The sequence below is a fragment of the Rhodanobacter sp. T12-5 genome (genome assembly GCF_008329435.1).
In the GTDB taxonomy this organism is placed as follows: domain Bacteria; phylum Pseudomonadota; class Gammaproteobacteria; order Xanthomonadales; family Rhodanobacteraceae; genus Rhodanobacter.
Genome location: NZ_NPKN01000003.1, coordinates 112,003 through 339,611 on the forward strand (window position 1 = coordinate 112,003; position 227,609 = coordinate 339,611).

The 227,609-nt window shown below is 65.4% G+C and carries 204 protein-coding genes and 2 tRNA genes (2 of these 206 only partly in view); 120 read left to right on the plus strand and 86 right to left on the minus strand.

The window, feature by feature from the left end; genetic code table 11:
* Together CIW53_RS08570 and CIW53_RS08575 are read right to left on the minus strand one after the other, a co-directional pair.
* On the minus strand, positions 1-521 hold the 5' portion of the coding sequence (locus CIW53_RS08570) for a fimbria/pilus periplasmic chaperone (RefSeq protein ID WP_149364302.1). It extends 217 nt beyond the left edge of the window; only the first 521 of its 738 coding nucleotides appear in the window; it begins with the start codon at positions 519-521; its stop codon lies off the left edge, out of view.
* A gap of 19 nt (positions 522-540) precedes the next feature.
* Entirely contained in the window at positions 541-1,068 is a 528-nt protein-coding gene (locus tag CIW53_RS08575; protein WP_172969623.1) for a spore coat protein U domain-containing protein, read from the minus strand.
* 116 nt (positions 1,069-1,184) lie between these two features.
* Here CIW53_RS08575 and CIW53_RS17655 point away from each other — a divergent pair, with 116 nt between their 5' ends.
* The 3 genes from CIW53_RS17655 (at position 1,185) to panE (ending at position 3,437) form a co-directional block, all read left to right on the plus strand.
* Positions 1,185-1,457, plus strand: a complete 273-nt coding sequence (locus tag CIW53_RS17655; protein WP_172969624.1) for a hypothetical protein — start codon at positions 1,185-1,187, stop codon at positions 1,455-1,457.
* 132 nt (positions 1,458-1,589) lie between these two features.
* The gene (locus CIW53_RS08580) at positions 1,590-2,504 is read left to right on the plus strand and encodes an acyltransferase (protein WP_149364304.1); all 915 of its coding nucleotides are present in this window, start codon (positions 1,590-1,592) and stop codon (positions 2,502-2,504) included.
* A gap of 3 nt (positions 2,505-2,507) precedes the next feature.
* Positions 2,508-3,437 (plus strand): 2-dehydropantoate 2-reductase, encoded by a 930-nt coding sequence (panE, locus tag CIW53_RS08585; protein ID WP_149364305.1) that lies wholly within the window; start codon positions 2,508-2,510, stop codon positions 3,435-3,437.
* A 179-nt stretch (positions 3,438-3,616) separates the two neighbouring features.
* Here panE and CIW53_RS08590 read toward each other — a convergent pair whose 3' ends face one another.
* Positions 3,617-5,650, minus strand: coding sequence for a M13-type metalloendopeptidase (locus CIW53_RS08590; protein WP_149364306.1), 2,034 nt, complete (start codon positions 5,648-5,650; stop codon positions 3,617-3,619).
* A gap of 164 nt (positions 5,651-5,814) precedes the next feature.
* On the opposite strand from CIW53_RS08590, the gene CIW53_RS08595 reads away from it, so the two are divergent.
* A complete protein-coding gene (locus CIW53_RS08595; protein ID WP_149364307.1) occupies positions 5,815-6,363 on the plus strand; it encodes a GNAT family N-acetyltransferase in 549 nt (182 codons plus the stop codon).
* Entirely contained in the window at positions 6,360-6,674 is a 315-nt protein-coding gene (locus CIW53_RS08600; protein WP_149364308.1) for a non-heme iron oxygenase ferredoxin subunit, read from the plus strand. Before CIW53_RS08595 ends, CIW53_RS08600 begins: the two co-directional genes overlap by 4 nt.
* A gap of 45 nt (positions 6,675-6,719) precedes the next feature.
* Here CIW53_RS08600 and CIW53_RS08605 read toward each other — a convergent pair whose 3' ends face one another.
* The 3 genes from CIW53_RS08605 to CIW53_RS08615 form a co-directional block, all read right to left on the minus strand.
* The gene (locus CIW53_RS08605; RefSeq protein WP_149364309.1) at positions 6,720-7,259 is read right to left on the minus strand and encodes a GNAT family N-acetyltransferase; all 540 of its coding nucleotides are present in this window, start codon (positions 7,257-7,259) and stop codon (positions 6,720-6,722) included.
* A gap of 5 nt (positions 7,260-7,264) precedes the next feature.
* The gene (locus CIW53_RS08610) at positions 7,265-7,738 is read right to left on the minus strand and encodes an SET domain-containing protein (RefSeq protein ID WP_149364310.1); all 474 of its coding nucleotides are present in this window, start codon (positions 7,736-7,738) and stop codon (positions 7,265-7,267) included.
* A 93-nt stretch (positions 7,739-7,831) separates the two neighbouring features.
* On the minus strand, positions 7,832-8,179 hold the full coding sequence (locus CIW53_RS08615) for a helix-hairpin-helix domain-containing protein (RefSeq protein WP_149364311.1): 348 nt from the start codon (positions 8,177-8,179) through the stop codon (positions 7,832-7,834).
* Positions 8,180-8,394: 215 nt separating this feature from the next.
* Between CIW53_RS08615 and CIW53_RS08620 the strand changes: the two genes are divergently transcribed.
* The 4 genes from CIW53_RS08620 (at position 8,395) to CIW53_RS08635 (ending at position 12,413) form a co-directional block, all read left to right on the plus strand.
* On the plus strand, positions 8,395-9,813 hold the full coding sequence (locus CIW53_RS08620; protein WP_149364312.1) for a M20 family metallopeptidase: 1,419 nt from the start codon (positions 8,395-8,397) through the stop codon (positions 9,811-9,813).
* A gap of 12 nt (positions 9,814-9,825) precedes the next feature.
* Positions 9,826-10,536: a YggS family pyridoxal phosphate-dependent enzyme gene (locus tag CIW53_RS08625; protein WP_149364313.1), complete on the plus strand. Its 711-nt coding sequence runs from the start codon at positions 9,826-9,828 to the stop codon at positions 10,534-10,536.
* A 228-nt stretch (positions 10,537-10,764) separates the two neighbouring features.
* The gene (locus CIW53_RS08630; RefSeq protein ID WP_343192218.1) at positions 10,765-11,595 is read left to right on the plus strand and encodes a C40 family peptidase; all 831 of its coding nucleotides are present in this window, start codon (positions 10,765-10,767) and stop codon (positions 11,593-11,595) included.
* A gap of 167 nt (positions 11,596-11,762) precedes the next feature.
* A complete protein-coding gene (locus CIW53_RS08635; RefSeq protein ID WP_149364314.1) occupies positions 11,763-12,413 on the plus strand; it encodes a rhomboid family intramembrane serine protease in 651 nt (216 codons plus the stop codon).
* 4 nt (positions 12,414-12,417) lie between these two features.
* Here the strand turns inward: CIW53_RS08635 and rapA are convergent, their stop codons facing one another.
* From rapA to CIW53_RS08650, 3 genes are all read right to left on the minus strand, one after another.
* Positions 12,418-15,252: an RNA polymerase-associated protein RapA gene (gene rapA / locus CIW53_RS08640; RefSeq protein WP_149364315.1), complete on the minus strand. Its 2,835-nt coding sequence runs from the start codon at positions 15,250-15,252 to the stop codon at positions 12,418-12,420.
* A 112-nt stretch (positions 15,253-15,364) separates the two neighbouring features.
* The gene (locus tag CIW53_RS08645) at positions 15,365-16,042 is read right to left on the minus strand and encodes a Fe2+-dependent dioxygenase (protein ID WP_149364316.1); all 678 of its coding nucleotides are present in this window, start codon (positions 16,040-16,042) and stop codon (positions 15,365-15,367) included.
* Between the two features lie 109 nt (positions 16,043-16,151).
* Positions 16,152-18,491, minus strand: a complete 2,340-nt coding sequence (locus CIW53_RS08650) for a catecholate siderophore receptor Fiu (protein ID WP_149364317.1) — start codon at positions 18,489-18,491, stop codon at positions 16,152-16,154.
* A 52-nt stretch (positions 18,492-18,543) separates the two neighbouring features.
* Here CIW53_RS08650 and CIW53_RS08655 point away from each other — a divergent pair, with 52 nt between their 5' ends.
* Positions 18,544-18,735 (plus strand): hypothetical protein, encoded by a 192-nt coding sequence (locus CIW53_RS08655; RefSeq protein WP_149364318.1) that lies wholly within the window; start codon positions 18,544-18,546, stop codon positions 18,733-18,735.
* Positions 18,736-18,839: 104 nt separating this feature from the next.
* On the opposite strand, the gene CIW53_RS08660 is transcribed toward CIW53_RS08655, so the two are convergent.
* The 3 genes from CIW53_RS08660 to CIW53_RS18055 all read right to left on the minus strand — a co-directional run bounded on the left by CIW53_RS08660 (position 18,840) and on the right by CIW53_RS18055 (position 21,990).
* Entirely contained in the window at positions 18,840-20,963 is a 2,124-nt protein-coding gene (locus CIW53_RS08660; protein WP_149364319.1) for a M13 family metallopeptidase, read from the minus strand.
* A gap of 173 nt (positions 20,964-21,136) precedes the next feature.
* Positions 21,137-21,814: a DUF502 domain-containing protein gene (locus CIW53_RS08665; protein WP_149364320.1), complete on the minus strand. Its 678-nt coding sequence runs from the start codon at positions 21,812-21,814 to the stop codon at positions 21,137-21,139.
* Positions 21,815-21,867: 53 nt separating this feature from the next.
* Entirely contained in the window at positions 21,868-21,990 is a 123-nt protein-coding gene (locus CIW53_RS18055; protein WP_277949629.1) for a hypothetical protein, read from the minus strand.
* Positions 21,991-22,130: 140 nt separating this feature from the next.
* Here CIW53_RS18055 and CIW53_RS08670 point away from each other — a divergent pair, with 140 nt between their 5' ends.
* A complete protein-coding gene (locus tag CIW53_RS08670; RefSeq protein WP_242451832.1) occupies positions 22,131-23,048 on the plus strand; it encodes an NAD(P)/FAD-dependent oxidoreductase in 918 nt (305 codons plus the stop codon).
* Between the two features lie 77 nt (positions 23,049-23,125).
* Here CIW53_RS08670 and CIW53_RS08675 read toward each other — a convergent pair whose 3' ends face one another.
* Together CIW53_RS08675 and trxA are read right to left on the minus strand one after the other, a co-directional pair.
* A complete protein-coding gene (locus CIW53_RS08675) occupies positions 23,126-23,578 on the minus strand; it encodes a DUF4442 domain-containing protein (RefSeq protein ID WP_149364321.1) in 453 nt (150 codons plus the stop codon).
* Positions 23,579-23,695: 117 nt separating this feature from the next.
* Positions 23,696-24,559 (minus strand): thioredoxin, encoded by an 864-nt coding sequence (gene trxA, locus CIW53_RS08680; RefSeq protein ID WP_149364322.1) that lies wholly within the window; start codon positions 24,557-24,559, stop codon positions 23,696-23,698.
* A 123-nt stretch (positions 24,560-24,682) separates the two neighbouring features.
* Here trxA and CIW53_RS08685 point away from each other — a divergent pair, with 123 nt between their 5' ends.
* From CIW53_RS08685 to nadD, 8 genes are all read left to right on the plus strand, one after another.
* Positions 24,683-25,294: a paraquat-inducible protein A gene (locus CIW53_RS08685; RefSeq protein WP_149364323.1), complete on the plus strand. Its 612-nt coding sequence runs from the start codon at positions 24,683-24,685 to the stop codon at positions 25,292-25,294.
* Positions 25,291-25,944 carry a paraquat-inducible protein A gene (locus CIW53_RS08690; RefSeq protein ID WP_149364324.1) on the plus strand — a complete coding sequence of 218 codons (654 nt, stop codon included), beginning with the start codon at positions 25,291-25,293 and terminating at the stop codon, positions 25,942-25,944. Before CIW53_RS08685 ends, CIW53_RS08690 begins: the two co-directional genes overlap by 4 nt.
* Positions 25,937-27,646, plus strand: a complete 1,710-nt coding sequence (locus CIW53_RS08695; protein ID WP_149364325.1) for an MlaD family protein — start codon at positions 25,937-25,939, stop codon at positions 27,644-27,646. Before CIW53_RS08690 ends, CIW53_RS08695 begins: the two co-directional genes overlap by 8 nt.
* Positions 27,643-28,257: a PqiC family protein gene (locus CIW53_RS08700; protein ID WP_149364326.1), complete on the plus strand. Its 615-nt coding sequence runs from the start codon at positions 27,643-27,645 to the stop codon at positions 28,255-28,257. The genes CIW53_RS08695 and CIW53_RS08700 overlap by 4 nt, the downstream gene beginning before the upstream one ends.
* A gap of 105 nt (positions 28,258-28,362) precedes the next feature.
* Complete coding sequence (leuS, locus tag CIW53_RS08705) at positions 28,363-31,128, plus strand: leucine--tRNA ligase (protein WP_149364327.1); 2,766 nt, start codon at positions 28,363-28,365, stop codon at positions 31,126-31,128.
* 5 nt (positions 31,129-31,133) lie between these two features.
* On the plus strand, positions 31,134-31,682 hold the full coding sequence (gene lptE / locus CIW53_RS08710) for an LPS assembly lipoprotein LptE (protein ID WP_149364328.1): 549 nt from the start codon (positions 31,134-31,136) through the stop codon (positions 31,680-31,682).
* Positions 31,682-32,692: a DNA polymerase III subunit delta gene (holA, locus tag CIW53_RS08715; protein WP_149364329.1), complete on the plus strand. Its 1,011-nt coding sequence runs from the start codon at positions 31,682-31,684 to the stop codon at positions 32,690-32,692. The genes lptE and holA overlap by 1 nt, the downstream gene beginning before the upstream one ends.
* Before the next feature lie 37 nt (positions 32,693-32,729).
* A complete protein-coding gene (nadD, locus tag CIW53_RS08720; protein ID WP_149364330.1) occupies positions 32,730-33,377 on the plus strand; it encodes a nicotinate-nucleotide adenylyltransferase in 648 nt (215 codons plus the stop codon).
* Between the two features lie 109 nt (positions 33,378-33,486).
* On the opposite strand, the gene CIW53_RS08725 is transcribed toward nadD, so the two are convergent.
* Entirely contained in the window at positions 33,487-35,361 is a 1,875-nt protein-coding gene (locus CIW53_RS08725; RefSeq protein ID WP_149364331.1) for a 3'-5' exonuclease, read from the minus strand.
* A gap of 183 nt (positions 35,362-35,544) precedes the next feature.
* On the opposite strand from CIW53_RS08725, the gene CIW53_RS08730 reads away from it, so the two are divergent.
* A complete protein-coding gene (locus CIW53_RS08730; RefSeq protein ID WP_172969625.1) occupies positions 35,545-36,732 on the plus strand; it encodes a GGDEF domain-containing protein in 1,188 nt (395 codons plus the stop codon).
* Positions 36,733-36,767: 35 nt separating this feature from the next.
* On the opposite strand, the gene CIW53_RS08735 is transcribed toward CIW53_RS08730, so the two are convergent.
* Positions 36,768-37,733 carry an oxygenase MpaB family protein gene (locus CIW53_RS08735; protein WP_149364333.1) on the minus strand — a complete coding sequence of 322 codons (966 nt, stop codon included), beginning with the start codon at positions 37,731-37,733 and terminating at the stop codon, positions 36,768-36,770.
* Between the two features lie 174 nt (positions 37,734-37,907).
* Complete coding sequence (locus CIW53_RS08740) at positions 37,908-38,336, minus strand: OsmC family protein (RefSeq protein WP_149364334.1); 429 nt, start codon at positions 38,334-38,336, stop codon at positions 37,908-37,910.
* A 148-nt stretch (positions 38,337-38,484) separates the two neighbouring features.
* Between CIW53_RS08740 and CIW53_RS08745 the strand changes: the two genes are divergently transcribed.
* From CIW53_RS08745 to CIW53_RS08785, 9 genes are all read left to right on the plus strand, one after another.
* On the plus strand, positions 38,485-38,760 hold the full coding sequence (locus CIW53_RS08745; protein ID WP_149364335.1) for a GNAT family N-acetyltransferase: 276 nt from the start codon (positions 38,485-38,487) through the stop codon (positions 38,758-38,760).
* Between the two features lie 227 nt (positions 38,761-38,987).
* Entirely contained in the window at positions 38,988-39,674 is a 687-nt protein-coding gene (locus tag CIW53_RS08750) for a DUF1345 domain-containing protein (RefSeq protein ID WP_149364336.1), read from the plus strand.
* A 111-nt stretch (positions 39,675-39,785) separates the two neighbouring features.
* Positions 39,786-40,121 carry a pentapeptide MXKDX repeat protein gene (locus CIW53_RS08755; RefSeq protein ID WP_149364337.1) on the plus strand — a complete coding sequence of 112 codons (336 nt, stop codon included), beginning with the start codon at positions 39,786-39,788 and terminating at the stop codon, positions 40,119-40,121.
* A gap of 66 nt (positions 40,122-40,187) precedes the next feature.
* Positions 40,188-40,661, plus strand: a complete 474-nt coding sequence (locus CIW53_RS08760; RefSeq protein WP_149364338.1) for a DoxX family protein — start codon at positions 40,188-40,190, stop codon at positions 40,659-40,661.
* 122 nt (positions 40,662-40,783) lie between these two features.
* Entirely contained in the window at positions 40,784-41,869 is a 1,086-nt protein-coding gene (locus tag CIW53_RS08765) for a nitronate monooxygenase (protein ID WP_149364339.1), read from the plus strand.
* A 65-nt stretch (positions 41,870-41,934) separates the two neighbouring features.
* Entirely contained in the window at positions 41,935-42,321 is a 387-nt protein-coding gene (rsfS, locus tag CIW53_RS08770; RefSeq protein WP_149364340.1) for a ribosome silencing factor, read from the plus strand.
* 214 nt (positions 42,322-42,535) lie between these two features.
* Positions 42,536-43,006 carry a 23S rRNA (pseudouridine(1915)-N(3))-methyltransferase RlmH gene (gene rlmH / locus CIW53_RS08775; protein ID WP_149364341.1) on the plus strand — a complete coding sequence of 157 codons (471 nt, stop codon included), beginning with the start codon at positions 42,536-42,538 and terminating at the stop codon, positions 43,004-43,006.
* 86 nt (positions 43,007-43,092) lie between these two features.
* The gene (locus CIW53_RS08780) at positions 43,093-43,542 is read left to right on the plus strand and encodes a GNAT family N-acetyltransferase (RefSeq protein ID WP_149364342.1); all 450 of its coding nucleotides are present in this window, start codon (positions 43,093-43,095) and stop codon (positions 43,540-43,542) included.
* Between the two features lie 31 nt (positions 43,543-43,573).
* Complete coding sequence (locus CIW53_RS08785) at positions 43,574-44,146, plus strand: Maf family protein (protein ID WP_149364343.1); 573 nt, start codon at positions 43,574-43,576, stop codon at positions 44,144-44,146.
* A 6-nt stretch (positions 44,147-44,152) separates the two neighbouring features.
* Here CIW53_RS08785 and CIW53_RS08790 read toward each other — a convergent pair whose 3' ends face one another.
* On the minus strand, positions 44,153-44,965 hold the full coding sequence (locus CIW53_RS08790) for a CPBP family intramembrane glutamic endopeptidase (protein WP_242451833.1): 813 nt from the start codon (positions 44,963-44,965) through the stop codon (positions 44,153-44,155).
* 23 nt (positions 44,966-44,988) lie between these two features.
* Entirely contained in the window at positions 44,989-45,381 is a 393-nt protein-coding gene (locus CIW53_RS08795; RefSeq protein WP_149364345.1) for an MAPEG family protein, read from the minus strand.
* Positions 45,382-45,501: 120 nt separating this feature from the next.
* On the opposite strand from CIW53_RS08795, the gene CIW53_RS08800 reads away from it, so the two are divergent.
* Entirely contained in the window at positions 45,502-46,359 is an 858-nt protein-coding gene (locus tag CIW53_RS08800) for a neutral zinc metallopeptidase (protein WP_149364346.1), read from the plus strand.
* 116 nt (positions 46,360-46,475) lie between these two features.
* Positions 46,476-46,862 (plus strand): YkgJ family cysteine cluster protein, encoded by a 387-nt coding sequence (locus tag CIW53_RS08805; RefSeq protein ID WP_149364347.1) that lies wholly within the window; start codon positions 46,476-46,478, stop codon positions 46,860-46,862.
* A 127-nt stretch (positions 46,863-46,989) separates the two neighbouring features.
* Here CIW53_RS08805 and CIW53_RS08810 read toward each other — a convergent pair whose 3' ends face one another.
* Positions 46,990-48,612: a sulfotransferase gene (locus CIW53_RS08810; RefSeq protein WP_149364348.1), complete on the minus strand. Its 1,623-nt coding sequence runs from the start codon at positions 48,610-48,612 to the stop codon at positions 46,990-46,992.
* An 80-nt stretch (positions 48,613-48,692) separates the two neighbouring features.
* Positions 48,693-50,555: a DEAD/DEAH box helicase gene (locus CIW53_RS08815; protein WP_149364349.1), complete on the minus strand. Its 1,863-nt coding sequence runs from the start codon at positions 50,553-50,555 to the stop codon at positions 48,693-48,695.
* Positions 50,556-50,693: 138 nt separating this feature from the next.
* Between CIW53_RS08815 and fghA the strand changes: the two genes are divergently transcribed.
* The gene (gene fghA, locus CIW53_RS08820) at positions 50,694-51,542 is read left to right on the plus strand and encodes an S-formylglutathione hydrolase (protein WP_149364350.1); all 849 of its coding nucleotides are present in this window, start codon (positions 50,694-50,696) and stop codon (positions 51,540-51,542) included.
* A 32-nt stretch (positions 51,543-51,574) separates the two neighbouring features.
* Here the strand turns inward: fghA and CIW53_RS08825 are convergent, their stop codons facing one another.
* Complete coding sequence (locus CIW53_RS08825) at positions 51,575-52,903, minus strand: DEAD/DEAH box helicase (protein WP_149364351.1); 1,329 nt, start codon at positions 52,901-52,903, stop codon at positions 51,575-51,577.
* A 171-nt stretch (positions 52,904-53,074) separates the two neighbouring features.
* On the minus strand, positions 53,075-53,731 hold the full coding sequence (locus CIW53_RS08830; RefSeq protein ID WP_149364352.1) for a class I SAM-dependent methyltransferase: 657 nt from the start codon (positions 53,729-53,731) through the stop codon (positions 53,075-53,077).
* Between the two features lie 223 nt (positions 53,732-53,954).
* Between CIW53_RS08830 and CIW53_RS08835 the strand changes: the two genes are divergently transcribed.
* Both CIW53_RS08835 and CIW53_RS08840 read left to right on the plus strand, forming a co-directional pair.
* Positions 53,955-55,187 carry an MFS transporter gene (locus CIW53_RS08835; RefSeq protein ID WP_149364353.1) on the plus strand — a complete coding sequence of 411 codons (1,233 nt, stop codon included), beginning with the start codon at positions 53,955-53,957 and terminating at the stop codon, positions 55,185-55,187.
* A gap of 53 nt (positions 55,188-55,240) precedes the next feature.
* A complete protein-coding gene (locus CIW53_RS08840) occupies positions 55,241-55,726 on the plus strand; it encodes a peptidylprolyl isomerase (protein WP_149364354.1) in 486 nt (161 codons plus the stop codon).
* A 170-nt stretch (positions 55,727-55,896) separates the two neighbouring features.
* Here CIW53_RS08840 and CIW53_RS08845 read toward each other — a convergent pair whose 3' ends face one another.
* The gene (locus CIW53_RS08845; RefSeq protein ID WP_149364355.1) at positions 55,897-56,433 is read right to left on the minus strand and encodes a C40 family peptidase; all 537 of its coding nucleotides are present in this window, start codon (positions 56,431-56,433) and stop codon (positions 55,897-55,899) included.
* Between the two features lie 268 nt (positions 56,434-56,701).
* On the opposite strand from CIW53_RS08845, the gene CIW53_RS08850 reads away from it, so the two are divergent.
* The 3 genes from CIW53_RS08850 (at position 56,702) to hutG (ending at position 60,171) form a co-directional block, all read left to right on the plus strand.
* Positions 56,702-57,961, plus strand: coding sequence for an FAD-dependent oxidoreductase (locus CIW53_RS08850; protein ID WP_149364356.1), 1,260 nt, complete (start codon positions 56,702-56,704; stop codon positions 57,959-57,961).
* Between the two features lie 70 nt (positions 57,962-58,031).
* Entirely contained in the window at positions 58,032-59,378 is a 1,347-nt protein-coding gene (gene gorA, locus CIW53_RS08855; RefSeq protein WP_149364357.1) for a glutathione-disulfide reductase, read from the plus strand.
* 13 nt (positions 59,379-59,391) lie between these two features.
* A complete protein-coding gene (gene hutG / locus CIW53_RS08860) occupies positions 59,392-60,171 on the plus strand; it encodes an N-formylglutamate deformylase (protein ID WP_149364358.1) in 780 nt (259 codons plus the stop codon).
* Positions 60,172-60,422: 251 nt separating this feature from the next.
* Here the strand turns inward: hutG and CIW53_RS08865 are convergent, their stop codons facing one another.
* Genes CIW53_RS08865 through asnS form a run of 7 tightly spaced genes read right to left on the minus strand, consistent with a single transcriptional unit; the run spans position 60,423 to position 66,401 of the window.
* The gene (locus tag CIW53_RS08865; protein WP_149364359.1) at positions 60,423-60,851 is read right to left on the minus strand and encodes a Rid family hydrolase; all 429 of its coding nucleotides are present in this window, start codon (positions 60,849-60,851) and stop codon (positions 60,423-60,425) included.
* Positions 60,848-61,513, minus strand: a complete 666-nt coding sequence (gene can, locus CIW53_RS08870; protein WP_149364360.1) for a carbonate dehydratase — start codon at positions 61,511-61,513, stop codon at positions 60,848-60,850. Before can ends, CIW53_RS08865 begins: the two co-directional genes overlap by 4 nt.
* Before the next feature lie 11 nt (positions 61,514-61,524).
* Positions 61,525-62,991, minus strand: coding sequence for an aldehyde dehydrogenase (locus CIW53_RS08875; RefSeq protein ID WP_149364361.1), 1,467 nt, complete (start codon positions 62,989-62,991; stop codon positions 61,525-61,527).
* A gap of 60 nt (positions 62,992-63,051) precedes the next feature.
* Complete coding sequence (locus CIW53_RS08880; protein WP_149364362.1) at positions 63,052-63,840, minus strand: SDR family oxidoreductase; 789 nt, start codon at positions 63,838-63,840, stop codon at positions 63,052-63,054.
* A gap of 19 nt (positions 63,841-63,859) precedes the next feature.
* Complete coding sequence (locus CIW53_RS08885) at positions 63,860-64,174, minus strand: hypothetical protein (protein WP_149364363.1); 315 nt, start codon at positions 64,172-64,174, stop codon at positions 63,860-63,862.
* Positions 64,171-64,986 carry a MalM family protein gene (locus tag CIW53_RS08890; RefSeq protein WP_149364364.1) on the minus strand — a complete coding sequence of 272 codons (816 nt, stop codon included), beginning with the start codon at positions 64,984-64,986 and terminating at the stop codon, positions 64,171-64,173. The genes CIW53_RS08885 and CIW53_RS08890 overlap by 4 nt, the downstream gene beginning before the upstream one ends.
* A gap of 14 nt (positions 64,987-65,000) precedes the next feature.
* Positions 65,001-66,401, minus strand: a complete 1,401-nt coding sequence (asnS, locus tag CIW53_RS08895) for an asparagine--tRNA ligase (RefSeq protein WP_149364365.1) — start codon at positions 66,399-66,401, stop codon at positions 65,001-65,003.
* A gap of 156 nt (positions 66,402-66,557) precedes the next feature.
* Between asnS and CIW53_RS08900 the strand changes: the two genes are divergently transcribed.
* The 7 genes from CIW53_RS08900 to radA all read left to right on the plus strand — a co-directional run bounded on the left by CIW53_RS08900 (position 66,558) and on the right by radA (position 72,762).
* Positions 66,558-66,884 carry an iron-sulfur cluster assembly accessory protein gene (locus CIW53_RS08900; protein ID WP_149364366.1) on the plus strand — a complete coding sequence of 109 codons (327 nt, stop codon included), beginning with the start codon at positions 66,558-66,560 and terminating at the stop codon, positions 66,882-66,884.
* 175 nt (positions 66,885-67,059) lie between these two features.
* Positions 67,060-67,491 carry a 30S ribosomal protein S6 gene (rpsF, locus tag CIW53_RS08905; protein ID WP_149364367.1) on the plus strand — a complete coding sequence of 144 codons (432 nt, stop codon included), beginning with the start codon at positions 67,060-67,062 and terminating at the stop codon, positions 67,489-67,491.
* A gap of 14 nt (positions 67,492-67,505) precedes the next feature.
* Positions 67,506-67,736 carry a 30S ribosomal protein S18 gene (gene rpsR, locus CIW53_RS08910; RefSeq protein WP_007081973.1) on the plus strand — a complete coding sequence of 77 codons (231 nt, stop codon included), beginning with the start codon at positions 67,506-67,508 and terminating at the stop codon, positions 67,734-67,736.
* Between the two features lie 221 nt (positions 67,737-67,957).
* A complete protein-coding gene (rplI, locus tag CIW53_RS08915; protein ID WP_149364368.1) occupies positions 67,958-68,407 on the plus strand; it encodes a 50S ribosomal protein L9 in 450 nt (149 codons plus the stop codon).
* Between the two features lie 247 nt (positions 68,408-68,654).
* Positions 68,655-70,049 carry a replicative DNA helicase gene (locus CIW53_RS08920; protein WP_149364369.1) on the plus strand — a complete coding sequence of 465 codons (1,395 nt, stop codon included), beginning with the start codon at positions 68,655-68,657 and terminating at the stop codon, positions 70,047-70,049.
* 157 nt (positions 70,050-70,206) lie between these two features.
* The gene (alr, locus tag CIW53_RS08925; RefSeq protein ID WP_149364370.1) at positions 70,207-71,295 is read left to right on the plus strand and encodes an alanine racemase; all 1,089 of its coding nucleotides are present in this window, start codon (positions 70,207-70,209) and stop codon (positions 71,293-71,295) included.
* Positions 71,296-71,376: 81 nt separating this feature from the next.
* Positions 71,377-72,762, plus strand: coding sequence for a DNA repair protein RadA (gene radA / locus CIW53_RS08930; protein ID WP_149364371.1), 1,386 nt, complete (start codon positions 71,377-71,379; stop codon positions 72,760-72,762).
* Between the two features lie 14 nt (positions 72,763-72,776).
* Here radA and ccsA read toward each other — a convergent pair whose 3' ends face one another.
* Positions 72,777-73,577 (minus strand): cytochrome c biogenesis protein CcsA, encoded by an 801-nt coding sequence (ccsA, locus tag CIW53_RS08935; protein ID WP_149364372.1) that lies wholly within the window; start codon positions 73,575-73,577, stop codon positions 72,777-72,779.
* A gap of 96 nt (positions 73,578-73,673) precedes the next feature.
* Here ccsA and ffh point away from each other — a divergent pair, with 96 nt between their 5' ends.
* The 5 genes from ffh to rplS all read left to right on the plus strand — a co-directional run bounded on the left by ffh (position 73,674) and on the right by rplS (position 77,268).
* Complete coding sequence (ffh, locus tag CIW53_RS08940) at positions 73,674-75,053, plus strand: signal recognition particle protein (protein ID WP_149364373.1); 1,380 nt, start codon at positions 73,674-73,676, stop codon at positions 75,051-75,053.
* 195 nt (positions 75,054-75,248) lie between these two features.
* Positions 75,249-75,506: a 30S ribosomal protein S16 gene (gene rpsP / locus CIW53_RS08945; RefSeq protein WP_113724110.1), complete on the plus strand. Its 258-nt coding sequence runs from the start codon at positions 75,249-75,251 to the stop codon at positions 75,504-75,506.
* A 2-nt stretch (positions 75,507-75,508) separates the two neighbouring features.
* On the plus strand, positions 75,509-76,024 hold the full coding sequence (gene rimM, locus CIW53_RS08950) for a ribosome maturation factor RimM (RefSeq protein WP_149364374.1): 516 nt from the start codon (positions 75,509-75,511) through the stop codon (positions 76,022-76,024).
* Between the two features lie 36 nt (positions 76,025-76,060).
* Positions 76,061-76,819, plus strand: a complete 759-nt coding sequence (trmD, locus tag CIW53_RS08955) for a tRNA (guanosine(37)-N1)-methyltransferase TrmD (protein WP_149364375.1) — start codon at positions 76,061-76,063, stop codon at positions 76,817-76,819.
* A 44-nt stretch (positions 76,820-76,863) separates the two neighbouring features.
* The gene (gene rplS / locus CIW53_RS08960; RefSeq protein ID WP_149364376.1) at positions 76,864-77,268 is read left to right on the plus strand and encodes a 50S ribosomal protein L19; all 405 of its coding nucleotides are present in this window, start codon (positions 76,864-76,866) and stop codon (positions 77,266-77,268) included.
* A 264-nt stretch (positions 77,269-77,532) separates the two neighbouring features.
* Here the strand turns inward: rplS and CIW53_RS08965 are convergent, their stop codons facing one another.
* The gene (locus CIW53_RS08965) at positions 77,533-79,575 is read right to left on the minus strand and encodes a GGDEF domain-containing phosphodiesterase (RefSeq protein WP_149364377.1); all 2,043 of its coding nucleotides are present in this window, start codon (positions 79,573-79,575) and stop codon (positions 77,533-77,535) included.
* A gap of 132 nt (positions 79,576-79,707) precedes the next feature.
* Entirely contained in the window at positions 79,708-80,724 is a 1,017-nt protein-coding gene (gene epmB, locus CIW53_RS08970; protein ID WP_149364378.1) for an EF-P beta-lysylation protein EpmB, read from the minus strand.
* Between the two features lie 86 nt (positions 80,725-80,810).
* On the opposite strand from epmB, the gene efp reads away from it, so the two are divergent.
* The 7 genes from efp to folE2 all read left to right on the plus strand — a co-directional run bounded on the left by efp (position 80,811) and on the right by folE2 (position 86,588).
* On the plus strand, positions 80,811-81,389 hold the full coding sequence (efp, locus tag CIW53_RS08975; RefSeq protein ID WP_149364379.1) for an elongation factor P: 579 nt from the start codon (positions 80,811-80,813) through the stop codon (positions 81,387-81,389).
* Positions 81,390-81,606: 217 nt separating this feature from the next.
* Positions 81,607-82,938 carry a TRZ/ATZ family hydrolase gene (locus tag CIW53_RS08980; protein ID WP_149364380.1) on the plus strand — a complete coding sequence of 444 codons (1,332 nt, stop codon included), beginning with the start codon at positions 81,607-81,609 and terminating at the stop codon, positions 82,936-82,938.
* 13 nt (positions 82,939-82,951) lie between these two features.
* Entirely contained in the window at positions 82,952-83,206 is a 255-nt protein-coding gene (locus tag CIW53_RS08985; RefSeq protein ID WP_149364381.1) for a YciI family protein, read from the plus strand.
* 92 nt (positions 83,207-83,298) lie between these two features.
* Positions 83,299-84,003, plus strand: coding sequence for a bifunctional 2-polyprenyl-6-hydroxyphenol methylase/3-demethylubiquinol 3-O-methyltransferase UbiG (gene ubiG / locus CIW53_RS08990; RefSeq protein ID WP_149364382.1), 705 nt, complete (start codon positions 83,299-83,301; stop codon positions 84,001-84,003).
* Entirely contained in the window at positions 84,000-84,680 is a 681-nt protein-coding gene (gene gph, locus CIW53_RS08995) for a phosphoglycolate phosphatase (RefSeq protein WP_149364383.1), read from the plus strand. Before ubiG ends, gph begins: the two co-directional genes overlap by 4 nt.
* Positions 84,677-85,531, plus strand: coding sequence for a phytoene synthase (locus CIW53_RS09000; protein WP_149364384.1), 855 nt, complete (start codon positions 84,677-84,679; stop codon positions 85,529-85,531). Before gph ends, CIW53_RS09000 begins: the two co-directional genes overlap by 4 nt.
* Positions 85,532-85,640: 109 nt before the next feature.
* A complete protein-coding gene (gene folE2 / locus CIW53_RS09005) occupies positions 85,641-86,588 on the plus strand; it encodes a GTP cyclohydrolase FolE2 (protein ID WP_149364385.1) in 948 nt (315 codons plus the stop codon).
* 103 nt (positions 86,589-86,691) lie between these two features.
* On the opposite strand, the gene yidD is transcribed toward folE2, so the two are convergent.
* Positions 86,692-86,940, minus strand: coding sequence for a membrane protein insertion efficiency factor YidD (gene yidD, locus CIW53_RS09010; RefSeq protein WP_149364505.1), 249 nt, complete (start codon positions 86,938-86,940; stop codon positions 86,692-86,694).
* A 78-nt stretch (positions 86,941-87,018) separates the two neighbouring features.
* On the opposite strand from yidD, the gene dksA reads away from it, so the two are divergent.
* A complete protein-coding gene (dksA, locus tag CIW53_RS17915) occupies positions 87,019-88,311 on the plus strand; it encodes an RNA polymerase-binding protein DksA (protein WP_242451834.1) in 1,293 nt (430 codons plus the stop codon).
* Between the two features lie 131 nt (positions 88,312-88,442).
* Here the strand turns inward: dksA and CIW53_RS09020 are convergent, their stop codons facing one another.
* The gene (locus tag CIW53_RS09020; RefSeq protein ID WP_149364386.1) at positions 88,443-88,874 is read right to left on the minus strand and encodes a SufE family protein; all 432 of its coding nucleotides are present in this window, start codon (positions 88,872-88,874) and stop codon (positions 88,443-88,445) included.
* Between the two features lie 52 nt (positions 88,875-88,926).
* On the minus strand, positions 88,927-90,294 hold the full coding sequence (cysS, locus tag CIW53_RS09025; protein ID WP_149364387.1) for a cysteine--tRNA ligase: 1,368 nt from the start codon (positions 90,292-90,294) through the stop codon (positions 88,927-88,929).
* A 178-nt stretch (positions 90,295-90,472) separates the two neighbouring features.
* On the opposite strand from cysS, the gene CIW53_RS09030 reads away from it, so the two are divergent.
* From CIW53_RS09030 to CIW53_RS09095, 14 genes are all read left to right on the plus strand, one after another.
* Entirely contained in the window at positions 90,473-91,000 is a 528-nt protein-coding gene (locus CIW53_RS09030) for a glycine zipper 2TM domain-containing protein (protein ID WP_149364388.1), read from the plus strand.
* Between the two features lie 367 nt (positions 91,001-91,367).
* Entirely contained in the window at positions 91,368-92,375 is a 1,008-nt protein-coding gene (locus tag CIW53_RS09035; protein WP_149364389.1) for an N-acetylornithine carbamoyltransferase, read from the plus strand.
* A 6-nt stretch (positions 92,376-92,381) separates the two neighbouring features.
* Entirely contained in the window at positions 92,382-93,005 is a 624-nt protein-coding gene (locus CIW53_RS09040; RefSeq protein ID WP_149364390.1) for an FMN-binding negative transcriptional regulator, read from the plus strand.
* Positions 93,002-93,475 (plus strand): OsmC family protein, encoded by a 474-nt coding sequence (locus CIW53_RS09045; protein WP_149364391.1) that lies wholly within the window; start codon positions 93,002-93,004, stop codon positions 93,473-93,475. The genes CIW53_RS09040 and CIW53_RS09045 overlap by 4 nt, the downstream gene beginning before the upstream one ends.
* Before the next feature lie 28 nt (positions 93,476-93,503).
* Positions 93,504-94,697, plus strand: a complete 1,194-nt coding sequence (locus tag CIW53_RS09050) for an argininosuccinate synthase (RefSeq protein WP_149364392.1) — start codon at positions 93,504-93,506, stop codon at positions 94,695-94,697.
* A complete protein-coding gene (locus CIW53_RS09055) occupies positions 94,694-95,827 on the plus strand; it encodes an acetylornithine deacetylase (RefSeq protein ID WP_172969626.1) in 1,134 nt (377 codons plus the stop codon). Before CIW53_RS09050 ends, CIW53_RS09055 begins: the two co-directional genes overlap by 4 nt.
* Positions 95,828-95,843: 16 nt before the next feature.
* The gene (locus tag CIW53_RS09060; RefSeq protein ID WP_149364393.1) at positions 95,844-97,163 is read left to right on the plus strand and encodes an acetylglutamate kinase; all 1,320 of its coding nucleotides are present in this window, start codon (positions 95,844-95,846) and stop codon (positions 97,161-97,163) included.
* Positions 97,164-97,166: 3 nt separating this feature from the next.
* The gene (gene argC / locus CIW53_RS09065; protein WP_149364394.1) at positions 97,167-98,129 is read left to right on the plus strand and encodes an N-acetyl-gamma-glutamyl-phosphate reductase; all 963 of its coding nucleotides are present in this window, start codon (positions 97,167-97,169) and stop codon (positions 98,127-98,129) included.
* Between the two features lie 108 nt (positions 98,130-98,237).
* Positions 98,238-99,533 carry an argininosuccinate lyase gene (gene argH, locus CIW53_RS09070; protein WP_149364395.1) on the plus strand — a complete coding sequence of 432 codons (1,296 nt, stop codon included), beginning with the start codon at positions 98,238-98,240 and terminating at the stop codon, positions 99,531-99,533.
* Positions 99,534-99,548: 15 nt separating this feature from the next.
* Entirely contained in the window at positions 99,549-100,736 is a 1,188-nt protein-coding gene (proB, locus tag CIW53_RS09075; RefSeq protein ID WP_149364396.1) for a glutamate 5-kinase, read from the plus strand.
* Positions 100,733-101,995 carry a glutamate-5-semialdehyde dehydrogenase gene (locus CIW53_RS09080; RefSeq protein WP_149364397.1) on the plus strand — a complete coding sequence of 421 codons (1,263 nt, stop codon included), beginning with the start codon at positions 100,733-100,735 and terminating at the stop codon, positions 101,993-101,995. The genes proB and CIW53_RS09080 overlap by 4 nt, the downstream gene beginning before the upstream one ends.
* Before the next feature lie 131 nt (positions 101,996-102,126).
* Positions 102,127-105,063, plus strand: a complete 2,937-nt coding sequence (locus CIW53_RS09085; protein WP_242451835.1) for a TerB N-terminal domain-containing protein — start codon at positions 102,127-102,129, stop codon at positions 105,061-105,063.
* On the plus strand, positions 105,060-106,358 hold the full coding sequence (locus tag CIW53_RS09090; RefSeq protein WP_149364398.1) for an ATP-binding protein: 1,299 nt from the start codon (positions 105,060-105,062) through the stop codon (positions 106,356-106,358). Before CIW53_RS09085 ends, CIW53_RS09090 begins: the two co-directional genes overlap by 4 nt.
* Positions 106,358-108,577, plus strand: coding sequence for a DEAD/DEAH box helicase (locus CIW53_RS09095; RefSeq protein WP_149364399.1), 2,220 nt, complete (start codon positions 106,358-106,360; stop codon positions 108,575-108,577). The genes CIW53_RS09090 and CIW53_RS09095 overlap by 1 nt, the downstream gene beginning before the upstream one ends.
* Positions 108,578-108,731: 154 nt before the next feature.
* On the opposite strand, the gene kynU is transcribed toward CIW53_RS09095, so the two are convergent.
* From kynU to CIW53_RS09130, 7 genes are all read right to left on the minus strand, one after another.
* Positions 108,732-110,006 carry a kynureninase gene (gene kynU, locus CIW53_RS09100; protein ID WP_149364400.1) on the minus strand — a complete coding sequence of 425 codons (1,275 nt, stop codon included), beginning with the start codon at positions 110,004-110,006 and terminating at the stop codon, positions 108,732-108,734.
* Positions 110,007-110,116: 110 nt separating this feature from the next.
* Positions 110,117-110,635, minus strand: coding sequence for a hypothetical protein (locus tag CIW53_RS09105; RefSeq protein WP_149364401.1), 519 nt, complete (start codon positions 110,633-110,635; stop codon positions 110,117-110,119).
* On the minus strand, positions 110,632-111,666 hold the full coding sequence (locus tag CIW53_RS09110; protein ID WP_149364402.1) for an amidohydrolase family protein: 1,035 nt from the start codon (positions 111,664-111,666) through the stop codon (positions 110,632-110,634). The genes CIW53_RS09105 and CIW53_RS09110 overlap by 4 nt, the downstream gene beginning before the upstream one ends.
* A gap of 38 nt (positions 111,667-111,704) precedes the next feature.
* Complete coding sequence (locus CIW53_RS09115) at positions 111,705-113,795, minus strand: FUSC family protein (protein ID WP_149364403.1); 2,091 nt, start codon at positions 113,793-113,795, stop codon at positions 111,705-111,707.
* A gap of 91 nt (positions 113,796-113,886) precedes the next feature.
* Positions 113,887-114,267, minus strand: a complete 381-nt coding sequence (locus CIW53_RS09120) for a hypothetical protein (protein ID WP_149364404.1) — start codon at positions 114,265-114,267, stop codon at positions 113,887-113,889.
* Positions 114,264-114,827: an elongation factor P-like protein YeiP gene (yeiP, locus tag CIW53_RS09125; RefSeq protein ID WP_149364405.1), complete on the minus strand. Its 564-nt coding sequence runs from the start codon at positions 114,825-114,827 to the stop codon at positions 114,264-114,266. Before yeiP ends, CIW53_RS09120 begins: the two co-directional genes overlap by 4 nt.
* 113 nt (positions 114,828-114,940) lie before the next feature.
* On the minus strand, positions 114,941-115,708 hold the full coding sequence (locus CIW53_RS09130; RefSeq protein WP_149364406.1) for an SDR family NAD(P)-dependent oxidoreductase: 768 nt from the start codon (positions 115,706-115,708) through the stop codon (positions 114,941-114,943).
* A 185-nt stretch (positions 115,709-115,893) separates the two neighbouring features.
* On the opposite strand from CIW53_RS09130, the gene CIW53_RS09135 reads away from it, so the two are divergent.
* Positions 115,894-116,349 carry an RcnB family protein gene (locus CIW53_RS09135; protein ID WP_149364407.1) on the plus strand — a complete coding sequence of 152 codons (456 nt, stop codon included), beginning with the start codon at positions 115,894-115,896 and terminating at the stop codon, positions 116,347-116,349.
* A gap of 63 nt (positions 116,350-116,412) precedes the next feature.
* On the opposite strand, the gene CIW53_RS09140 is transcribed toward CIW53_RS09135, so the two are convergent.
* The 7 genes from CIW53_RS09140 to CIW53_RS09175 all read right to left on the minus strand — a co-directional run bounded on the left by CIW53_RS09140 (position 116,413) and on the right by CIW53_RS09175 (position 123,506).
* Complete coding sequence (locus CIW53_RS09140; RefSeq protein WP_149364408.1) at positions 116,413-116,976, minus strand: GNAT family N-acetyltransferase; 564 nt, start codon at positions 116,974-116,976, stop codon at positions 116,413-116,415.
* A gap of 121 nt (positions 116,977-117,097) precedes the next feature.
* Positions 117,098-117,700, minus strand: coding sequence for a YdeI/OmpD-associated family protein (locus CIW53_RS09150; RefSeq protein ID WP_149364409.1), 603 nt, complete (start codon positions 117,698-117,700; stop codon positions 117,098-117,100).
* 9 nt (positions 117,701-117,709) lie between these two features.
* The gene (locus CIW53_RS09155) at positions 117,710-118,198 is read right to left on the minus strand and encodes a GNAT family N-acetyltransferase (protein WP_149364410.1); all 489 of its coding nucleotides are present in this window, start codon (positions 118,196-118,198) and stop codon (positions 117,710-117,712) included.
* Positions 118,195-119,514 carry an amidohydrolase family protein gene (locus CIW53_RS09160; RefSeq protein ID WP_149364411.1) on the minus strand — a complete coding sequence of 440 codons (1,320 nt, stop codon included), beginning with the start codon at positions 119,512-119,514 and terminating at the stop codon, positions 118,195-118,197. Before CIW53_RS09160 ends, CIW53_RS09155 begins: the two co-directional genes overlap by 4 nt.
* A gap of 41 nt (positions 119,515-119,555) precedes the next feature.
* Entirely contained in the window at positions 119,556-120,458 is a 903-nt protein-coding gene (locus CIW53_RS09165) for a hydroxymethylglutaryl-CoA lyase (protein WP_149364412.1), read from the minus strand.
* 130 nt (positions 120,459-120,588) lie between these two features.
* Positions 120,589-122,577, minus strand: coding sequence for an acetyl/propionyl/methylcrotonyl-CoA carboxylase subunit alpha (locus CIW53_RS09170; protein WP_149364413.1), 1,989 nt, complete (start codon positions 122,575-122,577; stop codon positions 120,589-120,591).
* Between the two features lie 134 nt (positions 122,578-122,711).
* Positions 122,712-123,506: an enoyl-CoA hydratase/isomerase family protein gene (locus CIW53_RS09175; protein ID WP_149364414.1), complete on the minus strand. Its 795-nt coding sequence runs from the start codon at positions 123,504-123,506 to the stop codon at positions 122,712-122,714.
* A 117-nt stretch (positions 123,507-123,623) separates the two neighbouring features.
* On the opposite strand from CIW53_RS09175, the gene CIW53_RS09180 reads away from it, so the two are divergent.
* From CIW53_RS09180 to CIW53_RS09190, 3 genes are read left to right on the plus strand one after another with little or no spacing between them, the layout of a single operon-like run.
* Positions 123,624-123,869, plus strand: coding sequence for a FeoA family protein (locus tag CIW53_RS09180; RefSeq protein ID WP_149364415.1), 246 nt, complete (start codon positions 123,624-123,626; stop codon positions 123,867-123,869).
* The gene (locus CIW53_RS09185; protein ID WP_149364416.1) at positions 123,866-125,704 is read left to right on the plus strand and encodes a ferrous iron transporter B; all 1,839 of its coding nucleotides are present in this window, start codon (positions 123,866-123,868) and stop codon (positions 125,702-125,704) included. The genes CIW53_RS09180 and CIW53_RS09185 overlap by 4 nt, the downstream gene beginning before the upstream one ends.
* Positions 125,701-126,003 (plus strand): DUF6587 family protein, encoded by a 303-nt coding sequence (locus CIW53_RS09190; protein WP_149364417.1) that lies wholly within the window; start codon positions 125,701-125,703, stop codon positions 126,001-126,003. The genes CIW53_RS09185 and CIW53_RS09190 overlap by 4 nt, the downstream gene beginning before the upstream one ends.
* Positions 126,004-126,193: 190 nt before the next feature.
* On the opposite strand, the gene rpsT is transcribed toward CIW53_RS09190, so the two are convergent.
* Positions 126,194-126,457, minus strand: a complete 264-nt coding sequence (gene rpsT / locus CIW53_RS09195) for a 30S ribosomal protein S20 (protein WP_149364418.1) — start codon at positions 126,455-126,457, stop codon at positions 126,194-126,196.
* A gap of 230 nt (positions 126,458-126,687) precedes the next feature.
* Between rpsT and murJ the strand changes: the two genes are divergently transcribed.
* The 12 genes from murJ to CIW53_RS09255 all read left to right on the plus strand — a co-directional run bounded on the left by murJ (position 126,688) and on the right by CIW53_RS09255 (position 142,325).
* Complete coding sequence (gene murJ, locus CIW53_RS09200) at positions 126,688-128,298, plus strand: murein biosynthesis integral membrane protein MurJ (RefSeq protein WP_149364419.1); 1,611 nt, start codon at positions 126,688-126,690, stop codon at positions 128,296-128,298.
* A 49-nt stretch (positions 128,299-128,347) separates the two neighbouring features.
* Complete coding sequence (locus tag CIW53_RS09205) at positions 128,348-129,301, plus strand: bifunctional riboflavin kinase/FAD synthetase (RefSeq protein ID WP_149364420.1); 954 nt, start codon at positions 128,348-128,350, stop codon at positions 129,299-129,301.
* Between the two features lie 97 nt (positions 129,302-129,398).
* A complete protein-coding gene (ileS, locus tag CIW53_RS09210) occupies positions 129,399-132,260 on the plus strand; it encodes an isoleucine--tRNA ligase (RefSeq protein ID WP_149364421.1) in 2,862 nt (953 codons plus the stop codon).
* A gap of 49 nt (positions 132,261-132,309) precedes the next feature.
* A complete protein-coding gene (gene lspA, locus CIW53_RS09215; protein WP_149364422.1) occupies positions 132,310-132,807 on the plus strand; it encodes a signal peptidase II in 498 nt (165 codons plus the stop codon).
* A gap of 101 nt (positions 132,808-132,908) precedes the next feature.
* The gene (gene ispH / locus CIW53_RS09220) at positions 132,909-133,871 is read left to right on the plus strand and encodes a 4-hydroxy-3-methylbut-2-enyl diphosphate reductase (RefSeq protein WP_149364423.1); all 963 of its coding nucleotides are present in this window, start codon (positions 132,909-132,911) and stop codon (positions 133,869-133,871) included.
* A 67-nt stretch (positions 133,872-133,938) separates the two neighbouring features.
* A tRNA-Thr gene (locus tag CIW53_RS09225) sits at positions 133,939-134,014 on the plus strand.
* A gap of 226 nt (positions 134,015-134,240) precedes the next feature.
* Positions 134,241-134,834, plus strand: coding sequence for a type IV pilus modification protein PilV (gene pilV / locus CIW53_RS09230; protein WP_149364424.1), 594 nt, complete (start codon positions 134,241-134,243; stop codon positions 134,832-134,834).
* 11 nt (positions 134,835-134,845) lie between these two features.
* The gene (locus CIW53_RS09235) at positions 134,846-136,171 is read left to right on the plus strand and encodes a PilW family protein (protein WP_149364509.1); all 1,326 of its coding nucleotides are present in this window, start codon (positions 134,846-134,848) and stop codon (positions 136,169-136,171) included.
* A 56-nt stretch (positions 136,172-136,227) separates the two neighbouring features.
* Positions 136,228-136,896, plus strand: a complete 669-nt coding sequence (locus CIW53_RS09240) for a PilX N-terminal domain-containing pilus assembly protein (RefSeq protein WP_172969627.1) — start codon at positions 136,228-136,230, stop codon at positions 136,894-136,896.
* 17 nt (positions 136,897-136,913) lie between these two features.
* Positions 136,914-141,317 (plus strand): PilC/PilY family type IV pilus protein, encoded by a 4,404-nt coding sequence (locus tag CIW53_RS09245; RefSeq protein WP_149364426.1) that lies wholly within the window; start codon positions 136,914-136,916, stop codon positions 141,315-141,317.
* Positions 141,318-141,339: 22 nt separating this feature from the next.
* Positions 141,340-141,744: a type IV pilin protein gene (locus tag CIW53_RS09250; protein WP_149364427.1), complete on the plus strand. Its 405-nt coding sequence runs from the start codon at positions 141,340-141,342 to the stop codon at positions 141,742-141,744.
* A gap of 5 nt (positions 141,745-141,749) precedes the next feature.
* Positions 141,750-142,325, plus strand: a complete 576-nt coding sequence (locus CIW53_RS09255) for a GspH/FimT family pseudopilin (protein ID WP_149364510.1) — start codon at positions 141,750-141,752, stop codon at positions 142,323-142,325.
* 48 nt (positions 142,326-142,373) lie between these two features.
* On the opposite strand, the gene recD is transcribed toward CIW53_RS09255, so the two are convergent.
* From recD to recC, 3 genes are read right to left on the minus strand one after another with little or no spacing between them, the layout of a single operon-like run.
* Entirely contained in the window at positions 142,374-144,356 is a 1,983-nt protein-coding gene (gene recD, locus CIW53_RS09260; protein ID WP_149364428.1) for an exodeoxyribonuclease V subunit alpha, read from the minus strand.
* The gene (recB, locus tag CIW53_RS09265; RefSeq protein WP_149364429.1) at positions 144,349-148,011 is read right to left on the minus strand and encodes an exodeoxyribonuclease V subunit beta; all 3,663 of its coding nucleotides are present in this window, start codon (positions 148,009-148,011) and stop codon (positions 144,349-144,351) included. Before recB ends, recD begins: the two co-directional genes overlap by 8 nt.
* Positions 148,008-151,481, minus strand: coding sequence for an exodeoxyribonuclease V subunit gamma (recC, locus tag CIW53_RS09270; RefSeq protein WP_149364511.1), 3,474 nt, complete (start codon positions 151,479-151,481; stop codon positions 148,008-148,010). Before recC ends, recB begins: the two co-directional genes overlap by 4 nt.
* Positions 151,482-151,783: 302 nt before the next feature.
* Here recC and CIW53_RS09275 point away from each other — a divergent pair, with 302 nt between their 5' ends.
* The 7 genes from CIW53_RS09275 (at position 151,784) to CIW53_RS09305 (ending at position 163,904) form a co-directional block, all read left to right on the plus strand.
* Complete coding sequence (locus CIW53_RS09275) at positions 151,784-152,209, plus strand: YciI family protein (RefSeq protein ID WP_149364512.1); 426 nt, start codon at positions 151,784-151,786, stop codon at positions 152,207-152,209.
* 522 nt (positions 152,210-152,731) lie between these two features.
* Positions 152,732-156,484, plus strand: coding sequence for an EAL domain-containing protein (locus CIW53_RS09280; RefSeq protein ID WP_149364430.1), 3,753 nt, complete (start codon positions 152,732-152,734; stop codon positions 156,482-156,484).
* Between the two features lie 128 nt (positions 156,485-156,612).
* Entirely contained in the window at positions 156,613-157,884 is a 1,272-nt protein-coding gene (locus tag CIW53_RS09285; protein WP_149364431.1) for an RNA polymerase sigma factor, read from the plus strand.
* 268 nt (positions 157,885-158,152) lie between these two features.
* Complete coding sequence (lexA, locus tag CIW53_RS09290) at positions 158,153-158,773, plus strand: transcriptional repressor LexA (protein WP_149364432.1); 621 nt, start codon at positions 158,153-158,155, stop codon at positions 158,771-158,773.
* Positions 158,773-159,396, plus strand: coding sequence for a translesion DNA synthesis-associated protein ImuA (gene imuA, locus CIW53_RS09295; protein WP_149364433.1), 624 nt, complete (start codon positions 158,773-158,775; stop codon positions 159,394-159,396). Before lexA ends, imuA begins: the two co-directional genes overlap by 1 nt.
* A gap of 12 nt (positions 159,397-159,408) precedes the next feature.
* Positions 159,409-160,812 (plus strand): DNA polymerase Y family protein, encoded by a 1,404-nt coding sequence (locus CIW53_RS09300; protein ID WP_149364434.1) that lies wholly within the window; start codon positions 159,409-159,411, stop codon positions 160,810-160,812.
* Between the two features lie 11 nt (positions 160,813-160,823).
* Positions 160,824-163,904: an error-prone DNA polymerase gene (locus CIW53_RS09305; RefSeq protein ID WP_149364435.1), complete on the plus strand. Its 3,081-nt coding sequence runs from the start codon at positions 160,824-160,826 to the stop codon at positions 163,902-163,904.
* A 120-nt stretch (positions 163,905-164,024) separates the two neighbouring features.
* Here CIW53_RS09305 and CIW53_RS09310 read toward each other — a convergent pair whose 3' ends face one another.
* The 4 genes from CIW53_RS09310 to CIW53_RS09320 all read right to left on the minus strand — a co-directional run bounded on the left by CIW53_RS09310 (position 164,025) and on the right by CIW53_RS09320 (position 166,230).
* The gene (locus CIW53_RS09310) at positions 164,025-165,176 is read right to left on the minus strand and encodes a mechanosensitive ion channel domain-containing protein (RefSeq protein WP_149364436.1); all 1,152 of its coding nucleotides are present in this window, start codon (positions 165,174-165,176) and stop codon (positions 164,025-164,027) included.
* 72 nt (positions 165,177-165,248) lie between these two features.
* Positions 165,249-165,395, minus strand: coding sequence for a hypothetical protein (locus tag CIW53_RS17660; protein ID WP_172969628.1), 147 nt, complete (start codon positions 165,393-165,395; stop codon positions 165,249-165,251).
* Complete coding sequence (locus CIW53_RS09315) at positions 165,392-166,060, minus strand: UdgX family uracil-DNA binding protein (RefSeq protein WP_149364437.1); 669 nt, start codon at positions 166,058-166,060, stop codon at positions 165,392-165,394. The genes CIW53_RS17660 and CIW53_RS09315 overlap by 4 nt, the downstream gene beginning before the upstream one ends.
* Before the next feature lie 8 nt (positions 166,061-166,068).
* The gene (locus tag CIW53_RS09320; RefSeq protein ID WP_149364438.1) at positions 166,069-166,230 is read right to left on the minus strand and encodes a DUF3309 domain-containing protein; all 162 of its coding nucleotides are present in this window, start codon (positions 166,228-166,230) and stop codon (positions 166,069-166,071) included.
* A gap of 207 nt (positions 166,231-166,437) precedes the next feature.
* Here CIW53_RS09320 and CIW53_RS09325 point away from each other — a divergent pair, with 207 nt between their 5' ends.
* Positions 166,438-166,992 (plus strand): type 1 glutamine amidotransferase domain-containing protein, encoded by a 555-nt coding sequence (locus CIW53_RS09325; RefSeq protein ID WP_149364439.1) that lies wholly within the window; start codon positions 166,438-166,440, stop codon positions 166,990-166,992.
* 35 nt (positions 166,993-167,027) lie between these two features.
* Here the strand turns inward: CIW53_RS09325 and ligD are convergent, their stop codons facing one another.
* Positions 167,028-169,580: a DNA ligase D gene (gene ligD / locus CIW53_RS09330; protein WP_149364440.1), complete on the minus strand. Its 2,553-nt coding sequence runs from the start codon at positions 169,578-169,580 to the stop codon at positions 167,028-167,030.
* A 3-nt stretch (positions 169,581-169,583) separates the two neighbouring features.
* Positions 169,584-170,576, minus strand: a complete 993-nt coding sequence (locus tag CIW53_RS09335) for an SDR family oxidoreductase (protein ID WP_149364441.1) — start codon at positions 170,574-170,576, stop codon at positions 169,584-169,586.
* 149 nt (positions 170,577-170,725) lie between these two features.
* On the opposite strand from CIW53_RS09335, the gene CIW53_RS09340 reads away from it, so the two are divergent.
* The gene (locus CIW53_RS09340; protein ID WP_149364442.1) at positions 170,726-171,217 is read left to right on the plus strand and encodes a DUF6496 domain-containing protein; all 492 of its coding nucleotides are present in this window, start codon (positions 170,726-170,728) and stop codon (positions 171,215-171,217) included.
* A 30-nt stretch (positions 171,218-171,247) separates the two neighbouring features.
* Positions 171,248-172,177: a Ku protein gene (locus tag CIW53_RS09345; protein WP_149364443.1), complete on the plus strand. Its 930-nt coding sequence runs from the start codon at positions 171,248-171,250 to the stop codon at positions 172,175-172,177.
* A 313-nt stretch (positions 172,178-172,490) separates the two neighbouring features.
* Here the strand turns inward: CIW53_RS09345 and CIW53_RS09355 are convergent, their stop codons facing one another.
* Entirely contained in the window at positions 172,491-172,946 is a 456-nt protein-coding gene (locus CIW53_RS09355; RefSeq protein WP_149364445.1) for a PA2169 family four-helix-bundle protein, read from the minus strand.
* 239 nt (positions 172,947-173,185) lie between these two features.
* Between CIW53_RS09355 and CIW53_RS09360 the strand changes: the two genes are divergently transcribed.
* The 3 genes from CIW53_RS09360 to CIW53_RS09370 all read left to right on the plus strand — a co-directional run bounded on the left by CIW53_RS09360 (position 173,186) and on the right by CIW53_RS09370 (position 175,010).
* On the plus strand, positions 173,186-173,683 hold the full coding sequence (locus CIW53_RS09360; RefSeq protein WP_149364446.1) for a hypothetical protein: 498 nt from the start codon (positions 173,186-173,188) through the stop codon (positions 173,681-173,683).
* 123 nt (positions 173,684-173,806) lie between these two features.
* Positions 173,807-174,154 (plus strand): hypothetical protein, encoded by a 348-nt coding sequence (locus CIW53_RS09365; protein ID WP_149364447.1) that lies wholly within the window; start codon positions 173,807-173,809, stop codon positions 174,152-174,154.
* A 229-nt stretch (positions 174,155-174,383) separates the two neighbouring features.
* Positions 174,384-175,010 carry a GIY-YIG nuclease family protein gene (locus CIW53_RS09370; RefSeq protein ID WP_242451837.1) on the plus strand — a complete coding sequence of 209 codons (627 nt, stop codon included), beginning with the start codon at positions 174,384-174,386 and terminating at the stop codon, positions 175,008-175,010.
* On the opposite strand, the gene CIW53_RS09375 is transcribed toward CIW53_RS09370, so the two are convergent.
* The 4 genes from CIW53_RS09375 to CIW53_RS09390 form a co-directional block, all read right to left on the minus strand.
* Positions 174,992-175,210 (minus strand): hypothetical protein, encoded by a 219-nt coding sequence (locus CIW53_RS09375; RefSeq protein WP_149364449.1) that lies wholly within the window; start codon positions 175,208-175,210, stop codon positions 174,992-174,994. The two genes, CIW53_RS09370 and CIW53_RS09375, sit on opposite strands and share 19 nt — an antisense overlap.
* 91 nt (positions 175,211-175,301) lie before the next feature.
* Complete coding sequence (locus CIW53_RS09380; protein ID WP_242451838.1) at positions 175,302-176,615, minus strand: cation:proton antiporter; 1,314 nt, start codon at positions 176,613-176,615, stop codon at positions 175,302-175,304.
* Positions 176,616-176,764: 149 nt separating this feature from the next.
* Positions 176,765-177,178: a GFA family protein gene (locus tag CIW53_RS09385; protein WP_149364451.1), complete on the minus strand. Its 414-nt coding sequence runs from the start codon at positions 177,176-177,178 to the stop codon at positions 176,765-176,767.
* A complete protein-coding gene (locus tag CIW53_RS09390) occupies positions 177,175-177,378 on the minus strand; it encodes a hypothetical protein (RefSeq protein WP_149364452.1) in 204 nt (67 codons plus the stop codon). The genes CIW53_RS09385 and CIW53_RS09390 overlap by 4 nt, the downstream gene beginning before the upstream one ends.
* A gap of 321 nt (positions 177,379-177,699) precedes the next feature.
* On the opposite strand from CIW53_RS09390, the gene CIW53_RS09395 reads away from it, so the two are divergent.
* Positions 177,700-180,900: a PAS domain S-box protein gene (locus CIW53_RS09395; protein WP_149364453.1), complete on the plus strand. Its 3,201-nt coding sequence runs from the start codon at positions 177,700-177,702 to the stop codon at positions 180,898-180,900.
* Positions 180,901-181,020: 120 nt separating this feature from the next.
* Here CIW53_RS09395 and CIW53_RS09400 read toward each other — a convergent pair whose 3' ends face one another.
* Both CIW53_RS09400 and CIW53_RS09405 read right to left on the minus strand, forming a co-directional pair.
* Positions 181,021-181,413, minus strand: coding sequence for a response regulator (locus tag CIW53_RS09400; RefSeq protein WP_149364454.1), 393 nt, complete (start codon positions 181,411-181,413; stop codon positions 181,021-181,023).
* 337 nt (positions 181,414-181,750) lie between these two features.
* Positions 181,751-182,170 (minus strand): response regulator, encoded by a 420-nt coding sequence (locus CIW53_RS09405; RefSeq protein WP_149364455.1) that lies wholly within the window; start codon positions 182,168-182,170, stop codon positions 181,751-181,753.
* A 254-nt stretch (positions 182,171-182,424) separates the two neighbouring features.
* Here CIW53_RS09405 and CIW53_RS09410 point away from each other — a divergent pair, with 254 nt between their 5' ends.
* Positions 182,425-182,619, plus strand: coding sequence for a hypothetical protein (locus CIW53_RS09410; protein WP_149364456.1), 195 nt, complete (start codon positions 182,425-182,427; stop codon positions 182,617-182,619).
* A gap of 232 nt (positions 182,620-182,851) precedes the next feature.
* Here the strand turns inward: CIW53_RS09410 and CIW53_RS09415 are convergent.
* Positions 182,852-182,926, minus strand: a tRNA-Val gene (locus tag CIW53_RS09415).
* Between the two features lie 134 nt (positions 182,927-183,060).
* On the opposite strand from CIW53_RS09415, the gene CIW53_RS09420 reads away from it, so the two are divergent.
* On the plus strand, positions 183,061-183,402 hold the full coding sequence (locus tag CIW53_RS09420) for a lipid-A-disaccharide synthase N-terminal domain-containing protein (protein WP_149364457.1): 342 nt from the start codon (positions 183,061-183,063) through the stop codon (positions 183,400-183,402).
* A gap of 28 nt (positions 183,403-183,430) precedes the next feature.
* Here the strand turns inward: CIW53_RS09420 and metH are convergent, their stop codons facing one another.
* The 3 genes from metH to CIW53_RS09435 are packed head-to-tail and all read right to left on the minus strand — an operon-like array spanning position 183,431 to position 188,189.
* Complete coding sequence (gene metH / locus CIW53_RS09425) at positions 183,431-186,121, minus strand: methionine synthase (protein WP_149364458.1); 2,691 nt, start codon at positions 186,119-186,121, stop codon at positions 183,431-183,433.
* Positions 186,122-187,216: a homocysteine S-methyltransferase family protein gene (locus tag CIW53_RS09430; RefSeq protein WP_149364459.1), complete on the minus strand. Its 1,095-nt coding sequence runs from the start codon at positions 187,214-187,216 to the stop codon at positions 186,122-186,124.
* Positions 187,217-187,259: 43 nt separating this feature from the next.
* Positions 187,260-188,189: a metalloregulator ArsR/SmtB family transcription factor gene (locus CIW53_RS09435; RefSeq protein WP_149364460.1), complete on the minus strand. Its 930-nt coding sequence runs from the start codon at positions 188,187-188,189 to the stop codon at positions 187,260-187,262.
* 224 nt (positions 188,190-188,413) lie between these two features.
* Between CIW53_RS09435 and CIW53_RS09440 the strand changes: the two genes are divergently transcribed.
* Positions 188,414-189,574, plus strand: coding sequence for an acyl-CoA dehydrogenase family protein (locus CIW53_RS09440; protein ID WP_149364461.1), 1,161 nt, complete (start codon positions 188,414-188,416; stop codon positions 189,572-189,574).
* 223 nt (positions 189,575-189,797) lie between these two features.
* On the opposite strand, the gene CIW53_RS09445 is transcribed toward CIW53_RS09440, so the two are convergent.
* Both CIW53_RS09445 and CIW53_RS09450 read right to left on the minus strand, forming a co-directional pair.
* Entirely contained in the window at positions 189,798-192,974 is a 3,177-nt protein-coding gene (locus CIW53_RS09445; RefSeq protein WP_149364462.1) for a multidrug efflux RND transporter permease subunit, read from the minus strand.
* A gap of 13 nt (positions 192,975-192,987) precedes the next feature.
* On the minus strand, positions 192,988-194,178 hold the full coding sequence (locus CIW53_RS09450) for an efflux RND transporter periplasmic adaptor subunit (protein WP_149364463.1): 1,191 nt from the start codon (positions 194,176-194,178) through the stop codon (positions 192,988-192,990).
* 761 nt (positions 194,179-194,939) lie between these two features.
* Between CIW53_RS09450 and CIW53_RS09455 the strand changes: the two genes are divergently transcribed.
* From CIW53_RS09455 to CIW53_RS09465, 3 genes are all read left to right on the plus strand, one after another.
* Positions 194,940-199,868 (plus strand): NAD-glutamate dehydrogenase domain-containing protein, encoded by a 4,929-nt coding sequence (locus CIW53_RS09455; protein WP_149364464.1) that lies wholly within the window; start codon positions 194,940-194,942, stop codon positions 199,866-199,868.
* A 195-nt stretch (positions 199,869-200,063) separates the two neighbouring features.
* Positions 200,064-200,825: an NAD kinase gene (locus CIW53_RS09460; RefSeq protein WP_149364465.1), complete on the plus strand. Its 762-nt coding sequence runs from the start codon at positions 200,064-200,066 to the stop codon at positions 200,823-200,825.
* Positions 200,826-200,908: 83 nt separating this feature from the next.
* Positions 200,909-201,838 carry a 5'-nucleotidase gene (locus tag CIW53_RS09465; RefSeq protein ID WP_149364466.1) on the plus strand — a complete coding sequence of 310 codons (930 nt, stop codon included), beginning with the start codon at positions 200,909-200,911 and terminating at the stop codon, positions 201,836-201,838.
* Between the two features lie 142 nt (positions 201,839-201,980).
* On the opposite strand, the gene CIW53_RS09470 is transcribed toward CIW53_RS09465, so the two are convergent.
* From CIW53_RS09470 to CIW53_RS09480, 3 genes are all read right to left on the minus strand, one after another.
* Positions 201,981-202,871, minus strand: a complete 891-nt coding sequence (locus CIW53_RS09470) for a transporter (protein WP_242451839.1) — start codon at positions 202,869-202,871, stop codon at positions 201,981-201,983.
* A gap of 186 nt (positions 202,872-203,057) precedes the next feature.
* Entirely contained in the window at positions 203,058-203,693 is a 636-nt protein-coding gene (locus tag CIW53_RS09475; protein WP_149364467.1) for a LysE family translocator, read from the minus strand.
* Positions 203,690-204,535: an NIPSNAP family protein gene (locus CIW53_RS09480; protein ID WP_149364468.1), complete on the minus strand. Its 846-nt coding sequence runs from the start codon at positions 204,533-204,535 to the stop codon at positions 203,690-203,692. The genes CIW53_RS09475 and CIW53_RS09480 overlap by 4 nt, the downstream gene beginning before the upstream one ends.
* Before the next feature lie 91 nt (positions 204,536-204,626).
* On the opposite strand from CIW53_RS09480, the gene CIW53_RS09485 reads away from it, so the two are divergent.
* Positions 204,627-205,586, plus strand: coding sequence for a YafY family protein (locus tag CIW53_RS09485; protein ID WP_149364469.1), 960 nt, complete (start codon positions 204,627-204,629; stop codon positions 205,584-205,586).
* Between the two features lie 8 nt (positions 205,587-205,594).
* Here the strand turns inward: CIW53_RS09485 and CIW53_RS09490 are convergent, their stop codons facing one another.
* The gene (locus CIW53_RS09490) at positions 205,595-206,470 is read right to left on the minus strand and encodes a DMT family transporter (protein WP_149364470.1); all 876 of its coding nucleotides are present in this window, start codon (positions 206,468-206,470) and stop codon (positions 205,595-205,597) included.
* Between the two features lie 136 nt (positions 206,471-206,606).
* Between CIW53_RS09490 and CIW53_RS09495 the strand changes: the two genes are divergently transcribed.
* From CIW53_RS09495 to CIW53_RS09510, 4 genes are all read left to right on the plus strand, one after another.
* Complete coding sequence (locus CIW53_RS09495) at positions 206,607-207,776, plus strand: acyl-CoA dehydrogenase family protein (protein ID WP_149364471.1); 1,170 nt, start codon at positions 206,607-206,609, stop codon at positions 207,774-207,776.
* Positions 207,777-207,992: 216 nt separating this feature from the next.
* Positions 207,993-208,571, plus strand: a complete 579-nt coding sequence (locus CIW53_RS09500) for a GNAT family N-acetyltransferase (RefSeq protein ID WP_149364514.1) — start codon at positions 207,993-207,995, stop codon at positions 208,569-208,571.
* The gene (locus CIW53_RS09505; RefSeq protein ID WP_149364472.1) at positions 208,572-209,183 is read left to right on the plus strand and encodes a glutathione S-transferase family protein; all 612 of its coding nucleotides are present in this window, start codon (positions 208,572-208,574) and stop codon (positions 209,181-209,183) included.
* An 88-nt stretch (positions 209,184-209,271) separates the two neighbouring features.
* Positions 209,272-211,542, plus strand: a complete 2,271-nt coding sequence (locus CIW53_RS09510) for a thiamine pyrophosphate-dependent enzyme (RefSeq protein ID WP_149364473.1) — start codon at positions 209,272-209,274, stop codon at positions 211,540-211,542.
* Between the two features lie 6 nt (positions 211,543-211,548).
* Here CIW53_RS09510 and CIW53_RS09515 read toward each other — a convergent pair whose 3' ends face one another.
* The 3 genes from CIW53_RS09515 to CIW53_RS09525 all read right to left on the minus strand — a co-directional run bounded on the left by CIW53_RS09515 (position 211,549) and on the right by CIW53_RS09525 (position 218,185).
* Positions 211,549-213,294, minus strand: coding sequence for a diguanylate cyclase (locus tag CIW53_RS09515; protein WP_149364515.1), 1,746 nt, complete (start codon positions 213,292-213,294; stop codon positions 211,549-211,551).
* Between the two features lie 555 nt (positions 213,295-213,849).
* A complete protein-coding gene (mfd, locus tag CIW53_RS09520) occupies positions 213,850-217,398 on the minus strand; it encodes a transcription-repair coupling factor (protein ID WP_149364474.1) in 3,549 nt (1,182 codons plus the stop codon).
* Positions 217,399-217,579: 181 nt separating this feature from the next.
* Positions 217,580-218,185 (minus strand): GNAT family N-acetyltransferase, encoded by a 606-nt coding sequence (locus tag CIW53_RS09525; protein ID WP_149364475.1) that lies wholly within the window; start codon positions 218,183-218,185, stop codon positions 217,580-217,582.
* Between the two features lie 192 nt (positions 218,186-218,377).
* On the opposite strand from CIW53_RS09525, the gene CIW53_RS09530 reads away from it, so the two are divergent.
* Complete coding sequence (locus CIW53_RS09530) at positions 218,378-218,779, plus strand: MmcQ/YjbR family DNA-binding protein (RefSeq protein ID WP_149364476.1); 402 nt, start codon at positions 218,378-218,380, stop codon at positions 218,777-218,779.
* A complete protein-coding gene (locus CIW53_RS09535) occupies positions 218,776-219,168 on the plus strand; it encodes a VOC family protein (RefSeq protein WP_149364477.1) in 393 nt (130 codons plus the stop codon). The genes CIW53_RS09530 and CIW53_RS09535 overlap by 4 nt, the downstream gene beginning before the upstream one ends.
* 46 nt (positions 219,169-219,214) lie before the next feature.
* Here the strand turns inward: CIW53_RS09535 and CIW53_RS09540 are convergent, their stop codons facing one another.
* The 3 genes from CIW53_RS09540 to CIW53_RS09550 form a co-directional block, all read right to left on the minus strand.
* On the minus strand, positions 219,215-219,892 hold the full coding sequence (locus CIW53_RS09540) for a type 1 glutamine amidotransferase domain-containing protein (protein WP_149364478.1): 678 nt from the start codon (positions 219,890-219,892) through the stop codon (positions 219,215-219,217).
* A gap of 313 nt (positions 219,893-220,205) precedes the next feature.
* On the minus strand, positions 220,206-220,745 hold the full coding sequence (locus tag CIW53_RS09545) for a DUF2058 domain-containing protein (protein ID WP_149364479.1): 540 nt from the start codon (positions 220,743-220,745) through the stop codon (positions 220,206-220,208).
* Positions 220,746-220,819: 74 nt separating this feature from the next.
* Positions 220,820-221,731 carry a cation diffusion facilitator family transporter gene (locus CIW53_RS09550; RefSeq protein ID WP_149364480.1) on the minus strand — a complete coding sequence of 304 codons (912 nt, stop codon included), beginning with the start codon at positions 221,729-221,731 and terminating at the stop codon, positions 220,820-220,822.
* An 87-nt stretch (positions 221,732-221,818) separates the two neighbouring features.
* Between CIW53_RS09550 and CIW53_RS17925 the strand changes: the two genes are divergently transcribed.
* Positions 221,819-222,517 (plus strand): DUF6597 domain-containing transcriptional factor, encoded by a 699-nt coding sequence (locus tag CIW53_RS17925; RefSeq protein WP_242451840.1) that lies wholly within the window; start codon positions 221,819-221,821, stop codon positions 222,515-222,517.
* Between the two features lie 196 nt (positions 222,518-222,713).
* A complete protein-coding gene (locus CIW53_RS09560; protein WP_149364482.1) occupies positions 222,714-223,109 on the plus strand; it encodes a VOC family protein in 396 nt (131 codons plus the stop codon).
* Positions 223,110-223,138: 29 nt separating this feature from the next.
* On the opposite strand, the gene CIW53_RS09565 is transcribed toward CIW53_RS09560, so the two are convergent.
* Positions 223,139-223,651: a Slp family lipoprotein gene (locus CIW53_RS09565; protein ID WP_149364483.1), complete on the minus strand. Its 513-nt coding sequence runs from the start codon at positions 223,649-223,651 to the stop codon at positions 223,139-223,141.
* An 87-nt stretch (positions 223,652-223,738) separates the two neighbouring features.
* On the minus strand, positions 223,739-224,659 hold the full coding sequence (gene rlmJ, locus CIW53_RS09570; RefSeq protein ID WP_149364484.1) for a 23S rRNA (adenine(2030)-N(6))-methyltransferase RlmJ: 921 nt from the start codon (positions 224,657-224,659) through the stop codon (positions 223,739-223,741).
* Between the two features lie 196 nt (positions 224,660-224,855).
* Here rlmJ and CIW53_RS09575 point away from each other — a divergent pair, with 196 nt between their 5' ends.
* The 4 genes from CIW53_RS09575 to CIW53_RS09590 form a co-directional block, all read left to right on the plus strand.
* On the plus strand, positions 224,856-225,197 hold the full coding sequence (locus CIW53_RS09575) for a hypothetical protein (RefSeq protein ID WP_149364485.1): 342 nt from the start codon (positions 224,856-224,858) through the stop codon (positions 225,195-225,197).
* A gap of 58 nt (positions 225,198-225,255) precedes the next feature.
* Positions 225,256-225,660, plus strand: coding sequence for a hypothetical protein (locus CIW53_RS09580; protein WP_149364486.1), 405 nt, complete (start codon positions 225,256-225,258; stop codon positions 225,658-225,660).
* A 115-nt stretch (positions 225,661-225,775) separates the two neighbouring features.
* Positions 225,776-227,533: a copper resistance system multicopper oxidase gene (locus CIW53_RS09585; RefSeq protein WP_149364487.1), complete on the plus strand. Its 1,758-nt coding sequence runs from the start codon at positions 225,776-225,778 to the stop codon at positions 227,531-227,533.
* Positions 227,530-227,609: the 5' end (the start) of a copper resistance protein B gene (locus CIW53_RS09590; RefSeq protein ID WP_172969629.1), read on the plus strand. It continues 1,015 nt past the right edge of the window; only the first 80 of its 1,095 coding nucleotides appear in the window; the start codon lies at positions 227,530-227,532; its stop codon lies off the right edge, out of view. Before CIW53_RS09585 ends, CIW53_RS09590 begins: the two co-directional genes overlap by 4 nt.

Below are 227,609 nucleotides of genomic sequence, written 5' to 3' on the forward strand. Positions count from 1 at the left end.
TTAGTCGCTCGAATGCGGATATGTCCCTTTTCCGAGACCGCCGCTTGCCATTCCAACCGGGGCACCGCCGCGGCGTTGGGTTGGATGAACAAAGGCAGGCTGATCCGCAGGGCCAAGCGCAACCCCTTGAAACCAGGCCGGGGTGGTGGCGGGATCTCGCGAAGAAACAGGCGGTACGAACGTTCCGCGTGCGCATCGGGCGGGCGCCGCGAGCCCACGCGAATGACTTGGGTACCGCCCGCCGGCAGGGTGAAAATGGGAGGGGTTGCCAGGATGTCCGGCGCGGGCGCAAAGGTGTCAATGCCGTTCGGCTGTGACCAGACCATGGCTTCCAACTGGATCACGGTGGGATCCGCGCCCGTGTTGCGCACGGTAAGGGCGCTGACCGGTCGAAGGCTGGATAGCGTCGGATTGACGGGACTGACCTGGAACGAACCCGCCGAAGCTGTCGCCACCGTCGCCGCCGCCAGAAAAAACACCAGGCCACAAAGGGCCCGGCGTGTTGAACGTTGGTTGCACATCTGTTTTTATCTTTTGATGTCAGAAGGATACTGTCGCCGTCACCGTGTCGGTGTAAGCACCTGCAATGGCAGTTGTTTGCAAAGCAGTCAGGACACCGTAGACCGTGACCGAGTCCGCGCCGCCGGTGGCCGGAGCGGGTGCGGTGTAGCTTGCAGTGGTATCTCCCCAGACAGTGGTATTACCCGCGTCCTGGTACAGGAAATAAGCCAATTTAGTTCCGGCGTTGTCCATTTGACGTTCCGGTGCCACGCCGGTGCTGGTGCCCGTGGGGTTCAGTCCCTGGTCGAGTGCAATTTTGACCGAGGGGGTACCTGCCGTGCAGGTGGTGGCGACCGTGCCGGTACCGGTTGCATCAGTGGCTGACTGAGGATCGTAGGCGCCGAAATCGAGAGCCCCGGTGACCGCAATGCTGCAGCTTGCAACGACATTGGCGGAGACCGTCATGGTGTCGGTGGTAGCCGCGGTGGCCGTGCCACCCAGAGCGGCGAATGCCACAATCATGGCCGCGACCATGGCGGAACGCGTAAAGCGGGTGTTGGAATGCATGTTTGTTTTCCCCTGTAAGTAATATGACCGCCATTTCGGTGGCGGATCAACTACGAAATGCAGCATGGTTGAAGGAATTGTCGAATAACGTGTCGTAGCGTACGGAAAGCCTAATCGTGTTCCAGACCGCTTTGAAACCATATGCAAGAAAATTCAGAAGCAAGAAATGGGCTAAAACGCGAGTTGCGGGCTCAGGAATATTTCGAACCGAAGAAAATGTGATGGACATCTCATTTTCTTCGGGTGCACGGGAGGCCGGTTTGTTGCTTGAATCTGAACCGTATCTCCCTTGTCAATTTATCGGCGTCGAAGAAAAACTCTTGAGGCCACTTGGTGGCAAACGGCTGTCGCACGAATGCTGTCCAGAACAGGCAATGAAGCCTCCGTAGCCCGCTGCTTGCGGCGGCCGTCGCTGATTTCTACTACGCGAAACCGGATGGCTGAAATCGCCGGGTCGACGTCCGCTGCAATGGGCCGACCGAACGGCTATTCTTGGACCTTCTTCGCTGTTCTGGCTTTCGATGTTTGCCTTGCTTCCCGGCTTTATCCGCATGCCGTTGGCAATGCTGCTGCTTGCACTCAACACTGTCCTGCATGTGCTGGCACTTTTTGCGTTGACCTTGTGCAAGCTGCTGTTGCCGATGCCTGCGACCCGTCTTGCCTGTTCGCGCGCGCTGGTCGCCGTCGCGGAAAGCTGGATCGCGGTCAACAATGGATTATTCGACGGTTTCACCCATACGCGCTGGCAGGTCGAAGGGCTTGCCGACCTGCGCCGCGATGGCAATTATCTGGTGCTGTGCAATCACCAGAGCTGGGTGGACATCCCGGTGCTGCAGAAAATCTTCAATCGACGCATCCCGTTCCTGCGCTTCTTTCTCAAGCAGGAGCTGATCTGGGTACCGCTGCTGGGGGCCGCGTGGTGGGCGCTGGATTTCCCGTTCATGAAGCGCTACTCCCGCGAGACGCTGGCTAGGCATCCCGAGCTCCAAGGCAAGGACAGGCAAGCCACTCGGCGCGCCTGCGAGAAATTCCGCCACATGCCGGTGTCGGTGATGAACTTCGTCGAGGGCACGCGCTTCACGCCGGCCAAGCATGACGCGCAATCCTCACCGTATCGCTACCTGTTGCGGCCAAAAGCCGGCGGGTTGGCTTTCGTGCTCGACGCGATGGGCGACGCGTTGCACGCGATCCTCGACGTCGCCATCGTCTATCCCAACGGGCCATGCACCATGATGGATCTGATCGCGGGACGCGTGCGCGATATCCGCGTGCACGTGCGCGAGCTGCCGATCGGCGGCGAGTGGCGCGGCGACTACGAACAGGACGCGATGTTTCGCGAACGTTTCCAGGCGCGGGTGAACGCGCTGTGGAACGAGAAGGACATGCTGATCGGACGCATGCACCAGTCGTCGGGCGATACCACCACGGGAGTTTGAGTCATGCGCATCCTGGTAGTCGGTGCCGGTGCCACCGGTGGCTATTTCGGCGGTCGCCTGTTGCAGCACGGGCGCGACGTGACGTTTCTGGTGCGCGCGAGACGTGCAGCACAACTGGCGCAGCATGGCCTGTCGATCCACAGCGTCACCGGCGATGCCGGCATGCCGTCGCCACCGACCGTGCTGGCGAGTGACCTGCACGAGCCGTACGACCTTGTCCTGCTGAGTTGCAAGGCGTACGGCCTGGAGCAGGCGATGGCGGACATCGCGCCGGCGGTGGGACCGCAGACGGCAATCCTGCCGCTGCTCAACGGCATGCGCCAGCTGGATCTTCTGGACGAACGCTTCGGTGCCGGACATGTACTCGGCGGGCAGTGCGTGATCGCTGCCACGCTGGACGAGCACGGTGCCGTGCACCATCTCAATCAGTTGCATGGCCTTACCTTCGGCGAGCGCGACGGCAGCATGTCGCAGCGCATGCAGCAGGTCACGCAGAGTCTTTCCGGTGCCGGTTTCGATGCGCGTCCCAGCAGCACGGTGCTGCAGGACATGTGGGACAAGTGGGTATTCCTGGCCTCGCTGGCCGGCATCACCTGCCTGATGCGGGGCTCGGTGGGTGCCATTGCCGCTGCGCCCGGCGGCAGCGCAGCGGCGCTTGCCCTGCTCGAAGAATGCCGGGCGGTCGCCGAGCGTGCAGGCCATGCGCCGGGCGACGCCACCATGCAGCGCGCACGCGAAGCGTTGACCGCCGCCGGCTCGAGCCTGACCGCGTCGATGCTGCGCGATCTGCAGCACGGCTACGCGATCGAGGCCGATCACGTGATCGGCGACATGCTGGCGCGTGCCGGCCAGCCGCACGACGGGCACTCGCTGCTGGCGCTGGTCTACGCGCACATGAAGGTGTACGAGGCAGGCCGGATGCCATTGGCCTGACCGGCAGAGCAGCAGACATTTTTAGACACGACAGATCCGGACCGAAAAGCCGCGACTTGATGGCCGCGGCTTTTTTTGGTGACCCCTGAATGCACGTTCCCGTGAAAACCCTTCGGGGTCACTGGCTCTGCATCAGCGAACGATGAACGTGCATCCCGCCGCATCAACAAGCTTTACGCTTACCAGATCTTCACCTGCTTCTCGCCGTCGCGCACCATCGCGTCGCCGCTCTTGCACTGAAATGCGTTGGCGAATTCCGGCATGTTCGACGGTGCGCCGATCGCGCGGAATTTCGCCGGTGCGTGCGGATCGGTGTTGAGCAGGGTGATCTGAGCCTTGGGGCGGATGTTGCCGCGCCACACGCGTGCCCAGTTGAGGAAGAAGCGCTGGTCCTGGGTATAGCCGTCGATCTTGCGGTTCGCCTCGGCGGGGTTCTTCGTCAGCGCCATCTGCAGTGCGGTGTAGGCCGCGTTGAGGCCGCCGAGATCGCCGATGTTCTCGCCCATGGTGAGCTGGCCGTTGACGTGCTTGCCGGGCAGCGGTTCGTAGGCGTCGAATTGCGCGGCGAGTTTTGCCGTGCGCGCCTCGAACGCCTTGCGGTCGGCGTCGGTCCACCAATTGACGTTGTTGCCGTGGGCGTCGAACTTGCTGCCCTGGTCGTCGTAGCCGTGGCCCATCTCGTGGCCGATCACCGCGCCGATGCCACCGTAGTTGATTGCGTCATCCGCCTTGGCGTCGAAGAACGGCGGCTGCAGGATCGCCGCCGGAAACACGATCTCGTTTTTCTGCGGGCTGTAATAGGCGTTCACCGTCTGCGGCGTCATGCCCCATTCGTCGCGGTCGACCGGCTTGCCGATCTTGGCGACGCGGTAGTCGTAGTTGAATTTTTCCGCCGCCTGTACGTTGGCGTAGTAGTTGTCCGCGGTCAGGTCGAGGCCGGACCAGTCGCGCCACTTGTCGGGATAGCCGATCTTCGGCACGAAGGTAGCCCATTTCTGCAGCGCCTTCTGCTTGGTTGCATCGCTCATCCACGGAAGGTTCTCGATGCGCGTCTTGTAGGCGGCGCGCAGGTTGTTGACCAGTTCCTCGGCGCGCTGTCTGGAGACGGGCGAGAAATTGTCGGCGACGTACAGCTGACCCAGTGCCATGCCCATGCCGCTATTGGTGGTTTCCAGCACGCGCTTCCAGCGTTCCTTCATCTTCTTCTGGCCGTTCAGCGTCTGCTCGTTGAACGCGAAGTCCTCGTGCTGGAACGGCGCGGACAGGTACGGTGCGGCATGGTCGATCGCGTGGTAGCGCAAATACGCCTGCCACTCGGCCAGTGGCACGTCGCCGAGCATCTTTTCGACCTCGGCGAAGAATCGCGGCTGCGAGAGCGAGAAGCCGTTCTTCACATCGGCTCCCTGGGCCTTGAAGAACGCGGCCCAGTCGAAGCTCGGCGTCACCTTGTCGGCGTCGGCGATGCTGACGTAGTTATAACGGTTTTCCGGTTTGCGCATCTGCACCGGCGGCAACGAGGCGGCAGCGAGGCGCGTCTCGAACGCCAGCACCGACTTGGCCTGTCGTTGCGCGTCCGCGGTGCCGGTGCCTGTCAGTTCGAGCAGCTTGGCGATATGCGCCACGTAGGCGGTGCGGATCTTCGCGTAATCGGGCTTGCTGTAATAGTCGACGGTCGGCAGGCCGAGCCCGCCCTGGCCGGCGTAGGCGATTTCGCGGTTGGAATCCTTGAAGTCGGCGTTGCCACCGAAGCGGAACAGTACCGGTTCGCCAGCGGCGTAACTGTCGCGGATATAGCCGACCACGTCGGCGCGATTCTTCAGCCCGTCGATGCGTGCGAGCTGCGGCTTGATCGGATCGAAGCCGGCCTTGTCGATGCTCGCCTCGTCCATGCCGGAGGCGTACAGGTAGCCGATTTTCTGCTCGATCGATCCGGGCTTCGCGGTGGCGGCATGGCTGGCCGCGTTCTCGACGATCTTGTGCTGCACCTTGAGGCTGTCCTCGCGCAGCAGGTCGAACGAGCCCCAGCGGGTGCGGTCGTCGGGGATCGGATTGGCCGCCACCCATTTCGCATTGACGAAGCCATTGAAGTCCGTGCAGGGACCGATCTTGCCGTCGAGTTGCTGCACATTGAATGCAGTGGACGCGGCAGCGGTGCCGGCGAACAGGGCAATGCCGACGGCGAACGCCAGCGGTTTCATGAGGCGGTGTTTCATGGATGTTTCCCTGGCACGCTGTGGCGTGCGAATGCTGGCCGATGGAACCTCCACCGTAGGCAGGCAGCGCTTGCTGCAGACAGTGTCGAAGGTCATGGTCGGGTGCCGCTGGCGGCTGCTGCAGATCATGGCAAGGCTTGCGGCGAGGGCATTATCATCGCGGCATGAACGAACCTTCCCGTGTTGCTTTTCGCCTGGCTGTCGCCAAGGACATCCCCGCCATCGTGGCGCTGGTCGAGTCGGCCTATCGTGGCGAATCGGGCCGGCGCGGCTGGACCACCGAGTCGGCATTGCTGGATGGCCGTCGCACCGACGCCACCTCGGTTGCCGAGTTGGTGGATCGTCCCGACAGCTGCGTGCTGCTGGCCGAAAGCACCGGAAGGCTGGTTGCCAGTGCACATGTGGAGCGGCAGGGTGGTTCGGGCTATTTCGGCATGTTCGCGGTCGACCCCGAGTTGCAGGGTGGGGGCCTCGGCAAGACGGTGTTGGCCGAAGCCGAACGGATCGCGCGCGAACGGTGGCAATGCGGCGCGATGCGCATGACCGTGATCGAACAGCGTACCGAGCTGATCGCCTGGTACGAACGTCGCGGCTATCGCCGCACCGGCGAATACCAGCCGTTTCCGTACGGTGACGAGCGCTTCGGCATCCCGCGTCGCGACGATCTGCGCTTCGAGGTGATGCTGAAGGAATTCAGCGGGGCCGCGGCATGAACGGCTGGGTCAAGGTCGGCACGCGCAGCGAATTCCTGCCGGGCGAATACAAGGTGGTGTGGGATGGCGACACGCCGATCGCGGTCTACAACATCGACGGCGCGCTCTACGCGGTCGAGGACACCTGCACGCATGACGGCGGCGACCTGGCCGGTGGCGAGGTGTTCGGTTTCGAGGTCGAATGCCCGCGCCACGGCGCGCGCTTCGACCTGCGCACCGGTGCCGTGACGAAACCGCCAGCCTACGAGCCGATCGCCAGCTTCCCGGTGCGCGAGGAAGACGGTGTCATCTGGACGCGTGACGACCGCTGAGGGGCCAACGTCCAGCAGTGCGGTTCAGGCGTAGGTGCCGCGGATTCAGGCGTAGGCGCGGCGATGCGCGCGGTGCGGTGGGTAATAGGCAAACACGTGGCTGTCGGTGCCGTAGAAATCCATGTCTTCGATGTGTTCGCCACCGAGGCGTTCGGCAACCCGGTCGGAAGCCTCGTTGCCGATCCGTACCAGGCTGATCACTCGCGGTACGCGCAACTGATGCCAGGCAAACTCGAGCACGGCATTGCCCGCTTCGGTGGCATAGCCATGGTGGCGGTGCTCCGGCTTCAACATCCAGCCCATTTCCAGGTCCGGCCAGCCGTCGGGATACATCAGGCCGGCGCGACCGATGAACTCGCCACTGCTTTTCAGCTCCAGCGCCCACATGCCGTAGCCGCGCAACTGCCAGTGGCCGAGCAACATGGCCAACGAACGCCAGGCATTGGTGCGATCCAGCGGTTGGCCGTCCCCGACCCAGCGCGTGCTCTCCGGGTCGGCCAGCATCGCGGCGTAGTCGTTGAAGTGCTGTTCGGTCAGCGCAGTCAGGCGCAGGCGCGCCGTTTCGAAAGTCGGGATATCAAACATCACAATCAGCGATCGGTAGCAGCCAGCAGTTCGACCAGGGCGCGCGTACTGCTGGCAAGGCTCTCTTGCCAGGACAGGCCGATGATTGTCTCACCTGTGACCGAATCGACAAAATCCTCGGCCTGTCCGGGCGGGAGCAGGTGCCGGTAGTCCACTGTAACTTCGGTGCCAGCGGGCAATTCGGCTAGCGCAAACACGAAGCCCAGGTGCCACAACCCGTTCGGCGCGAAGCTGTGGTTGATATAGCACTCGTCGGGCCAGTCCGGCGACAGCGTGTAGCGGTCCTCGAACCAGCGGGCGCTGGCGTGGAACTGGGCGGCGAGTTCCGGCGCGGCGATGATATCGGCATGCCGGAAGGTCCGATCGATGCCATCGGGTGCGGTGATGACGCGCCCGGCAGCCACGGTTTCATCGAGGAACAGACCCTTGCCCGCACCGCTGATGGCGGACGCGGCGATGTGGTAACGCGGCAGGATCATGGCGGCACGGCGGCAGGATGGGCGCGCGAGTGTAGCGCATGCGGCGCGACCCGCCATGGGTCGCGCCGCATGGCGCTGCCGGCCATGGTCGCGCTACTTTTCAGCCGCCGCCTTGCCGGCCTTGTGCACGGTCTTGGCGGCCATGTCCGGCTTGGCGACGGTGTCGGCCGCGCCATCGGCGAGCAGGATGGCGCTGCGGTTACGTTCGATCGTGGCCTTGCCGATGCCCTTCACGTGGCGGAGATCGTCGGCTTTCTTGAAGGGGCCGTGGGCCGTGCGCCAAGCCACGATGGCCTCTGCTCTGGATTGACCGATGCCATCGAGCGACTTGGCGATGGTGGCGGCATCGGCCTGGTTGATGTTGACGGGCGTGGCGGCGAACAGCAGGCCCGGCACGGCAAGGGCCAGCGCGAAGCCGAATGCGGCGAATTTGTGAAACATGGCCTTCCTCCTTGAGTGGTGATCGCGGCATCGGGATGCCGCAAGCCCACTTTCGGTGCTGGCGGCCACCCGCGCAGTCGGGCGCGCGTCTATGCCAGCGTGCGCGACGATCGTCGGCCCGCGTGGGCGCTGACCGGAAGCCGTGTGGGCGCTGACGGAGGTCCCGCCAGGTCGCGCTGCTACAATGCCCGCCTGATTGCCTACGGAGTTTGACCATGGATACTGCCCGGCTTTCCCGCTTTGTCAGCGGATTGTGGGACGACGAGATCGTGCCGCAGCTGGTTGAATACATTCGTATTCCCAACAAATCGCCGATGTTCGACAAAGACTGGGTGGCGCACGGCTACATGGATGCGGCGGTCAAGCTCATGGAAACCTGGGCACGCTCCAAGCTCGCCCAACTGCCAGGCGCCACGCTGGAAGTGGTGCGGCTGGAAGGACGCACGCCGCTGATCTACATCGACGTGCCGGGGCAGGGCGACGATACCGTCATGTTGTACGGCCACCTCGACAAGCAGCCGGAAATGACCGGCTGGAACGAAGGCCTCGGCCCGTGGACGCCGGTGCTCAAGGGCGACAAGTTGTACGGCCGCGGCGGTGCCGACGACGGCTACGCGATCTTCGGTTCGCTGGCCGCGCTGCTGGCGCTGCACGAGCAGGGCATTGCGCACGCACGCTGCGTGGTGATGATCGAGGCCTGCGAGGAATCGGGCAGCTACGACCTGCCGTTCTACGTCGACCACCTCGCCGACCGCATCGGCAGCCCGTCGCTGGTGGTGTGCCTGGATTCGGGCTGCGGCAACTACGACCAGTTGTGGCTGACCACTTCATTGCGGGGCATGACCGGCGGCAACCTCACCGTGCAGGTGCTGGAAGAAGGCGTGCATTCGGGTGACGCATCCGGTGTGGTGCCGTCCAGCTTCCGCATCCTGCGCGACCTGCTCTCGCGGCTGGAGGATCCGGAAACCGGCACGATCAAGCCGAGGGAGCTGTACGTCGACATCCCGCAGCAGCGCATCGATCAGGCCAAGCTGTCGGCCGAAGTGCTGGGCGAGGACATCTACAACAAGTTTCCATGGGTGGACGGCATGCAGCCGGTCACCAAGGACCTGGCCGAGCTGGTGCTCAACCGCACCTGGCGCCCGCAACTGGCGGTAACCGGCATCGGCGGTATTCCGCCGCTGGAAAGCGCCGGCAACGTGCTGCGCCCGTTCACCTCGGTGAAGCTCAGCCTGCGCGTGCCGCCCACGCTGAGCGGTGCGAAGGCCGGCGAGTTCGTCAAGCAGTTGCTGGAGAAGGATCCACCGTACGGCGCCAAGGTCAGCTTCACCCTGGAAAAGGACGGCAGCGGCTGGAACGCGCCGGCACTCTCGCCGTGGCTGGAGCAGGCGGTCAGCGACGCTTCGCAGCATTATTTCGGCGCACCGGCCACCTACATGGGCGAGGGCGGCAGCATCCCGTTCATGGGCATGCTGGGCGAAAAATTCCCGAAGGCACAGTTCCTGATCACCGGCGTCCTCGGTCCGCATTCCAATGCGCACGGCCCGAATGAATTCCTGCACATCCCCACCGGCAAGAAGGTCAGCATGGTAGTGGCCGAAGTCGTGGCGCGGCACCATCAACAAGGTGGGTAAAGCTGACCGGGCATGACAACGGACACCGCTTATCTGGCTGCCAACTGGGCGCTGATCCGTCGGCGCGTCGATGATGCCTGCCGCGAGGCCGGGCGCGACCCGGCCTCGGTGGACATCCTGCCGGTCAGCAAGACCTTCGGGCCGGAGCTGGTCCGGGCCGCCGTGGGGTTGGGGTTGCGCCGCTTCGGCGAGAACAGGGTGCAGGAAATTCGGGAAAAATCGGAGGCGCTGGCGGATTGCGCCATCGACTGGGTCGTGATCGGCCACCTGCAGACCAACAAGGTCAGGGACGTGGCGCGCCTGGCCGCCGAGGTGCAGTCGCTGGATCGGCTGGAACTGGCCGATGCGCTGGATCGGCGATTGCAACAGGAATGCCGCGCGATCGACGTGCTGGTACAGGTCAAGACCTCGTCCGAGGCGGCCAAGTCCGGACTGCCTCCGGAGCAGTTGGGTGTGTTCCTTGGCGCGTTGCGCAACCACCACAGTTTGCGGGTTCGCGGCCTGATGACCATGGCAACCCATACCGGTGAACCCGCCGAGGTGCGGCGCTGCTTCGACCTTTTGCGTGAATTACGTGATCGCTCAATGGAGCAAGGTCATGATTTGTCTAGGCTTTCCATGGGCATGAGTGGGGATTTCCCGCTTGCTGTCGCCGCTGGAGCGACCGAGGTGCGCATCGGCACGGCCATTTTTGGCCGCCGCGCCCCCATGAACCGCCAATAAGTCCGCTGCGCCGTCCCGGGCAACCCGGATCGTTGCGACTTCAAGGGAATATTCATATAATTCAAAAGGTTGGATGAAGTGTGCGCCAGGTCGCTGTTTTCAAAACGACAGGGTCCAGTTAACCTCGATCCAACATATGCATGCCGTCTTCTTGTTAAGTTCACTGGATCGTAACGTCGTCAGCTCCGCAGGCGGCCAATCCTGTGAACTACAAGGGATTTCTCCCGCATGGCCCCAAAGCGATTGACCGTTGTTGCCGCACTCGTCTCGGTATTGTTTTTATCCGGTTCGCTGCAAGCGAAGACCGCTACGCCCAAGCTGCACCGTGCGCATCACTCGCAGGCCAAGGCTCGTGTTCATCACGGCAGAACCGGCCACCACGGCAAGACAGTCGCGCACAGCAAGGTTCATGCGCATGCGCATGCGAATGCAGGTACGGTTCTCGAAGCGTCTTCCGCCGTAGCCGCCACGATAATGCCGCCGCAGCTGAATCTGCGTCCGCTGTTTGGTCTGACCCCGCCCGCCACCTCCTACGGCATGTTGGTTGCACACGCCGACAAGCCGGCGTCGGCAGTTGTTGCAGTGGCGGCAACCAATGAAGAGCAAGCCGGCAGCGATGCCGAAGCGCCGCCCACTGCTGACGGAAACATTACCGACCTGCGCAAGGCATTGATCGCCCTGGCAATGAAGCTGCGCGATACCCGCTACGTTCGTGGTGGCCATGACCCGTCCACCGGGTTCGATTGCAGCGGTTTCGTCCGCTATGTGTTTGCCCATGCGGTCGGCATGCAATTGCCCACCAATTCGGCTGCGCAGTTCCTGGCGGGCCTCAAGGTCAAGCGGGCCGACATGAAGCCGGGCGACCTGGTGTTTTTCCGTACCCACGGCAAGCGGCGCATTTCGCATGTCGGCATCTACATTTCGAATGGTCGTTTCATTCATTCCCCCACCACCGGCAAATCGGTGGAGATTTCCAGCCTGAACAGCGGCTACTGGGCCAAGCGCTTTGCCGGTGCAAAGCGACCGGAGGCCATGGCGCAGGTCGCGTCCAAGGGCTGAGCGCCGGGGCGATTCGCGAAGGCCGCCGCGAGGCGGCCTTTTTCATGGGTGGCATCGACGACTGCCGATTTGAACGATTCTCGCGGTTCGGGGTCCTCACGGGGCCATGGCTGGCGGCGTCACGCAGTCGTCGTTACGCTTGTCGCTGATCTTCCGGAAACCGCCTGATGCCTTTTGACTTGCCGCCCGTTACGCGAAACCTGTTGATCGCCAACGTTGTCGTTTTCCTGCTGCAGCAAATATTCGGGGATGCCTTGCTGCAATATTTCGCGTTGTGGCCGTGGGGGCCGGACCAGGTATTCCAGGTCGGCCAGGGCCTCGTCTCGATCGGCTTTCGCCCCTGGCAGCTGATCACCTACGCCTTCATGCATGGCAGCGTGACCCACATCCTGTTCAACATGGTCGCGTTGTACATGTTTGGCGGCGCGATCGAGCGCACCTTCGGCGCGCGCAATTTCACTGTCTATTACTTCGTGTGCGCGATCGTTGCCGCGGTGGCCCAGTTGATCGTCGTGCACTGGTTCACCCACGGCTTCTATCCCACACTGGGTGCTTCGGGTGCAATCTTCGGCTTGCTGCTAGCGTTCGGCATGCTGTATCCGCACGAGAAAGTGATGCTGATCTTCCTGCCGGTGCCGATGCCGGCGTGGTTGTTCGTGATCGGCTACGCGGTGGTGGAACTGGTGATGGGCGTCACCGGCACCCAGGCCGGCGTCGCGCATTTCGCCCACCTGGGCGGCATGCTGGGCGGCTATGTACTGATCGAATACTGGCGCGGGCGGCTGCCGCTCAAGCCGAAGCGGTATCTCCGGCGCTGAGCCGTCAGCGCAGCGCGAGGAAGTCCCCGCTGACCACGAAACGCACCGCATCCAGGCGCAGGCGCGATTGCGGCAACGCCGCCAGCAACTGCGCGCGCTCCTCGACCACGGCGGTGATCTCGGCTTCGCTGACCGACGGATTCACCGCCCGCAATGCGAGCAGGCGCGACAACTCCGCGTCCAGCGTCTCGGTGACCAGGTTCACGGCGTCGTCGATGCGGGCCTTGCCGCGTTCGCCGGCCAGTGTCTCGGCACGCGCGAGCATGGGCGGTACCAGCTTGCCGAGAAACTTGCGGTAGCGCGCCACTTCGATCGTGCGCGTGGCGGCCCGCCGCAGCGAGGTTTCGCTCGGCTGGAAATCGACGCGTTCGGCCAGCCGGGTATCCATGGTGATCACGATCGGCAAGGTCGGCAGGAAGCGCTCGGCGTCAAGCCGACGATCGGCTACACATTCGAGCAGGTAGACCGCCTGCAGCAGCGCGCTGCGCGCCGGCAACTCGTCGTCGACCATGAACGCGGCATTGCCCTGTTCGCTGGACAGCGCCAGATCCAGCGCGCCGGCGACCAGTGGGTGGTCGAGCCGCAACAGCGGCAGCTCTTCGCGCGCCAGCGCCACGTCGCGCGCGAACGTCACCGACTGCGGGCCTTCGGCGAAGCCGGGCAGGGCATCGGTGGACAGATATTGCGGGTCGAGCAGAAGCACCTGGCCACCGAGTTCCTCGGGGTGGATGCCGAAACCCTCCAGTAGCCGCTGCACGAAGGCGTCGCGGCCCGGATCGAAATCTTCGCGGGCGAACGCCTGCTGCAGTTCGTCGGCGTGCAGGTCGCGGCTGGCGGCCAGTTCGAGCAGATGATCGCGGCCGCCACGGATCAGTTCCGCCATCTGCTCGTGGCTGGAGCGGGTCTCGGCCAACAGTACGTCCAGTTCCTGGTCGCGGTTGTCGTCGCCGCGGGCGTGTTCATCCGCCAGTCGCGCCAGCGGTTCACCGTAACGGCGCAGCAGTTCGCGGCCGTCGGCCGGGCTCATGCGGAAGGCATCCACGCCTTCGTCGTACCAGCGTGCCAGCACGTGCTGGGCGCTGTCGGCGACGGCGAGGATGTGGATGTTGATGTCATGCTTCTGCCCGATCCGGTCGAGCCGGCCGATGCGTTGTTCGAGCAGGTCGGGATCAAGCGGCAGATCCCACAGGATCAGCCGGTGCGCAAACTGGAAGTTGCGGCCTTCCGAGCCGATCTCCGAGCACAGCAGCAGGCGCGCGCCGTCGGGCTGGGCGAAGTAGGCGGCATTGCGGTCGCGCTGGATGATGCCGAGGCCTTCGTGGAAGCGTGCCACCCCGACGCCGCTGCGGGTGCGCAGTACTTCTTCGAGCGCCAGCACCTTGGCCTGGCTGCGGCAGATCAGCAGGAACTTGTCCTGCGGGTGAGCGTCGAGCAGGGCGATCAGGGTGTCGATGCGCGGGTCGGCGCTGTAGTCGATTTCGATCAACGCCGGTGGCTGCTGAATGTCGGCGTGGAATTCGGCCAGCAACGCCTGGCGCGTGCTTTCCTCGACCGTGTCGGCATCCAGCAGGTGCCATTCGGGCAAGCGCTTGGGAAAGCCGCCGACACCAGCACGGTTGTTGCGGAACATCGCGCGTCCGGTGCCGTGGCGGTCGATCAGCGCGGCCAGCAGTTCGCGGGCGTTGGCGGGTTTCATCGATCCGGCGAGTTGTGCGGTGAGCGTCTCGTCGCCGTGAAACGCTTCGGCCAGGGCTGCGCGCTGTGCGTCGTCGAGCGGCTCGCGGTCGAGCAACCGGTCGGCGATCTTCGACAGCGCCTGATAGGTATCGGCCTCTGCCAGGTAGCCGTCCAGATCGTGGTAACGCTGCGGATCGAGCAGGCGCAGGCGCGCGAAGTGGCCACTGCGGCCCAGCTGTTCCGGCGTGGCGGTGAGCAGGATCACGCCGGGAATCCTGGCAGCCAGCTGCTCCACCATCGTGTAGCGCGGACTGGCCACGTCCGGCGACCAGGCCAGGTGATGCGCCTCGTCGACGACCAGCAGATCCCACGGGGCATCGAGCAGTTGCTGTGCATGCTTCGGCGAATTTTCCAGGAAGCCGAAGTCGGCGATGACCAACTGCTCGTCTTCGAACGGGTTGCCGTCGTCCTGCTCCAGTGCTTCGCAGCGCTCCTCGTCGTAGATCGCGAAGCTGAGGTTGAAACGCCGCAGCATTTCGACGAACCACTGGTACACCAGCGTGTCGGGCAACAGCAGCAGCACGCGCGAGGCACGGCCGGTTGCGAGTTGGCGGGCGATGATCATGCCCGCTTCGATGGTCTTGCCCAGGCCGACCTCGTCGGCCAGCAGGACCCGTGGCGGGCGGCGGGCGGAGGCGATGCCGGCGACGCGCAACTGGTGCGGCACCAGGCCGATGCGTGCGGCACCCAGGCCCCACATCGGCGAACGGCGTGCCTCGGCACGCCGTTTGAGGCCTTCCAGGCGCAGCTCGAACTGCGCCACCGGATCGGTGCGGCCCCCGATCAGGCGGTCGTCGGCCTGGCTCACGCTCTGCTCGTCGTCGAGCTGGCCTTCCTCCAGCTCGCGGCCTTCGCCGCGATAGATGAGCAGGCCTTCGCGAATTTCCACCCGCTCGACCAGGAATGCGATGCCCTTGCCGGCGACGCGCTGGCCGGCGCGGAACTCGGCGCGCAGCAGCGGTGCCGAGTCCATCGCATAGGGGCGCAGCACCCCGGCCTTGGCGAACAGCACCTGCACGCCGCGTCCTTCGACGCGCAGTACGGTGCCGAGGCCGAGTTCGGGTTCGGCGGAGGAGATCCAGCGTTGACCAGGTACGAACATCATTCAGCCGTGTTGCATCAAAGGGCCGGTAATTATCCGCCCCGCAACGCGTGCTGGGAACAGCCGGCAATACGCACCCGCCGGCATGCCCCGTCCGCGTCGGGTTCGATGCTCAGGTTTCGGCCCACTGGCGCAACAGGTTGTGATAGATCCCGGTCAGCTGCAGCAGCGCAGCGGCATCGGCGCCGGATCGGGTGAGGGCCTGGATCGAGCTATCCAGTTCAAACAGCAGGCGCCGCCGACTGTCGTCGCGGATCAGGCTTTGCACCCAGAAGAACGCCGCCAGCCGTGTGCCGCGGGTCACCGGCGTGACCCGGTGCAGGCTGCTCGACGGATAGACGATCAGGTCGCCGGCCGGCAGCTTCACTTCGTGCTCGCCGTAGGTGTCGCTCACGATCAGCTCGCCGCCGTCATAGTCGTCGGGCTCGGTGAGGAACAGCGTGCAGGAGATATCGCTGCGCAGCTGGGCCTCGGCGGTCAACGTCATGACCGCGCCGTCGACGTGGGAGCCGTACTGGCCGCCGCCCTCGTAGCGATTGAAGCGCGGCGGCAGGGTGCGCAGCGGCAGGGTTGCCGCGTGATAGAGCGGCGAGGCCGCCAATGCTGCCAGCACGAGCTGGCCCAACTGCTGGCGCAGCGGCGAGGCATCCGGCAACTGCCGATTGCGTTTTACCTTGGCGCCTTGCGCACCGACGGTTTCGCGACCGTCGGTCCAGTCGGCGGCATTCAGCGCAGCGCGCATCTGCGTGAGCTGTTGGGGGCCGAGAACGTCGGGTATGTGCAGCAGCATGAATCACCTGTGCCATGACGTTGCGGGAGCGGCTTCAGCCGCGATGTTTTTTTCATCGGAGGCCCGGAAGCAAGAGCATCGCGGCTGAAGCCGCTCCCACAAAAAGCGGTCAGAAGCGGATGTTGGCGGTGAGCATCGCCGCGCGCGGCGTGCCCGGGGTGTAACGGTAGCCGCTCTTGTTGATCGCCGCGACGTAGTCCTTATCGAACAGGTTGTAGAGGTTCAACTGCAGGTCGAAGTGCTTGTTGACCGGGTAGCTGGCCATCGCGTCGAACACCCAGTAAGACCCGGTGAACGCCGGCGTGCCGACGGCGCCGTCGGTGCCGCGCTTCATCTCGCCGGCATAGCGCGCGCCGCCGCCGATGGTGAGGTCGAAGGGCAGATGGTAGGTGGTCCAGGCGGTGAACGCGCTCTTTGGCGTATAGGCGAGGTCGCTGGAGCCATCGTTGGCTACGGCGTTGCCGTCGATCACCTTGGCGTCCATCGTGGTGTAGCCGGCGGTGACGGCCCAGTTGTCGGTGAGCTTGCCGACCATGCTCAGTTCGATGCCCTGCACACGCTTCCTGCCGACCTGGTAGTACTGCAGGTCGACCGGATCCTGCACCAGGTCGTTGCTGACGGTGGTGCGGTACAGCGCGCCGGTCAGCAGGAGCTTTTCGCCGAGCAGGTCCCACTTGGTGCCCAGCTCGACGGTGCGGGCCTTCTGCGGGTCGAAGTTCGGGTTGTCGGCGCTGTTGGCCGAATTGCTGAGGGTGAGCGTATTGCCGCCAGGCGGTTCCTGCGACACGGCGAAGTTTGCGTAGATGCTGCCGTTGGCGGCTGGCTTGTACAGCACGCCGAGTTTGTAGCTGGGCAGGTTGCCGGATTTGCTGGTGTCCACGCCGGGAACCACGCTGCCGGCCGGCAGGCTGCCGCAATCCGGGCCACGACGGCCGCCGCACACCACCATGCTGTCGAAGTCGGTCTTGTAGTGGTCCAGCCGCACGCCGGCGTTGACCTGCCACTGTTCGTTGACTTTCAGGGTGTCGAATACGTAAGCCGCTTCCGTGTCGGTCTGGCCGTGGCTGTCGGCGCCGTTGCGGCCGTAGACCAGGCCGTTGACGTCGGCGTCCGGGTGGTACAGGTTCGCTGCTGGCCAGGCGCTGCCAGCGAGTGCCGCCATGCCTGTGGTGCTGGCCTTTTCGCGGGTCAGTTCGATGCCTGCGCTGAGGTCGTGGACGATCGCGCCGGTTTCGAAATTCGCCGTGACATTGGTCTGGTTGGTGAGGATGCGGTTGGTCTGGTCCTTGAACGTCGGATTGCTGCGCGCGATCGTCCAGGTCGACGGGTCATCGATGCCCGGAGTCAGCAGGTTGGCGGCATCGCCCTTGAACGAGGTCAGCAGGTAGTCCTGATGGGTGCGGCCCCAGCGCGTGGTGTTGTGCAAGGCCACGTCCGGCGAGAAGTCATGCTCGACGATGATCGTGAACATGTCCGCCTTGACATCGTCTTGGTCGGCGTCGGTGCCGTAGAAGTTACGCGGATCGACCATGTTAGCGTCGGCGAGGAAGGGACGGGTCGGGTCTGGGCTGCTGTAGCCGGGCAGGCCGATGGTCGGCACGCCGCCGTCGGGCAGGTTGTTCTGCTTCACGTGCAGGAGGTCGAGGTAGACGCGGGTCGGCGTATCCATGCCGAAGGCCAGCGACGGCGCGATGCCCCAGCGGTTGTTCTCGACCTTGTCGCGTCCCGGTGCGCCGCTGTCCTGGCCCATCACGTTGAGGCGGAACGCGGATGTATCGCCAAGGGTCTGGTTCCAGTCGGCGGTGGCGCGCTTGTGCTGGCCGCTGCCATAGCCGATCGATCCGGAGATGCCGTTGCCCAGCTGTGGCTGCTTGCTGGCGAGGTTCACCGCGCCGGTGGGCGAAGTGCGGCCGTTGTCGGTACCGGCCGGGCCCTTGGTGACTTCGACCTGTTCGATGTTGAAGATGTCGCGTGAGATCGAGCCGAGGTCGCGCACGCCGTCGACAAAGATGCTGCCGGACGTATCGAAGCCGCGCATGTAGATGCCATCGCCGGTGCTGGTGCTGCCGTTTTCGCCGACGTAGAAGGTGCCTACGCCCGGGCTGTTGCGCAATGCCTCGGTCAGCGTGGTGGCACCCTGCTGCTGGAGCAGTTCCTTGGTGATCACGCTGATCGTCTGCGTGGTGTCGATCAGTGGTTGGGTGAATTTCGGCGATGACACGTAGTCGACGCGATAGTCGTCGCCAGCGACGGCCTCCACCTTCACCCCAGGCAAGTTCTTCGCGTTGGCGACCTGCGGCTCGAAGAAGCTCCCCGCCGGGACGTCCGCAGCTGCTGCAGGGAAGGCCAGTGCCAGGCCGGTGAGCAAGGTCGCTGCCGTCAGCATGCCTGCCGTTGCCGGCTGCTTGCAGGAGGTGACGGCGTGTTTGCGTGACTTGATGGCTGCCATGGGATCTCCGTTGATGGTCTGGTGAGTCGACAGGGCCTGGCGGGTCTGGCGAATGCAGGTGTTTCGCAATGGCTGGATGAAGGATTTCCGGGCGGCGCAAGGCGCACAGCGGGATGGCTGCGTGTTCGTGCCGACCGACGAAGGTCAAGGGGTTCGGGATTTTTCCGCGCGACGCATCCACCCGGGGGGCGAGCGGTCGGAGCAGGCATACGATATTGTTAATGAGAATGATTTGCAATACTGAATTGCCGCCGATGCCGCCGCGAGGCCCATGAAAAAGGCCCCGCATTCGCATGCGGGGCCTCTGTTTTCATGCCGCGATGAACCGCGGCATCCAGCGGGGTCGACTTACCAGATCTTCACCTGTTTGTCGGCCGGACGCACCATCGCGTCGCCGGGCTTGCACTGGAACGCGGTGGCGAATGCTTCCATGTTGGAAGGCGCACCGATCGCACGCAGAGCCGTGGGAGCATGCGGATCGGTGTTCAGGCGCAGCAGCTCCTGCTTCTCGCGGGTGTGGCCACGCCACACGCGGGCCCAGTTCAGGAAGAAGCGCTGGTCCTCGGTGTAGCCGTCGATCTTCTTGCCGGCCTCCTCCGGGTTTTTCTTCAAGGCGGTCTGCAGCGCGTCATAGGCGACATTCAAGCCACCCAGGTCGGCGATGTTCTCGCCCAGGGTCAGCTTGCCGTTGACGTGCGCATCCGGCTTGTCCTTGATCGGCGTGTAGTCGTTGAACTGCTGCACCAGCTTGGCCGTACGCGCGTCGAACTTGGCACGGTCGTCCTTGGTCCACCAGTTGACGTTGTTGCCGGCGCCATCGAACTGGCTGCCTTCGTCGTCGAAGCCGTGGCTGGCCTCGTGGCCGATCACCGCGCCGATGCCGCCGTAATTGATCGCGTCGTCGGCCTTGGCATCGAAGAACGGCGGCTGCAGGATCGCGGCCGGGAAGTTGATCGTGTTGTCGGTCGGGTTGTAGTACGCGTTGACCGTCTGCGGGGTCATGCCCCATTCCTTGCGGTCGGTCGGCTTGCCGATCTTGGCGATGTCGTACTCGTAGTTGAACTTCGAGGCCGCCTGGATGTTGTCGTAGTAGTTGTCGCCGGTGACGTTGAGGCCGGTCCACTCACGCCACTTGTCGGGGTAGCCGATCTTGGGCAGGAAGGTGTCCCACTTGGCGATGGCCTTGGTCTTCGTCTCGTCGCTCATCCAGTCGAGGTTCTGGATGCGCGCCTTGAGTGCGTTGCGCACGTTGTCGACCAGCTCCTGGGCACGGGCCTTGGCTTCCGGAGTGAACTCCTTGGCCACGTAAAGCTGGCCGAGAGCCTCGCCCATGGATCCGTTGACCGCGCGCAGCACGCGCTTCCAGCGGGGCTGCTGTTCCGGCTGGCCGGACAGGGTCTTGCCGTAGAACGCGAACTTGTTGTCCTCGAACGCCTTGCTCAGGTACGGCGAGGCGTCGTCGATGGTGTGGAAGCGCAGGTACGCCTGCCACTGGGCGATCGGCGCCTTGGCCAGCAGCTTGTCGAACTCGGCGAAGAACTTCGGCTGCGACAGCGAGAAGCCCTTGTCGACAGTCACGCCCTGGGCGGCGAAGAACTTCTCCCAGCTGAAGTGCGGGGTGACCTTGTCCGCTTCCTTGACGGTGACGAAGTGGTACTGGTTTTCCGGCGTGCGCAGTTCGACCGGCGCCAGCGAAGCCTTCGCCAGTTCGGTCTCGAACGCCATCACCTGGTCGGCCTGCTTCTTCGCGTCATCAGCCGAAACACCGGTCAGTTCCAGCGTCTTGGCGATGTAGTCGAGGTACGCCTTGCGCAGGTCGGCTTGTTTCGGGTCGGTGTAGTAATCCTTGGTCGGCAGGCCCAGGCCGCTCTGGAAGGTGTAGGCGATCTGCTTTTCGGCGTGCTGGAAATCGGCGCCGGCACCGAACTGGAAGATCTGCATGTCGCCGCTGGAGAAGCTCTTGTCGAGGTAGTCGGCGACGTCGCTGCCGTTCTTCAGCGCGGCGATGGCGTCGAGCTTGGGCTTGATCGGATCGAAGCCGGCCTTCTCGATGGCGGCGTCGTCCATGCCCGAGTGGTACAGGTAGCCGATCTTCTGTTCGATCGAACCGGCCTTGGCAGTGGCGGCATTCTTGGCGGCCGATTCGACGATGGCGTGCTGCGTGTTCAGGCTGTCCTCGGCCAGCTTGTTGAATGCGCCCCAGCTGGTGTGGTCGGCGGGGATCGGGTTGGCGGCGACCCATTTGGCATTGACGAAGCCGTTGAAGTCCTGGCAAGCCTTGATGTTGGGGTCGAGCTCGCTGATGTCGAAGATGCTCTTGCCGGCATCGACCGCCGCGGTGGTGCTGCTGGCAGCTGGCGCCACGCTGGCTGGCGCCTTGGCCGCGTCTTCCTGCTTGCCGCAGGCGCTGAGTGACAGCGCAACGCTTACGGCCAGTGCCAGCGCCAGGGGCTTCAGATACTGCTTGGTCATGGATATCCCTCTGTGAGTGATTTTGCCCTGTGGGCAGGTACGGTGGTGGTGGCTGGCCGCGCTGTCGGATCCCCCCTCAGGCCGCGGACATACCGGATTACGCTAGGTCAAACGTCACGGGTCAGACAGTGTCAAAGGTCAGGGGGTGGGCGTAGTGCACCGAAGGCACGATGTCACCGCGCCGCGTCTTGCGGATCCGGCACGGGCAGGCGCGGCGAGGCGGGCAGGGTGTCCGGTGCCACCGCGCCGCCGGAAATGATGAAGGCCATCGCCTGGTCCATCGTCCAGTCGGTCGGGGTCAATTCGTCCAGCGGCACCACTTCCAGGTAACCGCCGGTCGGGTTCGGCGTGGTCGGGATGTACACCGCCGCCATCTCGCGGCCGCTGCCTTCCTCGATCATCACGCGGGTCACGAAACCGACCACCTTCATGCCGCGGCGCGGGAACTCCACCAGCACCACGCGCTGCACCCCGGACGGCTTGTTCTGCAGCACCGCCATCAGCTTCTTGGTGCCGCCGTAAATCGTCTGCACCAGCGGGATGCGCGCCAGCAGGGCGTCGAACGCATTGAGGAAGCGCTGGCCGATCACCCGGTTCGCCACGAAGCCGAGCAGGTAAAGCGCCATCAGCGTGGCCAGCAACGCGACGATGAAAGTCAGCCACTCCATCTTCAGCGACTCGGCCGTGTGCGGCGCCACCAGCGCCAGCGTGCCGAGCAGCCCGGTCACCAGCGGCGCTCCGATACCGGCCAGCAGGCCGAGCACGAACTTGAACACCAGCCAGGTCACCCACAGCGGGATGAACGTGAGCAGGCCGGTGAGAAGGTAGCGTTTGAGGCGCAACGGGGGCATGGAGTGATCCGGGGCGTGGGGGTTCGCACATTGTAGGCGAGGGCCTCGGCGCGTCAGCGAAGTTTCAACGGCGGCAGGGCGCGCGCGATCTTCATGGTTTCCAGGCTGACGGCGACCACGCGCAGGAACAGCTCCGGCAGGCAGGGCGGGTTGTGGCCCAGTCCGGTGGCCCGCACAGTCGCGCAGAACCCATGCCGCAGGCGAGGCTTTCGCGGGGGCGGGCGGCGCAGGCAACGCTGGATCGCTGTTCCGCCACGCCCGCTTCACGGCCAACGCGTGCAAGCTCGCCCATCCTCAGGTTTCCGGTCTGCCTGCCGTGTCCACCTCCGCACCCCTCGATGATGTGCTCGACTGCCTGGTGATCGGCGCGGGACCGGCCGGGCTCACCGCGGCGACGTATCTGGCGCGCTATCGGCGCAAGGTCATGGTGATCGATGGCGGCAGCAGCCGGGCGCGCTGGATTCCGGCCAGCCACAACTGTCCGGGGTTTCCGTTTGGCGTGGCGGGCAACGATCTGCTGCAGCGTTTTCGCGCACAGGCGGACGAGTTCGCGGTGCCGATCGTGCCCACCCGCATCGACACGCTGACGCGTGAGGGCGGGGACTTTGTGGCCGGCGACAGCCGGCACAGCTGGCGTGCCCGGCAGGTGATCCTGGCCACCGGCGTGGTCGACCGGCTGCCCGAGATCAACGACGTGGAACAGGCGATCGCCAGCGGCGTGCTGCGCCTGTGCGCGGTATGCGATGGCTACGAGGCGCGCGACGAGGTGATCGGAGTGCTCGGGCCCGGCGACGTGGTGATGGGCCATGCGGAATTCCTGCGCACGTTCTCGCGCCAGGTGACGGCACTGGACAGCCAGGCCGGGGACGCGCCCGCCGAGGCGCTGCGGCAACGGGCCGACGCCGGCGGCATTGTTCTGCGCGGCGCGCCGGTACGGCTGACGTTGCGCGATGGTGCTTGCCACGCGACGTTTGCGGATGGCTCCTGTGAGCGGTTCGATACGCTGTACCCGGTGCTGGGCGCCGACGCGCAATCCGCGCTGGCGCGGGCGCTGCATGCCGGCGTTGACGAAAGCGGCGAGCTGCGGGTGGATTCGTCCATGCAGACCAGCGTGGCCGGTCTGTACGCCATCGGCGATGTAGTCAGCGGGCTCAACCAGATCAGCGTGGCCGTAGGTCACGCGGCGCTGGCGGCGACGGCAGTGCATCGCCAGCTGCCGCCGAACAAGCGCTGAGCGGGTTGCCCATCTTGCCGTGGTGAAGCGACGGCGGCCTTCACCGGAATGACGTGGGGAGGTTCGTGCGGATGGGCTCAGCGTGCCTTCGGCTTCAGCCGCACGTAGAGCTGCTTGCGCACGCGGGCGATCACTTTGCCATCGGCGGTGACCACCTCGGTCTCGAACCAGCGCAGTACCTTCTCGCCGCCCGCGGCCGCCGCACGCAATTCGTCGACCACGGCCGGCGCCAATTTGAAGTGCGCGTAGACGTCTTCATAGCCCGGCGCCACGAAGTCGATTGCGCCGGCCTTGTCCCACACGTAGTAGTCGCTGCCGAGCTGGTGCATCGCCAGCAGCATCCAGAACGGGTCGACCATCGCGAACAGGTTGCCGCCGAACTGGCTGCGCACGTAGTTGCGATTCCAGGGCCGCAGGCGCAACACCACCTTCGCCTCGCTGTAGTCGTCGCTGAGCGACTGGATGCGGATCGCGTTGAACAGGAACGGCGGCCACAGGTTGATCAGCCGGCGGAAGGTCGATGCGCGCATGGTTTCCGGAATCCGAATTTCTTGTGGGAGCGACTTCAGTCGCGATGCTCCTGCTGAAAAGCATCGCGGCTGAAGCCGCTCCCACATGATGTGGCGAGAGTCGCTGCGTGGTGAAATTCAGAACAGCAAAGATGCCATCCGACGCCGGTAGCGACTGACCAGCTCGGCATCGTCGAGCGTCGCGAACGCGGCCAGCAAACGCTTCTTGCCCTGGCCGTCGTTCCAGTCGCGGGCTTTCTGCAGGATGGTGAGGAACTGTTCGAGGCCTGCTTCGGCGTCGCCTTCCAGCAGCAGGCGCACGCCGAGTTGGTCGCGGGCGGCCCAGTCGGCGGGATCGGTCTGCACGCGTTGCTGCAGTTCGGTTACCGAGGGCGCATCTTTCAGCGCATGGGCCAGCTCCAGCTCGCTGCGCAGGCGCACGGCGCGCGCGTCGGTGGCGAGGTTGGCGGGCAGCGCGGCGAGTTCGGCTTCGGCGGCGGCGATCTGGCCGGTCTGCATCAGGGCCACTGCCAGGTCGAGTTTCAACTCGGGCTTTTTCGGCTCAGCGGCGATCTCCTGCTGCAGCCGGTTGATCATCTGCTCGGGGGTTTCCTGCGCTGTCGCGTCCTCGATCGCGTCGACGGCGGCCAGCGGCTGCACGTGGCGCGACAGGAATTCGCGCAGCTGGCCTTCGGGCAGCGCGCCGGCGAAGCCGTCGAGCACCTGGCCGTCCTTCACCAGCACTACGGTCGGGATGCTCTTGATCCCGAACATGCCGGCCAGCTCCTGCTGGCCATCCACGTCGACCTTGCCCAGCCGGAATGCGCCGTTGTATTCGGTGGCGAGCTTTTCCAGCATCGGGCCGAGCGTCTTGCACGGCTCGCACCAGGTGGCCCAGAAATCCAGCAGGATCGGCGTGGTCAGCGAGGCCTGCAGCACGTCGGCTTCGAAGGTCTGCTGGTCCACGTCGAAGACGGGGGCGAGGGCGGTGGCATCGGTCACGGAAAACTCCAGCTCGGCGGATACCGGTTCAGATCAGGGTTCCGGCGCAGCATATCAAGCAGCGCGTTCACGATAGATTTGCGAGAATCGGCAACGGTCACGCCGAAACAAGGCATCGAGTGCATGGCTTCACCTGAAGCGCTGTTGATCTGCGAGCACTGCGACACGGTCTACCGTCGGCGCGCGCTGGTGCGTGGCGACGTGGCCCGATGCGCATGTTGCGACGCAGAGCTGGAGCGCCATCACGCGCTGAGCGTGAACGCGATGCTGGCGCTGATCCTCACCGCCTTCATCGTGTTCGTGCAGGCGAACATGTGGCCAATCGTCACGCTCGGCCTGAACGGGCAGCACAGCAGCACCACGCTGTGGGGCATGATCGTCGCGATGTGGCGGGAGCAGGCCGGGGTCGTCTCGGTGCTGGTTGCTGCTACGTTGTTCTTTTTCCCGCTGATGAAGATGTCGCTGCTGGGCTGGCTGTTGTGGTTCGCCCGGGCCGGCCGGCGCGCCCCGGGTTTCAGGCAATTGATGGTGACGCTGCATTATCTCGGGCCATGGACGATGAGCGAGGTGTTCGTGCTGGGCGCGCTGGTGGCGATCGTGAAGGCGCACACTTACTTCGACGTGACCCCGGATCCGGGCATCTATGCGTACGCGGCGTTGACCTTGCTGATCACCATCTTCGCCGGAGTGGACTTGCGCCAGTTGTGGGACGAGACGCCGGAGCCTCTGGCATGAGCGCGCTGCCGCGCGCCGCCGAACTCGGCCTGATCGCCTGCAAGGTATGCGGGCTGGTGTGCCGCAACGTGCGCGATGATGAACGCCTCGACGGCGACGATCGGGCCGACGCCATGGCGTGTCCGCGCTGCGGTGCCACCCTGCACCGGCGCAAGCCGAACAGCTACGTGCGCACCTGGGCGCTGCTGATCGCGGCGTTCATCATGTACATCCCGGCCAACGTGCTGCCGATCATGCGCACCGCCAGCCTCAACGACGTGGATGACAACACCATCATCAGCGGCGTGGTCGAGTTGTGGCGCGCCGGTTCGCCGAACCTGGCGGTCATCGTGTTCAGCGCCAGCATCGTGGTGCCGGTGCTGAAGTTCCTGGCACTGGGTACGCTGTTGCTGAGCAGCCAGCGCGGCAGCGAGTGGGCGCGGCTGCAACGTGCAAAACTCTATCGGCTGGTCGAGCTGATCGGCTACTGGTCGATGCTGGACGTGTTCGTGGTGGCGCTGCTGACCGCACTGGTGCGTTTCAGCGTGTTGAGTCGGGTCGAGCCATTGCCCGGCGTGATCTTCTTTGGCCTGACCGTGGTGCTGACCATGCTGGCCTCGATGAGTTTTGATCCCCGGTTGATCTGGGACGGCAAGGATAGTGATGACTGACGACGGCCACATCGAACAGGATCGCCCGGACGGCGCCGAGTTGCCGCGGCCGGTGGTGAAACGGCGACGTTTCAACGCCTCGCTTATCTGGCTGGTGCCGGCGCTGGCGGCGCTGGTCGCGCTTTCGCTGGTGGTCAGCAACTGGCTGCAGGCCGGCCCGCAGATCACCATCAGCCTGCAGAGTGCCGAAGGACTGGACGCAGGCAAGACGCCGGTGAAATACAAGGACGTGGTGATTGGCCGGGTCAACAAGATCTACCTCAGCGCCGATCGCAGCCATGTACTGGTGAAGGTGGCGTTGGAGAAAAGCGCCGAGGGCTTTGCCACGCGCGACACCCGCTTCTGGGTGGTGCGGCCGCGGATCGGGTTGGGTGGCGTATCCGGCATCGATACGCTTCTGTCCGGTGCGTACATCGGCGCGGATATCGGCGATTCGAAAGAACCGGAGGACGAGTTCAAGGGCCTGGAGATCCCGCCGTCGGTGACAAATGGCGCACCAGGCCGCAGTTTCAAGCTGCACAGCGACGATCTCGGTTCGCTGGACATCGGCTCGCCGGTGTATTTCCACCGCATCCAGGTCGGCCGGGTGGCGTCCTACCAGCTGGACAAGGACGGCAAGGGCGTATCGCTGAACATCTTTGTCGACAGCCCGAACGACAAGTTCGTCACCGCTTCCAGCCGCTTCTGGAATGCCAGCGGCGTGGACGTATCGATCGGCGCGAACGGACTGAAGCTCAACACCCAGTCGTTGGCGACCGTGCTGGCCGGTGGCGTGGCGTTCCAGGATCCGCCGGGGCCGCATGACAGCACGCCCGCGCCGGAAAACACCGAATACAAGCTGTTCGGCGAACAAGCCAGCGCAATGGCGCCGCCGGACGGCGACCCGCGTTACATCCGCATGCGTTTCGAGCAGTCCGTGCGCGGCCTGGCAGTGGACGCGCCGGTGGAGTTCCTCGGCATCAACATCGGCAAGGTGGTATCGGTGCGGCTCGATTACGACGAAAAGGCGCAGCGTTTCCCTGTGGTTGTCGGCGCGGTGATCTACCCGCAGCGCCTGGGCAAGGCTTATGACAAGCTGGAGGCGCTGGCCAAGGCGCGTGGCGACGGCACCGACCTGTCGCAGTTGATCGGGGGCCTTGTCGACCACGGCCTGCGCGCACAGGCCCGCACCGGCAACCTGCTCACCGGTCAGCTGTACGTGGCACTGGACTTCGTGCCGCACGCACCGAAGGTGGCGTTCGACCCGAGCGCGAAACCGCTGACCATCCCCACCATGCCGGGCAGCTTCGACAAGCTGCAGGAGCAGATGGCCGAGATCGTCGACAAGCTGGACAAGATCCCGTTCGACAGCATCGGCAAGAACCTCGACCAGACCCTGGCTGGCCTCAACGCGACCTTGAAGCAGGTCAACGGGCAAACCCTGCCGGCGTTCAAGGACACCTTGCAGGGTGTGCAGAAAACCATGGGCACCGCCAACGACGCGTTGTCCGGCGACTCGCCGCTGCAGCAAAATCTGGGCAGCACGCTGGAGCAGGTGCAGCGCATGGCACGCTCGCTGCGGGTGCTGACCGATTACCTGAGCGGTCATCCGGAGGCATTGCTGCGTGGCCGTCGTCCGGATGCCAAGGCTGCCGATCGTCCAACCGCCGGCGGCGCACCCGTGCCGGCGGCCACCCCGTCACCGCAAGGGAGCCAGCCATGATTCGTGACGCCTCGCGTCTGCTTGCCGCCGCGGCTGCGCTGGCGCTCAGCGCCTGTGCCACGGCACCGCTGCATTACTACACGCTGATCGCGCCGGCCGGTGCGCCCGCCGATGTCGTGGCGGCCGCGCCAGCACTGCCGTTCGAGTTGCTGCCGGTCGGCGTGCCGGCGCAGGTCGACCAGCCGCAGCTGGTGGTGCGCGAAGGTGGCCAGGGCGTGGCGCTGCTCGACGGCGAGCGCTGGATCGCCCCGCTCGGCGACGAGATCCGTGGCGCGCTGTCGGCCGATCTGGCCCGTGACCTGCACAGCCAGGACCTCAGCGGCCAGCCCGGCAACGGCAAGCCGCGACTGCGGATCAAGCTGGACCTGCGCCGGTTCGACTCGCAACCGGGCAGTTACGCGCTGATCGAGGGTAGCTGGAGCGTGCGCCTGCTGCAGGGCAATCATCCCGCGGCACTGGTTTGCACCAGCCTGGTCAGCGAAGCGGTCGGGCCGGGCTACGAGGCGCTGGTGGCCGGGCATCAGCGTGCGCTTGGCCAGCTCGCGACGCAGATCGCCGCCGTCGCCCGCGCGCTCGGCAACGGGCAGGCGGCGAGCTGTCCCGCGCCGTGAGCGCACCGGGCGGGCTTGGCGGCCGATCCGCGCTGGGCTAGTCTGCCCAGTTCACTGCAGCCGGTGCTCGCCGCGCTGCACCCATCGCACAACGGCAGCGGAATCATGCAGGACATTCAAGCCCCGACCTCCCCCGAACACGACGAGGCCGCCTATCGCCCGCAGACAGTGGAGGCTGCCGCGCAGCACTACTGGAATGCGCAGCACGCGTACGAAGTGAACGAGGACGACAGCCGGCCGAAATTCTTCTGCCTGTCGATGCTGCCGTACCCGTCCGGCGCGCTGCACATGGGTCACGTGCGCAACTACACCATCGGCGACGTGATCAGCCGCTACCAGCGCATGCACGGCAAGAACGTGCTGCAGCCGATGGGCTGGGACGCGTTCGGCCTGCCGGCCGAAAACGCCGCGATCAAGAACCAGACCGCACCGGCGAAATGGACCTACGCCAACATCGACCACATGCGCAGCCAGCTCAAATCGCTGGGCTACGCGATCGACTGGACCCGCGAATTCGCCACCTGCCGGCCGGACTACTACCGCTGGGAACAGCTGATGTTCACCCGCCTGCTGAAGAAAGGCATGGCGTACCGCAAGAACGCGGTGGTGAACTGGGACCCGATCGACCAGACCGTGCTGGCCAACGAACAAGTCGTCGATGGCCGCGGCTGGCGCTCCGGCGCGGTCGTGGAAAAGCGCGAGATCCCGCAGTGGTTCCTGAAGATCACCGACTACGCGCAGGAGTTGCTGGACGGCCTGGACACGCTGCCGGGCTGGCCCGATGCGGTCAAGACCATGCAGCGCAACTGGCTCGGTCGCAGCGAAGGGTTGGAGATCCGTTTCGACGTCAATGACGACGAGGCGCCGGTCGAGCCGATCACGGTGTTCACCACCCGCCCGGACACGCTGATGGGCGTGACCTTCCTGTCGATCGCTGCCGAGCATCCGCTGGCCCAGTACGCCGCGCAGACGCGCCCGCTGCTGGCCGAGTTCATCGCCGGGCTGCGTCAGGGCGGCGTCTCCGAAGCGGAAATGGAGACCCAGGAAAAGCGCGGCATGGACACCGGCCTGCGCGCCGTCCATCCGATCACGGGTGAGCCGTTGCCGGTCTACGTGGCGAACTTCGTGCTGATGAACTACGGCACCGGCGCGGTGATGGCGGTACCCGGGCACGACCAGCGCGACTGGGAGTTCGCCAAGCGCTACAGCCTGCCGATCAAGATGGTGGTGGTCGATCGCAGCGTGCTCGACGCAGTGCGCGAAATCGGCCACGACCTGTCCCGCGGCGTCGGCGCCGATCCGATGCGCGCGGCACTCGGCGGCGGCAACACCGATGCCTACGACACCAAATCCGCGGTGCAGGTGGTCGAGGATTTCGAGCAGCGGGTGATGGAGCAGTGTGCCTTCACCGAGCGCGGCATCCTGGTGAATTCGGGCGAGTACGACGGGCTCGATTTCCAGCAGGCGCTGGATGCGCTGGCCACGCGTTTCGAAGCCGAGGGCCGCGGCCAGCGCCGGGTCAATTTCCGCCTGCGCGACTGGGGCGTCAGCCGCCAGCGCTATTGGGGCTGCCCGATCCCGGTGATCTACTGCCCGAAGTGCGAGGCGGTGCCGGTGCCGGAAGACCAATTGCCGGTGGTGCTGCCCGAAGATGTCGCGTTCTCCGGCGTGCAGTCGCCGATCAAGGCCGATCCGGAGTGGCGCAAGTGCGTGTGCCCGCAATGCGGCGGTCCGGCCGAGCGCGAGACCGACACCTTCGATACCTTCATGGAGTCGAGCTGGTACTACGCGCGCTACACCAGCCCCGGCGCCAACGCGCAGATCGACGAGCGCGCCAACTACTGGTTGCCCGTCGACCAATACGTCGGCGGCATCGAACACGCGATCATGCATCTGCTGTACTTCCGCTTCTATCACAAGCTGCTGCGCGACGCGGGCATGGTGCATTCGGACGAGCCGGCGCAGAACCTGCTGTGCCAGGGCATGGTGATCGCCGAGACGTTCTACCGCGACAACGCCGACGGTTCGAAGGACTGGATCAACCCGGCCGATGTCGAGATCCAGCGCGATGACAAGGCACGCGTGACCGGTGCGGTGCTGAAGGCCGATGGCCAGAACGTGCAGATCGGCGGCACCGAGAAGATGTCCAAGTCGAAGAACAACGGCATCGACCCGCAGACCATGGTCGACAGGTACGGTGCCGACACCGTGCGCCTGTTCTCGATGTTCGCCGCGCCGCCGGAGCAGTCGCTGGAATGGAGCGAGGCCGGCGTCGAGGGCATGGCGCGCTTCCTCAAGCGGTTGTGGCGCGAGGTGAACACACATGCGGGGAACCCCGACCATCCTGTCACCGATCCGTCGGCGCTGGACGCAGGCCAGAAGGCCCTGCGCCGCCAGTTGCACGAAACCATCCAGAAAGTCAGCGACGATTTCGGTCGCCGGCATGCCTTCAACACCGCCATTGCAGCACTGATGGAACTGCTCAACGCACTGGGCAAGTTCACCGACCAGAGCGAGCAGGGCCGGGCGGTGCGCCACGAGGCGCTGGAGGCGATGGTGCTGCTGCTCAACCCGGTGGTGCCGCACATCAGCCACGCGTTGTGGCAGGTGCTCGGTCATCCGCAGGCGGTGCTGGAAGACCAGCCGTGGCCACAGGTCGACCCGTCGGCGCTGGTGCGCGACACGCTGACGCTCGCGGTTCAGGTCAACGGCAAATTGCGCGCTACCATCGAGGTCGCCGCCAACGCCTCCAAGGAAGAAGCCGAGGCGCTGGCCCGTGCGCAGCCGCAGGTGGTGCATTTCCTGGAAGGCATGACGGTACGCAAGGTCATCGTGGTCCCGGGCAAGATCGTCAACATCGTCGCAGGATGAAAGGCATGAGCTTCATGAAAGCGGGCCATCTGTTGCAAGCCTCGTTGCTGCTGGTCGCGGCATTCGCGCTGAGTGCCTGCGGTTTCCACCTGCGCGAGAACGCGACGCTGCCGCCGCAGATGCAACGGGTGCATCTCACCGTCAACGGTGACGGCGACTTCCAGCGTCACCTGGCCCGCGCGCTGCAGACCTCGGGCGTCACCATCGAGGACGACAGCGGCCCCGGCATCGCCGAGCTGCGCGTGCCGGTGGCGGCCTTCAGCACCGAGACGCTGAGTGCCGGCGGCTATGTGCGCATCACCGAGTACGCGGTGCGCTACCAGGTGCAGTTCGACGTCACCGACGCCTCCGGCCAGGTACTGGTGCCGCACCAGCGCATCGACATGTCGCGCGAATACAGCTACGACGCCAGCAACACCGTGGGCAACGAATCGCAGGTGCAGGAAATCCAGCGCAGCCTCAACGACGACATGGTGCAGGCGATCCTGTTCCGGTTGCAGGCCGCCGGCAAGCACGAACTGGCCGCGCCGGCGAGCGCCAGCAGTACGCACTGATGCCGCTCGGTCCCGGCCAATGGCAGAAGGCGCTGGCGGCGGACGAACTGCAGCCGGTCTACCTGCTCGCCGGCGAACAGTTGCTGGTGCTGGAAGCGGCCGATGCCTTGCGCGCGCAGGCGCGCAAGCTGGGTTATACCGAACGCGAAGTGCTCGACGTCGGCCAGCATTTCGACTGGAACGACCTGGCGCGTTCAGCGGCCGGCATGTCGCTGTTCGCCACCCGGCGGCTGATCGACCTGCGCCTGCCGACCGGCCGCCCCGGCATCGAGGGAGCCAAGGCGATCAACGCGTTCTGCGCCGATCCGCCGCCCGACGTTACCCTGCTGATCACCGCGATGGAGTGGAGCAACAAGCACGATGGCGCGTGGAGCAAGAAGCTCGATGCCAGCGGCACGATGGTGGTGTTCAACTCGCCGCGGCCGGATCAGTGGGCTGCGTGGATTACAGCGCGACTCGCCTCGCGCGGCCTGTCCGCCACGCCCGACGCCGCCGCGCTGCTGGCCGAACGCGTCGAGGGCAACCTGCTCGCCGCCGCGCAGGAGGTGGACAAGCTCGCCGTGCTGCACGGCGAGGGCCGCATCGACGCGGTCGAGATGGAAAACCTGGTTGCCGACAGCGCCCGCTACGACGTGTTCAAGCTCACCGATGCCGCCTTCGTCGGCGATGGCGCGCGCGCGTTGCGCATCCTTGCCGGGCTGCGCTCGGAAGGCGACGAACTGCTGGCGTTGATGGGCTGGCTGGTCAATCAGCTGCAACTTGCCCTGCGCCTGGCCAATGCCAACGACCTGGCGGCGCAGATCCGCAACGAACACCTCTGGCAGGCGCGCGAACAATTGTTCCGCAAGGCCCTGCGCCGCGCCCCGCGCGATCACTGGCTGCAATGTCTGGCCCGTGCCTCGCGCATCGATCGCATGGTCAAGGGCCGCGAGCAGGGCAACCCGTGGCAGGAAGCCGAACGGCTGATCGCCGCCATCGCCGAACCGCGCGCCGCCAAAGCGCTCGCATGACCGCTCCCTCGGGGAGGGTTGGGGAGGGGTAAAGCTCTTGCCACACACCACAAACAAGCCCCTGGCCCTCTTCGGCGGCACCTTCGACCCGGTGCACCTCGGCCACCTCAGCGTGGCGTGGGAAGCAGCCGAACTGCTCGACGCCGAAGTGCGCCTGCTGCCGGCCAGCGTGCCGCCGCATCGCGAGGCACCGGTCGCTTCGGCAGCGCAGCGCGTGGCGATCCTGCGCACCGCGTTGCAAGGCCAGTCGCGGCTCACGCTGGACACGCGCGAGCTGGATCGGGCGGGGCCGTCCTGGACCATCGATACCTTGCACGAATTGCGTGCGGAGCAGGGTGAACGCCCGTTGGTGCTGCTGCTTGGTGCCGACGCGTTTGCGGGCCTTGCCACGTGGCATCGCTGGCATGAGTTGTTCGACGTGGCACACATCGGCGTGCTGAGTCGGCCAGGCGTCTCCGCGCGCTTGCCCGATGAACTGGAACGCGAAGTGGCCGATCGTCGCGTGGCCGAAGCTTCCGACCTGCGCGCGCTACCCGCCGGCAAAGTCATCGAGCTGGCCGTGACACCGCTGGAAATCTCCGCCACCCGCGTCCGCGAATTGCTCGCCGCCGGACGCGATCCACGCTACCTGTTGCCGGCGGGGTTGTTCGACGATCCCGCGCTGCTGGCGCCTTACCGGCGTTAAGCCGCAACCGCCCAGACTTGTTGGCGCCGCCGGCGCGACCGCGCCGCGCTGTCGAACGCGCCAGCGAAGCGAAGCCGCTAGACAGTGCCGGCGCGCGGCACACCGGATATCAGGGCGCTGCCAGTTGCGCCGTCACGTCGTTGATCGAATCACGGATGCGCTTGCTGAATACCGAATCCTCGTGATGAATCAGCAGCAGTCGCTCGGTGGCGCGGGTCATCGCCACGTAGAGCAGGCGTGCCTCATCGGCTTCGGACTGGCCTTCTTTGGGCAGGCCGCCGATGCCGGGGATGATCACGAACGGAAACTCCAGGCCCTTGCTGGAATGCATGGTCACCAGCTTGACGCTGTCCTCGACCACGAACAGGGTCTGCTTGCCGGCGTTGTCGGCGAGGCGGCTGGGAATGTCCAGGTGCTTGAGTACCTCGTGCAGCTTCTCGCCTTCCCACTGGTTGCGGTAGATCACCGCCATGTCGGACCAGGGGCGGCCATGTGCGTGCTCGTCGCGGAGGCGGGCGATCAGCACGTCCATCTGCGCGCGGGCGGTGTCGGTACGCACCAGCTCGGGCACGGCGCCGCGGCGGCCGGCGCTTTCCGGCGCGATCAGCGGCACGCCGTCGCCGTCCGCCTCGTCGCTGCGCGAAGCCAGCAGGTCCTGCGCGAAGACGCGCGCGACCGAGAGGATTTCCAGCGTGTTGCGGTAGTTGAGCTTGAGGATGGTGGTGCGACCCTGGGCTTGCACGCCGAGGCTTTTCCAGCTGATCTTGCGGCGGTCCGGGTTGCCGTAGATGTTCTGCGCGTCGTCGTACAGCACCAGCAGCGAATTGGTGGCCGGGTCGATCATCTGCACGATCAGCTTGTACCAGTCCGGCTCGAAGTCGTGACCCTCGTCGACCAGCACGGCGCCGTATTGGGCGCGCGGGATCTGCCCGCGATCGACGCCCGAGATCACCGCCGGCGGCAACGCCTCGACGAAGGCTTTGCCACTGCCTGGCGGCAGCGGCTCGTTGTAGGCCACCAGCATCTTCCGGCACCACTTGTGGAAGTTGTAGACCTGCACTTTTTCGCCGAGACCGCGCTCGCCAATCAGTTGTTCCAGCCGCGCGGCCAGCGTCTTGTTGTAGCAGAGCACCAGGATCGGCTTGGACATCTCGCGCGCCAGTTGCATCGCACGGAAGCCCAGGATCATCGTCTTGCCCGAACCGGCGACGCCGTGGATGATCCGGTGCTCGTCGCCGATCGAGCGGGCGAGTTGTTCCTGCTGCGCATCCATTACCTTGATCAGGTCGGGGATCTCCAGCGGCCGCACCGCGGCGTCGGTGGGGCCGAACAGGCCGAACTGGCCGCTGCCGGCTTCCACGCGCAACTCCGGGAACAGGTGCCAGCGTACGCGGTCGATCTGGGGCAGGGTCAGCGCCACCGGATACACCTGCGGGAACATCGCCCACAGCCGTTCCTGGAACGCCTCGGCCTCGACCGTCTCGTACAACTCGTCGCGACAGATCACCAGATGCTCGGGCAACACCTCGCCCAGCGCGCCCTCGTCGAACTGCTTGCGGGTGATGTTGGCCAGCACCACGCCCCAGCCCCACGGCATGATCAACTTGCCGGCGTAGCGCGAACCATCCGGGTGGCGTAGCGCCGGGTCGCGCTCCAGCACCACGCCGATCTCCAGCGCGTACGCGCGCGCCTGCAACAGCGGGTTGTTCTCCTTCACGAGGCCGCGCTCGGTGACCAGGGTGAACTGGGTGCTGTCGGCATGGCGAATGGTGTCGGCCTTCCAGTCCTTCACCTCCAGCACCAGCAGGCCGCGACGCGGATGGAAAACGACGAAGTCCGGATGGCGCTGTTTCAGCCCGACCGGCACGTCGTACCACAGCAGGTAGTCGTCTTCGAGCTTCTGCTCCAGCCGCTCGGAAACGCGCTTCTCGCCGCCGGTCATGCGCGGCAGGCAGCTGTTGCGGGTCGGAACAAGCGTAGCCATCCGGCGTCCAATGAGTTTCAATCCGTGAAAGTAGCGAAACGCGGCGGCCTGTCAACGCTTATAGTTTCATCGGATCAGGCCGATACTCGGCAGCAGGCCGGCCCGGAGCAAGCCGGGCGGGCCAAAGGAGTGATGCAGCGGCAAGCCGCCTGTCGAGCCAGCCACAGGGAGTGAATGGGACCCATGCACATCGAAACCCTATCGTTGATCAGTGCACTGCAATCGCTGGCGTTGGCCGCGATGATGTGGGCGGGTACCCGGAGCCGGCCGGGGCGCGCGCACACCGGTCTGTTGCTGCGCGCCGCGGCGCTGGCGGTCGAATCTCTGGGCTGGGGCGCGCTGGCCCTGCAGGCATGGCTGTCGCCGGCGCAGATGCTGCTCGGCGGCAACGCCTTCAACCTGATCGCCCAGGGCATGGGCGTGATTGCCCTGCGCATGTTGCTCGGCGAGCCGTTGCGCTGGCGGTTGGTGGTGGCGATCGGCGTCCTTGGCTATCTGGGCGTGGCATGGTTCGGATTGATCGACCCGGACTATCGTTCGCGCGTGCTGTGGGGCTCGGTCGCGATCATCGCCAACATCCTGCTGCAGGTGCAGGCGCTGGTTGCAGGCCGTTCGCGGGCACGCACGGTGCTGCTGGTGACATGCACGATGTCGGCACTGCTGGTGATCTGGCGTTGTGGGCAATTGTGGCTTGGCTCCAGCGTGCTCGGTGGACTTACCGAGCCCAGCGCGATCAACTACTTCTACATATTGTTTGCCGGCATGCAGCCACTGTTCGCCAGCGTCGCCTTCCTGCTGCTCTACAACGAGATCCTGCAGCGCGAACTGCATCTGCTGGCGCGGCTGGATCCCTTGACGGGGGTGAACAATCGCCTTGCGCTGACCGAGGCTGCGGGCCGCCTGATGCGCGGGGCGGGGCGGCGGGGGAAGCCGGTGGGCGTGCTGCTGCTCGATGCCGACCATTTCAAGAGCGTCAACGACCGCTTTGGCCATGCGGTGGGCGACAAGGCCTTGCGTGAACTGGTATCGAACATTCGCGCCAAGCTGCGCGCCAACGATGTGATCGGGCGGATCGGGGGCGAGGAGTTCGTGGTACTGGTGCCGGACACCACGCTGCAGGACGCCCTGGCGCTTGGTGAACGCATCCGGGCGACGGTGGAGTGCACCCCGCTGCTGGTTGACGGGCAAACCCTGCAGCTCACCACGTCCATCGGCGCGACCGTGGCGGCACTCGACGAAGGCGATTTCGCCGCGGTGCTGCGGCGAGCCGATGCGGCGTTGTATGCCGCCAAGCGCGCCGGCCGCAACCAGGTAGTGGTGGCGTCCGACAACGGGTCCGGATGCGAATCCGGGGCGATGCTGTCGGCCTGAGCGGCCTCGGGTGTGCAGGTGGCCGATGCAGCGGATCAGCGCAAGCCGGGATCGGCCGGCTTCCAGTCGAGCAACTGCCCGGGCGACCTGTCCATCCTTAGGCACGCGCGACTGGCGATGCCATCTTTGAGTGCAGCGCGAAACATCGGTGCGATCGACCACAGCGCATGCGCCGCCAGTTTTGCCTGGCGCTGTTGCCGCGACGTCCGGCCGAGCAGCCGGGTTGCCCAGTCCGGCAACAGCGCGGCACCGGCGTGCAGAAACAGATCGCGCGACAAGCCGGCGACGGGCACCGGCAGGCGTACCTGCGAGAGCAGGTCGAGCACGACGCGCGAGCGCTCTGTAAAAGCCAGTTCGGGCTGGATGCGGCGGAAGTACTCGGCGACCTCGCGCTCGCACGCCGGCACGTTCCTGGCGCCGAGCGCCTCGGCAATTCGCCGCACTTCGTCGTAATAGCGATCGGCGGCGCCGGGCGGCAGCGCGACATGGCTGTAGCGGCGGTAGCCCTGCAGGAAACTGCAGGCCTCGGTGACGTGCACCCAGGCCAGCAGTTGCGGATCGTCGGCGGCATACGGACGTCCATCTTCGCCGTACCCGGTGATGTGCGTGTGGATCTGCCGGACATGTTCGATCAGCGCCTCGGCCCGTGCCCGCGGCGCGTAGGTGGTGCCGCCGACGAACGCCGTGGTGCGCCGCAGCCGGCCGACCAGGTCGCCGCGGAAATTGGAGTGGTCCCACACGCCGGCCAGCGCCAGCGGGTGCAAGGTCTGCAGCGTCAGCGCCGCCAGGCCGCCGGCCAGCATGCCGGGAAAATCCGAGTGCACGCGCCACGTCGCGCTGTCAGGCCCGAACAGGCCGGGATCGCCATGCGGGTGGTCGTAGTCGAGGCTGCCGCTGTCGGCGCGAGGGAACGCGTGCAGCACCCAATGCCGGATCGCGCCGCGCAACGGGCTGAGCGGTTCGCGGGCGATTCGGGCGAGGAAACTCGGTGCAGATGGCATGCCGCCATTGTAGTCGGACGGCACCTCCGCACAGGCCCGCTTGCAGCGGGCCGACGGATTCACGCGTCCAACCACGCAGGGTGGGCATTGTCCGCCGGCTTTCGCGTGGTGCCTTGGAGCAGAGCGGCGGGCAGTGCCTTCCCTGCGAAATCGGAAGGCGCTAACGCGAGGCAGTCAACTTTCCAGGCTGGCATCCAGGGTAATGGTGGCCTTCAGTACCTTGGAAACCGGGCAGCCGAGTTTGGTCGCCTGGGCGATCTTCTCGAACGCTGCCGCCTCGACACCCGGCACTTTCGCCTTGCAGGTGAGATGCACCGCGGTGATCGAGAAGCCGTCGCCATCCTTGTCGAGCGTGACCACCGCACTGGTATCGATGCTGTCGGCGGTGAGCCCGGCATTGCCCAGTTCGAGCGAGAGCGCCATCGAGTAGCAGCCGGCATGTGCGGCGGCGATCAGTTCCTCCGGATTGGTGCCGGGGCCGTCCTCGAAGCGGGACTTGAAGCCGTACGGCGCGTCGCACAGCACGCCGGTTTCCGTGGATATCGTGCCCTGGCCCTCCTTGATGCTGCCGGACCAATGGGCGGATGCGGATTTCTTCGGCATGGAATGCTCCTGCTGCAGGTTGACGGGACAAGCGCGCACTATGCCGATCGTTTCATTCACAGGACGCGAATGCTTCGCCGGCCGGATTTCACACCGGCTATCCGTGCAGATCGTATGCTCGCCGAACCATCTTTCCCTTCGGGGCCGCATGCCGCCTGTCATTCAGCACGATCGCACCGCCCATCGCTTCCACACCCGGGTGGACGGTATCGAGGGCGTGCTCGATTACACCCTCGGTGCCGGCGTGATGACGATCACCCACACCGCGGTGCCGTCTGCCATCGGCGGCCGCGGTATCGCCGCTGCGCTGACCCGGGCCGCGATGGCGGCGGCGCGCGCCGAAGCCTGGAAGGTGGTGCCGGCGTGTTCGTACGCCGCCCGGTGGATGCAGCGGCATCCGGAATACCACGACCTGCTCGCCTGAGAGGTTGTGAGTTTTCCAATCTCTCAGTCCGGCCAGGGCGAAGGCATGCCTACATGCGCCGGACTCGCGATAGAACAAAACCACAGGAAGTGGTTTTGTTCACAAGCTCCGAGGCGCCGCTATGATCGGCGCATGGCCGGCGATGGCGCTGCGTCCGCGGAGGTTGCCTTGATCCACTGGTTCGATTCATCCGCGCTCCTGGGCGTGCGCCGCCAGCCGAGGTGCGCATGAACAAGTCATCGCCTCCGGCGACCGGCGCGAAAAGACGGGGATGGCATCCCTGGCATTTCGTGAAAGGCCGCCCGTGGATGATCATGTCGCTGGCCATCTTCGTGGTGGTGGTCGCCGCGTTGTTGGGCGGCGGGATGCACCCGGCCAACGCGGTACTGATCGGATTCGACCTGGCCGCGGTGGTATTCCTGGGCATTCTCGCGCACCTGTTCAGCAAGGCCACGCCGACCAACATGCGTGCCCAGGCCCAGGCGATCGACACGGGCCGCTGGGGCGTGCTGTGGGGTGGCGTGGTGTTGTCGGCGGTGGTGCTGGGCGCGCTGGCCAACGAGCTGAATGCGGCGAAGAGTGGCGGGATCCTGGCGTTGGGCGTTGGTGTGCTGAGCGTGATCCTGAGCTGGCTGTTCCTCAACGTGATGTTCGCGATCCACTACGCGCACGGCTACTACGGTGACTTCGGCGACCAGCACACCGGCTTGGAATTTCCCGACACGCCCAAACCCGACTACTGGGATTTCGTGTATTTCTCGATCGTGATCGGCATGACCTTCCAGGTTTCCGACGTGCAGATAACCAGCAATTACCTGCGCCGCGTGGTGCTGCTGCACAGCGTGATCGCGTTTTTCTTCAACGTGTTCATCATCGCGATCACGGTGAACATCGTGGCCGGGCAGGGCGGCTAGCGGCTTCGCGTTGGCCCGGGTTGGCGCCGATGTAACTTCCGGCAGGTGTACGGCGAATGAGGGATGGAGACGGCATGACTGTCTCCACCCCTCTTCTCGCCAGGACTTCCCATGAACGTTCGCCTTGCCACACTGCTCGCCGCCGCCATGACCTTCGGTTTGGCCGCTACCACCTCGTTCGCGCAGGACGCGATGGCCGCCGGTTCCAGCCATGCGATGTCGCGCGATGCGATGCAGAAAGACTCCATGAAGCACGATTCGATGAAGCACGACGCCATGAAAAGCGACTCCATGCAGCGTGGCTCGATGAAGTCCAACTCGATGAAGCATGACTCGATGAAGGGCCATTCGATGAAGCATGACGCCATGAAAATGGATTCGATGAAGCAAGACGCCATGAAAGACGATTCGATGAAGAAAGACGGCGCGATGGACGCTGGCCACTAAATGCCTCCTGTGCGGGAGAGCCGCATGGCTCTCCCGCGCGCACCATTTCAGAGTCAGGAGAGCATCATGCGCATATCGGCGCGCACGTCGTTCTGGTCCGATTGGGCAGCGCTGCCGCTGCGGCTGGTGATCGGGTTCGGTTTCATGGCGCACGGCTGGGCAAAATTCAGCCGCGGCCCGGACAAGTTCGCGGACCTGCTGCACTGGATCGGGGTGCCGCTGCCGCACGTCACCGCCTGGATAGTCACGCTGCTGGAGCTTTCGACCGGGCTGGCAATGTTCGTGGGCGCCTTCGTCATGCTCATCAGCATTCCGATGGCCGCCATCCTGCTGGTGGCGATATTCACGGTGCACCTGCCGTACGGCTTCAGTTCGGTCAACACGATCGGTCTGACCGCCAACGGGCCGCAATTCGGTCCGCCCGGGTTCGAGGTCAACCTGCTCTATCTCGGTGGCTTGCTGATGCTGGCGATGGGTACGGGCGCCGGCGCGCTGTCGGTGGATCGCCTGCGCCGACGCAGGCATGACGCGGCCGGTTGAACGTCATCGGTGTTCGACTGTCATCGTGACGGCATGCGGCCATGCCGCTTGTTGCCACGGGTTTATCTCCATCCAGTCCACCGCGCATACTTGATCGCCCATTTATCGAACAGGTACCGCGCATGACCTCGCCCTTCGCCGCTCGGCTCGGCATCGAGCATCCGCTGATCCAGGCGCCGATGGCCGGCTCGACGCCACCGGAACTGGTAGCGGCCGTGTCCAATGCGGGTGGCCTGGGCTCGCTGGGTGCCGGCTATCTGGAGCCGCAGGCGATCCTCGACCAGGCAACGCAGGTCCGTGCTCTGAGCGCCCAGCCCCACGCCATCGGCCTGTTCGTGCTGCCGGACGAATTCGAGGCCGACATGGCGGCGGTGGCGAAGGCCCGCGAACAGCTCGATGCATTGATGGCGCGCGAGGGCCTGGATGTACGCACCAGCCTGCCGCAGCGCTGGGCGCCGCGCTTCTCCGACCAGTTCGCGGCCCTGTGCGAGGCGCGCCCGGCGGTGGCGAGTTTCGCGTTTGGCGTGATCGGCCCCACGCAGTTGCGCGAGCTGCATCGGCGCGACATCCATGTCATCGGCACGGCGACCACGGTGGCCGAGGTTCGCGCCTGGGCCGATGCCGGGGCCGACGCGGTTTGCGTGCAGGGAGCCGAGGCCGGCGGGCATCGCGGCACCTTCCTGCACAAGGCCGAGGACGCGATGATCGGTCTGTTCGCGCTGCTGCCGCTGGCCGTGCGTGCGGTCGACATCCCGGTGATCGCCTCGGGCGCCATCATGGACGGCCGCGGCATGCTGGCGGCGGAAGTGCTCGGCGCGGCGGCCAGCCAGCTGGGCACCGCTTTTCTCGCCTGTCCGGAATGTTCTGCGGCCGCGGCGTGGAAGCGGGATCTGCCACAGGTCGAGGAACACCGGGTCACGACCATTCTCGGGTTCTCCGGGCGCGCCGCGCGTGGCCTGCGCAATCGCTTCGTCGAGGCCATGCCGGAAGCGGTCCAGGGCCTGCCGTATCCGGTGCTGAACGCGCTCACCGCGCCATTGCGGCGCGCGGCCGCCGCGGCCGGCCGCGGCGACCTGTTGTCCGAATGGTGCGGTCAGGCCGCCGCTCTGGTCCGGCCGCAGCCCGCCGGCGAACTGGTCGCGCGGCTGATGCACGAATACCGGCTGGCCCGGCGCGAGGTCGCCGTGGGCGGGCAGACGACCCCTTGACGGCAGGGCGGTTATACTGCGCCCGCGCCATTTCGCGCTGCTCTTACGCATCGAGGCTCTTCCTCTTGAGTACTGCCCGTACGAACAAGTCCGTCACCACGGCCACCTTGCGCAAGTCGGTCATCGACGCGCTCGAAGAACTGAAAGCCAAGGATGTGCGCGAAATCGACGTTCGCGGCAAAACATCCATCGCCGACCTGCTGGTGATCGCGTCCGGCACCTCCGCCCGCCACGTCAAATCCATCGCCGACGAAGTCGGCAAGTTCGCCAAGAAGGCGGGCGTGATGCCGCTTGGCGTGGAAGGCGAGACCGAAGGCGAATGGGTGCTGGTCGACCTGGGCGACGTGATCGTCCATGTGATGCTGCCGCGTATACGCGAGTTCTACGGCCTGGAGCGGTTGTGGACGGTGGGGGACCATGGGCACGAAATCGACGAAGCCCAGGCCAGCTGAAATTTGCCCTCACTCTGCTTGGGGTAAGTGCCCGAAGAATCTCCATGGGCCTGATCCGGAAGCAGATGGGAGCGGGCGTTCGCGAAATGGTTGATCGAGCGTCTTCGCTGTGGGTTTTGCGCCAGAGTGAGCCCTCACCTCAATCCTCTCCTCCAAGGGGAGATGAGGCGAACGACGGCGCTGCGCGCCAGCGGTTGTGTGCCCGAGGGCAGTCATGCGCGCGCGCCTGATCGCCGTCGGTGAGCGCATGCCCGGCTGGGTGGCCGAGGGCTTCGCCGAATACCGCAAGCGGTTGTCGCACGAGCTGCCGCTGGAACTGATCGAACTGAAACCAGGCACCCGCGGCAAGGGCCGCGACGATGCACGGGCTATCCAGGACGAGGGCGCGGCGATCCTCGCAGCGTTGCCGCACGACATCCATGTGATCGCGCTCGATGGTCGCGGCAAGACCTGGTCGAGCGAGGATCTGGCCGAACAGCTGGCGAAGTGGCGCATGGCAGGACGTGACCTGGCCTTCCTGATCGGCGGCCCGGACGGCCACGCCCCCGAGGTGCTGGCGCGCGCCGATCAGCGCTGGTCGCTCGGTGCGCTGACCCTGCCGCACATGCTGGTGCGGCTGGTGCTGGCCGAGCAGCTGTATCGGGCCACCACGATCATGGCGGGGCATCCGTATCATCGGGGGTGAAGCGGGAGTGCGGAACGGGAAGCAGAGGCGTGCGTAGTATCGGAGACGATATGCTTCATCCGTCTCCCGTTCCCCGGACAGCACTCATGCCCCATCAGATCCGCCAAGCCACCGCCCTCGATCTCGACACGCTGGCACCGCTGTTCGACGCCTATCGCCAGTTCTATGGCCAGCCGGCCGATCTGGCGCGGGCGCACGACTTTCTGGCCGAGCGCATCCGCCAGCATGAATCGGTGATCTTGCTGGCGCATGGCGACCACGGCGAGGGTTTGGGTTTTACCCAGCTCTACCCGTTGTTTTCGTCGGTGCGCACCGTGCGCACCTGGTTGCTCAACGACTTGTTCGTCGCCGCGTCGGCCCGTCGGCAGGGCGTGGCGGCAGCCCTGGTGGGTGCCGCGACCGAGCATGCCCGGGCGTTGGGCGCGGCCGGCCTGTCGCTGTCGACGGCGCTGGACAACGCACCAGCGCAGGCGTTGTACGAATCGCTGGGCTGGCAACGTGACCGGCAATTCTGCGAATACAACTTCAGCCTTTGAGCCACCGGGCTCCACCATCGTCGGGAACGCCATGCTTCACCTCGCTTCGCAATCGCCGCGTCGTCGACAGTTGCTGCGGCAGCTTGGCGCGGATTTCAGCGTGCTCGATGTCGAGGTTGCAGAGCAGCGCGCCGCCGGGGAGTTGCCGCAGGATTACGTGAGCCGGGTCGCGCGCGACAAGGCGCGTGCCGGACTGGCCAGCCTGGGTCGGGCGGCGGATGCGGTGGTGCTCGGTGCGGACACTGAAGTGGTGCTGGATGACGAGGTGTTCGGCAAACCGCAGGACGCCACCGACGCCGTCGCCATGTTGCGGCGCCTGTCGGGGCGCACGCATGCGGTGATCTCGGTCGTGTGGCTGGTCGGTGCCTTGCGGGAAGCGTCCGTGGCGTGCGTCTCGCAGGTGCGCTTTGCGCCGCTGGACGAATCGACCATCGCCGATTACGTCGCCACCGGCGAGCCATTCGGCAAGGCCGGCGCCTATGCGATCCAGGGCCGCGGCGCGACCTTGATCGAGCATCTCGATGGCAGCTATTCCGGCGTGATGGGGCTGCCGCTGTTCGAGACGGCGCGGTTGCTGCACCGCTTCGACGTCAAGACAGGTTGAGCGGGTTCAGCCGGGCAGGTTGATCGCGACGAACCATGGCAGCACGGCCAGCAGATTGTTGACACCGTGGGCCAGCACCGCCGGCCAGATCGAACCCGAATGCAAGCGCAGCCAGGCCAGCAGCAAGGCCAGCAGAGTCAGGTCGGGCAACCCGTACCACTGGAACTGCAAGCCCGGCAGGTGGATCAGCGCGAACAACAGCGAGGTGAGCGCCACCGCCCAGCCGACACGGCAGCGCCGCAGCAACGCCGACAGCAGCACGCCGCGGAACAGCAACTCCTCCACCAGCGGACCCACCGTCACCACCACCAGGGTCAACGGGATGCGCAGCCCCAGCGGCGTGTTGCTGCCGAGTTGCTGGATGTCCTGGGTCACCGTGCGGCCGTGCGCCAGCAGATCGGTCAGCAGGCCGCCCAGCAACGGCGCGAGCAGTCCGGCCAGCACGGCCAGCGCGAAGTACGCCGCATGGCGCGGCGGCGTGAAGCCGAAACCGGGAGGCCGTGCCAGCGACCACAGCCACGGCCATTTCCGACGCGCCAGCAGCAAGGTCAGCGGTGCGGCCACGCCCAGCGACAGCATCGCCATCAGTGCCTGCATGGCAGGTCGGTGCAGCACCGACTGCATCATGGCATCGTGGCCTTGCGCGGGCTGACCGAGCAGGGCGATCACGCCGAACACCAGCACGAACAAGCTGCCGACAGCGATCTGCAGTCCGAAATACGTGGCGATCAGGCCTGCGGCGATACCCAGGCCGGGACCGCGTTCACCGGCGGGAAAGACCGGCAGGGCCGGCGGCAGACTGCCAGAGGTGTCGTCCATGGCATGCATCGTGGTCGTTCCGCTCATCCGACCAGCAGGGCGCGGCCGACACCGACGCATGCCATCAGCAGCAAGGCGATCCAGCCGAGCATGGCAAGCCCGAAGCCCGGGCCGCGTTTGGCCGGGTCCGTGAGATAGGCCAGCGCGTACCACACCCGGCCGACCAGCCAGACCAGGCCCGCCACGCCGGCCCAGCCGCTGAAACCATAGGTCGCTGCCAGCCACAGGGTGGGCAGGAACATCATCGTCTGCTCCAGCGTATTCATCTGCACCCGGTAGGCGCGCTCGAACGCGGGATGACCGCTGATCGCCGGCGCCTTGATGTCGTACTTGCCGCGAGCGTGGCCGACGACCCACATCGTGCCGAGCAGGAGCAGCACGGTGAGCAGGGTAACCAGGGCGGGCAGATGGGTCATGCTGAAATCCTCACAAAGGGTCGCCTACTTTAGCGGCAGTGCATGCTTGGCGTTGCCATGGGCAGCGGGCTATCGTCGCCACGCGGCATCATGGCTGGTCTTCACTCAGCGGGGGAACGTATGGATTGGCGAAAAGGTGGCAGCAGCAGCAATGTCGAGATCGACAGTGGCGGCGGTGGTCGACGCTTTGGTGGCGGTCGCGGCATGGGCCTGGGTACGATCGTGGTGCTGGCGATCATCGGCTGGATATTCTTCAAGAACCCGCTGGCCTTGCTGGACCAGGGCGGCACGCAATCCGGCTCGACCGTGCAGAACGGCACGCCGGCACAGGTCGATCCCGAGCAGAAGGATTTCGTCAGCGCGATCCTGCATTCGACCGAGCAGACCTGGGGGGCGATTTTCCAGGCAAAAGGCATGACCTACGTCGACCCCAAACTGCACCTGTTCAGCGGTGGCGTGAATACCGCGTGCGGTGGCGCCACCACCGCGGTCGGGCCGTTCTACTGTCCAAGCGACCAGAAGGTCTATCTCGACGTGGCGTTCTTCCAGCAATTGCAGGACGAGCTGCATTCCTCCGGCGATTTCGCGCGGGCCTACGTGATTGCGCACGAGGTCGGCCATCACGTGCAGAAGTTGACCGGCGTGTTCGACAAGGTCGATGCGGCACGCCGCCGTGGCGCGCCGATGGACGGCGCCGACGGCCTGTCCGTACGGCAGGAGCTGCAGGCTGACTGCTATGCCGGCGTGTGGGCCAACCACAGCCAGCAGGAACTCAACTGGCTGCAACCGGGCGATATCGAGGAGGCGCTCAACGCCGCCAGCCACATCGGCGACGATACCCTGCAGCAGCAGGCGCAGGGCCGCGTGCGACCGGACACGTTCACCCACGGCACCTCGGCGCAACGCGTGAAGTGGTTCAAGACCGGCTTCGGCAGTGGCGACATGGACCAGTGCAACACCTTCGCCGGAGAGCCATGAAGCAATCAAACGCTCAACCGCTCCGTGGTTGAGCGCAGCACCAGCACTGCTCAACCGCCACGCAACACTCTAGAATCCGCAAGCTGCGTGCCTCGGGGTGCGCCCTGGTCGATTCGATGCAACATCCGTGTCTGCGCTGCGGCGCCTGCTGCGCCTATTTTCGCGTGGCGTTCCACTGGTCGGAGACCGAAACCTCCCTTGGCGGCGGCGTGCAGCCGGAACTTGTCGAGAAGCTCGATCCGCATCGGGTGGTGATGCGTGGCACCTATTCAGAACCGGCGCGGTGCGTTGCCTTGCAGGGAATCGTCGGCAAAGCCGCGCATTGCGGCATCTACAGCCAGCGACCCTCGGTGTGCCGCGAAGTGCAGCCCTCGTGGGAATTCGGGACGATCAGCCCGCAGTGCGACAAGGCGCGGCTTGCACACGGCATGGCCGTGCTGACGCCGCAGGACTGGCTCGATCCGCTCGATGCCGACGAGCCGCCGATGCCGCAAAGCGCCTGAGCGCCGATCGTCCTGGCGGTCAATCGACTCGATAGACATCCTTTGCCAGCCGGCCCATGCCGATGCCGGCCTTGATGCATCTGCAAATTCCGGAGCCCGCCCGGAAAACATCGCTCGCAAGCTACCCCTACGACGACCGGGACAGCGCAGGCAGGCCGAGCCCGAACCGCAGCGGGTCGAGCAGGCTGCCGTAGCGTGCCGCGCGTGCGGTATCGCGCTGCAGCGGTTGGCGCACCTGGGCGGCGCTGGCGGTGCGAACGCTGCGCGTCGCCTGGTGGTAGTCGAGGCAGGCCGGGTCGAACGGCAAATCACAGAAGGCCAGCAACGCGTGGATCTCGCGCTCCGGTTCGGCCAGCAGCGCTTCGTAGCGCTGAATGCGGATACGTTGCGGCGCCGCTGCATACCATACGTCCATGATCCTTTCGTAGTCGCGGATATAGGCAGCGATGTCGGTCAGCGTGCAGGCGAAGTGCGGTAGCCGGTAGAACTGCTGCTTGTAGCAGGACCAGCCGGCTTCGAGCGCATCGCGGCGGGCGTCGACAATGCGCGCGCCGGGCAACATCGCGCCGAGCACGCCGGCCAGCAGCCAGTTCGACGGCAGCTTGTCGGTATGCCGCGGCTTGCTGCGGCGCCAGCGTGCAGTGCATTCCAGGTAGCGTCGGCCAAGCCGTTGCCAGTCGTCGGCGCTGGCGGCGCCGATCCATTGCAGCAGCGGCTGGCGGCGGCGCGAGGATTCCTCGCTCAGCACCTGTTCGAGATCCGGCAACTCGCTGGCGCCTTCGACTTCGGGGTGGGTGGCGAGGATCTGCTCGAACAGGGTGGAGCCGGAACGCGGCAGGCCGACGATGAAGATCGCTTCGTGGCCGAGGGTCGGGTCCGGTGGCGAGGGCAGCTGCGATGAAGCGGCCAGCATCGCGTCGGCGTGTGCGTGGAATGCGCCGGCGTCCCAGGTCGCCAGTTGGCGCAAATGTGCGTTGGCCACATTCAGTGCAGCGAACGCCTGTTCGTAGTGCCCCTGGTCTTCGCATGCCTTGCCCAGCGCGAAGCCCATCGCGATGCGGTCGGTCATCTGCGTTCCTTTCCGCTGCAGCGCTGCGGCCAGTCGTTCGCGATCGGAGTCCGACAATGGCCGCGTCTTCATGTTGGCCAGTCCGCGCCACGCGTCGCCGCAGGCCGGGTGCAGCGTCAGGGCAGTGCGGTAGCATGCGTCGGCCTCGTCGAAGCGACCGGCATGCACCAGTGCGTCGCCGAGCAGGATCTGCGTGGGCAGGAAGTCCGGCGCCAGCGCGCTTGCCCGCTGCAATGCCTCGATCGCCGACCGGGTATCGCCATGCAGTTGCAGGTTGCGGCCGAGGTTGAACCACGGCATCGGTGCTTCCGGTGCCAGCGCACAGGCTTGTCGCCAGCTGGCGAAGGCCGCCTCCATGTCGCCGGCGGCCTGCAGTGCGGTACCGAGGTCGGAATGGGCCAGGGCGTAATCGGGCCACTGCGCGATGGCCCGCTGCAGCATGGCTCGCGCGTCCTCGTGGTGGTGCGTGCGGGTATGCAGGATGCCGTACAGGCGCAGGGCTTCGGGGTGTTCCGGCGTCGTCGCCAGCACGCTGTCCAGCGCCCGCACGGCGGCATCGACGGCACCGGCGCGGATGGCGTGCGCCGCTGCCTGCAACTGTTGCAGGGCGGCCGGTGCGAGGCCATCGAGTCGTGGCTCGGTGCCACTGGAGGGGGCGTGCGTGATGGTGGAAATGGGCATGCGACGGTTTCGCGGCGACGGCGACCCACCGATGTTACGTTGCCGCCGCGCCGCTTGCCGAGCGGTGCGGCGCGGAACGCTTACTTGCGGCGCGGTGGCTTGCCACCGGCAGGCCGCGGCTTGAAGCCGCCGGGCTTCTTGAATCCACCCGGCTTGTGCGCCGGCGGCGTGCTGCTGCCGGTGTCGCTGCCGTCCCACTCGTGGATGCGCAGCTGCTGCTGCACCACCCACACCTTTTTCAGGTGCTCGAACACTTCCTTGGGCATGCCGTCGGGCAGGTCGATCAGGCTGTAGTGGTCGCGGATGCTGAGGCGGCCGATGTACTGGCTTTCCAGCCCGGCCTCGTTGGCGATCGCGCCGATGATGTTGCCCGGCTTCACGCCGTGCTCGTGGCCGACCTCAATGCGGTAGGTGCGTTTGCCTTCCTCGGTGGCGTGGGCGCGCACCGGGCGCTGGCCGAATTCGCGCGGCGGCGTGCTCTCGTGGGAGCGGGGCTCGTGCGCACGCGGCTTGTGCTCGCGTGGCGCGCGCGCATCGCTGCGTTCGCGCGGTGCGTGGTCATTGCGCTCGCGGGGGGCCGGCTCGTATTTTTCGCGTTTCGGCGGCGGTGCGAGCAGCAGCGGCTGGTCGCCCTGGGCGATGCGCGCCAGCGCGGCGGCGATCTCGATCGCCGGCACGTTGTGTTCCTGCTCATACTGTTCGATCAGCTGCTGGAACTGGCCGAGGTCGCCCTGGGCCAGCATGTCGCTGATGCGCTGCTTGAACTTGCCGATGCGCACGTCGTTGACCACCTCGACCGACGGCAGCTGCATCTGCTCGATCGGCTGGCGGGTGGCGCGCTCGATCGCGCCGAGCATGCCGCGCTCGCGCGGGCTGACGAACAGGATCGCCTCGCCGCTGCGGCCGGCGCGACCGGTGCGGCCGATGCGGTGCACGTAGCTCTCGGTGTCATACGGAATGTCGTAGTTGAATACGTGGCTGATCCGATCCACGTCGAGGCCGCGCGCAGCCACGTCGGTGGCGACCAGGATGTCGAGCTTGCCGTCCTTCAGCTGCTGGATGACGCGCTCGCGCTGCGGCTGGGCGATGTCGCCATTGATCGCGGCAGCGGCCAGGCCGCGCGCCTGCAGCTTGCCGGCGAGTTCCTCGGTAGCCTGCTTGGTGCGCGTGAAGATGATCATCGCATCGAACGGTTCGGCTTCGAGGATGCGCGTCAACGCATCGAGCTTGTGCATGCCGCTGACGAACCAGTAACGCTGGTGGATGTTTGCCGCCGTGGTGGTGGAGGACTTGATGGTGACCTCGACCGGGTTCTTAAGATGGCGCTGCGCGATCTTGCGGATCACCGTCGGCATGGTCGCCGAGAACAGCGCCACTTGCCGCTCCGGCGGGGTCGCCTGCAGCACTTTCTCGACGTCGTCGATGAAGCCCATGCGCAGCATTTCGTCGGCTTCGTCGAGCACCAGATACTTAAGTTCCGACAGATCCAGCGTACCCTTGTCCAGATGGTCGATCACGCGTCCGGGCGTGCCGACCACGACTTGCACGCCGCGCTTGAGCGAATGCAGCTGCGGGCCGTAGCTCTGGCCGCCGTAGATCGGCAGCACCTGCAGACCCGGCATGTGCGCAGCGTACTTCTGGAACGCTTCGGCCACCTGGATGGCCAGTTCGCGCGTGGGTGCGAGCACCAGCGCCTGCGGCTTGCCGGGCTTGAGGTTTATCCGCGAAAGGATGGGCAGGGCGAAGGCCGCGGTCTTGCCCGTACCGGTCTGTGCCTGGCCGAGCACGTCGCGCCCTTCCATCAATGGCGGGATGGTCGCCGCCTGGATCGGCGAGGGCGACTCATAGCCGACGTCGGCGAGCGCGCGAAGAACGTCAGGGTGCAGCGCGAGTGCGCCAAAACCGGACGGAACCGGGGCGTTGTCGGAAACGGTGGATGACATGGGGGGATACCTCAAAACAGAAAGTGGGTCGGGAAGGCGACGCACGCGGCGTGCATTCTACCAGTCCGGAGTCGGGGTGACGGCTGAATGCCCTGCCGCAAAAAGGCGGGGCTATGCTTGGTCGATGGATGAAGGACGATGAACATGCTTGAGACGATTTCCGAACAGCGCCTGCATGGCGGTGTGCAGGGTTTTTACCGCCACTACTCCGAAGCTTGCGGCGGGTCGATGCGTTTCGCGGTCTACCAGCCGCCACAGGTGGCAAGTGGGCCGTGTCCGGTGCTGTATTTTCTCGCCGGGCTGACCTGCACCGAGGAAACCGCCACGATCAAGGCCGGCGCGCAACGCCTCGCTGCCGAACTGGGCCTGCTGCTGGTGATGCCCGACACCAGTCCGCGCGACACCGGTTTCGAGGGCGCCACCGGCGACTGGGAGTTCGGCGAAGGCGCGGGTTTCTACCTCGATGCCACACAGGCGCCATGGTCGTCCCGCTTTCGCATGCATACCTACGTGGCCCGCGAACTGCCCGAGCTGATCGCCGCCCGGTTTCCGGTCGATGCCTCGCGCAGCGGCATTTGCGGACATTCCATGGGTGGACTCGGTGCGCTGGTGATCGCGTTGCGGCATCCGTCGCAGTACCGCTCGGTGTCGGCCTTCGCTCCGGTCGTGGCTCCGAGCCAGGTGCCCTGGGGGCGCAAGGCGCTGCCGCGCTACCTGGGCGAGGATCGTGCAGCGTGGGCGGCATACGATCCTTGCGAACTGGTGCGACGACAGACCTTTGCCGGCACGATCCTGATTGACCAGGGCGAGTCCGACGGTTTCCTCGAAGCCCAACTGAAACCCGAGCTGTTCGACCAGGCTTGCGCCGAGGCCGACCAGCCGTTGCTGTTGCGCCGGCATGCCGGCTACGACCACAGCTACTGGTTCATCGCCAGCTTCATCGACGACCATCTGCGCCACCACGCATCGGCGCTGGGGTTGCTGTAGGAGCGCACCTGTGCGCTCCTGCAAAGTGCGCGTCAGGCCTTGGCGGCCGGGCGATGGTTCGAGCGGCGGCGCTGGTTGCCGGCGGCGTGGTCGCCGCGGCTCTGCGGCGCGTAGCCGTTCGGCCTGGCTGCACCGGCGGGCTTGCCCTGGCGCGGCGCACGTGCCTGCTGGCGCTGGCCGCCGCCACCCTGCTTCGGACGCGGTGCACCTGCATCCACACGCAACGGGGCGTACGGCTCGAAGCCGGCCACCGGCGTGATCGCGATGTCCTGCTTGAGCAGCTTGCGGATGTCGAACAGCAGCCCGCTTTCGTCATGGCTGACCAGCGACAGCGCCAGGCCTTCCATGCCAGCGCGGCCGGTGCGGCCGATGCGGTGCACGTAGTCCTCGGCCACCGACGGCAGGTCGAAGTTGATCACGATCGGCAATTGCTCGATGTCGATGCCGCGGGCAGCGATGTCGGTGGCGACCATCACCGTGACACGGCCGCTCTTGAAGTCGCTCAAGGCGCGCGTGCGGGCGTTCTGGCTCTTGTTGCCGTGGATCGCGGCGCTGCGCAGGCCGGAGGCATTGAGGAACGTCACCAGCTTGTCGGCGCCGTGCTTGGTGCGGCTGAACACCAGGCTCTGGCGGCGGCTGTCCTGCGACAGTACGTGCAGCAGCAGGTCGCGCTTGCGCGACGCATCGACCGGGTGCACCTGGTGGCTGACCAGGGTGGTGACGGTGTTCGGCGCGGAAACCGAAATTTCGCGCGGGTTGTGCATGAAGTCCATCGCCAGCGCCTTGATCGCCGGTGCGAAGGTGGCCGAGAACAGCAGCGTCTGGCGCTTCTTCGGCACCGACTGCAGGATGCGCTTCAGCGCCGGCAGGAAGCCCATATCGAGCATGCGGTCGGCTTCGTCCAGGATCAGAGTTTCCACCGCGGACAGGTCCAGCGTGCGCTGCTGCATGTGATCGATCAGGCGGCCGGGCGTGGCGATGACGACGTCGACGCCGCGGCGCAGCGCGTTGATCTGCGGTCCCATGCTGACGCCGCCGAAGATGGTGGTGGCGCTGACGTGCATGTGCTTGCCGTAGTCGCGCATGTTCTCGTTGATCTGCGCGGCCAGTTCGCGGGTCGGGGTGAGGATCAGCGCGCGCGGGCGACGGGTCATGGTCTGGCCGCTGGTGGAGAGTTTCTGCAGCAGCGGCAGGGCGAACGCAGCGGTCTTGCCGGTGCCGGTCTGGGCGGCGGCGAGCAGGTCGTGGCCTTCCAGCGCGGCTGGAATCGCGGCGGACTGGATCGGGGTAGGCGTGGTGTAGCCGTAATCGGCAAGCGCACGCAGCAACGCGGGCGCAAGGCCCAGCGAATCAAAAGACATTGGAAACACTCCTGAGCAACCCGGAGTGTTCATACCGTGTTGCAAACTAAGGGGAAGGGGCGACGGTGTGTCGCAGCAGTCACGATTGGGACTGCGCCGCGAAGTATAGCCGATTCGACGGTGTTGCGCATGCAAGCCCGTGGCTGGGGCGAACGCACCAGCAAATAGGTTTCAATGGTGCGGTCGCGCCACGATCAGATAGCTGTTGAACGGGGTATGTCCGCGCAGTGGCCGGATGCGTACGTCCAGCCCGGCATTTTCCAGCGGCACGCGCAGTTCATCGACGCTTGGATAATGTTGCGGGCCGCCAGGTATCCAGCCACTGGCATGCAGGAAGAATTCCTCGACCCGGGTGGCGTGGAAGCGCCAGGTCTTCTCGCGCAAGACATTGCGGATGATCAGGCAGCCCTGCGGCGCGAGGTGTCCGGTGGCTGTCTGCAACAGCGCGAGCTGGCGATCTGCCGCCAGGTAATGCAGCACGTCGAGCAGCGTGACGTGGCCGTGCGTGGGTGGCAACTCGGCCACGTCGGCACAGCGCAGTTCCATCATCGCATCGAGGCCACTGCGTTGCAGTGCGGCCCGCCCGGCGGTGATCTTGCGCTGGTCGTGGTCCAGCCCGAGATAACGCTGCGTGTGTCCTTGTGCGTACAGGTAGTGTCCGAGCAGGCCGATGCCGCAACCGATATCGAGCAGGGGCAGGTTGGTGCCGGCCACCAGAGCGGCGGTGGCGGCATAGACCGGATCACAGGCCAGCTTGCCCCTGACGTAGCTGCGCTGCAGAAAATTGTCGTAGAGATTGGCGATGCGTTGGCGGGTTCGGCGGTTCATCCGGGTCCTCGGCATTTGACGACTGCAGCAGCCTAGCAGGCTGTCGGACTTTGGTCGGCCGGGCCGTGGAAGCCAGGCGAGCGAGGCACCGGCGCACTTGCGCCTCTGCGGGCCAGCCTCCTGCGCCATCGCGGACGTGCCTGTCATGCAGCGACATCGGGCATTTCCACATTGCCCGCGCATGCGATAGCGTCCACTTGCCGATGCCATATGAGGACGCCCGATGTCGCTGCTTGCTCCCTTGCGTGAACTCGATTCGACCCAGCGACACACGGTGCTGGCCAGTTTCCTCGGCTGGACACTCGATGCGTTCGACTACTTTCTGCTCACCTTCGTCATCGTCACGGTGGCGAAGGAGTTCGAGGTCGGCACGGCCGAGATCACCTATGCGTTGTTCCTGACACTGGCGGCCCGGCCGCTGGGCGCGCTGCTGTTCGGACGGCTGGCCGATCGCTTCGGGCGGCGACCGATCCTGATGCTGGACGTGGTGCTGTTTTCGACGTTCGAACTGGCCACCGCGTTTGCATCGTCGTTGACCGCCTTGCTGGTGCTGCGCTTCCTGTTCGGCATCGCGATGGGCGGCGAGTGGGGCATCGGTGCGTCGCTGGCAATGGAGTCGATTCCGGCGAAAGCCCGCGGCGCGGTGTCGGGCCTGCTGCAGAGCGGCTACCCGTGCGGTTTCTTCCTGGCCGCGCTGGCGAACTGGCTGCTGGTCGACCACATCGGCTGGCGCGGCCTGTTCGTCGTCGGCGCGATCCCCGCACTGCTGGTGCTGTATATCCGCCGCAAGGTGCCGGAGTCGACAGTCTGGAAAGAGGGCGCGCAGGCGGCGAAACGGCCCGGCCTGTTCGAGGCCATGCGCGGGCACTGGAAGCTGGCGATCTACCTGATGCTGCTGATGATGGCGTTCAACATGTTCAGTCACGGCTCGCAGGACATGTACCACACCTTCGAGGAGGTGAACCTGCACCTGCCCACCGGCTCGGCCATTGCCTTCGTGCTGGTGGCGCTGCTGAATCTCGGCGCGCTGGTCGGCGGCCTGTATTTCGGTGCGCTGTCGGAACGGATCGGCCGGCGCAAGGCGATGATGATCGCCGCGCTGCTGGCGATACCGGTGATCCCGCTGTGGATGTACGGTGGTTCGCTGATCCTGCTCGGTCTGGGTGCGTTCCTGATCCAGGTGATGGTGCAGGGCGCCTGGGGCGTGGTGCCGACCCATCTGAACGAATTGTCGCCGGCAGCAGTGCGCGGCACCCTGCCGGGCTTCGCCTACCAGGTGGGCAACCTGCTGGCGGCGGTCACCGCCACCGCGCAGACCTGGCTGGCGCAGCGGCATGGCGGTGATTTCGCGTTCGCGATGTCGACGTGGATGGTGCTGGTGGCGCTGTTGCTGGCGGTGCTGTTGTGGCTGGGACCGGAGGCACGTGGCGTGGGCTTCGGACATCACGAGTCCTAGTCTGCTGGGCAACTGCTAGAATCCGCCGTTTGATCCCATCGACGAGACAGGCAATGAAGGCTGGCAAGGACAAGGTCATCGCAATCCACTACACGTTGACGGTGGACGGTGAAAAGGTGGAAAGCTCGCACGATCGCGACGAGCAGCTGTGGATCCTGCTTGGCCACGGCCAGCTGATCCCGGGGCTGGAGGCGGCTCTCGAAGGTCACGAGGCGGGCGAGACGCTGTCGGTGGACGTGGCCGCGGCCGACGGTTACGGCGAGCGCCAGGAGAATCAGATCCAGCGCATGTCGAAGAAGTATTTCCCGCAGGCGAACCGACTCAAGCCCGGCATGGTCACCGTGCTGCAGCTGAAGGAAGGCGGCCAGCGCGCCGTGACCGTGCACAAGGTCGGCATGAGCGCGATCGATGTCGACCTGAACCACCCGATGGCCGGCAAGACGCTGCATTTCGACGTGGTCATCGGCGACGTGCGCGATGCCACCGAGGAAGAGATCCAGCACGGGCATGCCCATGCGCCGGGCAGTGCGGAGCACTGACTGCGTTAAAGTGACATCGAAACGGCACGCGCTTCAATGAAGCGAAAGCAAAAAACGGCACCTACGGTGCCGTTTTCGTTTGCCATCTCCCCCCTTTGGGAAGTTCGCGAGGGGACTTCCACGCCATCCCAACTTGTTGTCCGCCTCCGCCAAAGCCTCGGGCACGGGCGTCAATCCAGCACCCGCTTTCCATAAGCAAAATGATCCGCCCAGTATGGCCCGTCGATATCGTCAAGCCTCACCGTGCCGCCGCTGTTCGGCGCGTGCACGAAGCGCCCCTTGCCGACATACACGCCGACATGGCTGATCGCGCCGCCGATGTCGAAGAACACCAGGTCGCCGCTGGCCAGTTGGGTCATCCGCTTCACCTTGCGGCCTTCCATCGACGCCATGTCATGCGACGTGCGCGGCAGCTTGATGCCGGCGGCCGTGCGGTAGATGTAGTCGACCAGGCCGCTGCAATCGAAGCCGCCCGCCGGCGTATTGCCGCCCCAGTGGTACGGCGTGCCGACCAGGCCGATCGCACGGAACAGGATGTCGTTGGCCTCGCCGGCGCTGGCTGCCGACGGCGCGCGTGGCGGCAGGTCGGCCAGTGCCGAATGCGATGACTTGAAGGTGCGCTCGTGCCGATGTGGGGTGCTGGCGCAGCCTGCCAGCAACAGGATGACCGCGGCCGACAGCCATCGATATCGTGCCGATGGACGCATTGCGACCCCGGAGGAACGAAAGGTGGATTCCGGCTGCATCGGATAACCTCGATCTGAGTCGATTCGAGGTTATCAAATCAATGGTTTGGAAGAAAGTTCTCAAGTATCGAGCGAAGAGGGCGGCGGTGATGTCGATGCCGCCCACGGTGCCCGCACCTGCGAATCGAGGCTGAAGGTGATCGGTATCCGCGATTACGCGCGTAATTCTTGATGCGTCGCAAGTACTTTGCACAGCCCGTATGGACGGCCAACTGGCTACCATGTCCGCATGAATGCCACGCGCAGCGATGTGTTGATTCTCGGGGGCGGCGTGATCGGCCTGGCCTGCGCGCTATACCTGCTGAAGGCAGGCGTTGGCGTGCGGGTGCTCGAACAGGGCACGCCCGGCTGCGGCAGTTCGCACGGCAATTGCGGCACGATCACGCCCAGCCACGCGCCGCCGCTGGCGATGCCGGGCGTGATCGGCCTGGCGCTGCGGTCGATGTTGAGTGCCGACGCGCCGCTGTACCTCAACCCGCGTTTCGACGGTCCGCGACTGCGTTGGTTGCTGGGTTTTGCACGACATTGCAATTGGCGCGACTTCGCCGCCGCGACCACGGCGCGCGCAGCGATCCTGCAGCGCTCGCGGCGGCTGCTGGCGACGCTGGTGCGCGAGGAGAAGCTCGACTGCGAGTTTGCCGAGGGAGGCGAGCTGTACGTCTATCGCACGACGCAGCGGCAGGTGGCGGACGAGCGCAATCACGCCGCGGTGCTTGAGCGTTGCGGCATCGAAGTGCAGCGTCTGCGCGGCGATGAGGTCGAGGCGATGGAACCGGCGTTGAAGCCGGGCGTGGTCGGCGGATTGTTCCATCCGGGTGATGCATGGTTGCGGCCGGATCGCTACGTGGCCGAGCTGGCGCGGCGGGTGGTCGAGCTGGGCGGGGTGATCGAGTGTGGTGCGCGGATCGAGCGGTTCAGCACGGATCAAGGCCGCATCACCCGGGTGCACAGCAGCCGTGGCGCGTTCGAAGGCGAACGGATCGTCATGGCGCTGGGCGCGTGGTCGCCACTGCTGGGCAGGCAACTGGGCCTGCGTCTGCCGATGCAGCCGGGCAAGGGTTACTCGCTGACCTACACTCGCCCCGCACGCGTACCGCGGCATGCGCTGGTGCTGCGCGAGGCATCGGTCTGCGTCACCACCTGGGCCAGCGGCTACCGCCTGGGCAGCACGATGGAATTTTCCGGTTACGCCGAGGGCCTCAATCGCCGGCGGCTGGACGCATTGCGGCGCGGTGCGGCGACCGGGCTGCACGAGCCGGAAGGCCCCGAATTGCAGGAAGAGTGGTGGGGCTGGCGGCCGATGAGCGTGGACGAGGTGCCGATCATCGGCCCCAGCACGCGCTGCTCGAACCTGCTGCTGGCCACCGCCCATGGCGTGCTCGGCGTCAGCATGTCGGCGGCGACCGGTGAGCTGGTGGCGTCGATGCTGGCAGGCGTGGCGTCACCCATCGATGCGACGCCTTATGCACCGGCGCGATTCCAGCTGTAGACGTCGCTGCCGATTTGACGAGGGATTGGCCGCCATGGGGTAGATTCGGGGTACTCCCGAGGATGCCCGCATGTCGACAAGCCATGACCTGATCGTGCTCGGTGCCGGTTCCGGCGGCCTGGCCACCGCGTTTCGCGCCGCGCAACACGGTGCCCGCGTGGCCTTGCTGGAGCCCGCGGCCCTCGGCGGCACCTGCGTGCATCGCGGCTGCGTACCGAAGAAAGCGTTGTGGTTTGCCGCGCAGTGGGCGCAGGCGCAGCAGTTTGCGGTCGATGTGGGTTTTGCCTCGACGCCGGGGCCGATCGACTGGGAGCGGTTCCGCCAGGTGCGGCTGCACTACATCGATGCGATCGACCGGCGCTATGCGCAACGCCTGCAGGAGGCGCAAATACAGCTGGTGCAACAGGCCGGCCGTTTCGTCGCGGCCGATGCGATCGAATTGACCGATGGCAGCCGATTGCAGGCGTCGCACATCGTGATCGCCACCGGTGCGCGACCGCGCACGCTGCCTTTGCCAGGGTTCGGATTGGGCATGGTTTCCGACGATGTGTTCGCCTTGCACGAACTGCCCCGTCGCGTGGCGATCGTGGGCGGCGGTTACGTGGCGACGGAGTTCGCCGGTTTGCTGCAGGCACTGGGCAGTGAAGTGGAAGTGCTGGCGCATGAGCGTCTGCTGGAAGGGTTCGACGCGGAACTGGCGCAGGCGTTGCACGAGTTGATGCAGGCGCAGGGGATACGGATCAGCCTGCGAAGTGCGATCCGCTCGGCGCGTCGCACGGACGAGGGCATCCTGCTCGACGATGCCGTGGCGGGTTCACGCGGCCCGTATGACGCGCTGCTGTGGGCGGTCGGTCGCGTGCCCAATACCGAGGCGCTGGCACTCGATGCGATCGGCGTGGACACCGATCAGCAAGGTCACGTGGTGGTCGATGCGCGGCAGGACACCAGTACGGCCGGCATCCACGCGATCGGCGACGTGACCGCGCGCAAGGCCTTGACGCCGGTGGCGGTCGCCGCCGGTCGCCGGCTGGCGGACCGGTTGTTCGGCGGCGAGCCGCAGGCGCAGTTGGACTACGAAAACATCCCCAGTGTGGTGTTCTCCAAGCCGCCGCTGGGCATGGTCGGGCTGACCGAGGAAGCGGCACGCGAGCAATACGGGGAGGCGGTCGTGGTCCATTGCAGCCGGTTCACGCCAATGCAGTGGGCGTTGACCGGCTGGCACGGGCAGAGCCTGATGAAGCTGGTCTGCGTGGGCAGCGACGAACGCGTGGTCGGCATCCACGCGCTGGGACCGGGTGTCGATGAAATGCTGCAGGGTTTTGCCGTCGCACTGAAACTGGGTCTGCACAAGCGCGACCTGGACGCGACCGTGGCGATCCATCCCAGCTCCGCCGAAGAACTCGTGCTGATGGGCTGAGTACAATGGGCGCATGAGCATCTTCACCCTGCAGCGTGGCCGCGTGCCGTTGTTGATCAGCCTGCCGCACGACGGCAGCTTCATCCCCGACGACATTGCCGCCCGAATGCGCCCGGCGGCGCGCCGTTCGCCGGACACCGACTGGCATGTGGCGCGCCTGTACGAGCCGCTGGCACAGGCACTGGGCGCCAGCGTGCTGAAGCCGCGGGCGTCGCGCTACGTGGTCGACCTCAACCGGCCCGCCGACGGCCATGCGTTGTACCCGGGTCAGCGCGAAACCGGGCTGGTCTCAACCATCGGTTTCGACGGCGAGCCGCTCTACCTGGACGGCCGGGCGCCGGACGCCGCCGAGGTTCAACGGCGGATAAGTGAATTCTGGCAACCCTATCACCAGGCCCTGGCACAGGAACTTGCGAGGCTGTGTGCCGAGCACGGTCGGGCCGTGTTGTGGGAAGGGCATTCCATCCGCAGCCGCGTACCGATGTTGTTCGAGGGTCGCCTGCCGGATTTCAATCTCGGCACGGCGACCGGGGCAAGTTGCAGCGCCGCGTTGCAGGCGCGCTTGCAGGCCAGTCTGGAGTCGCAGTCGCGCTTCGGTTTTGCCGTCAATGGCCGCTTCAAGGGCGGCTACATCACGCGCCATTACGGCGATCCCGTCGCCGGTGTGCAGGCGGTGCAACTGGAGCTGGTGCAGCTCAACTACATGGACGAAGCGAGCTTCGAGTACGACGAGGCGAAAGCGGTGGACGTGCAGGCGCTCATAGGGAAAATGCTGCAGATCTGCCTGGGCTGAGAGCAGGTTGTTGCGTGTCCGGTCAGGCTGCATGAAAAGTTGCGACCCTGCGTGCTGCCGCTGTGGAAAATACTGCGTTTCATTCAGCCGCCGTATCCCGAAGTCGTTGCAATGTCTGCTTGTCGTGCCACCCGAGTTGCCGGGTTCCGGCGAGGTTCGCGATATCCTGTTTTCGAGGCTCAACATCGAAAAGCCCCGCCGATGCAGATCGACGGGGCTTTTCATGTGTGGCGCTTGTTGCCTCGGATGGGTCAGGGCGTTCCCGCCGGCAGCGAGGCGATGCATTTCAGTTCGATCGCGATCGGTGTCGGCAGTGCGCTGATGCCCAAGGTGGTGCGACAGGCGTCGACACCGGCGAAATACTCGGCGTACAGCCGGTTGTAGGCGGCGAAGTCGCGCCGCATGTCGGTCAGGAACACGGTGACGTCGACCAGGTCGCTCCAGGCGGCACCGCTGGCTTCCAGCACGGCGCGCACGTTGGCGAACACCTGCCGGCATTGCGCCTCGATGTCGTAGTCGACCAGGGTGCCGTCCGCATCATGCACGTTGCCGGGAATGGCATTGTTGCCGGGCTGGCGCGGGCCGACTCCAGAAAGGAACAGCAGGTTGCCGACGCGGCGGGCATGCGGATAGGCACCGACCGGTGCCGGTGCCGTGTCGGTGCGCACGATGTCGCTCATGCTTCCGTCTTCCAGCGTTCGGCCTGTTGCGCCAGTGCGTTGCGGTAGGCGTCCGACAGTTGTTCGTGGCCACGCACGTCCAGGCCCAGGTCGTTGATGCGGCCGTCGTCCAGGCCATAGATCCACGCGTGCACGGCCAGCGGCTGGCCACGCTCCCACGCCTCGCGCACCACGGTGGTGTGGCACACGTTCACGGCCTGCTCGATCGCGTTCAGCTCGCACAGGTGGGCCTGGCGCACGGCGAATGCCTGGGCCGGATCGAGCTTGTCGGCGTGCTTCATGGCGATGTCGTCGATGTGCTTGAGCCAGTTGTCGATCAGGCCCAGGCGCGAATGCTTGAGTACTGCGCCGACACCGCCGCAGCCGTAGTGGCCGACGACGAGGATGTGCTTCACCTTGAGCACGTCCACCGCGAACTGGATGGTACTCAGCGCGTTGAGGTCGGTATGCACCACCACGTTCGCCACGTTGCGATGGACGAAGATCTCGCCGGGCGGCAGATCGACGATCTGGGTCGCCGGTACGCGCGAATCGGAGCAGCCGATCCACAGGTATTTCGGTGCCTGCTGCTGCGCGAGCTTCTCGAAGAAATCCGGCTCCTGCGCGGTGACGCTGGCTGCCCAGCGCCGGTTGTTGGCGAGCAGGTCTTTGATCGAATTCATCGAGGTTCCTTTCAGTAGCGGATGCAGACGTTTTTCGGCTCGGTGAAGAAATGCAACGCATCGTTGCCTCCCTCGCGGCCGAGTCCGGATTGCTTGGTGCCACCGAATGGGGTGCGCAGGTCGCGCAGCAGCCAGCAGTTGATCCAGACGATGCCGAAGTCGAGCGCGGCACCGAGCCGATGCGCGCGCGACAGGTCGCGTGTCCACAGCGAGGCGGCCAGTCCGTAGCGACTGTCGTTGGCGATCGCCAGCGCTTCGGCTTCGTCCTCGAACGGAATCAACGCGACCACCGGGCCGAAGATCTCCTGCTGGTTGGTCTGCGCGGACGACGGCAGGCCTTCGATCACGGTCGGGGCGATGAACCAGCCATCGGCGCAACGCCCGGCTTGGGCAAGCGCTTCGCCGCCGCACAGTATGCGGCCGCCTTCGGCGCGGGCCTGTTCTATGCAGCCGAGCACCTTGTCGTAGTGCGCCTGCGAAACCATCGCGCCGAGATCGTTGTCGGCTGCGCTCGGATCGCCCACGCGCAGCGCCTGCACGCGCGCAAGATAGCGCTCGCGGAAGGCCTCGTAGATCGATCGCTGGATCAGCAGGCGCGAGCCGCACAAGCAGATCTCGCCCTGGTTGGCGAAGCCCGAACGCACGATGGTGTCCATGTTCGCGTCGGACAGGTCGGCATCGGCGAACACGATCGCCGGGTTCTTGCCGCCCATTTCCAGCGACACTTTCTTGAACTGCATTGCCGCCACACTGGCGATGTTCGCGCCGGTGGCCGTGCTGCCGGTGAAGGAGATGGCCTTGACCCGCGGATGTTCCACGATCGCCTGACCGACCGAAGGGCCGCGGCCCTGCACGATGTTCAGCACGCCGGGCGGAAATCCGGCCTCGATGCTCAGCTCGCCGAGCAGGGCCGCGGTGCACGGCGTCACTTCCGACGGTTTGGCCACCACCGTGTTGCCGGCGGCCAGGGCTGGCGCGATCTTCCAGCTGAACAGGTACAGCGGCAGGTTCCAGGGGCTGATGCAGCCGACCACGCCGAGCGGCTGGCGCAAGGTGTAGTTGATCGCGCCGCTGCCGGCCGCGCCGATCTCCGTTGCGTGCGATTCGCTGCCCCAGCCGACGATCGCGGCGGCGAAGTAACGCAGGTTGCTGACCGCGCGGGGGATGTCGAGCCGGCGCGCGAGGGCGAGCGGCTTGCCGCTGTCGCGCGATTCCAGTGCGGCGAATTCCTCCAGCCGTGCCTCGACCAGGTCGGCCAGTCTTTGCAGCAGGTGCGCGCGTTGTTCGATCGGCGTGCTGGACCAGCCGGGTGCGGCACGGCTGGCGGCGGCGACCGCGGCCTCGACATCCGTTGCATCGGAATCGGGGCAAAGCGCGAACACCGCGCCGGTGGCCGGTTCGTGCACCTCCAGCCATGCATCGTGGTGAGGCGCCTGCAGGCGACCGTCGATCAGATTGGCTAGGCGCGGGGTAGACATCTGCACAAGCTTAAAACCTGCGTGCCGCAATTGCACAGGATTGTGCGAGCGACAACGGGCTCAGCTCAGCGCGCGGGTGCGGCCGCCATCCACCGCGATGCTGACGCCGTTGACATAGGCGGCGGCGGGGGTGCACAGGAACGCGATGACCGCGGCGACTTCGCTGGCTTCGCCGAAGCGGCGGGCCGGGATCGTGGCGATCAGGTCCTGCGCGATCTCGTCTTCGCTTTGGTGCGCGGCCGATGCCTTTGCGGCGAGCAGGCTGTCGAGGCGCCCGGTGCGGGTGTAGCCGGGCAGCACGTTGTTGACGGTGATGCCGTCGGCGGCCAGTTCGCCGGACAAGGTCTTGGCCCAGCCGGCCACGGCGGCGCGCACGGTGTTGGAGACGCCAAGCCCCGCGATCGGTTCCTTCACCGAGGTGGAGATCACGTTGACGATGCGGCCGTAGCCACTGGCGCGCATGCCGGGCAACAGCGCCTGCAGCAACGTCTGGCCGGCCAGCAGGTGCTGCCGGAAAGCGGTTTCGAACGCCGCCGTGGTGGCGATGTACGCCGGTCCACCGGGCGGGCCGCCGCTGTTGTTGATCAGGATGTGCACTGGGCGGCTGGCAGCGATGTCGATGGTGGTGGCCTGCAGGCTGGCGGTGTCCAGCATGTCGACACTGCGCCAGTCATGCTGCTGGCCATGCGCTTGCGGCAGGCTTTCGGCCACGACTCTCAGTGCATCGGCAGAACGTGCCAGCAGGGTGACGCTGGCACCCAGTTCGGCCAGTTCGATCGCGCTGGCGCGACCGATGCCTTGCGAGGCACCGCAAACCAGCGCGTGGCGTCCATTCAGATCCAGTTGCATGCGGTACTCCGTTCGATGTTCAGGGCAGCAGCAGGCGCATGGCCAGTGCCGCGAGCCAGCACAACCAGCCAAGCCACGGGCTGTAGCGCCACATGGCACGCCAGCGGTTCAGGCTGGCGTCGCCCATCGCGGGCAGCGCGGGTGAGCGCAAGGCGTGCTGCAGCCGGATCCAGGTGCGCAGTGGCGAAGTCTTGCCGTGTTCCGGTTCGGCGATGATTTGCCACTGCTGCGGGTAGCGCTGGCGCAGCAGGCTGGCCAATCGGAACAACGCGGCGTACGACAACAGGAACAGGCAGATACCGGCGGCAAGCAGGGCCAGATACAGGATGATCATCGCGGTTTGCTGCTGTCGGTGCCGCCGCTCCAGGGCAACGGCAGCGAGGTGCGCAGTGTCTGCAGCAGACCATCGCCTTGCTCGGGCTTGTTGCAGATCGCCTTGTCCACCGCGCTGGCGTAGGTCTTGTTCATCATGCCGACCCACAAGGTACCGTCGGGGCCATGAGGAATGCTGAAGCTGCCGGCGGAGTTCATCTGGATCGTCGCCGCGGTGCTGGCGGAGAACGAGGCCGGCGACTGCTCCCAGTACGTCTTGCCGGATTGCTGATCGGCGGAGCTGTAGACCAGCAGGTAACGCGCCTGCTTGTTGTCGACCTTGAATTGGCCGAACGCGCCGGTGGTTTCGTCGCCCCAGCCCATGTGTTCGCACAGCTCGATGTCTTGCGAGGCGATCGGCTGGAAGCCTTCGTCCAGCAGCACGACGGTGGGCGCGAACAGGTAGCTGGCATGCAGCCAGCGACCGTTCAACTCCGATTTGAAGGCTATCCGGTAAGGCAGTTTTCCGTCAGTGGGCAAGCGGAACGCAAGAAAGTAGCTGTGCGTGCCATTGAGGTTGGCGACCATGCTGCCGTTGCCCAGGGTGAACTTCTCCGGTTGCCACGGCAGCCTGGCCTGATAGGAGAAGTCGGCGAAGCTGCTGCAGCATGGCGAGGCATGCAGCAGTTGCTCCCGGGCCAGCTTCATCGCATTGCCGGTGTCTTCCGAGGGAGCCCGCAGGTTTGGCGGCAGCAGCGCCTTGGCGTTGTGACAGCCAGCCAGGAGGACGGCAAGGACCAGGGTGGGGACGATGGTGGGGAAGCGATACGACATGGCAGGCAAGATACTCAGAATTCGGCCGTTCCGGCCGCTCGTGGGTAGGGGATGGCGTCGCGGATGTTGGCCAGTCCGCAGACATAGACCAGCAGGCGCTCGAAGCCGAGGCCGAAGCCGGCGTGCGGCACCGTGCCGTAGCGGCGCAGGTCACGGTACCAGTCATAGGAGGCCGGATCGAGCCCGAACTGGACCATTCGCCGGTCGAGGTAGTCCAGTCGCTCCTCGCGCTGCGCACCGCCGATGATCTCGCCGATGCCCGGTGCGAGCACGTCCATCGCGGCCACGGTTTTCTCGTCATCGTTCAAGCGCATGTAGAACGCCTTGATCGCCTCGGGGTAATTCATGACGACCACGGGGCGGCCGACATGTTTCTCGGCCAGGTAGCGTTCGTGTTCGGTCTGCAGGTCGATGCCCCAGGCGACCGGGTATTCGAACTTCTGGCCGGACTTCTTCAGGATCTCGATCGCATCGGTGTAGTCGATGCGTTCGAACGGCTTGGCGATGAACGCTTCCATCCGGGTGATGGCGTCGCTCTGCACGCGCTCGGCGAAGAACGCCATGTCGTCCGGGCGTTCGTCCAGCACGGCCTTGAAGATCGCCTTGAGGAAGGCCTCGGCGCAATCGGCATTGGCGGTGAGGTCGGCGAACGCGATCTCCGGCTCGACCATCCAGAACTCGGCCAGGTGGCGGGCGGTATTGGAGTTCTCGGCGCGGAAGGTGGGACCGAAGGTGTAGACCTTGCTCATCGCCAGGCAGTACGCCTCGACGTTGAGCTGGCCGGAGACGGTGAGGAAGGCCTCGCGGCCGAAGAAATCCTTGCGGAAGTCGATCTTGCCGTCGGGCAGGCGCGGCAGGTTGGCCAGGTCCAGCGTGGACAGGCGGAACATGTCGCCGGCGCCTTCGGCATCGGAGGTGGTGATGATCGGCGTGTTGATCCAGAAGAAGCCCTGCTCGGTGAGATGGCGATGGATCGCCGTCATCATCGTGTGGCGCACGCGGGTGATCGCGCCGAACAGGTTGGTGCGCGGGCGCAGGTGGGCGACCTCGCGCAGGAATTCCATCGAGTGCTGCTTGGGCTGGATCGGGTAGGTTTCCGGGTCGTCGACCAGGCCGGTGACGATCACCTCGTCGGCCTGCAGCTCGAAGCTCTGGCCCTTGCCCTGCGACGGCACCAGGGTGCCGGTGACGATCACGCCGGCGCCGGCGGTGAGGTGTTTCACCTCGTTCTCGTAGTTGGCGAGGGTGGCCGGCACCACGGCCTGGATCGAGTCGAAGCAGGAGCCGTCGGTGACGTTGACGAAGGACAGGCCGGCCTTGGAATCGCGACGGGTACGCACCCAGCCACGCACGGTCACCGTGCTGCCGGCGTCGAGCTTGCCGGAAAGAGCCATCTTCACACTGACCACGGCCATCGGTTGAAACTCCTGCTGAAGCGCCGCATCTCGACGCATGGATGGATGAATGGCGCATCGGCAGCGGCGCTGCACGGCCAAACCGGCATGATAATGTAGCTGTTGCCCGCACCGCGACATTTGCCGGGCCCTCGAATCGAAGATGGATCCACCACCATGAGCATCACCATTACCCCCGCCGCCAACGAACGCATGCGCCACTTCCTGGCAGGCATGCCGAAGGCCGCTGGCGTGCGGTTCGGGGTCAAGCGGACCGGTTGCTCCGGATTTGCCTATGTGGTGGATCTGGCGGATTCGATCGACGCTGGCGACCAGTTGGTCGAGGTGGATGGCGTACCGTTGATCGTCAACGACAAGAGCCTGGCCCTGGTCGAAGGCACCGTGATCGACTTCCAGCGGCATGGCCTGAACGCCAGCTTCGTGTTCCACAACCCGAACGCCACCGGCGAGTGCGGCTGCGGCGAGAGCTTTACCGTCAGCTGATCCTCGAATCCCGGCGCAAGTCATGATTTTCAATGACTTGCGCGATCATTCGCCAGCATCGTACAATTCCGCTTCTGCCCCCATCCGTCAGGGCGCTGGCAGGACACTTGCCTCACCGCACCAGCGGGAGGCTGCAAGGCCGCTTTTGGCCGCATCCACAAGGAGTCAAACCACAATGACCCTGCGTCATTACGAAGTTGTGTTCATGGTCCATCCGGACCAGAGCGAGCAGGTTCCGGCCATGCTCGAGCGCTACAAGGCGCTGATCGAGACCGACGGCGGCAAGATCCACCGTCTGGAAGACTGGGGCCGTCGTCAGCTGGCCTATCCGATCGTCAACCTGGCCAAGGCACATTACGTGCTGCTCAACATCGAAGTGAGCCAGAACGCGCTGAACGAGCTGGAGTCGGGTTTCCGCTTCAACGATGCCGTGCTGCGCCACCTGGTGATCCGTCGCGACGAAGCCGATATCGAGCCGTCCTTCATCCTGAAGTCGAAGGAAAAGGATGATGCCAAGTCCACCCGTCGCCGCGACGACGAGGGTGATGGCGAAGGCCGCGGCCGTGACCGCGACGACCGCGACAACGATCGCGACAGCGACGACTGATAGGAATCCAGACCATGTCCAAGTTTTTCCGCCGCCGCAAGTTCTGCCGCTTCACTGCCGAAGACGTGAAGGAGATCGACTACAAGGATCTCAACACCCTGCGTCAGTACGTCACCGAGAATGGCAAGATCGTGCCGAGCCGCATCACCGGTACCAAGGCGCGCTACCAGCGCCAGCTGGCCACGGCGATCAAGCGCGCCCGTTTCCTGTCGCTGCTGCCGTACACCGACAACCACGACGTCTGACCTGCCATTTCTTCTCTCCTCCGGGGGAGAAGATGCCCGCAGGGCAGATGAGGGGCGGGTGTTCGCGACAGGCTTCATCGACGTTCGCTTCGACAGGCATCATCGCAAGCCCCGACCCCTCATCCCAACCCTCTCCCCGACGGGGAGAGGGTGCAACACCTTCGGACAACCGTCCTCTGGCTGCGCCGGGCCACACCGGTGCTAACGAACAGGAAAGCATCATGGAACTCATTCTTCTGCAGAAAGTCCGCAACCTCGGCACGCTCGGCGACAAGGTCGTCGTGAAGCCCGGTTACGGCCGCAATTTCCTCCTGCCGCAGGGCAAGGCCGTTCGCGTCAATGCCGCCAACCTGGCCGCGTTCGAACAGCGTCGCGCCGAATACGAGGCCAAGGCCAATACGGCACTGGCCGACGCCGAAGCACGCAAGGCCAAGCTGGCCGATGCCTCGGTGACCATCTCCGCGCACGCCAGCGCGGAAGGCAAGCTGTTCGGCTCGGTCGGTCCGCGCGACATTGCCGAGGCGCTGTCCACCGCCGGTCATGAGGTCAACAAGGGTGAAGTGATTCTGGGCGAAGGCCCGCTTCGCAACACCGGCGAGTACGACGTGGTGATCAACCTGCACGCCGACGTGCAGACGACCGTCAAGGTGATCGTGGTCGGCGACAAGTAAGCTCCAGACCATCCTCACGATGGAAGCAGCCGGGCGCCTCGAGGCGCCCGTTTGCTTTTGGACGTTGGCAAAGCTCTGCGCTTTCCCCCGTTCCCCGTTTTATACCCGGCAACACACAGCTTATCCACAGACTTATCGTCTCGGCAGCTGAGATGCCGCCGCGTATGATGATCGTCAGTGCAGGCGACCGGACCGTGTCGGCGTGATGCCCGTTTTTCGTGGGGAAATCCTCCACAGAGGTGAGTCGATGTCCTTCGTGCCCGAACGCAAATCTTCCTCGCCTGCCATCGAGGCGTTGCGCGTGCCGCCGCATTCGATCGATGCCGAGCAGGCGGTACTGGGCGGCCTGATGCTGGCGCCCGATGCCCTGGACAAGGTTGCCGACCGGCTCGCCGAGGACGACTTCTACCGCAAGGACCACCGGCTGATCTGGCGCGCCATCAACGAGCTGGCGAACAAGGGCATGCCGTGCGACGCGGTGACCCTGGGCGACTGGTTCGACAGCAACGGTCTGGCCGAGATGGTCGGGGGCGCCGGCTACCTGATCGAGCTGGCCAACAGCACGCCCAGTGCCGCCAATATTGCCGCCTATGCCGAGATCGTGCGCGAGAAGTCGGTCATGCGCCAGCTGATCGATGCCGGCACCTCGATCACCGAGGATGGCTACCGGCCCGAGGGCAAGAGCGTGCAGGAGGTGCTGGAAAGCGCCGAGCAACGCGTGTTCCACATCGCCGAATCCGGAGCGCGCGGCAAGAAGGATTCCGTCTCGATGCGCGAGGCGGTGAAGGATGCCTTCCGCCTGCTCACCGAGCGCTACAACAACCGTGGCCAGCTCACCGGCATCACCACCGGTTTCACCGACCTGGACAACCTCACCTCAGGCCTGCAGCCTTCCGACCTGATCATCGTGGCGGCGCGTCCGTCGATGGGCAAGACCGCGTTCGCGCTGAACATCGCCGAGACCGCCGCGCTGCGCAGCAAGAAGGCGGTGGTGGTGTTCTCGATGGAAATGTCCGCCTCGCAGCTGGCGTTCCGCCTGATCTCCTCGGTGGGCCGCATCCATCAGCAGCATCTGCGCAACGGCGATCTGCAGGAGGAGGACTGGCCGCGCGTCTCCAACGCCATATCCATCCTCAACGACGCCAAGATATTCATCGACGACACGCCCAGCCTGTCGCCGGTGGAATTGCGCTCGCGCTCGCGCCGGCTGCACCGCGAGCACGGTGGCCTGGGCCTGATCGTGATCGATTACCTGCAACTGATGCAGGTGCCCGGCAACAAGGAGAATCGCGCCACCGAAATTTCAGAAATTTCGCGTTCACTGAAGGGCCTCGCCAAGGAGCTGAACGTGCCCGTGATCGCCCTGTCGCAGTTGAACCGCTCGCTGGAACAGCGCGCCGACAAGCGCCCGATGATGTCGGACCTGCGCGAGTCCGGCGCGATCGAACAGGACGCCGACGTAATCATGTTCATCTACCGCGACGAGTACTACAACAAGGAATCGCCCGACAAGGGTGTCGCCGAGATCATCATCGGCAAGCAGCGCAACGGCCCCACCGACACCTGCAAGCTGACCTTCCTCGGCCATTACACCAAGTTCGAGAATTACGCACCGGATTCGTTCGTGGGGAGTTTTGATTGAGAGCGGAGAATGGGGAACGGGGAACGGGGAACGCGCAGTCCACGCGCGCGTACGGCTCTTCGCTCGAACAAGCTTCCCTTGCTGTACCCCGGCTCATGGTCGTGTGCGGACTCCATGTTTCCCGTTTCCCGTTTCCCGTTCCCCGCTCTTCAAAATCATGAGCCGCACCACCGTCGCCACCATCCACCTCGGCGCACTGCGCCACAACCTCGCGCGGCTGAAAGCGTTGGCTGCGCCCGCGCAGGTGATGGCGGTGGTCAAGGCCGACGCCTATGGCCACGGTCTGGAACGCGTGGCGCGCGCACTGGACAGCGAGGCCGATGCATTTGCGGTGGCCGCGCTGGGCGATGGCCTGCGTTTGCGCGCGGCGGGACATCGGCAACGCATCGTGGTGCTGTCCGGCCCGGACAATGCCCGCGACATCGCCGAGATGCAGCGGCTGCAACTCGACGCGGCGATCCATCATGACGCCCAACTGCTGTGGCTGGCCCAGGCCGATGCCGCGCGCGGACGTCTGCGAGTATGGTTGAAGATCGATACCGGCATGCATCGACTTGGCTTTCCGGTGGAGCGCGTAGCCGAGGTGCATGCACAACTCGTCGGCATGCCCTGCGTCGATCCCGTGATCGGCCTGCTCACGCATTTTTCCGACTCCGAGGTGTTCGGCGGCGAGCAGACGCCGGCGCAGGTTGCCCGATTCACCGAAGCCACGCGAACGTTGGGTGGCCCGCGCTCGCTGTCCAATTCCGCCGCCGTACTCGGCTGGCCTGATGCCCGCGGCGAGTGGGTGCGCACGGGTGGCCTGCTGTACGGTTTGTCGGTAGTGGAGGGCAAGACCGGCGCCGACTTCGGTTTTCGTCCGGCGATGACGCTGAGCACACGCCTCATTGCGATCAACCACATCGGCAAGGGCGAACGCATCGGCTACAACGGCACCTGGACCTGCCCCGAAGACATGCCCGTCGGCGTGGCCGCCGTCGGTTACGGCGACGGTTACCCACGCAGCGCCGCCGCCGGCACCCCGGTGCTGGTCGGCGAGCAACGCGTGCCGCTGATCGGGCGCGTTTCGATGGACTTGATCACGCTCGACCTGCGCAATGCGCCCGGCGCGAAGATCGGTGATCGCGTGGTGCTGTGGGGGCCGGAATTGCCGGTGGAAACCATCGCCGCGCAATCCTCCACGATCTCCTACGACCTCACCTGCGGCATGACCCGGCGTGTACTGTTCGTGGAAGACGAAAGCTGACGCTTCGCGCGCCGGGGGCGTCTCGCGCTTTGCGATGGTCGCGGGCTAAGCTTCCATCATCATATCCAGCTGGAAATCCGCATGGCCAAGGCCAAGACCGCCTACGTCTGCACCGAGTGCGGCGCCGAGCACAGCAAATGGCAGGGTCAGTGCGTCGAATGCGGGGTGTGGAACACGCTCAGCGCGATCGTGCTGACACCGGCATCGGCAGTGGGCTCGTCGGTGGGGGCGCAGCGTTCCAGTTATGCCGGTGCTGCGGCCGGTGCGGCAAAGGTCGTCCCTTTGACCGAGGTTGCGTTGACCACCGAGGCGCGCACGCTCACCGGCATCGGCGAGCTGGACCGCGTACTTGGCGGCGGGTTGGTGCAGGGGTCGGTGGTGCTGGTCGGCGGCGATCCGGGCATCGGCAAATCGACCTTGCTGCTGCAGATGCTGGGCACGCTGGGCGCGCATCTGTCCAGCGTGTATGTCACCGGCGAGGAATCGTTGTCCCAGGTCGCTTCGCGCGCGCAACGCCTGGGTCTGCCGCTGGAGCCGCTGCGGGCGTTGGCGGAAACCTGCATCGAGCGGATCCTTGAACAGGCGATGGCGACCCGGCCGCGGGTACTGGTGATCGACTCGATCCAGACCATCTGGACTGAACTGCTGCCCGCCGCGCCCGGCTCGGTGTCGCAGGTGCGCGAGTCGGCGGCCAAGCTCACGCGATTTGCCAAGGAAACCGGCACGTCGGTCTTCCTGGTCGGTCATGTCACCAAAGAGGGCGGCATCGCCGGCCCGCGCGTGCTCGAGCACATGGTCGATGCGGTGCTGTACTTCGAGGGCGAAGCCGGCAGCCGCTTCCGCGTACTGCGCGCATTCAAGAACCGCTTCGGCGCGGTCAACGAGCTGGGCGTGTTCGCGATGTCCGACAAGGGCCTGCGCGAAGTGCCGAATCCGTCGGCGATCTTCCTTTCGTCGCACTCTGGACCGACGTCGGGCAGCGCGGTGATGGTGACTCGAGAGGGCACCCGTCCATTGTTGGTCGAAGTGCAGGCACTGGTCGATCAATCCTCGCTGGGCAACCCGCGCCGCGTCACGCTGGGCCTGGAGCAGAACCGGCTGGCGATGCTGCTTGCCGTGCTGCACCGGCATGGCGGCGTGGCCGCGTACGACCAGGACGTGTTCGTCAACGTGGTCGGCGGCATCCGCGTGCAGGAGACCGCGGCCGATCTGCCGGTGCTTCTCGCAGTGCTTTCATCCTTGCGCGACCGGCCATTGCCGGAGCACATGATCACCTTCGGCGAAGTGGGTTTGTCCGGTGAGATCCGCCCGGTGCCGAACGGCGAGGAGCGCCTGAAGGAAGCTGCCCATCACGGCTTTCGCCGCGCCATCGTGCCGAAGGCGAACGCGCCGAAGAAGGGCCGGGTCGGCGACATGGAAGTGACTGGCGTGGAACGATTGAGCGAGGCGATCGACGCCTGTCGCTGAATGTTTCGCGGCTGTCAGGCGAGTGTGCGGTGCAGGATCAGTTCCAGCACGAATTTCGAGCCGAAAAACGCCAGCACCAGCACGGCCATGCCGATCAAGGTGAGGTTGACCGCGCGCTGTCCGCGCCAGCCATGTCGCCAGCGGCCATAGAGCAGCAAGCCGAACACCAGCCACGCCACGATCGACAGCACCGTCTTGTGCACCAGGTGCTGGCCGAACAGGTTGTCCACGAACAGGGCGCCCGTGAGCAGGGTCAGCGTCAACAGCAAGAAACCGGCGCCAATCAAGCGGAACAGCAGGGTTTCGGTCAGCGTCAGCGGCGGCAGCGCGCGCAGCCAGGGGCCGAACTGGCGATGGCGCAGCGCGCGCTCCTGCACGGCCAGCAGAATCGCCAGCACGGCGGCGATCGACAGTACGCCGAACGCGATCAGCGCCACCGTGACATGCAGCTTGATCTGCCATTCCATCGCCTGCGGCAGCGTCGGCGGTGCCAGAAAACCATCCACCGCGATCAGCAACGCGGTCAGCGGAAACACGATCACGCCGAGTGCGGCAACCGGCCGCGAAGCGTTCACCAGCAGGGTCAGCGCCGAAACCACGAACGCGACCAGCGACAATGCTGCGAAGAAATGCAGATCCAGTGCGCCGCGATGCATGCCAAGCAGGATGCCGGCGTGGACCAGCACTGCCGCGCCGGCCAAACCCAGCGCCAAGCGATTCAGCGGCTGCCCACCGCTCAACAGTGGCCGTGCCAGGCCACCCGCGGCGGCGAGATAGAGCGTGATGGCGAGCAGGGCGAGAACGTGGATGGCCATAGCCGCGCAGTGTCGCACAGCCCTTGGCGGACGTGCATGCGAGGTCTTTCGACAGGTCCGCTATAATCGGCTGCTTTCCTGTTTGCCGGTTCCGCCATGTTCGAGTCGCTCAGCCAACGCCTTTCCACCACCGTCAATCGCCTGCGCGGCCGCGGTCGGCTGACCGAGGAAAACATCCGCGAGGCCCTGCGCGAAGTGCGCATCGCCTTGCTGGAGGCGGACGTGGCACTGCCGGTGGTGCAGGCGCTGATCCAGCGGATCAAGGTGCGCGCGGTCGGCCAAGACGTGATCAAGAGCCTGTCACCGGGCCAGGCGCTGGTGAAGGTGGTCAGCGACGAGTTGACCGTGGTGATGGGTACCGCCAACACCGAACTGAACCTGGCCCAGCAACCGCCGGCGGTGGTGCTGATGGCCGGCTTGCAGGGCGCCGGCAAGACCACCACGGTGGCCAAGCTGGCGCGTCTGCTGACCGAGCGCAAGAAGAAGAAGGTGATGGTGGTCAGCTGCGACGTCTACCGTCCGGCCGCGATAGAGCAGTTGCGCACGCTTGCCGAACAGGTCGGGGTGAAGTTCTTCCCGTCCGAGGCGGGCCAGGATCCGGTCGCCATTGCGAAGGCCGCGGTTGCCGCCGCCAGGCGCGAAGTGGTCGACGTGCTGATCGTCGACACCGCCGGCCGCCTGCACGTGGACGAGGCGATGATGGCCGAGATCAAGGCGCTGCATGCCGCGATCACGCCGATCGAAACCCTGTTCGTGGTCGATTCGATGACCGGCCAGGATGCCGCCAATACGGCCAAGGCGTTCAACGAGGCGCTGCCGCTGACCGGCGTAATCCTGACCAAGACCGACGGCGACGCCCGCGGCGGCGCGGCGCTGTCGGTGCGCTACGTCACCGGCAAGCCGATCAAGTTCCTCGGTGCGGGCGAGAAGAGCGACGCATTGGAGCCGTTCCACCCAGATCGCCTGGCTCAGCGCATCCTCGGCATGGGCGACGTGCTGTCGCTGGTCGAGGAAGTCGAGCGCAAGGTCGACCAGGACAAGGCGCAGAAGCTCGCCCAGAAGGTGATGAAGGGCAAGCGCTTCGACCTGAACGACATGAAGGACCAGTTGGAACAGATGGGCAACATGGGCGGCCTGGCCGGCCTGATGGACAAGTTGCCTGGCATGGGCAACCTGCCGGACAGCGTGAAATCCAAGGTCAACGACGGCGAGATGAACAAGATGATCGCGATCATCTGTTCGATGACCAAGAAGGAACGCCGCCACCCGGACCTGCTGAACGGCTCGCGCCGCGCGCGCGTGGCCCGCGGTTCGGGCACCCAGCCGGCCGATGTCAACCGCCTGCTCAAGCAGTACATGCAAATGGAAAAGATGATGTCCAAGCTGTCCAAGGGTGGCAGCAAGGGCCTGATGCGCCAGATGCGCGGGGCGATGAAGGGCATGGGTGGGATGGGTGGCTTGCCGCCGATGCGCTGAACCGCGAGAAACGAGTGGAGAGGAGTGAGATATAGAGTGGGGCCAAGTTTGGCGCTTTACCCTCTTTTCTCACTCCTCTCCACTCAGTCCTGCTCTGAAACTCTTCCATTTTCCCGAAAACCCGCTAAAATGCCCCGTTTACCGCGCACGACTCTCGTGTGCCTGCCGCCCGTTCGGCAATTCTGGAGTTTTACCATGGTCAAGATTCGTCTTTCGCGCGGTGGCGCCAAGGGCCGTCCGTTCTACCACGTCGTCGTGACCGACCAGCGCAGCAAGCGCGACGGCCGCAACATCGAGAACATCGGTTATTACAACCCGGTCGCGTCGGGCAAGGACAAGCGCCTTGAGCTGAACGTCGAGCGCGTCAAGGAATGGGTGGGCAAGGGCGCCCAGCTGACCGACAAGGTCGCTGCCCTGGTCAAGGAAGCGGGCAAGCAGCAGGCTGCTGCCTGAGTATGACTGCAGCCGGTCGGCGCGTCCTGATCGGGCGCATCGTCGGGCTGTATGGCGTGCAGGGCTGGCTCAAGATCGAATCCTGGGCCGAGCCGCGCATGCGGATCTTCGATTACCAGCCGTGGCTGCTCGGTGCAGCGCCTGGCGCGGAAACGCAGGTCTCGGGAGTGAAGGGTCGTACGCAGGGCAAGGGCATGGTGGCCCAACTGCCCGGGGTGGATGACCGCGAACAGGCAACTGCGCTGATCGGCACCGACATTTATGTCGCCCGTGAGCAGCTGCCTCCTCCCGCGAAGGATGAGTATTACTGGGTCGATCTCGAAGGGCTTGAGGTCGTCACCACGCAAGACGTGCAGTTGGGGCGGGTCAGTCACCTGTTCGCCACCGGTGCCAACGATGTCGTGGTGGTCAGGGACGGCGCGCGAGAGCGGCTGATTCCTTTCGTCCAGGGTTCGTATGTGTGTTCGGTGGACTTGTCCGCAGGGCGCATGGTGGTGGACTGGGATCCTGAATTCTGACGTCGCCGGGTTGCGGGACTCGAGGATTTTCGGATCATGCGTATCGATGTCGTTAGCCTGTTTCCCGACTTCGTGCGCCAGTGCGCTGCCGTCGGTGTCGTGGGACGCGCGCAGCAACGCGAGTTGCTGCAGGTGGAAGCCTGGAATCCGCGCGACTACGCCACCGACAAGCATCGCAGCGTGGACAGCAGCTCATATGGCGGCGGTCCCGGCATGGTGATGATGATCGAGCCGTTGCGCACGACCCTGGCGGCCATGCGTGACGCGGCACCGGAACCGGTGCATCTGGTTTATCTCAGTCCGCAGGGAGCGCGGCTGACGCAGGGCAGGGTGGAAGCGCTGGCGAAGTTGCCGCGCATCGGCTTGCTTTGTGGACGTTACGAAGGTGTGGACGAGCGTCTGCTGGCGCACGAGGTCGACGAGGAGCTTTCCATCGGCGACTATGTGCTGTCCGGCGGCGAGTTGGCCGCGGCGGTGATCATCGACGCGGTGGGACGCTTGCAGGACGGCGCGTTGAACGACGCGCAGTCGGCCGAGCAGGATTCCTTTTCGGATGGCCTGCTGGATTGTCCGCATTATGGAAAACCGGTGCATGACGCGCTGGGTGATGTACCGGCGGTGTTGCTGTCCGGCGACCACGTGGCGATTGCCCGCTGGCGTCTGAAGCAATCGCTGGGACGAACCTGGTTGCGGCGCCCGGACTTGTTGTCACAGCGCGGACTGGATGTGAAATCCCGGGCCTTGCTGGATGAATTCCGCCGTGAGCATTCGCGGCAAGACGATTCGACCAAGTGATGGTCGCATCATTGATATCGCTAAAGTGAACCGACAGGTGCGCCATGAACAAGATCATTGAACAGTTCGAATCCGAGCAGATCGTCCGCCAGCTGCCGGAATTCAGCCCCGGCGACACCGTGGTGGTCAACGTCAAGGTGAAGGAAGGCAACCGCGAGCGCGTGCAGGCGTTCGAGGGCATCGTCATCGCCAAGCGCAGCCGCGGCCTGCATTCGGCCTTCACCGTGCGCAAGATCTCTCACGGCACCGGCGTGGAGCGCGTGTTCCAGGCGCACAGCCCGGCCATCGACTCGCTGACCGTGAAGCGCAAGGGCAAGGTGCGTGGCGCCAAGCTGTATTACCTGCGTGGCTTGGAAGGCAAGGCTGCCCGCATCAAGGAAGACGTCGCCGCTGCTGCCACTGCCAAAGCCAATGCCAAGGCCGCCGCTGCTGCTGCAGCTGCCGAATAAGCCATCTCGCAATAGAAGCGTGCATACAAGAAACCCGCGGATCGCTCCGCGGGTTTCTTGCTGTTCCGGATCCGGACAGGCGGTGCCGCCAGGACGGGCGGTCGCGGTGGCTTCCAGGATGGCTGAAAGAGGGCTGTCTGCCCATTTTCAACACGTCGAATCCGCCGCATGTCCGTACCCGTCTGCGCCAGATCAGGCGCAAGCGGGCTTGATGTGCTGACTAGTCATCCATGGCCGGCGCCGGCAGGGCGTTTCAAGGCGTGGCTAGGTCAGCCGCTGTGGCTCCTGCAGGAAGTTGCCCTGCACGAAGTCCACGCCGCAGGCGAACAGCAGCGAAGTGCTGGTGGCGTCTTCGACCCATTCGGCGATCGTCAGGCGCTTGAGTTCGCGTGCCTGCTGACAGATCTCGGTGACCTTCCTCTGGTTCTCCGGGTGCCGCGGCAATTCGGCCATGTAGCTGCGGTCGATCTTCAGGTAATCGGCATCGATATGGTTGAGCAACTGGAATGAGTTCAGGCCGGATCCGAACTGTTCGAGGGCGAACTGGCCGCCGATCTTCTTCCAGTCGTTGACGAACTCCTGCGCCGGGCGCAACAGGGTCATCACCTTGCTTTCGGTCATTTCGAGCACGATCCGGCCGCGCTTCAGGGCTGCCTTCTTGAGCCGCTCGGCCAGCCAAGGCAGCAGCTCCGGATCCTGCAGCGAAGCGGCCGTGAGCTTGATGAAATACGTGGTGTGCTGGCCCTGGCCCTCGTGCGCCTGCAGTGCGGTAATGGCCTTGTCGAGAACCCAGCGGTCGATCGCCGTGGTGAGATTGTGCTTTTCGGCGATCGGCATGAAGAAGCCAGGCAATACTTCGCCCTGAGGGCCGTTCATGCGCAGCAGGATTTCCGAATAGTCGCCTTCGGCATCCTGCAGGCTGATGGTCTGCTGGTGGTAGAGCACCAGGCCATTGCTGACGAGCGCCTGCTGCAGAAGCTCCAGCCAATAGCGATCGCGCTCCTCGTCGGCTTTTTCGCGGGCCGCCGGGTCGTGCAGTTCCACCTTGCTGCCGCCCAGGCTCTGCGCCGTACGCAGCGCCTGGCTGGCCTGGTTGAGCAGCAGCTCGGTGTTGGCGTTCTTCTCGCCCAGCAGACTGCCGCCGATGCTGGCGGTGACGGTGATCGAGCGGGAACCGGCATCGAAGATCTCGTTGCTGACGCTGTGCTGCAGCTTCGCTATCCAGTCCCTGATCGCCTCATCGGGGCGCGAGTTCAGCACCACGCCGAGGGTGTGCTCGGCGAGCATGCCGGCAACATCGTCGGCGCCGAGCAGCATGCGGATGCGGTCGGCGAAACCGGCAAGCAATTCATCGGCCTTGCCCAGGCCGATGCCGCCCACCAGCGAAGTCCAGTTGTCGGGTTCGATCAACAGCAGTGACTGGCCTTTCTTGCCCTTGGCTGCCGCGGTGACCGCATCGTCGATGCATTCCAGCATGCGTGGCCGGTTGAACAGGCCGGTGACTGGATCACGCTGCAGTTGTTCCAGCACGGCGGGATCGACCAGTTGGCGGCGGAACACGATTTGCAGGCAGGGCTCGCCCTCGAACGTGGCGGGTGCGAATTCCACCGTGGCATCGAACTGGCTGCCGTCGGCGCGGCGCGCGTGCAAGGTGAGTTGCGAGGGCAGCTTTTCCTGCCGCGCGTGGCCACGGAGCAGCGCCTTGAACTCGTCCGCATGGGACGAGTCGATCATGTCGAGCACAGGCAGCCCGAGCAGATCGTCGAAGCTGTCATAGCCGAAGGTATCCAGGTAGGCCTGGTTGGCGCGCACGTGCATGCCTTCGTGGACGTAGGCGATGGCATCGGTGGAGGAGTCGAGGAGCGCGTCGCACCGGCGCTCCGATTCACGCAGCGAGGTCTCCAGTCGACGTACCTGGCGGCGCGTCTGCAGTGATTCGAATTCGCGTTGAAGTACGGCAATCAGTTGCTTCGGCTGGCTGCGTGAGGCGACGCCACGGGCACCATGGACAAACAGGTCCGCCACGGTCTGGTTGTCCATCGCGTTGACCAGGCCGAGCAGCGAATAGTCTCGGCCGTAGGCGTCGAGTATCTGCACGGTTTCGCGCAATTCGATGGTGGTGACTGCGGGATCGAACATCACCACGTCCGGTTCCAGTTCGCCCACGGTGGCCTTGAGCTCTTCGACGTTGGTGGCGCGGGCCGGGCGCACGGCGATGCCCGTATTTCGCAGCAGGCTGATGATCTGCTCGGCTTCCTCAAGCGAGTTTTCGATGAAGAGGATCTTGATGACGTAATCTTTTTTCATGGGGCGCCGAGCTGTCCGTTGATCTTCGCGGTTGCACTGGTCCGGAGTGGATGCCTGTTCGTTATCGATGTTTGTAGCGGATTCCGCCAGCAGCCGCCAGCGAAAACCGCCCTACGTCACTCGTCAGCTCGTTCACAACGGCCGCTTTGAAGAGTCGCCGCCAACTTCACGTACCAGCCTCGGCACCAGGTAGCCAGGGAGACGGGCGCGCAATGCCTCGACCAGCTTCAGTGCGCGGGCGTCGTCCACTTCGAAATGGGCGGTGCCGTGCACACGATCGAGCTGGTGCAGGTAATACGGCAGCACTCCGGCCGCGAACAGTCGCTCGGACAAGTCGGTCAGCGTGTCGGCATCGTCGTTGACGCCGCGCAGCAGCACCGACTGGTTGAGCACGGTGGCTCCGGCCTCGCGCAAGTGCGCGCAGGCGGCATCGACACCGGCGTCAAGTTCGTTGGCATGGTTGGCATGCAGCACCACCACCTTCTGTAACGGCAGCGCGGCGAACCAATTGAGGAAGGATCGATCAATCCGCTCGGGCAGCACCACCGGCAGGCGGCTGTGGATGCGCAGGCGAATGACCTGGGGAAGCTCGGCGAGGCCGCGGCCCAGTTCTTCCAGCTTGCTGGTGGCCAGCGAGAGCGGATCGCCTCCGGAAAGGATCAGTTCGCTGATCGAGCCGTCCCGGCGCAAATGCTCCAGTGCCTGCTGCCATTGGCCGGCAGCGGCGATTTCCTCGCCATAGGGAAAGTGCCGGCGGAAACAATAGCGGCAGTTGATCGCGCAGCTGCCGCTGGCGATCAGCAGCGCACGGCCGTGATATTTGTGCAGCAGGCCGCGGGCCTCTCGCGCGGCCATGTCGCCGACCGCGTCGGTGACGAAGCCGGGTACCTCGTCCAGTTCGGCCAACTGCGGCAATACCTGCAGCAGCAACGGATCGCGCGCATCGCCATGGCGCATGCGCGCGACGAAGCCGCGCGGCACGCGCACCCGGAAACCGGCGTCAGCTGCTGGCAGGCGGTCGGCGAGGTGCTGCAACCCGAGCAGGGCAAGCAGTTCGGCGGCATCGGTAACAGCCTCGCGCCAGAGCTGGCGCCAGTCGGTCGGGGACGAGGGCGATGTAATGCGGGCAACGGGGCTTGCGGTTATCATGGCGGGCCTTGGGCGGGCGCTCAGCCCGTGACAGATACCCATTTTAGCCGTCCTGCGGGGCGGTTTTACCTCTGGAGCAATAACGCATGGCGACCCTTGGCCTCAATGACGTCAAAACGGGCAAGAAGATCCTTCACAACGGTGACCCCTGGGTCATCACCGAAGCGGACTTCGTCAAGCCGGGCAAGGGGCAGGCGTTCACCCGAATCCGCATCCGCAACCTGAAAGACGGGCGCACCACCGAGCAGACGCTCAAGTCCAGCGATTCCTTCGAGGAAGCGGATGTCACCGATACCGACATGCAGCTTTCCTTCATCGATGGCCTCGGGAAGGACCGGCTGTGGCACTTCATGAACATGGAAACCTTCGAGATGGTGCCGGCAACGCTGGCCGCGATGGGTGACGCGTGGAAGTGGCTCAAGGGCGAGGAAGAGTGCGTGGTCACGCTGTTCAACGGCGCCATCGTCGCCGTGCAGCCGCCGAAGTTCGTCGAGCTGAAGATCACCGAGACCGACCCGGGCGTTCGCGGCGACACCTCCGGCGGCGGCGGCAAGCCGGCCACGCTGGAGACCGGTGCCGTGGTGCGCGTGCCGCTGTTCGTCAATCAGGACGAAGTGATCAAGGTCGATACCCGCACCGGCGAGTACGACAGCCGCGTCAAGTGACGAACCGGCGCGCGAGCTCCGCTCGCGCCTTTGCCGGTTCGTCATCCCTGCGAAGGCAGGGATCCAGTGGAACACTCGTGCGCAGCATACTTCGCCTTTCGTACAAACAGCACGGCACTGGATCCCGGCTTTCGCCGGAATCGACGAAACATGGGGCGGGCGCCGCAAGGTGTGCCGCCCCATGTTGCATCCACCACCCGCAGGAAGTCCGTCCAGGATGAGCCAGATGCCCCCACAACCCATCGACCTGCTGATCGAAGCACGCTGGGTCGTGCCAGTCGAACCGCATGCCGTCGTACTGGAAAACCACGCCGTGGCAGTACAGGGTGACCGCATCGTGGCGTTGTTGCCGATCGCCGAAGCGCGAACCGTCTACACACCGCGCGAACGCGTCGAACTGGGCGAGCACGCGCTGATGCCCGGCCTGGTCAACAGCCACACGCACAATCCGATGACCCTGCTGCGCGGCCTCGCCGACGACCTTCCGCTGATGGTCTGGCTGCAGCAGCACATCTGGCCGGCCGAGGCGAAGGTGATCGGGCCGGAATTCGTGCGTGACGGGGTCGAACTGGCGGTGGCCGAGATGCTGCGTGGCGGCACCACCTGCGCCAACGAAAACTACTTTTTCCCCGACGCGATCGGTGCGACCTATCGGCGCATGGGCTTCCGCGCGGTGGTGGGCCTGCCAGTGATCGAGTTTCCCACCCCCTGGGCGAAAACCCAGGACGAGTATTTCGCGCGCGCCGGCGAGGTGCACGACAGTTTCATCGGCGATGGCCTGATCACCACGGCATTCGCGCCGCACGCGCCTTACACGGTGTCGGACGAGAGCTTCGAGCGCATTCGCGTGCTGTCCGACCAGCTCGACATCCCGGTGCACCTGCACACGCACGAGACCGCACACGAGGTCGAAGACGAGAAGGCCAAGAGCGGCCTGCGCCCGTTCCAGCGCCTGCAGAAGCTGGGCCTGGTCAACGACCGCCTGATCGCCGTGCACATGACCCAGCTGACCGATGGCGAGATCGCCGCCTGCGCCGCTGCCGGCGTGTCGGTGGTGCATTGCCCTGAGTCCAACCTCAAGCTCGCCTCCGGGTTCTGCCCGGCGGAGAAACTGCGCCTGGCCGGCGTCAACGTGGCGATCGGCACGGACGGCTGCGCCTCGAACAACGACCTGGACATGTTCGGCGAGATGCGCACCGCGGCATTGCTGGCCAAGGCAGTGGCCGGCGACGCGGCGGCGTTCGACGCGGCGTTCGCGCTGCGCGCGGCCACGCTCAACGGCGCGAAGGCGATCGGGCTGGAAGCGAAGATCGGCTCGATCGAAGTGGGCAAGCAGGCTGATTTCGCCGCCGTGCGGTTGAGCGAGCTGGAAACCCAGCCGATGTTCCACGTCATTTCGCAACTGGTCTACGCTACCGGTCGCCACCAGGTCAGCGACGTGTGGATCGCCGGCAAGCGCAAGCTGACGTCACGCGAGCTTGTCGACGTCGACACTGCCGCGATCCTCGACAAGACGCGCGCCTGGCGCGAGCGCATCGCCGAGGCATGAACCGGAGCTTCCGATGAACCGTTATCTGATTCTGCTTATCCGACTGCCGCATCTCGACCCGGCCGTGCTGCCGTTGCACCTGGCCTTTCTGGACGGTCTGCGCGAACAGGGCCGGGTGGAGTTGTCCGGCGGTTTCAGCGACAAATCCGGCGGCGCGTACCTGCTGCACGCGGCCGACCTGGCCGAAGCCACTGCGATTGCGCACAGCGATCCGGCGCATGTCAGCGGCGGCTGGCATATCACGGTGTACGAATGGCTGGCGTCTTAACTTTTGCGTTCCTCCATGAACGCGAAAATCAAGAGGCGGCCATCCATGGCCGCACTTTTCAATAAACCCATGTACTCACCGTGGACTCGAACATGATCGCCGCCAACGCAAGCCCCGAGGAAATCGCCCGCTTCGACAGCCTGGCGGCGCGCTGGTGGGATCCCGACGGCGAGTCGCGCCCGCTGCACGACCTCAACCCGGTGCGTGCCGCGTACATCGCGGCGCGCGTCGACCTGCGCGATGCGAAGGTCGCCGATGTCGGCTGCGGCGGAGGCCTGTTGAGCGAGGCGCTGACGCGGGCCGGCGCGAAAGTCATCGGCATCGATCTCGGCGAGAAGGTGATCGAAACCGCAAGGCTGCACCTGCACGAGTCGAACCTCGGCGTCGATTACCGCGTGCAGTCCTCGACCGAACTGGCTGCGGCCGAGCCGGAAAGTTTCGACGCGGTGTGCTGCATGGAATTGATCGAGCACGTACCCGATCCGGCGGCGCTGGTGAACGATCTGGCTGCGATGCTGAAACCGGGCGGGCGGCTGTTCATGTCCACCATCAACCGCACGCCGGCTGCATTCGGCGCGGCGATCGTCGGTGCCGAATACGTCATGCGCATGCTGCCGCGTGGCACGCACCACTATGCGCAATTCCTGAAGCCGTCCGAACTGGGCCGGTTGCTGCGCCATGCGGGGCTTGAGCTGGAAGACGTTTCCGGGCTGGGTTACAACCCGCTCAACCGCAAGGCATGGTTGAGCCGGGTTACGGCCGTCAATTACGTGCTCAGCGCGCAGAAGCCGGCATGAAGCCCTTGCCCGAAAACATCCAGGGCGTGCTGTTCGACCTGGACGGCACCTTGCTCGACAGCGCTCCCGATCTGTACGCCGCATTGCTGGCGCAATGCACGGAAGAGGGCGCGCCGCCGCCGCCGTACGCGCCGGTGCGCGAAGTGGTCTCGCGCGGTGCGCGTGCCGTGCTGCGCTGCGCGTTTGCCGATCGCGGCGAGCCTGCGCTGGAAGCGCTGGTGCCGCGTTACCTGCAGCTGTACCAGGACATGCTGGCGCAGCAGACGCGCGCGTTCGACGGTGTCGACGCGCTGCTTGCGCGGATCGAGGCGCATGGACTGCGCTGGGGCATCGTCACCAACAAGGCCGCTTTTCTCACCGACGAACTGGTCGCCCGCATCGGTTGGTCGCAGCGCGCCAGCGCGGTGGTTTCCGGCGATACGCTGGCTGTGAAGAAGCCCGATCCTGCACCGGTGCTGCTGGCCTGCGAACGCGCCGGCGTGGCGCCCGCGCAAAGCCTGTTCGTCGGCGACGACCGCCGCGACGTCCAGGCCGGTGCCGCCGCCGGCCTGTACACGGTGGCGGTGAGCTGGGGTTACCTCGACGGCGGCGATCCCCACGGCTGGGGTGCCGATGTCGTGCTGGACCATCCGGCCGAGCTGGTCGAACTGCTTAAATTGCAACCGGTACCGGCATGATCGAGCTGGTCGAACAGAATGCCGTGTTGCAGGGCTTCATCGACAAGTGGCTGGCGGTGCAACCGCAGCAGCGCATCGCGCTGGTATTCGTCGATGGCCGGCGTTATCCCGGCCATGTCGCGTTGGCTGCGCTGGAGCAGGAGTTGCTCGGCGCGGCTTACGGCATCCGCGAGCCGCAGGTGGCCGCGGCCAAGCTCAATTGGTGGGCGGAGGAACTGGCTGGTGCGCCGGCCAGCGGCGGTCGTCATCCACTGACCCAGGTGCTGTTCGACGACGAACGCGCGCATGCGATCGCCAGCGACCGGTGGCTGGCGCCGGTGCTGGCCGCGATGGCGCAACTGGAGCAGGGCACCGCCGCCGACTTTTCGGCACAGCTCGATGCGGCGATGCCGTTGCACGGCGCATTGGCCGCGCTGGAAACCGCCTGGTGGTACGGTGCTGACGCGTCATCGGCGCGGGCAACGCGGGTCGCGATGTTGAACCATCTGCTGCATGCGCTGCTGCGGCTGGAGCAGGACGCCGAACGCGATCGCCTGCCGCTGCCGATGGCGCGACTGGCGAGGCATGGCCTGATCCGCGCGCAATTGCGCAGCCATAGTGCGGCACGACAGCAGGCGATCAAGGCGCAACTGGACGACCTGCTGACCAGCTGGGCGGAGTCGGCCACGCTGGCCGGGCCGCTCAGCGTGTTTCGCGCGCTGGAATCGCGCCACGCGAACAAGCTGGCGCAGCGCGCGGCGCGGGCTGGTGATTCGCTGGCGGTATTGCAGGCCGGCCAGTCGCGCACCGGGTTGGCAACTTCATTGCAGGCGTGGCAGGCCGCCCGCGCATGGCGCCGACAGATGGCCTGAAACGACCCGGGACGCAGTGTTTCCGTCACGCCACTGTTGCGCGGCAGCCTGCTTGCCCCAAGATTGCTTGCTTCGCGGCGACCCGTTCGCCGATGTCAGGACTCCCATCATGCCGAACCAGGAAAATACCGCCCGCCTGCTGCCCGACGTCGCCGTGCACGCGCAACCGCATCTTGCCGGCGCGCTGGACTGGGTCGGCATGGCCGACATCCAGGTGCCGGTGCTGTTCGATGCCGGCGATGGCCAGGCGCAGCGCGCCAGCGCCCGGGTCGGCGCCTTCGTCAACCTGAACCGGCCGGACAAGCGCGGCATCCACATGTCGCGCCTGTACCTGCAGGTCGAGCAGGCGCTGAGCACGCAGACGCTGAGTGCCGACATGTTGCATGCGCTGCTGCGCGGCTTCCTCGACTCGCACAAGGACCTGTCCGACCGCGCCTGCATCAGCATCCATTTCGAGCACCTGGTGCGCCGCCCGGCCCTGAAAAGTGCCAACAGCGGCTGGCGCGCGTACCCCGTATGCATCGAGGCCAGCCTCACCGGCGACGAGTTCCTGCTCGAGTTCGGCACCGAAGTGGTCTACTCCTCGACCTGCCCGGCCTCGGCCGCGCTGTCGCGCCAGTTGATCCAGGACCAGTTCGCCAGCGACTTCGATGCCGGCAAGCCGCTAGACCACGCCGCGGTGCTGGCCTGGCTCGGCAGCGAGCGCGGCATCGTGGCCACCCCGCATGCCCAGCGCAGCGTGGCGCGCCTGCGCATCCGCACGGCGATCGGCGCGGGCTTCCATCTGATCGGCCTGATCGATCGCGTCGAGCATGCGCTCGGCACGCCGGTGCAGACCGCGGTGAAGCGCGAGGACGAACAGGCCTTCGCGTTGGCCAACGGCGGCAACCTGATGTTCTGCGAGGATGCCGCCCGGCGCATCCAGAAGACGCTCGACGCCGACCCGGCGCTCAGTGATTTCCACATCCGCGTGGAACATCAGGAGAGCCTGCATCCGCATGACGCGGTGGCGTACGCGAGCAAGGGCGTGGAAGGTGGCTACGGCTCGACGCCGTGAGTCGTAAAGGCCTGGTTGGGTCGTAGCCGCTGCGCTGAAGGTTGGCGACCTTGCCGTTCACCTTCGCGCCTGCCTAATGCTTCAGAGGCATGTTCCGCGTTTTTCAATCTCCCGCGCAACGGCAGCGGGGGTAATGAAAATGTTCGGGCACCGGGTCTTCGCCACCGGTGCACAAAGGCTGGCAACGCAGCAGCCGCCACCCGGCCAGCAGGCTGCCGCGCCAGGGGCCGAAACGGGTGACGGCAATCCGTGCATAATCGGAGCAACTGGGGTGAAAACGGCAGCGAGGTCCGAGCAATGGACTGAGCCAGCGCTTGTACAAACGGAGCAGCCACAGTATCAATCGAGTCAGGAAATTCACGTTGCCGGAACAGCTTGCAGCCTGTAGTGGTACAAGTATTCCAGAAGCGGGCTTGCCGGTGTAGCAAGCATGGGCTATAACACCCGGCCGCCAAGGCCAAAAATGGTGAGGGATATGGCGAAAACGACACGTAGTGCCACCGCCGCCAAGGCGCAGAAGGGAAAGGCTACGACCAAGTCGCACGATGCGAAGGCCGGCAAGTCGAAGACAGCTGCCACAAAGGGGCGGATCGTGAAGAGCGCCAGCAAGACACCCGCCAAAGCAAGTCGCAAGGCCACCAAGCCAGCGGCCAAGGCTCCCGTGAAGAAAGCCCCTGTGAAAAAATCCACGGCCAAGCCGGTGGCTGCGAAGAAGCCAGCCGGCAAATCTGCGGCAGCCAAGGCCGTCGCCAAGCCACAAGCGAAGAAGGCCAGCCCGGTTGCAAAGCGCCCGGTCGGGAAAGCCACGGCCAAGAAAGTCGTCGCGAAGAAGGTCGCCGTCAAGAAAGTCGTCGCAAAAAAAATTGTCGCCGGGAAAGCCAAAACCAGCAGCAAGCCCGTTGCCAAGGCAGCTGGCAAACCTTCAGCCAAGCCCGTCGCGAAGAAAGCCGCAGTGCCGCCCAAGCCTGCGTCGAAACATGTTGCAAAACCGGTGGCTGCGCCTGTTCGTTCGGACAAGTCCGCGTCGGCACCCGTTGCGAAATCCGCAGGCAAGTCGAGCGCCAAGGCGGCGCCGGCTCCGGCAGCAGTGGTCAAGAAAGTTCCCCCGTCGCCCGCCAGTGCGCTCTTCAAGGGCAAGGTGGCGAGTGCTACCGCCATGGTGACACCGCGCGCGGCCCCGGCTGCCGCAGGTCACGCCTCTTCTCACAAGAACCAGAAAAATTTGTCGTCCTCAATGAATAAATCCGCTGCAAAAAAAATCGATAACGGTATTACCCGTGAAGACGGGCGGTACGCACTTCCTTCCACCAGCACGATCACGCTGCCCAAGGGTTATCGCCCCTCTGCCAACGAGGAGTACATGAACCCGCAGCACCTGGCCTATTTCCGCAACAAGCTGCGCGACTGGCGTGACCAGTTGGTGGAAGAGTCGCGGCAGACCATGGACAACCTGCGCGAAGAAGTGCGTGATGTCGGTGACGAAGCCGAGCGCGCCACCCGCGAAACGGAGAACTCGCTGGAATTGCGTACCCGCGATCGCTATCGCAAGTTGATCTCCAAGATCGACAAGGCGCTGCGCCGGATCGAGGATGGCAGTTACGGCTTCTGCGAGGAAACCGACGAGGAAATCGGCGTCGATCGCCTCGATGCGCGCCCGATCGCCACGCTGTCGCTGGACGCCCAGGAACGGCGCGAACACCTGCAGAAGCAGATGGGAGATTGATTTCTGCGCTCCTCCGTGAGCGCAAAGATCAAACCCGGCATCCATGCCGGACTTTTCAAAAGAGCCCCGCTTCGAGCGGGGCTTTTGCGTGGAGCGAAGCGAAAGGCGGTGCTGAGTCGCTTCCTCACCCTTTAGCTTGTGGCCGCCGCGGCATAACCCTTCAGCTTCGCCAGCATTGCCGCCAGCCCGTTCGAGCGCGTTGGCGAGAGATGCTTGGCCAGTCCGATCGTGCCGATGAACGTGGGCTCGGTGGCGACGATCTCCTGCGCGGAACGATCCGAGTACACCCGCAGCACCAGTGCAATCAGGCCGGACACGATCGCCGAATCGCTGACCGCCTCGAAATGCATCTTCGATGCATCGCCACTGGGCACCAGCCACACCATCGACTGGCAGCCATGCACGCGGTATGCCTCGACCTTGCTGGCCTCGGGGAATGGCGGGAGCTGCCGGCCGAGATCGATCAGATACTGGTAGCGCTCGGTCCAGTCGCCGAAGAAGGCGAACTCCTCGGCGATGTCCTGTTGCGCCTGTTCGGCGCTGGTGGTGGCGATGGCGTTCATGCGCGCATTATCGCGCGGACAAGCTGAATTCACGAACGCCCGCAGGCATCGTTCAGCTGCTCAAGACGCTCCAGCGGGTGCCTTGTGCGCTGTCCTCGATGGCGATGCCCAGGGCGGTGAGCTCGTCGCGGATCGCGTCGGCCCGCGCAAAATCGCGGGCGGCACGGGCGGCCCGGCGTTGCTGCAGCAGATCCTCGATGTGCGCCTCGTCGATCGCGCTCTCGCCGCGTCTGAACCAGGCTTCCGGAGCCTGCTGCAACAGGCCGAGCAGCGCGCCGCCACCGAGCAGGGCCGCCTTCGCCTCGGCGCTGCCGGACTGGCGCGCGGCGTCCGCCAGCACGGACAGTTCGGCCAGCGCCTGCGGCGTGTTGAGGTCGTCGCACAAGGCCGCTTCCATTCGCTCGGGTATCGGCAATGGCGTGGTCAATTCGACATCGGCCATGTCCCGCAGCACGCGGTACCAGCCGTCCAGCGTACTCGTGGCCTGCGCGATGGCGCCGTCAGACCAGTCCAGCGGCTGGCGGTAGTGGCCGCTGAGCAGCCGCAGACGGAGAGCTTCGGCCGGATGCTGCTTCAGCAGTTCGTGCACCAGCAGCACATTGCCCAGCGACTTGGACATCTTGCGGCCGTCGAAGGTGAGCATGCCGTTGTGCATCCACCAGCGCGCGAACACCTTGCCGCCGTGCGCGCAGGTGGACTGCGCGATCTCGTTTTCGTGATGCGGAAACAACAGGTCGATGCCGCCGGCATGGATGTCGATGGTCTCGCCCAGGTGCGCGGCGCTCATGGCCGAGCATTCGATGTGCCAGCCGGGGCGACCGTGGCTCCAGGGACTGTCCCAGCCCGGCAGCTCCGGCGTGGACGGTTTCCACAGCACGAAATCGCCCGGGCTGCGCTTGTACGGCGCCACTTCGACGCGCGAACCGGCGATCAACTCGTCGGGATCGCGACCGGACAGCTCGCCGTAGGCGGGAAACGAGCCGACGTCGAACAGCACGTGGCCTTCGGCGACATAGGCGTGGCCGCTCTGCAGCAGATTCTCGATCATCGCGATGATCGGGCCGATATGCGCGGTGGCATGCGGCTCGATGTCCGGCGGTGTCACACCCAGCCCGGCCATGTCCTCGCGATAGGCCCTGGCGAAGCGCTCGGTGATCGTGCCGATCGGCACGCCCTGTTGCTGCGCGGCGGTGTTGATCTTGTCGTCGACATCGGTGATGTTGCGGGCGTACACCACCTGTGGATAGTGCCGGTGCAGCAACCGGACCAGCACGTCGAACACGACCGGTCCGCGAGCGTTGCCGATGTGCACATAGTTGTACACGGTGGGCCCGCACAGGTACATCGTCACTCGCGCGGGATCGGCCGGGACGAATGGTTCGGTGCGACGGGTCAGGCTGTTGTAGAGCGATATGGGCATGGGTGGAATCCGCAACTTGGGGCCGCGCGGTGCAGCGCAGGGCCAGCCCGGCATCTTAACAAGGTGTAAGCGGTACGGTGCCGCGGGGGCGATTCTAAGCGTGTATTCAGCGTGAACTTGTTGAAATACCACCATTACGCGCGCAGGCGCACCGTGGTTTTCGAGATCGGAGGTCGTCATGACCAAACTCTGGCTTTCTGCATTGGCAGTGGCCCTCCTGGCCACCAGCGTGCATGCGCAGGACGGGCGCTACGTCAACGCGGATGACAATGCCCACTATGGTTGGGCCGATGTGTTGCGCGCCGATCCGGTGCAGGGCGTTACGCGCACCGAAGTGCCGCGGCAGGAATGCTACGAACAACCGGTGGTGCGCCACGAAGGCGGCAACAGCACGGCCGGCACGGTGCTGGGCGCGGTGATCGGTGGCGTGCTGGGCAACACGGTGGGCAAGGGTGACGGGCGCAAGGCCGCCACCGTTGTCGGTGCAGTGGCCGGCGGTGCGGTGGGCAACCGGGCGGCGGGTCGTGGCAACGACTACGAGACCACGCAGACCCAGTGCCGCGAGGTCAGCTCGATCAGCGAGCAGCGCCGGATCATCGGCTATGACGTGGAATACCGCTATCGCGGCGAGGTCTACACCTCGCGGCTGAGCTACGACCCTGGTGAGCGTCTGCGCGTGCGCGTGCGGGTCGATCCGGCGGACTGATCGTCCCGGGGATCACGACAAGCGCCGCCATCCATTGGCGGCGCTTGTCGTTTCGAGGACTGATTTTCTGGTTGCATGACGGCGAAATTGCCACCATCATGCGCACTCGTTACCTGGAGCCTGCAATGTCTGCAGCCGTCTATACCGCCACCGTACTGACCAGCGCCCGCGCGGCTGCTGGCATGACGTCGCGTGCGCGCCGACCGCTGGATGGATATTCGGCCGGGTAGGCAGTCGCACGCGTTTCATGTGCATCGACGACAAAACCCGGCCATCGTGCCGGGTTTTTTGTTGGTTTATTTCACGCGGATCCATCCGCAACACCCCGGCCATCCATGGCCGGACTCTTCAATAGGGCATCGACTTCATGACCATTCGGCATTTCTTGACTACCCAGGATTACAGCCGCGCCGAGATCGACGCGCTGCTGGAGCAGGCCGCCGCGTTCAAGCGTTCGCCGCGCGGCCAGCAGCTGGCCGGCAAGTCGATCGCGCTGCTGTTCTTCAATCCCTCGATGCGCACCCGCACCAGCTTCGAGCTGGGCGCGTTCCAGCTCGGCGGTCACGCCATCGTGCTGGCGCCCGGCAAGGACGCGTGGCCGATCGAGTTCGAGGTTGGCAGCGTGATGGACGGCGATACCGAGGAGCACATCGCCGAGGTGGCGCGGGTGCTCAGCCGCTACGTCGACCTGATCGCCGTTCGTGCGTTCCCGAAATTCCAGGACTGGGCGGTGGATCGCGAGGACAAGGTCATCAAGGCGTTCGCCCAGTACGCCACGGTGCCGGTGATCAACATGGAGACGATCACCCACCCCTGCCAGGAACTGGCCCACGCGCTGGCGCTGAAGGAGCACCTGGGCGACCTGCAGAACAAAAAGTACGTGCTGACCTGGACCTATCACCCAAAGCCGCTGAACACCGCAGTGGCGAATTCCGCGCTGCTGATCGCGACCAAGCTGGGCATGGACGTGACCTTGCTGTGCCCCACGCCCGACTACGTGCTGGACGAGCGCTACATGGCGTTTGGCCGTCTGAACGCCGAACAGAACGGCGGCTCGCTGAAGGTCAGCCATGACATCGAGGAAGCCTACACCGGGGCCGACGTGGTCTACGCCAAGAGCTGGGGCGCGCTGCCGTTCTTCGGTCGCTGGGAAGAGGAGAAGCCTGTGCGCGAAGCGAACAGGCACTTCATCGTCGACGAGGCGAAGATGGCGCTCACCAACCACGGCCTGTTCAGCCACTGCCTGCCGCTGCGCCGGAACATCAAGGCCACCGACGCGGTGATGGATTCGCCCGCCTGCATCGCCATCGACGAGGCCGAGAACCGCCTGCACGTGCAGAAGGCGGTGATGGCTTCGCTGATCGGGCAGGGCTGAACCGTCATGTACACGCCGAAGCATTTCGTGGAAAGCCGCGTCGAATCCCTGCACGGGCTGATTCGCGCATACCCGTTCGCCACGCTGGTGACCCGCGCGGCCGACGGATTGACGGCCAATCACCTGCCGTTCGAACTCGTCGGCGAGGTGCTGCACGGCCATGTCGCGCGCGGCAACGAACTGGCGCGACTGGACGGCGCCGAAGTGCTGCTGGTGTTCCAGGGGCCGGACGGCTACATCAGCCCGAACTGGTACCCCAGCAAGCACGAGACCGGGCGCGAGGTGCCGACCTGGAACTACGCGGTGGTGCACGTGCACGGCCGGCTGCGCGTGATCGATGACGCGACGTGGCTGCGTCGTCTGCTGGAAACCTTGACCGATCACCATGAGGCGGACCAGCCGCAGCCATGGAAGATCAGCGACGCGCCGGACGACCATATCGAGACCTCGCTGCGCGCGATCGTCGGCCTCGAAGTCTCGATCGATCGCATCGAAGGCAAGTTCAAGCTGAGCCAGAACCATCCCGCGCGCAACCGCGCGGGCGTGATCGCCGGGCTGCGCGAGCGCGACGGCGATGGCGACGCGGAACTGGCCGCATGGATGTCCCAACAAGAGGAATCGAAACCGTGAACCATCAGCATCACTATCGCGTTGCCGTGGAATGGACCGGCAACCTCGGCAGCGGCACGGACGGCTACCGCAACTACAGCCGCGACCACATCATTCGCATCGACGGCAAGCTGGCGATCGCCGGTTCCTCCGACCCCACCTTCCGCGGCGATGCCGCGAAGCACAACCCCGAGGACATGCTGGTCACGGCGTTGTCGACCTGCCACATGCTGTCGTATCTGCACATGGCCACCGTGGCCGGCGTGGTGGTGACGGCGTATAGCGACGCTGCCGAAGGCACGATGGCCACCGAGGGCGATGGCGGCCGTTTCGTCGAAGTGGTGCTGCGCCCCACGGTGACCATCACTGCCGCCAGCGACCCGGCCAAGGCCGAGGCCGCGCACGAGGCGGCGCATCACGCCTGCTTCATCGCCAATTCCGTGAATTTCCCAGTGCGCTGCGAGCCGCGCGTCGTCGTCGAAACCGCCTGACCACCCTTCTTTCCAGGATCCGCAAGCCATGAGCAAAGACATCGTCCTCGCCTTCTCCGGCGGCCTCGACACCAGTTTCTGCGTGCCCTATCTGCAGGAGCGCGGCTGGGCCGTGCATACCGTGTTTGCCGATACCGGCGGCGTGGACGCCGAAGAGCGCGCCTTCATCGAAGGGCGCGCACAGGAGCTGGGCGTGGCCAGCCACGTCACCGTGGATGGCGGCCCGGCGATCTGGAACGGCTTCGTCAAGCCGTTCGTGTGGGCGGGCGAGGGTTACCAGGGCCAGTACCCGCTGCTGGTGTCCGACCGCTACCTGATCGTCGAGGCCGCGCTGAAGCGCGCCGCCGAACTCGGCACGAAGGCGATCGCGCATGGCTGCACCGGCATGGGCAACGACCAGGTGCGTTTCGACTTGGCGGTGAAGGCGTTGGGCGACTACCAGATCGTGGCGCCGATCCGCGAGATTCAGAAGGAGCATACGCAGACGCGCGCCTACGAGCAGAAGTACCTGGAAGACCGCGGCTTCGGCGTGCGCGCCAAGCAGCAGGCGTACACCATCAACGAGAACCTGCTCGGCCTGACCATGTCCGGCGGCGAGATCGACCTGTGGCAGGCGCCCGGCGCCGGCGCGGTGGGCTGGTGCAAGCCGCGTGCCGAATGGCCGTCCAAACCGCTGCGGGTGAAGATCGGCTTCGTCAACGGCGAGGCGGTGACGCTGGACGGCGAGGCGATCGCCGGGCACGCCATGCTGGCGAAGCTCAACGGCCTGTTCGCGCAGTACGGCGTGGGCCGCGGCCTCTACACCGGCGACACCACGATCGGCCTCAAGGGCCGCATCATCTTCGAGGCACCGGGCCTGACCGCGCTGCTCGCCGCGCACCGCGCGCTGGAAGAGGCCGTGCTCAGCAAGCAGCAGAACCGCTTCAAGCCCGAGGTGGCGCGCAAGTGGGTGGAGCTGGTCTACGAGGGCTTCTTCCACGACCCGCTGAAGACCGACCTGGAGGCGTTCCTGGCGTCCAGCCAGTCCACCGTCAACGGCACGGTGACGCTGGAAACGAATGGCGGCAGCGTCGGCGCGGTGGCGGTGGAGTCGAAGCACATCCTCAACGCCAAGGGCGCCACCTATGCGCAGTCGGCCGACTGGGGCGTGGAGGAGGCCGAGGGTTTCATCAAGCTGTTCGGCATGAGCAGCACGCTGTGGGCCGAGGTCAATCGCGGATGAGCGCACTGCTCGATGCCACGTTGAAACACCTGGCGGCGCTGGTCGGTTTCGACACGCGCAACCCGCCGCGCGCGATCGATACCGGCGGCATCTTCGACTACCTGCGCGCGCAGCTGCCCGGCTTCGACGTGACGGTGACCGACTTCGGTGCCGGCGCGGTGGCCCTGCACGCGGTGCGCGGCGAGCCGAAGGTCCTGTTCAACGTGCACCTGGACACCGTGCCGGACTCGCCGGCGTGGACGGCCGATCCGCACGCGTTGCGGGTCACTGCCGATCGCGCGATCGGCCTGGGCGCGTGCGACATCAAGGGGGCGGCGGCGGCGCTGCTGGCGGTGGCGAATGCCAGTCACGGCGACCTGGCGCTGCTGTTCACCACCGACGAGGAGGCGAACGACGCGCGCTGCATCGCCGGCTTCCTGCGCGAACCGCACGCTTACGACGCAGTGATCGTGGCCGAGCCCACCAAGGGCGAGGCGGTGCTGGCGCATCGCGGCATCCAGTCGGTGCTGATGCGCTTCGCCGGCCAGGCCGGGCATGCCTCGGGCGAGCAGAAGCCGGGCGACAGCGCACTGCACCAGGCCGTGCGCTGGGGCAACGCGGCGCTGGATTTCGTGGCGGCGCAGTCGCACGAGCGCTTCGGCGGCCTCACCGGTCTGCGTTTCAACATCGGCCGCATCGAGGGCGGCATCAAGGCGAACATGATCGCGCCCACGGCGGAGGTGCGTTTCGGCTTTCGCGCGTTGCCCACGATGAATCCGGATCACCTGCTGATCCGTTTCCGCAATCTGGTGGAACCACAACCGGTGGAATTCACGGAAACCTTCCGCGGCGCCTCGCTGCCGGCCGGCGACACGGCGAACGCCGAGGCGAACCGGCTGGTCGCGCGCGACCTGGCCGACGAGCTGGGCATCCCGGTCGGCAACGCGGTGGACTTCTGGACCGAGGCCGCGCTGTTCTCCGCCGCCGGCTATACCGCCTTCGTCTACGGTCCCGGCGACATCGCCCAGGCGCACAGCGCCGACGAGTGGGTCGCGCTGGATCAACTCGAACACTATGCGCAAACGGTTTATCGAATCGTTGAGAAGTCCGGCCAGGGACGGCCGGTTTTTGACCCCCGCGATCATGGATGAGCGCAAGGAACAAACAATGGACACGGCTAAGCACAACACCCGCAAGACCATCGTGCGCCTGCTTTCGAGCATGGGCAGCGCGAAGGAAATCCAGCAGTACCTCAAGCGCTTCTCCGAGGTGGACGCCAAGCGCTTTGCCGTGGTCAAGGTCGGCGGCGCGGTGCTGCGCGACGAGCTGGCCGATCTCGCCTCGTCGCTGACCTTCCTGCAGCAGGTCGGCCTGACCCCGATCGTGCTGCACGGCGCCGGCCCGCAGCTGGACGAGGAACTGGCCGCCGCCGGCATCGAGAAGCACACCATCGACGGTCTGCGCGTGACCTCGCCGAAGGCGCTCGGCATCGTGCGCCGCGTGTTCCAGCAGCAGAACCTGAAACTGGTCGAGGCACTGCAGTCGATGGACACGCGCGCCACCTCGGTGGCGACGGGCGTGTTCATGGCCGACTACCTGGACCGCGATACCTACGGTCTGGTCGGCAAGGTCCGCAGCATCAACCTGGCGCCGATCGAGGCCAGCCTGCGCGCGAACTCCATCCCGGTGATCGCCAGCCTGGGCGAAACCGACGAAGGGCAGATCCTCAACGTCAACGCCGACTTCGCCGCGAACGAACTGGTGCGCGTGCTGCAGCCGTACAAGATCGTGTTCCTCACCGGCACCGGCGGACTGCTCGACGAGCACGGCAAAGTGATCGACTCGATCAACCTCAGCACCGAGTTCGAGCACCTGATGGCGCAGCCATGGATCAACGGCGGCATGCGCCTGAAGATCGAGCAGATCGCCGACCTGCTGGCCGACCTGCCGCTGACCTCGTCGGTGTCGATCACCCGCCCGTCCGAACTGGCCAAGGAGCTATTCACCCACAAGGGTTCCGGCACCCTGGTGCGACGCGGCGAGAAGGTGCTGCGCTTCGATTCCTGGGACGGCGTGGACCGCGCGCGCATGCGCGGGCTGATCGAATCCAGCTTCGGCCGTACCCTGGTGCCGGACTATTTCGAGCGCACCCGGCCGATGCGCATCTACGTCAGCGAGAACTACCGCGCGGCGATGATCCTTGTCGAGGAGGACGGCTTGCCGTACCTCGACAAGTTCGCCGTGCTGGACGATGCGCAGGGCGAAGGCCTGGGCCGCGCGGTGTGGCAGGTGATGCGCGAGGAGAATCCGCGGCTGTTCTGGCGCTCGCGCCACGGCAATCCGGTCAACCCTTTCTACTATGCCGAGTCGGACGGCTGCCTCAAGCAGCCGCGCTGGAAGGTGTTCTGGTACGGCATTGACGGCTTCGACACGATCTCCCGTTGCGTGGCGCATTGCGCGCAACGCCAGCCGACACTGGTGGATTGAGCCATGCACACGAACAGGAAAACGGTAGGCATCGTCGGCGCGCGCGGCCATACCGGCATGGAACTGATCCGCCTGATCGCGGCGCATCCGGTGCTGCAACTGGCCTTCGTTTCCTCGCGCGAGCTGGACGGCCAGCGCGTGGCCGATCACGTCGACGGTTTCGCCGGCGAACTGCACTACGCCAGCCTGGACCCGGCAGCGGTGGCGGCGCAGGACGCCGACGTGGTGATCCTGGCGCTGCCAAACGGCAAGGCGGCGCCGTTCGTCGAGGCGATCGACGCGGCGAAGCCGGACACGTTGATCCTCGATCTCTCCGCCGACTACCGCTTCGACCCGTCGTGGTACTACGGCCTGCCGGAACTCACCCGCGACAAGTGGCGGGGCGAGAAGCGCATCAGCAACCCCGGCTGTTACGCCACAGCCATGCAGCTCTCCATCGCGCCGCTGAAGGACCTGCTGGCCGCGCCACCGGTGTGCTTCGGCGTCTCCGGTTACTCCGGCGCCGGTACCACGCCGTCGGACAAGAACGATCCGGAAAAACTGCGCGACAACCTGATGCCGTACGCGCTCACCGGCCACATGCACGAGAAGGAAGCCTCGTTCCGGCTCGGCGTGCCGGTGGAGTTCATGCCGCACGTGGCGCCGCACTTCCGCGGGCTCACCGTCACCACCAACCTGTATCTCACCCGCCCGCTGAAACGCGATGACGTGCTGCAGCGTTTCCATGCCGCCTACGACAGCGAGAAGCTGGCCGTCGTGACCGACGAGGCGCCGTGGGTCAGCCGCATCGCGCACCGCCACCATGCCGAGGTCGGCGGCTTCGTGGTATCGGCCGACGGCAAGCGCGTGGTGATCGTGGCCACGCTGGACAACCTGCTGAAGGGCGCCGCGACGCAGGCGATGCAGAACATCAACCGTGCGATCGGCGTGGACGAATTCACCGCGATTCCAGTGGGGCAGGAGTGAGGGATGAGGAGTGAGGAGTGAGAGAAAAGCTCACACTCCCAGCGCTCCCGCCCCCTCCGCTCTTGATCTCTCTCACTTCTCACTCCTCTCAACTCACTTCTGGCTCCCATGACCCAACCCCTCTGGCAAAAATCCGGCATCCAGATCGACGCAAGGATCATGCGCTTCCTCGCCGGCGACGACGTGATCCTCGACCGCGAGTTCTTCCTGCACGACATCACCGCCAGCAAGGCGCACGTGGAAGGGCTGGCCAACATCGGCGTGGTCAGCGCCGACGAAGCCGCCGCACTGAAGCGCGAGCTGGATGCGCTGGCCGACGATTTCACGAGCGGCGCGTTCGTGCTGGACGAGCGCTACGAGGATGGTCACTCGGCGATCGAGGCGCGGCTCACCGAGCGCCTCGGCGACGCCGGCCGCCGCGTGCACACCGGGCGCAGCCGCAACGACCAGATCCTGGTCGCCACCCGGCTGTGGCTGAAGGACAAGCTGGCCGCGCTGGAGGTGCATTGCCGCGCGATTGCCGAGGCCTGCCTTGAGCGCGCGTCGCAAGAAGCCGTGCCGATGCCCGGCTACACCCACCTGCAGCGCGCAGTGGTCTCGTCCACCGCGATGTGGTTCGCCGGCTTTGCCGAGGGCTTCATCGACAACGTGCTGCGCGCGCGGCAGACGCTGGCGCTGATCGACGCCAACCCGCTCGGCACCGCCGCCGGCTACGGCGTGAACCTGAAACTCGACCGCGCGCATACCACGCAGGCGCTCGGCTTTGCGCGCATGCAGATTTCGCCGATCTACGCGCAGCTGTCGCGCGGCAAGTTCGAGATGGCTGTGCTGGAGGCGATCGGCGGCGCGCTGCTCGACCTGCGCCGGCTGGCGTGGGACCTGTCGCTGTTCACCACCGCCGAATTCAACTTCGTCAAGCTGCCGGCCGAGTACACCACCGGCAGCTCGATCATGCCGAACAAGCGCAACCCCGACGTGATCGAACTGCTGCGCGCCAGCTACGCCAGCGTGGCCGCCGCGCGCACCGAGATCGAACAGCTGCTGTCGCTGCCGTCCGGCTACCAGCGCGATCTGCAGTTCTCCAAGGGCTCGATCTTCCACGGCGTGCGCCACGGCCTGATGGCGCTGGAACTGGTGCCCGACCTGCTGGCACGGTTTGAATGGAACGAAGCGGCGATGCGCGCCGCGATCGAGCCGGCAATGTACGCCACCGACGTGGCGATCGAGCAGGCCGCCGCTGGCGTGCCGTTTCGCGATGCGTATCGCGCGGCGGCGGAAACCGCGGCATCCGCGGGGCAGGGGCGCACGCCGGAAAGCAGTCTCGCCGCCCGCGTGTCGCCGGGCGCCGGCCACGACCTGCGGCTGGATGAACTGCACGCGCGATTACGCGCACTCGACGACTGAAGCGGAGACGCGGGCATGGCGGCGATAGACACGGGGAACACGCACGCCGACCTGCCTGCACAGGCCTTGCCGCCGTGGCGCCGCGCCGTGCTCAAGGTAGGCAGCAGCCTGCTTGCCGCCGACGGCGGCGGCCTCACGTCACGTTATGCCGAGGGGCTGGCCGCCTTCATCGCCGCCAGCCACGCCGAAGGCCGCGAGGTGGTGTTGGTGTCCTCCGGCGCGGTGGCGGCCGGACGCGCGCTGCTGCGCCAGCATGCGCGCGACGGCGGCGGCCTCGCCGCGCGGCAGGCGCTGGCCGCGCTGGGCCAGGCGCCGATGATCGCGCTGTGGCAGTCCCTGAGCGCGCGACCGGTGGCGCAGGTGCTGCTGACCCACGACGACCTGCGCAACCGCCGCCGCTACCTCAACGCGCGCGCCACCCTGCGCCAGCTGCTGCAGCTCGGCGTGCTGCCGGTGGTCAACGAGAACGACACCGTCTCGGTGGATGAGCTAAAGCTCGGCGACAACGACAACCTCGCCGCCATCGTGGCCGCGCTGGTCGACGCCGACCTGCTGCTGATCGCCTCCGACGTCGATGCGCTGTACAGCGCCGACCCGCGGCGCGATCCCGCGGCCATGCCGATCGCGCAGGTGGCCGCGCTGACCGCCGAGATCGCCGCGATGGCCGGCGACAGCGGCAGCGCGGCCGGCACCGGCGGCATGCGCACCAAGCTGCAGGCCGCGGCGAAAGCTGCCGCCGCCGGCATTCCCACGGCCTTGTTCAGCGGGCGCGAGGCGGCCACCGTGCAGGCGCTGCAACGCGGGCAACTGCGCGGTACGCTGATCGCCGCGGCTTCCACGCGATTGCAGGCGCGCAAGTACTGGCTGCGCCACGCACCCGCCGCGCCGGGCCGCATACGCATCGACGCCGGTGCGGCGAAGGCGCTGGGTGGCGGGCGCGTCTCGCTGCTGCCGGGCGGCGTGCTCGGCGCCGACGGCGAGTTCCACCGCGGCGACCTGGTGGAGATCGTCGACGCGGACGGTGCCGCCGTCGCGCGCGGACTCAGCCAGTACGGCGCCGCCGAGGTGCGCCGGCTGGCCGGCCGGCACAGCCGCGAGATCGACGGCATGCTCGGCTACAGCTACGGCGACGAGGTGGTGCACCGCGACGACCTCGTCAGCATGAACCGCCCGGTTGCATCCGGGCAGGAGATCAGCGCATGAGCACGATCCGCGAACAGGCACTGGCGTGCCGCGACGCCGCCCGGGTCGTGGTGGCGCTGGGCAGCGAGGCGAAGCGCGCGCTGCTGCGCGACATGGCCGCGGCGCTGGAAGCGCAGTCTGTCGCGGTGTTGGCTGCCAACGTCGAGGACATGCGCCAGGCCGCGGCGAAAGGCGTGCAGGGCGCCATGCTCGACCGCCTGCGGCTGGACGAGGCGCGCGTGGCCGGCATCGCCGGCGCGCTGCGCGAGGTGGCCGAGCTGCCCGATCCGGTCGGCGTGACGACCCGCCATGAGACGCGGCCGAACGGCTTGTCGGTCGAGCGCGTGCGCATCCCGCTCGGCGTGATCGCGATGATCTACGAGGCGCGCCCCAACGTCACCGCCGATGCCGCGGCGCTGTGCCTGATGGCCGGCAACGCGGTGATCCTGCGCGGCGGCTCCGAGGCGATCCATTCCAACCTCGCCATCGCCGCGGCATTGCATGCCGCGCTGCGCGCGCACGGCGTGCCCGAGGCCGCGGTGACGGTGTTGCAGGACCTCAGCCGCGAAGCGATGGTCGAGCTGCTGCAACTCGTCGACATCGTCGACCTGGCCATCCCGCGTGGCGGCGAAGGGCTGATCCGCTTCGTCGCCGAGCACGCGCGCGTGCCGGTGATCAAGCACTACAAGGGCGTCTGCCACCTGTACGTGGACCGCTCCGCCGATCCTGCGCTCGCCCTGGATCTGCTGATCGACGGCAAGACCTCGCGCCCTGGCGTATGCAACGCGCTGGAGACGCTGCTGGTGCATCGCGACGTCGCCGAAGCGTTCCTGCCACGCGCCACGCAGGCACTGCGTGAGCGCGGCGTCGAACTGCGCGGCGACGAACGCAGTCGCGCCCTGGTGCCCGACATGCGCGCGGCGACCGACGACGACTACGCCGCCGAGTTCCTCGACCTGATCCTCGCCGTGCGCGTGGTCGACGACCTCGACACCGCCATCGCGCACATCCGTCGCCACGGCTCCGACCACACCGAAGTCATTGCCACCGCCGACGAAGCCGCGGCGCAACGCTTCGTGCAGGCGATCCGCTCCGCCGTGGTGATGGTCAACGCCTCCTCCCGCTTCAGCGATGGCGGCGAACTCGGCCTCGGCGCCGAGATCGGCATCTCCACCACCCGGCTACACGCCTACGGTCCGATGGGCGCCGAAGCGCTCACGGTGGAGCGCTTCGTGGTGCGCGGGGAAGGGCAGGTGAGGCATCCGCAGAGCCGGATGTAATGTCGAATGTCCGCTTTCGGTGCCATTACCGGACATTGAGACTCACGGCTGTAAACCAAGGTGACGCGCCCAGGCGTATGCTTCCAGTAGGGGCTAGGCGCGGAACCTAGAGGCAACTGGGGTAAATTCTGATGGGGAAACGTTCGGTCGGGGTCGGTGTGTGGCTGGCCTTCGGGGCACTGGTGCTAGTCGCAATGGCGCCCAAGGAGGTCCGGATCTGGCTCGGGGTGATCGGCGTGAGTGCCCTGATCGCATACTTGGCCATCAAGCATCCGAGCGAAAAAGGGGGGCGTGACGCCCACCAGCATGAGCCGACTCTGGCCGAGCTGATCGCCAAGAGCGAGCCTCAGCGATCTGCCCGTCAGCCTGCGGTCCCGCCTGCCGGTCGACCCCGCACAGCCCCTGAACACCTGCTGGTGAAGAATCCTGGTCAGTCATCCGAATGGAGGGCAACTCGCCAAGCCACGATCGACGTGAACCGCGAGCATGCGCAAGCCTTGCGCGACAGCCTTCCTCCGACGTTGCCGCTAACGAATGAGCGGATAAACGCACCAGCTCATCCCGCTCCGCCGGCATCGCCTCCATCGCGCACGCCACAGAACAGTATTCCCCCAGCAGACACGCCTTCCGGTTCGCAGACGACCGAGCTGCCCGATCAGTCGGCTGAGTGGAACGCGATGCGCCAAGCCACGATCGATGCGATCCGCGAGCATGCGCAAGCCTTGCGCGACAGGCTTCCTGTGATTCCGCCGCGAGCGAATGAGCAGATAAGCGCGCCAGTTGAACCTGCGGCCTCTCCCATCACCTTGCAGCCCTCGACACCACCCATGGTGAGCGAACGGACAATCACACCCAGTTCGCCGCCAGCCCCTCCGTCTCCTTCCGGCACTACGGACGTGCTTGCGCCCAATTCCGAGCGCATCCCAGGGGACTTCATGCGTGTGCTCCAAGGCTCGTCTGAGCCCGAAGACATGTACTCGGCAACAGTGACCACGAAGCCCCCTTTGACTCACGCTCTACCTGCAACACCCGCCGGCTTTGGCGAGGGGCGCTGGGTGCCCCCTGGCGAAAGTATCGAAGTCGCCGGTGTGAACTTGCCGGGCGGAATGCTCTATGTCGGTGGGAGACTAAAAGCGCTCACTGGTGGCACCGAGCCATGCCTGATCAGTGGCCAATGCACCGTAGCGCGTGTGGGCAACTATCGCGTACGTCAGATGGGCTATTGGCCCAGCTACATCGAGGCTTCCCCAGAGGAACGTCGTGCCTACCTGAACTGGTTATCGGGAGGTCGCTCGGATCCCGATTGCGATATCGGATACGTGTTCCTGTTCTTCTACGGACTCGAACGTCGCGTCATCGTGGACTCGCGCGACGACCCCGCAGCGCGAAATGACTGGCCAGCCATCGTCGTCGAACTTCGGCGACTGCTTGCGATCTATGGCGAGAAATCGGGATCGTTCAATCGCTATGCCGGCGAACTTCTGAGTTGGATCGAGCTGGACGGAAAGTCCGGTCAGCTCTACAAGCAGCCCATCCCGGATTTTCAGAAAACCTATGAGCTGCCGCCATATCTTCGACTGGCCCTCGGCCAAGCCGCCGTCGATCGCGCTCCGCTTCCCGCGCATCTCGCGCTGGCCTGGATCCGCTTGAATCCGGAATGCTACTTGCGCACCGCAGCGACCCGTTGCCCCAACGAGTTCGAACGTTTGTTCATCGAGCGTTATCACGAAGCCCTCGGCCCTGGATTGGTCCTTCCGAAAAACCGCACCAAGCTCAAATTCGCCTACCAAGCCGCCTCGGCGGGGCTGCGCGGCGTCAATATCACGATGGCGTTTGGGGACGTTCCTGACGTCACGGCCTTGACCGCACCCATCAGGAACCTGATGGATATAGCGAGCCAGTGCACAGACGAACTTGGTTCTTATAGCCGCCTCGTCGGAAAGGACCCTGGCGCAGTTGGAACATTGGAAGGGTTGCTGCTGTTGCCCGCCACCCTCTGGCCCGCTGCCACCCAGGCAAAGTTGCGAGCGTTGACCGCACAGATGCGCGAAGGCCGACCGTCGTTGCCGCTGAAGGAGCTCCTTGGCGTATTGGGCGGCGCGAATCAAGTGGTCAATCGTGATCGCGTGCGGGGCCTGGCGCGGGCGCTTGAAGGTGCCGAGATTGGGATGGAACCGAATGTCCTCGGTGGCGCCAGGGCACCGGGCGAACAAGACGCGGTCGTGTTGTTCGCTCAGCCGCTCATGGATTCGGGCGTGGGTTCGCGTGCCGAGTATCAAACGGCCGCATTGACGCTGCAGTTGGCCTCGGCCGTGGCCCAGGCCGATGGCGTCTTCCACGATCGGGAGATCGCACACCTGCGGGCGGAAATCGAAGGATGGGGGCACCTTACCCTCGCCGAGCGCCGCAGGCTGCACGCGCATCTCCAGTGGTTGACTACCTCGCCAATGAACCTGGCGGCCCTGAAAAAGAAGTTGGAGCCATTGCCCACCACGGCGCGCGAGACGCTCGCCGCCTTCATGGCGACGCTGGCCCAAGCCGACGGCGTCGTTTCGCCCGATGAAGTGAAGTTCCTGGAAAAGGTCTACAAGGCTCTCGGTGTAGAACCCAAGCGGGTCTTCAGCGACATCCACGCGGCTGGTTCCGGTGGCGCCCCTGTGTCCACGGTCCAAGGCGAAAAGCAGGGTTTCCGCCTGGATGCCGAGCGTATTGCGGCATTGCAAGAAGACACGGTGCGAGTCTCGGCGCTGCTATCGAAGATCTTCGCCGAGGAAGACGACAGTACGCCCGCGCCTGCGGCACCCGCTCCGGAACCGGAGCTCGAAAACGAAGCCAATGCGCCGCTGGGCCTGGACGAGGATCATTCCGCTCTGCTGCGCTTGCTGCTGTCGCGACCCGAGTGGACGCGTGCCGAGCTGGAGGACGCTGCCGCGGACTTGGACCTAATGCTCGACGGCGCGATGGAACAAGTCAACGAGGCGGCTTTCGAGGCATTCGACGAGCCACTGTTCGAAGGCGAGAATCCGATTTCAGTGAACACCAAACTACTTGAGAAGATCGAAGCATGAATGCTGCCATTCGCCCCAAGGATCGCGACGCCGTTATCCAATCCTTGCGTGCCGGCGTCGTGCCACGCGCGGGCCAACACTTGATCCAGGTTGCCCGAGGTAGGGAGATCGAAGCGTTGGTCGCGGACATCGACCGCGTTGCCGACGGTGGCTCATCGTTCCGCTTCGTCATCGGCGAATATGGTGCGGGCAAGACCTTCTTTCTCAATCTGATCCGCGCCATAGCCATGGAGCGCAAGCTCGTCGTGGCCAACGCCGACCTCAATCCCGATCGACGCCTGCACGCGTCCGGCGGGCAGGCACGGTCGTTGTATGCCGAGCTCATGCGCAACTTGGCCACGCGAACCAAACCAGAGGGCGGCGCCTTGTCCGGCGTGGTCGAGAAGTTCATCGCCACGGCCAAGTCCGAAGCCAAAGCGCAGAGCGTGTCCACCGAGCAGGTCATCCGGTCGAAGCTGGAACAGCTGACCGAGCTCGTCAACGGTTATGACTTTGCCGATGTCATTGCGGCCTACTGCCGAGGCATCGAGGAAGGAAACGAGCAGCTGAAATCAGACGCCGTCCGCTGGTTGCGCGGTGAGTTCGCGACTCGGACCGACGCACGCGCGGCACTGGGCGTGCGCACGATCGTCGATGACGCCTCGATCTACGATCAGCTGAAACTCATGGCCAGGTTCGTGCGCTTGGCCGGATACGCGGGGCTGTTCGTGTGTCTGGATGAAATGGTCAATCTCTACAAGCTTGCCAACTCGCAAGCGCGCAACTCCAACTACGAGCAGATCCTGCGCATGCTCAACGACTCCTTGCAGGGCACGGCTGTGGGCCTCGGGTTCGTGCTGGGCGGCACGCCGGAGTTCCTTATGGATACGCGCCGCGGGATTTACAGCTACTCAGCACTCCAAAGTAGGCTTGCCCAGAACGCTTTCGCGACCAATGAGCTTGTCGACTTCTCGGGACCCGTGCTGCGCCTTTCTAGCTTGACGGTGGAAGACTTCTACCTACTTTTGGGGAAGATCCGCCATGTATACGCCGTCGGGGACGCCGCTCGGTATCTGCTTCCAGACCCGGCGATCGCGAGCTTCATGGAGCACTGCGCCAATCGCATCGGCGACAGCTTCTTCCGCACGCCGCGCACCACGATCACGTCCTTCATCAATCTATTGGCCATCCTGGAACAAAACCCCGGCACCGACTGGAAGAACCTCATCGGCGAGGTCCGGGTGGAAGCTGATGAAGGCGGCAAGAGTGATGTGGCCGTTGATTCGGAAGACGAGCTGGCTTCCTTCAAACTCTGATGGCAGCGTCCCAGGCCTTCCTACAACTAAACCCTCGGATACAGCGCTACCTGTGGGCCGAGGGGTGGGGTGCACTGCGCGACGTGCAGGAACAGGCCATTCCGCTGATCCTGCCAGGCAACCAAGATGTCATCGTGGCCGCCAGCACGGCCTCAGGGAAAACTGAGGCCGCTTTCCTACCGGCTTTGACCCATCTGCTCAGCCAGCCAGACGAGGGATTGATCGTCTACATCAGCCCGCTGAAAGCGCTGATCAACGACCAGTTTGGGCGGCTGGACCGCCTCTGCGAGAACTTGGAGGTGCCCGTCTGGCCATGGCACGGGGATATCACCTCGACTTCCAAGCAGAAGTTCATGCAAAAGCCGACTGGCGTGCTTTTGATCACACCGGAGTCCCTGGAAGCCACGTTGTGCAACCGTGGCACCAGCATTGCCGCCCTGTTCAAGCAGATGACTTTCTTCGTCATCGATGAACTTCACGCGTTCATCGGCACCGAACGCGGAAAGCAACTGCAGGCGCTGATGCACCGAATCGAAGTCGCACTGGGGCGCACGGTGCCTCGCATCGGTCTTTCCGCCACGCTGGGCGATATGGGCTTGGCGGCCCAATTCCTACGGCCCGACTGCTCGGTAGCGATAGTCGATGCGGCATCGACTGGTGGCCAGTTGCTGATCTTGGTCAAAGGGTTTGAAGAACCCGTGGCCGCCGACGGAACGGGCGGCAAGGACGCTCCGGAAACAGAGCGTGCGCCGCTGGCGATAGCCCAGCACATGTTCAAGACCTTGCGCGGCTCCAACAACCTCGTTTTCCCGAACAGTCGTCGGGAGGTTGAGCGTTACACGCATCTTTTGAATGAGCTGTGTGAGCAGGCCCAAGTCCCCAAGGAGTTCTGGCCGCATCACGGTAACCTGTCGAAGGAAATCCGCTACGAAACCGAAGCTGCGCTGAAACAGCGCGAGCGCGCGGCAACTGCCGTTTGCACAAGCACACTGGAACTTGGCATCGATATCGGCGCGGTCAAAAGCGTGGTGCAAATCGGCACGCCGCCGTCCGTTGCAAACCTGCGACAACGACTGGGGCGTTCCGGCCGACGCGAGGGCGAGCCCGCCATCCTGCGCGGCTATGTCATCGAAGACGCCTTGGGCGAGAAGGCTGGCCTGGAAACGCGGCTTCGACTGGACACGGTGCAGACCGCGGCCGTCATCTCGCTTTTGCTGGAAAACTGGTTCGAACCGCCTGCTGTGCACGGGGCGCACTACTCCACGCTTGTGCAGCAGCTCTTGTCTTCCATCGCGCAATATGGCGGCCTCCAGGCGGCTCAGGCGTTCCGCCTTCTTTGCGCCCCGCCTGGCCCGTTCGAGCGAGTGTCCAAAGACGCCTTTGCCGAACTACTGCGCACCTTGGGACAAGAGGAAATCCTGACACAGGATCACTCAGGCCTGCTGCTCCACGGCCGCATCGGCGACAAGATCGTCAATCACTATTCCTTCTATGCAGCATTCTCCAGCGACGAGGAGTTCCGCATTGTTTCCAGTGGCAAGGCATTGGGAACGCTACCCATCTCGCAAATGATGACGCCAGGTCAACGCATTCTGTTCGGAGGGCGCACTTGGCTCATTGAAGCCATCGACGAAGAACACAAGACGATCCATGTCGCGCCCGCCAGGGGCGGCGCTCCCCCGCTGTTCAATGGAGGCGGTGGGCGTGTACATACCCGGGTGCGACAGCGCATGCGCGATATCTACGTTGCACAAGACGCGCTGCCCTTCATGGATCCTACGGCACAGCGCTTCCTGGGTGAAGGCCGCAAGGCGTTCGCCACGCTGGCGTTGGCCGATCGTTTGCTGCTGGATCAGGGAAACCACGCGATCCTGTTAACCTGGCTGGGTGACGCAGGCAACGAGGCCATCGCTTGCCTACTGATGTCGCGCGGCGTGCAGGCATTCACCGGCCGGCTGGGGGTCGAGATCCAACGCGCTGGCCGTGGCCTCGAAGAGATCGAAGACTTGCTGAGGGACATCGGTTGGGAGCCCGCCGCACCTGTGGACGAACTGCTCGCAAAAGCAAGCAATCTCGTCCGCCAAAAATGGGACGGATTGCTTTCACCGCACCTGTTGCGGCAAAGCTATGCCAGCTCCAACTTGGATATTGATGAAGCAGTGGCATGGCTTCGTGTGACGTTTGGGTCGCGGTCATATCAAATCAGTAGCGACACCTAAACTCACCTGCCTGCCAGGTTCCTGCAACCCCTAGGGAAAGTCTGAACCACGGCCGAGATCGCCCCCATATCAAGCCCGATTTGTCGTCATTCACCAGCTCAGTGACCCGCCGCTTTGGGTAAAAGTGGGCATAGGCATCAACGTGTCGAGTGCGTCAGCCGCGACTCCACTCCCGCACAGCCTCCGCAAACGCCAGACAATCCGCAAACCGGTTGTACAGCGGCGCGGGCGAGATGCGGATCACGTCCGGTTCGCGCCAGTCGCCGATGACGCCGTTTGCCATCAGGTATTCGAACAAGGCGCGGCCGCGCTCGCGGCCGCCGGTCACGCGGATCGACAGTTGGGCGCCCCGGCGCTCGGGTTCGGTGGGGGTCACCACCTGCAGCACATCGGCCAACTGGGTCTGCACCAGCCACTCCAGGTAACCGGTGAGCTGCAGCGATTTTTCGCGCAGGCGATCCATGCCGGCGCGGCGGAAGATCTCGAGAGACACGCGCAGCGGCGCCAGCGCGAGGATCGGCGGGTTGGACAGTTGCCAGCCGTCGGCGCCCGGCGTGGGCACGAACTCGGGGCCCATCTGGAAGCGGGTGGTCTTGTCGTGACCCCACCAGCCGGCAAAGCGCGGCAGTGCGCTTTTCGCGTGGCGCTCGTGCACGAACGCGCCGCCGACGGCACCGGGACCGCTGTTGAGGTATTTGTAGCTGCACCAGATCGCGAAGTCGGCGCCGCTGTCGTGCAGTTGCAGCGGCAGGTTGCCGACGGCGTGGGCGAGGTCGAAGCCTACCGTGCAGCCGTGCTGGTGGCCGAGCTCGGTGATCGCCTTCAGGTCGAAGGCCTGGCCATTGCGGTATTGCACGCCGGGCAGCATCACCAGCGCGATGCGCGAGCCGTGTTCGGCCAGTGCGCGTTCGATCGCGGCGAGCGAGACGATGCCGTTGGGTTCGTCTGCTTCCAGCTCGATCAGCGCGGTGGCCGGGTCGAAGCCGTGGAAGCGGATCTGCGATTCGACCGCGTAGCGATCGGTGGGGAACGCGCCGGCCTCGATCAGGATCGCCGGGCGCTCGGTGGTGGGACGATAGAAACTCACCATCATCAGGTGCAGGTTCACGCCCAGCGTATTCATCGCCACCACTTCGGTGGGCAGCGCGCCGACAACGGCAGCGAGATCGTCGCGCACGAACTCGTGGTAATCCATCCACGGCAGACGGCCCTTGAAATGGCCCTCCACGCCCAGCTCGCCCCAGTAATCCAGTTCGGCGCTGACCGCTTCGCGCACCGCGCGCGGCTGCAGGCCGAGCGAGTTGCCGCAGAAGTACACACTGTCGCGTCCTTCGTGCGGCGGGATCAGGAAGTCGTCGCGGAACGCGCGCAGCGGATCGGCGGCGTCCTGGGCATGGGCCCATTCGACGGTGGCCTGGTAGTCGGGCATGCTGGTGTCCTGGGCTTTGCTTTCGTATGGGAGCGGCTTCAGCCGCGATGCTCTTGCCGACCAAAAGCATCGCGGCTGAAGCCGCTCCCACGGGTGGTGATGAGGGAGTGTTACTTCAGTTGCGCGGCGACCGCGTCGCAGCCCTTGTCGAACTGGGCTTTCCACGCGGCGCCGGCCTGGCTCTGGCTGGGGCGCACGCAGCGCAGCTGGATCGCATGGCCGTTCTTGAACCAGTAGTGTTCGGTGTAGCTGAACTCGGCGTTGTCTTCACGCGCGGTGTAGATGCTGCTGTTCGGGCCTGGCGGCAGTTCGGCCGCCTTGTAGCCGGGCAGTGCCATCGCCTTGGCGGTGGCGTCGCCCATGTACTGGTGGAAGCTGCTGATGTCCGGCACCTGCTTCACCGTCACGGTGACGCGGGCGAGGCTGACCTTGCCGGTCGGGGAGGGGTCGGGCACCTGGAATACGCGTGCTTCGGGGTCGCCTTGCGTTTCCATGATGGCGAGCCAGCTGTCCGGCGTGCTGAACTTGACGCTGCCGTCGGCCATGCTGACCTCGGCGGCGTGCACGCTGCCCGCCAGCAGCGCGCTGGCGAAGACGATCGCGATGGTGGTACTGCGCAGGAAATTCATGCTGATTTCTCGGAAATGGGATCGGGGGAGAATCGATGGCGGGGCAGCCCCAGCCATTCCAGTGCAGTGCCGTGAAACAGCCGGGCACGATCGAGGTCGTTCAGGCCCAGCGCCTCGATGCCGCTGCCGGGCTCCTGCTCCCCCAGCGGGAAAGGATAGTCGGTGCCCAGCATGACCTGTTCGACGCCGGTCACATCCAGCAAATAGCGCAGCGCCTGGTCGTCGTGCACGCAGGAGTCGAAGTAGAAGCGCTTGAGATATTCGCGCGGGTTGCGCGGGTTGTCGGTGGCGACGAGGTCCGGGCGCATCTTGAAGCCGTGCTCGATGCGGCCGATGGTCAACGGGAAACTGCCGCCGCCGTGCGCCAGCATCACGCGCAGTTTCGGCAGCCGTTCCATCACGCCGCCGAACGCCAGGCAGCAGGCCGCGCGCGATTGTTCGGCCGGCATGCCGACCAGCCACGGCATCCAGTATTTCGGCATGCTGGCCATGCCCATCATGTCCCACGGGTGCACCAGCACGGCCGCGCCGAGATCGGCGGCGGCCTCGAAGAACGGGAACAGTTCCGGTGCATCGAGGTTCCAGTCGCCGCAGTGCGAGCCGATCTGCACGCCCTGCAGGCCGAGTTCGTCGATGCAGCGTTCCAGTTCGCGGATCGCCAGCGTCGGTGCCTGCAGCGGCACCGTGCCGATGCCGGCGTAATGCCGCGGATAATCGCGGCACATGCCGGCCATGTGATCGTTCAGGTGGCGATGCAGTTCCAGCGCCTGATGGCCGGGCGCCCAGTACGAGAACAGCACCGGCACGGTGGAAATCACCTGCACGTCGACGCCGAAGCGGGCGTAGTCGTCGATGCGTGTCTGGGGATCGAAGGCCGAGTCCCACACCTCGCGGAAGAACTTGCTGTCCTTGTAGATGCGGTGTCGCCCGTCGGTATGGGTCATCACCGGGAAGCGGTCGTCGCCGTACTTGGCCGCCAGGTTCGGCCAGTCGCGGGGCAGGATGTGCGCGTGGGTATCGATCTTGAGCATCCGCGCAGTGTAAAACCTTCGCGTGGCTGCGTCCCGCCCTACGGATCGGTGGTCTCGGGAGTGCCGGGGTGGCTGCGGTTCATTACGTAGGCCAGGGTGTCGATGTTGTCGACCAGCCGGTCGCAGATGCGCACCAGCAGCTCCGCCGTGGCGGGGTTTTCGGCATCGCGCGTCAGGCCGATCAACTCGCGTTGCCGGGCGCGCAGGTCGGGCGACGCAGTCGCGGTGCGTTGTGCGCGCAGGTCGCCGGCAATGGTCTGCAGTGCATCCGCGGCATGCCGGACGAAACGGCTGATCTGGTCCTGCGCGGGCAGGGTGGCGATGTCGTCCAGGGTGGCTTCGAGGGTCATCGCGGTGCGTGCCAGCCGGTTGCCGTTGGCGAACAGCGCGCGCGCCAGCGCCAGCAGTTCCGGCGGCGTGGCCGGCTCGGTGCGCATGCGGTCGATCGAGGCTTGCGCGTTGGTGCGGGCGGTACGCGCCGCGGTGCGGGTATCGCGATGGGCGACGGTTTGTCCCGGCTGCGCCAGGGCGCGCAGGTAGTCCGCGTAGGCATCCAGCATCACCGCCAGCGCGGCGCGCGCGCGACCGCGCTCCCACGTTGGCCACGCCACGTAGGCGAGCAAGGCCATGCTGCAACCGAGCGCGGTGTTGAGCACCCGGTCCGACACCGCCAGGCCGGGGTTGACCCCCTCGAACGACAGCAGGATCACCACCGTGCCGGTCAGCGCAGCCACCGCGATGCCGTAATGCGCACTGGCCAGATAGCGGAACGCCATGCACAGCACCGCCATCAACGCCAGGTGCGCCCATGGCTCGTCCGGCGTGATGTGCAGCAGCACCGTGGTCAGCACCAGCCCCAGCACGGTGCCGAGCACGCGCAACAGGCCGAAGTTGAAGGTGGCAGCGAAGTCCGGGCGCAGCACGATCGCGGCCGTCATCGGCAGCCAGTAGCCGTGCGGCAGATGCAGCAGGCGCGAGATCCACAACGCGGCACTGAGGCAGACCGCCATGCGCACGGCATGGCGGAATGCCACCGAGCGCGGCGTGAGGTTGGCGCGCAAGGTGGCCCAGGCGGAACTGCTGCGCAGCGACTTGGGCAACCGGGTTTCCGCTGCGCTGGCGCGCAATTCGCCGCGACTGCCGGCCCAGTCGGCGTTGCGCACGGCGGCGGCCAGCTGGCCGGCGAGCGCATGGATATGCCCGGCCAGGCCATCGGCGTTGCCGCCACCGTCTAGCACGGCGCGTTCGCTGGCGCGCAGGGTCTGCAGTGCGCGATCGGCTTGTTCGGGCGAATCGCCTTGTTCGAGCGCGTCGGCGATCGCCGCCAGCACGCGCGCGGCGTCGTCGCGGAACATCGCGTGGATGGCGGGGTTGGCGTGCAGCTCGGCCATCGCGGTGAGCTCCAGCCGGATCCGTTCGGCCAGTTCCAGCAGCACGCCGAACGCCTCCATCGCGCGGCCATGGGCGCGGTGGCGTCCGAGCAGGTTGCGCTGCAAGGTGGTCATCGCCTCGGTCAGCGCGGGCACTTCGGCATCGTCGTGCGCCTGTTGCCGGGCCAGTGCAGCCAGTCCGGCATACACGTTGGTCAGCGCGAGGCGCTCCGGCCAGTAGCGCTGCAACGGCCACGCCGCCAGCGAGAATGTCGTGAGCAGCAATCCGCCGGCAAAGATCAGCGCGGCACCGCCCACCGCATGTTCGAACGAGGTTGGCGTCGATGCGGTGATCACCAGCAGGATCATGCTGGTCATGCCGACCCGCGCGGTATCGGTGCCGAACACCACCAGCAACCCGCCGAAGAAGCCGCAGGCGGCAGTGGCCAGCAGAATCGGCAGCAGCGCACCACCGATCAGGAAACCCACCAGTGACGCGATGCCCGCGGCCAGCGAGGCCAGCAGCAACTGGCGCATGCGCTGGCGATACGGGCCGGGCTGGTCGGAGAACATCGTGTCCAGCGCACCGGCTGCCACGCCGAGGCCGATCTCCGGATAGCCCATCGCCAGCCCGATACCCAGCGGCAGCACCACCGCCGCGGTATTGCGAATGACCACCCGCCACGGCACGTCCGGCCGCTTGACCTGGGTCAGGCTCTCGATCGCGTGCGCGCGTAGCGAGTAGTCGCTGGATGGCATGGGGATGTCGTTGGCTCGCTGGAGAGCGTTGATTCTGCCCTATGCCGGCGCAGACCGTCGCGGTGGATGCCGCGATGCGCAGGCGACCTGCTCAGTCGCCGGCGCCGTCGTCTTTCGGCATGCCCTCGTCGTCGAAGGCGGCCAGTCGAGCAGTGACAAGAGCATCAGCGCGATAGCGCTGGCGCAGCGTCCGCAGGTCTGCCGGCAGCGAATTGCAACGCAACTTGTCCATCGCGCGATTGACCTCGGCGTCGCGCGGCGAACCGTCGCCGCCGAACTCCCCGGCGAAGTGCTGGCAGTTCCCGCTGCGCTCGATGAACTGCGCTACGGGCCGGGGCCAGTTGCCGTCGCCAGGATGCGCAGGCGTGTGTGCGAACGCCGCCAGCGTGGCAAGTGCCGCCAGCGGCAGGCCGAGCAGATACCTCGGCCAGCGCCCGAGTCGGCGAGCAGCTTCGTGCGCGGGACGACTCACGCGCGACCGGCGAACTCGCCCGTGAGCGTGTTCACCCACACTTTTTCGTCGTTGCTGATGTACTCGGGCACCTGCACTTCGATGCCGGTGTTGAGCTTGGCCGGCTTGTTGCGCTTGGTGGCGCTGGAACCCTTCATTTCCGGCGCGGTATCGACCACCGTCAGCACCACGCTGGTCGGCACCTGCAGGCCGACCGGCGCATCGTCGATCAGCTGCACGTAGTAGCCCTCGATGCCCTCGACGATGTAGCCGGCGTTGTCGCCGACCAGCTCGGGCGAGAGCGGGTACTGGGTGTAATCCTCGGCATCCATGAACACGAACGCGCCATCGTCCATGTACGAGAAATTCGCCGCGCGACGGACCAGGTCCATCTCGCGCAACTCATCGTCGGCGCGCAGGCTGAGGTCGAACTTGCGCCCGCCGGGAATCGAATACAGGGTGAAGCGGAAGGTGACGTTGCCGCCACGCGCGCTGGGCGAGCTGCGCTCGATGTCACGCACCTGGTAGACGGTGCCGTCGTGTTCGACCACGTTGCCTTTCTTGACGTCGGAAGCTTTCATAAGTCAGGAGTGAGTTCAGAGGAGTGAGAAATGAGAGAAGAGCAAAGGCGTGTGGTGAAGCGGCATGAGGCGAGCTTTCTCTCACTCCTCACTCCTCTCCACTCACTCCTCGCTTACTTGGGCTGCAACCGCACCGCACCGTCCAGCCGGATCGTCTCGCCGTTGATATAGCGGTTGCCCAGGATGAAGGCGACCGTGCTGGCGTATTCGCCGGGCTGGCCCAGGCGCGAGGGGAACGGAATCGAGGCGCTGAGCGACTGCTGCACGGCTTCGGGCATGCTGTCGACCATCGGGGTCCAGAAGATGCCTGGCGCGATCGTCGCCACGCGGATGCCGAAGCGGGCCAGCTCGCGCGCCATCGGCAAGGTCATGCCGACCACGCCACCCTTGGATGCCGAGTAGGCGGCCTGGCCGATCTGGCCTTCGTAAGCGGCGACGGAAGCGGTGTTGATGATCACGCCGCGCTCGCCGTCCTCGCCGGCTTCATTGTTCTGCATCAATGCCGCGCCGGCCTTGGCCACGTTGAAGCTGCCGACCAGGTTGACCATTACGGTGCCGGAGAAGGTGGCCAGCGGCATCGGGCCTTCCTTGCCCAGCACGCGGCCGGCGCCGAGGATGCCGGCGCAGTTGATCACCACGTTCAGACCGCCCATCGCGTGATGCGCGGCGGCCACGTTGGTGGCAACGCCTTCCTCGGAAGTGACGTCGGTGCGGAAGAAACGCGCGGTATTGCCCAGTTCCTTCGCGGCGGCGTGGCCCTTGTCTTCGTTGACGTCGAACAGCGCGACCTGGCCGCCGTGGGCGACGAAGTGCTGCGCCACCGCGTGGCCGAGTCCGGACGCGCCGCCGGTGATGATTGCCTTGACTTGGTCGAGGTGCATTGGGAATCCTTGATGCCGATGTCGAAAAACCGCCATGGTAGCTGACCGCCGCATACGGCTGCAGGCTGAACGTGAAAACCTGTCATGGCAGCGGATTCATCTGGCATTGGGGTAATTCCAGCCATGTTGGGGTCGACCGCCGGATTCATCCGGTGACCTTCCATCCAGTGCAAAGGGAGCAACGCATGAACAAGCTATTGAGTCTGTCCGCCGCGTGTGGTGTAGCGTTGATGTTGGCAAGCGGCTCCGCGCTGGCACAGGATCACGGCCGTGGCCACGGCCGCGACCACGACCACGACAATGGCCGACATGGGCACGACGATGGCGATCGCGGGCACGATCGCGGTCATGGACACGATCGCGATTATGGGCACGACCGCGACCGGTATGTGCGAGACGATGATGATCGAGACCATGGCCGTTACAACAGCTGGCACGATCGCGGCCGCCATGAGGGTTGGTACCACCGCGGTGGTTACCTGCCGGAGGAATACCGCACCCGTTACGTGGTGACCGACTGGCGTCGCGACCGCCTGCGCGAACCGCCACGCGGCTATCACTGGGTGCGCAGCGACAACGGCGATTTCCTGCTGGTGGCGATCACCACCGGCGTGATCGTCGACCTGCTGCTCAACCAGTAAGTCGTCTCGTCGACTTGACGGCGCGTCCGCACCGCGGGCGCGCCGTTTTCATGCGCACGCGGTTCAGCCGAGAAGATTGCGCAGCGCCGCGGTATCGGCGAGCGCCGGAAACGGCTTCACCGCCGATGGAGGCGTCGCGGCTGGTTGCAATTCCTTCTGCCAGACACCCACGTCCCACCATTGGCCCAGCTTGTAGCCGCACTGGCGCCACACGCCGGCGGGCGTGAAGCCCATCGCCTCGTGCATCGCCACGCTGGCCGTGCCGGGCAGGGTGATCACGCCGACCGCCTGGGTGATGCCCTGAAGCCGCATCACGTCCAGCAGCACGCCGTAAAGCCGGCGCGCGATACCGCGGCGATGGGCGTCGGCGTGCACGTAGATCGACGTCTCGGCGATCCAGTCGTAGGCGGCGCGCTCGCGGAAGCGCCCGGCGTAGGCGTACGCCAGCACTTCGCCGGCGTCCTCCCACACCAGCCATGGGTAGTGTTGCAGGCGTGCTCGGAGGCGTTCGCGCATGGCCTCCGCGCCGGGCAGCTCGGTCTCGAAGGTGGCCACGCCGGCGCTGACCGAAGGGGCGTAGATCGCATGGATGGCGGCGGCGTCTTCGTCGCGGGCGGTGCGGATCATCGGGTTGTACGCTCCGCCGCGACATGATGTGTGGGAGCGGCTTCAGCCGCGATGCTTTTTGATAGATCAGTGAAGGGCAGAAGGCATCGCGGCTGAAGCCGCTCCCACAGTGAGGTGCGTTTCAGCATTTCTCGTACTTCCAGTTGCGCCGCTTGCCTTCGGCCACCCACTCCAGGGTGGTGGCGAGGCGCTTCTGGCGGGTGGCTTCGGTCTTCGCCTCGGCGATCCAGTCGACGTATTCGCGTTGCGCGCCGGGTCCGAAGCCTGCCCAGGTCGTGCGCGCGGCGGCGTGTTTCTTCTGCGCGAGCAGGGCGGCCAGATCGTCCGGCAGTGCCGGTGCGGGTTTCGCGGCGGCCTTCGGGCGCGCCTTCTTCACGCCGGCCTCGTTCAACGCCATTGCCTTTTTCAGGTGGGCGGCGAGTTGCCGGTCCGAGGGCAGGTCCTTTAGCGAGGCGAGCTTGCCGAACTGCCCCATGCCGTCCTCGTCGCTGCCGCCGGTGACTTCCTTCGACAACCAGAAGCCGAAGCCGCAGTGCTGCTTGAACGCGGCCATCATGCACATCGGCGCGCCCTTGTAGCTGAAGAACGGCATGCTCCACTTCAGGCTTTCCTCTACCTCGGGGCAAGCCTCGTGCACCAGCGCGCGCAGGTGTTCCAGGATCGGGCGGGCGAACCCGGCGGATTTCGCGATGTAGGCGTCGATGCGGGGATCGTGGTTCGCCATCACCTCACCTCACAGCTCGCGGATGAAGTAGCGGTCGCAGCCGTGGTGACCGGTGCCGCCCATCGCGCTGCACAGGGCGGTGAAACCGCTGCGCTTGTACAGCGCCTGCGCCGCATCCATGCCGGTCAGCGTTTCCAGGTAGCAGCGCTTGAAGCCGTGCGCGCGCGCCGCGTCGAGGCAGCGCTGCATCATCGCCGTGCCCGCGCCGATGCCGCGCGCCGTGGGCAGGAAGTACATCTTGCGCAGCTCGCAAACGTCCCGCTCGCCACCTTCCAGCGGCGCCACGCCGCCGCCACCGATCACCACGCCGTCGCGCTCGACCACGAAATAGCTGCAACGCGGTTGCGCGTAGGCCTGGTACATCGTGTCGACCTCGGTGTCGTGGATCGCGAAGCCGGGGCCGTCGGCGCCGAACTCGGGCATCACGCTGCGGATGATCGCGGCCATGGCCACGTTGTCGGATGGTTCGATCGGGCGGATCAGGAAGGTGTCGGTCATGGGGTCATGTCGGGGCTGCGGTGGGGAACGCCATCCTTCATCACGAAGACCGGTTTCTCCAAGGCGTCGATCCGCGTGCTGGGATCGCCGCTGAACGCGGCGAGGTCGGCCGCCAGGCCAGGCGCGATGCGGCCGAAGTGTTGCGACTGGCGCAGGATCTTCGCCGCTACGTCGGTGGCCGCGTGCAGCGCCTGCGCTGGCGTCATGCCGTCGCGTACCATCGCCGCGGGCTCGCGCCAGTTGGTGCCGTGCGCGAACACGCCCACGTCGCTGCCGTTGCCGATGGTGACGCCGACTTTCAGCGCGGTGCGGAACGCGCGTTCGGCTTCCTTCATGGCAGGCGTGGGTTCGGACTTGCCCGGCACGTAGTGCTGGAAATACTCCGAGGTGGCGTCGACCGCGGTGAGCGTGGGTTCATAGGCCACACCCTTCTGCCTGAGCAGGCGGAAGGTCGCCTCGCTGGCACCGTAGCCGTGTTCGATGGTGTCCACGCCGGCCTCGACCGCCATCCGCACGCCGGCATCGCTGGCCGCGTGCGCCGCGACCGGGCGGCCGATCTGGTGCGCCGTATCGACGATCGCCTTCAGTTCCGCCGGGTTGAGGGTGGGCGCGGTTTCACCGCCCGGGCCCACCCGATAGTCCGCGTACAGCTTGATCCAGTCGGCGCCGCGGGCGGCTTGTTCGCGCACGGCGGCAATGGCCGCATCCACGCCGCTGACCGGCTGCGCGCCTTGCGGCAGGTCGAGGTCCGGACGAAAGCCGCGCGGCCCCGGCCCATAGCTGGCGGTGGCGACGATGGCGCGCGTGGCGACGAACATCCGCGGCCCCGGGATCAGCCCTTCGTTGATCGCCCGCTGGATCGACACGTCGGCAAAGCCCGCGCCCTCGGTGCCGAGGTCGCGCAGGGCGGTGAAGCCCGCCATCAGGGTGGACTTCGCATGGGCGGCGGCTTCCAGCGTGCGGTAATCCTGCGGCTCGGTCAGCACCTGGTCGTTCCACGGCGTTTCGTTGTACGGATGCAGGAACAGGTGCGAGTGCAGGTCGATCAGGCCGGGGGTGAGCGTGGCGCCGGGCAGTTCGACGCGATGCGCGCCGGCCGGTGCCTGGATCGACGCGGCCGGGCCCACCGCGGCGATCGCACCGTCGTGCACCAGCACCGCCCAGCCGCTGTGCGCGGCATCGCCGTCGCCGGTCCACACGCGCTCGGGCAGCAACAGCCAGTCGCCCTTGGGCGCGGTCGCGCTCACGGGCAGGGAGCACAGCAGGAGCAGCAGGACCGCTGCCGTTTGCCACCAGGTCGTCAGGCTTGCGCGCATCGCTTCGTCCGGTCAGCCGAGGCGCCGATGATAGCGAGCTTTCAGCCTGCGGCGGTACGCGCGCGGGTGACCCGGCTGGCGGTTTCCTTGTGCAGTTGCGCGGCCAGCCAGGCGCCGGTGGCGATCAGCAGGTCGAGGTCAATGCCGGTCTCGATGCCCATGCCGTGCAGCATGTAGACCACGTCCTCGCTGGCCACGTTGCCGGTCGCGCCCTTCGCGTAGGGACAGCCACCGGTGCCCGAGACGGCGCTGTCGACCACGCGCACGCCTTCCTCCAGGCAGGTCAGGATGTTCGCCAGCGCCTGGCCGTAGGTATCGTGGAAGTGCACGGCCAGCGCGTCCATCGGCACTTCCTGCGCCACCGCGTGCAGCATCGCGCGCGCCTTCGCCGGCGTGCCGACGCCGATGGTGTCGCCCAGCGAGATCTCGTGGCAGCCCAGCTCGTGCATCCGGCGTGCCACACGTACCACATCGCTGACCGGCACCTCGCCCTGGTACGGGCAGCCGAGCACGGTGGAGACATAGCCGCGCACCCGCACGCCGTCGGCCCGGGCCTGTTCCATCACCGGGACGAAGCGCTCGATCGACTCGTCGATCGAGGCGTTGATGTTCTTGCGGTTGAACGCTTCCGACGCGGCGGTGAACACGGCGATGTCCGTGGCACCGACCTCGCGCGCGCGCTGGTAGCCCTGCAGGTTCGGCACCAGCACCGGGTAGCTCACGCCCGGTACCTTGCGGATGCCGCGGAACACCTCGGCCGCGTCGGCCAGTTGCGGCACCCATTTCGGGCTCACGAAGCTGGTCGCCTCGATCGTCCTGAGGCCGGTCGAAGACAGCCGGTCGATCAGCGCGATCTTCACCTCGGCCGGCAGCAGGGTCTTCTCGTTCTGCAGGCCGTCGCGGGCGCCGACTTCGACGATGCGGACGTGGTTGGAAGCGTTCATCGGATGCTCCTGTAAAGACATGTAGGAGCCCGCTCGCGGGCGATGCTCTTGCTCTGATGCAGCAGAAAAACCCATTCAACAACATCGCCCGCGAGCGGGCTCCTGCGCGCACGATCCATGCGTGCGCGGCTCAATCGCCGAATCGCACCAGCACGGCGTCGGCCTCGACGAATTCGCCTTGCGTGGCGTTCACGCTTTCGATGGTGCCGGCACGTGGCGCCTTCAAGGCCAGTTCCATCTTCATCGCCTCCATCACCAGCAGTTCCTGGCCGTGTTCCACCACGTCGCCGGCCTTGGCCTTGACCAGCACAATGCGGCCGGGCATCGGCGCGATCACCTGGTTGCCGCCGGCGGCGTCTTTCGATTCCCACGCGAATGCGGCGGTGCGGCTGAAGCTGTAGCGCTGGCCGGCGGCATCATGCAGCAGCACATGGGCGGCATCGCTGCGCAGCGGCACGCGGCGCGATTCGCCATCGAAGCGGGCGCTGAGGTTGTCGTCGAGCAGGCGTGCGCCGCGTACTTCGCGATCGGAGTCGCCGTGATGCAGCTGATAGTCGCCGGCATGACCGCGCGCCTCGACTTCGAAGCGTTGTTCGCGCCAGGTCAACGCCACGATGCGCTTGCCGGCGTGGCCGATGCGCCAGGCGTCGGCGCTGGCCCAGGGCGAGTACGGATCGGTGGTGGCGCTGGCCACGTGCGACTCGTCGTGCAGCAGTACGGCGGTCGCGGCGGCGAACAGCGCATCGTCGGAAGGCGCGACGTCGCCGACCAGGAACTCTTCGAGGTGGCGATCCAGATAACCGGTGTCGATGCGGCCCTCGACCACGGACGGATGGCGCACCAGCCGTTCGAGGAAACCGATGTTCGATTTCGGGCCGACGATCTCGCTGGCGGCCAATGCTTCGCGCATCCGCTGCAGCGCCTTCGGGCGATCCTCGTCCCACACGATCAGCTTGGCGATCATCGGGTCGTAGAAGATCGTCACCGTGTCGCCCTCGATCACGCCGCCGTCGAGGCGCACATGGGCCGATGGCGCGGGCAGGTGGAGCGTCTGCAATTTGCCGGAGCCGGGCAGGAAGTTCTGGTCCGGGTCTTCGGCGTACAGGCGCACTTCGATGGCGTGGCCGCGTGACACCACCTGTTGCTGGGCGAGCGGCAGCGGTTCGCCGTGGGCCACGCGCAACTGCCATTCCACCAGGTCCACGCCGTGGGTGAGTTCGGTGACGGGGTGCTCCACCTGCAGACGCGTGTTCATCTCCATGAAGTGGAAATCGCCGGCCGGCCCCACGATGAACTCCACCGTGCCCGCGCCGACGTAATTCACCGCGCGGGCCGCGGCCACGGCGGCTTCGCCCATCGCGGCGCGCTTGTCGGGGGTGAGGAAGGGCGAGGGAGTTTCCTCCAGCACTTTCTGGTAACGGCGCTGCGCCGAGCATTCGCGTTCGCCGATATGGATGATGTTGCCGTGGCGATCGCCGAAGATCTGGAACTCGATATGGCGCGGTTGCTCGATGTAGCGCTCCAGCAGCATCGAGGCGTCGCCGAAGGCTGCCTTGGCCACGCGCTGGGCGGTTTCCAGAGCTTCCGGAAACTCGGCGTCCGAGCGCACGATCTGCATGCCTTTGCCGCCGCCGCCGGCCGAGGGCTTGATGATGAGCGGGTAGCCGACCTTGTGCGCCTCGCCGGCGAGGAAGGCGTTGTCCTGGTTGTCGCCGTCGTAGCCGGGCACCAGCGGCACCGCATGTTTCGCCATCAGCTGCTTGGCGGCGGCTTTCGAGCCCATCGCCTCGATGCTCTCGGGATCGGGGCCGATGAACACGATGCCGGCCTCCTGGCAGGCCCGCGAGAAGGCAGTGTTTTCGGACAGGAAACCGTAACCGGGATGGATGGCCTGGGCGCTGCTTTTTTTTGCGGCATCGAGGATGGCCTCGATGCGCAGATAGGATTCGGCTGGCAACGGTCCGCCGATCGGCCACGCCTCGTCGGCCAGCCGCACGTGCTGGGCATCGCGATCGGCTTGCGAATACACCGCGATGGTGTGGATGCCGAGGCGGCGGCAGGTGCGGATCACGCGGCAGGCGATCTCGCCACGGTTGGCTATCAGTACGCGTTCGAACATGCAGAATCCTTGAAGCCGTTCGTGTCGATGCAAATCGTCTAAAACTAGCAGATCGCGGCGGATGTGTTGGAGCGCACCCTGTGCGTGGGGGCTGTTCGTCATATGACGAAAAGCGTCGCGCACCGGGTGCGCTCCTACGATTGCGTTACCCAGGACGGGGCGCGCTTGTCGAGAAACGCACTCAGGCCGTGCTGGCCTTCAGGCGAGACGCGCAGGCGGGCGATCAGTTCGGCGTTGGCGCTGTCGATGCGTTCGGCCTGTTCCGGATCCGTGCCGCCGATGCGCAAGGCCAGTTGCTTGGCTTCGCGTTGGGCGTGAGGGCCAGCCTTGGCCAGCAGGTACAACTGGCGTTCGATCGCCTCGTCCAGTTCGGTGCCGGTCACCACCGCATGCAGCAGGCCGATCCGCGCCGCCGTGGCGGCGTCGAACACCTCGCCGGTAACGAACAGCCGGCGCGCTTCACGTAGGCCGATCGCGGCGACCACGTAGGGCGAGATCACCGCCGGAACCAGGCCAAGTTTCACCTCGGACAGGGCGAACTTGGCGGTGTCCACGCCGATGGCGATGTCGCAACAGGCGACCAGGCCCACGCCACCGCCGTAGGCCGCACCGTTGACGCGTGCAATGGTGGGCTTGGACAGGAACTGCAGGTTGCGCATCAGCCGCGCCAGGCGCAGCGAGTCCTCGCGGTTTTCCTGTTCGCTGGCGCCGGCCATGCCGCGCATCCAGTTGAGATCGGCGCCGGCGGAGAAGCAACTGCCGTTGCCGCTCAGTACCACGGCGCGCACGGCCGGATCAGCGTCGGCCTGGGCCAGCGCGTCGGTGAGCGCGGCGATCAGGGCGTCGTCGAAGGCGTTGTGGATCTGCGGGCGGTTCAGCGTGATCCAGGCGACGGTGCCGCGACGTTCACTGGTGATGGAATCGGTCATGGATCGTCCCTGCGTAAATAACGCGATGATAAACGCAGCGGCACGCACCGACGGGTGTGGATGCAGTGGCGCGGGCAAAGGGCTACAATGCGAACAATTCTTATTTGAGGTCAGCCTGTGCGTCTGTCCGATTTGCCCAAGGGTGCTCCTGCCGTGGTCGACCGCGTGCACGATGCGCATGCGGTCGATCCGATCGCGCAACGCCTGCGCGATCTCGGCTTTGTCGATGGCGAGCCCGTGCGCGTGGTGGCGATCGGGCCGATGGGCGGCGACCCGGTGCTGATCCAGATCGGCTTCACACGCTTTGCCCTGCGCCGCGCCGAAGCGGCCCGGGTCGGCGTGCGCACGGAGCTGGCGGCATGAGCGCTTCGACCCTGCGCATCGCCCTGGTCGGCAACCCGAATTGCGGCAAGACGGCGCTGTTCAACCAGCTCACTGGTGGTCGCCAGAAGGTCGCGAACTACGCGGGCGTCACGGTGGAACGCAAGGAAGGGCGCTTCACCGCGCCGTCCGGTCGCGTGCTGCAGATTCTCGATCTGCCGGGAACCTACAGCCTCGATGCGAACAGCCCGGACGAGCAGATTACGCGCGACGTCTGCGCCGGCAACTATCCGGGCGAGATGGTGCCGGACCTGATCGTCTGCGTGGCCGACGCGACCAACCTGCGCCTTCATCTGCGTTTCGTGCTGGAGGTCAAGCGCCTCGGTCGGCCGGTGGTGCTGGCGTTGAACATGATGGATACCGCGCGTCAGCGCGGCATCGTCATCGACGTGCCGGAGCTGCAGCGCCGGCTGGGCCTGCCGGTGGTGGAAACCATCGCGGTGAAACGCGGCGGTGCCCGCGCGCTGATCGAGCGGGTCGATGGCGAAGTGCCGACCGCCGCACCTGCACAGGCGGACGATGCGGCCAGCCGCGCCGACCTGCATGCGCAGGTGCGCGAACTGCTGGCGGCGACGGTGACGATGCCGCGCGCGACGGCCGAGATCGATGACGCACTCGACCGCTGGACGCTGCACCCGGTATTCGGGCTGGCGATCCTGGCGGTGGTGATGTTCCTGGTGTTCCAGGCGGTGTACTCGATCGGCAAGCCGATGACTGACGCGATTGCCGAAGTCTTCGACTGGCTGGGCGGGCACGCCGCTACGCTGATGCCGGCCGGGCCACTGCAGAGCCTGGTCACCGACGGCCTGTTCGGCGGCCTCGGCACGGTGCTGGGCTTCCTGCCGGAAATCCTGGTGCTCTTCCTGTTCATCATCGTGCTGGAGGAATCCGGCTACCTGCCGCGTGCCGCGTTCCTCCTGGATCGGCTGATGCTGTCGGTGGGACTGACCGGCCGCTCGTTCATCCCGCTGCTGTCGAGCTTCGCCTGCGCGATCCCCGGCATCATGGGCACGCGCAGCATCACCGACCCGCGCGACCGGATCACCACGATCCTGATCGCGCCGTTGATGACCTGCTCGGCGCGGCTGCCGGTGTATGCACTGCTGATCGGTGCCTTCATCCCGATCCGCTACGTGTTCGGCGTGTTCAACCTGCAGGGCGTGGTGCTGTTCGCGCTGTACCTGGCCGGCATCCTCGGCGCGATGCTGGTGGGCTGGGTGATGAAGCACATCCGCCGCGACAAGAGCGAACACGCGCTGCTGATGGAACTGCCGTCGTACCGCATGCCGAAGCTGCGCGACGTGGGGATCGGGCTGTATGAGCGCGGCATGATCTTCCTGAAGCGGCTGACTGGCGTGATCCTCGGCCTGACCGTGCTAATGTGGTTTCTCTCCACCTTCCCGGGCGCGCCCGAGGGCGCGACGTTGCCGGCGATCGACTACAGCTTCGCGGGCTATATCGGGCGCGGCCTGCAGTACATCTTTGCGCCGATCGGCTTCAACTGGCAGATCAGCCTGGCGCTGATCCCGGCATTCGCCGCGCGCGAGACCGCGGTGGCGGCGCTGGCCACGGTGTATCTGGTCGGTGGCGAAGCGGCCGGCGGCCTGGGTCATGCGCTGGCCGGGCAGATCTCGCTGGCCAGCGCGTTGTCGCTATTGGTGTGGTTCGCGTATGCGCCGCAGTGCATGTCGACGCTGGCAATCATCAAGCGCGAGACCGATTCCTGGCGCAACGTGGCGATCTCGTTCGGCTACATGTTCGTGATGGCCTACACCGCGTCGTTCATCGTCTACCAGGTGGCGAGGATGCTTGCGTGAGTACGAGCCTGCTGGTGCAGTACGTGGTGATCGGCCTGGTCGTGCTGGCCAGTGTGCTGATCGTGTTTCGCAAGTTGGCGCCGAAACTCACCAACCGCTGGATGGCGGCCGCGTCGATCCGCTTCAGCCGTCCCGGGCGTGCTGCCTGGGTACGTGCGTTCGGTCGCCGCCTGCAGCCGAAGGAAGCTACCGGCGATTGCAGCGATGGCTGCAGCACCTGCGGTGCCTGCGGTCCGAAGCGGCCGGCGGCAGCGCGGCCGGGCGAGCCGATGCCACTGGAGTTTCGACCGCGCCATTGAGCTGCCGGGCATTCCACATGTCTGTGGGAGCGACTTCAGTCGCGATACTCTTGACTCGGACGCAAGCAAAGGGCATCGCGGCTGAAGCCGCTCCCGCAGGTATGCCGAGACTTCATCGACGCGAATACTGCGCACACGAAAAAGCCGGCTTGCGCCGGCTTTTTGCTTGCAACCCGAATCGCGCCCCGGCTTACGCCAGTTCGCGGATCTTCGCGTTGAGGCGGCTCTTGTGGCGGGCAGCCTTGTTCTTGTGGATCAGGCCGCGGGCGGCGTAGCGATCCATCACCGGCTGGGCGGAGGTGAACGCGGCAACGGCGGCAGCCTTGTCCTTGGCCTCGATGGCCTTGACGACCTTCTTCAGGGCGGTGCGGACCATGGAGCGGGCGCTGATGTTGCGCAGACGGCGCTGTTCGGACTGGCGCGCGCGCTTCTTCGCGGACTTGATGTTGGCCAAGGTAGAACTCCGGAATGCAGTGTTGAGGGTGGAAAAAGACGCCAATTATGCGGTCGATTTGCCGATGCGTCAATCATTTAGGCGGTGCTGGATCGACTGCAGGCAGCCTGCGGTCGATGCGGATGCCCGCGGCATCGGCATTTTGCCACATCGCGGGCTGTCATCCTGCCCGTCACGGCTGTCAAACTACGCGCCCTGCGCAGCGGCCCACCGAAGGTAATGACAGCCACATGAAGTCCCCCAGCATGCTCCGCGGGCTGCTCTCGTTCAGCAGCATGACGATGGTTTCGCGGGTGCTCGGCCTGGTGCGCGACATCTCGATGAGCCATGTGTTCGGCGCCACAGTGGCCACGGATGCGTTCGTGGTGGCCTTCCGCATCCCCAACTTCATGCGCCGCCTGTTTGCCGAGGGCTCGTTTTCCACCGCTTTCGTGCCGGTCTTCACCGAGGTGAAGGAAACCGGAAGCCATCAGGATCTCAAGCGCCTGATGGCGACCGTCGCGGGCACGCTTGGCGGCGTGCTGCTGGTGGTGACCGCACTGGGGCTGATCTTTGCCCCGCAACTGGCAACCGCCTTCATTCCCGGTGCGCTCGACCAGCCGCACAAGTTCGATCTCACCACCGAGCTGGTGCGCTGGATGTTCCCGTTCCTGCTGTTCGTGTCGCTGACGGCGCTGGCCGGCGGTGCATTGAACAGCTTCCATCGTTTCGCCATGCCGGCACTCGCGCCGGTCATCCTCAATGTCTGCATGATCGTGGCGGCCTTGTGGATCGCGCCGCGCCTGCATACGCCGATCCTGGCGATGGGCTGGGCGGTGCTGCTTGCCGGCGTGCTGCAATTGCTGTTCCTGCTGCCGGCGCTGCGCCAGCTGGATCTGCTGGTCTGGCCGCGCTGGGGCTGGCGCCATCCGCAGGTGCGGAAAATCATGCGGCTGATGGTGCCGACGTTGTTCGGCTCGTCCGTCGCCCAGATCAACCTGCTGCTGGACACCATCGTGGTGTCGCTGCTGGTGACCGGGTCGCAGACCTGGCTGTGGCAGTCGACGCGCTTTCTCGAACTGCCGCTGGGTGTGTTCGGCGTGGCGCTGGGCACGGTGATCCTGCCGTCGCTGTCGCGCCATCACGTGGGCACCGACCGTGCCGGATTCTCGAAGGCACTCGACTGGGGATTGCGCATCACCCTGCTGATTGCGGTGCCGGCGGCGATTGCCTTGGCGCTGCTGGCCGAGCCTTTGGTGGCGACGCTGTTCCAGAACGGCCAGTACACGGCATTCGATACCCGCATGACCGCGGCGGCCGTGCTGGCGCTGAGCTGCGGCTTGCCGGCCTATGCGCTGGTCAAGGTCGTGCTGCCGGCTTTCTACGCACGCCAGGACACGCGCACGCCGGTGAAGGCCGGTGTGGCGTCGCTGGTGATCAACATGATCTTCAACGGCTTGCTCATCGCGCTGTTCTTCGAGTTGTGGGCGCCGGCATCGGTGAAGCAGGGCGGCTGGCTTGCCGGAATCGCGCAGGTGCCGGGCCTGCATGTGGGGTTGGCTCTGGCCAGCGCGTTGGCGAGCTACGTCAATTTTCTGCTGCTGTGGCACTGGCTCAAGCGAGCGGGTGTGTACGAGCGGCAGCCGGGATGGTTGCGTCACTGGTTGCGGCTGGGCTCGTCGTGTCTCGCCATGGCGGCCGTGCTGCTGCTCGGGCGGTGGCTCTGGCCGGAATGGCTGCATGGCGTTCCGGTGGTCACCCGTCTGTGGCGCCTGGCGGTACTGGTGGTCGCCGGCGCGGGTACGTATGTCGCCGTGTTGTTCGCCAGCGGCTTCCGCCTGCGCGATCTGCGCGGGGCGTGAACCGGTCCGACACGATTATCGGCAGCCGTTCGCCCGTTATACTCAGGCGATGATGAGACTTTCCAGGGATGTCGCCGGCCCCTGCCTGGCGCCGCGCGGCAGCGTGATCGCGGTCGGCGCGTTCGATGGCTTGCATCGCGGACATCAGGCGCTGCTGACGCAGGTGCGCGAGCGTGCGCAGGCACTGGGTTGCAGCGCGGTGGTGGTGAGCTTCGAGCCGCTGCCACGCGCGTTCTTTTCCGCCGAGCCGGTGCCGCGCCTGTCCGGCGTGCGCGAGAAGCTGCGCGGTTTCGCCGCCGCCGGCATGGAACACACCCTGCTGTTGCGCTTCAACCATGCGCTGACCGCGATGTCGGCCGAGGATTTCGTGCGTCAGGTACTGGTCGATCGCTTGGCCGCACGCGAGGTGTGGGTGGGCGGAGATTTCCGTTTCGGCCACAAGCGCAGCGGTGACGTGGCGCTGCTCGAACGGATGGGCGTCGAGCTCGGCTTCAGCGCCTGCACCATGCCGGTCGTGCAACTCGATGGCGCCCGCGTTTCGGCCAGCCGGGTGCGTGCCTTGCTGGCGGCCGGGGCATTCGCCGAGGCCGAGCCGCTGCTGGGCCGGCCGTTCGTCATCGACGGCAAGGTGGAATATGGCAATCAGCTCGGCCGCACCCTCGGCTATCCCACCGCCAACATCCACCTGCAGCAACGGGTCAGCCCGATCCAGGGCATCTTCGCGGTCCGCGTGGGGCTGGGCGAGGGCGAATGCAGCTGGCCTGGCGTGGCCAGCCTCGGCGTGCGCCCGACCGTGAACGAGGTCGCCGAGCCGCTGCTGGAAGTGCACCTGTTCGACTTCGATGGCGATCTGTACGGCCAGCGCATGGCCGTGGAGTTCGTCGCCAAGCTGCGCGACGAGCAGAAGTTCGACGGGCTGGAGCCGCTCAAGGCGCAGATGGCGCTGGACTCGCGTCGGGCGCGCGAGCTGCTGGGCATGAACCCGCGGCTGGTCGAGGCGTGAAGACGCGGGCATTACGGCACGGGTCGAAATCGACTAACTTTCCCTTCTTTGCCCGCCATCTGGCGGGCGGCAACACCTCAGTGACGGCATCCACGCAATGACCCACGATTACAAAAACACGATCAACCTGCCGCAGACAGACTTCCCGATGCGCGGCGACTTGCCCAAGCGCGAGCCGGGCTGGCTGGCCGAGTGGGAGCATGCCGGGCGCTACGCGCAGATCCAGCAGAAGACCGCCGGTCGCGACAACGTGTTCGTGCTGCATGACGGCCCGCCGTACGCGAACGGTGCGATCCATATCGGTCATGCGGTCAACAAGATCCTCAAGGACATGGTGGTCAAGTCCAAGCTGCTGGCCGGCTACCGCGCGCCGTACGTGCCGGGCTGGGATTGCCATGGCTTGCCGATCGAGATCGCGGTGGAGAAGAAATTCGGCAAGCCGGGCGACAAGCTCGACGCCGCCCAGTTCCGCCAGAAATGCCGCGAGTACGCCGCCGAGCAGGTCGATGCCCAGCGCACCGGCTTCAAGCGGCTGGGCGTGCTCGGCGACTGGGATCATCCGTACCGCACGATGGATTTCAAATACGAGGCCGACATGCTGCGCGCACTGGCGCGCATCGTCTCCAACGGCCACGTGGTGCGCGGCGCCAAGCCGGTGTACTGGTGCTTCGATTGCGCCTCGGCGCTGGCCGAAGCCGAAATCGAATACGGCGACAAGGTGTCGCCCGCGGTCGACGTGGCCTACGACGCGGTCGATGCGAGCGCGCTGGCCGCGAAGTTCGGCGTGGATGCAGGCGACGCCATCGTCGCCATCCCGATCTGGACCACCACGCCGTGGACTCTGCCGGAAAGCCAGGCCGTGTCGCTCGGCGCCGATCTCGAATACGCGTTGATCGAAGGCCCGGCGCGCGACGGCAGGCGCGTGCTGCTGGTCGTCGCCAGCGCGCTGGTCGACAAGGTGGCGCAGCGCTACGGCCTGGAGCAGGCGATGCTGCTGGGGCACGTCGAAGGCAGGGCGCTGGAAGGCCTGAAGTTGCGCCACCCGTTCTACCCGCGCGAAGTCCCGGTGATCCTCGGCGGGCACGTCAGCGCCGAAGACGGCACCGGCGCCGTGCATACCTCGCCTGACCACGGCGTCGAGGATTTCGTGGTCGCACGCGAGTACGGCATCGACCTGCTCAACTACATCGAGTCGCGCGGCACCTACCGTGCCGACACGCCAACTGCCCATGGTCTCGAACTGGCCGGCATGCACATCTGGAAAGCCAACGACGCCATCGTCGACCTGCTGCGCCAGCGCGGCGTGCTGCTGGCATTCGCGAAGATCGAGCACAGCTACCCGAACTGCTGGCGCCACAAGACACCGGTGATCTATCGCACCACGCCGCAGTGGTTCGTCTCGATGGAACAGGCGCAGCTGCGCGAGACCGCGCTGACCTCGATCAAGAACGTGCGCTGGGTGCCGGGCTGGGGCGAGGAACGCATCGCCGGCATGGTCGCCGGGCGTCCGGACTGGTGCATCTCGCGCCAGCGCACCTGGGGCGTGCCGATCGCGTTGTTCGTGCACAAGGCCACGCAGGAGCCGCATCCGGATTCCGTCGCGCTGCTGGAGCAGGTCGCGCAGAAGGTGGAGCAGGGCGGCATCGACGCGTGGTTCACGCTGGATGCGGCCGAGTTGCTCGGTGGCCAGGCGAACGACTACGAAAAAGTCACCGACGTGCTGGACGTCTGGTTCGATTCAGGCGTCACGCATTTCGCGGTGATCGGCCAGCGGCCGGAACTGCAGCAGGGTACGGCGGGGCACTACAAGGTGATGTACCTGGAAGGCTCCGACCAGCATCGCGGCTGGTTCCAGTCGTCGTTGCTGACCTCGTCGGCGATTCATGGCCGCGCGCCGTACAACGAAGTGCTCACTCACGGTTTCGCCGTCGACGCGAACGGTCGCAAGATGTCCAAGTCGCTGGGCAACGTGGTCGCACCGCAGAAGGTGATGGATACGCTCGGTGCGGACGTGCTGCGGCTTTGGGTGGCCTCGGCCGACTACCGCAACGAGATGACCGTTTCCGACGAGATCCTCAAGCGTGTCTCCGACACCTATCGACGCATCCGCAACACCGCGAAATTCCTGCTCGGCAACCTGGACGGCTTCGATCCGGCCAAACACCTGCTGCCGGTGGAAGACACCCTGTTGCTCGATCAATGGGCCGTGCAACAGGCCTGCGACGTGCAGCAGGTGGTGCTGGCTGCGTACGAGCGTTACGACTTCCCCGAAGTGGTGGCGCGCATCCAGAACTTCTGCACCAACGAACTGGGCGCGCTGTACCTGGACATCACCAAGGACCGGCTCTACACCATGCCGACCGACAGCCGCGGCCGGCGCAGCGCGCAGAGTGCGATGTACCGCATCGCCGAGGCATTGGTGCGCTGGCTGGCCCCGGTGTTGAGCTTCACGGCCGAGGAGATCTGGCAACAGCTGCCGGGCGAGCGCGGCGACAGCGTGCTGTTCGAGACCTGGTACGACGGCCTCGCCGCCACCCAGAACTCGCCGGAACAGCGCCGCTACTGGACCGACCTGCTGGCGATCCGCGATACCGCCTCGCGCGTGCTCGAAGGCATGCGCAAGGCCGGTCAGATCGGCGCCGCGCTGGAGGCAAAGCTGGCGATCCACGCCGACGAGGCCACAGTGGCGCGCTACGCTCCGGCGATCGACGAGCTGCGCTTCTTCTTCATCACCTCCGACGTACGCCTCGACCTGGCCGGTGGCCAGCCGGAAAGCGCGGTGTTGACCGAACTGGAGGGTGCTGACGTCTGGGTTTCGGCTACCGTCAGCGAGGCGGCCAAATGCATCCGCTGCTGGCACCGCCGCGACGACGTCGGCAGCCATGCCGAACATCCGGAGCTATGCGGTCGCTGCATCGGCAACATCGAAGGACCGGGCGAGGACCGCCGCTGGTTCTGATTCCGAAGGCGCGCCTTTCCACGCCACCCAACACCAGCGAGCCACTTCCATGACCAAACCCAACGCAATCATCTGGCTATGGCTCTCCGCCGCCATCATCGCGCTCGACCAGCTCAGCAAATGGTGGGCCGTGAACGCCCTGCAGCCGATGGGTTTGCCGCATGCGGTGATTCCGGGTTTCCTGAACTGGACGCTGACGTTCAACAAGGGAGCCGCCTTCAGCTTCCTGTCCGACGGCGGCGGTTGGCAGCGTTGGTTTTTCGTGGTGCTGGCGCTGGCGATCAGCGCCGTGCTGGTGGTGTGGATGGCGCGCACGCCGCGCCGCGATTGGCGCACCGGCCTGCCGCTGGCGCTGATCATCGGGGGCGCGCTCGGCAATCTGATCGATCGCCTGCACGCCTCCCAGGTCACCGATTTCATCCAGGTGTACTTCCGCCAGTGGAGCTACCCGGTATTCAATATCGCCGATTGCGGCATCACCGTCGGTGCCGTGCTGCTGATCGCGTTCGGCTTGTTCGCCGGCAAGCCTGCCGACAGCGTGCGATAATCGTAACCTTCGTAGGAGCCCGCTTGCGGGCGATGTTCTCGCTAACGTGGTGACGCATCGCCCGCGAGCGGGCTCCTACAGAGTTCTGAATCGAGGTCAGCTTGGACATCCTGCTCGCCAACCCCCGCGGCTTCTGCGCCGGTGTCGACCGCGCCATCGCCATCGTCGAGCGTGCGCTGGAATCGTGGGGTGCGCCGATCTACGTGCGGCACGAAGTCGTGCACAACCGTTACGTGGTCGACAAGCTGCGCGCAGACGGTGCGATCTTCGTCGAGGAGCTGCACGAAGTGCCTGACGGCGCCACCGTGATCTTCAGCGCGCATGGCGTCTCGCAGGCGGTGCGCGAGGAAGCCGAGCAGCGTCATCTCAAGGTGTTCGATGCCACCTGTCCACTGGTCACCAAGGTGCACATGGAGGTGGCTCGACTGGGCCGCATCGGTCGCAGTGTCGTGCTGATCGGCCACGCCGGCCACCCGGAGGTCGAAGGCACCATGGGCCAGTGGAACCCGGCCAACACGGGCGAGATCCTGCTGGTCGAATCGCTGGAAAACGTCGCCACGTTGGCGCCTAGATTTCCGCACGAACTGTCCTACGTCACCCAGACCACGCTGTCGGTGGACGACACCAAGGCGATCATCGAAGCGCTGCGCGCGAAATTCCCCGACATCGAAGGCCCGCGCAAGGACGACATCTGCTATGCCACGCAGAACCGCCAGGATGCCGTGCGCCGGCTCGCTGACGCGGTCGACCTGATGCTGGTGGTCGGCTCGATCAACAGCTCCAATTCCAATCGCCTGCGCGAGCTGGCCGAGAAGCAGGGGGTCCGCTCGTTCCTGATCGACGGTGCCGAGCATATCGAGCGCAGCTGGCTGGATGGCGTGACACGCATCGGCCTCACCGCCGGCGCCTCGGCCCCGGAGAAGCTCGTGCGCGACGTGATCGCCCGTCTGCAGTCGTGGGGCGCGGGTGAAGTGCGCGAACTCGATGGCGAACCGGAGAACATCACCTTTGCCCTGCCCAAGGAGCTGCGCGTCGTCGGTGGCAACAGCTCCGCCAGCCTTTGATCAGCCGGGCGCATCCCCGTCCGCGCTTGCGCCACAACGCCCCGCACCGTAAAATCTGCGGCTCTTTGCCGGAATAGCTCAGTTGGTAGAGCGGCGCATTCGTAATGCGTAGGTCGTAGGTTCGATTCCTATTTCCGGCACCAGAACTTCAAAGGCCCGCCAACGCGGGCCTTTGTCTTTTGCGGCAGGCGCGGGACGCGCTTGCTTCCCGCCAGCTCGCCCCTGACATGCTCGCCGAGTGTGACGAAGCTCACCTTGCGACGGGTACCGTCAGCCGTTTGTCGGCCAAATCCTACCGTTTGTCGGCTGAGGGCTGGCGGCACGGGCGCCGCCCGGTACAGTGCGATCAGGGGTATCAGGGAGAATTCCATGCAAGTCTTGTCGCGTCAGCGGGGCATCTCGTTGATCGAAGTGATGATGTCCGTGCTGATCTTCAGCATTGGCCTGATCGGTCTGGCTGGCCTCATGGTCATGTCCACGCGTTCCAATCATTCCGCTTATCTGCGGACTCAGGCGACGTTTCTGGCCAACAACATGGTCGACCGCATGCGCGCCAACCCCGTGGGCGTGTGGAATGGCAATTACGACTCCACCAGCTATCCGGTGAGCGCCAGCACGGCGGCCAATGCGAATTGCAGCGCCGGGTGTACTCCGGACGCGGTGGCCGCGGCGGATCAGCGCAATTGGAGCAGCCAGCTCCGGACCTTCCTCCCGGGAGTGAGTGCGTCGATCGCCTGCGACGCATCCAATGCAGGCTTTACTCCGGGTGGTTGGACGCTCGGCTCCGTACCGCCCAGCGGCAGCACGGCACCGGCGATCCCGGCCGATCCCGGGCAGGTCGGGATGCGTCCTCCGTATGGTGGCACCTGCAAGATGCTGGTTCGCTGGAGTGAGCAGGGCGCCGGTGACGAGGACCATCGCACTGCCACCACACAAACATTTGCCTGGGAGTTCCAACCGTGAAGGTACCCGTAATGGCGCGCCACTCTCCGCTTGGCCAGCGCGGCCTCACCCTGATCGAGCTCATGGTGGCCATGGTGCTCGGTTTGCTGGTAGCCGCCGGCATCATCACGGTATTTGCATCGACGAACAGCAGCAGCAAAGCACAAAACCAGATGGCGCGGCTGCAGGAGGAGGGACGCTTTGCGATCACGCGCATCAGTGACGACCTGCGCATGGCCAATGGCCAGTACTGCACCAATAGTGGTGGCGTGGCCAGACCGGCGGCTGCCTCCCAGGTATTTCTGGACGGACTGCGGTCTCCCAAGGTGTACGCCAAGGCCATTACCGGCGCGATGTCCGACGTAACCACTCCGGTGACCACCGTCCTGTACCCATTGACCAGCGCGCCGTATTCATTTCCGTCGTTCCTTTCCATGCGCGGCTACGATTGCAGCCTGACGACGTGCCTGCCGGTTGACCCGAGTACTACGGTCACCGATATCCCGGCCATGGGCACGGACGTCGGTGATCGCGTAGAAGGTGCCGACGTGGTCACGGTGCGCTACGTCAATTCATCACGCGGCTGGACAGTCGTCGGCGGTACCGGTACGTCGATTGCCACAGGCGCGACGGTAGGCAGCCCCATCTCCAGCATTACGCTGGTGCCGGATACCAGCATCGGTGAACCGCCAGTTACAGATTTCACGGGCGACATGGCCATGCTGGCTGACTGCTCCAACGCGCAGATATTCGCCGTCACCAAATCGGGTGGCGTGCTCACGCCCGATACCGCAAACAACCTCGCGGCGCCGGTGCCGCAGCAACCGCTGTCAGCGCCCAAAGTGTTCGATTTCAGCCGGGACTACCAGACCGTCACTTACTACCTGAAGCTCGTCGATGACGGCAACGGCCAGAAAACCGGCGCCCTGGTGCGTCGGCTCAATGGCGGTACGACCAATCCCGGTGGCTCGGAGGACGAGTTGGTTCGCGGGGTCGAGCGGCTGGATTTCCGCTACGGGGTGGAAGACAAAGACGGCAAGATCCGCTTTCTTTCCGCCAAGGATGTCGATGCCGCCACCGGCATCAGCTGCCCGCCTGGCGAGCCCGACCCGATCACCACCAATGGATGTCTGTGGCGAGCAATCAGCAGCATTGAGGTCAGCCTGGTGATCGATGGGCAGATTCCGCTGCATACGCTTACCGCGAACGATCTCGTTTACAGCTACGGCATTGATGGCAACAGCACTCCGGTGGCGCCATCGGCGCACGCCATCAAGCCGACCGATCAGGGTTTTGTCGATCCGATGCTTCGTCGCGAGTTCACCGCACTGGTCTCCGTGCGCAATTTCAACCCGTGATGTCACCGACGCCTCCGACAGACCGTTCGGTGGCAAATGAGTTCGTGGAGCAAGTCATGTTGATCCCAGGCAAGCAACGTTCGATGTACCAGCCTGTACGTGCACAACGCGGCGCGGTGATGGTCGTTGCGCTGATCTTTCTGTTGTTGCTCACCATGCTGGCTATCAGTGCATCGGGGCGTTCGCTATTGCAGCAGCGGATGGCTGGTGGTCTGCGCAATGCACAGCAGGCCGAAATCAGCGCAGAGACAGCACTGCGTGGGGCGGAGTGGTCATTGTGGACCAGCACCAGCAAACTTACTTCTGCGCCATTGCTTTGCGGCAGCGGAATACTGGCAGGCAATTGCTATATCTACGATCCGAAAAACACGGCCGTTTATGGTCCGTCCGGGATAGTCACCAAGTTTCGGAACAGCGCTACCTGGATTGCGACTGGGGCGAAAGCTTATCTGGGTCCCGGCGGCACCGTTGATTACACCACGCCAAGCTCTGGCTACGAGACTTCGAAACTCTCCCACAATCCGGTGTATCTGATTGAGGACATGGGCGTGGAGTTGCCGCCCGGGGTCAGCGGCGGGTTGCACGAGTCGGGCGTGACCGGGAGCAATCATGGCGGCGCCGGAACCACCAGCCGTCATGTCTATCGCATCACCGCCCGTGCCACGGGCGGGGACCAGAACACCATGCGCGTGCTGGAAAGCACGTTTGCCGCCAAGAGCAACTGAGTCGGAGCATTCGCGCCATGCGTATCCATCGCGTTCTTTCTCATCGCAACAGCCTGTTTGCGTACACACTCGGGCTGACCTTGCTGGGCGGCCTGTCGGTGCCATTCACGCCGGTGGTGCAAGCGCAGACCAGCGTGCCGCTGGTGGTGACCGCCGACCTGCTCGCCGCGGCTCCGGCGGCTGCGACCACAGTGGCCAGTGGCGCGGTAGAACTCAGTCCGACACCGCCGAACGATACCAGCGCGGTGGCACCGAACGTCATGGTCACCTTCGACGACTCCGGATCGATGGCCAGCAACTACATGGGTGACGATCGGCCCTACGACAACGGGAGCTGGGGCGGTCCGTGGCGCTGTGCAAGCGTGGTCGATCCGGATCATTCGACCGCAACGGACAAGAAGCTGCGCGCCTTGGCGATGAATGGCGTGTATTTCAATCCGAATATCTCCTACACCCCTCCAATGTTTGCGGACGGTACATCGTTCCCCAAAGCTCCACTGGACAGCAATAGCCAACCTAGCGCGGTCTGGGTGGATGGCATGGCGGTCAACCGGCCGCGCAACCCGTCTACGGCAGACAGCACAGCCAATTATTACAACAACCCGGAACTGGATAGTCCGCGCAAGGGTGCGGTAGCCAATTTGATGGGGCAGCTGACTTCCACCACCGGTCCCGTTACAAACACCTTTTACGGATCGTCTTGCCCGGCGAGCGGCATCGATTCAGGCTCTTGCCAATGTATCGACAAGAAGTGGAACGGCACATGCAGAAGCAACAACACATCGTGGCAGTGGACGGTCACGACACAGAAAACGGTGACCACCGATAATCGATGGATGTGCGGAAACACCGGTGCCGGCTCGGGTGGAAGCGAGAGATGGACTGGCGCCAGCCCGATGGATGGTCAGGCGCACACGCTCAGCGACGGTACCGTGGCGACCTACCCCAATGGTGGTCCTTACTACTATCGGCTCAAGACCGGTGTCACCGTCACCCTCAATGCGCAAGGCAGCCCGGCCACGGCGGCCGACCGAACCACGCTGTATACGGCAGCCAATTGGGAGGCTGTTCCGGTACCTGCATCGAAATATCAGGATTTCGCCAACTGGTATGCCTATTACCGCACCCGCAACCAGATGGCACGTTCCTCCATGTCCCGGGTGTTTGGTGGGCTAGGTGGAAAGACCACCGACGGAGGTTTCGGCAGCACCATTCGTGCTTCCTGGCAAAATCTCAACGACGGCAGCTACAAGTTGCCGAGCGCTGCGATCATCAGCAGCCTCATCGACACCTCTGCGTGTACCAGTGCAGCCGATGCCGATCCAAGCGCCATCCAGTCACCCAGTGACACAGCCGCCCCACCGAGCTGCTACCGCAGCGCGTTCTTCAACTGGATATTCCAGACTCCCGCTTCGGGCGGAACACCGTCGGTCAACGCCACCAACAGGGCAGGCAAGTTCTTCCAGCGCGGTGGTTCTGCGGACACTAACCAGGCTACCAATCTCAAGACCTTGCGGGACCCTTACTGGGAAGCGGGGAAGATCCTCCCAGATGGTACGCAGGCGACGGGTTCCGAATTGTATTGCCGTCAGAATTTCCACATGCTGGTGACAGACGGTCTGTTCAATGAAGACTCGGTGGCGACGACCGATGTTGCCACGTTGCCGCAGGCCACGGTGGCCCTGCCGGATGGCACGTCATTTGTCCCAACCGCCAGCTACAACGCTATTTTCCAAGGTCAGCATTCCAACGACGGATCTGGTGGCACCGAGGCATCGCTTTCCGATCTTGCCTTCAATTACTGGGCGACCGATCTGCGTCCGGACCTCTACGACGCACCCAACGGCAAGTTTGTGCCGCCTTACATGCCGGACAAGACCACAGGTGTCGTCACCACCACCGACATCTCTGCCGATGGTTTGAACAACGCTCACGTCAACAACGAGGTCTACTTCAACCCGAAGAACGATCCCGCCAATTGGCCTCACATGGTGCAATACCTGGTGGGCCTGGGTGTCACTGGCAAGTTGAATTACTCGGACGATACCGATTGCACTGCCAGCACGTCGTCCGACGCTTGCCTGTTGCGCAAAGGTTCGGTGAACTCCAGTACGGTCGTTGGCTGGCCACAGCCCAACGATAGAAGTCCCGGCATCGCGGAAAACATCGACGATACCTGGCATGCGGCGATCGCCAGCCGCGGCAGTTTTTTCAATGCGGGCAATCCCCAGGATCTGGTCAACCAGCTCAGCACCATCCTGACCAATATCAGCGCGCGCAGCGCGCCGGCAACGACCGGTGCCGTCAATACCTCGGTATTGGTGCCCGGTGCTCTCGGCTTCAATACGGGCTACAGCTCTGCCAACTGGACAGGCGTCCTGCAGGCGGTGGGTGTCAATGCGGATGGCACGACATCGACAGCCCCGCTGTGGGATGCGAGCGATAAGCTGGACGGCACCAAGCCGGCCGATCGCAAGATTCTTACCGGCACGGAAGCATCCGATGGAAGCTTTGGCGGGGGCATCGATTTTTCGACTTTTTCGAGCCTGGACGCCGCTGGGCAAGCGCTCTTGATGAGTTCTCCCGCGAGCACTGACACCACCAACGATACCGGTCAGGCCAGGGTGGACTATTTGCGCGGTGTTCGTTCAAAGGAATCCACGACCTTTCGCCAGCGGCCGAATGTGCTTGGCCTGCTTGGAGCGATCATCGGTTCCCAGGCAGTCTATGTGGCCTATCCGTCCAGCGGCTATCGCAACACGTGGCCGGACGGTTCACCGGAGGCAACGGCCGTAGCGAACGATACGACCAACTGCGTCACTACACCTTCCGACAGCTGCCCAAGCTACGAGCACTTCGTCCACAAATACCTGAGCCGCACTCCGGCCGTGTATGTGGGGGCCAACGACGGCATGCTGCACGCATTCGATGCTTCGGAGGAGGAAGTGTCCGGCAAGGTCCAGCCCACCAGTGGGGCCGGCAAGGAGCTGTTTGCCTATGTGCCACGCTCGGTCTACGCCAATCTTGGCAACCTCACCGCCAAGGACAATTTCAAGTTCCAACCGACGGTAGACGGCACCCCGGTCATTCGCGACGTGTTTTTTGGCACGGCGAAGACGAGCCCTGCTTCCACTTCTGCAGGTTGGCACACCATCCTGGTGGGTGGGCTGCGCCTCGGCGGTCGTGGGGTGTACGCACTGGACATCACCGACCCGGCCTCCATGTCGGCCGGCAAGGTATTGTGGGAGTTCAATGCGGATCAGCCGGATCAGGGGTCATGGCTCGACGGGACGACCACCAACCCTGGCGGCCAGGCGTCCGATCTTGGTTACACTTTCGGTCAGCCGAACATAGGGCGCCTCAACAGCGGCAAGTGGGTCGTGCTGGTACCGGGTGGCTATTTCCCTGATTGCAGCAAGCCGCCTTACAACTCGAGCAATTGTTCGTACCCGGCTGCAGCATCGAACAAATTCAGCTCGCTTTTTGTGCTGGATGCGCAGACCGGCAAGTTGATAAGGGAAATCAAGACTCCGGATCCGGCCACGGTGACCGGTGCGGTCGCAAGTCATGGTCTTTCCTCGCCGGTGCTGGGTGACTACAACGACGACCAGATCGACGACGTGGCGTTTGCGGGTGATCTCGACGGCAACCTGTGGCGCTATGACCTGACATCCCCAGACCCGAGCAAATGGTCGGTGGCGCTCGCTTATCAACCGGTCACCGCGGGAGCCCAGCCGATCACGTCGATGCCGCGCTTGTTCGGCGATCCGGCGACCAACAGGTTCATCGTCGTATTCGGCACCGGCAAGTACCTCGGTGCGAGCGACAACACCAGCGGCAGTGCGTCGGTCCAGGCCGTCTACGGTATTCGCGATCTGGGTACGACGGTACAGTTTGCCGATCTGGTCAAGCAGACCCTGAGCGAGAAGACGGCAACCGACAACCTGACTGTCGCCCGGGGGCTCACCAATAATCCGGTTCCCGCAACAAAAGGCGGCTGGTATTTCAATCTGGCGCCCAGCGCCACCTCGGCCGGTGAACGAGTCGTGGTCACGCCAGCTGCCTTGTTCGATACGGGGCGCGTGGTGATCCAGACGCTGATTCCGGGTACCAACGATCCCTGCAGCGCCACCATCCAGGGCGCGATCATGGTCGTGAATGCCGCGACTGGCGGCTCGGATGGCGGCCTGTCCGGACCTTCGGTCGCTGGTTGGGGCGGAACAGGGGCTGGCGATACTTCAACCGTGGGCGGTCGCGTCAACAATCCGCGCACCAGCGGCTCGCTACCGCTGGTGACGACGATCGGCGGCGGCACAGTACTGGTTCCGGGACTGAAGCTGTCCGGCAGTGGCTCCGTGCTCAATATCAACGATGCGGTCTGGCGCCGTCGCTCATGGCGGTCCTTGAACAATGACCAGTAATGCCGGCAGGGGAATTCAGGCTATGACACGAGTACGCGGTTTTACCTTGCTCGAACTGATGATCGTGGTGGTGATCGTCGCGATACTCGCGGCCATCGCGATACCGACGTACAGCCGCTATGCAATCCGCGCCCATCGAGTCGATGGGCAGGGATTGCTGATGAGCATCGCCAACGCCCAGGAGCGGTTCTACGCGACCAACAATCACTATGGCGCATTGACCGACTTGGGCTTCGCCAGCTCCGTGTCCCCGAAGGGGTATTACAACGTCAGCATGGTTCCAGCCGCGGGCAGCACTTCACAGAGCTTTACGGCTACCGCCACGCCACAGGGAGGCCAGACCAGGGACGATTGCCAAAGTCTCCGAATCAACAATGCCGGCGTGAAGGATTCCACCGGCACCACCACCAACGGCAGCTGCTGGTGAACGCGATGACAAACCGGCCGCGAGGTTTCAGCCTGCTCGAACTGATGGTCACGCTGGCTGTGGCTGCGATCCTGCTGGTCATCGCCGTTCCCAGCTTTCGCGACTTGATGCGTCGCAGTCAGGTCAGTTCAGCCAGCAATGAATTGTTGGCGAGCCTGGCCTACGCCCGCACCGAAGCGATCACCCGTGGCCAGCTGGTTTCGATGTGCCCGAGCGCGAATGGTGCGCCCACGTGCGCCGGTGGCAATGCTTTCGAGTCGGGTTGGATCGTCTACACCTATCCGGCGGGCGCCGCATCGGCCAATGTGGCGTATGCGTCTTCGGCGATCCTGCTGCGAGCCACGATGGCGCGTAGCGGTGTGTCGATTCGTGCCAAGAGCAACACCGTCATCACGTTCGGCCAACAAGGGCAGCTCAAGCCAAGCACGCCACTGACGTTCGTGACGTGTTATCGCAGCGGCGGCAGCACCGATGCCGGTACAAGCACGACGAAGGTGCCTGGTACGCAGCTGGACGTGAACGGCTCCGGCAGTGTCATCACGAAATCGCTGAGCGACGGCGCTAGCTGCACGCCGAGCTGATCATGCGAGGAGCGTCAGTTAGCGTGCCCGCCACTCGTTCGCGTTTACTCATGCTTTGTCCAGGTGATCGGCCAGTCCCGAGTGGCGGCGGGTGCGTCGATCGATGGCGCTGGCAATAACGCGGTCCGACCCGATCAAGGTGAACCAGCGGCGGGCACGGGTGATGCCGGTATAGAGCAATTCGCGGCTGAGGATGCCGGCCGGACTCGCCGGAAGTACCAGTGCGGTATGTTCGAACTCCGATCCCTGCGACTTGTGCACCGTCATCGCATACACCGTGACGACTTCTCCCAGCCGGCTTGGCAACACATGGCGAACGCGGCTGCCCGCGGAATCGCCGGGCGCTCCATTCTGCAAAAAAGACACCACCAGCCGCATAGCCCCGGTTTCATCAGGCACGCGCAGGCAGATACCTACGTCGCCGTTGGCTAGCCCGAGGCTGTAGTCGTTGCGCGTGACCATGACCGGACGGCCTTCGTACCAACCCAGTGGCGACTCGATCAGCTTGCGGGCGTACAGTCCTTGGGCGATCAACGCATTCAGGCTTTCCACGCCATGTGGGCCCTGTTTCAGCGCACACAGCAGCTGAAAGCGGGCGAATCCGCTCAAGACCTCGCGTGCCCAGCAGTCGTACACCACGCTACAGCTGCCGGAGGCAGGCCGGTCGTTCCGCAACTGTTCCAGATAATGACGGTATCCGCGCGGCGTGCCTGCGTGTGCGCCGGCAACGAAGCCTGCGGGATTGCCGTCGATGATCAGGCTGGCCAGCGTTTGATGGTCGCTGCTGGAAATCCGGGATAGATCGGTCGAGGGCGCGCCGAGCAGGGCATGTGCACCGCTGCCATCCCCTTCGTTGACAGCACGCGACAGCCGACCGATACCGCTGTTGTCGCTGAATCGGTGACTGTGCCGCAGCATAGTCACCTGCTGATCCAGCGGCGTGGCCTGGTCGCTCACCCAGTGCTGAATGTCTTCGCCGGTGGTGGTGCGCAGCCAGGCTGCGGTATCGACGCTGTAGTGGCCACGTTCAGCGTGGCGGCACAGATCGCCAAGTACCGCGCCAGCTTCGACCGATGACAGCTGGTCCTTGTCGCCGAGCAGGATCAGTCGTGCGTTCGGCGGCAACGCTGTGAGCACGGAGGACATCATTTCCAGGTCGATCATCGACGCTTCGTCGATCACCAGCACATCGAGATGAACTGGGTTGGCATGGTCGTGCCGAAAGCGGCGCGTGTCCGGCCGTGCGCCCAGCAGGCGGTGCAATGTGGTGACCTCGGTCGGAATGGCTGCGCGCGTGGTTTCGCTCACGTCCAGTTGAGCCACCTGGGCGGCGATCGATGCGTTGAGCCGTGCCGCAGCCTTGCCTGTGGGAGCGGCCAGGCGAATGCGCAAGGGTCGCTCGTGTTCGCGCAGTTGCAGCGTTTGCAGCAGGCCAAGCAGGCGCACCACGGTAGTGGTCTTGCCGGTGCCGGGGCCGCCGGTGATGACGGTGAAGCCTCGGCGCGCAGCCAGCGCGCAGGCAATTTTCGGCCAGTCCGGAACGCAGGATTGGACTGTGGCACCTGGCGGAAAGAGACGATCGAGTTCTTCGCCAAGATTGGCCGCCGCCGGCCATGTTTGCGCGAGACGCTGACGAATGGCGCTGGCCACCGTGCGTTCGTGGTTCCAGTAACGGCGTAGATACAGACGCGTGCCGTCCAGAACCAGCGGGGCATTGTCGGGCATGCCGCTTGCGCCATCGGCCACCAGGGCAGAGGCGGCGAGTTCTTCGAGCGAATTTTTCGCGCCTTGCTGATATTGGCGCCAGTGGCGCGGCCAGTCCTGTTCGTCGCACATTGCGGCGAGGGTTGCCAGATTCAGGCAAAGGTTGCCGTCGGCCAGCTGACGGCTGAGCAGAGCAGTCAGCCACAACAGCGGTTCGGACATCGAAGGGGCTTGCTCGGCAAGAAATTTTGCCAATGCCACATCCAGCGCGCGCAGTCGGCCGTGCTCGACGTCGCGGGCGAACTGGCCGAACAAGGCGTCATGCATGGTCGGGAGTTCCTTCGGCAAACAACGCGTCCATCGCCTCGATCAGTGCCAGTGGCAGGCGTTCGGTGTGTACGCCGTGGCCTTCGCCATCGACACCGCGCAGATAGAGATAGAGCACGCCACCCACATCACGGTCATAGTTGTAATCGGGTAGACGCGCACGCAGTTGACGATGCAGGGCCAGCGTGTAGATGGCGTATTGCAGGTCGTAGCGGCTGTGCCGTACCGAGGCGTCCATCGCGTCGGGTGTGTAAGTGCTGGCATCGTGACCCAGCCAGTTGGATTTGTAATCGACGATGTAGAAACGTCCTTGGTGTTCGATCACGAGGTCGATGAAACCCTTGAGCATGCCATTGAGTCGGTCGGCCAGCAGCGGCGGCCGCGGCCGGGCGCCAAGGGTCTGCGTGCTGACCAGTCGATCCAGTGTCTGGGTATCGACGTAGCTGGCCTCGAACCAGAACTCCAGTTCGGCGCGGCAGACATCGGCATTGGCGAGGCTTGTGTTGCCTCCATCGGGCAAGGGCAGGGGCGTGCGCAGGAAGTCCGGCAGCCAGCGCGTCAGTGTCTCGGTCCATGCACTCCAGCCGCGTCGCTGGCAGCGACGTGCAATCAGCAACTGCAAGGTTTCGGGCGCGTTTGCCGAGGCAGCGAAACCTTCATTGGCAGCCCATTCCAGCAAGTCATGCAAAAAAGTGCCGGGCTCGGCGCCGCGCGGAAACGCATGCATGCCCGACGCTGCCGTAGTCGTCTGGGGCGGCGCGATCTGCTGCTCGACGGTCATCTCGGCGAGCACTTCCTGCTGTGCGGTTTCCGGTGCGCTGTGGCGTGGCGCGGCGTCATGGCTGGCGATACGCAGTGCGCTGTAGCTGGCGATCCACCATGGTTCGATCGGCTGGCCGTGATAGCTGCGCGCGGGCTGCAGAGCCAGCGGTTCACCGGACGGACGATGGCGTGCGTCGCCAGCGTCTTCCGGCACGTCATCGAGATGGATGTCGGCTTGCCCTTCGCACAGTTTGCGCAGCTGCGCAGACAGGCTGTCCCGATCGAACGGATCGCCGCCGCCGAGCACATGGCCAAACGCGGACTTGTGCAAACCGGAGGCCTTTCTCTGGCCATCCTTGATATCGGCGATGCCCAGCCAGCAGGCGTGGCGGGCGCGGGTGAGGGCCACGTAGAGCAGGCGCAGGTCTTCCTGCAGACGTACGCGGTCGGCGCTCTGGATCGTTTCGTCCGAGGGCTGCAGGTCCAGCGTGGGTTCGCCGTCATCGTCGTGCAGCACGAAACGGTCACCGCGTTTCGTTTCGCGCACCGCGCAGACGAACGGCAGCAGCACCAGCGGATATTCCAGCCCCTTGGACTTGTGGATGGTGATCACCTTTATCAGCGCAGCCTCGCTTTCCAGCCGCACGATCTTGTCGTCAGCGGTTTCGTTCTGGCCGTCACCGGTCTGCGCGATCTGGTTGGACAGATGGCGTAGCAGCGCATGTTCACCGTCCAGGGTGGCGGCCGCCTGCTGAAGAAGCTCGGCCAGATGCAGCAGGTTGGTCAGAGCGCGTTCACCGTGTGGGTGGGCGAGCAGGCGGGCGGGCAGGTCGAACCCATGCAAAAACTCGTGCAGCATCGCCAGCACGCCCTGGCGCAACCAATTCTCATGTAGCCGGCGGAAGCGCTCGCCCATCGCTTCCCATGCCGTTTCATCGCGATTGAGGCGCTCCAGCGCTGCGTAGTCCTGGGCCAGGGTCGGCGTGGCGAGTGCGGCACGCATCGCGCGGTCCGAGCCGGGCGCGGCACAGGCGTGCAGCCACAGCAGCATGTCGGCGGCTTCGGGCGAGGCGTAGACCGAATCGCGGTCGGACAGATAGACACTGGCCAGTCCACGCGCCCGCAGCGCCGTGCGCACGCAGTCCGCTTCGGTACCGCTGCGCACGAGAATGGCGATATCGCCAAGGGTCAGCGGGCGAAAGTCACCGGTTTCGCTGGAAAATCCGCATTCGCCCCGTTGGGCAGCGCTCAGCAGCGATACCAGCCATGCCGAGGCGTGCCCGGCCATCTGCAGCTGATAATCCTTCTTGCTCATCGGCTCGGTGGCGACAACCCGCGTCAGCTGCACGGCTGGCAGCGTCTCGCCATCGAGCAGCAGGCGTTCGCCACGACCGTGCGCATTCACCGGCAAAAACGGCAGCGCGTCCTCGCCCTTGCCGAAGGCAAATGCGCCCGCCGAATGCCGCTCGGCATGCCCGAACACCTGATTGACCGCATGCACCAGCGCGTGGGTGGAGCGGTAATTCGTATCCAGGGTCCAGGTTGGTGCATCGGCGCGGCGGCGTGCCTGCAGGTAGGTGTGGATGTCGGCGCCGCGGAAGCTGTAGATTGCCTGTTTGGGATCACCGATCAGCAACAGTCCGGTATGTTCGCGCCCGGCATAGATGCGCTGGAAAATGCGCCACTGCAGCGGGTCGGTATCCTGAAATTCGTCGATCAGCGCGACCGGATACTGCTTGGCGATGGTTTGCGCCAGGCGTTCGCCGCTGACACCGTGCAATGCCTGATCCAGACGCGCGAGCATGTCGTCGTAACCCATCTGCGCCAGTCGTTGCTTGGCGGCGTCCACCCGCGCCGCAATCCACGGTGCCGCGTGGGCGAGGATCAACGGACGCAGGCTGTCGCCGCTGGTGCTCGCTGGTGGCAGCGCATCGATCGCAGCGTATGCGGCATGCGTGGGCGCGCTGAACTTGACCTTGGTGGCGCTGGCCAGCTTGGCCTGGCTGTAGCGAGCCAGCACCGTGGCGTCCGGCGCTGCGCCATCGGCCCACGTGCGCATGTGCGCCAGATCGCCGTCGAGGTTTTCGGGCCTCATCATGTTGGCCTTGAATGCGCCGTCGGCCATCGCCTTGCGCAGCATGGCCTCGATGGCGTCGACGTCGGTCAGCCACGTCGTGCGGGCCTGCGTGGCCAGCGTGCGCAGCGGCAGCAGCACGGCACGTATGGCCGCGGCCAGATCGTCCACCGAAGCCGGCTTGCTGCCGTCCACACGCAACTGATCCGCTGGCTGCCGCAACAGCGGCGCGATGGCTTTCTGCAGCTGTTGCGGACTGCGCCACAGGCGGGTGACCTGTTCGGCGTCCTCGCGATCCAGCGCAAAAAAATACTGTCGCCAGTAGTCGCGCACCGCTTCGCCCAGCAGTTCGCCTTCGTCGTTGCTTACGCTCTGCTCGAACGGGTAGCCGCTGTCGAAAGCATGCTGTCCCAGCATGCGTTGACTCCAGCCGTGGATGGTGTGCACGGCGGCTTCGTCCATCCACTGCGCGGCCAGTTCCAGTTGGCGTGCGGCGACGGAGCGGGAATTGGCATCGGCATAGCCAGCGATCAGCCCCCGCAGATACTCGTCCGGCACTCGCTGGCCTCGAAACGCTTCAGCTGCTTCGGCCAGGCGCACGCGAATGCGCTCACGCAGTTCGGCGGTGGCTGCCTTGGTGAACGTCACCACCAGGATCTGTGGCGGCAGCAGCGGCATGCCGGCTTCATACTGGCCGAGTACCAGGCGCAGGTACAGCGCCGCGATGGTCCAGGTCTTGCCGGTGCCTGCGCTCGCTTCGATCAGGCGGATGCCGTGCAGGGGCAGGCTCAACGGCTGCAGCGTGGCTGTCGTATTCATATCGCGGCCTCCACCGGCAGCAAGGCCATGGTCAGTGGTCGGTACAGCGACAGCCAGCGCTCAAAACCGGCCTGATGCAACTGTTCGAATCGTGGCCAGGCGCGGGCCAGATAAGCATCCTGACGCACCTCACCGACACCTTGCCCATAGTCGCTGCCGTCGTAGCTGAGCGCGGCGGCCTTGACCGGATCCTTGCCGCCGTCGGCTGCCGCCAGCCAGGCGAAGGCGCTGCGGCGGGCGATCGGCAACGGCGAGTCCATGCCTTGGCGCAGTGCGTCCAACAGTGCATCGAGTTGGTGCGTGGCGTGCTCGCGTGACATCGAGGCAAACGTGGGTTGGGTGTCGACACCGATCAACTGCGTCTGCAGGGCCAGGCCGTTCGCATTCGCCAACAAGTGAATTACCCACGCATGGGTGAGCTTGTCGAAGCGCAGCGTGCCTGTCTTGTCGAGCAGATTGCCGCTGACCAGTTCCAGCCGCCGCAGCTGGCCGGCCTTGTCGCGACGCAGGTCGATCAGCCAGTCCTCCACTGACAGCTCGCCCCGCGCGTGGTGCAGCTCGAACTTGTCGTCCTGTGGTTGCCAGCGCAAACAGGCGCTCTGCCACAGGTCGGCCAGGCTCTGTACTTGGCGAGTGATCTCCTCCTGCAACGCGACGCCGAAACCACCGGGCGGCAGCCGGCCTTCCTCGCCCAGCCGGCGCACGGCCTTCGCCACGGCCGCATCGAGCGGGCTGCCTCTGTCATCACCGAGCACCGCGTGCAACACGTCGCGCATGGCGGCATGGCGCTGCAGGCCGTCAAGGGCGAAAGGCTCGTCGTCCAGCGTGTCGCCGTTGGCATCGGTGAAATGAACTTTCAGGCGCTGGTTGAAGAAATACGCCACTGGCCTGGCCAGAAAACGTTGCAGCTGGATCAGCGAAAGCGCCGTCTCCGGCACCCACGGATCGAGTCCAGCCGCAGGCACTGGGGTGCCGACGACGCGGTGGGCTTGTTGCCATTCATGGGCGTAGGTGAAGAGGTGCGCGGCTTGGCCGCCTTCGAAATAGCGTCGGCTGAAAGGTTGTAATGGATATTCGCAGGTCAGTGCCTCGAGCAGGCGTTCACCGGCATCGGCCGCGTCGGCGGCATCTTGCGCCCGATGCCAGCCGGCGGCGAGGTAGTCGCGCAGCTGGCCAACCAACACCGAAGGCGGCAGCTCGCTGTTGTCGCGCGCGCTGCGGCCGACCCAGCTGATATGCAGCGCATCGCGTGCCGAAAGCAGAGCCTCCAGGAACAGGTAGCGATCGTCCTCGCGGCGCGAGCGGTCGCCGGGGCGGATTCTTCCGGACTGCGCCATCAGGTCGAAGTCGAGCGGTGTCTGCCGGCGCGGATAATCGCCGTCGTTCATGCCCAGCAGGCAGACTACCCGAAACGGAATCGCGCGCATCGGCATCAAGGTGCCAAAGCTCACCGCGCCACCCATGAAACGCTGCGACAGCCGACTCTCGTCGATGGCCTGCAGCCAGTGCTCGCGCACCACGGCCAGCGGGATTGGTTGCTCGAAAGCGGCCTCGTCGCAGGCTTCCAGCCACGTATCCAGCGCATCGTGCAGACGATTCAGACGCCCGGCGTCCTCGCTGTCAACGTTGTCGAAGAAATCGTCCAGTAGTCCATGCAGGCGCTCGGCCCACGCCGCCGGCGTGGCGTGGGAGCCAAGCCATTGCCAGGCCGCTTCGAGACGATCCAGCAGCGCGCTAAGCGGACCGAGCAGGGTGGCATCCAACCCGCCGACTTCGCCGTAGGGTGCAATGCCGTCAAATGTTTCGCCATCGCCCGCCGCATAGCCGAGCAGCATGCGACGCAGGCCGAAGCGCCAGGTGTTCTGTTCCAGCGCGGGGAGGTCCAGACTGCGCTTCTGCGCGCCATCGAGTCCCCAACGGATGCCGGCGCCTTCGATCCAGCGTCGGAGGGTGGGCAGATCGTCCTCGTCCAGCTCGAAGCGGTGGCGCAGCGCCGGCACATCGAGCAGGTCGAGAACATCGCTGACCGCGAAGCGCGACTCGGGCAAGGCCAGCAGATGCGCCAGCGCCACGATCAGTGGCGCCGTGGCACGGGCTGACTGGTCGGCCACGCTGTAGGGCAGGTGACGTGGGTCTCCGATGGGCAAGCGGCCGAATACTGCCTGCACATGCGGCGCATAAGCCTGGATGTCAGGCACCATCACGATCACGTCGCGAGGCGCCAGCGGACGACCATCGCCCGCGGCCTGCTCGAACATCGCCAGCAGTTGGTCGTGCAGCACTTCGACTTCGCGTTGCGGGTTGTGCGTCACATGGAAGCGCAGCGAGTTGTCTCCGGACTGCCACGGTCGGCGTTGTGCGGGTTCGGCCGGCAACGGCCGCAGGTCGAGGATGTCTTGCTGTACTTGCTGCAGCAGACCGTCGCCTTCGACATCCTGGAAGATGTCAATGCTGCGCCCGATCTCGGCGAAGTGGCTGCGGTAACGCTCGGGCTGGTCGAAGCTGTCGAGCAGCCGGATGTAATCGCGGCCTTGCTTGCCCCAGGCTGCCAGCAGCGGGTTGGCATGCAGATGCAGGTCCTCGTAGCGTGGGAGGGCAGGCACGCCGGGCTTGTCTTGCTGGCGACGGTTATCCGCACGCAGCAGCTCGCGGTCCTCGATGATGTCAGCCCAGTAATGCCGGCACGGGTTGGCGATCACCAGCAGCACCTGGCTGAAGCGCGCCATCGCGGTCAGGGCCTCCAGCGTCTGCTGCGGTAGCGAGGAAATGCCGAATACCACGATGCGCCGCGGTAGCGCTGCAGGCCGTTCAGCCAGTTCGCCGATGCGCGCGATGAAGGAGCGATGCACGGCGGCGCGATGACGCTCGCGCTCGGTGGCACCGATATCCGTCAGCAGCAGGCGCCAGAGTTTTGGCTGCCACCGCTGGTCGGCGCTGACCGGTGTGGCGTCGACGCGCAAGTCGTCACGCAGCACATCGCGACCGCGTTCCCAGTCGTCCAGCCAATCGGCGCGATAGACCTGGTACTGATCGAAAAGGTCGGCGATCTGCATCGCCAGCTGATAACGTTTGATCCAGGCCGGCTCTTTGGATGGCGTCTCCGACCCTGACCGGAGAAAATCCCGCAGCGGCTCGAAACCGTCGTCTTCCAGATGCAGGGGAAGCAGTCGCAGCAAGAGCCAGGTCAGACGCGACTTGTCGAACGGTGACGTCACCGCTACCGCGTCGCGGCCCAACACCGCGCGGTAGGCGGTCCACAGGAACCGGCCCGGCAATTGCATGTTGATGGCCGCGCTGATGCCCAAGCCGCCTTTTTCGGGTGAGCGCGCAAGCGCAAGCTTCAGCCACTGGGCAATGCCGTTGCTCTGCACCAGCATCAGCTCATCTTCCAGCGGCCGCAGTGGTGTGCGGGCCAGCCATGCGGCCAGCAGATCGCGCAGATCCTCGAGTCGATTGCCATGGAGCACCATCAACCCCGGTTCGATCGGTGGAGGGCAGGAGATCGGCCGAGTTGCATTCACAGGGGACAGTGCTCGTGTTTGATCATCGGGGATTGTCTCCGAGTGCGCCGGGAATGTCGTGCCGATGAGCCGGCGCGAAGTGTTTCATTGAACAGCATAACGGGCCGTCGTCGCGTCGTTTGAGAATCGCTGTCGATGACACGATCTCCTGCGTGTCGATCTGGTCCACTCTCATTCGTCGTCTGAGCAGAGCAGGGAAATTCGTGACGCGGTCCCGGCTCACATTCTTCGAACTTAACGGGAGAACGACGATGCGATTCATGGTGATGGTGAAGGCAAACGAGGACTCCGAAGCCGGCGTGATGCCAAGCGAACAGTTGCTGGCCGAGATGGGCAAATACAACGAAGAATTGGTGAAGGCCGGCATCATGCTGGCGGGGGATGGCCTGCACCCCAGTTCGAAGGGCGTGCGGGTGAAGTTTTCCGGCAACAAGCGCACGGTGATCGATGGGCCGTTTGCCGAGACGAAGGAGCTGATCGCCGGCTTCTGGTTGTGGCAGGTGAAGTCGATGGAGGAGGCGATCGAGTGGCTCAAGCGCTGTCCGAACCCGTTCGAGGGAACATCCGAAATCGAGATCCGTCCGATCTTGGAGGCGAACGACTTCGGAGTTGAATTCACGCCCGAACTGAGGGAGCAGGAGGAGCGGTTGCGCGCGCAGATGGCGGCGAAGCCGTAAGCCCGATTCAAGGGATGCACCCTCAATCGCTCGTCACAAGAAGATCCCTTGCGCTTCGCGTGAGTCCGGAACAAGGCAAAACAGAAGCGGGTCACCAGGCGCATTCCCCCAGCCCAGGCCCGCATCGCTTCACTACCCCTCATGCGGGACCAAGCCAGGCCCGACGCGGGGATCCTCCTCAAAGGCGTCTCAGCTACCGATCGCGTATCACGAGGAACACGCCGGCCTTGATTGAGACTATCCTGCCTTGCGTCGAGCCGATACGCAGGCTCGGCCGGGATGGATAGCCATGGCGTGCCTGTCGTTGCGTCGGTTTGGGCGGGCTTGCCGGGTTCGAGAATGGTCTTGCCGAGGAGCTGGTGCCTCGATGTCGTGGATCGCGCGCTCGAAAGGTTCCGGAGTTCTGCAGCCTCTGATGGCATCGCCGTCGAGAACGGTCGTTGACACCGGCGGGCTGGGGACGTGCAATTCATGACGTGTTGAGGGCTGCGGTTGTTCTCTTGAGGCGACTTGGGGCGGTCGATGGCGAGTCGGGAACAGGCACGGGGTGAACTTCGCGAACGCTTTTACCGAAGCGTGGCGGAAACTTTGGCGCTTCTTCATACGGCGCCGGGTTATGACCGCCGAGCCGCCCTGGCCGAGATCGCCGAGATTCTCGCCTCCACCATGGGTCTCCCCCTGGTCTGGATCGGACGGCGCGAATCGGAGTGCTCCGAACTTGGAGTGGTAGCGGCAGCGGGCCCCGCCGCTGATTACGCCGCGTCGCTTCGGCTCAGCGCGGACGAACATGATCCGGGTGGACGCGGCCCGGTGGCCATCGTGCTTCGTGAGGAACGTGCCAGGGCAACGTCGATCGATGCGCCGGAGTTCGCGCCGTGGCGAGAAGCGGCCCGGCGCCACGGGTTTGGATCGTGCATCGTGGCTGCGGCCAGGACACGTGACGGTGGCCAGTTGGTGTTGGCGGCCTACTCCCGTGATGGGGGCCCCGAGCTGAGTGACGAATTGCTGGACTGGGCGCAGCGGCTTGCCGATGAGCTTGCACGCTTCTGGGATCACCAGGCGCTGCTCGAGCGCAACATCCGGATGAGCCGTTATCGCGATGCGCAACGCACGATCCAGCGTGCCTTGCTCGAGCAGCCCCATCCGGAAGCGGTTTACCGCACGCTGGCCCAGGCACTGGTCGACATTGCGGGCGCAGCGGCGATCGATGTGTTTGTTGCCGACGGGGACGACGGCATGCTGCGCCGAACCGCGCTGGCAGGTCCCATGGCGGACGCCATGCGCCGGCTGCCCATGCCTCCGATGCATGCTGATGGCCCGGCGATCCCCGCTCCCACGCTCGCCTTCATGCAGGGCAGCCCCGTCGTCCGGATTCACCCGGCCGATCACGCCGAAACATCCTCGATGTGGTGTACGGAACCGCTGGCCCGGATGGGGGCGGTCGGGTGCTGGCCGCTTTTTGCGGTGCCGGGTGGCGGGCCAGAAACAGCGCGCGTATCGATCGGCGTTTTCGTCGTCGTGACCGCCGAGCCGGACGTGTTTGACGATGAGATGTGCAGGCTGCTGGACGAGATTGCCGGCGTCGCCGGTCTTGCGCTGGAGCAGCACGACCAGCGCAGGGCCCTGGTGCTGGAACAGGAGCGCCAGACGTATCTTGCCCTGCACGATGACCTCACTGGTCTCCCCAATCGTCGTGCACTGGATCAATACCTTGAAGGCGTACTGGTCAGGGCAGCGCGGCGCGGACGTCTGGTGGCCATCGGGTTGCTCGACCTGGATGACCTGAAGCCGATCAACGATCGCCATGGTCACGCGGCGGGCGATCGCGTCCTCGCCGAGGTGGCGGCGCGACTTCGCGAGGCGCTTCGCGCCGAGGATTATGTCGCACGCCTCGGTGGCGACGAGTTCGTGCTGGTGTTCGAGGATCTTGAAAACGAAGAGGACCTGAATCCTTTGCTCGATCGCGTATGGCAGGCGTTGCAGCAATCCATGGTCATCGACGGCACGACCTTGCTGATGTCGGCCAGCCTGGGTATTGCCTTGTATCCGATGCATGCCGAAGCAACGGCAAGCGGCGCGCAGTTGCTGCGCCTCGCCGATCAGGCGATGTATCAGGTCAAGGCGCATAAACGACAACGCGCCAGATGGTGGTCGTTGCCGCCGCGGGATGGCTCGGTGGAACTCCCCGACGAACACGACGATCGCGATCTGCCCCCGTACGGCAAGCTTGCGGCCGAGCTGCTCGGTTCATGCATGAGGCTGCTGGAATCCTGCATGCCCACAATGATCGAGACGTTTCACGCCCAGTTGATGACGCATGCCGGCGTGGCCAAACTTCTCCGCGTGCTTCCTGCCGATGGCACGAATGTCATCAAGCGGCGCTTGTCACGGCACTTGCTGGCGCTGCTGCGCCCGGGTCTGGATCTGGCCAGCCAGCGAGCCAAGGCGAGCCAGACAGGATTCTTCTACGCGGCTTGCGGTGTGGAAGAGGTGTGGTTGCTGGAGGCAGTCGAGCGGCTTCGCGACCTCTTTGCCATTGCCTTGGGCGCCGGGGTGCATCGCGACCAGCGCCCGTTGAATATTGTGCTGCAGCGACTTGCGCTGGAGCGGCAATGGCAACTGGAGAGCATGCGCGAGTTGCAGCGTCGTCGTGTTGCGGTCCTTGCCAGACTCAATACGCTGGCTTGGTCGGCCGAGAGTTATCTGGAGTTGATCCAGGGTGCGGTCGACACACTGGTCGCCCACGATGAGATCGTCGCCTGCGCGGTGGGGCGCCCCGATGCGTTCGGTGAACTCACCTATGAGGCCGTGGCTGGCGTGGCTTTTGCGGATTATCTGCGGGCGCTGCGGCGAGGTGATACCTCGCCTGTTCGCGCGAATGCAGGCAGCCCGGAGGGTGCAGGGCCGAGCGGGCGCGCGTGGCGGACGGCGACTATCCAGCGATGCGCGTACTACGACAGCGATCCGGCGATGGCGAGCTGGCGCGAGATCGCCGCCACTGTGGGAATCGTTTCCAATGTTGCCGTGCCACTGTGTCCGTTGCCGCGCACACCTGCCGTGGTGCTCACCATCTACAGCTCCTATGCGGGCGGGTTTCAAAGCGACGACCAGCAGGCGTTCGTCGAGCAGATCAAGACGGTACTGGATCTTGCCCTGATGCGGCTGGCGCCACCCAGGCCCGGTACCGCGTTGCTGCCGTTTTTCGTGCGTGAGTCCTGGCGCGCGATGGTTGTCACCGAGGCGGTCAGGATGCATTACCAGCCAGTGGTCCTGCTGGCGAACGGCCATGTCTCCGGGCTCGAGGCGTTGGCACGGCTGCACGAGGAAGACGGGACCATCCGCTTGCCGGGAAGTTTCCTGCCTGCCCTGCGCGATGATGACCTGGTATTGCTGTTTCGTCAGGGGCTGTTGCAGGCGACGGCCTGTCGCGAGGCCCTGGCGCAGGCGGGCTATCCGCTGAAAATGTCGGTGAACGTGCCGGCTGCGGCGCTGGAGGACTCGCGCTATGTCGAGACCGCCGCCGCCATCCTGGCGATGAGCACCTGCCCGCCGAGTTCGCTATTGCTGGAGATACTGGAATCACCGATTGGCACCGAGCACTCGACGCCGCTGGCGCTCGCCGGCATGCAGGCGCTCAAGGCACTCGGATTCAGTCTGGCCGAGGACGATCTGGGAGCCGGCTACAGTTCGCTCATTCGCCTGCGTCAGTGGCCGTTCGACCGGGTGAAGATCGATCAGGGCATTGTCAGGCAGGTCGCCGACGATCCGCTGCGGAGCCTGCACTTCATCCGCCAACTCATTCGTCTGGGCCATGATCTTGAACTGGAAGTGGTGGTGGAAGGACTCGAGACTCCCGGGCTGATCGAGGCCGCGCTGATCCTGGGAGCCGACTTTGGACAAGGTTATGCCCTCGCGCGGCCGATGCCGCCCGAAGCTTTGCTGGGCTGGCTCTCGGAATTCCGTTGCAGTTGGGATGCAGCTTGCCCCAGGACAGCGCTGGGAGCCCTGGCGGCGGTGCTGTTGTGGGAGGAGCAATTTGTCGCGTTGCCGGTCGATCCGGTTTTCTGGCGGCGTCATGCCGAGACAAGTCGCGTACCAGGTGGCTACCCGCACCGCGACGGCCGTATTTCCGACGCGCTGGTCGACAACTACGCCGCAATGCATGCGGCATCGGTCGACGGGCCGGGACACGCAGCCTACCGGACGGCACGAGCGAAGCTGGTTGCCTCGCTGGTCGAGCATGTGCAGGTCGAAGAACATTACGGCGATGAGTAAGCTTCGGATGCAGTTTCTCCATCTCGGTTCGGGACCGACCTGGCGAACCTGAAGGCCGCAGCCGGGAAATGGAATCGGCGTTGCTCCGGCCTTGCACCGACGCAGTGGGGATGGTGTGATCGGTCGCCATGAGTCTGATCGACACCCATCGCACCATCGACGCCGTCTGGCGGATCGAATCCGCCCGGCTGATCGCCGGTCTGGCGCGCATGTTGCGCGATGTGGGCCTGGCCGAGGAGCTGGCGCAGGACGCGCTGGTGGTCGCGCTGGAGCAGTGGCCGCAAACCGGCGTGCCGGACAACCCCGGCGCATGGCTGATGACCACCGCCAAGCGTCGCGCGATCGACCGGCTGCGGCGCAGCAAGCTGCTTGAGCGCAAGCATGCCGAACTGATGCACGAACTGGAGACGGAACAGCAACAGCAGGTGTCGGCCGTGGAAGCAGCGCTTGACGATGCGATCGGTGACGATTTGTTGCGGTTGATGTTCACCGCCTGCCACCCGGTGTTGCCGATCGAGGCGCGCGTGGCGCTGACCCTTCGCCTGCTGGGCGGCCTCACCACCGGCGAAATCGCGCGGGCGTTCCTGCAGCCGGAGGCGACGATCGCGCAGCGCATCGTGCGCGCCAAGCGCAGCCTCGGCAAGGCCCAGGTACCGTTCGAGGTGCCGCGGGGCGATGAGCTGGCCGAGCGCCTGTCGTCGGTGCTCGGCGTGATCTACCTCGTCTTCAACGAGGGCTACTCGGCCACCGCCGGCGAGGACTGGATGCGTCCGGCACTGTGCGAGGAAGCGCTGCGCCTCGGCCGGGTGCTGGTGGGCCTGATGCCACGGGAGCCCGAAGTGCACGGCCTGCTTGCGTTGATGGAGATCCAGGCCTCGCGTGCGCATGCGCGCGTCACTGCGGCAGGCGAACCGATCCTGCTGCTCGAACAGAATCGCGCGCAGTGGGATCAATTGCTGATTAGCCGCGGGCTCGCCGCACTCGATCATGCGGAAAAGCTGGGTGGCGCGCTCGGCCCCTACGCGCTGCAGGCGGCGATCGCCGCCTGTCACGCCCGCGCACGGACGGCCGATGCCACCGACTGGAACCGCATCGCGACCTTGTACGGCATATTGGCGCGGGCCACGCCATCGCCCATCGTGGAATTGAACCGCGCGGTTGCCGTCGCCATGGCAGCCGGCCCTGCTGCGGGCCTCGTACTCGCCGATGCACTGATCACCGAGCCGGCGCTGGCGCACTATCACCTGTTGCCCGCCGTGCGCGGCGACCTGCTGTTCAAGCTGGGCCGCACCGATGAAGCCCGCGCCGCCTTCGAGCATGCCGCGGCTCTGGCGCAGAACACGCGCGAGCGCGAACTCATGCTGGGACGGGCGGGAGCATGCGGGGGCAACGTGGCATAAAGGCATCTTGCGGATCCTCGCCATCGTTCACGCCGAGCGTGGTTCGCGCCGGCGAACGAAGTCGAAGGCGCTGCCTCACGGGGCTTCGACTCCGGCCTTGCGGCCTGCGCTCAGGGAGAACGGAGTGAAGAAATGTTCCACGGCGAAAGGGTCCATTCCCCATGGCGGGAACTGCAAGGTCCTCCTGTCTGGCCCGCCAAGCCCTTGATCTTCCGGCAGATGAAACCCGACACTTCATTTTCACCAAAAAAGGTGAAAATATGGCGGCATGAGCCTGCAGCTGACCACCCGCCAATCCAACATCCTGGACTTCATCCGGGATCGCCTCGAACACGCCGGCCAAGCGCCGACACTGGAGGAAATCGGCCAGGCGATGGGTCTGGCCAACGTCAGCGCGGTGCTGAAGCACGTCCGTTCGCTGGAGGCGAAAGGGCGATTGCAGATCGAGCCGAACCGCTCGCGCGGCATCCGGCTGGTGACCGCGCCGGACCCGGCCGATGCGGACACGATGGAACTTCCCCTGGTCGGGCGCATCGCCGCCGGTGAACCGCTGTTTTCCGAATCGCGGATCGAACGCACGCTGCGCGTGTCGCGCTGGCTGTTCCGGCTGAAGCCGGATTACCTGGTGCGCGTGGTCGGTGATTCGATGCGCGACGAAGGCATCCTCGACCAGGACATCGTGGGCGTGCATGCCACGCCGGTGGCCCGCCACGGCCAGGTGGTCGCGGCCCGGGTGGGTGGCGACCGCTTCACCATCAAGCGGCTGTATTGGCAGGGCGACGTGATCCGGTTGTTGCCGAACAGCCCGGGCTATCAGCCGATCGTCCCCGACCCCAGCGACGACTTCGCCATCGAAGGCCTGTTTGCCGGTTTGTTGAGGGGCGGCTGATGGGCGCCGTGGTCGCCTTGTCGGGCATGCTCGATGCGCGGCAGGTCTGGCGCGGCCGGGCGATGCCCGTACCGGCCGGCGAGCAGCCGACCGGCTGGGCCGCGCTGGACGCTGTGCTTCCCGCGGGCGGCTGGCCGGATGCCGCGCTGTCGGAAATCCTGCTGCCGGTCGATGGCGTCGGCGAGCTTCGCCTGTTGTTGCCCACGCTGGCGCGCCTGAGCCACGGCGCGCGTCCGGTGATCGTCGTGGCACCACCCTATGCGCCGTGCGTGGCCGGCTGGCAGCAGCACGGCGTCGACATGCGAAGGGTGGATATCGTGGCGGCACCGGAGGCCGAGGTGCTGTGGGTCACCGAGCAATGCCTGCGCTCGGGCAGTTGCGCCGCCGTGCTGGCGTGGCCGCGCAAGGCCGACGACCGCGCCTTGCGTCGCCTGCAGGTGGCGGCGGACACGGGCAAGGCGCTGGCGTTTGCGTTCCGCGATCGCCGGCATCTTTCGAGTGCCTCGCCGGCGGCCCTGCGGCTGGAGATCGAAACCGCTCCAAGCGCCCGGGTATGGGTGCGCAAGTGTCGTGGCGGTGCCGTGCCGGCGCAGCCTTTCGCGCTTTCCCGCTCCCTGCATTGATGGCCGGCGATCATGTTGTGGGCCTGTATTTTGCTGCCGCACCTGGCACTGGATGGCATTCTCCGCCGCCGGGCGAGTGACGATCCGCTGGTGCTGGTGGACGGCGCCGTCAACGCACGCAGCATCGTGGCGGTCAATGCCTCGGCACGTGACGCGGGCCTGCGCGTCGGCCAGCGCCTGACCGCCGCCCATGCGTTGCTCGCACGGTTCGATGCGCTGCCCCACGATCCGCAGGCGGCCGATCGCTGGCAGCGCTTCCTGGCGGCGGTGGCGTATCGCTACAGCTCCGAGGTGAGCCTGCTGCCGCATGCGATCGTGCTGGAGGCAAGCCGCAGCCTCGCCCTGTTCGGTCCATGGCCGCGCTTCGAATCCATGCTGCGCGCCGACTTCGCCGCGCTGGGCTTTCGTCATCGCATCGCGCTCGCGCCCACGCCGCATGCGGCCTGGGTGCTGGCCGGCATCGCAGATGGTCGCGCGGTGCTGACGCCCGATGCTCTGCGTCCTGCGCTGCAGGCCGTGCCCATGCGCAAGAGCCGCTTGCCGGCGGCTTCGATCGAGGCGCTGTCCGGCATGGGCATCCGCACGCTGGGGCAATTGCTGACGTTGCCGCGCGACGGCTTGCGCCGGCGTTTCGGGAATGAACTGCCGCAGATGATCGACCGCCTGCTCGGCGAGATACCGGCCGGACTCGACGCCTATCGTCCACCGGATGCATTCGATCTGCGGATCGAACTGAGCCACGAAGTGGAAAACATCGCCGCGCTGGTGTTTCCGCTGCGTCGCATGACCGGCGACCTCGCCGCCTACCTGGCGGGCCGGGACGGTGGCGTGCAGCGGTTCCTGCTGCGGCTGGAACATCGCGAAGGCAGGGCGACCGAGGTGAAGGTCGGCCTGCTGTCGCCCGAGCGCGACGCCGGCATGCTGTTCGAACTGGCGCGCGGACGGCTGGAACAGGTGCAACTGCCCGAGCCCGTGCTGGCCATGCGCCTGGTCGCACGCGACCTGCCGGACTTCGTGCCGGCCGGGCGCGACCTGTTCGACGAACGGCCGGCCAATGCGCTGCCGATCGAGCAGTTGCGCGAACGACTGCGCGCGCGGCTCGGCGATCGCGCCGTCTACCGGTTGGGCGGCACCACCGATCCGCGCCCTGAACGCGCGCAGGCAGTGGCCGACGAAGGTGCCGGTTACGAAGAGTCACGCTTGCGTCCGACCTGGCTGCTCGATCGTCCGATTCCGCTGCGCGGCCCGGCGCCGCGCATCCTGGCCGGTCCCGAGCGGCTGGAAACCGGCTGGTGGGACGGCGCCGAAGCGTGCCGCGACTACTACGTGATCGAGACCTCGCTGGGTCAGCATGCGTGGGCATTCTGTCAGCCCGGCGAACAGGGCGGCTGGATGCTGCAGGGCTGGTTCGCATGAACCATGCTTGCATGAGTTCGTATGCCGAACTGCACTGCCTGTCCGATTTCTCCTTCGGTCGCGGCGCATCCAGCGCGGGCGAACTGTTCGAACGCGCGAAGGCCTGCGGCTATGCCGCGCTGGCGATCACCGACGAATGCTCGCTGGCCGGCATCGTGCGCGCGTACGAGGCATCGCGCGAAACCGGCATGAAGTTGATCGTGGGCGCCGAGTTCCAGCTCGACGATGGACCGAAGCTGGTGCTGCTGTGCGAAAACCGGCAGGGCTATACGGCGCTCTGCGGCCTGATCACGCGCGGGCGTCGTGCCTCGAAAAAAGGAACCTATCGGCTGACTCGAGCCGACTTGGACGATGGCCTGCCGGGTACGCTGGCGCTGTGGTCGCCCGGGCCGCAACCCGATATCGCGCAGGGTCGCTGGGTGCGCGCGACCTTCGACAATCGCGCGTGGCTCGCGGTGGAACTGCATCGGGGTCCCGATGACGCGGCGCGCCTGCGCGATCTGCAGGCGCTGGGTCGTGCACTGGATCTGCCGCTGGTGGCCGGCGGCGACGTGCACATGCACGTGCGCCGCCGGCTGGCGCTGCAGCACACGCTCACCGCGATCCGCCATCGCGTGCCGATCGCCGAGGCGGGCGCGCTGATCTTCCGCAACGGCGAACGGCACCTGCGCCGGCGCGATGTGCTGGCGGCGATCTATCCTGCGGCACTGATGCACGAAAGCATGCGCATCGCCGAGCGCTGCGCGTTCGACATGGCGGACCTTCGTTACGACTATCCAAAGGAACTGGTGCCCGACGGACATACCCCCGCCAGCTGGCTGCGCCACCTTGCCGAGGAGGGTCTGCGCTGGCGTTGGCCCGGGGGCGCCAGCGAAAAAGTACGCCGGCTGGTCGATGACGAACTGGCATTGATCGAACTGAAGGAGTACGAACCGTTCTTCCTCACCGTGCACGACATCGTCCGTTTCGCGCGCAGCGAGGGCATCCTCTGCCAGGGCCGCGGCTCGGCCGCCAACTCCGCCGTGTGCTTCGCGCTAGGCGTGACCGAGGTGGATCCGGAAATCAACAACCTGCTGGTGGCGCGCTTCATCAGCGAGGACCGCGACGAGCCGCCCGACATCGACGTCGATTTCGAACACGAGCGGCGCGAAGAGGTGATCCAGTACATCTACCGGAAGTATGGACGCGAGCGTGCCGCGCTGGCCGCCACCGTCATCTGCTATCGCGGCCGCAGCGCGGTGCGCGACGTGGCCAAGGCGCTCGGCCTTCCATTGGACCAGGTCGACCAGCTCAGTGACATCTTCGCGCGCGGCTGGGGCGACAGCAGCGCCGAGGAACGGCTGCGCGAACAGGGCTTCGATCCGGACAGCCCGATCATCCGCCGCGTGCTGAAGCTGACCCATGAGCTGCTCGGCATGCCGCGGCACCTGTCGCAGCACGTCGGCGGCTTCGTGATTTCCAGCGTGCCCCTGCACGAGATGGTGCCGGTGGAAAACGCGGCGATGCCGGATCGCACCATCATCCAGTGGGACAAGGACGACCTGGACACCATGCGCATGCTGAAGGTTGATTGCCTGGCGCTGGGCATGCTGACCTGCCTGCGCAAATGTTTCGGCTTGCTGGCCAGCGAACACGACGTCGTCAAGACGATCGCGACGATCGAGCCGGACGACGACGATACGTACGCGATGATCCAGAAAGCCGACACCGTCGGCGTGTTCCAGATCGAAAGTCGTGCGCAGATGGCGATGCTGCCGCGGCATCGGCCGGCGAATTTCTACGACCTGGTGATCCAGGTGGCGATCGTGCGGCCCGGCCCGATCCAGGGCGACATGGTGCATCCGTACCTGCGGCGTCGGAATGGCGAAGAGCCAGTGGTATATCCGTCGCAGGCTTTCAAGGGTGTACTGGAACGCACGCTCGGCGTGCCGCTGTTCCAGGAACAGGTGATGAAACTGGCCATGGTGGCCGCCGACTTCAGCGCCGGCGAGGCCGACAAATTGCGCCGCTCGATGGCCGCGTGGAAGCGGCATGGCGGGCTGGAGCCGCATCGCGAAAAGCTGATGCAGGGCATGTTGAAGAATGGCTACACGACGGAATTCGCGGCGCGCATCTTCGAGCAGATCAAGGGTTTCGGTTCCTACGGTTTTCCCGAATCGCACGCGGCCAGCTTCGCGAACCTCGTCTACGCCTCGTGCTGGCTGAAATGCCATTACCCGGCGGCGTTCGCCTGTGCGCTGCTCAACTCGCAGCCGATGGGTTTCTATGCCCCGGCCCAGATCGTGCAGGACGTACAGCGTCATCGCGTGGCCGTGCATCCGGTCGACGTGCGATACAGCGACTGGGATTGCACGCTGGAAACCGACCCGCGCGGCGCAGTGGATTCGCGTGCGATCCGGCTGGGCCTGCGCATGGTGCGTGGATTTTCCGAAGCCGCGGCGCTGCGCCTGATGGCGGCGCGCGGGCAACGCGCCTTCGCCGACATCACCGACCTGTGCGCACGCGCCGGTCTCGATCGCCGGCATCAGGCTCTGCTGGCGGATGCGGCCGCGTTGCGCGGGCTGGCCGGTCATCGCCATCGCGCGCGTTGGGCCATCGCCGGTATCGAGGCGCAGCTGCCGTTGTTCGGCATGGACAGTCCGGCCGAAACGGCCGTCGCGCTGCCGCTGCCTACGCAGGCCGAGGACACGCTGGCGGACTATGCGCGACTCGGGCTCAGTCTCGGGCCGCATCCGCTGCGGCAGATCCGCGCCCGCTTGCGCGCGGCCCGCTGCATCGATGCAAGGGTGTTGCGCACGCGGCCGCACAACAGCCGCGTGCGGGTGGCCGGATTGGTGACGTCGCGCCAGCAGCCGCAGACGGCCAGCGGCATCATCTTCCTGACTCTCGAGGACGAACATGGCCTGGTCAACGTGGTGGTGTGGCGGCACGTGGCCGAAGCGCAGCGCCGCGCATTGATCGAGGCGCGCCTGCTGGCGGTGGAGGGCCAGTGGGAACATGTGGATGGCGTCAGCCACCTGATCGCGCATCGTCTCCAGGACCTGACGCCACTGCTGGGTGCGCTGGATGCGCGGTCGCGGGATTTCCACTGAGCCGGAAAACTCTGTAGGAGCGACTTCAGTCGCGATGGCTCTGCAGGCCCCACAAAAACTCCAGAGCATCGCGACTGAAGTCGCTCCCACAGCGGAAATTCCATCGCCTAACCGGGCAGGCTACGTTCCGTCGCGCAATGGCCCGCCGTCCTCCGGCGAGGGGCTGTGCTGGGGTTCGGGGTTGCGCGGCATCGGCGGAGGCTCCGGTGCGTGGCCGCCGCGTTCCAGCTCGCCGCGCCAGCGCGGCAGGGCTTCGGGATGATTGGCCTGGACATAGGCGATGAGTCCTTCGCGCACATGGCAACGCAAATCCCATCCGCGGCCGGAGTCGGAGGAGCTGACCAGCGCGCGCAACTGCATGGCGTGTTCGTTGGCGTCGGTGACCTGCAGCACGCAGACGCGGCCATCCCATTCCGGCGCCTCGCGGCACAGCCGCTGCAGTTCCTTGCGCAACGGCGCCAACGGCATGCGGTAGTCCAGCATCAGGAACACCGTGCCGATCAGCTGCGAGCCGGTGCGCGTCCAGTTCTGGAACGGGTTCTCGATGAACCAGTTCAGCGGCACCACCAGCCGCCGTTCGTCCCAGATGCGCACCACCACATAGCTGCCGGTGATCTCCTCGATGCGGCCCCATTCGCCTTCGATGATCACCACGTCGTCCAGCCGGATCGGCTGGGTCAGCGCAATCTGCAGGCCGGCGATCAGGTTGCTCAGCACCGGCTTGGCGGCCAGCCCGATCGCCAGTCCGGCCACGCCCGCAGAGGCCAGCAGGCTGGCGCCGAGCTGGCGCACGCCGGGAATCGTCAGCAGGATGATCGACATGCCGATGACGATCACGATGACATCGGCGGTGCGTCCGAGCACGCGCACTTGGGTCACCACGCGGCGTGCCTGCAGGTTGTCGGCCACGTCCATCGGATAGCGCCGGATGGCCGCCCCTTCGAACGCGCCGATGCAACGCACCACCAGCCAGGTGCCGACCGCCAGCAAGGCGATCCGCAACAGGTGTTGCAGCATGGCGAATGGCGCGGAGGTGGTCGGCGGCCATGTGTGCAAGGCAATCGTCACCGTCAGCAGCGGCAGCAGCCATTCCATCGGCGCACTGGCGCGACCCATGATGTCCGCTGCCACCGGATGCGTTTTCGCCAACCGCCGCCGCAATGCATGGGCGCCGGTGCGAAGCACCAACGCCAGCAGCAATCCGGTGATCACCGCCGACCCGAGCCGTATCCATACGTCGTGCTGCCACAGTGTGGAAAACTCATGCACCATGTGTTGCAGTCTGCCGCAGGCGATGTGGACAGGATGTCGGTCCGTTCACGGCGCCGTGAACGCGGCCGGGTGTCAGCCTTGCGGGCCGGTGGTCGCCGGTGAATCGGAATCGGTCGGACGGGCTTCCTGATGGGTGGCGCCGAGATAGAACCCGGTGGCCAGGATCGCGATCAGCGCGAGCAACAGGAACCAGAAGGCCAGCCGGCGCGGGCGCTTCATGACGAGGTGTTCGTGTCGCCGCCAAGCCCGGCCAGCGCGGCCGCGATCTCGCGCAAGTCGGTGACCAGTTCGGCATAGGCCGCATCACGCCGATCCGCGCGCGGCATCCGCAACACCGCCGACGGATGCCAGGTGGCAAAGCCGCGGACGCCTTCGCCCATGTCGCGCCATTCACCGCGCTGCAAGGTGATGCGGAATGCATCGCCGAACAGTGTCTGCGCGGCCATTGCGCCGAGACCGACCACCAGCCGCGGTTGCACGCGCAACAACTCCGCCGCGAGCCATTGTCGGCAGGCGGCCTGCTCCGAGGCATTCGCGCGCTTGTGCAGTTTCGCCTTGCCGCGTACTTCGTACTTGAAGTGCTTGACCGTGTTGGTGAGGTAGAGCGTGCTGCGATCGAGGCCTGCCTCGACCATGGCCTTGTCCAGCAAGTGGCCGGCGGGGCCGACGAACGGTTCGCCCGCCAGGTCTTCCTGCGCGCCCGGCTGTTCGCCGATCAGCATCGCCGCCGCGTGTGCAGGGCCCTTGCCAAACACCGTGCGAGTTGCCCCTCGCCACAACGGACAGTCGCGGCAGCCAGCAGCCTTGCGACGCAGCGTCGCAAGGCTGCCTGCGGGAATAGTCCCCGCAGGCTTGGCTAGCGGAACCGTGGCATGGACATCCATCGATCACATCAATGAAACACGCCCAGCAACCACAGCACGATGACGATGACGAGGATGAGGCCCAGCCCACCCATCGGACGATAGCCCCAGGAGCGGCTGTAGCCCCATGTCGGCAAGGCACCGATCAGCAACAGCACCAGCACGATGACGATCAACAGTGAAAGTGACATGTTCGTTTTCCTTTTGGACGAAGATTCGGAGCCGTTACAAATGACCGCAACTTCGCGCGTGAGCTGCCAGCGCGACCACCGCACGATCGCAATCTGCCGGTGCACGGGCCGTCAACGCCAAGCTCCGGTCACGACATGCTCACGACGAACTGACGCCGACTGCATGCGCGAGGGACGAAGATGGGTCTTTGTTCAGCGGAGCGCATCATGTCCTCACCCGATTTGACTGGCCTGCGGGTCGCCATTCTCGCCACCGACGGCTATGAACAGTCCGAGCTCACCGAGCCAAAGCGCCTGCTGGAACAGGCCGGCGTGCAGACGGACGTGATCGCACCCGGTGGCGCCACGCAGATCCGCGGCTGGCACAAGAAGGACTGGGGCGATGCGGTGAAAGTGGACGTGGCGCTGCGGGACGCGCGCGTCGACGACTACGACGCGCTGGTGTTGCCTGGCGGCGTGATGAACCCGGACAAACTGCGGCTGGAACCGGCGGCGATCGCCCTGATCAAGGCGTTCGACGATGCCGGAAAGCCGCTCGCGGCGATCTGCCACGGACCGTGGACGCTGATCGATGCCGGCTTGGTCAAGAACCGCAAGGTCACCTCGTGGCCTTCGTTGCGCAGGGATCTGGAAAATGCCGGCGCGCAATGGCAGGACAGCGAGGTCGTGCGCGACGGCCAGCTGATCACCAGCCGCAAGCCGGACGACATTCCGGCGTTTGCCGCCACCATCATCGACGCGCTGGCCAGTGCTTCGATGTAGCGAGCCTTCCGTATGCGGTGCTTCGGCACGCCACTTCAGCCCGATTTCTCCATCAAGTCATCCAGCCCCTGCCGCACCTCGTCAATCCCGGCCCACGGATCCGAGCGCAACCGCGCCAGCCGTTTCGGCGCGGAGCGGATGTCGAAATCGTGTCCGCTCTTCAACTTGCCCAGTTCGCTCCAGCGCAGCGGCATGGCGACCGGTGCGCCGCTGCGCGCGCGCAACGAATACGAGGCCACGCTGGTCGCGCCACGGCTGTTGCGCAGGTAGTCCACGTAGATCACGCCGTTGCGTTGCGACTTGCTGGCGGTCGCGATGAATTCCAGCGGATGCGCCTGCGCCATCGTGCTGGCAAACGCATGTGCGAAATCCTTCACCTGCGGCCATGGACAAGCGGGGTTGAGCGGCACCACCACGTGCAGCCCCTTGCCGCCGGTGGTGCGCAGGAATGATTCAAGGCCCAACTGCGCGAGCAGCTTGCGTACCAGTCGCGCGGCGGCCACGACGCGATCCCAGGCGACACCGTCGCCGGGGTCCAGATCGAACACCACGCGATCGGCCAGGTCCGGTTGTTGGACGGTTGCACCCCAGGGGTGGAATTCCAGCACGCCGAACTGCACCAGCTCGATCACCGAGTCGGCATTCAGCGGGTAAATGTAGGTCGCCTGCGCGCCGGATTCCTCTTTGAGCCTGGCGCTGCCCACGTGCTTCAGTCCCTGGATCATGTGCTTCTGGAAGAAGCACGCCTTCGCCGTGCCTTCGGGACAACGGATCACCGAAGTGGGCCGGTCGACCACGCCGGGCAGGAACCACTTCATCACGCTGGCGTAGTAATCGGCCACGTCCTGCTTGGTGTATCCGTCGTCGGGAAACACCACGCGATCGGGATGAGTGATCGTGATGGCCTCTGGCTTCGCTCTGGCGGATTTTCGGCGCGTTGCCGCGGGCTTGCCGCGCGGCGTGGGCTCAGCGCGGTCCGAATCGGCCAGGTCGGCGGCGGTCTTGTCGGTACGCATGGTCTTCAGGCTCGGTTGGCGCAACAGGTTCTTGTTGCCGATGCCGCGGTAATACACCTCGGCAACGGCGACTGGCTTCACCCATCTCGCGTCGCGCAGCAACGGGTCGATCGCGGTGAGTTTCGCGGTGGGTTTGCGGCTGCCCTTGCCGGCGATCGTCTTGCCGAGTTGCCGCAGCTGCTCGTCGGAGAAACCGGTGCCGACGCGGCCGACATAGACCCAGCCGTTGGCCACGTCCGGGTCGGGCCGGGCCAGCAACAGCGAGCCGAACCCGTGGCGACTGCCCTTCGGCGGCGTATAGCCGACCACCGCGAACTCGTCGCTTTCCAGCCGCTTGATCTTCAGCCAGTCGTCGCCGCGACCGGCGTGATAAGCGGAGTCGACGCGTTTGGAAACGATGCCCTCCAGTTGCTCCTCGGTGGCCATCCGGAACGCGCCTTCGCCGTCGCCGATCGCGTGCGTGCTGAAGGCCAGGTGCTTCGGCGCATGTGCCAGCAACTGCTGCAACAGCTGCTTGCGTTGCAGCAGGCCGACCCGTGTCAGGTCGCTTCCTTCGAAGTAGGGCAGGTCGAACAACATGTAGACCAGCGGCAGTTGCGCCTCGCCCGACAACGTCTGCTGCAGAGCGTTGAAGTCGCTGTGGCCATGCGCATCCAGTGCGATCAGCTCGCCGTCCAGCCGCGCCGAGTGCAGTCCCAGCGATGCCAGCGACTGCGCGATGTCCGGCAAGCGATGGTTCCATGGCAACGCATTGCGCGACCACAAGTTCAACTCGCCATCGGCAATCGCGGCGAGGATGCGATAGCCGTCCCATTTCACCTCGTGCAGCCACTGCTCGCCCTCTGGCGGAGACTCGCGCAGGCGGGCCAGTTCCGGCTTGAAGAAATCGCTGCTGGCAGGCGCCGCCCGGGCGCCGGCCAGCGCGGCAGCGGCTCGCGCCAGTTGCGCCCGTGGGGTCTTTTTTTCCTGCGGAACCGGCTTCTTGCGGGCCGTCGATTTCTTCGCCGCGGCCTTCGTCGCCGGCGTCTTCGCGGCGGCACGGGTGCTGCGGGTCATTTTCGCGTCGAGCAGATCATCGGCCTCGACGTCGCCGGCGAACGCATCCTTCGCCTTGATCAGGAACCACGACGGCTGGCGCTCCTTGCGGCCGCTGCGCACCAGGTGCCAGCCGCCCTTGAGCCGCTGGCCGAACAATTCGAAGCGCAGATGACCTTTCTGCAATTGGGCTTCGGCGTCGCCGGTCGTGGTCCACACGCCGGCGTCGAACCGGTCGACGTGACCCTTGCCGTAACCGTGCTCGATGTCACCCTCGAAACTGGCGTAGGACACCGGATGATCCTCCACCTCGACCGCCAGCCGCTTGACCTGCGGGTCGTAGCTAGGCCCCTTGGGCACCGCCCAGCTCTTCAGCACGTCGCCGACCTGCAGGCGAAAGTCGAAGTGGCGGCGGCTGGCGTGATGCAGCTGCACCACGAAGATCGCGCGCTGGTCCGGCGCTACGCCGTCATCGGCAGCCGGTTCGCGCGTCTTCGAGAAATCGCGTTTGCGCTGGTAGTCCCGCAGGCTGTTCATGGCTCAGGGGGTGGGGCCGCCCATCACCGGCAATACCGCGCCGGTGATGTAGCTCGCGCACGAAGGGGCGGCGAGAAAGACATAGGCGGGTGCGAGTTCCTCCGGCTGCGCCGGCCGGCCCATCGCACTGGACTGGCCGAACTCGCGCACCCTTTCCGCCGGCTGGTCGGCCGGATTCAGCGGTGTCCATACCGGGCCAGGCGCCACCGCATTCACGCGGATGCCGCGCGACACCATGCTGGCAGCCAGCGCCTTGGTAAACGCGTGGATGCCACCCTTGGTCATCGAGTAATCCAGCAGCCGGTCATTGCCGAACAGGCCGGTTTCCGAACCGGTGTTGATGATCGAGCAGCCGCTGCCAAGATGCGGTGAGGCGGCCCTGGCCATCTGGAAATAGCCGTACAGATTGGTGCGCAGGGTTTCGTCGAAATGCTTGTCGGTAATGTCCTCGATCGACTCGGCGTGTTCCTGGAACGCGGCGTTGTTGACCAGCACCGAGAGCTTGCCGAACTCCTTGACCGTCCTGGCGACCGCCTCGCGGCAGAACGCGGGATCCCTGACGTCGCCGGGGATCAGCAGGCAGCGCTGGCCTTCGGCTTCCACGTAGTCGCGAGTCTCCTTCGCGTCGGAGTGCTCGCAGAGGTAGACGATGGCCACGTCGGCACCTTCGCGGGCAAACAACACCGCGACGGCACGACCGATGCCCGAATCGCCGCCGGTGATCAGGGCCGTCATGCCAGCCAGTTTGCCGCTGCCGGCATAGGTCGGCGCCAGGAACTGTGGACGTGGATCCAGATCGCGTTCCAAACCCGGCTTTTTCTGGTGCTGGGCGGGCAGCGGATTTTCCGGCTTCCCGGTTTTTTTTGCTGCCGATTTCTTCGACGAGGCGCGTTTTCTCAATTTTGCCTGCGCATCGTCGCGTTCGATGGTGGACTGGATGGCGCGCTGGCGCTTGACTGTCGCACTGGTCGTGCGGGGACCGTTGGTGGAGGGCATGTCGCAGCTCCGTCGTGGACTCCGCCGCACCCTAGCCGGCACCGCGTGCGCCGCGGGTGAAGCATGGCCATGGCGGTTTTGACAACACGTCCACATCGAAATCGGAATAGTCGCCGGACGGGGATCCTCTTCACTGCCGGAGATCTGCCATGCCTGAAGAAAAGACGCGCCGCGCAGCGGCCAGGGACAAGAAGGAAGGGAAGGCTCCCAGCACCCAGGCTGGCGAATACGTGCACGAGGAAATCGAACACGTGCGCGAAGGCAAACACGGCGCGCGATCGACCAAACAGGCCATCGCGATCGGCCTGTCCAAGGCGCGCCGCGCCGGGGTGAAGGTGCCGGCCGGCAAGAACGCCAGCAAGTCGACGAAGAAGAAGGCCGCGCACGACGAAGCCGCTTCGAACGATCGCCACAAGCCCGCGGCGAAGCGCTCGCGCGCGACCACCAAGGCGTTGAAGAAGGAAGGGCACAAGGCGACGTCGAAATCGGCGTTGTCCGCCCAGGCGAAGAAGAGCGCTTCCAAACGCAGCGCGGGTTCGCGGTCGGCGGCAGCCAAGAAGGCAGCGCATACCAAAGGTGCGGCCGGCCGCTCCGCGGCGGCAAAGAAGGCGGCGAAGACCCGCGCGAGAAACGCATCCTGATCGCAGCTCCACTGCGGGAGAACCCACGCCATGGCACGTCCCATCTGGACCGGAACACTCTCGTTCGGCCTGCTCAATGTTCCCGTGTCGCTGATGTCGGGCGAGCGCAGCGTCGATCTGCATTTCCGCATGCTGGACAGCCGCAGCAACACCCCCGTGCGCTATGAACGCGTGAATGCGGAAACCGGCGAGGAAGTGCCGTGGAAGGAAATCGTCAAGGCGTTCGAGTATCAGAAGGGCAGCTACGTCGTGCTGGAGCCGGAGGATATCAAGTCGGCCGCTTCGGAGGGACGTGAAGCGGTCGAGGTCAAGGCCTTCGTCGAGGCGGATTCGATCGGCGTCGAATACTACGAGAAGCCCTATGTGCTGGTGCCCGGCAAGAAGGCGGAGAAAGGCTACGTGCTGCTGCGCGAAACGCTCAAGCGCACCGGCAAGGTCGGTATCGCACGGGTGGTGATCCGCACGCGCGAATACCTGTCGGCGGTGATGCCGCGCGGCCATGCACTGATCCTGATGCTGCTGCGTTATCCGCAGGAGCTGGTCGACGTGGACGACTACAAGATCCCCCAGGGCGCGGCAACGGAATACCGCATTTCGCCGAAAGAGATCGACATGGCCGAACAGTTGATCGCTTCGATGAGCGACGAGTGGAAGCCCGAGGATTACCGCGACGAGTTCCGCGACCGTCTGCGCAAGGTCATCGAAAAGCGCATGAAATCCAAGGGCGTGGTCACGCCGCCGGCCGAAGATGAAGCCGACATGCCGGAAAACGCCGCCACCAACGTGGTGGATTTCATGGCTTTGCTGCAGCAGAGCCTCGCCAGCAAGAAACGCACGCCGGCGAAGAGCTCCGCGGCGAAGCCGACGCGCAAGACGGCGGCAAAGAAAAAGGCTGCGCCGAAGAAAAAGACGCCGGCGAAGAAGACCGCCAAACGCGCACCTGCCCGCAAGGCCGGCTGAGCCGGCTGACGCCGCGAGAAGATCAGTCCGGCTCGCCGCGCCGCAATGCTTCCTCGACAATGCAGTCGGAGTGACCGCAGGCACATTCCGCGTCGGCGTCCGTTTTCGCCGCTTGCTCGCGGCACTGGTCGCTGCAGAATGTCTGTGCGTTGCTGACCTTGCAGCCACAGCCAGGGTGCGCACACGGTTCGCTGGGAAGTGCGGTATTCATCGTGGGTCTTTCCTCTCCGGGTTCGCTATGTCGCCGGTCCGGGGCATCGCATTCATCGGCTGCCGTCGCTCGCTACGGATGCGTAGCGAGCGACGGCCAGGATCATTCGGCCGCGTGGAACGCCTTCTTGATGTCGCGCATCTGGTCGTGGCCGTTGCGCACCGAGGTGTAGACATCGGCGATCACCGACGCGGTGGACGGTGATACATCCTTGTCCTTCATGGCGTCCTCGAACTTCGCCTTGATGTGGTCCTCTCCGCGCTCGACCTCGTCCACGACCGCCTTGTTGTCGGCCGAGGTAAGGCTGGTGCGCAGGTTGACGAACATGCGATGGGCGGAGGCGAGTACGGTGCCATCGTCCTCCGGCTTGCCTCCGAGCGAGCGAACGCATTGCTGCAATGTCGACGCCACTGTGCGGCGTTCGCCGGAACGTGCGCGAAACAGCGAGATCAGCTGCTCGCTCTTGGCATCCTTGGCGGCTTCGGCGTAGCCGTCCGCGCTGTCCAGCGTGGTTTCGATCAGGCTGTTGAGTGTGCTGATGTCATGCTTGTTGTTCATCTGGTGCTCTCCTTGGGAATCCCGGTGGGTAACCGTGGTTGGGCAGGGAATTGCGCCTGAAAACAGTAGATGGCAGCGAGCGTGACGGGCGCGACACGGATTTGTTCAAGCGTGCGGCGTGCATTCATGTCGCCGTTGAAACACGGCTTGTCCCCATGCGGGGAATGCCCCGTCCGTCCTCACGCATTGGTCACCGGGCGGTCGCGAAAATCGCGACAGCAGTGGCAGCAGGAGCGAACATGAAGACTCGCCATGTATTCAGCACCCGCGACGTCGACGCCGCCGAAACTGCCGTCAATGCGCTGCGCCAGGCCGGCATACCGTACGACGACGTCTCGCTGATCGCGCGACATGACGTGGAGAATCTGCAGATCCCCGATGAACAGCAGGATTCCGGCGACGACTTCGGCCACGGCGGCATGAAGGGCGTGCTGGCGGGCGGCGGAAGCGGCTTGCTGGTGGGACTCGTCGCCATCGCGGTACCGGCACTGGGTCTCACGCTGGCCGGTGCCGCCGCGATGACGCTGGTCGGTGCGGCGGTAGGCGGCTGGGTAGGCATGCTTACAGGGACTGCCGAGCCCAGTCCGGTGAGGCGCCGGTTCGAAGCCGAGATCGAAGCGGGACGCGTGCTCGTCGTCGTCGACGGCGAGCCCGACACGCTCGCCGTTGCCGATGCAGCCATGCTTGTCGTCGACGCCACGCCGCTGCCGTTCCACGCGCACACGGTGATGTCCTGATCGGCACCATGGCAACCCGTATGCCCTCGCCGCATTCGTGATGCGGCGCGTCCACCTCGCGAAGACGGCGCCTGGACAACACTCCGAACGCGCCGGATTTCCCGGCAAGCTACGGAGAACAAGATGGGCAACACCAACCTTCCCCAATTCGGTGCCGCCGGCGTCAAGAACAGCAGGGACACCCTGAGCGGCGAGCAGCAACTCACGCAAGACGAGCGCAAGGCGGCCGGCATCGGTCCGTCGCCAGGCCGTCCAAAAAACGCGCCCGAGCGCATTCCCGGTCAGCAGCGCGACCCTGACGATGCCGACGATGTGGAAGGCGGAGCGGATGACCGGGAAAAGCGCGACCACGATAACGACGTCGAGCGGCCCGGCGAGACAGGGCAGCCGGAAGATGTCACCGGCAGCGAACCCGTTGCAGCTTTCGGCGGACATGCCAATACGGGGCATTCGCCGTCTGGCGCCACCTGAGCCGTTGGCGGGCAGCTGACCGGCGCATGCAGCAACTGGTCCGGCAACTTCTGCGTCGACGAGGCGTCCGGCTCGCGTTTGAGCGTGCAATTCATGCCCAATGCACGAAGTGCCGACGATGCTCGTTCGCCTTGATTCATCATGGTGGGCGCCCGTGCAGTGTGCGGCGGCCAGGCGTGGCGGACACGTCGTGGTGCGCCGATGACGATCAGGCGAGGCAGGTATTGTTTTGGACGATGAGGTGGGCTATCCGCGCTTTGCCAGTCGAGGGCGCACGTTCGTCTACGTGCTGCCGTGCCGCGAGACGGACATCCTGAAGGTGGGTTTCTCGCGCGATCCGCTGGATCGCCTGCGCACGTTGCATCGTCGCTTCTTCGAGTTTTTCGATCTGGATCGGGGCCTGCTGATCGAAACCGATCATCTGCGCGACGCGCGTCGCATCGAACGCCTGTTCATCACCACTTTCGCCGGGGACAGGGCGCCGGCGCCGCTGGTGGTCAGACAGTCGGCGGCCGGGTACACGGAGTGGTTTCGTGGTGTGTCGCCAGCGGTGGAAGCGTTGGCGCGCCAAGTCTGCGCGGAGCAGGGCTATCCGCTGCATGCGCCGCTCGGTGCGTGGCTGCGCGAGCGCTTGAACGACAGCAGCGGGTTGCTGTACGACTGGTCGGCCCGGATGCTCGACATGATCGAGTACGCACGTTTCAACGTCGCCCCGGAACCGGGCTGGCGGCTCGGCGAAAAAGCGCTACGCGACGCCCTCGACGCCTGTGCGGCGCTGGGCCTGGAACTGCGGGCGCTGGTGCCAGCGGCGGTATTTGCCTGGTATCACGGCGATGGTCATTTCGGGTCGGGTTGAACGCGGCGTGGCTGTTCCATCCGCTGGCCCTCGTCGCGCGCGGCCGCGCACTGCGCATGGCCACACTGGCAACCTTCCTGCTGATCCGACAGCGGCGACTCCACCCGCTTGCGACAGTGCTCGCTGCAATAGGCTTCGCCGGCCGTCGTCGTGCAGGTACAGGCGGGGTGGGCGCATCGCGGGTCGATGGCTGTGTTCATTTGATGGCTCCGGTGACGACCGCAAGGTGGTGCCGCCCAAGGAAACCCGACGCCAGGCGAATTTGACGTGATCTTCCATCGCGTGGATGCGTCAGCCCCGCACGTCCGCCGATCCGCGGGCCTTGAGCCGCGCCTGGCGCCACGCCATCAACGGCGGCGTGGTGATCCCGTGCACGACCACGCTCAGGGCGACCAGGGTCAGCACGAAGTTGGCCAGCAGTGACGCCTGCGGGCCGTCGAGTCCGTGGGTGATCGCATAAGCCAGATAGTTCAGGCTGCCGATGCCGCGGACGCCCAGCCAGCCGATCAGCAGACGCCGTGCGAGCGGGACGCCCGACCCCATCGTGGCCAGGTGGACCGCGAGCGGACGGACGATCACGAAAAGCAGCAGCGCGACCAACATGCCGGTGGGATGCCAGTAGCTCGCGAAGGCCGCACCCAACAGCAACACCAGTGCCGCGGCGATCAGCCGCTCGAGCGTTTCGCCGAAGGAAATCGCATCGGAGACGACCATGCCGACCGAGGCGGCAGGTTCTCTCGCATCCTCGGCGGTGCGATCGTTCGGGTTGACCAATAACTCCGCCGGTGGATGTGTCGCGTCGTGCCGGTCGTCGTCCCGGATGCGCGGGTGCGGATGGCGCTTGACCACATGAAGCTCGGCGTGACGCAGCCCGACCCCGGCGGCAAACGCCGCAAGGAAGCCGGAGGCGGAAAGCGCCTGCGCCGCCGAGTACGAAATCGCCATCAGTGCGAGCGCGAGAAAATCGCTGGGCGCGATGTCCCTGCTTTGCGTCTTCAGCCAGGCGCCCACCCGGCCGATGGCCCAGCCCAGGACGAAGCCGATACCAAGCCCGCCAGCCAGCGACCAGACGAAATCCACCCCGAGCCAGTGTGCGACGTCGGCGGTGGCGACATGTCCATCGAGCAGGAGCAGGGCCAGTCCGACAAAGGGAAGCGCGGTACCGTCGTTGAGACCGGCTTCCCCTGAAAGCGCTATGCGCAGCTCGTCGCGATCGTCGGCGTCGTTCACCGCCACCATGCTTGCCAGCACCGGGTCGGTGGGTGCGGCGATCGCCCCCAGCAGGAGCGCCAGCGGCCACGGCAGCGCGAACGCCCAATGCGCAATCATGCACACCCCGGCCACCGTCAACACCATCGCCGGCAGCGCCAGGCGGCACGCCATGCGCCATCCCGGTGCGCGAAAACCCATGCGCAGTTTCAGTCCAGTCATGAACAGCGAAATGACCAGCGCGATCGTGGTTATCCGGGCAATGCCGACGGCGTGGCCGACGACGTCGATGTGCAGCAAACCGAGCGCCCACGGGCCGGCCACGATGCCGGCGACCAGATACAGGGTGAAGGTGGTCATCGGCAGCTGGCGGATCCAGCCCGATGCCATCGACATGAGCAAGAGCAGGCCACCGATTGAAGCGATCCATCCGACAAAACCCATCGAGTTCGCCTTTCGAAATGCCCGGCGATGATGCGGCAGTGCGGATGAAATCCGCGGCAAGCCGTCCAGGTGCATCGCTCAAATGCAGGAGCTTCGCTGCGTCAGGCTGCCTCGTGGCGTGTCAGGACCTCCTCGGTAAAGCGTTCCGGCAGCCTTGCGCCGGTATCCGCCCAGGGGAGTCGCGCCTCCACGCCGTCGTGGCGGGTAGGCTCGAGTTCGGCCGCACGATCGAATGCGCCGACCATCAGCGCAAGGCGGTTGTCGCGATCGTGGCGGAGCAGCAGTGGCGTGCCGCATTCGGAACAAAAGCCGCGTTCGGCCATGCTCGACGAACGCAGGATGCGTGGCCGTCCGCGTGTCCAGATGACGTCGCCGGTATCGAACCATGCCAGCACCGCGAACGCGCTGCCGGTGGCCCGGCGGCACATGCTGCAGTGGCAGTAGTGCACTTCGATCGGGGGCCCTTCGGCCTCGAAGTGGATCCGTCCGCACAGGCAGCCGCCGAGATAGGTCATGTGTGCGAGGCTCCCGTCGTCGACGCCTGCAATGCCGCCGCCAGCGCCGCGTCACCGTTGAGCAGGTCGACCCAGCTCAGGGTCACGCCGTTGCGGCGCCCTTTCTCGGAAAGCTTCAATCCGGTCGGGTCGATCGTCAGCGTGAACGTCTTGCCGGCAACGTCCAGCTCTCGCCGCAATGGTCGATCGAGTCTGGTCATGATGGGGCCTCGAATCAGTCGCGGCTGGCCGCGGGAAGGTGTCTTGCAGCAACCTTCGGGATCGGCGTTCGCCGGTCGAAGGACATTCGCGTCGATGGCGGCCCGTCCCGGCGCCCGGGAGTCGAAGATACCCATTCGCCGTGAAGCGGAGGTCAGTCCTTCGACAACGGGAAATCACATCCGCTTGCGCGGTGGTCGGGCATTTTTCGACGGATCGGAAAATTGGGCGTGGCGCCGCCTTCATGGAACGCGCATGATCGGTTTTGCAGAATCCCGAAGTCAGGTTCTTACCTGCCCATACATCAGGTTCGAGAGGCTGTGATGGCAGAGCTTGAGAATGCGCATGGAAGTCCCGCGGACGCGAATTCGGCGTCACTGGGCGAGTTTGGCCATTCCCTGCTGGAGGCCATGCCGTCGGCAGCCTGGGTGTGCGATGCCGACGGACTGATCGTGGCGTGCAACGCGGGCGCCAGGCAATGGTGGGGCGACGCCCTGCGCACGGGTTCGCGTGCGGAGCAGCTTTTGTGCCCCCTGCTGCCGAGTCGCTCCGACAGCGTGCAGGAGTCTTGCGCGGAAACCCCGCTGGCGCAGGTCCTGCGCAGCGGGCAGCCGATATGCGGAATCGAGGTCGGCATTGCCTTGGCGCCGGGCGGGCCACGCAGGGCTCGCGGCGCCATCTCGCCGCTGACGGACAGCACGGGTGCGCTGTGGGGCGTGCTCGGCAGCTTTCAGCCCGAGGAGTCGACGGATGATCTGGAGGATCTGTTCGAGAACGGCGCCGTGGGCATGCACTTCGTGGCTCCGGATGGAACGATATTGCGCGCCAACGAGGCCGAGCTGGATCTGCTTGGCTATCAACGGGACGAATACATCGGCCACCACATCGACGAATTCCACGCCGACCCGGAGGTGTTGTCGGACATCATGCAGCGCCTTGCCGCAGGTCAATCGCTGGACAAATACCCGGCGCGGCTGATCGGACGGGACGGCTGTATCCGGCACGTGCAGATCAGTTCCAGCGGCCGTTTTCGCGAAGGCAACTTCGTGCATACCCGCTGCTTCACGGTGGACGTTACCGAACAGAAGCGCCTGGTCGAGGCCACCCAGGCGAGCGAACGGCTTGCGCACCAGTTGCTGCAGGCACTGCCGGCGGCGATCTATACCACCGACGCGAACGGCCGCATCACGTTCTACAACGAAGCGGCGGTTGAATTCTCCGGGCGGCGCCCGGCGCCGGGAGACGAGTGGGGCTCGGTCTGGAAGCTTTTTCATCTCGATGGCACGCCGCTTCCGCCTGACGAATGCCCGATAGCCATTGCCATCCGCGAAGCGCGGCCGGTGCATGGCGAGGAGGTGCTCGCCGAGCGGCCGGATGGCAGTCGGATCGCCTTCGCGGCCTATCCGACACCGCTGTTCGACGACGAGGGCGTCATGACCGGCGTGGTGAACATGCTGGTGGACGTCACCGAACGCAAGAAAATCGAACGCGCGTTGCAGAAGCTCAACACATCGCTGGAGCAGCGCATCGCCAAACGTACGCGCGTGGCTGAAACCGCGTTCATGGAACTGCACAGGAGCGAGCGAAACTTCGAGCTGCTGGTGGGCGCCATCGTCGACTATGCGATCTACATGGTCGATCCGCAGGGCAACATCAGCAACTGGAATACCGGTGCCGAACGCCTCATGGGTTATCGCGCAGAAGAAATCGTTGGCAGGCATTTTTCCTGCTTCTACACGCCGGAAGATTGCGCACGCGGCATGCCGAACGAGGCGTTGCAGGCCGCACTTGCCGAAGGTCGCCATGACATGGAGGGCTGGCGCGTACGCAAGGACGGCAGCCGTTTCTGGGCCAGCGCGGTGACCGATCCGATCATCGATGACGGCGCGCTGATCGGCTTCGCCAAGATCACCCACGACATCACCGAGCGGATGGAGAGCGGCGTGGCGCTGGTCGAGAGCGAGCGCCGCGCCCGCGGCGTGATCGACACCGCGCTGGACGGCTTCGTGCAACTGGACGAAGCCTGCCTGGTGGTCGAGTGGAACCCGCAAGCGCAGGCGATGTTCGGCTGGCCGCGCCGCGACGTACTGGGCCAGCCGCTGGAGGCGCTCATCATCGCTCCGGAGGATCGGTCGCGCTTTGCCGACAGTCTGCCTCCGCACACGCGCGACACATCCCGCGGCCGCAACAGGCAGATCGAGGCGATTACCCGTGACGGACGAAAGCTTCCGGTGGAGCTGAGCATCAGCACGCTGCCGTTGACGAGGGGGCACTGCTTCAACGTGTTCCTGCGGGATCTCAGCGAAAAGAACTCGATCGAGGCGCAACTGCGCCAGTCGCAGAAGATGGAGGCGGTCGGCCAGCTTACCGGTGGCCTCGCGCATGATTTCAACAACCTTCTGCAGGGCATCATGGGTTCGCTCGACCTGATCCAGCTGCGGATCGAGTCGGGTCGCACGACTGACCTGGACCGCTTCATCAACGGCGCGCTGACCTCGGCCAATCACGCCGCTGCGTTGACCCATCGCCTGCTGGCGTTCTCCCGTCGCCAACCGCTGGACCCGCACGCAGTGTCGGTCAACGCGCTGGTGGCTTCGATGCGTGACCTGATCAAGCGCACGATGGGCGAGAAGGTCCAACTGGAATTCGAGCTGGACGGAAATCTGTGGTCCGCGCTGTGCGACCCGAACCAGCTGGAAAGCGCCGTGCTCAACCTCGCGATCAACGCGCGCGACGCGATGCCCGGCGGCGGCCGGTTGATCATCCGCACCCGCAATATCGATCTCGATGAGGTCAGGGCGGCACCCAGGGGCATGGTCAGCGGGCCGTATGTCTGCATCGAGGTGGTCGATACCGGCATCGGCATGCCGGCGGATGTCATCGAGCGCGCCTTCGATCCGTTCTTCACCACCAAGCCGGCAGGGAAGGGTACGGGATTGGGCCTGTCGATGGTCTACGGTTTCGCGCGGCAGTCGAACGGCTATTGCGATATCCGCAGCACCCCTGGCGAGGGGACTACGGTCAGGCTCTATCTGCCACGGCACCAGGCGGTCGCTGGCACCGGCATCGAGCCGGTGGTCGCGCCGACACCCATGCCGACACCCGTGCCGACGGCGGCCCACGGCGAGGTGGTGCTTGTGGTGGAGGACGAGGCGGTGGTGCGCGAAGTGGTCGTTGCGGTGCTGCAGCAGCTCGGTTACCGGGCACTGGAAGCCACCGACGGAAAGACGGGACTGAAAATGCTCCACTCGAGCGAGCCCATCGAGCTGGTTGTTTCGGACATCGGATTGCCGGACATCAACGGCCGCTTGCTGGCCGACGCGGTGCGCGAGGTGCGGCCGGGGCTGAAAATCCTGCTGATGACCGGCTATGCATCAGAGGCGGCCGTGGCCGGCGGGTTCCTTGCGCCGGGCATGGAGTTGATCACCAAGCCCTTCACCGTGGAGGCGCTGGCAAAGCGCATGCGCGACATGATCGAGAATTCTGTCTCGACCACCCGGCAGGGGACGGAGGATCCTCGGTGACACGATGCCGGCGACGCAAGTAACGGAAAACGTTCGAGGCAAAGAGCCCTGCGGCAGCGAAACCTTGCGATCCTGGCGATTGCTGTCTGGGAGCCGGGGCATTGGAAATTCAAGCGACTTCTACCGACAAGGCTCCTCGCGCGGTACCGGAGCGTTCAGCAGCTCTCGCACTATCTGCCTGAGCGTCTTGAGGTCCAGCGGTTTCAGCACGGTGCGGACCTGCGGAAATTCCCGCGCGAGTTCGGCTTGATCACGGCCGGACATCACCACAAACGGAACGCCGCGCGCCAGCAAGGCGAGTACCACCGGCCTGCTGGTTTCGCCGCGCAATTCCATGTCGATCAATGCAGCGTCGAACTCGCTGGCCTCGATCTCGGCCAGGGCGTCGGGGAGGTTCAGGTTGACCAGTGCATTCACGCCCATGTCGCACAAGGCGTCTTCCACCACCATGGCTACGACCGGATCGTCCTCGACGACGAGTACACGACTTTTCCCTTTTCCCTGTGTCGACATACAGATGCACCCCATCCAGAGTCCGGTGGTTTCCGGGAAGTCTATGCTTTATGCGTAACAAAGAAGTGTCATCAGGTTGAAGCTGGACTTCGGCCGATGGTTTCGCCTCCCCCGATCCGCCCCCGCAGATCCTCCGTCGGCTCTGCGGGGCTGGCCATCGGCGAGCTCCAGCGGAGCCTGATCGCAGTGGCTGATGGTATGGACGACGAAGCCAGGCCAGCACGCTGGCCCGTCGAGGCATCGCCCGTTCTCCATTCTTCGAGCCGCGATCTTGCCAGGCGAGGCCGTTGGATAGCTTGCCGGCGAACGATGCCTTCGATGCCATGCGCTTGCGCAGTCACCGAGCCCGGCGCCGGCGTTCTCGGGGATCCACACGCGCGCCACTGCAGTTATGGCGACGGTCGATCGCGCTGACGGCCGCCAGCAACGCCCGGCGGCCATAGGGCTTGGGCAGGAACACCGCATCAATGCCTTGCGCGGCAATCGCGCCCTCGAGATCGCCGGAAATCATGATGATCGGGATGTTCAGGCCTCGGCGTCGAATCTCCAGCGCCATCGTGACTCCGCTTCTGCCACGCCCCAGACAAATATCGGCGACGATCAGGTCAATGCCGGGGGGGCAGTCTATTGCGGCGAGCGCCGTCGCGGCATCGTACGCCTCGATCACTTCATATCCTTGCGAGAGCAACAGAAGGCCTGTGATCTCGCGCGTGTCGGGATCGTCCTCCACCAGCAATATTCGGGTGTTGGCTGCCATGCGGATTGCCTTGTGCGTCCGTTCTCGTTGTTGTTACCTGCGCAGCGATCAATGGCCATGCAACAACTGCGGTCTCACTCTTGAAATTCGAAAACTTCACAAAGACCCCACTTGAGTCCTTGATTTAACTGCAATTACGTGATGGCGTCGTGAAATGCACCGTTCTGCGTTTAGCTTTTTTCGTAGACGGAACCGACATGGGCTCTTAACCCCGGTCTGCACATGCTGAAACGCCACGACAGAGGCGAGGCGCCATGAGCAGCAACGACCGCAAAGACCCCAGCCATCCGGACGAGAAGAATCCATCCAGGGCTCCCGAAACCGCGGAGGAACGAGCGCGGCGCAAGAAGAACGAGAGCGACAACCAGGATGAGGCGCTGGACGAGACATTTCCGGCCAGCGACCCGGTCTCGCCGTTCATACCGTCCAAGCCTCCCGAATCCGATTGAATGCCCGGCCGCGGGCGCCGACGGAAACCTTCCATGCGAATCCTGGCCGCCATCGCGAAAAATACAGCAAGCGTTTTACAGCCCGGCGACGGCGGCCCTTTGACAACAGTCTTTTTCGCCTGACGAAAAAGGCCACCCGGTGAATGAAGTACCCGTTGCTACACGCAACGCTGTGCCTTTCATGGAGCCAGGACGAAAAAACCGGCCTCGTGGGCCGGTTTCCTCGATCTATTGGTGGGCGGTACAAGGATCGAACTTGTGACACCTGCCGTGTGAAGGCAGTGCTCTACCGCTGAGCTAACCGCCCGCCGGAAACGCGAGATTCTAGGGGGAGTCGCCGGGCGGGTCAATGGTTGTGCATGCCGAACGGCCCGTCGAACGGTGGGAGCCGCGCGGAGGTTGCTAGACTCTGCGGCTTCCCATACGCCGATGTGCCCGACCATGGATTTTTTCTCCACCCACTTTGCCCACATCCTGCATGCGCTGCAGCAGTTCCATCTGACACCATGGAAGATGGTCGGTTATGCCGGCACGCTGATGTTCACCAGCCGCTGGTTCGTGCAGCTGTACTACACGCGCAAGTACAAGCGCGTGGTGATGCCGCTGTCGTTCTGGTGGCTGTCGGTGTTCGGAAGCATGCTTTTGCTGGCGTACTTCATCGTGGGCAAGAACGATTCGGTGGGCATTCTCTCGAACTTCTTTCCGGTATTCGTTTCGGTCTACAACCTGATCGTGCACCTGCGCCACCGCAAGAACAGCATTACCGGCGACGCCACGGTCTGACGGGTGCGCTCCTGCAGGTGATGCGCGGTTATTCGGGTTCGTAATCCAGGTTCGATGCGAGCCAGCGTTCGGCTTCGGCGAGGGACCATCCCTTGCGTCGGGCGTAGTCCTCGACCTGGTCCTTGCCGAGACGGCCGACCACGAAATACTGGCTGTCCGGGTGCGAGTAGTACCAGCCGGAGACCGCGGCGGCCGGGTACATCGAGAAGCCTTCGGTGAGTTCGATGCCGGTGTTTTTCGTGACGTCCAGCAGTTGGAACAGGGTGGCTTTCTCGGTGTGTTCGGGGCAGGCGGGATAGCCGGGGGCGGGGCGGATGCCGCGGTATTTCTCGGCGATCAGCGCGTCGTTGTCGAGCGACTCGTCCGGCACGAAACCCCAGAATTCCTTGCGCACGCGCTCGTGCATGTGTTCGGCGAACGCTTCGGCGAGGCGGTCGGCCAAGGCCTTGAGGATGATCGAAGAGTAGTCGTCGTAGTCGGCCTGGAAGCGGGCCAGGTGTTCCTCGATGCCGAGGCCGGCGGTGACCGCGAAGCCGCCGATCCAGTCGGGTTTGTCGAATTCCTTCGGCGTGATGAAGTCGGCGAGGCAGAGGTTGGGGCGCTCGGGTGGCTTGTCGGCCTGCTGGCGCAGGCTGCACAGCCTGGCGAGCCGCGTGGTGCGGCCGGTGTCGGTGTAGACCTCGACGTCGTCGCCGATGTTGGCGGCCGGCCACAGGCCGATCACGGCGCGGGCGGTCAGCCACTTCTCGGCGATGATCCTGTCCATCATCGCCTGCGCATCCTTGAACAGCGCGCTGGCCTGCGGGCCGACCACCTCGTCGGTGAGGATGGCGGGGTAGTGGCCGGCCAGTTCCCAGGCCTGGAAGAACGGGGTCCAGTCGATATAGCGACGGATCGTGGCGAGGTCGTAGTCGTGAAATACGGTGACGCCCGGCCGGTTCGGTTGCGGCGGATCGTAGGCCGCCCAATCGCAACTGAAGCGGTGTGCGCGCGCATGTTCCAGCGATACCAGTTTCTTGCCGGGGCCGCGATTGCGGTGGCGCTCGCGCACGTCGGCGTATTCGAGACGGATTTTTTCGAGGAACGCCTCGACCAGATCCTTGCTGACCAGCGACTGCGCCACGCCGACCGCGCGCGAGGCGTCCTTCACCCAGACGCATCCCGCCTTGTAGTGCGGCTCGATCTTCAGCGCGGTGTGCGCGCGCGAGGTGGTGGCGCCGCCGATCAGCAGCGGGATGTGGAAGTCCTGCCGCTGCATCTCGCGGGCGACCTGGCCCATTTCCTCCAGCGACGGCGTGATCAGGCCGGACAGGCCGATCATGTCGGCGTTCTCGGCGATCGCGGTTTCCAGGATCTTCTGCGCCGGCACCATCACGCCGAGGTCGATCACCTCGAAGTTGTTGCAGCGGAGCACCACCGCGACGATGTTCTTGCCGATGTCGTGCACGTCGCCCTTGACCGTGGCCATCACGATCTTGCCGTTGTTCTTGCCGGTGTCGCCGGTGCGCAGCTTTTCCGCCTCGATGTAGGGCAGCAGGTAGGCTACGGCTTTCTTCATCACGCGGGCGGACTTGACCACCTGCGGCAGGAACATCTTGCCGGCGCCGAACAGGTCGCCGACCACGTTCATGCCGTCCATCAGCGGGCCTTCGATGACGTCGAGCGGACGCGTGGACATCTGGCGCGCCTCTTCGGTGTCCTCGACCACGAACTGGTCGATCCCGTGCACCAGCGCATGGCTGAGCCGCTCGCGCACGTCCTTCTCGCGCCAGGCCAGCGTCTCGACCTCGGCCGCGCCGCGCTTGCCCTTGTAGTTGTCGGCGATCTCCAGCAGGCGCTCGGTGGCGTCCTCGCGGCGGTTCAGCACCACGTCCTCGACGCGCTCGCGCAGCGGCGGGTCGATGTCGTCCATGATCGTCAGCGCACCGGCGTTGACGATGCCCATGTCCATGCCGGCGCGGATCGCGTGGTACAGGAACACCGAGTGGATCGCCTCGCGCACGACGTTGTTGCCGCGGAACGAGAACGACACGTTGGAGACGCCACCGGAGATGTGGCAGTCGGGGAAACGCCGCTTCAGCTCGCGCGTGGCCTCGATGAAATCCACCGCGTAGTTGTTGTGTTCCTCGATGCCGGTGGCGATGGCGAAGATGTTCGGGTCGAAGATGATGTCTTCGGGCAGGAAGTCGAGTTCCTTCGTCAGCAGCTCGTAGGCACGCGCGCAGATCGACACCTTGCGTTCGCAGGTATCGGCCTGGCCTTGTTCGTCGAACGCCATCACCACGGCGGCGGCGCCGTACTGCTGCACCTTGCGTGCCTGTTCGAGGAAGGCCGCCTCGCCTTCCTTCATCGAGATCGAGTTGACGATGCCCTTGCCCTGCAGGCAGCGCAGGCCGGCCTCGATCACCGTCCACTTGGACGAGTCGATCATGAACGGCACGCGGGCGATGTCGGGTTCGGACGAGATCAGGTTCACGAAGCGGGTCATCGCCGCCTCGGAGTCGATCAGGCCCTCGTCCATGTTGATGTCGATCACCTGCGCGCCATTGGCAACCTGCTGGCGGGCGACTTCGACGGCCTCGTCGTAGCGGTCTTCCTTGATCAGCTTCTTGAACTGCGCCGAGCCGGTGACGTTGGTGCGTTCGCCGACGTTGATGAACAAGAGGTCGGGCGTGATGACCAGCGGTTCGAGGCCGGACAGGCGGGTATGACGTGCCATTTATGCGGCCTCCGCTTGGTCGGCGGAGGGCAATACACGCGGTGCGAAGTTGTGCACCGCTTCGGCGATCGCCCTGATGTGCGCCGGCGTGGTGCCGCAGCAACCGCCGACCAGGTTCAGCAGGCCGTCGCGGGCGAAGCCGCCGATCACGCTGGCCATGTGTTCGGGGGTCTCGTCGTATTCGCCGAACGCGTTGGGCAGGCCCGCGTTCGGATGCGTGCTGACGTAGGTCTCGGCGAGGTTGGCCAGGGTTTGCACGTGCGGGCGCAGGTCCTCGGCGCCGAGCGCGCAGTTGAAGCCGACCGACAACGGCCGCGCGTGGCGCACCGAGTAGTAGAACGCTTCGGCCGTCTGGCCGGACAGGGTGCGCCCGGAACGGTCGGTGATGGTGCCGGAGATCATCACCGGCATCCGTGCGCCGCGCCGATGGAACAGCTCGCTCAGCGCGAACAGCGCCGCCTTGGCGTTGAGGGTGTCGAAGATCGTCTCGACCATCAGTACGTCGGCGCCGCCCTCGATCAGGCCGTCGGCGGATTCGGAGTAATTTTCGGCCAGTTCCTCGAACGTGACGTTGCGGAAGCCCGGATCGTTGACGTCCGGCGACAGCGAAGCGGTGCGGCTGGTGGGGCCGAGCACGCCGATCACGAAGCGCGGCTTTTCCGGCGTTTTCGCGGTCATCGCGTCGCAGGCGGCGCGGGCGAGACGAGCGCCGGCGAGGTTCAGCTCGTGCGCCAGATGCTGCAGCTTGTAATCGGACTGGCTGATGCGGGTGGAGTTGAAGGTGTTCGTTTCGATCAAGTCGGCGCCGGCTTCCAGGTAGGCATCGTGCACGCCGCGGATGATCTCCGGTTTGGTCAGCGACAGCAGGTCGTTGTTGCCCTTGAGGTCGCAGCCGCCGGGGTGGGCATGATTGTCGTGGACCTGCGCATGGCCATCGTGGCCATGCTCGAACCGCGCGCCGCGAAAGCCCTCTTCGTCCAGCTCATGCGCCTGCAGCATGGTGCCCATGCCGCCGTCGAGGATCAGGATGCGCTGACGCAGCGCCTGCTCCAGCAGGGCGACGCGATCGGGGTGGAGCCAGGGCAGGGTACTCATGGAGTGTTCTCGAATCGACGTGTATTTGCGTGAAGATCGGTGCTCATGCCGGCTTGCGTGCGAGCAGGCTGATCACCTCGAAATGCGGTGCCTTGCGCTCGCGACTGAGGCGAGTGCAGCTGAGCACCTCCAGGCCGGCAGCTTGCGCGAAGCCACCAAGCTGCTCGCTGCGGAAGCCGAGGTTGCGATGGTCGAACGGCTCGACCACGGCGCGGTGATCGTGCTGGCCCAGCGTGACGGCAAGCAGGCGACCACCGGGACGCAGTAGCCGCGCCGCTTCGGCGACGGCTTTCGCGGGGTGTTCGGCATAGGTGAGGGCGTGCAGCATCAACACCAGGTCGAAACGCTGCTTGCCGAGATCCAGTGCATGCATGTCGCCCTGGCGCACTTGCACGTTGGCGAACGACTTGAGTCGCTTCGCCGCCGCTTCCACCACGCGTTCGCTCGAGTCGACGCAGACGATCGAATGCGCGTGGGGGGCGAGCAACTCGGCGGTGATGCCGTCGCCGGAAGCGATATCCAGCACGTCGCCGGTGCCGAGCAGTTGCAGCAGCGAGCGCGCCAGTGTTTCCCAGGTGCGACCGGGCGAGTAATGGCGCTCCATGTCGCCGGCCACGGTATCGGCCCAGCCTTCCTCGCGAGCCCGATGGGCGAGCACGCCGGGCAAGCGGGCGGTATCTTCGTGCAGCAGCGCATCGTCGATGCTTTCGCGCAACGAAATGAGCAGGCTGTGGCGGGTTTCGTCGCCATCGTTGTTGGCGCGGTAATAGGCCGATACACCGGCGCGGCGGTCGCGCACCAGACCGGCTTCCTTCAGCTTTGCCAGGTGGGTGGACACGCGCGGCTGCGCCAGGTGCAGCACGGCTGCCAGTTCGGCCACCGTGAGTTCTTCATGTTCAAGCAGGGCCAGCAGGCGAACGCGGGTAGGGTCGGCCAATAGCCGGAGCACGCTGGAGGCAGTCGCCAGATCCATCGAGCATCCTTTTATCGCGATATAAAGATGTATAGGCTAGGCCGCGCTTGCGAAGGCGTCAAGCGCCGCGTGGCAAACCTGCGGCTGCGACTTCGGCGGCGACGTTCTTGCCTGCCGTCACGCTGCACCATCGCAACCGAAGTCGCTCCCACAAGGGTGAACGACTACAATGGGCGGCTCGCTTTTTCTTGATCAGCCGCTGCGCGCGGTGCCGGGAGTAGTGCATGGATTTCCGATTTACCGAAGACCAGTTGTCGATCCAGTCGATCGCCCGCGACTTTGCTTCCAGGCGCATTGCGCCCGTGGCCGCCGAGCTCGACGCCAAGGGCGAGTTTCCGCTGGACAATATCCGCGAAATGGGCCAGCTCGGCTTGATGGGCATCGAGGTTCCCGAGGAATACGGCGGTGCCGGGATGGACCCGGTCGCCTATGTGCTGGCGATGATCGAGATCGCCGCGGCCGACGCGGCGACCTCGACCATCATGTCGGTCAACAATTCGTTGTTCTGCAACGGCATCCTCAAGCACGGCAACGAGGAACAGAAGCAGAAGTACGTGCGCGCGATCGCCACCGGCGAGGCCATCGGCGCTTACGCGCTGACCGAGCCGCAGTCCGGTTCCGACGCCTCGGCGATGCATACCCGCGCCGCGAAGAACGACAACGGCGACTGGGTGATCAACGGCAAAAAGAGCTGGATCACGTCCGGCCCGGTCGCGCGCTACATCGTGCTGTTCGCCATCAGCACGCCGGGCATCGGCGCGAAGGGCGTGTCGGCCTTCATCGTCGATACCCAGCTGCCGGGCTTCCACGCCGGCAAGACCGAGCCGAAACTCGGCATCCGCGCCTCGGCCACCTGCGAGATCGAGTTCACCGACTACGTGCTGCCGAAGGAAAACCTGCTCGGTGACGAGGGCAAGGGGTTCTCCATCGCAATGGGCGTGCTCGACGCCGGCCGCATCGGCATCGCCTCGCAGGCCGTCGGCATTGCCCGCGCAGCGTACGAGGCGACGTTGCAGTGGGCGCGCGACCGCAAGGCCTTCGGTGCGCCGATCGGCACGTTCCAGATGACCCAGTCGAAGATCGCCGACATGAAGTGCAAGCTCGACGCGGCCACGCTGCTCACTTTGCGCGCGGCATGGATGAAGGGCGAAACCGAGAAGCATGGCGGCCGTTTCGGCACCGAGGCCGCGGTAGCCAAGCTCACCGCGTCGGAAGCGGCGATGTGGATCAGCCACCAGGCGGTGCAGATCCATGGCGGCATGGGCTACTCGAAGGAGATGCCGCTGGAGCGCTACTTCCGCGACGCCAAGATCACCGAGATCTACGAGGGCACCAGCGAGATCCAGCGGCTGGTGATCGCACGGGCGGAAACGGGGTTGCGCTAGGACGCGAGGAGTGAGTGTGGAGGAGTGAGAAACGAGTAAAGGCCAGGGTAAAAGGACACAGCCTGTTTCCCGTCAGCCTCTACATCGGTTCCGACGGTGTTGGAAAGAAAAAGGCCCCGGCACAAGCAGGGGCCTTTTTCTTTCTCTCATCGAGTGCGCATTCTCATGCAGGGAGCGGAGTGGCTCTTGCTCGTTTCTCACTCCTCCACACTCACTCCTCGCTTCACGCCCCGCGGTGCGGGTCCGAGTCGAACGATTGCATGCCGTTGTGGCTCGAGACGGCAGCCGGCGCATCGCCATCCAGCTTGTCGCCCAGCAGGCGGCGGACTACCACGTAGAACACCGGGATCAGCAGCACGCCGAGGAAGGTGGCGAACAGCATGCCGCCGATCACGCCGGTACCGATCGCGTGACGCGCGTTGGCGCCGGCACCGCTGGAAATGAACAGCGGGAACACGCCGAGGATGAACGCCAGCGAGGTCATCAGGATCGGCCGCAGTCGCAGTCGCGCCGCATCGACGGTCGCCTCGCGCAGCGTGCGCCCGGCCTTCTGTTCGGCCACCGCGAATTCCACGATCAGGATCGCGTTCTTCGCGGCCAGTCCGATCACGGTGATCAGGCCGATCTTGAAGTAGATGTCGTCGGGCAGGCCGCGCAGCAGGGTGAACACGACGGCGCCGAGCAGGCCCAGCGGCACCACCAGCAACACCGCGACCGGGATCGACCAGCTTTCGTACAGCGCAGCCAGTGCCAGGAACACGATCACGATCGACAGCACCATCAGCAGCGTGGCGGCATTGCCGGAAAGGATTTCCTGGTAGGACTGGCCGGTCCAGTCGAAGCCGAAACCCTTCGGCAGGTCGTCGTTGACGATCTTCTGCATCTCGTTCATCGCCTCGCCCGAGGCGTGCCCCGGTGCCGGCGAGCCGACGATCTCGACGGCGGAATAGCCGTTGTAGCGGGTCAGCGAGGGTGACGAGACATCCCAGCGCGTGTGCACCACGTTGGACAACGGGATCATCTGCGGCGTGCTGCTGCCGGCAGGCGTGGGGCCGGGGGTGAAGATGTGCTGCAGGGCGTCCGGGCCCATCCGGTACGGTGCATCGGCCTGCATGATGACGCGCTTGACGCGGCCGCCATAGGTGAAATCGTTGACGTAGACCGGTGCCAGCATCAGGCCGATCGCGTTGTAGATGTCGCCCACCGACAGGCCCATCGACTGCGCCTGCACGCGATCGACATCCAGATGCAGCTGCGGCGAATCTTCCAGCGAGTTCGGTCGCACGCCGGTCAGCACGGGATCCTGGCTGGCCTTGCCGAGCAGGGTATTGCGCGCCTGGGTAAGCGCCTCACGCCCGGCACCGCCACGATCCTGCAGGTACATGTCGAAGCCGCCGAACTGGCCCAGGCCCTGCACGGTGGGAATGTTGGCCACGAAGATGCGCGCGTCGTGGATCTGCTGCATCTCGCCGTTGGCGCGCTGGATGAACTCAGCCGCGGTGGTGTCGCGCTTGGCCCAGTCCTTGAGCTTGATGAAGGCCATGCCGGCGTTCTCGCCCGAACCGATGAAGCTGAAGCCGGTGACCTGCAGCACGCCTTCCACGGCGGGATCCTTTTTCAGGATCTCGCGCATCTGCGCCATCACCCTGGACGTGCGCTCTTTGGTCGCCCCCGGAGGCAACTGGATCACCGACAGGGCATAGCCCTGGTCCTCTTCCGGCAGGAAGCTGCCGGGCAGGCGGGTGTAGAGGAAGCCGCCGAGCGCCGCGACCAGCAGGAAGGCCAGCATCCAGCGCGGCGCGTGGCGGATCGCGCCGCCGATGTGGCCGGTGTAGGTATGCGTGGTCCGGTTGAACGCCTCGTTGAACTTGCGGTAGACGATGTTCTTTTTCTTTTCGTGTTCCGGCTGCAGGAAGCTGGCGCACAGCGCCGGCGTGAACGACAGCGCGAGGAACGCGGAGAAACCCATCGATACCGCGATGGTCAGCGCGAACTGCTTGTAGATCACGCCGGTGGCGCCGGGCTGCAGCGACGACGGCACGAACACCGCCGCCAGCACCACGGTGATCGCGACCACCGCGCCGGTGATCTGGCCCATCGCCTTGCGCGTGGCGTCCTTCGGCGACAGATTTTCCTCGGTCATGATGCGTTCGACGTTCTCGATCACCACGATCGCGTCGTCGACCACGATGCCGATCGCCAGCACCATGCCGAACAGGGTCAACTGGTTGATCGTGAAGCCGAGCACCAGCATGCCCAGGAAAGTGCCCAGCAAGGCGACCGGGATTACCAAGGTCGGGATGATGGTGGCGCGGATGTTCTGCAGGAACAGCAGCATCACCAGGAACACCAGGATGATCGCCTCGATCAGCGTGTGCACTACTTCGCTGATCGAGATGGTGACGAAGCTGGTGCTGTCGTACGGGCTGAACCAGGTCACGCCCTGCGGGAAGCTCGTGGCGAGCTCGTCCATCTTGGCGCGCACCGCGGTGGACACGTCCAGTGCGTTCGCGCCGGGCAGCAACTGGATCGCAAACGCGCCGATCGGCTTGCCGTTGTACTGGGTGTCGAAGCCGTAACCGTTCGGTCCGAAGCTGATTCGTGCCACATCGCCCAGCGTGACCGTGGTGCCGTCGGCGTTGGCGCGCAGGATGATGCCGGCGAACTGCTCGGGCGTCGTGAAGCGACCCTCGGTCGACACCGTGGCATTGAACCCATGGCCGGGCACGGCCGGGTCGGCACCGAGCGAGCCGGCGGCGAACTGCACGTTCTGCGCCTTGATCGCCGCGAGCACCTGGCTGGCCGACAGCCCATAGCCCTGCAGCTTGTCCGGGTTCAGCCAGATGCGCATGGCGTACTCGGAACCGAACTGCTGGGTGCTTCCGACGCCGGGCACACGCGAAATCTGGTCCAGCACCTGCGAGCCGACGATGTCGTTGAGGCGGTTGCGATCGATAGTCGGGTTGCTCGAGGTCAGCGCCACCACCATCAGGAAACCGGCGTTGGCCTTGGCCACCACCACGCCCTGCTGGGTCACCTCGGACGGCAGTCGCGGGGTGGCCAGTGCCACCTTGTTCTGCACCTGCACCTGGGCGATGTCCGGGTCGGTGCCGCTTTCGAAGGTCAGCGTGATGCTGGCGCGGCCACTGGCGCTGGACGACGAGCTGAAATACAGCAGGTGATCGATGCCGGTGAGTTGCTGCTCGATTACCTGGGTGACGGTTTTCTCGGTGGTGTCGGCGCTGGCACCGGGATAGCTGGCGGACACCGTCACCGACGGCGGCGCGATCGTGGGATACGACTCCACGCCCAGGTTGAGGATGGCCAGCACGCCACCCAGGGAAATCAGGATGGCGACCACCCAGGCGAAGATCGGGCGGTCGATGAAGAAACTCGGCATGGTCTTCGCTCCGTTACTTGCCGCGCGGGACTTTGCCCGGAGCTTTGGCTGGGGATGATCCGCCGGGGGTGGCGTCATGCCACGGACTGGCCTTCGCCGGCTCGCCGGCCTTCACGTTCTGGATGCCCGACACCACCACCTGGTCGCCGGCAGCGAGCCCATCGGTGACGACCCAGTTGCTGCCGGCCATGTCGGTTGCGGTGATGTCCTTGCGTGCGACCTTGCCGTCGGCAGCCACGGTCATCACGAAGGCACCGACCGTATCGCGCTGGACCGCGGCCTGCGGGATCAGGAACACCTTGTGCTGCTGGCCGAGGTTCGCCTTCAGCGTCACGTACATGCCCGGCAGCAGGCTGTGTTTCGGGTTCGGGATGGTGGCACGCAGGTTGACCGAACCGGTGGCCGGGTTGACCGAGGCGTCGGAGAAATCCAGCGTGCCGGCTTCGGCGTAGGCGCTGCCATCGGGCAGGGTGATCTGCACGCTGGCCTTGTCCGGTCCGGCCAGGGTGACGTTGCCGCTGTTCTGCTCGCGGCGCATCCGCTCCATCGCGGCCACGCTCATGGTGAAGTTCACGTACAGCGGATCGATCTGGTCGACCGTGGTAAGCAGGGTTGCATCGCCGTTGCCGACCAGCGCGCCCTCGGTGACCTGCTGCTGGCCGGCGCGACCGTCGATCGGCGAGGTCACGTTGGCGTAGCCGAGGTTGATGCGGGCGGTCTGCAGGTTCGCCTGCGCGGCCTGCACCGCAGCGGCGGCGCTGCGCTCGGCGGCCAGTGCGTTGTCCAGGTCCGACTTGGAGACGTAGCCCTTCGGCGCCAGTTCCCGCACGCGCTTGGCGGTGATCTTGTTGTTGGTGTAGGTGGCCTGGGCTTGGGCCAATGCCGCCGAACTGGCGGCCAGCGCGGCCTTCAACGGAGCAGGGTCGATCTGGAACAGCAACTGGCCCTTCTTGACGTCGGTGCCTTCGTCATAGGCGCGCTTGAGCAGCACGCCCGGCACGCGGGCGCGCACATCGGCGCTTCGATAGGCAGACAGCCGGCCGACCAGGTCGCGCGTCAGCGGGGAGTTCTGCGGTTGTGCCTTGATCACGCCGACTTCCGGTGGCGGCATCTGTGGCGGGCCTTGCTCCTTGCCTTTGCCGCAGGCGTTCAGCGCCAGCAGACTCAGGCACAACAATGGCGTGCACAGTACAGAGGACTTCATGGGAGCTCCAGATCTTGTCTTTGAATCGGGGATTGAGGTGTAGCCGGAGCGCGTTGCAACTGATCGGTAATCAGATACTGCATTGCAATCCGTGGTGTGTCGTGTGTCATTGGTTGGCCGGGCCGCGGAGACGTCCGCAAGCGTTGCCGTGCCGTACCGGAAAGCGCTGTGCCAAGCGCTTCGCGGATCAGACTATACCGGCCAGTTTACATTTTAATCGCAACCGGAATCCAGTCATTGACAGGCCTCGCTGCGATGTGAACAGCGCGATGGTGACTTCCATTCTCGCGATTACGGGTTCCCACATTTCGAAAGCCGAAATGTGTGGACAGGAAAATCGCGAGTGGCGGCGACGTGCAGATCGATACGATTCAAATGCATGTCGAAGGCGCTCACCATGCCCCGTCGAAACACTCACGCGAGCGCACGGCATATCGCCGGAGCCTCGCCGCGGGTATTCGCGCATGGCGCGAAAGAGAGCTTCTCGCCTGAAGGGACAAGGGGACGGGCTTGCCAAAAAACATCCTTGCTTTTTAGACCCGCGGAGCATAGGCGAGTGCCGGCAAGAAAGTCCATGCGGCAGGCGATGGCATCGGCTCAAGTCGTTTCGATCGGTTGCTGCCGCCGGTTCGCTGAATCCATGCGCAAGGGCATGGTGGATGTCGCGTGGCTTGGCTGGATTCGCCATGACGCGCGGCGTATCCTTTGAGGGCTTTTTTACCCACATTCTCAATCCCTGTCTCCACTGACCAGTAGATGCCATGAATGCGACCCATGCGGCGAACGATGTCTCCCTTCCGTCTGTAGTGCTTGCAGAGTTGAAAAAGGGCGGCTTGTCGCCCCAGCGGCTGAGTGAGGCGCAGGTTTTCTGTGATGCGTTCTTCGCGCGCATAGGCGGCAGCGACGTCAACCTGCATACGCCGGTGCAATGGGCGGCACTGGTCGCCAGCCTGCTGGAATTCATGCAGCAACGCCAGCCGGGTCGGGCGTCGATCCGCGTGCTCAATTCCGCCGAAACCCACGCCGGCCGCAGCCTGCTGCAGATCGTCACCGACGACATGCCGTTTCTGGTCGACACGGTGAGCATGATCGTTTCGACGAAGCTGCAGATCCATGCGGTCATCCATCCGGTGTTGAAGGTGACGCGCGATGCGTCGGGCAAACTGCTGGGGCTCGGTGACGCCACCGGCAGCGCCGAGTCGCTCATGCATTTTGAAGTGGACCGGGTTGCCGACGATGCGGAGCAGGCGCAGCTGAAGGCGCAGGTGGAAGCCGCGCTGGAGGACGTGCGTGCCGCGGTCAACGACTGGGCGGCGATCCGCGACAAGGCGCTGGCGATTGCCAACGAGCTGCCGAGGCGCGAGTTGCCGCTGGATGCGGCGGCCGTGCAGGAGGCCAGCGAGTTCATGCGTTGGATTGCCGACGACAACTTCACTTTCCTCGGCTATCGCGAGTATGAGGTTGCCGAGACCGATGGTGACCGCGTGCTGCGCGCGGTCGACGCGTCCGGGCTGGGCATCCTGCGCGGACATGAGCGCTCGATGGCTCCGCGTTCGCTGCGCTCGCTGGCTGCCAGCGACTTGCCGCAATCCGGCGCGACCGACGCGATCATCCTGACCAAGACCAACGCGCGCTCGCACGTGCACCGCGCCGGCTACATGGATTACATCGGCGTGCTGCAGTTCGGCGCCAATGGCAAGGCGGTAGCCGAGCAGCGCTTCCTTGGCCTGTACTCCTCCAATGCCTACATGGCACGCCCGCAGGACGTGCCGCTGGTGCGACACAAGGTCGAGGCCGTACTGGCCCGTTCCGGGCTCAAGCGCGATTCGTATTCCGGCAAGTCGCTGCGCCACATCCTCGAAACGCTGCCGCGCGAGGAGCTGCTGCAAAGTACCGAGGACGAGCTGTTCGCCACGTCGATGGGCATCCTCGAATTGCGCCAGCGCGCCCGTACGCGATTGTTCGTGCGACGCGACCGCTACGGCCGCTTCTTCACGTGCATGGTGTTCGTGCCGCGCGACCGCTTCAACACTTCGGTGCGCGAACGCATCGAGGCGCTGCTGGGCCAGGCCTTGCATGCCGAACAGAGCGACTCATCCGTGCAGATGGGCGAGGCCGCGCTGGCGCGACTGACCATCGTGGTGCGACCGCGGATCGGCGACCAGCCCGTGTACGACCTGGCGACGCTGGAGGAAGGCGTCGCCGGCATCGTGCGCAACTGGCACGACGAGGTTCGCGATGCGCTGGTGCGGCTGCGCGGCGACCATGAGGGTGTGGTGCTGGCCAATCGTTACGTGAAGTCCCTGCCGGCCGGATACGTCGAGGAGGTAAGTCCGGCGGTGGCTGCCGAGGACGTCCATCAGTTGGCCCAGCTGGCCGGCGACAACGGGCTGCGGATGTCGTTCTATCACCCGCCGAAGGCACCTGACACGCTGCGCTTCAAGGTTTATCGCTCGGGCGGCGACATCGCCCTGTCCGAAGTGCTGCCGCAACTGGAAAACCTCGGCTTGCGCGTGCTGACCGAACACGTCTACGAGGTCGGCGGCGACAGCACGCCGTTGTCGATCCAGGATTTCGAAGTGCAGCCGGTGGGTGCGCTCACCTTCAGCGTCGAGCAGGTCGGCGCGCTGTTCGAGGATGCGTTCGAGCAGATATGGCGCGGCAACGCGGAGAACGACGGCTTCAACCGGCTGGTGCTGGGCGCCAAGCTTGGCTGGCGCCAGGTCGCGATGTTGCGCGGCTATTGCAAATACCTGCTGCAGACCGGCGCGACGTTCTCGCAGGCGTACATGGAGGAAACCCTCAACCGCTATCCGGCAGTCGCCGGCCTGCTGGTGGAGCTGTTCCTGGCGAAGTTCGATCCGCGCCGCGAAGCGCTTTCCGGCGACGAGTTGAAAGTCGCCGGTGCCACTCTGGCCACCGAGATGCGGGCGCTGATCCCGGCCACCGTACAGGCTGCGCAGCCGTCGCTGGTCGACGGCTTGAGCGTCGCCTTGTCCAAGCCGCGCGACGAGCAGATCAAGACGATCGAGGCGACCATCCACCAGCTGCTGGAAACCGTCGGCAGCCTTGATGAAGATCGCATCCTGCGCAGCTTCGTGGCACTGATCCGCGGCACCTTGCGCACCAGTTTCTTCCAGCAGTGGGATGGCGCGCATCGCCCGTACATCAGTTACAAGCTCGATGCGCACAAAATGCCCGACCTGCCCAAGCCGGTGCCTTACCGGGAAATCTGGGTGTGTGCGCCGCGCGTCGAGGGCGTTCACCTGCGCTTCGGCCCGGTCGCCCGCGGCGGCTTGCGCTGGTCCGACCGGCGCGAGGATTTTCGCACCGAAGTGCTCGGCCTGGTCAAGGCGCAGATGGTCAAGAACACCGTCATCGTGCCGGTGGGTTCCAAGGGCGGTTTCTTCGTCAAGAAGGCGCCCGTCGGCGGCGATCGCGACGCGCAGCTGGCCGAAGGCATCGCCTGCTATCGCATGTTCATCAGCGGCCTGCTCGACATCACCGACAACCTGATCGAAGGCAAGGTGGTCAATCCGCACGACGTGGTGCGCCACGACGCGGACGATCCCTACCTCGTGGTGGCGGCGGACAAGGGCACCGCGACGTTCTCCGACATCGCCAATGCGATCTCGATCGAGCATGACTACTGGCTCGGCGACGCGTTTGCTTCCGGTGGCTCGCACGGTTACGACCACAAGGGCATGGGCATCACCGCCAAGGGTGCGTGGGAGTCGGTCAAGCGCCATTTCCGTTCGCTCAACCGCGACTGCCAGACGCAGGATTTCACCTGCGTCGGCATCGGCGACATGTCCGGCGACGTGTTCGGCAACGGCATGCTGCTGTCCGAACACATCCGCCTGCTGGCGGCGTTCGACCATCGCCACGTGTTCCTTGACCCGAATCCGGATGCGGCACGCACGTTCGCCGAGCGCCAGCGTCTGTTCAAGCTGCCGCGTTCGAGCTGGGACGATTACGACAAGTCGCTGATCTCCGCCGGTGGCGGCGTGTATCCGCGCAGCGCCAAGTCGATCCCGATCTCGCCGGAAGTGCGCACCGCATTGGGTCTGAAGCCCGATGTGGAGCATCTGGCGCCGAGCGACCTGCTCAGTGCCATCCTCAAGGCGCCGGTCGACCTGCTGTGGAACGGCGGCATCGGCACTTACGTGAAGTCCTCGGCCGAGACGCATGCCGATGTGGGCGATCGTGCCAACAACGCGCTGCGCGTCAACGGTGCCGACCTGCGCTGCAAGATCGTGGGCGAGGGCGGCAACCTGGGCATGACCCAGAAAGGCCGCATCGAGGCGGCGCAGAAGGGCGTGCTGCTGAACACCGACTTCATCGACAACTCCGCCGGCGTGGACACCTCCGACCACGAGGTGAACATCAAGATCCTGCTGAACGATGCCGTGCAGCGCGGCGAGCTGAGCTTCGACGCACGCAATACCCAGCTTGCCGCGATGACCGATGAAGTCGGGCAACTGGTGCTGTGGGACAACTACCGGCAGAACCAGGCAATCACCCTGATGGAGCACCAGTCGGTGCATCGCCTCGGTTCGATGGCCCATTTCATCCGCACGCTGGAGGCCGAAGGCACGCTCGATCGCCAGGTCGAGAACCTGCCGTCCGACGCCGAGCTGACCGAGCGCAAGAGTCGCGGCCTCGGCCTGACCCGGCCGGAGCTGGCGGTGCTGCTGTCGTACGACAAGATCCGCCTGTTCCAGCAGTTGCTGGATTCGGACGTGCCGGAGGATCCGTACCTGTCGCGCGAACTGGTGCGCTACTTCCCGATGCCGTTGCACGAAAAGTACGCCGAGCACATGCAGCGCCACCGGCTGAAGCGCGAGATCATCGCCACCGCGGTGACCAACTCGACGATCAACCGCATGGGCGCCACCTTCATGATGCGCATGCAGGAAGACACCGGCCAGCGTCCGGCGGCGATCGCCAAGGCGTACACCGCCGCGCGCGAGATCCTCGACGCCCGCGAGCTGTGGGCGCAGATCGAGGCGCTCGACAGCCACGTCGCCGAGGACACCCAGATCGATGCGATCAAGCAGATCTGGTCGCTGCTGCGGCACATGACACGCTGGTTGCTGAATCGCCCGGGCGGTTCGCTGGACATCGCCGCCAACGTCGAGCGTTACCAAGCCGGCGTGTCGGCCTTGCGGCAGGCCTTGCCGGACGTGCTGACGTCGACCGGCAAGGGCGATTTCTCGTGCAGCCAGGAAAAGTGGGAAGGCCTCGGCCTGCCCGCCGAACTCGGGTTGCGGCTGGCCCGCATGCCCGAACTGCGTGCCGCACTGGACATGGTCGAAGTGGCACAGCAGAGCGGCCAGCCGATCGAGAAAGTTGCCGCCGTGTTCTACGAACTGGGCGAGGCGCTCGACCTGGAGTGGCTGCGCAACCAGATCGAGGCATTGCCGGTCGAGGGTCACTGGCATGCGCAGGCCCGCGGCTCGCTGCTGGACGAACTCAACCACCAGCATCGCGCACTGTCGTTGCAGGTATTGAACCTCAGCGGTGACAGCAAGGGCGTCTCGCCAGTGCAGGCCTGGCTGCAGCGCGACGACCCCACGCTGCAATACACCCGCAGCATGCTGGCGGAAATCCTCACCCAGAACGCGGATTATCCGATTGCCTCGGTAGCGGTGCGCCGGCTGGCGCAGCTGGCGCAGGTGCCGGTCTGAGCAAACCTGCATCGTAAAGCGGCATGAAGCGCCCGGCACCCGCAAGGTCGCCGGGCGTTTCTTTTTACAGGATCGCCGCACTTTCTCCGTAGGAGCCCGCTGGCGGGCGATGTTCTTCTGTCGGTATTCAAGAGCATCGCCCGCCAGCGGGCTCCTACGGTAAGCTGATCGGATCGCCACCACGGGCCGAATCCCATGCGCTTTGCCTTCGTCGCCAGCGATACCAGTGTCGCCCAGCAGGCACAGCGCAAACTGGTGGAACGCTACGGCGACGTGCCGCCGGAGCGGGCCGAACTGATCGTGGCGCTGGGCGGCGACGGCTTCATGCTGCGTACCCTGCACGCATACCGCGAACTGGAAGTGCCGGTCTACGGCATGAAGCTGGGTCGGGTCGGCTTCCTCATGAACAAGCACAAGCTCGACAGCCTGCCCGAGCGGATCGCCCGCGCACACACCGCGTCGCTGTTTCCGTTGCAGATGCAGGTCGTCGACGCTGCCGGCGATGTGCATACCGCGCTGGCGTTCAACGAAGTCTCGTTGTTGCGCCAGAGCAACCAGGCCGCGCATCTGGAAGTGCAACTCAACGACATCGTGAAGCTGCCGAACCTGATCTGCGACGGCATCATGGTCGCCACGCCGGCCGGCTCCACCGCCTATAACCTGTCCGCGCATGGCCCGATCCTGCCGCTGGACGCGAACGTGCTCGCGCTTACCCCGATCAGCCCATTCCGCCCGCGTCGCTGGCGCGGCGCGATCCTGCCGCATCGCACCGAAGTGATCCTGCGCGTGCTCGACCCCGGCAAACGTCCGGTCAGCGCCACTGCCGATTTTCATGAAGTGCGCGACGTTCGCACGGTGGCGATCAGGCAGTCCGGCGGGCAGGGCGTGCGGCTGCTGTTCGATCCCGAGCACAACCTCGAACAGCGCATACTGGACGAGCAGTTTGCGGCGGAGTGAGGAGCAAGCTCTTGCTCAACCGCCGCCACAACCACAGCACGTTTGCTAGATTCAATGCCATCTTCTGACCAGGCACACGACGCATGACCACTTTCCCCGTCGATGCGCACGATCCCGCCGCCGTCGGCGACAACCGACTGGTCGTCGCCATTTCCTCGCGCGCGCTGTTCGACCTCGGCGACAGCCACGCGCTGTTCGAGCGCGATGGGCTCGACGCTTACCGCTCGTTCCAGATCGATCACGAAAACGACATCCTTCAGCCCGGCGTGGCGTTCCCGCTGGTGCAGAAGCTGCTCGGCCTCAACAAGCTGGCCGGCGACGTGCCGCCGGTCGAGGTGATCCTGCTGTCGCGCAATTCCGGCGACACCGGCCTGCGCATCTTCAACGCGATCCAGCACTACGGCCTGGAAATCAGCCGCGCCGCGTTCACCAGCGGTGCGCCGACGTCCGACTACATCGCGCCGTTCAAGGCCGACCTGTTCCTCTCAGCCAACGCCGAGGATGTGGGTCGTGCGCTTGCCGCCGGCGTGGCCGCGGCGACGATCCTGCCCAGCACCGCGCCGCCGCGCATGAGCGAGCAACTGCGCATCGCGTTCGACGGCGACGCGGTGATCTTCGGCGACGAGGGCGAGCGGGTGTCGCGCGAGGAAGGCCTGGAAGCGTTCCATCGCAGCGAAACCGAACACGCCACCGAGCCGCTGTCGGTGGGTCCGTTCCGCGGCTTCCTCACCGCGCTGCATCACCTGCAGACCGCGTTCCCCGCCGAAGACTCGCCGATCCGCACGGCCCTGGTAACCGCCCGCTCCGCACCCGCGCACAAGCGCGTGATCCTCACCTTGCGCAAGTGGGGCGTGCGCATCGACGAGGCGCTGTTCCTCGGTGGTCGCGACAAGGGTCCGTTCCTCGACGCGTTCGGCGCCGACATCTTCTTCGACGATTCGCCGGCCAATGTGGAGTCCGCGCGCAAGCACGTGGCGACCGGGCACGTGCCCCACGGGGTGAGCAACCGCTGACTTGTCGTCAGGCGGGCATGGTTTCAGGGTGAGCACGCTGGTGAGGAACTGGCGGACCACGAAGGACGATGCGGCCCCGGAGCCGATACTTTCGGTCGGATGATTCCAGCTTCGATGACTAGGATCGAACTCTCACCGGTTCTCAGTGCACGTAATTGATCGCGATCGCCGGGGTGATCGTGGTCGGCGTGTGGCAACCGGTGATTACCCGGGTGCCGAACAACACGCCCAGGTTGGCGCGCCAGCTGTATTCGATCGCGGGCGCGAAGCCGAATGCTTCGCTGGAACCCGAGCTTCGACGGATATGCGCATCGCCGGGCAGCATCACGCCGTCCACGCGGGTACCGTGATTGCGGCGCCAGGTGAGGTCGAACGCCAGCACCCAGCGCCGGCTCAGGCTGTATTCCCAGGCCGCGTTGACGAAGAACGAGTTGCCGGGTCTGGCGTGGCCGCGAAAGCCGTTCGCCGTGCCGTAGACGCTGACGTCTTCGACCTGCGCCTTGCCGGAAACGGACTGCGCCACGTTTAGGCGCATGCGCAGGATGCGGCCGTTCGCGAGCCAGAAGTATGTTTGCGTGTTGAGCTGCAGCGTCGTGGTGCTGGCACCGCTGCCGAGCCCGTTGCCGGGCCGGTTGCCCAGCCGGTCGTATTTTCCGCTCGGCAGCGTTTGCTGCAGTTGCAGCGAGATCGTCGGCAGCGGGCTGCCCTCGTGGAATTCGGTGAGCCGGTATTGCGCCTGCACGCTGACGTCGCCCAGCCCGATGCCGGAACTGTCGCCCGCGCCGTCCATCCGGTTGTAGCCCAGCACGGGAATCAGGCCGACTGTCAGCCGGTCGGTGAGTCCGTAGAGCATGTAGGTCAGCGAGCCGAAACCATCCGAATGCGGCGAGGATGCATCGTAGAGATAGGGCTCGATCAGGAAATGGCCGCGCGGCAAGGTCGCGGCCGAGTTCGCCAGCATCGGGCCTGTCCACCACGCGTCGTCCAGCGACTGGCGTGGAGGCGGTGGCGGCGCGGCTTCCGAGGGCGTCATCGGGTGATCTGTTGCGGCCTGGGCCCGTGCCGTCGGCGACAGCAAGGTGCCGACCAGCATGCAGAAGCAAGCGAAGCATCGTCGTTGCGACGACATGATTTTTGCGAACTGCATCTTCATTGCCTCATGCCCCTGGTTCCGCCATACGATCCATTTCTCGCATCGCCATGGCCAGCCGTTTCTTGCTCAGATCCGGTGCCAGCCTTCAAATCCGGTGAACATCGCCGCAGCAATCAGGAGGCCGCCCACGCAGCGCGTCGCCATCATTCCGGATGCCGGTTTGCGTTGCAGCCAATGCCGGGCTCGATCGGCCATCAGTGCCACGCTGCCGTAAATGCATAGCTGGTTGATCGCGATGATCAGCCACATCACCAGCGCCTGCAGCCAGATCAGGCCGTATTCCGGGCGCAGGAACTGCGGGAAGATCGCCAGCATGAACAGGTAGGCCTTGGGATTGAGCAGGCAGGTCAGCATGCCTTGGCGAAAGGTCGCTGCACCTGAACGCGGCTGGATGTCCGGGCGCAGGCCGAACGAGGATTCGCTGCGCATCAGCGAGATGCCGATCCAGGCGATGTACAGCGCGCCGGCCAGCAGCAGGGCATTGAACATGCCCGGGATCAACCTGATCAGCATGCTGATGCCCAGCGCCGTCATCAGCACATGGCAGACGCCGCCGGCAATGATGCCGGCGACCGCGGCGAAACCGCGGCTGCGCCCGCCGGCAAGGGTGCTGCCCATGACGAAGGCCATGTCCAGTCCCGGCAGCACGATGATGCCGAAGACCAGCGCGAAGAACAGCCACAACTGCTCGTAGTGGATCATGGCGACATGGGCAGCCAGCGCAGGCGCGAGCGCGGGGTCGGGTCCATCACCACGCGTTCCGGTGCGCTGCGCAGCAGGCCGCCTGCAAGCAGCGACTGTTCGGCGGATGCGAGGCGTGGCGCAAGGCCCTTGTCCAGCGTCGAGTTGTCGCGGACCACGCCAAGCCACACCAGGAACGGGCCATCCGTGCGGATCGGCAACTGCGGAAAGTTGTTCGGCACGTCCAGTGACACCAATACGCCCGCGGGATGCACGCCGTCGATGCGATAGGCCCCGAAGGCGGCCTCGGCCTGCTTCGCAAACGCTTCCTCGCTGCCTTTCTTCACCGCGAAGATCTGTGCGACCACGACGCCCTGCGCACCATGATCTTCGGTCACCGGGTCGACGGCCGGCAGCACCGTGATGCCCTGGTCCGGATGCAGCGGGCGCAGCAGTATCACGTTGTCGCTGTCCGGCAGGATCGCGTTGACCTTGACCCGATGCTCCTTCCACAGCGGCCCGTAATAGAACGCCGCGTTGACGATCGGCCGCGCATTGATGTCGTGGAAACCGCGCAGCCAGGTGAAGTGGTTAGGGTGGTCGCGCTCGGTGAACTGGCCGAACACCATCGCGCCGAGCTGCTCGAAAGCTTCGGGGAAATAGGTGTCGAAATACTTGACGAACTTTGCCAGTTCGCCGTCGCTGGTGACGTAGCGGCGGAATTCGACGACCTGGTAATCCTGCAGATGTTGCACGCTTTCCATGGTGGATGCCTCGCTGGCTGGTTTGCCGTATCCGGGGGCCGCGATGCCGAGCGCAACACAGGTGGCAAGCGCTGCCAGCCATGATCTGAAGTTCTGCATGGAGATCCCCCGTTCCGGTGCGTGGTTGGAGCCAGCACGATAAAGCCGATACAGGTCAAAATTCGCCCTGATTGGCTACTACAATGCCGCCATGGCGAAACCCACCACCCGCGTGCTGGCGGTGCTCGACCTGCTGCAGAGCCACGGCCGCATGAGCGGGCCGGAACTGGCGCGCCGGGTCGGCGTGGACGTGCGCACTCTGCGGCGCTACATCGTGATGCTGGAAGATCTCGGCATTCCGCTCACCACCGAACGTGGCCGCCACGGTGCCTACATGCTGGTCGCCGGATTCAAGCTGCCGCCGATGATGTTCACCAACGACGAGGCGGTGGCGCTGTCGGTGGGCATGGTGGCGGCACGCGGCCTGGGCCTGGCCGATGCGGCGCCGGCGGTGGCCAGCGTGCAGGCCAAGCTGGCCCGGGTCATGCCGGACAGCCTGAAGCGCCACGTGCGCGCGATCGCTGATACCGTCAAGGTCGACCTGCTGCCTGCCACGAATACACCTGTCAGCAATGCCGCGCTGATCGCGCTGACCACGGCGGCACAGGCGCAGCAGCGGGTAAGCATGGGCTACGACTCGGCTCAGGGCAGCCACACCGAGCGGGAATTCGATCCTTACGGGCTGGCCTGGCGCGCCGGCGCCTGGTATGCGCTGGGCATGTGTCACCTGCGCCACGGCCTGCGCTCGTTCCGGCTGGACCGTATGGGTGAGGTGACACTGCTGGAGCAGCACTTCGAACGACCCGCGGATTTCGACGCGCTGGAGCAACTGGCGCAGAGCATTGCCGGCATGCCGCGAGGCCGCAGCATCGAGGTGCTGCTGCATGCCGACCTGCCGACGGCGCGCCGCGCGTTCTCGCTCGGCTTCGGCCTGCTGGAGCCTGTGGATGGCGGCGTGTTGTTGCGCAGCAGTGCCGACGATCTGGCCTGGTTCGCGCGCCAGCTTGCCGGTGTGCCGTTCGACTTCGAGATACGTGCGCCGGTGGAATTGCGTGCCGAGCTTGCGCGCTGTGCCACGCGCCTGCATGCCATGGCGACGGTTGCCGGTTGACGGCGCCCTCAGATCATCCGGATGCGCTTCCACCAGCGCGTGACCTTGTCCTCGCGCAGGAACGTGAACAGTCCTGCGCCAAGGATGATCGCGATGCCGATCGCCATCGGCCAGTCCAGTCGATCGTGGAAAAGAACATAGCCAAGCAGCACCGCCCACAACATCTGGCTGTACTGGGTCGGCGCCACGTGGTTGGCCGGCGCGTTCTGCGTGGCCAGCATCAGCAGCACCGAACCGAGCGCAGCGAGCAGGCCGTAACCGAGCAGGAGCAGCCATTGATGCAGGGACGGCCAGACGAAGGCCGGCAGCATCAGCATGCCGGTCAGCAGGATCGAGCCGATCACGCCGGCGCCGTACAGGGTGACGCGCTTTTCGTGCGAGCCGGACAGGCGCATGGCGATCATCGAGATGGCGCCGGCAAGCCCGCAGACGATGGCTGCCAGGTGGCCGATGCCGAGTACGCGAAAACCCGGTCGCAGCACCACCAGCACGCCGATGAAACCGGCCACCACCGCCGACCAGCGGCGCCAGCCGACGTGCTCCTTGAGCACCAGCACCGACAGGATGGTGACGAAGACCGGCAGCAGGAAGATCAGCGCGAATGCCTCGGCCATCGGCAGCGCGGTGAATGCAATCACCGCGGCGACGCTGCCGATCGCGCTGGCGACGGCACGCACCACCCACAGACCCTGTCGCTGCGCGAAAATCACCTCATGCCAGCGGTCGCCGCCGCCCTTGATGAAGGGCAGCGCGGTCAGGCCGAGCGCTGCCCCGAAGAAGACCGCCTCGTAGGCCGGCAGCGAACCACGAAGCGACTTCACGAATGCGTCGCTGAGCGCGTAGGCGGCGAAGGCCATGAAACCGAGCAACACACCTTTGAACATGAACTTCCGGCGATGAGTGAGGGGCGGACCTGGCACGGGCAGTTTTCGCCACGGCCCGACCGGCGCCGGGGCGCCTGTGCACCGCCGGGTCCCGCGCTACAATAGCGGCTTTTACGCGCCCGTCTCCGGAGTTTCCATGGCTGTCAGTCTGAATCCGCTCGATCTGTACGATGTCCGCTCGCTGCTCACCGACGAGGAGCGCATGGTGCAGGACTCCGTCGGCCGCTTCGTCGACGAACGCGTGCTGCCGATCATCGGCGACTGCTTCGATCAGGGCCGTTTCCCGAAGGAACTGATCCCGGAGATCGCCGGCCTCGGCCTGCTCGGTGCGACGATTCCCGAGGAATACGGCGGTGCCGGCATGAACGGGGTCAGCTACGGCCTGATCTGCCAGGAGCTGGAGCGCGGCGATTCGGGCTTGCGCAGCTTCGCCTCGGTGCAGAGCTCGCTGTGCATGTACCCGATCTTTGCCTACGGCAGCGAGGAGCAAAAAAAGCGGTACCTGCCGCAGATGTCCGCCGGTGAAGTGATCGGCTGTTTCGGCCTGACCGAACCGCACGGCGGCTCCGATCCGGCCAACATGAAGACCCACGCCAAGAAGGATGGCGGCGACTGGGTCATCAACGGCGCCAAGATGTGGATCACCAACGGCAACCTGGCGCACATCGCGATCGTGTGGGCGCAGACCGAGGACGGCATCCAGGGCTTCGTCGTGCCGACCGACACCGCCGGCTTCAAGGCACAGGAAATCCACAAGAAGATGAGCCTGCGCGCTTCGGTCACCAGTGCGCTGTTCTTCGACAACGTGCGCGTGCCGGACAGTGCGCGGCTGCCGAACGTGAAAGGCCTGAAGGGTCCGCTGGGCTGCCTCACCCAGGCGCGCTACGGCATCACCTGGGGCCCGATCGGCGCGGCGCAGGCCTGCCTCAAGGAAGTGCTGGACTACACCAGGGAGCGCATCCTGTTCGGCCGTCCGTTGGCGTCGAACCAGGCAGTGCAGCTGAAGATGGCGGACATGGCCCGCCGCATCACCACCGCGCAGCTGCTGTCGCTGCAGCTCGGCCGCCTGAAGGACGCGGGCAAGATGCAGCCGACCCAGGTCTCGCTGGCGAAGTGGAACAACTGCCGCATGGCGATCGACATCGCCCGCCAGTGCCGCGACATCCTCGGCGGCGCCGGCATCACCACCGAGCACGGCGCCATCCGCCACGCGCTGAACCTGGAATCGGTGATCACCTATGAAGGCACCGAGACCGTGCACGAGCTGGTGGTCGGCCGCGAGCTGACCGGCATCAACGCGTTCTGATGATTTTCTCCTTCCCCCTTTGGGAGACAAATCGGCAGGACAGCCGATTTGCACGGCGAAGCCGCCCGAAGGGTGAGGCACAGGGATGTGCCGAATGAAGATGGTGCGAAGCGACGGATGAGGGTTCGGGCGAAACGCAATCTGGATGGCTTGCGCAAGACCCGAGCCCTCGCCCCAGCTCCTCTCCCGATGGAGAGGGGCTTCAGGAGCCTGGCCTTGCAAGTTCCCGATATCCGCATTGAAACCGAACGCCTGATCCTGCGCCCGCCGCGGGCGGAGGATTTCGATGCCTATGCGGCGAAGATGGCCGATGCCGAGGCGGCCCGTTTCATCGGCGGCGCACAGGTCCGCGCGGTGGCATGGCGCAGCTTCCTGGCCAAGGCCGGGGCGTGGGCGATTCAGGGCTTTTCGATGTTTTCGGTGATCGAGAAAGCCAGCGGTCGCTGGATCGGTCAGCTCGGCCCCTGGTATCCGGAAGGTTGGCCCGGTACCGAGGTGGGTTGGGGGCTGGTACGCGAGGCGTGGGGCAGGGGCTATGCCTGCGAGGGAGCCGTTGCAGCGATCGACTGGGCCTTCGACCACCTTGGCTGGAGCGAGGTGATCCATTCCATCGATCCCGAAAACCACGCGTCGCAGGCGCTGGCCCGGCGACTCGGTTCGACCTGCCACGGTCCTGGCCTCCTTCCCGCGCCGCTCCCTGATACGCCGATCGAGATATGGGGCCAGACCCGTGATGAATGGCATCGCCGCCGCGCAGCCATGAAGGCAGTCATCCAGTGTGGGGAGAGCAATTAAGTGATCACGATCTACGGCATGCGAGCCTCCGGCAACTGCTACAAGCTGCAACTGCTGCTCGACCAGCTTGGTCGCGAGTACCGCTGGGTGGATGTGGACAGTGCGCATGGCGAGACGCGCACCTCCGGCTATCTTGCGAAGAATCCGAACGGCAAGGTACCCCTGCTGGAACTGGACGACGGACGCCGGCTGGCCGAGTCCGATGCCATCCTGTGTTATCTCGCCGAAGGCACGCCGTTCCTGCCGGACGACAGCTGGCTGCGCGCGCAGACGCTGCAGTGGTTGTTCTTCGAGCAGTACAGCCATGAGCCTTGCATCGCAGTGGCGCGCTTCATTCGCGGCTGGCTTCCAGCGGATCACCCGCGTCAGGCCGAAGTGCCGGCGTTGTTGCAGAAAGGCGCGCAGGTGCTGACGGTGATGGAGCAGCACCTGACCGGGCGCGACTGGTTCGTCGGCGACAGCTACGGCATTGCCGACATCGCGCTGTACGCGTATACCCATTGCGCGGGCGACGGCGGGTTCGAGTTGTCGGCGTTCCCCCATATTTGCGCTTGGCTCAACCGCGTGCAGGCGCAGCCCGGCCATACTCCGATGCAGCACTCGCCGTCGTAGGAGCCCGCTGGAGGGCGATGCTCTTCAAAGGCATCGCCCGCCAGCGGGCTCCTACGCGAAACCTTTCACTACCTTGCCGATAACCACCATGTCCCTACCGTTCACCATCAGCGCTCGCCACAAGGGTTTCAACCGTGCCGAGGTCGTCGACCAGAACTTCATCGAGTTCGTGCAGTTGTGGCAGGGCGAGGTGCGCGCCGCGCCGCGCGACGATGAGGCGGTGTCGCCGGGCAGTGCGCTGGATGCACGCGGTTTCCGCGAATTGCTGGAATCGCAGCTGATCTCGCGCCACCTCGACCTGATGGCGCGCGTGCTGCGCGTGCAGAACAAGGTGTTCTACACGATCGGTTCGTCCGGCCACGAGGGCAACGCAATGGTGGCGCGGCTGGCGCGGCATACCGATCCGGCATTCCTGCATTACCGTTCCGGCGGCTTCATGGCCGAGCGCTTCCGCAAGATCCCGGGGATGGACCCGGTGATGGATTCGGCGCTCTCCTTCGCCGCCAGCAAGGATGATCCGGCCTCCGGTGGCCGCCACAAGGTGTGGGGAAGCAAGCCGTTGTGGGTGCTGCCGCAGACCTCGACGATCGCCTCGCACCTGCCCAAGGCGCTGGGCACCGCGGTGGCGATCGAGCAGGCGCGGCGTATCGGCCACGCACTGCCGATCCCGGATGACAGCATCACCATCTGCTCGTTCGGCGATGCCTCCAGCAACCACGCCAGTGCGCAGACCGCTTTCAACACCGCGGCATGGACGGCGTACCAGAAGCTGCCCGCGCCGGTGCTGTTCGTGTGCGAGGACAACGGCATCGGCATCTCTGTGAAGACGCCGAGCGGCTGGGTGGCGAACAACTATCAGCATCGCGCGAACCTGGATTATTTTTTCGCCGACGGCCTCGACCTGGCCGAAGGCTACGCCCAGGTGCAGCGTGCGGTGGAGCATTGCCGCACGACGCGTCGGCCGACCTTCCTGCACCTGAAAACCACTCGCGTGATGGGTCACGCCGGCACCGATTTCGAGATCGAATGGCGCAGCATCGAGGAACTGTTCGCCGTCGAATGCTCCGATCCGCTGCTGCGCTCGGCCGGCATCGCGCTGGAGTCCGGCCTCTATTCGAAAGACGACCTGCTGAACCTGTACGAAGCCACCCGCAAGCGCTGCTTCGCCGCCGCCGAGGATGCGGACTCACGCCATCGTCTGACCACGCTCGAAGACGTGATGAAACCGCTGGCACCGTACACGCCGGCTGCGGTGAAGGCCGAGGCCACGCGTTCCGATTACGCCGAAAAGCGCCTGGCCGTGTTCGGCGGCGAGGCGAAGCTGCCGGAAAACCTGCCGCCGCGACACATGGCTATCCAGATCGGCCAGGCCCTGCACGACCTGTTGGCGAAGTATCCCGAGGCGCTGCTGTTCGGCGAGGACGTGGCGCAGAAGGGCGGCGTGTACACCGTCACCAAGGGGCTGAACAAGACCTTCAAGGGCAGTCGCGTGTTCAACACGCTGCTGGACGAGACGATGATCCTGGGCCTCGCCCAAGGCTATGCCAACATGGGCATGCTGCCGTTGCCGGAGATCCAGTACCTGGCGTATTTCCACAACGCCTGCGACCAGATCCGCGGCGAGGCGGCGTCGCTGCAATTCTTCTCCAACGACCAGTACCGCAACCCGATGGTGATGCGCATCGCGTCGCTGGGTTACCAGAAGGGCTTCGGCGGACACTTCCACAACGACAACTCGATCACGCCGCTGCGCGACATCCCCGGCCTGGTTGTCGGTTGTCCCAGCCGTGGCGACGACGCGGCGATGATGCTGCGCACGCTGATGGCGCTGGCCAAGGTCGACGGTCGCGTGTGCGCCTTCCTCGAACCGATCGCGCTGTACATGACCAAGGACCTGTACGAAGCCGGCGACGGCCAGTGGCAGTTCGACTACCCGGCACCGGACCAGGCGATGACGCTGGGCGAGGGCCGCATCTACAACGACGCGGCGAGCGACCTGGTGGTATTCACCTTCGGCAACGGCGTGCCGATGGCGTTGCGTGCCGCGCGCACGATCGAAAAGGAACTGGGCTGGCAGGTGCGCGTGGTCGACCTGCGCTGGCTGGCGCCGCTCAACGACGCCTTCATCGCCGCGCAGGCATCGAGCGCCAAACGCATCCTGGTGCTGGACGAGGGTCGCAAGAGCGCTGGCGTAGGCGAGGGCGTGATCACCGCGATCGTCGAGGGCGGTTGTGGCGCGACGCCGATGCAGCGGGTGGTCGGTGCCGATACCTTCACTCCACTGGCGGGTGCGGCTCTGCTTGTCCTGCCGGGCGAGGCAGACGTGGTGGCCGCGGCACGGGACCTGGCGCGGCGCTGAGCAGGATCAGCTTTCGCTGCCGCGCCTCTCCACGACGTGCAGGTGCGGCGCCGTTGATGTCAGCAGTTTGGTGTCGCCGTACATGCAGACCTGGTTGCGGCCGTTGAGCTTGGCGTTGTACATCGCCTGATCGGCGCGTTCGATCAGCGACTCCAGGCTGTCGCCCTGCTGACGCATGGCGACTCCGATGCTGATGCTGAGCAGCAGCGAGTCGCCATTGGCGGGAATCTCCAGCCGATGCACCCGGCGGCACAGGCGGGTCGCCACGTGCATGGCCTGCTCGGCCATGGTGGCGTCCAGCAGCGCGACGAACTCTTCGCCGCCATATCGCCCCAGCAGATCCGCGGGACGAAGTTCGGCCACCAGGGCCCGGGCCACCGCGACCAGTGCACGGTCGCCGGTATTGTGACCCTGGCGGTCGTTCAGCAGCTTGAAATGGTCCAGATCGAGAAACAGCAATGCCATCGACCGGGCGGGATCGCCGGCCATCGCGGCGCCGGCACGTTCGCCCCAGGCGCGCCGGTTGAGCACCTCGGTCAGCGCGTCGTAGTCGGCCAGCCCTCGCACGACATCGCGATCCAGCCGCAGACGCAGCGCACGATCGGCCAGTCCCAGCGACAGCACGACGGCTTCGAACGCGCCACCGGCAAGGCTGGCATCGTTGAGCCAGTCCAGTTGCGGCAACGCGCCGTTGACCTGGGCGCTGGTCATCGCGGTGAGCAGCAGCAGCGGTGTCCAGCCGGCCAGGAAAAACCACGCCTGACGCGATCCGCGTGCCGCGGCCACGATCGCGGCGATGAGCAACAGCGCCGCGCCGATCATCAACAGCGGGTTGAGCAGCACCTGCGCGACCTCGACCAGCAAGGGAACGTGGCTGCAGCGCATCAGCACCAACTGGATCATGCCGACCGCCAGCGCGATGATCGGCACCCGCAACAGGCGTGCGTAACGCTGCAGTTCGCAGAAACGCATCATGAACATCGACGCGAACGCCACCGACAACGCGATCGCCACCGTGCCGGCCAGCATCGCCGTTCCGGCCATCCATTCCCACTCCAGCGGGTGAAACAGGAATCCGGTCTGGATGCCCTGGATCAGCGTGTAGCAGAGGATGTAACCGCCGTACCAGGCATAAGTGACATCGCGCAGCATCCATGCAAAGCACAGTGCCATCAGCACCATCGCCAGCATCACGGCAAAAGATGCGCTCGCAAATACCAGCCATTGCGCGTCCTGTTGCGCGTAGGCGCTCCATGGCTGCAACTGGAATCGCACCGGCGCGCTCAAATTGGTCGACGGCTCGAACTTGAGCAGGATCGGCGCCGATGCCGCCTGCGTGGCCGGCACGCGCCAGGCCAGCCGGCCATGACCATGTTCGGGTTCGCTGAAATCGTCCAGCGCCAGCGATTGCTTCCCGTCCGACCCGTATACCGTGACCGTGCCCAGTGTCGGCGGGTAAATGGTCAGTACGCGCTCGTCGTTGTTCCACGGTGGCTGTGGCGCGAGCACCACCCAGCTTCCCAGGCGAGCGTTCGGAAACCGCTGCAGCAAGGACGGATCGAAGCTCTTCAGCAGTCCACTGTGATATTCGTCCAGCACGATTTGCGGTGTGTCGCTGGCACTGACCTCACGCCACGCGCCATTGAGGGGCGTGGCTGCCCGGGCGGCACCCAGCGCGAGGCACAGCAAGCCGAACACAAAGCCGACCCGTGACCGCCAGTGGCAGCCTGATGCCGGTATCGTGATCCGCATCTGCATCCGCGTCTCCCGGTTCTGCGAGAGTTTGCGGGTAACGGCGAACGTTGGATTCGTCGTCACCCCTGGCCGCCACACGCCACCCTGCGGCGCTGCAGTATGCAGGCCGCCCGACTGTCTGCTTGCTTGCCGGCATCGGACCATTCAGTGACCGTGGTCGCGCGCCTGCCCTTCCCGATTCGCTCATTATGCCAATGGATCGAACGGTCGGCATGTGAAGCCGCACCGCTCCTGACCGGTCCCCAAGCAGGAGCCGTGCCAGCATCGATGGCGCGCATTCCCCCACACCGGGGACTGACGGCCCCGGCGGCACAACCGATCGGGTTCAAGATGGACGCGCAACGGCACAAGGTGCGTCCGCATTACCTGGCGGCAGCGCACGCTGCTCCGGAAACATCCTCGGTCGTCATTCCGGCGAAGGCCGGAATCGCACTTTCCGTGGTGCAACCGGATGCCGTCCCGCGAAAGTGCGACGACTCGTTTCGTTCTTGAAAGCCGATGACCAGCTTCGCTGCCGAACGGCTTTTCCGGCCCTGGCCGGAATGACGAGCCTCAAGTTCGGTGCAGTGGGCGAGCGCCGAGCAGCACCAGCACTTCCTGTGCGCTGCGGATACGTTCGCTGGCGCCAGGCAGGTCGAGGATCACTTTCAGCTTGTCCTGGCCATCCAGCTTGTACACGCGCGGCAGTTGCTGGATCAGCTTGATGATGGCCATAGGATCGACCTCGGGTTTTTCCCGGAACACGATGCGGCCGCCGTTGGCGCCGAAGTCCAGCTTGCGGATGCCGAGCGGGGTGGCCATCTGTTTCAGGCTGGCCACCGCAAAGAGCTGCTTGGTGCTGTCCGGAAGCAGGCCGAACCTGTCGATCATCTCCACCTGGAGGTCGCGCAGCTCATCCTCGCTGCGCGCGCTGGCGATGCGCTTGTACAGGGTCAGTCGCGCGTGCACGTCGCCGAGGTAATCGTCGGGAATCAGCGCGGGCAGGTGCAGCTCGACTTCGGTTTCGTGTTCGCTGCTGAGGTCGAAGTCCGGCACCTTGCCCGATTTCAGTGCGCGCACGGCGCGGTCCAGCAGCTCGGTATACAGGCCGAAGCCGATCTCCTGGATCTGGCCGGATTGTTCGTCGCCGAGCAATTCGCCGGCACCGCGGATTTCCAGGTCGTGGGTGGCCAGGGTGAAGCCGGCGCCGAGCTCTTCCAGCGAGGCGAGTGCTTCGAGGCGTTTCTGTGCATCGGCGGTGATCGACTTGCGATCGGGCACGACGAGATAGGCGTAGGCGCGGTGATGCGAGCGGCCGACGCGGCCGCGAAGCTGATGCAGCTGCGCCAGGCCGAAACGGTCGGCGCGGTTGATGATGATGGTGTTCGCTGAAGGTATGTCGATGCCGGTTTCAATGATCGTGGTGCACACCAGCACGTTGAAGCGCTGGCGATGGAAGTCCGCCATCACGCCTTCCAGCTCGCGCTCCGGCATCTGGCCGTGGGCAATGCGGATGCGTGCCTCGGGCACCAGCTCTTCGAGTTCGCGCACGGTGCGTTCGATGCTCTGTACTTCGTTGTGCAGGAAGTACACCTGGCCGCCGCGCGACAACTCGCGTTGCAGCGCTTCGCGGATCGTCGCCGGATCCCACGCCGAGATGAACGTGCGCACGGCCGAGCGATGCGCCGGCGGCGTGGCGATCAGCGAGAGGTCGCGCAGGCCGGCCATCGCCATGTTCAATGTGCGCGGGATCGGCGTGGCGGTCATCGTCAGCAGGTCGACCTCGGCGCGCAGCTTCTTCAGCTGCTCCTTCTGGCGTACGCCGAAGCGTTGCTCCTCGTCGACGATCACCAGGCCGAGGTTCTTGAACTTGATGTCCGGCTGCAGCAGCTTGTGCGTGCCGACGATCACGTCGATCTGGCCGTCGGCGAGACGCTTCAGCGCGTCGTTCACTTCCTTCGTGGATTTGAAGCGCGACAGCACGTCCACCCGCACCGGCCAGTCGGCGAAGCGGTCGGCGAAATTGCGGTAATGCTGCTGGGCGAGCAGGGTGGTCGGCACCAGCACGGCGACCTGCTTGCCGGCGGTGGCGGTGGCGAACGCGGCGCGCAAAGCGACTTCCGTCTTGCCGAAGCCGACGTCGCCGCAGATCACGCGATCCATCGCGCGCGGCGCGGCCAGGTCGCCAAGCACGGCCTCGATGGCGGTTTCCTGGTCGGGGGTTTCCTCGAACGGAAACGTGCTGCCGAATTCCTCCACCAGTTGACGATCGATCGGCATCGATTCTCCGCCGCGCGCCTCGCGCTGCGCGTAGATCGCCAGCAATTCGGCGGCCACGTCGCGCACTTTCTCGGCGGCCTTCTTGCGCGCTCGTTCCCACGCATCGCCACCGAGCGAATGCAGTGGTGCGAGCTCCGGCGCGGTGCCGCTGTAACGGCTGACCAGGCCCAGTTGCGACACCGGCACGTAAAGCTTGTCGCCCTTGGCGTATTCGATGGTGAGGAACTCGCCATCCATGCCGCCCACGTCCATCGAGACCAGCCCCTGGTAGCGGCCCACGCCATGATCGACATGCACGATCGGTGCGCCGAGGGTGAGCTCGGTGAGGTCGCGGATGATGCTTTCCGGATCGCGTGCCGTGCCGCGACGGCGCTTGCGGTCGCGCTCGCTGCGCACCCGCTCGCCGTAGAGTTCGCGCTCGGTGAGCAGGGTGATCGTCGGTTTGTCGAGCGCGAAACCCTGTTCCAGTCCGGCAATGGTTATCGCGAAGCGCGCAGATGCTTCTGTGGGAGCGGCTTCAGCCGCGATGCTCTTGCCCGCATGCGGCGACGCGGTCGCGGCTGAAGCCGCTCCCACAGGCGCTTGTGGCGGCAGAAATGCCGCCCAGCTCTCCACGACTTGCGGTTTCAACCCGGCTGCCGCCAGCGTCTCGATCAGCGCCTCGCGTCGTCCCGCCGAATCCGCGGCGATCAGTACGCGCCCCGGATAGCTCGACAGAAAATGACGCAGCGACGTGCCTGGCTCTTCGCCCTTGCGGTTGAGCGGCAATTCCGGTGCCGGCTGCGTGCCGGTGTCGATCGCATGTTCGTGGCCGGCGTCGACCACTTCCACCCGCAGCCGCTTGTTGAGCTGCTCGCGCAACTGTTCCGGCGGCAGGTAGAGTTCGGCCGGCGGCAGCACCGGGCGTTCGATGTCGTGCGCGCGCTGGTCGTAGCGTTCGGCGGTCTGCGTCCAGAACTGGTTGGCCGCCTCGCCGGCACCTTCACCGAGCACGAACAAGGCATCGTCGGCGAGGTAGTCGAACAGCGTGGCGGTCTCGCGGAAAAACAGCGGCAGGTAGTACTCGATGCCGCCGGGCGTGACGCCTTCCTTCATGTCCTGGTACAGCGGGCAGCGGCGCACGTCGATCGGGAAGCGCTCACGCAGGTTGCCGCGGAAATTCTTCGCGGCCTCTTCGGTCAACGGAAACTCGCGCGCAGGCAGCAGCTCGATCTTCTCCACTTGCTGCTGCGAGCGCTGGGTCTCCGGATCGAAGCTGCGGATCGATTCCACCTCGTCATCGAACAGCTCGATGCGGTACGGCTCGGCCGTGCCCATCGGAAAGATGTCGAGCAGCGAACCGCGCACGGCGAAATCTCCGGGTTCGGCCACCTGCGGCACATGGCGATACCCGGATGCTTCCAGCCGGCGTTGCTCGGCTGCCAGGTCGAGCTTCTGGCGTTTGGCCAGCACCAGCCCGGAACCGGTGATGTGCGCACGGGGCGCGATGCGTTGCATCAGCGTCGCCACAGGCACCACCAGTACGCCGCGTTGCACACTCGGCAACTGGTACAGCGTGGCGATACGCTGCGAGACGATCTCCGGGTGCGGGCTGAACGCGTCGTAGGGCAGCGTTTCCCAATCCGGAAAATGCAGCACGGGCAGCCCACCGGCGAAGATATTCAACTCCGCCTCCAGCGCCTGCGCGCGCTGGCTGTCGCGTGTCACCGCCACCAGCAGGCCCGCGTGCGTGCGCGCCGCCTCGGCGATCAGCAACGCCCGGCTGGAACCGTGGGGCGGCGTCCAGTAGCGGCGTTGCCTGGGTGTGGTCGGCAGGGGCGGGTGTTTGATCAGGCTGGACATAGGCGCGCGCGTTGAAGGCGCTGCCATCGAGCCGCGCCGGGGAAAGCGGGCAAGTGTAACGCGACGGCTCCGACAGGCTTCGTCGCCATCTGCAGGAACGCACCTTGTGCGCGATGCTCTAGCCGTTGATGGAAGGCGTGCAATGTCCGACGTTCGCGCACAGGGTGCGCTCCTGCAAGGTCTAAAGCTTCAGCGTGATCTGCGCCGTGCCCGGTTCGTCGGGCATCATTCGCTGGGTGAAGCCAAGCTCGCGGCAGAGTTGCAGCATCGGCCGGTTCTCCAGCAGCACGTAGCCCCACAACTCGGCGAGCCCGCGGCGGCGGCAGTCGTCGACGAGCCGATTCATCAGCAAGGCGCCGAGGCCGCGGCGGCTCCAGTCCTGCTCCACCAGCACCGAGAACTCGGCGCTGTCGATAGCCTCGTCGACGTAGATCCGGCCCACGCCGCGCATCTCCGCCGGTTGCACCGATTCGTCCATCAGCACATAGGCGGTCTCGAGCGCGGGGTCGATGCGGCACAGCCGCTGCGCCATCGGCGCGGGCAGCTCGGACATCGCATGCAGGAAGCGGCGGCGGATGTCCTCCGGCGACAACCGGGTGAAGCAGCGCTGCATGGCGGCAATGTCACCAGGCTCGATCGCGCGCAGCACCAGTTCGCGGCCATCCTGCGTGCGCACCCGCTCACCGTCGGTCGACGGCACCACCTGCGGGTGGGCAAAACGCTCGCTGCTGCGCGGCGGCAACGAGGCGAAACGGGAGGGCGCAGCGAAGTCGATGGCAGGGATCATGGCAGTTCCATACTTTTGCGTATTGTGTGCATCGCAACATGAATTTGCAATGACGAATGCAGGCCCGTTCAGCATGCGCAGGGGCGGGGCGAGTGCGATGCCGCTGGAATCGTGCTGCGGTACGGAATGCCGCAGGCGGGGAAGACAGGCACGCGGCCAGCTCGGCACAATGCAGCACCCAAGGGACATCCCATGAGCAAGAACAGGCGCCCCACCGGCATGTCGGTGACCCAGCTGGAAGCACTCTGCGGCGGTTGGCCAGGCGTCACCCGCGACATCAAATGGGGCGACAATCTGGTCTTCAGTGTTGCCGACAAGATGTTCGCGATGATCCACATGGATGGCCGGGAAGGCGGCCGCCTGGCATTCAAGGTGGCGGACGAACGTTTCCTCGAGCTGACCGACCAGCCCGGCGTCATTCCCGCAGCGTATCTTGCGCGTGCGCGCTGGGTTTGCGTCACCGAGCCGTCGCGCTTCACCACGCTTGAACTGCAGGCGCTGCTGCTGGACGCCTATGCCACGGTGCGCACCAGGCTGGCGAGAAAACGGCAGGCCGAACTCGGCCCGCTGCCGACACTGAAGGACAAACAATGATGCAGTATCTGAGTGCACTGGCGCTGCTGGTTGCCGATTACGACGAGGCGATCGCCTGGTACACGGGCATCCTCGGCTTCGAGCTGATCGAAGACACCGAGATGGGTAACGACAAGCGCTGGGTATTGCTGGCGCCGCCTGGTTCCAGCGAAACGCGTCTGCTGCTGGCCAGGGCCAGGGGAGACGAACAGCTGTCACGCGTCGGCAACCAGACCGGCGGCCGCGTTTTTCTGTTGCTCCACACCGACGACTTCCAGCGCGACTGGCAGCGCATGCGTGCCGCCGGCGTGCATTTTCGCGAGGAACCGCGCCACGAGGCCTACGGCACGGTGGCGGTGTTCGAGGATCTGTATGGCAACGGCTGGGACCTGCTGCAGCCGGCCGGCTAGGCGTGGCGCCAATGCGGCCGCAAGCAGCCGCACTGGCGCCGGTCGATCAGCCGAGCATCTTCAACAGCGCCTGCGCGGCCGGGGCGGAGGAGGCCGGGTTCTGGCCGGTGATCAGCAGGCCGTCGGTCACCACGTATGGCTGCCAGTCGCCGGCCTTGCTGTAGCTGCCGCCGTTCTGCTTCAGCATGTCCTCGACCAGGAACGGCACCACCTGGGTCAGGCCAACCGCCTCTTCTTCGGTATTGGTGAAGCCGGTGACCGACTTGCCTTGCACCAGGGCGTTGCCATCGGCCGACTTCACATGGCGCAGCACGCCCGGCGCGTGGCATACAGCGGCCACCGGCTTGCCTGCCGCCACGGTGGCTTCGATCAGCGCGATCGAAGTCGCGTCTTCGGCCAGGTCCCACAGCGGGCCGTGGCCGCCCGGATAGAACACGGCGTCGAAATCGGCGGCTTTCAAGTCCTGCAGTTTGTGCGTGCTGGCCAGTACGACTTGCGCTGCCTGATCATCCTTGAAACGACGCGTCGCGTCGGTCTGTGCCGACGGATCATCGCTCTTGGGATCAAGCGGCGGCTGCCCGCCATGCGGCGAGGCCACCGTGATCTGCGCGCCAGCGTCCTTGAACACGTAGTAGGGCGCGGCGAATTCCTCCAGCCAGAAACCGGTCTTCTGTCCGGTCTGGCCAAGCTGGTCATGCGACGTGAGCACCATGAGAATTTTCATGCGGGTTCCCGATTGATTGGTAGGAGCGATGGCGGATGCAGGCCTCCCGGTGACCCTGAGATGGGGATGGCGGAAGCGCAGGCCAAGTGGTCTGCAGCGAGTGGGTGTTCGTGCGTTGGACCGGGAGCTCGCTTGCGCAGGGCAAATGGCAAAGGCGTGCGCCGTGACGAATGTCCCCCGCGATCGATCACCGGGACCTAAGGCTGCGCCACCGTGCTGGCCCGGGTTTGGAGTAGACGATTCGCCGGTAGGCCATTACGCGCGGTAGGTCAGGTGATCGAGCGCCGCGATGTCCGCCAGCAAGCGCCTGGCGCTACCAGATCAAGTCATCCGGCACTTCGAACTGCTTGTAAAACTCATCGTCAGCGGCGTTGCCGCTGCCGGTTTCGGCGCGGCCGTGGTCGAGCACGATCATCGTTGCGTCGCGCTCGACCACCTTGTCGGCAGCGACCCGCGGCAGCAATTCGTAGCCCTGCCCATGGCGCACGATCACCAGCGTGCCGCCGGCGAGCTGGGCACGCAGGGCTTCGTTCACCAGCACGTCGCGGATCCTGTCGCCGTCGGTGAAACGGTAGGGGATCTCGCCTTCGCGCTTCACCTTGTGGGCTTCGACGATCTGCTGGATCTGCGCCCGCGCCTCGTTGGCCCGCGCCAGCGCATTGCGCTCGGCCGCGATGGCGCGATCGCGCTCCGCCTTCTCCGCCTGCAGCCGGCGCGCCTCCATCTCTTCGGCGCTCGGTGCCGCCGGTCCCTTGCCCTTGTGCTTTTTCGCTTGCTCGCGCACGACTTGCGCGGCCTTGGTCTTGTTGACCAGTCCGACCTTGAGCAGTTGTTCCTGCAGGGGATTGCGCATGGGCATGGACGAGAGGCCGGGCGGAGTGTCGGTTCGGGATTGTAGCGCGGGCCTGCAAAGCCGACCGTTATGGATCAGTCCGCATTGTCCGGCTCGAAGAAACTCCAGCGCACATCGCCGAACTCCGTCTTCATCGCCTCCTCGACCGTGTTGATCGCCGCGATCAGTTGCTCGCCGCTGGCGGTCGGCTGCATGCGTGCCTTCACCGCCACCATCACGTCGGGCCCCATCTGCAGGGTGATCAGGTTCAGCACTTCGGCGACCTCCGGGCGCGTCTTGAGGAAGCCCATCAGTTCGTCGCGGCGGCGCGGCTCCATGCCCTGGCCGATCAGCAGGGCCTTGACCTCGATCGCCACCAGCACCGCCACCACGATCAGCAAGGTGCCGATGGCGATGGTGCCGGCGGCGTCGAACATCAGGTTGCCGGTGAGCATGGTCGCGCCGATCGCGAGCGCGGCGAGGCACAGGCCGACCAGGGCCGCGAGGTCTTCGCCGAAGATCACCAGCAGCTCGCTGGAGCGGGTTTCGCGGAACCAGGTCCACAGTTGCTGATCGCCGCGCGCCTTGTTCACTTCCTGCATGCAGCCGCGCATCGAGATGCCTTCGACCACGATGCCGAAGACGAGCACGCCCATCGCCAGCCACGGCAACTTCAGCGGTTCGGGGTTGGTGAGCTTGTGCACGCCTTCGTAGATCGAGAACATGCCGCCGACGCTGAACAGCAGGATCGCGACGAGGAACGACCAGAAGTACAGCGCGCGGCCCCAACCGAGCGGGAATTCGTCCGACGGCGGGCGTTTGGCCTGGCGGATGCCTAGCAACAGCAGGCCCTGGTTGCCGCAGTCGGCGAGCGAGTGCACCGCCTCGGCCATCATCGCACCGGAGCCGGTGACGATCGCGGCGAACAGCTTGGCGACGAAGATGGCGAAGTTGGCGCCCAGCGCGAGCAGGATGGCCTTGATCGGGTTGGCGGCGTGGCCGGACATGTTCGGTTCCTTCGACAGGGTCGTGAAGTGTAAGCCACCGCAAGAAAATCCGGCCAGCACCCTTTTGCGGCATGGCAAGATGCTCGCATGAGCTACCGGGAATCCTCGCCATCGCCGTTTTTGCATGAGTGGATTGCCGCTTACTGGAGCATCGACAGCGCGGCCGACGGCGCGCCGGCCACGCAGCGGATTCTCCCTGATGGCTGCGCCGATCTGATCTGCGACTTTTCCGGCATGTCGCCGCGGATGCGCTGGGTCGGCACGATGACTCGCGCCATCGAGGTTCAGGCCGCCGGCCGACAGGATCTGTTCGGCATCCGCTTCGTGCCAGGCGGATTGTTTCCGCTGCTGGGCGCGCCGCTGTCGCTGCTGACCGACGACAGTGCCGAGTTTGCCGCGCTGCCCGCACAGGCGTGGCGTCCGCCGCTCAACGGGTGGTGCGACGATCGGGACTTTGCCGCCCGTTGTTGCCGCCCGTTGTTGCCGCGCCGATGCGAGTCTGATCGCCGCTTTTTCGCCGTTGCGGTTGGACAGCATGACCGGGTTGTTGCAGCGCTTGCAGGGGCGACCGGCACTGCCGTCGGCGGCCGCCTTGGCCGACGAGACGGGTGTCGGCCTGCGCACCCTGCAACGACGTTTCATGGAGCACGTCGGCGTCAGTCCAAAGCAACACCTGCGCTGGCTGCGCTTCGAACGCGCGCGGCAACTGTTGCTGCGAAGCGATCGGCGGTCGGTGGAAATCGCCATGGCGGCGGGCTACAGCGATCAGGCGCATTTCGTGCGTGAATTCCGTCGCTTCGCCGGAGTGACACCTGGGCGCTGGCGCTGATGTGGTCCCTATCGGTGTTGAACAATCGTGCCAGGTCGACGCCGAAAAGACTGCCAAATAGCGACCATCAAATCCGCACGCTGACGCGTTCGTTCAATACAGCCACGGCAAACTCGGACATGCTGGTTCCCCACGTGCCCAAGGAGTCCCGTCATGGCGTTACCCGTTTGCCGCAAGGCCACACCCGTGTTGTACGTCGAAACCATCGCGCCCAGCCTCGCGTTCTGGCGCGACCGGCTGGGCTTCGCGATAAGCGCCGAGGTGCCGGGCGAGGGAGGGCCGGCGTTCGCGATCCTGGTTGGCAACGGCATCGAGTTGATGTTGCAGACCACTGCCTCGCTGGCCGCCGATCCGCATGCGGCGGGGATGTCGTGGCGGGGCGACCGCAGTTGCCTGTTCGTCGAGGTGGATGACATCGACGCGCTGGCCATGGCGCTTGAGGGTTGCGAGATCGTGGCGTCGCGGCACGCAACGTTTTATGGCGCGACCGAGATCGGTTATCGCGAACCTGGCGGCCACTTCGTCACGTTCGCGCAGTTCCAGCGCTGAGTTCCGGGACGGAGCGAGACCGCAAGGCGTCAGCGGATGCCGACGCCCAGGCCTACGCCGAAGCGGATGTTGCTGCGGCCCTTGCGCATTTCCTCGGCCGTCCAGACGTGCGATTGTGCGGCGCTGACCAGCGGGAACACGTAATCGGCTTCGCCGACCTTGCCGGCGCGGCTGCCGTTGAGCTTGCCGCTGACGGTCATCATCGCGCCTGCCGGGTAATCGAGCGGCTCGGCGTAACCGGGCAGCAGCGCGATGAAGCGGCCGTTGCCGCTGTCGTTGGCCTTGGGGCGCTGCGACGAATCCAGCGGATAGGCGAGCAATTCGATTTCGCTGTGATCGGCCAGGTTGATCACCTGCACGATGCGGCCGCCCCAGATCACGTCACCGCCGGCAAAGCGTTCGGGTGTTTGCGCCACCTGTTGCGGGGTAGCGGCAACCGCCTGCGGCGTCGTCTTGTAGATCGGCGCCGGGGCGCAGGCCGCCACGGTCAACAGCACCAGCAAGGCGGGCAGGCGGAGCAGGGAGCGGGCGACGTTGCGCATGGCAGACTCCTGTGATGACTGGACCGCACGGCGGTCGGGGATGGCTACGCTACAACAAGCGACGTCTGCGCTGCGTGTGCCGCGACGTCAGCGTCGTCGTGGCGGCGGCAGGGGGCGCAGCAGCCGCGAAGCCGGCAACGGGCTCGGCGTGGCGGGCTCGGCACCTTCCTGCCGCAGCCAATCCAGCTTCCATTCGGCCGGGCGATCCTGCGACAGCAGGCTGGCCAGCGCGTGCAGCGGTTCTCGCAGCACGTCGTCGAGATTCCATGGCGCATTGAGTATCACCATGCCCGATCCGTTCAGGCGCAGCGGCGAATCGTCCGGATGCACCAGCAGTTCGACGCGCAGCACGCGCTTTGCATCGCTGCGCTGCAATCCGCGCAGGAAGGGTTGCACCTGGCTGCGCAGCTTGATCGGATACCACACGGCATAGACGCCGCCAGGCCAGCGCTGCAGGGCGGATTTCAGCGCCTGTTCGATCTGCTTGTACTCCGCTTCCTGTGCCTCGTACGGCGGGTCGATCAACACCAGGCCGCGCTTTTCCTTCGGCGGCAGCAGCGCCTTGAGCGCCTCATAGCCGTCGCGCTGATGCACGTGCACCTGCGGATTGCCGCGGAACAGGTCGCGCAGTTTGGACGCTTCTTCGGTGTGCAGTTCGCACAACTGCGCACTGTCATCCGGGCGCAGCAGCCGGGCGACCTGCAGCGGTGAGCCGGGGTAATGTTTCAGGCCTTGCTCGTTGCCTTCGCCAGCGAGGATGCCGGCGCGCCAGCGTTGCAGCAGCGGCGGCACTTTTTCGGCGGGGTGCAGGCGTGCGATGCCGTCCTTGTGCTCGCCGGTCTTGCGCGCCTCGAAGCCATCCAGCAGATAGTTGCCGCTGCCGGCATGCGTATCGATGTAGCAGAATGGCGCGGGTTTGGCCTGCATCGCCTCGATCAGCGCGAGCAGCACGGTGTGTTTCAGGACATCGGCAAAATTGCCGGCGTGATAGGCGTGGCGATAATTCATGGCAGTCACGGCGGGCGGGTTGGGCAAGTATAGACGGGCAGGCGGCTTGCCCTGTGCGGCGGGCCACGGAACAGCGCACGGATTGCCAACGCGATCTGCACTGCCTGTACACGTCGCCGGGGGCAGGCTTCGCCTGTTGCGCACCCGCAACCGATCGGCGCTGGGTCCGATTGCCTCATCAAGACGGAGAGTCATCATGAGTTTTTCAGCGAAAGCCATCGCCGCATCGATAGCACTGGGTCTTTGCATGTCGGTCACCGCGGTATACGCGCAGGATTCCGGGGCAATGACGCCTGCATCGTCGTCCAGCAGCATGGGTTCCATGCACAGCGGCAAGATGCACAACAAGATGATGCACGGGATGAGCCGGAGCATGCACAAGATGCCTGCCACCGTGACCTCGGTCGATGCCGCCACCGGCCTGGTCGGCGTGGACGCCGCCGGGATGGCGCTGACGGTGCATTTTCCGCCGAAGTCGATGGCGAACCTGCAGGTCGGCGACAAGATCACGCTGCACATGGGCTTCAGCAAGCCGTGAGCCAACTGAACCCACCTCCAGAGTTGAGGACGTCAGGTCGCACGGCTAAGCTCACCTCATGACCCTGTCGCTGCGCCCGCTCGCCCGATCACCTCGCCTCCGGGCGATGGGCATGCTCGCGTGGCTGATGCTGGTCATCAACTCATTGGCCGCTGCACCGATGGGCATGGCGGGGATGCCTCAATCCCATCCCATGCGGACAACGCTTGCGGCGGTCAGTGAACCCTGTCATCACCATGTCGCCGCCCGGATGTCCCGATCCTGTTGCGGCGATCAGGCCGGTTGCCGCGATGGAATGGCGGGTCACGCCTGCAGTTGCATCGCGCTTTGCAGTACCACGCTGCCACCCGCCGCAGCGGATGTCTTGACTGGGGTCGCGCTGACCGCCAGCTACGCCATGCCGCTGCCCGTCAGCGCGCCCTCGTTGAATACTTCCCCTCCGTTGCGACCACCGGAGATCTGACTCTCTCCCTCGTTTTCGATGAGCTTTGCTCGTATTGGCCGCTGGACGGCACTCGTGGCAATTGGCCATGGTCGGTGTCGTCATGCGGCGATGCCGGATGTCCCGGAGAGATCCCATGTACTTGTTTCCCCCGCGCCCTGCAGATTTGTCGCGGCGTCGTTTCGTCCAGGGCATGGCCCTGGGCGGTGCCGTGGCTGGCCTGGGCCTGCTGCGCTCCTCCAACGTCTGGGCGTTGACCAGTCCCGGTCAAGCCGCCGTGTTGAGCGGCACCGACTTCGCGCTCGACATCGCCGAGACGCCGGTCAATTACACCGGTGCCACACGCCTGGCCACCACCGTCAACGGCGGTATTCCCGGCCCGATCCTGCGCTGGAAGGAAGGCACCACGGTCAATTTGCGCGTGACCAACCGGATGCGCGTGCCGACCTCGATCCACTGGCACGGCATCATCCTGCCGTTCCAGATGGACGGCGTGCCGGGCCTGAGTTTCGATGGGATTGCTCCCGGCGAAACCTTTCTCTACCGATTCCAGGTGCGCCAGAGCGGCACTTATTGGTACCACTCGCACTCGGGCTACCAGGAACAGACCGGGCTGTACGGTCCGCTGGTGATCGAACCGGCCGGTCCGGATCGCCATCGGACCGATCGCGATTACGTGGTGATGCTCAACGATTGGACCGACGAAGATCCCGAGCGCATCTACGCCAGGCTGAAGAAGCAGAGCGACTACTACAACTTCGCCCAGCCGACGGTGCCGGACTTCTTTCGCGACGTGCGCGAGAAGGGCCTGGGCCAGGCGCTGGCCATGCGCAGGATGTGGAACGAGATGCGCATGGACCCGACTGACTTCGCCGACGTCTCCGGCTGCACCTATACCTACCTGATGAACGGTGCGGCGCCGGCCGGCAACTGGACCGGCATCTTCAGGCCCGGCGAAAAGATCCGCCTGCGTTTCATCAACGGTTCGGCGCAGACGATTTTCGACGTGCGGATTCCCGGGCTGAAGATGACGGTGATCTCGGCCGACGGCCAGGATGTCGAGCCGGTATCGGTCGACGAATTTCGCATCTCGGTGGCCGAAACTTACGACGTGATCGTCGAGCCGCAGGATGAGCGCGCCTACACGCTGTTCGCCCAGTCGATCGACCGCTCCGGTTATGCCCGCGGCACCCTGGCACCGCGTATAGGCATGGAGGCGGAAGTGCCCAGGCCCGATCCCGTCCAGTGGCTCGCCATGCAGGACATGATGGGTGCGATGGCGATGAACGGGTCCGCTCATGGGGTCGCGCACGACATGCCGGGCATGCAAGGCATGGATCACGGCGCGATGCCGGGCATGGCGCACGCGGCCCCGGTGGTGCGCCACGCCCGCACGGAATACGGTCCCGGCGTCGACATGCGCGTGGACATGCCGCGCACGAATCTCGACGATCCGGGCATCGGCCTGCGCGACAACGGCCGCCGCGTGCTGACCTACGCCGACCTGCACACGATCGGCGGCCCGATCGATGCGCGTGAACCCGGCCGCGAAATCGAGCTGCACCTGACCGGCAACATGGAGCGCTTCATCTGGTCGTTCGACGGGGTAAAGTTCTCCGACGCCAGGCCGGTGCATTTCAACAGCGGCGAGCGCCTGCGCATCGTGCTGGTCAACGACACCATGATGAACCATCCGATTCATCTGCACGGCATGTGGAGCGAACTGGAGGATTCGGACGGCCGCTTCCAGGTGCGCAAGCACACCATCAACGTGCAGCCGGCGCAGCGCATCAGCTATGCCGTGTCGGCCGACAATCCGGGCCGCTGGGCGTACCACTGCCATCTGATGTATCACATGGAGGCGGGCATGTTCCGTGAGGTGGTGGTGTCATGATCATGCGTCGTCGCAACACCTCATCCGTTCCGCGATGCCCGGCGTTGCTGGCCGCGCTGCTGTTGGCATTGCCGCT

What these genes read in the sequence shown, in the direction of transcription:
- CIW53_RS08575 (WP_172969623.1), bottom strand. Translation starts at nt 1,068, where the DNA reads ATGCATTCCAACACCCGCTTTACGCGTTCCGCCATGGTCGCGGCCATG.
- CIW53_RS08580 (WP_149364304.1), top strand. Translation starts at nt 1,590, where the DNA reads ATGTTTGCCTTGCTTCCCGGCTTTATCCGCATGCCGTTGGCAATGCTG.
- panE (WP_149364305.1), top strand. Translation starts at nt 2,508, where the DNA reads ATGCGCATCCTGGTAGTCGGTGCCGGTGCCACCGGTGGCTATTTCGGC.
- CIW53_RS08590 (WP_149364306.1), bottom strand. Translation starts at nt 5,650, where the DNA reads ATGAAACACCGCCTCATGAAACCGCTGGCGTTCGCCGTCGGCATTGCC.
- CIW53_RS08595 (WP_149364307.1), top strand. Translation starts at nt 5,815, where the DNA reads ATGAACGAACCTTCCCGTGTTGCTTTTCGCCTGGCTGTCGCCAAGGAC.
- CIW53_RS08600 (WP_149364308.1), top strand. Translation starts at nt 6,360, where the DNA reads ATGAACGGCTGGGTCAAGGTCGGCACGCGCAGCGAATTCCTGCCGGGC.
- CIW53_RS08605 (WP_149364309.1), bottom strand. Translation starts at nt 7,259, where the DNA reads ATGTTTGATATCCCGACTTTCGAAACGGCGCGCCTGCGCCTGACTGCG.
- CIW53_RS08610 (WP_149364310.1), bottom strand. Translation starts at nt 7,738, where the DNA reads ATGATCCTGCCGCGTTACCACATCGCCGCGTCCGCCATCAGCGGTGCG.
- CIW53_RS08615 (WP_149364311.1), bottom strand. Translation starts at nt 8,179, where the DNA reads ATGTTTCACAAATTCGCCGCATTCGGCTTCGCGCTGGCCCTTGCCGTG.
- CIW53_RS08620 (WP_149364312.1), top strand. Translation starts at nt 8,395, where the DNA reads ATGGATACTGCCCGGCTTTCCCGCTTTGTCAGCGGATTGTGGGACGAC.
- CIW53_RS08625 (WP_149364313.1), top strand. Translation starts at nt 9,826, where the DNA reads ATGACAACGGACACCGCTTATCTGGCTGCCAACTGGGCGCTGATCCGT.
- CIW53_RS08630 (WP_343192218.1), top strand. Translation starts at nt 10,765, where the DNA reads ATGGCCCCAAAGCGATTGACCGTTGTTGCCGCACTCGTCTCGGTATTG.
- CIW53_RS08635 (WP_149364314.1), top strand. Translation starts at nt 11,763, where the DNA reads ATGCCTTTTGACTTGCCGCCCGTTACGCGAAACCTGTTGATCGCCAAC.
- rapA (WP_149364315.1), bottom strand. Translation starts at nt 15,252, where the DNA reads ATGTTCGTACCTGGTCAACGCTGGATCTCCTCCGCCGAACCCGAACTC.
- CIW53_RS08645 (WP_149364316.1), bottom strand. Translation starts at nt 16,042, where the DNA reads ATGCTGCTGCACATACCCGACGTTCTCGGCCCCCAACAGCTCACGCAG.
- CIW53_RS08650 (WP_149364317.1), bottom strand. Translation starts at nt 18,491, where the DNA reads ATGGCAGCCATCAAGTCACGCAAACACGCCGTCACCTCCTGCAAGCAG.
- CIW53_RS08655 (WP_149364318.1), top strand. Translation starts at nt 18,544, where the DNA reads ATGCAGGTGTTTCGCAATGGCTGGATGAAGGATTTCCGGGCGGCGCAA.
- CIW53_RS08660 (WP_149364319.1), bottom strand. Translation starts at nt 20,963, where the DNA reads ATGACCAAGCAGTATCTGAAGCCCCTGGCGCTGGCACTGGCCGTAAGC.
- CIW53_RS08665 (WP_149364320.1), bottom strand. Translation starts at nt 21,814, where the DNA reads ATGCCCCCGTTGCGCCTCAAACGCTACCTTCTCACCGGCCTGCTCACG.
- CIW53_RS08675 (WP_149364321.1), bottom strand. Translation starts at nt 23,578, where the DNA reads ATGCGCGCATCGACCTTCCGCCGGCTGATCAACCTGTGGCCGCCGTTC.
- CIW53_RS08685 (WP_149364323.1), top strand. Translation starts at nt 24,683, where the DNA reads ATGGCTTCACCTGAAGCGCTGTTGATCTGCGAGCACTGCGACACGGTC.
- CIW53_RS08690 (WP_149364324.1), top strand. Translation starts at nt 25,291, where the DNA reads ATGAGCGCGCTGCCGCGCGCCGCCGAACTCGGCCTGATCGCCTGCAAG.
- CIW53_RS08695 (WP_149364325.1), top strand. Translation starts at nt 25,937, where the DNA reads ATGACTGACGACGGCCACATCGAACAGGATCGCCCGGACGGCGCCGAG.
- CIW53_RS08700 (WP_149364326.1), top strand. Translation starts at nt 27,643, where the DNA reads ATGATTCGTGACGCCTCGCGTCTGCTTGCCGCCGCGGCTGCGCTGGCG.
- leuS (WP_149364327.1), top strand. Translation starts at nt 28,363, where the DNA reads ATGCAGGACATTCAAGCCCCGACCTCCCCCGAACACGACGAGGCCGCC.
- lptE (WP_149364328.1), top strand. Translation starts at nt 31,134, where the DNA reads ATGAGCTTCATGAAAGCGGGCCATCTGTTGCAAGCCTCGTTGCTGCTG.
- holA (WP_149364329.1), top strand. Translation starts at nt 31,682, where the DNA reads ATGCCGCTCGGTCCCGGCCAATGGCAGAAGGCGCTGGCGGCGGACGAA.
- CIW53_RS08725 (WP_149364331.1), bottom strand. Translation starts at nt 35,361, where the DNA reads ATGGCTACGCTTGTTCCGACCCGCAACAGCTGCCTGCCGCGCATGACC.
- CIW53_RS08730 (WP_172969625.1), top strand. Translation starts at nt 35,545, where the DNA reads ATGCACATCGAAACCCTATCGTTGATCAGTGCACTGCAATCGCTGGCG.
- CIW53_RS08735 (WP_149364333.1), bottom strand. Translation starts at nt 37,733, where the DNA reads ATGCCATCTGCACCGAGTTTCCTCGCCCGAATCGCCCGCGAACCGCTC.
- CIW53_RS08740 (WP_149364334.1), bottom strand. Translation starts at nt 38,336, where the DNA reads ATGCCGAAGAAATCCGCATCCGCCCATTGGTCCGGCAGCATCAAGGAG.
- CIW53_RS08745 (WP_149364335.1), top strand. Translation starts at nt 38,485, where the DNA reads ATGCCGCCTGTCATTCAGCACGATCGCACCGCCCATCGCTTCCACACC.
- CIW53_RS08750 (WP_149364336.1), top strand. Translation starts at nt 38,988, where the DNA reads ATGAACAAGTCATCGCCTCCGGCGACCGGCGCGAAAAGACGGGGATGG.
- CIW53_RS08755 (WP_149364337.1), top strand. Translation starts at nt 39,786, where the DNA reads ATGAACGTTCGCCTTGCCACACTGCTCGCCGCCGCCATGACCTTCGGT.
- CIW53_RS08760 (WP_149364338.1), top strand. Translation starts at nt 40,188, where the DNA reads ATGCGCATATCGGCGCGCACGTCGTTCTGGTCCGATTGGGCAGCGCTG.
- CIW53_RS08765 (WP_149364339.1), top strand. Translation starts at nt 40,784, where the DNA reads ATGACCTCGCCCTTCGCCGCTCGGCTCGGCATCGAGCATCCGCTGATC.
- rlmH (WP_149364341.1), top strand. Translation starts at nt 42,536, where the DNA reads ATGCGCGCGCGCCTGATCGCCGTCGGTGAGCGCATGCCCGGCTGGGTG.
- CIW53_RS08780 (WP_149364342.1), top strand. Translation starts at nt 43,093, where the DNA reads ATGCCCCATCAGATCCGCCAAGCCACCGCCCTCGATCTCGACACGCTG.
- CIW53_RS08785 (WP_149364343.1), top strand. Translation starts at nt 43,574, where the DNA reads ATGCTTCACCTCGCTTCGCAATCGCCGCGTCGTCGACAGTTGCTGCGG.
- CIW53_RS08790 (WP_242451833.1), bottom strand. Translation starts at nt 44,965, where the DNA reads ATGGACGACACCTCTGGCAGTCTGCCGCCGGCCCTGCCGGTCTTTCCC.
- CIW53_RS08795 (WP_149364345.1), bottom strand. Translation starts at nt 45,381, where the DNA reads ATGACCCATCTGCCCGCCCTGGTTACCCTGCTCACCGTGCTGCTCCTG.
- CIW53_RS08800 (WP_149364346.1), top strand. Translation starts at nt 45,502, where the DNA reads ATGGATTGGCGAAAAGGTGGCAGCAGCAGCAATGTCGAGATCGACAGT.
- CIW53_RS08805 (WP_149364347.1), top strand. Translation starts at nt 46,476, where the DNA reads ATGCAACATCCGTGTCTGCGCTGCGGCGCCTGCTGCGCCTATTTTCGC.
- CIW53_RS08810 (WP_149364348.1), bottom strand. Translation starts at nt 48,612, where the DNA reads ATGCCCATTTCCACCATCACGCACGCCCCCTCCAGTGGCACCGAGCCA.
- CIW53_RS08815 (WP_149364349.1), bottom strand. Translation starts at nt 50,555, where the DNA reads ATGTCATCCACCGTTTCCGACAACGCCCCGGTTCCGTCCGGTTTTGGC.
- fghA (WP_149364350.1), top strand. Translation starts at nt 50,694, where the DNA reads ATGAACATGCTTGAGACGATTTCCGAACAGCGCCTGCATGGCGGTGTG.
- CIW53_RS08825 (WP_149364351.1), bottom strand. Translation starts at nt 52,903, where the DNA reads ATGTCTTTTGATTCGCTGGGCCTTGCGCCCGCGTTGCTGCGTGCGCTT.
- CIW53_RS08830 (WP_149364352.1), bottom strand. Translation starts at nt 53,731, where the DNA reads ATGAACCGCCGAACCCGCCAACGCATCGCCAATCTCTACGACAATTTT.
- CIW53_RS08835 (WP_149364353.1), top strand. Translation starts at nt 53,955, where the DNA reads ATGTCGCTGCTTGCTCCCTTGCGTGAACTCGATTCGACCCAGCGACAC.
- CIW53_RS08840 (WP_149364354.1), top strand. Translation starts at nt 55,241, where the DNA reads ATGAAGGCTGGCAAGGACAAGGTCATCGCAATCCACTACACGTTGACG.
- CIW53_RS08845 (WP_149364355.1), bottom strand. Translation starts at nt 56,433, where the DNA reads ATGCGTCCATCGGCACGATATCGATGGCTGTCGGCCGCGGTCATCCTG.
- CIW53_RS08850 (WP_149364356.1), top strand. Translation starts at nt 56,702, where the DNA reads ATGAATGCCACGCGCAGCGATGTGTTGATTCTCGGGGGCGGCGTGATC.
- gorA (WP_149364357.1), top strand. Translation starts at nt 58,032, where the DNA reads ATGTCGACAAGCCATGACCTGATCGTGCTCGGTGCCGGTTCCGGCGGC.
- hutG (WP_149364358.1), top strand. Translation starts at nt 59,392, where the DNA reads ATGAGCATCTTCACCCTGCAGCGTGGCCGCGTGCCGTTGTTGATCAGC.
- CIW53_RS08865 (WP_149364359.1), bottom strand. Translation starts at nt 60,851, where the DNA reads ATGAGCGACATCGTGCGCACCGACACGGCACCGGCACCGGTCGGTGCC.
- can (WP_149364360.1), bottom strand. Translation starts at nt 61,513, where the DNA reads ATGAATTCGATCAAAGACCTGCTCGCCAACAACCGGCGCTGGGCAGCC.
- CIW53_RS08875 (WP_149364361.1), bottom strand. Translation starts at nt 62,991, where the DNA reads ATGTCTACCCCGCGCCTAGCCAATCTGATCGACGGTCGCCTGCAGGCG.
- CIW53_RS08880 (WP_149364362.1), bottom strand. Translation starts at nt 63,840, where the DNA reads ATGCAACTGGATCTGAATGGACGCCACGCGCTGGTTTGCGGTGCCTCG.
- CIW53_RS08885 (WP_149364363.1), bottom strand. Translation starts at nt 64,174, where the DNA reads ATGATCATCCTGTATCTGGCCCTGCTTGCCGCCGGTATCTGCCTGTTC.
- CIW53_RS08890 (WP_149364364.1), bottom strand. Translation starts at nt 64,986, where the DNA reads ATGTCGTATCGCTTCCCCACCATCGTCCCCACCCTGGTCCTTGCCGTC.
- asnS (WP_149364365.1), bottom strand. Translation starts at nt 66,401, where the DNA reads ATGGCCGTGGTCAGTGTGAAGATGGCTCTTTCCGGCAAGCTCGACGCC.
- CIW53_RS08900 (WP_149364366.1), top strand. Translation starts at nt 66,558, where the DNA reads ATGAGCATCACCATTACCCCCGCCGCCAACGAACGCATGCGCCACTTC.
- rpsF (WP_149364367.1), top strand. Translation starts at nt 67,060, where the DNA reads ATGACCCTGCGTCATTACGAAGTTGTGTTCATGGTCCATCCGGACCAG.
- rpsR (WP_007081973.1), top strand. Translation starts at nt 67,506, where the DNA reads ATGTCCAAGTTTTTCCGCCGCCGCAAGTTCTGCCGCTTCACTGCCGAA.
- rplI (WP_149364368.1), top strand. Translation starts at nt 67,958, where the DNA reads ATGGAACTCATTCTTCTGCAGAAAGTCCGCAACCTCGGCACGCTCGGC.
- CIW53_RS08920 (WP_149364369.1), top strand. Translation starts at nt 68,655, where the DNA reads ATGTCCTTCGTGCCCGAACGCAAATCTTCCTCGCCTGCCATCGAGGCG.
- alr (WP_149364370.1), top strand. Translation starts at nt 70,207, where the DNA reads ATGAGCCGCACCACCGTCGCCACCATCCACCTCGGCGCACTGCGCCAC.
- radA (WP_149364371.1), top strand. Translation starts at nt 71,377, where the DNA reads ATGGCCAAGGCCAAGACCGCCTACGTCTGCACCGAGTGCGGCGCCGAG.
- ccsA (WP_149364372.1), bottom strand. Translation starts at nt 73,577, where the DNA reads ATGGCCATCCACGTTCTCGCCCTGCTCGCCATCACGCTCTATCTCGCC.
- ffh (WP_149364373.1), top strand. Translation starts at nt 73,674, where the DNA reads ATGTTCGAGTCGCTCAGCCAACGCCTTTCCACCACCGTCAATCGCCTG.
- rpsP (WP_113724110.1), top strand. Translation starts at nt 75,249, where the DNA reads ATGGTCAAGATTCGTCTTTCGCGCGGTGGCGCCAAGGGCCGTCCGTTC.
- rimM (WP_149364374.1), top strand. Translation starts at nt 75,509, where the DNA reads ATGACTGCAGCCGGTCGGCGCGTCCTGATCGGGCGCATCGTCGGGCTG.
- trmD (WP_149364375.1), top strand. Translation starts at nt 76,061, where the DNA reads ATGCGTATCGATGTCGTTAGCCTGTTTCCCGACTTCGTGCGCCAGTGC.
- rplS (WP_149364376.1), top strand. Translation starts at nt 76,864, where the DNA reads ATGAACAAGATCATTGAACAGTTCGAATCCGAGCAGATCGTCCGCCAG.
- CIW53_RS08965 (WP_149364377.1), bottom strand. Translation starts at nt 79,575, where the DNA reads ATGAAAAAAGATTACGTCATCAAGATCCTCTTCATCGAAAACTCGCTT.
- epmB (WP_149364378.1), bottom strand. Translation starts at nt 80,724, where the DNA reads ATGATAACCGCAAGCCCCGTTGCCCGCATTACATCGCCCTCGTCCCCG.
- efp (WP_149364379.1), top strand. Translation starts at nt 80,811, where the DNA reads ATGGCGACCCTTGGCCTCAATGACGTCAAAACGGGCAAGAAGATCCTT.
- CIW53_RS08980 (WP_149364380.1), top strand. Translation starts at nt 81,607, where the DNA reads ATGAGCCAGATGCCCCCACAACCCATCGACCTGCTGATCGAAGCACGC.
- CIW53_RS08985 (WP_149364381.1), top strand. Translation starts at nt 82,952, where the DNA reads ATGAACCGTTATCTGATTCTGCTTATCCGACTGCCGCATCTCGACCCG.
- ubiG (WP_149364382.1), top strand. Translation starts at nt 83,299, where the DNA reads ATGATCGCCGCCAACGCAAGCCCCGAGGAAATCGCCCGCTTCGACAGC.
- gph (WP_149364383.1), top strand. Translation starts at nt 84,000, where the DNA reads ATGAAGCCCTTGCCCGAAAACATCCAGGGCGTGCTGTTCGACCTGGAC.
- CIW53_RS09000 (WP_149364384.1), top strand. Translation starts at nt 84,677, where the DNA reads ATGATCGAGCTGGTCGAACAGAATGCCGTGTTGCAGGGCTTCATCGAC.
- folE2 (WP_149364385.1), top strand. Translation starts at nt 85,641, where the DNA reads ATGCCGAACCAGGAAAATACCGCCCGCCTGCTGCCCGACGTCGCCGTG.
- dksA (WP_242451834.1), top strand. Translation starts at nt 87,019, where the DNA reads ATGGGCTATAACACCCGGCCGCCAAGGCCAAAAATGGTGAGGGATATG.
- CIW53_RS09020 (WP_149364386.1), bottom strand. Translation starts at nt 88,874, where the DNA reads ATGAACGCCATCGCCACCACCAGCGCCGAACAGGCGCAACAGGACATC.
- cysS (WP_149364387.1), bottom strand. Translation starts at nt 90,294, where the DNA reads ATGCCCATATCGCTCTACAACAGCCTGACCCGTCGCACCGAACCATTC.
- CIW53_RS09030 (WP_149364388.1), top strand. Translation starts at nt 90,473, where the DNA reads ATGACCAAACTCTGGCTTTCTGCATTGGCAGTGGCCCTCCTGGCCACC.
- CIW53_RS09035 (WP_149364389.1), top strand. Translation starts at nt 91,368, where the DNA reads ATGACCATTCGGCATTTCTTGACTACCCAGGATTACAGCCGCGCCGAG.
- CIW53_RS09040 (WP_149364390.1), top strand. Translation starts at nt 92,382, where the DNA reads ATGTACACGCCGAAGCATTTCGTGGAAAGCCGCGTCGAATCCCTGCAC.
- CIW53_RS09050 (WP_149364392.1), top strand. Translation starts at nt 93,504, where the DNA reads ATGAGCAAAGACATCGTCCTCGCCTTCTCCGGCGGCCTCGACACCAGT.
- CIW53_RS09055 (WP_172969626.1), top strand. Translation starts at nt 94,694, where the DNA reads ATGAGCGCACTGCTCGATGCCACGTTGAAACACCTGGCGGCGCTGGTC.
- CIW53_RS09060 (WP_149364393.1), top strand. Translation starts at nt 95,844, where the DNA reads ATGGACACGGCTAAGCACAACACCCGCAAGACCATCGTGCGCCTGCTT.
- argC (WP_149364394.1), top strand. Translation starts at nt 97,167, where the DNA reads ATGCACACGAACAGGAAAACGGTAGGCATCGTCGGCGCGCGCGGCCAT.
- argH (WP_149364395.1), top strand. Translation starts at nt 98,238, where the DNA reads ATGACCCAACCCCTCTGGCAAAAATCCGGCATCCAGATCGACGCAAGG.
- proB (WP_149364396.1), top strand. Translation starts at nt 99,549, where the DNA reads ATGGCGGCGATAGACACGGGGAACACGCACGCCGACCTGCCTGCACAG.
- CIW53_RS09080 (WP_149364397.1), top strand. Translation starts at nt 100,733, where the DNA reads ATGAGCACGATCCGCGAACAGGCACTGGCGTGCCGCGACGCCGCCCGG.
- CIW53_RS09085 (WP_242451835.1), top strand. Translation starts at nt 102,127, where the DNA reads ATGGGGAAACGTTCGGTCGGGGTCGGTGTGTGGCTGGCCTTCGGGGCA.
- CIW53_RS09090 (WP_149364398.1), top strand. Translation starts at nt 105,060, where the DNA reads ATGAATGCTGCCATTCGCCCCAAGGATCGCGACGCCGTTATCCAATCC.
- CIW53_RS09095 (WP_149364399.1), top strand. Translation starts at nt 106,358, where the DNA reads ATGGCAGCGTCCCAGGCCTTCCTACAACTAAACCCTCGGATACAGCGC.
- kynU (WP_149364400.1), bottom strand. Translation starts at nt 110,006, where the DNA reads ATGCCCGACTACCAGGCCACCGTCGAATGGGCCCATGCCCAGGACGCC.
- CIW53_RS09105 (WP_149364401.1), bottom strand. Translation starts at nt 110,635, where the DNA reads ATGAATTTCCTGCGCAGTACCACCATCGCGATCGTCTTCGCCAGCGCG.
- CIW53_RS09110 (WP_149364402.1), bottom strand. Translation starts at nt 111,666, where the DNA reads ATGCTCAAGATCGATACCCACGCGCACATCCTGCCCCGCGACTGGCCG.
- CIW53_RS09115 (WP_149364403.1), bottom strand. Translation starts at nt 113,795, where the DNA reads ATGCCATCCAGCGACTACTCGCTACGCGCGCACGCGATCGAGAGCCTG.
- yeiP (WP_149364405.1), bottom strand. Translation starts at nt 114,827, where the DNA reads ATGAAAGCTTCCGACGTCAAGAAAGGCAACGTGGTCGAACACGACGGC.
- CIW53_RS09130 (WP_149364406.1), bottom strand. Translation starts at nt 115,708, where the DNA reads ATGCACCTCGACCAAGTCAAGGCAATCATCACCGGCGGCGCGTCCGGA.
- CIW53_RS09135 (WP_149364407.1), top strand. Translation starts at nt 115,894, where the DNA reads ATGAACAAGCTATTGAGTCTGTCCGCCGCGTGTGGTGTAGCGTTGATG.
- CIW53_RS09140 (WP_149364408.1), bottom strand. Translation starts at nt 116,976, where the DNA reads ATGATCCGCACCGCCCGCGACGAAGACGCCGCCGCCATCCATGCGATC.
- CIW53_RS09150 (WP_149364409.1), bottom strand. Translation starts at nt 117,700, where the DNA reads ATGGCGAACCACGATCCCCGCATCGACGCCTACATCGCGAAATCCGCC.
- CIW53_RS09155 (WP_149364410.1), bottom strand. Translation starts at nt 118,198, where the DNA reads ATGACCGACACCTTCCTGATCCGCCCGATCGAACCATCCGACAACGTG.
- CIW53_RS09160 (WP_149364411.1), bottom strand. Translation starts at nt 119,514, where the DNA reads ATGCGCGCAAGCCTGACGACCTGGTGGCAAACGGCAGCGGTCCTGCTG.
- CIW53_RS09165 (WP_149364412.1), bottom strand. Translation starts at nt 120,458, where the DNA reads ATGAACGCTTCCAACCACGTCCGCATCGTCGAAGTCGGCGCCCGCGAC.
- CIW53_RS09170 (WP_149364413.1), bottom strand. Translation starts at nt 122,577, where the DNA reads ATGTTCGAACGCGTACTGATAGCCAACCGTGGCGAGATCGCCTGCCGC.
- CIW53_RS09175 (WP_149364414.1), bottom strand. Translation starts at nt 123,506, where the DNA reads ATGACCGATTCCATCACCAGTGAACGTCGCGGCACCGTCGCCTGGATC.
- CIW53_RS09185 (WP_149364416.1), top strand. Translation starts at nt 123,866, where the DNA reads ATGAGCGCTTCGACCCTGCGCATCGCCCTGGTCGGCAACCCGAATTGC.
- murJ (WP_149364419.1), top strand. Translation starts at nt 126,688, where the DNA reads ATGAAGTCCCCCAGCATGCTCCGCGGGCTGCTCTCGTTCAGCAGCATG.
- CIW53_RS09205 (WP_149364420.1), top strand. Translation starts at nt 128,348, where the DNA reads ATGATGAGACTTTCCAGGGATGTCGCCGGCCCCTGCCTGGCGCCGCGC.
- ileS (WP_149364421.1), top strand. Translation starts at nt 129,399, where the DNA reads ATGACCCACGATTACAAAAACACGATCAACCTGCCGCAGACAGACTTC.
- lspA (WP_149364422.1), top strand. Translation starts at nt 132,310, where the DNA reads ATGACCAAACCCAACGCAATCATCTGGCTATGGCTCTCCGCCGCCATC.
- pilV (WP_149364424.1), top strand. Translation starts at nt 134,241, where the DNA reads ATGCAAGTCTTGTCGCGTCAGCGGGGCATCTCGTTGATCGAAGTGATG.
- CIW53_RS09235 (WP_149364509.1), top strand. Translation starts at nt 134,846, where the DNA reads ATGGCGCGCCACTCTCCGCTTGGCCAGCGCGGCCTCACCCTGATCGAG.
- CIW53_RS09240 (WP_172969627.1), top strand. Translation starts at nt 136,228, where the DNA reads ATGTTGATCCCAGGCAAGCAACGTTCGATGTACCAGCCTGTACGTGCA.
- CIW53_RS09245 (WP_149364426.1), top strand. Translation starts at nt 136,914, where the DNA reads ATGCGTATCCATCGCGTTCTTTCTCATCGCAACAGCCTGTTTGCGTAC.
- CIW53_RS09250 (WP_149364427.1), top strand. Translation starts at nt 141,340, where the DNA reads ATGACACGAGTACGCGGTTTTACCTTGCTCGAACTGATGATCGTGGTG.
- CIW53_RS09255 (WP_149364510.1), top strand. Translation starts at nt 141,750, where the DNA reads ATGACAAACCGGCCGCGAGGTTTCAGCCTGCTCGAACTGATGGTCACG.
- recD (WP_149364428.1), bottom strand. Translation starts at nt 144,356, where the DNA reads ATGCATGACGCCTTGTTCGGCCAGTTCGCCCGCGACGTCGAGCACGGC.
- recB (WP_149364429.1), bottom strand. Translation starts at nt 148,011, where the DNA reads ATGAATACGACAGCCACGCTGCAGCCGTTGAGCCTGCCCCTGCACGGC.
- recC (WP_149364511.1), bottom strand. Translation starts at nt 151,481, where the DNA reads ATGGTGCTCCATGGCAATCGACTCGAGGATCTGCGCGATCTGCTGGCC.
- CIW53_RS09275 (WP_149364512.1), top strand. Translation starts at nt 151,784, where the DNA reads ATGCGATTCATGGTGATGGTGAAGGCAAACGAGGACTCCGAAGCCGGC.
- CIW53_RS09280 (WP_149364430.1), top strand. Translation starts at nt 152,732, where the DNA reads ATGGCGAGTCGGGAACAGGCACGGGGTGAACTTCGCGAACGCTTTTAC.
- CIW53_RS09285 (WP_149364431.1), top strand. Translation starts at nt 156,613, where the DNA reads ATGAGTCTGATCGACACCCATCGCACCATCGACGCCGTCTGGCGGATC.
- lexA (WP_149364432.1), top strand. Translation starts at nt 158,153, where the DNA reads ATGAGCCTGCAGCTGACCACCCGCCAATCCAACATCCTGGACTTCATC.
- imuA (WP_149364433.1), top strand. Translation starts at nt 158,773, where the DNA reads ATGGGCGCCGTGGTCGCCTTGTCGGGCATGCTCGATGCGCGGCAGGTC.
- CIW53_RS09300 (WP_149364434.1), top strand. Translation starts at nt 159,409, where the DNA reads ATGTTGTGGGCCTGTATTTTGCTGCCGCACCTGGCACTGGATGGCATT.
- CIW53_RS09305 (WP_149364435.1), top strand. Translation starts at nt 160,824, where the DNA reads ATGAGTTCGTATGCCGAACTGCACTGCCTGTCCGATTTCTCCTTCGGT.
- CIW53_RS09310 (WP_149364436.1), bottom strand. Translation starts at nt 165,176, where the DNA reads ATGGTGCATGAGTTTTCCACACTGTGGCAGCACGACGTATGGATACGG.
- CIW53_RS17660 (WP_172969628.1), bottom strand. Translation starts at nt 165,395, where the DNA reads ATGAAGCGCCCGCGCCGGCTGGCCTTCTGGTTCCTGTTGCTCGCGCTG.
- CIW53_RS09315 (WP_149364437.1), bottom strand. Translation starts at nt 166,060, where the DNA reads ATGGATGTCCATGCCACGGTTCCGCTAGCCAAGCCTGCGGGGACTATT.
- CIW53_RS09320 (WP_149364438.1), bottom strand. Translation starts at nt 166,230, where the DNA reads ATGTCACTTTCACTGTTGATCGTCATCGTGCTGGTGCTGTTGCTGATC.
- CIW53_RS09325 (WP_149364439.1), top strand. Translation starts at nt 166,438, where the DNA reads ATGTCCTCACCCGATTTGACTGGCCTGCGGGTCGCCATTCTCGCCACC.
- ligD (WP_149364440.1), bottom strand. Translation starts at nt 169,580, where the DNA reads ATGAACAGCCTGCGGGACTACCAGCGCAAACGCGATTTCTCGAAGACG.
- CIW53_RS09335 (WP_149364441.1), bottom strand. Translation starts at nt 170,576, where the DNA reads ATGCCCTCCACCAACGGTCCCCGCACGACCAGTGCGACAGTCAAGCGC.
- CIW53_RS09340 (WP_149364442.1), top strand. Translation starts at nt 170,726, where the DNA reads ATGCCTGAAGAAAAGACGCGCCGCGCAGCGGCCAGGGACAAGAAGGAA.
- CIW53_RS09345 (WP_149364443.1), top strand. Translation starts at nt 171,248, where the DNA reads ATGGCACGTCCCATCTGGACCGGAACACTCTCGTTCGGCCTGCTCAAT.
- CIW53_RS09355 (WP_149364445.1), bottom strand. Translation starts at nt 172,946, where the DNA reads ATGAACAACAAGCATGACATCAGCACACTCAACAGCCTGATCGAAACC.
- CIW53_RS09360 (WP_149364446.1), top strand. Translation starts at nt 173,186, where the DNA reads ATGAAGACTCGCCATGTATTCAGCACCCGCGACGTCGACGCCGCCGAA.
- CIW53_RS09365 (WP_149364447.1), top strand. Translation starts at nt 173,807, where the DNA reads ATGGGCAACACCAACCTTCCCCAATTCGGTGCCGCCGGCGTCAAGAAC.
- CIW53_RS09375 (WP_149364449.1), bottom strand. Translation starts at nt 175,210, where the DNA reads ATGAACACAGCCATCGACCCGCGATGCGCCCACCCCGCCTGTACCTGC.
- CIW53_RS09380 (WP_242451838.1), bottom strand. Translation starts at nt 176,615, where the DNA reads ATGTCGATGGCATCGGGCTGGATCCGCCAGCTGCCGATGACCACCTTC.
- CIW53_RS09385 (WP_149364451.1), bottom strand. Translation starts at nt 177,178, where the DNA reads ATGACCTATCTCGGCGGCTGCCTGTGCGGACGGATCCACTTCGAGGCC.
- CIW53_RS09390 (WP_149364452.1), bottom strand. Translation starts at nt 177,378, where the DNA reads ATGACCAGACTCGATCGACCATTGCGGCGAGAGCTGGACGTTGCCGGC.
- CIW53_RS09395 (WP_149364453.1), top strand. Translation starts at nt 177,700, where the DNA reads ATGGCAGAGCTTGAGAATGCGCATGGAAGTCCCGCGGACGCGAATTCG.
- CIW53_RS09400 (WP_149364454.1), bottom strand. Translation starts at nt 181,413, where the DNA reads ATGTCGACACAGGGAAAAGGGAAAAGTCGTGTACTCGTCGTCGAGGAC.
- CIW53_RS09405 (WP_149364455.1), bottom strand. Translation starts at nt 182,170, where the DNA reads ATGGCAGCCAACACCCGAATATTGCTGGTGGAGGACGATCCCGACACG.
- CIW53_RS09410 (WP_149364456.1), top strand. Translation starts at nt 182,425, where the DNA reads ATGAGCAGCAACGACCGCAAAGACCCCAGCCATCCGGACGAGAAGAAT.
- CIW53_RS09420 (WP_149364457.1), top strand. Translation starts at nt 183,061, where the DNA reads ATGGATTTTTTCTCCACCCACTTTGCCCACATCCTGCATGCGCTGCAG.
- metH (WP_149364458.1), bottom strand. Translation starts at nt 186,121, where the DNA reads ATGGCACGTCATACCCGCCTGTCCGGCCTCGAACCGCTGGTCATCACG.
- CIW53_RS09430 (WP_149364459.1), bottom strand. Translation starts at nt 187,216, where the DNA reads ATGAGTACCCTGCCCTGGCTCCACCCCGATCGCGTCGCCCTGCTGGAG.
- CIW53_RS09435 (WP_149364460.1), bottom strand. Translation starts at nt 188,189, where the DNA reads ATGGATCTGGCGACTGCCTCCAGCGTGCTCCGGCTATTGGCCGACCCT.
- CIW53_RS09440 (WP_149364461.1), top strand. Translation starts at nt 188,414, where the DNA reads ATGGATTTCCGATTTACCGAAGACCAGTTGTCGATCCAGTCGATCGCC.
- CIW53_RS09445 (WP_149364462.1), bottom strand. Translation starts at nt 192,974, where the DNA reads ATGCCGAGTTTCTTCATCGACCGCCCGATCTTCGCCTGGGTGGTCGCC.
- CIW53_RS09450 (WP_149364463.1), bottom strand. Translation starts at nt 194,178, where the DNA reads ATGAAGTCCTCTGTACTGTGCACGCCATTGTTGTGCCTGAGTCTGCTG.
- CIW53_RS09455 (WP_149364464.1), top strand. Translation starts at nt 194,940, where the DNA reads ATGAATGCGACCCATGCGGCGAACGATGTCTCCCTTCCGTCTGTAGTG.
- CIW53_RS09460 (WP_149364465.1), top strand. Translation starts at nt 200,064, where the DNA reads ATGCGCTTTGCCTTCGTCGCCAGCGATACCAGTGTCGCCCAGCAGGCA.
- CIW53_RS09465 (WP_149364466.1), top strand. Translation starts at nt 200,909, where the DNA reads ATGACCACTTTCCCCGTCGATGCGCACGATCCCGCCGCCGTCGGCGAC.
- CIW53_RS09470 (WP_242451839.1), bottom strand. Translation starts at nt 202,871, where the DNA reads ATGACGCCCTCGGAAGCCGCGCCGCCACCGCCTCCACGCCAGTCGCTG.
- CIW53_RS09475 (WP_149364467.1), bottom strand. Translation starts at nt 203,693, where the DNA reads ATGATCCACTACGAGCAGTTGTGGCTGTTCTTCGCGCTGGTCTTCGGC.
- CIW53_RS09480 (WP_149364468.1), bottom strand. Translation starts at nt 204,535, where the DNA reads ATGCAGAACTTCAGATCATGGCTGGCAGCGCTTGCCACCTGTGTTGCG.
- CIW53_RS09485 (WP_149364469.1), top strand. Translation starts at nt 204,627, where the DNA reads ATGGCGAAACCCACCACCCGCGTGCTGGCGGTGCTCGACCTGCTGCAG.
- CIW53_RS09490 (WP_149364470.1), bottom strand. Translation starts at nt 206,470, where the DNA reads ATGTTCAAAGGTGTGTTGCTCGGTTTCATGGCCTTCGCCGCCTACGCG.
- CIW53_RS09495 (WP_149364471.1), top strand. Translation starts at nt 206,607, where the DNA reads ATGGCTGTCAGTCTGAATCCGCTCGATCTGTACGATGTCCGCTCGCTG.
- CIW53_RS09510 (WP_149364473.1), top strand. Translation starts at nt 209,272, where the DNA reads ATGTCCCTACCGTTCACCATCAGCGCTCGCCACAAGGGTTTCAACCGT.
- CIW53_RS09515 (WP_149364515.1), bottom strand. Translation starts at nt 213,294, where the DNA reads ATGCGGATCACGATACCGGCATCAGGCTGCCACTGGCGGTCACGGGTC.
- mfd (WP_149364474.1), bottom strand. Translation starts at nt 217,398, where the DNA reads ATGTCCAGCCTGATCAAACACCCGCCCCTGCCGACCACACCCAGGCAA.
- CIW53_RS09525 (WP_149364475.1), bottom strand. Translation starts at nt 218,185, where the DNA reads ATGATCCCTGCCATCGACTTCGCTGCGCCCTCCCGTTTCGCCTCGTTG.
- CIW53_RS09530 (WP_149364476.1), top strand. Translation starts at nt 218,378, where the DNA reads ATGAGCAAGAACAGGCGCCCCACCGGCATGTCGGTGACCCAGCTGGAA.
- CIW53_RS09535 (WP_149364477.1), top strand. Translation starts at nt 218,776, where the DNA reads ATGATGCAGTATCTGAGTGCACTGGCGCTGCTGGTTGCCGATTACGAC.
- CIW53_RS09540 (WP_149364478.1), bottom strand. Translation starts at nt 219,892, where the DNA reads ATGAAAATTCTCATGGTGCTCACGTCGCATGACCAGCTTGGCCAGACC.
- CIW53_RS09545 (WP_149364479.1), bottom strand. Translation starts at nt 220,745, where the DNA reads ATGCGCAATCCCCTGCAGGAACAACTGCTCAAGGTCGGACTGGTCAAC.
- CIW53_RS09550 (WP_149364480.1), bottom strand. Translation starts at nt 221,731, where the DNA reads ATGTCCGGCCACGCCGCCAACCCGATCAAGGCCATCCTGCTCGCGCTG.
- CIW53_RS17925 (WP_242451840.1), top strand. Translation starts at nt 221,819, where the DNA reads ATGAGCTACCGGGAATCCTCGCCATCGCCGTTTTTGCATGAGTGGATT.
- CIW53_RS09560 (WP_149364482.1), top strand. Translation starts at nt 222,714, where the DNA reads ATGGCGTTACCCGTTTGCCGCAAGGCCACACCCGTGTTGTACGTCGAA.
- CIW53_RS09565 (WP_149364483.1), bottom strand. Translation starts at nt 223,651, where the DNA reads ATGCGCAACGTCGCCCGCTCCCTGCTCCGCCTGCCCGCCTTGCTGGTG.
- rlmJ (WP_149364484.1), bottom strand. Translation starts at nt 224,659, where the DNA reads ATGAATTATCGCCACGCCTATCACGCCGGCAATTTTGCCGATGTCCTG.
- CIW53_RS09575 (WP_149364485.1), top strand. Translation starts at nt 224,856, where the DNA reads ATGAGTTTTTCAGCGAAAGCCATCGCCGCATCGATAGCACTGGGTCTT.
- CIW53_RS09580 (WP_149364486.1), top strand. Translation starts at nt 225,256, where the DNA reads ATGACCCTGTCGCTGCGCCCGCTCGCCCGATCACCTCGCCTCCGGGCG.
- CIW53_RS09585 (WP_149364487.1), top strand. Translation starts at nt 225,776, where the DNA reads ATGTACTTGTTTCCCCCGCGCCCTGCAGATTTGTCGCGGCGTCGTTTC.